The sequence below is a fragment of the Aquimarina callyspongiae genome (genome assembly GCF_034322225.1).
GTDB lineage: Bacteria > Bacteroidota > Bacteroidia > Flavobacteriales > Flavobacteriaceae > Aquimarina.
In genome coordinates this window covers 1-230,686 of record NZ_JAXLPA010000001.1, presented here as the reverse complement: position 1 = coordinate 230,686, position 230,686 = coordinate 1, and the positions used below count along the sequence as shown (strand labels likewise).

Below are 230,686 nucleotides of genomic sequence, written 5' to 3'. Positions count from 1 at the left end.
TACAAAATTGGCAGAGAGAATTTGCATATATCTGGCCAAAACAATAAAATCTACTTTAAGGTCTTTTAATAAAGCTAACTGTTGTGCTTCATCTTGTTCCTTAGTGTTTTTAGTAACAGGAATATGTTTAAAAGGAATATTAAAAGCATCAGCAATAGGCTTAAGATCTATATGGTTGCTAATAATGACTGGAATTTTTACTCGCAATTCACCAGACGCATGCCTTCCTAATATATCATATAAGCAATGATCATATTTGGATACAAACAATGCCATTTTTGGTTTCTTATCTGTATTATACATTTCCCAGTGCATATCATAGTTTCTTGCCACATGAGTATTAAAAGATTCTTTAAACAAGGCTAGTTTTTCATCATCCTGATCAAACTCACATTCGAGGCGCATAAAGAATTCTCCTAATTCACGATCAACATGTTGTTCTATGTATACAGTATTTCCTTTTTTTTCTAGTATAAAATTGGTAACGGTGGCTATGATTCCTTTTTTATCAGGGCAGTTGATTAATAATGTAGTTTTTTTCACTTGGTTTTGATATTAAATTATCCGTTTTCAAACCATAAACTTACTATTATTGAAATTATTATGTTAACTATATGTAATGAAGCTTTGTGTTTTTAATTTATTCAAAATGTAACCACCTTTTTAATGCATAATTTTTAAAAAAAGAACTAGAATTGATACTAAATTTGAATGATAAGCAATGAAACAACAAAAGAGGTTAAAAAAATTATATAATTCTAAAAAAAGAATCGTTTTTGATGCATATTTCGTAAATTAGCGCCACTAAAACCACTTTTTATTATTAATGGAACAAATCGCACCGTATACACCCAAAAATAAAGTAAGAATAGTAACCGCAGCCTCCTTATTTGATGGACATGATGCAGCAATTAATATTATGCGCCGTATTATTCAATCCACCGGAGTAGAAGTTATTCATTTAGGCCATGATCGCAGTGTAGAAGAAGTAGTTAATTGTGCTATACAAGAAGATGCTAATGCTATTGCTATGACGTCTTATCAAGGAGGTCATAACGAATACTTTAAGTATATGTATGATTTGTTGCAAGAAAAAGGCGCTGGTCATATCAAGATTTTTGGTGGTGGCGGTGGAGTAATTCTTCCAGAAGAAATTAAAGAGTTGATGGATTATGGGATAACCCGTATCTATTCTCCTGATGACGGAAGAGAACTTGGTTTACAAGGAATGATCAATGATCTTGTTGAAAGATCAGATTATCCTATAGGAGATAATCTTAATGGAGAAGCAGAGTATTTAGCAGATAAACAAATAGGTGCAATTGCTCGTGTAATTTCTGCAGCAGAGAATTTTCCAGAAATAGCCAAAGATACTTTGGATCAAATCCATGAAAAAAATAAGACTTCCAAAACACCAGTTTTAGGAATTACGGGAACGGGAGGTGCAGGAAAATCATCATTAGTTGATGAGTTGGTTCGCAGATTTTTAATAGATTTTCCTGAAAAAACGATTGGATTAATCTCTGTGGATCCATCAAAAAGAAAAACAGGTGGTGCTTTGCTAGGTGATCGTATTAGGATGAATGCGATAAATTCTCCTAGAGTATATATGAGATCTCTTGCTACACGACAATCTAATCTGGCATTATCAAAATATGTGTCAGAAGCTATAGAAGTTCTAAAAGCTGCAGAATATGATCTTATCATATTAGAAACATCAGGTATCGGACAATCAGATACAGAAATTCTTGAGCATAGTGATACTTCTTTATATGTAATGACTCCAGAGTTTGGTGCAGCTACTCAATTAGAAAAGATTGATATGCTAGACTTTGCTGATTTGGTAGCCATTAACAAATTTGATAAAAGAGGTTCGTTAGATGCATTACGCGATGTAAAAAAACAATATATGCGTAATCATCAATTGTGGGATGTGCCACAAGAGAATCTACCTGTTTATGGTACAATTGCCTCGCAGTTTAATGATCCAGGAATGAATACTCTCTATAAAGCCATTATGGATAAAATTGTAGAGAGAACCGGATCAGAACTCAATTCAGACTTTCATATTTCTAAAGAAATGTCTGAAAAGATATTTGTTATTCCGCCAAGTAGAACAAGATATCTATCAGAAATATCTGAGAACAATAGAGCTTATGATAAATCAGCAAACGCCCAGGTAGAAGTTGCTCAAAAGCTATACGGAATCTACAAAACTATTTGCAGTGTTATAGATATTGACTTTATTGCATTGTCTAAAAATGGTATAGATGAAGAAAGTCTTAGAAAAGCAGATTCTAAAGACGAAGATTTCTTAAAATTATTATTAGCAGAATTTGATCGTGTAAAACTTAATCTTGATCCTTATAATTGGGAGATTATTACTAATTGGGGAGTTAAAGTTAAAAAATACAAGGATCCAATATATAGTTTTAAAGTTAGAGATAAAGAAATTAAAATAGAAACGCATACTAAGTCTTTATCACATACACAAATTCCTAAAGTTGCATTACCAAAATACCAGGCTTGGGGAGACATTCTAAGATGGTGTTTACAAGAAAATGTACCAGGAGAATTTCCTTATGCGTCAGGTCTATATCCTTTTAAACGTACGGGAGAAGATCCTACTCGTATGTTTGCAGGAGAAGGAGGACCCGAGAGAACAAATCGCCGTTTTCATTATGTAAGTTTAGGAATGCCGGCAAAACGACTTTCTACAGCCTTTGATTCTGTAACTCTTTATGGTAACGACCCAGATCATCGTCCTGATATTTATGGTAAAATAGGAAATGCTGGAGTATCTATTTGTTGTTTAGACGATGCTAAAAAATTATATTCTGGTTTTGATCTTACTCATGCAATGACATCAGTGAGTATGACTATTAATGGCCCAGCTCCAATGTTATTAGGTTTCTTTATGAACGCTGCTATTGATCAGAATTGTGAGAAATATATCAAAGAAAATGGTCTGGAAGCAGAAGTTGAAACAAAAATCAAAGCTATATATAAAACTAAAGGAGTAGAAAGACCACAATATCAAGGTGAATTACCTGAGGGTAATGACGGATTAGGGTTGTTTTTACTTGGAGTTACAGGAGATCAAGTGCTACCATCTGATGTTTATGAAAAGATTAAGATAGAAACACTAAACACTGTTAGAGGTACAGTACAAGCAGATATACTTAAAGAAGATCAGGCACAAAATACGTGTATTTTTTCAACAGAATTTGCTTTGCGCTTAATGGGGGATGTACAAGAATATTTTATTGATAAACAAGTACGTAATTTTTATTCAGTATCTATTTCAGGTTATCACATTGCAGAAGCAGGAGCAAATCCTATTACACAATTAGCATTAACATTGGCTAATGGCTTTACATATGTAGAGTATTACTTAAGTCGTGGAATGGATATTAATAAGTTTGGGCCAAATTTATCATTCTTCTTCTCTAATGGTATTGACCCAGAGTATGCTGTTATTGGTAGAGTAGCACGTAAAATTTGGGCAAAAGCCTTAAAACATAAATATGGAGCCAATCCAAGAGCTCAAATGTTAAAATATCATATCCAGACATCAGGACGTTCTTTACATGCTCAAGAGATTGATTTTAACGATATCCGTACTACTTTACAAGCGTTATATGCGATATATGATAACTGTAACTCATTGCATACTAATGCATATGATGAAGCAATTACAACACCTACAGAAGAATCTGTACGTAGAGCAATGGCCATACAGTTGATTATTAATAAAGAATTAGGATTAGCAAAAAATGAGAATCCTATCCAAGGATCGTTTATTATTGAAGAATTGACAGACCTTGTAGAAGAAGCAGTACTGGCAGAGTTTGATAGTATCACAGAAAGAGGAGGTGTACTTGGAGCTATGGAAACCATGTATCAGCGCAGTAAGATCCAAGAAGAAAGTCTATATTATGAAACCTTGAAGCATACAGGTGAGTTCCCGATTATTGGAGTAAATACTTTCTTGAGTTCTAAAGGATCGCCAACAGTAACACCAGGAGAAGTAATTAGAGCAACTGAAGAAGAAAAACAGTATCAGATTACTATGCTTAATGAATTGCATAAAGGTAATACTGATGAAACAGGAGAACTCCTTAAAGACCTACAGGATAAGGCCGTAAATAACCAGAATATCTTTGAAGCCTTAATGGAAGTTTGTAAAAAATGTTCTTTAGGTCAGATTACTTCTGCATTATTTGAAGTAGGCGGACAGTATCGAAGAAATATGTAATTCAAACACTATGATGTTTGAATAAATAAATGAGTAACATATTAGTTTATCTTCAATAGATATTATGTGAAAACCTAAATCCCACTTCAAAGTGGGATTTTTCATTTCTATCAGTTTCTTTATCTTTAGACATAAAAGTAAAAATAAGTGTTCCTTACTATAGAATATACCGTAACGGCCATTGTCTGCCTTATTTCTTCAATTGTGATCCAACGTATCTTTAGTAAAGAGAAACGCCGCGGAGCTGACCAAAAAGCAATCGAAGGAATTAAATGGTTTGGTCTGGCAATATTTGTATGGGGTTTAGGAGCTTTGATCAATCTGATTTTTGTTGTTGGATTACACTGGATTTCAACAAATAAAATATTGATTTATTTAGGAGTACTTATTTCATTAGCAAATTCTTTGTGCATTATATTATCACTTCCTTCTATAGAACATCAACAAAAGCCAGGAATCGTAGTACGAATGGTAGAGCGATTTAATGTTCGCGAATTTATAAGTTTGTATTGTGGAGTTTTGGGGATGATCGCTTTTGTCTTTATAGCATCATCTTGGGGTAATCTTGAGATAAGTAATAATTTTATCTGGTTGATCGACATACCTATTTCTATGGTAGTAGCGATTTCTTTATTATTTGAATTAAATAAAGCATTTGTGAGTAGGCAAATGAAGTTTATGTATCTACCTACATTTGTGTTGTTTATACTAATAGTCATTGCCGTTTCTCATCGTATTATACCTCAGGATAGAGCATTGCAATTTATTGATCAGGAGTTTTGGGGAGTGCTTGGTAGTATTACCGCAATATCATTCAAGTTTCTTTTTATTTTGTTGTTTTCAATTTTATTATATAGTTGGAAATTCCTCTCAGAAAATGAGCAGCAACAAAATTTAGTACAGAAATTAGAAGTTCAAAAATCCAAGTTACAAAAAGAAAACAAACAATTGCAACTGGCAAATGAAAGTCATATTCATACAATCGGAGTTTTGAAAAATAACCTGGAAACCTTACAAGCTACTTCCAGAATTGAGTTTTCAGAACGACAAAAAGAAGTTTTAGGCTACCTTGCTCATTATGGAGATCATAAATCCTATACAGAGATTGCTCAAGAAATGCATATAAGTACTGATGGATTTCAAACCCATGTGCATCAAATAAAAAAGATGCTTAATATCAGTGGATCCAGTGGTAAAGAACAATTAATAGCTTTTGCAAAGGCTAATAGTTTTTTAAAATATACCTCACTCAAAGACAATACGTAACCTATGGTTAACCATTGTAGGGACAAAATTTGAACAATGCTTAACCTTTTGACATACTAGATTTTAAAGCAATTTGCTGGAAAATTAGATGTATGTTATTTCCTTTTATTATTTCAGATCAAAATCTTGATGACCGTATTAATGATGCCTTTGGTAATGCAACCGATTGGTTTGTTGATGCCATATTAGCCGAAATACCAATTACAGAATCAGTCGGAGTACCTTGGGTATTGGTAGTTCTGTTATTAGGAGCGGGATACTTTACTATTTATTTCAAATTTGTAAACATTCGAAGTTTTTTTACTGCGATAAATGTGGTTCGAGGTAAATATGATGCTCTGGAAAAGTCTGAAGAAGCATCTAACTCCATAAATAAAAATGATGTCAAGATAAATGGAGAGGTAAGTCATTTTCAGGCATTAACAACTGCAGTTTCGGCAACCGTTGGACTTGGTAATATTGCAGGTGTTGCGATTGCATTATCAATAGGTGGCGCTGGAGCAACATTTTGGATGATTCTTATAGGAGTATTAGGAATGTCATCAAAATTTGTAGAATGTACTTTAGGTGTTAAATATAGAGAAGTAGATAGTACAGGAAAAGTTTTTGGTGGCCCAATGTATTACCTGAGTAAAGGATTAGGTGAAAAAGGATATGCTAAGTTAGGTAAGATTTTGGCAATATTTTTTGCCATAATGTGTATAGGAGGATCTTTTGGCGGTGGAAATATGTTTCAGATAAATCAGGCTTTTAAATTATTTAATCATGTTATTGTTTCTGAAAATTCAATAATCTATGGACAAGGATGGGTTTTTGGATTAATAATGGCCATCTTGGTAGGTGTTGTTATTATTGGAGGAATTAAAAAAATAGCAAGTGTTACCGATAAGATTGTTCCTTTTATGGTGTTGGTTTATTTAATATCGGTGATAATAGTTTTAGCGATATATAATTCAGCAATTCCTATGGCGTTTCAAGCAATATGGGAAGGAGCTTTTCATTCTGAAGGAGTAATAGGAGGTTTTGTTGGAGTTTTAATACAAGGGTTTAGACGAGGAGCTTTTAGCAACGAAGCGGGAATAGGAAGTTCTTCTATTGCGCATAGTGCTGTGAAAACCAATTTTCCTGCGAGTGAAGGATTAGTTGCATTATTAGAACCTTTTATTGATACGGTAGTGGTATGTACTATGACTGCTTTGGTTTTAATTATTACTGGGCAAATAAATACAGGAATCGAAGTTAGTTATGAAGAAGGAGTTCTTCTTACTGCATCAGCATTAGAGAGTGGTGTTTCCTGGTTTCCTTACCTTCTTACAATTGCTGTATTACTTTTTGCTTTCTCTTCAATGATATCCTGGTCATATTATGGGTATCAGGCCTGGAGTTACCTTTTTGGAAGAGATAAACGAACAGAATACATATATAAGTTTCTTTTCTGCTGTTTTACAGTTATAGGAGCAGCGGCCACGCTAACGGCGGTTACTGATTTTAGTGATGCCATGATTTTTGCTATGATGGTACCTAATATGATAGGATTGTTTCTATTGTGTTCTAAAGTGAAAGAAGAGTTAAAACGTTATAAAAAGAGAATATCTGAAATATGATTTACGCCTTAGTTTTTTGAATTTCTTTATCTTTAGAAAAACACAACTCATCATGCGTAAATTACTTCTAGGACTATTCATTACTACATTTTCATTTGCACAACAAAACTCAACAAAGGCCTTGGTTGGGGGAACATTAATAGATGGATATGGATCAACTCCAATCCAAAATAGTGTTATTATTATTGAAGGAGAAAAAATCAAAGCTGTCGGTACAATAGAGACCATAAAAATTCCAGAAAATGCAGAGGTTATATCTACAGAAGGAATGTCTGTACTTCCTGGTCTTTGGGATATGCATGTACATACTATGATCAATGGGCATGCAGATTACTCATATTGGGATAAAACGTATCCTCCTTTATTAGAAAATGTGATTATGCCTTCTTCTGCAGAGCAATTACTAATGGCAGGAGTGACCAGTGCAAGAGACTTGGGAGCCCCTTTAAAAGAAAGTATCTCTGTTAGAGATCGAATCAATAAAGGTGAAATCCCTGGAGCTACCTTATATGTGTCTGGACCATTTATCCAAAAGAAACCATATCCTGGTACAGAAGCGTTTCGATGGGGAATCAATGGAGCAGAAGATGCTAAAAAGAAAATTAAGAAATTGGCTGATGCCGGTGTAGATTGTATAAAATTGATTGATCAGGATCAGATGACCAAGCCAGAATTACAGGCTGTGGTAGATACAGCACATAAATATAATCTTAAAGTGGTAGCGCACGGGCATCGACCACAAGAAATCAGAATGGGACTTTGGGCAAATGTGGATTGTTTTGAGCATACAGGCTTGTCATCTGCTCCAAGATATCCTGATGATGTTATGGAAGCTATTAAAGAACGAACCGCTCAGATGAATTTGGGACCATTATTCTGGTGTCCAACTGTCGAAGGATTGTATAATTATGAATATGTAAGAGATAACGGAGAGCATCTCGATAATGATTCCTGGCATAGAGGATTGCATGATACTATTGTTACAGATATTAGAAACAGCTTTAAGCATAAGGATCGTTTACCCTATTTTCAATTAACACCAGTACGTAAACCAACATTGGAAACCAAAATAAAACAATTGATGGATGCCGGAGTCGTGTTGATGATAGGTACAGATAGTGGTATCCCTATGAAATTTCATAGTCAGTCTACCTGGAACGAATTAGATGTATGGGTCAATGAATTTGGGATCGATCCTATGTATGCAATACGAGCAGCAACATATTGGCCATCACTATGGATGGGAGTTGCAGATGAAGTAGGTACAGTTACTGAAGGAAAATACGCTGATATAATAGCTGTAAAAGGAGATGTGTTACGGCATATTAATATTCTTCAGGATGTAGATATCGTAATCAAGCATGGAAAACAGTATAAATAATTCAAGAATTATTATTTTGAAGTTTGGCAGTATTTTTGATGATTTCAAATGCTATCAATAACCTACCTTAAATGAATTATGTAAGAATAAAGCAATTTTTATTTTTAACAGTGTTTTCTTTTTATTTTGGGATATCCCAGACAAAAAAGATAACTGTTATTGATTCACATACAAACCTCCCTATAGAAGGAGTACATACGTTTTATGCTTCCCTACAAGAAGGTAGTTATACAAATGAAGATGGGGTTGTTGATGTTATCCTAAAAGATGAATTACTCACAATTTCTCATCTTAATTATCAGGAGCTGACCTTAACTTTACAAGAAATAAAATCTTCTAATACTCTTTATTTAAAACCAGTTGATGTTGGATTGGATGAAGTAATTGTTAATTCATTTAACCTTAAGAAAGCATTGCAATATGTATTAGAAAACTACTATAATTTATATGTGTCATATAGCACAGAAAAAGAATGTTCTTTTAAAGAAAAGCTTATAGTTGATGGAGAGATACATCGTTTGATTTTGTCAGAACTTAAGTTATGGACAAAAGATGCTGCTTTGAATAATCGCAAACTGGACAAGACCACAAAGTTAAAACTAGGAGCTATTAGTCATAACAAAAATGTACCATTGGCCTTTGATATTAATAATGACGGGATAGCAAACCCAGAAGCAAGTGGCCACATCATCACTAAAAGCTTATTGGCAAATTCATATCTTGATGTTGCAATAGGTGGTTTTTTAAAACATGCCGGTCATATAGAAGAAACGATAGAAAATTCATCATCAGATGTAATAGTGGTTTCTTATACAACAGATTGGAAAAATTTTAATAAAGTAGCAAATAGAACTAAGGGAAAAATAGTTTTTGATAAAAAAACAAAAGCAGTTATAGAGTTTGTTAAGGAGATAGAACTAAGAAATGATATTCTAAGCAAAACATCAGATTTTTCTGGTAAAGAATATCAATATGAAACAAAAAAACAACTAATCAGGCATACATTTGCTAAAGGTCCTAACGGAAAATATAGCTTAAGCAGATTTAGTATAGATGCAGATGTGCTGTTATCTTTTGAAAATAAAAAATATTCAACTCAATTTAAAAATGACCTTTTTGTTCTTAAAGAAACAAAAAAGAGAAAAGTTGATAAACAGGGAATAATAGATTTAGATAAAGCAATTTATAAAGCATTGCCTTCGAATATTATAAATACCAATACAGTAGTTCTCACTTTAGAAGAAAAAGCATTTTTAAAAACAAAAATTAAAAAATAGAGTAAGTCAAGATAATCCGTTTTATAACGTCATCATCCAATTGCGTTGTAGATGCTTAAATTTCTTAAGTTCTCTTCTAAGAATAATTAAAAAATCTTTGCCATTGCTTTCTGTCTGCTCTAAACGTTCGCAATTTTTATATAATCGATTTGTAAGTCGTATTAATGAATTTGCGTGACGTATACGATCATTTTGAAAAACCTGACTCTCAGCTTTAATGATTCTAGGAACCAGATCATCAGATTGTCTAATAATATCACCAGTAAAATAAATATGAGGATTCTCACTCCCATTATTTTGTAATGTAGCAAGGTCTTGAACAAGGTAATTAGAAATACTACGAGATAACGTAAATATTTCAATTGCTTTTTTATACAGTTTTTTATTTCGAGGCTTCCTTTCCATAATTATTATAAATCAAAATTAATGGTATTTTTACTATTTTTACTTTTGAAATTAAAGTCAAATTGTATATTTGCTTTAATAAATTATGTATATTTCTCTTTTTCTTTTAAAATGAAAATAGATTCTATAAACTGGGAAATTTTAAAATGCTTGCAGGAGAATGCAAGATTATCAAACGCCGAAATAGGAAGAGAAGTGGGCCTCAGTTCTCCTGCCGTTGCAGAGCGTATTAAGAAACTAGAGGATTATGGAATCCTAAAAGGATATAAGGCCGAAGTTTCTTATTCTAAAACAGGTTATCAGTTAAAAGCAATTATTACTTTAAGAGCATTTATGGGGCGATTGAAACCTTTTTTATCCAAGGTTTCAGAATTTAGAGAGGTGCTAAATTGTTATCGAATTACTGGTAATGAAAACATAATTATGGAGGTCGTATTACTTGATCAAATGCATCTTCAGGAGTTTATTGATAGATTAATTACATATGGAGAAGTTAAAACCCATATTATACTTTCTGACCTAATAGAAAATAACCCAATTACAAGAGATCAAGTTAAATAAACAATTTTTTTATGGTTTTGGCATAAGATTTGCATTTATTTGTATAAAGATTCATCTGGATCTTGTGTGAGGACATTAGTTGGGAAAAACTAAAGAGAGTACAAGGGAAAGATAAAAACGCCTGGAGTTATTCAGGCGTTTTTTTGTGTAGATTTGAGTAATGTTTTTTAAATTTATAGAAAGAAATATCTTGAAAAGAATTTTCTAAATGTATAATATTCAAAAATAAAAGCCCATGAAAAATAAAAAATGTACCTGTACTTGTTCTAGCTGCATAGAAGGGCAATGTGCAAATTGCTCTTGTGTAGGATGTGAATGTTCAGGATGTAATTGTTAAGCAAAGCTGCATTTCGTTTTTTTTAAATGAAATGCAGTTTTATATTAAACTCTCTATAGCTTTACAATTAAATAGAACGCAACAGTATGTTTTTGTTTTTGGAAACATTTTATATGGCACTTTTTTTGTTGCATATTAGAGATAAATGATACCACACGTGAAATTACAAATACTAAAAAAATACCTTTACTGTTTTGTTCTTTGTCTTACCACAATAGCATATAGTCAAAATACTTTAAAGCTTAAAAAAGGAACTGTAATAGATTCTCTCACAGTTCCATCTACTACTAATAATTACAGTGTTTATGTTCCAAAATCTTTTGATGTAAATAAAAAATGGCCTGTATTATTAGGTTTTGATTCTACAGGTAAAGCTGATCGAATAGCAAAACTATATATGTCTGCCGCAGAAGAATATGGTTATATTATTGCTATTACCAATTTTTCAAAAGAACAAAATGCTAAACAAAAAGCCGAATATGTTCCTGTTTTTATGAATCACATTTTTTCTCTTTTCCCCATTCAAACAGGTAGAGTATATGTGACAGGAATAAAAGATGATGCAAGATTAGCAGGATTACTTCCTGCATTATATCCTAAAGATGTTTTTGGAGTAATTGTTATGGGTGATGGTTATTACTATACCCCTGGTGTAAGATTAGAAAAGAATTTTACTCATATAGGAATTGTTAATACAAAAAACTTTAGGTATCAAAATTTTTTGAATAATAAGAATTATTTAAAACGAAAAACAATTCCCGCAAATGTTTTTGCTTTTGAAGGAAACTCAGAAGTGCCAAAAACAGAAGTTCTTAAAAAAGCATTAGCGATTTTTAATTTACAAGCAATCTTAAAGGGAAGAATACCAAAAGATTCTGTCTGGATTAAAAACCAATATAAAGTAGATTTAAAACAAGTTGATACTTATATACAACAAAGAGAATACATTTCTGCATTTGAAGAGTTAAACCGAATACGATCGATATACCATCACTTTTTTGATACAGATTCTCTTAAAGAGAGGCAAAAAGAAATTAGAAAATCAAATCAATATAGAAGACAAAAGAAACTACAGTCAAAATACTATTATCAAGAAAATGTTTTAAGAGAGAATTATGCATTGTCTATAGATGAAGATGTAGAGGATAAGAATTATGATAATCTTGGGTGGTGGCAGTACCAGGTATCACAACTAGATACGCTTTTTAATAATAAAGAAAAATATGCCAGTTTGATGGCTTATAGGACAAAAGGATATCTTAAGTATTTGGTAGAGAGTCATACAGCAGAATTTTCAGAAAAAGCAGGGGATATTGACAAAAGGATGTTTCTGCATATTCTAAGTACTATTATTGATAAAAAGGATTTTGAATCGTATCGGATGATCATTTCCTTAAGTGCACAAGATCAAGATTACGAGACAGCAATATTTTATTTAGAAAAGCTATTGAAAAATGGGTATAAAGATTATGAAGCACTTTATACTATAGAAGGTACACTTTCTTTAAAATTATCTAAAGATTTCAACAGAATTATAAAAAAACATTTAGGTAAAGCTAAGTATCTCTTCCAAAAATAAGGTTAAAACAATGTTTTTTGTGTATTTAATCGATTTTATTAGTTTTTTATCGTTGTATTTTTTGTCAATACATTTTTTTTACTCTATATTTACACCAGTAAAAAAGACACACTGATGTATCATCCCAATTAACATTTTAAGCTGTGTGACGATACGGTTTTAAAATATTAGTTTGGAATACATCAGGGCCAAATTAAGTGTGAGGACATTAGTCTGAAAGACCCCAGATCTTGAAGCTAAAGAGAGTACGAAGTTTGCCCAATAAAAAAAGCGTTCTGTAAAAGGAGCGCTTTTTTTATGAATAATAAATCTGATCGCATAATTTATATTAAATGTAATATTCAACCTTCGATTAAAGATAAGTAACATCTTATTTTTGTTAAATTTGTGTATTTCATCGATTTTATTTGCTTTTTATCTTATTAATTTTATATATTAGTAACATCATTAAAGGATACTAATGTTTTGTAAGATTGTCGTTTTTGACAATTATGACGATAATAAGATAAGTGATGATTTTTAAAGCATTAGGGTTGAATTAAGTGTGAGGACATTGGTTAAGGACCCCAAATCTATAAACTGAAGAGAGTACCTAATTCGCCCCAAAATAAAAAAGCGTTCTCTACCTAAGAACGCTTTTCTTTTTTTATATTTTAAAGGTCTTATTTAACGTGATTTCGGGATAAGAAAATTTACTTGTCTTCGATACAATCTTCTGTAGAAAATCACTCAATTTGACGACTTTTTATCATTTAATAACTATCCCAAATTCAAGTTGTTTACTTTTGGTTTGAGATAATAAGGTGAGGTACATTATCCAGGTTCCAATCAATTACTAATCCTTTAGCAAGAGATCTAGCAATTTCTGCTCCATAGAGATGTTCACATAAGTATAAGGCAGCTTCAAAACTTTTAGCACCACCAGCAGAAGTAATATATTTTTCATCATGAACAAATAATACTTCTTTACGAATATCTAAATCCGGAAACATCTCACGCATTTTATCTATGTCACTAGGAAATGTGGTAGATACTTTATTCTCTAGAACTCCTGCTTTTGCAAGTACAAATGCCCCATCACAATGAGATGTCATAAATAAAGCAGTTTTATCAACGTTTTTTACAAAGTTAATCATAGGCATATCTTCCAGGTCAGTGTCCAGATGATGTTCTGCACTTGGTATTACTAAAATATCAATTCGAGGTAATGAATCTTTACTATAGTTAAAATCAGGTATTATTTTTACTCCTTCAAAAGTTGTAATAGGTTCATCGGTATTAGCTACCGTAAATACATTCATCTGTTTAATGTTTTTACGGTATTGCGTGTGTTGAAAAATATCAAAGGGAGCTGTGAATTCTGTATTATAAGTGCCGTCCATAATAAGAAAAGCTACATTATACCTGTTGGATTCTAGCTTGGGAAATTTCTTTTTTTCTGTCGTAATAGCGGTATTAGTCTCAGAAAATGATTCCTTATCTTTCTTTAGGTTATTGCAATTAAAAAATAGTATAGTGGTAATAACAAACAGTATTTTTTTCATTAACTATAATTTTTAGTTTAATAGATTTTGAACCTCTTACTCGCGATTGATTTTCTTTTTTACTACCCATAATAAAATTATTCCTAAAACGGCAATAAAAGTCATAATTAGCCAACTCATATCATATCCAAAGTTAGCGATTAATTGCATTCCTGAGTTGTGACCAAAAATATGAGCAACAGAAAATGACATGCTATACAAGCCCATATACGAACCTTGTCTTCCTTTTTTTGCTCTATCCAGTGCAAGAGCATTCCCAAAGGGGAAAGCAATCATTTCACCAGCGGTGGCTATTATCATGCCAATTACAAGAATACCCGCCCACGGAGTTATAAGTAAGATTGCAAAACTTATCCCGGTAAGTATAAAACCATTAATGACATGAGCAATTTTGGAGATACTTATTTTTTCTAAATACGCTATTAAAGGCATTTCAAAAAGAAAAATCAATACTCCATTTAGTGCCAACAATAACCCTATTTGTTTCTTAGATAGATAATGTATTTCGTCATAATATAAAGGGAGTGTAGAAAAGTATTGGACAAAAATAAAACCAAATAAGGTTAATGCTATCAAAAATAAAATATAAGTATAATCTTTATACGGAGAGATCGGATTTTCTACGGGAATCTCTTTATCAAGCTCTCGGGCTTTTTTAGGATGAAGAGTTCGCATCATAACTACTCCAGCTATAATACACGTGATTCCGTCTATCCAAAATAAACCATAATACCCTGCAGAGGCAATGATTAAACCACCTAATGCTGGTCCAGCAGCAAAACCAAGGTTAATGGCAAGTCTGATAAAAGTTAAAGAACGAGTTTTATTTTCCGGTTTACTATAAGCACTTAGTGCCACAAAGAAAGCTGGTCTGGCTGCATCTGCAATGGCAATGATTATAAAAAAACCAATACATATGCTCCAGAAGGTAGTGAAATGTTGTATCACTAAAAAAGAAAGCCCTGTTAAGACTAGAGAGCCTAATATTACTTTATAATACCCTATAAGGTCACTTAATTTTCCTCCTAACCAAGCACCAAAGAATGATCCAAGTCCAAAACTGGTCATAACCCAACCGATTTGTGCTTTAGAAAAGCATAGATCGTCATTTAGGTATAAAGATAAAAAAGGAATAACCATGGCTCCAGCTCTATTGATCAATGTGATCAAGGCTAACCACCAAACTTCTCTCGATAAACCAGAAAAAGAGTCAATATAATGAGATAGTAGTTTTTTCAAGATGAAGATTGGATTAGGTTTTGTGATAAAAATCGATAAAAGTAGCACTTTATCTAAAAAAACCGCTTACAATTTCATCAATTTTAACTAGTTTCTTAATTATGGTTTGTACTTTTGCAAAAAACTAGGGGTCAGTGTATAAGTTATCTTTTTTATTCATTTTTTTCTTCGGAAATATAATTGCTCAGGATTCTACAGCAATAAAAAGAGTATTGTCATTTCAAGAAGAACTCAACAAAAAATTTGCAACAGAAGAAACTTCTCCTTTAACTCCTAAAGATCTTGAGAGTTTTGACCGTTTAGAATTTTTTGATATCGATACTACCTTAAGTATTACAGCAAAATTTATTCGTACACCTTTTGAGACTCCTTTTATCATGCAAACGACAACCAATAGAGAACCACTGTATGTTAAATATGGAGAAGCTCATTTTATGGTTGAAAACAAGGAGTGGGTGTTGAATATTTATCAAAATCAAGGGTTAAAAACGCAACCAGAGTATGAGGATTATTTATTTCTTCCTTTTACTGATTTATCAAATGGAAAAACAACATATGCAGGAGGAAGGTTTTTGGATTTAAGAATTCCTGAGGATGAAATCATTATAATTGATTTTAATACCGCCTATAATCCTTATTGTGCATATAACGAACGATACTCTTGTCCAATTCCTCCGATTGAGAATCATTTAGAACTTGAATTACCAGTAGGAGTTAAGGCGTATAATAAATATCCAGAGAATAAGTAAAGCGCACAATAATTGCACGCTTTACTTCTTGAATAAAAAATATATTAAAACTTATAGATTGCTCCTAATACAAAAGAAGAGAGATTACTACTTGTTTCGAGGTCTTTGTTAACAAAAGCATCATCAGATGAGTCTATTCTTAATTCGGGTTTTAATGTTAAATCACCAACATCATAACTTCCCGTTAGTGTTACAGCAATAACATCTACATCATCTATTGCATCTACATCAGTAAATACATTAAAATATTCACCTCTAAGTCCTAATGCAAATTTTTCTGAAGTTTTGTATTGAGGATAAAGAGCTGCTCCATAAAACCCAGAGCCATCCGTATCAGTATATGTTCCGTTAAATCCTAAAAAGAAACTTTCATCTATATCCCACCCTGTAGTAAGATCTGCCTGAAACGTGGGTTCAGATGGTCCTGGAGCGCCTTCATTTCCATATCTAAAATTAAGATAAGCACTTCCATTATCTACGGTATATCCCAATTGTGCTCCTATAATATAAGTATCATGAGGATTGAAATCCGTTAAATCTGTTGGGTTCATAACTGCTAACATTGCAGACCATTTGTCATTAAGAGTAAAATCAGCTCTTATTCCTGTATGAGAAAAAGGTCCGTTAGAGAACATATAAGAAGTAGAGTAATTAAAATTTCCGGTCGGAGAGATTGCCTCATACCCTAAATAGGTATTGAAATTACCAAAAGTTAATTTCACTTTTTTACTTACCTTCCAGTATACATATAATTGATTCACAATACTGGCAGATTCTGAACCTGAATTGTTTCCAACAGCGTCTGTACCTCTTGGTCCATATACAAGATCTGCTACAAACCCTACTTTTTCACCTTCATACCCCAATATAAGATTAGCCATACCCAACGCAAAACCAGGTTTATCTGCAAAAGAGGTGCCTGGAGCTGCAAAAATATTTTCTCCATCTACATCTACACCAGTCGCTTGATTAGAGGCATCGATATTGTATCTGTAGTATCCGTCTATGGATCCATGTATGGAAAAGTTATCGAACCATTTTTCTTCTTCTTCTTGAGCCATTGTGGTGAGGCTGATAAAAGCCAAGGCAACAAGACAAACTTTTTTTAAAAGATTTGTTTTGGTTTTTGTTTTCATAATAAAAATTAATTGTTAATAGTTTTTAATTGGTGAAGCAAAACTATATTAAACAATTTTAACCCTATTATAAATAGGGTATATGTGTTAATTTTTATTATTTTATTATTTTATACCCTATAAAAATTAGGGTATAATTTTTATTTTATCACTTTTTAGGAAATTAAAAATGGGTTATTTGGGGTTTTTGATAAAAAACTAAAAATATTAGGAAGAGGTATGAAACAAATTATGGTTAGAAACGTATTAAAAATGAAAATAAAGAGCCCTATAAAATGGTAAAAGATTAAGATAAGATTAATTTGTTTTACAAAGTAAGAAAAACACTACAAATTTTAACATAATATTTAGTTCTTATAATGAAATCTTAAATTAATTAACATTTGAAAATTTTGATCAGAATGAGGTCATTAATTTAATTATGGTTTTTATTGAAAGATGTTAAAAATGTGGTTGTAGATGATGTATTTTTATTTGGTTTTTTGTTAAAAAACAAGAAATAAAAAGTTTAACAAAATTTTATTTGAAAGATAATTTTTTTTACACCCCACCAGAGAGTGTTAAAATTGAAAATGCACTTAAACGTGTTTTTATATTATTTTATCTGATTATGGTATGATTTTATCTGATATCTTCATCATTGTTTGAATTGCCAATAATATATAACAATTTCACAGCTGAAATAATTATGTAAATATTAGGTATGAGAACAAAAATTGTTAATTTATCAGTGCTATTACTGATGCTTGTGACACATTTTAGTTATGCACAAGAAAGAACCATTTCTGGTAATGTATCCGCAGCTTTGGATAATATGCCATTGCCAGGAGTTAATGTTGTTATTAAAAATACAACAAATGGGGTCCAAACAGATTTTGATGGTAATTATACTATTAAAGCATCTAAAGGACAGATTATCGTATTTTCATTCTTAGGAATGCAAGATACTGAGGTGATTATAGGCGATAATACAACAATCAATGTAGCGTTAGAAGAAGATGTTGCTGCCTTAGAAGAAGTTGTTATTGAAGGGTATCGAACCAGGCCTAAAACGAAGTCAGTAATATCGGCGGTAACGGTTAGTGCTGAATCTCTTGAAAACAGGCCTAATGCTAGTACTATTCAAAGCCTTTCAGGTCAGGTTGCTGGATTGGATATCTCTACGGCGAGTGGACAACCTGGAGCAAATTCTTTAGTGCAGATAAGAGGTGTCAGTTCGATAAACGGAAACACAGAACCATTATTTTTAATGGACGGAATTCCTATTAATGAGGATAACTTTAGAAGTTTAAACCCTAATGACATCGCTTCTATATCCGTTATTAAGGATGCTGCTGGTACTGCAATTTTTGGTAGTAGAGGAGCTAATGGTGTGATCGTTATAAAAACTAAAAGAGGATCTAAAGGTTCTGGTTTAAAAGTTAAATATACCGGTACTCAAAGTTTTGCAACATTGCAAGGACAAGATTATAATCTATTGTCTACTCCAGAATATTTACGATTAGAGCGTGAAAGAGGAGTTGGAAGAGGAGGCACAGGTGGTGCTAATGGTGGACCATTGACTGATGCTGAGATTGCAGCACAACCAGAAACAGATTGGTTAGATTTCTTTTTAAGAACTGCTAGAACAGTAAGTCATAATGTATCCTTTACTCAAGGTGGAGAGAATACATCATCATTTACTTCATTAGGATATTTTGATCAAGAAGGTATATTAAGAAATACTGGGTTAAAACGTTTTAACTTAAGAAATAATATAAATGGTACTTCTCAAAACGGAAAATTTAATTATGCGTCTAGTTTTACTGCCAATTATTCTAAAAGTGATCTTGCTGGTGATGTAGGAAGTACAGCGGTAAACAGAAACCCATTCTATGGTGCTAACTCTTCATTGCCGTACTTTACTCCAGAAGATTACCCAGGAGGAGCTGTTTTGGCACAAGATTTTCAATTAGCGTTTACTCCTTTATATATTATAGATAGGTTAAGAACCTATGATCTGTTAGAAGAAGAAGTTAAAATTATTGCTGGATTTTCAGCAGATTATGAGATACTTGAAAACTTAACGGCTAAGATCAATGTTGGTGGGGATTATGAAAGTATTACATTCTTCCAATCTGAAGGGCCAGACTCTAGAAACTCATTACGTTTTGCTCAGAACGGAAATACAACTCCTGGTTTTCAGGATCAACAATCTACTAGAAACTTTTCATTTAATAGTACAACTTCGTTAAACTATAACAAAGTTTTTGGAAGACATACTGTAGATGCTAGTGCTTATATTGATTACTTTAAAGCACACTTCCGTACATTTGGTTTTAGAGCAAATGGTTTAAATCCAAGAACATTTTTCCCAGGAGATGGTAGTGGTTTTGTAGATGATAATGGAGATAATGATTTCTTCGTAGATCAAGCAAATTCTAATAGATTAGATGCTGGACTGTTTTCATATTTCGGTAATGTAGATTATGATTATGATAGTAAATTTGGTGTTTCTGCGACTGTAAGACGTGATGCTTCATATAGATTTGCTACTACAAACAGATGGGGTACTTTTTACTCTGTTGGTGCAAGATGGAATATTTCCAATGAGAATTTTATGGGAGATTCTGTAATCAATGATTTAAAATTAAGAGTTTCTTACGGTACTACAGGTAACCAAAGAATTACTGGTAATACATACTTCTCTGGAGCAGATTTACCATTCTCTTTCTTTGGAACTGGTCAAGGTTACGGAGGTGCAAATGCGATCTTTTCAAATCAAATAGGAGTTAATACTCTAAAATGGGAAGAAGTAACCCAAACTAATATCGGTGTAGATTTTGGGGTATTCAATAGCAGACTTAGAGGTAGTATTGATGTTTATAGAAAAAAGACAGACGATTTATTTCAATCCTTACCTATTTCACTTATAAACGGTCAAGGAGCGGTAAATGCAAATGTTGGAGAATTAACCAATACTGGTGTAGATTGGACGTTAGCTTATGATCTTGTTAAAAACCAAGACCTAAGAGTAACCTTAAACTTTGTAGGTAACTACAATGAAAATGAATTGGCCAACTTACCATCAGAAACTGGAGAGATTTTAGGTATCGGTCGAAATGGAGGAAGAATTAATGAAGTGAAGACAGTGCGTTATGCAGGTGTAAACCCAGCTAATGGTAACTTATTGTTTTTGGATGTAAATGGTAATCTGACTGAAAATCCAGATTTTGATAGAGATGCAGTATGGACAGGAAAAAATAATACACCTGATGCTTCTGGTAATTTTGGATTTGATATCAGCTATAAAGGTTTTTATTTAACTACACAATGGAACTATGTGATCGGAGTTGATAGATTTGATTTTGATTATGCTGGTTTTATAGATAGAGATCTTATCGGTGACTTTCAGTTATCAGGTGATATCCTTAATGCTTGGACTCCAGATAACAGAATTACTGACGTGCCAAGTTTAGATGCTACAAACCTGGATTTTGCTTCAGATAGATTTTTAAGAAGTTCTGATTATCTAAGACTTCGTTTCTTAAACGTAGGATATGTGTTCCCGAAAAAATTCTTGAAAGGAACAGGAATTGACAACTTGAAAATATTTGGAACAGGAGAAAATTTATTTACATTTTCAGAATGGAGAGGGTATGATGCAGAAGCTCGTTTAGGTACAAGAACATATCCGACACCAAGAATATTATCATTTGGAATTGAATTAGGATTATAAAAAAATATAGTAATGAAAACATTAAGATTTATACTAATACTTTGTGTAGGGTTTCTTTCAAGTTGTGAAGATGCCATAGATATAGAACAGGTAGGACGAATCACTCCTGATGTAGCTTTTCAAAGTTTGCAGGATTTGAGAGATGGATTAAGCGGTGTGTATATCGCATATGATGGTACGCCGGATATAGCACTTTCAGCAGTGTTTACTGATGAAGTTTCTATAGGAATAGAAAGTGGTGGACAAGGACTTGTTGATTATACATTTCAATTAGATGCTACATCAACGTCGGCTGATGTCTTTTGGGCAAATGGTTACTTTGAGATCAACAGGGTAAACAGGTTAATAGCCGGAGCAGAGTTTGTAACACCTGAAACTGATGAGCAGGAAGAATATGATAATATATTAGGACAAGTATATGCACTAAGAGCGTATTCTCACTTTAAATTATTATCGTATTATTCTCCTGATCTTACTGATGATAATGCACTAGGTGTTATTGCAGTAGATTTTGTACCAGGAATTGATCAACAATTATTAAGAAATACAAATGCAGAAGTTTTTGCTTTAATTGAATCGGATTTAAATACTGCAGAAAATTTATTGAGTACACAATCTAGTACAACATTTGTATCTCAGGACTTTATAACGGCCTTAAGAGCTAGAATAGCTACATATCGTGGGCAATATACCGCAGCAGCTTCATATGCAAATCAACTTTTAACATCATACCCTATTGCAGATAGAGGACAGTATGTTAGTATGTTTTTAGATACTAATAATACTGAAATCATATTTAAATTTGAACGTGCTGTAGGTGATGCTTATGATGGTCAGGGAGCAACTGGTAGTATAGCTGCCGGTGGATGGGCTGGTGCAAGATTTGCTTTTACCAATGCAACAATTGATGGTGGTCCTTATTTTGAAATGGGAAGATCATTATTTAACTTGCTAGATCCAAGTGATATAAGATTTAATGTAAATATCGCGCCTTCTTCAATAATCTCTCCAGATTATCAAAACGCTGCAGATTTTGCAAACGAAGATGTGTTGGTAATCAGAAAATACCCAGGTTCTGACAATCAGCCATTGATGAACGATCTTAAAATATTCAGATCTTCTGAAATGTTATTAATACTTGCAGAAGCGAGCGCAGATGCTGGAAATATCAATGGTGCTAGTAATTCTACTGCTTCTTATATCAAACAATTAAGAGACGCTAGATTTGGAAGTGATCAGACGTTACCAGTATATGCAAATCAAACAGAAGCTTTTGCTGCTGTTTTGAACGAAAGACGTATTGAGCTTGCCTTTGAGGGGCACAGATATCTTGATTTAAAAAGATTAGGTGAGCGCGCTGGTCAAGGAGTGTTAAAAGATCCGCTAGATTGCGCATTTAATGGAGCTTGTACATTGCCTGCAACTGATCATAGGTTTACATTACCTATTCCGCTTAGAGAGTTAAATGCGAATCCAGGTTTGCGTGCGCAACAAAACCCAGGGTACTAATAAAGAAGAAATAAGAATTATGAAAAAATATTTTTTAATAGCAATGCTAATGACGATTGTTTTATCTTCTTGTGAAGAGGATAAAATAATCTTTGATGGAAGCCAAACATTGGTTGCGTTTTCATCTAATACAGTGGATCTTCCTATTGAGATAGATGCTACTGGATCTGTAGATATTACTGTAAATGTTACTACATTAAGTACATCAGAAAGAACTTTTAATGTAACTGTTGTAGAAGATGAAACAACAGCAGGAGCTTCTTCATACTCTTTTGGATCTATTGTAGTACCAGCAAATGCATATAATGGTACTTTTACAATAAATGGAGTTGATGATAATGTGACTACAACGCCAGAAAAATTAGTTTTAAGAATTAATGAAGGACCAGATTATGTTACAGAAACAGAGAGTTTAACTGTTAATGTTTTTCAGGTTTGTCCGGTTGATGAAGCACTTTTTACAGGAATGTATAGAATAGATGAAATAACACCTTTTTTACCGTTTAGTGGACCGACACTAGATAATGGAGGTATTATTGAAGTTACAGCAGATGGATTAACAAGAGTATTTAATACTGTTAATTTCCCTAATTTCTGTTCTAATCCTATACCTTTTACTTTTAATCTAGTATGTAATGAAACGGTAGTGCCTGTTCAAAATACAAATTGTGCTTGTAATACTGGTACAGATTGGTTTGGACCAAGTACAAGTGGTCATGCTAATTATGATCCTAATGATGATTCTGTATTTGAGGTTACTTTTAGTAATGATGTTCAGAATGATTGTGGTTCAGGTCCTGTACAGACAACCTATAGATTTACTAAACAATAAATAGTAATCAAATTATTTTATAAAAAAGGATAAATTAAAGAATAATGAGATTTAAATCTCATTATTCTTTAATCCTTATCGATATTTAAAAAAAGTTAAAGTTATAAGTTGATGAAGTGTTACTAGAAACAATCTATGTTTTAGGTTGAATTCTTAGTGATGTTTTTCAACCGATAGTCAAAAATTACAAATCTTCACACATAATAAGCATAAAATCATTTAGAAAATGGCATAAAATTTTATGTAATCATAATATAAAAACTATACCTAAGCTAAATGATTAATTCAATAAATATTTATTAGAAGAGAAGCATCTTTGATATGCTAAATATGAATTTGGGAATAACAAATAAATTGTTAAACCAATCGTATGTCATGTCATAGATACGTTAAGATCGATACATATCCATTATAAATGAAATAAATAGAAGAATAAAAATTAATAGTAATCAGAATAAGAGCATTAAATGTTATGTGATTCCATTAAACTTTGTTTTTACAAACATTTTGAGTTAGCCAAATAAGTCTCCTATTTTGAATAATGCACGGCATCCTCTTGTAATGATTGGGTGCTGTGTTTTTTTTGATAATTACTTTGTTATAAATTGACAAAGTAGAAATCTTGTTAGATAAATTAAAGAGAATTTTTGAAGTGTTATTTAACCAGAAACATTCCTAAAAAAACAAAAAGAAACCCCATAACAAAGGATCCAATAGCGTAGATAAAAAAATTGATAAGATCTCCAGACTTAAGTAGCATATGATTTTCATAAGCAAAAGTAGAAAATGTAGTAAAACCTCCACAAAAACCAGTAGCTAATAAAGTAACTGCGTTTTGCGAAATCACATTATTCTTAAGTGCAAGCCCTAGGATAATACCTATAAAAAGACTGCCCAGAATATTAGCAGTAAAAGTTCCGTATGGAATTCCAGAAGAACTACTGTTAAGGTATTTGCTAATTAAATAACGGGCTATACTACCAGTTCCACCACCTATAAAAACGAGAAGAATTTGTTTCATTGATTTGCTTAAAAAAGATTCTTAAAAACCTTTTTAACTATATTGAGTTTGCCCAATTATTAGTTTAATAGAACAAACTCAGTATAGTTTATTTTACTTAAATTATTCTTTTACAGGGATATAAATTTCAGTGATCCATTCGGCAGGATTAGGTTGTAATCCTGGATCTGTTCTGTATACCTCAAAACCGGGAGATTCTGTATTGAGTTCCAGGTTATTTTCTTTAATATATGTAAAACCAGCTTCCCACGCTTCTTTTAAATTGATATAATCTCCTTTAAGAGTGGTTTTAACCACTTTTTGTTTTGGTAATAAATTACATAGTATTTTACTGTCTGGAGGTGTTATAACTTCTTCTCTTGTAGGTATCCCTGTGGCGTATATTGAAGTCCCCTGCTCATTATTAATTTCTGTATATATAGTAAAAGGCATTCCTGTTTGAGGAAGATTGTTTTCATCCATATAAGCTTTTACTGCTGGAAGCATTTGCCCTATTTTAACAGGTATTTCAGCAAACGAAGATACTGTGGCAGTATATATATAATATCCGCCACGATGTTCTGTTACGCCATCTACATTTACAGAATGTTTTTTCATTGCTTCCTGCGTATAAGTATCGAGTTTCTCAAGCCCTTTTTTATACATGGGTCTCAGGTTTTGTGATAGTGTGCTATCTTGTGTAGCCCAAAATGCTTTTTCCATAAAAGATTGAGTGCCTTTCATTCCCCAGGTAACTTTAGTTTTTTTACCTTCAATTTTTTCAAATTTCCAGTATACATCACTAATGCTCTCTCCCATCGGAGTGATAAAGGTTATTTTTTGATCAATACTAGAAAAAGGAGCAGCTTTTAGAGTTTCCATTTTTCCATTTCCCTGGATTTCACTTTTCCAGCTATATGAAGCTCCTTCGCCGCTTGTTTTATTATCATACACCATGATTAGATCATCAGACTCATCCATCCAGGGCCCCCATTTGTCCCAGGTTTTATATTCGTTAATGGTTTCATATAATAATTCATCAGGAGCATTGATTACCCTACTTTCTTCAACTTGAAAATCGCCATCAATGGTCGCAATATAGACACCTCCAGCTAGAACAGCCAGAAGCAGTAAAAAAAATAAATACTTGATTATTTTCATGTTAGTTAGTTTGATTTGTTATGCTAATATAATCAATTTTAACATCCTAATATTTTGTTACATTTGTCGAAACAATTAAACACTCAATTGTGTAATGCGCTGTATAAAGTTTTTTCTTTCTGATAAACATTAGTGGATCAAAAAAGATATAGCAAATTCTACCTGCTAATAAACAGGTATTACATTATTAAACAAAAACTTAACAAATGAAACTTAACAAAGTATTATTTATTATGGCTATTGGTGGTCTATTAATAGCTTGTAAAAAAGATCCAAATATTCAGGATCAGATTAAAGAGAAAGAAGAAAAAGAAGAAATTGTAGAAGAAGAATTTGAATATGAAGTAGAACAATTTGCTGACCTTAAAATCTTGAGATATCAAATTCCAGGATGGGACGACCTTTCATTAAAGGAGCAAAAACTAGTATATTACCTTACTCAAGCTGGTTTAAGCGGAAGAGATATTATGTGGGATCAGAATTATCGACATAACCTAACAATCCGTAAAGCATTGCAAAATATCTATACTTCATATGAAGGAGATAAGAATGTTAAAGGTTGGAAGGAGTTTGAAACGTATTTAAAAAGGGTGTGGTTCTCTAATGGTATTCATCATCATTATAGTAATGATAAGATAAAGCCAGAGTTTGGTAAGGATTATTTTAGTGAGCTATTAGCTGCCACTAGCACTGAGCTTCCTAAAGAAGCATATGAGGTTATTTTTAATGATAAAGATGCAAAAAAAGTAAATCAAGCTAAAGGGGTCGATAATGTAGCGTTATCTGCAGTTAATTTTTATGGTCCTGATGTTACTAATGCAGATGTAGAATCTTTTTATGGAGCGATGAAATCACCAGATAAAGATAAGCCTTTATCTTTTGGGTTAAATTCTCAATTAGTAAAAGAAAATGGAACATTAAAAGAACGTGTTTATAAATCAGGAGGTTTATATGGTGCTGCAATAGATGAAATTATCAAGTGGTTAGAAAAAGCACAAGGAGTAGCAGAAAATAAAGCGCAAGGTGAAGCTTTAGGGTTGTTGATAGAATATTATAAAACAGGTAGTTTACAAACTTGGGATGATTATAATGTTGCTTGGACAGCAGCTACCGAAGGAAATATTGATTATATCAATAGTTTTATCGAAGTGTACAATGATCCGTTAGGATATAGAGGTTCTTATGAAACGATTGTGCAGATCAAGGATTTTGATATGTCTAAAAAAATGGCAGTATTATCTGAAAATGCGCAATGGTTTGAAGATAATTCTCCGTTAATGGATGAGCATAAGAAAAAGAATGTGGTGGGAGTTACTTATAAAGTGGTAACTGTTGCCGGAGAAGCTGGAGATGCTTCACCAAGTACACCGATTGGGGTGAATTTACCTAATGCCAACTGGATTAGAGCAGCTGTAGGTTCTAAATCAGTTTCTTTAGGAAATATTATTAATGCCTATAACAATGCAGGAGGATCAGGTAGACTTAAGGAATTTGTTCATGATGAAGAAGAATATGAATTAGAAGAGAAATATGGGCAATTGGGAGATAAATTACATACCGCACTACACGAGGTAGTAGGACATGCATCTGGGCAGTTAAATCCTGGGGTAGGAGAAACGAAAGAAACTCTTAAAAATTATGCTTCTACAATGGAAGAAGGTCGTGCTGATTTAGTAGGATTGTATTACCTGATGGATCCTAAATTACAAGAACTAGGATTGGTAGGCGATTGGGAAAAAGTAGGGAAAGCAGCTTATGATGGATATATTCGTAATGGGCTAATGACACAATTGATTCGTTTAAACCTTGGAGATGATGTAGAAGAAGCACATATGCGTAACCGTCAATGGGTGAGTGCCTGGGCCTTTGAACAAGGGACTAAGGACAATGTGATCGAAAAGGTGACTAAAGAAGGGAAAACGTATTTTAATATTAATGATTATCAGAAACTACGTGAGATTTTTGGACAATTACTAAGAGAAACTCAACGTATTAAATCTGAAGGAGATTATAAGGCAGCAGAAGCATTAGTAGAAGGATACGGTGTAAAAGTAGATCAAGCTATTCACGCTGAAGTATTAAAACGTAATGAACAATTTACCTCTGCGCCATATAGTGGTTTTGTAAACCCTGTATTAGTTCCTAAAACAGATGATGCTGGAGAAATTGTGAATTTTGAGATATTCCAGCCTAAGACTTTTGCTGAGCAAATGTTATGGTACAGCAAAAACTATAATTTCTTACCAGAGGTGAACTAGGGATTGTTTCAGCAATCTTTGGTTTTCTTATAAAGAAAACCGGTTTAAAATAAAAAAGCTTTCTTATAACATCTTGTTGTAAGAAAGCTTTTTTTGCATTATGCTAACTTGGGCAGGTAGCTGCAAATGGGCAAGTCTCAAATGGAGAGCTTACATAGTCTAAACAAGTGCCATCAGGGCACCATTCACAACAAAAACGATATCCATTATCATTAATGGGTCTAAATCCGCTTCCTTGGATTGATTGTTGCTCGTTTTTACTCAATATATGAGCTCCTTCGAATTTTAAAATGCTTTTTAACATAACTTCTTTTTTTTAAAATTAAAATATGTGTGCAAAGCGAGCCTGAACCCGCTTTGTATTTGTTTTATAGGTGACAAGGACCACAAATTGGATCGCCACCAACATCATGTCCTATAACACATAATCTGGTACCTGGACATCTAAATTCTCCAAGACCAACAGGAATAAGTCCGCCTTGTACTGATTTTTGCTCGTTTTTATCTAGTTTTTGAACCCCTTCGAACTTTAAAATGTTTTGTAACATAATTGTAAAATTTTAAAAATTAGTTTTTGTGAACATTTATAGACACTCACAATTTGTGTCTATCCTTGCAAGAATATTTTTAAAAGAGTTTCTAATGATTATTAACTCTATCTTTTTTAACTCAATACTGATGCGTTTTTTACTTTTTTCAATAGATAAAATGATCCTGAAATACACATCATTATGTTGGTATTTTGTATGCAATAGCCTTAATACATAGTATAAGCTTGTAGTAAACACTTATATGTTCTAATAGAGGGGAATTCTTACCCTATGAAATACAAAAAAATAAAATTTTAATTATGAGAAAGACTTAAGAAGTTGGCTGTTATGTGTATACGGTTATGAGAAAATATTTTAAAAATGCCTTATAAAATCATTTTCTTCTATCAAAACAAGAGAGTCATAAGGAATAAGAGATTACGTACTTTTTGTGATACGAATCAAAAATGTAGTAAGTCAATTAAAAAATAGAGAGGGTATAATTTACTCTGGTCTTAAATACATCTTTAATGCAAAAAGCAATAGGACAAAGACAATAAAACCAATTAAAATAAATAGACTGCCTTTATAATATTTGCGATGTAAATTGATATCTTTTCTGTAGCTAAATATCATTAATATAATAAAAGCTACAACAAAACATCCTGCAAAGATTAACTGACCTGTACTAAACATAAATTGTTATTTTTACGGCAAAGATAATCTATAAATATATATTGATGAAGGATAAAATTGCTGCGGTACAAGAATTTCACACTGCTTTTGAAATAGGATATAAACAAGAACCTATTGCTAATTTAGGAGAGCCTAAAAATACACTTCGCTTTAACTTGATGAAAGAAGAGAATGAAGAGTATTTTGAAGCGGCTCAGAATAATGATTTAGTAGAAGTTGCAGATGCTTTGGGAGACATGTTATATATATTATGTGGAACTATAATAGAGCATGGGATGCAACATAAAATAGAAGAAGTCTTTAATGAGATTCAACGTAGTAATATGAGTAAGTTGGGAGAAGACGGAAAACCAATCTATCGAGAGGATGGAAAAGTTCTTAAAGGACCAAATTATTTTAAACCCAATATCAAAGAAATCTTAGATAAGTAGTTATAAAAAAACTCCGGAAAATAAAATTCCGGAGTTTTTTGTAATATAGTTTTATATTTTCTCTTGATTTATATTTGATATCTCCAACCAAAAGAATCTTCGGCTTTATTATATTGGATATCCATTAATGCTTTTTTAAAGTGATCTGCATAAGAGCTATCTTGTTTCTCTAATTCATAATGTTCACCTTTATATCCAAAAGCTTTTACAGGGCTTACTACAGCTGCAGTACCTGCACCAAAAATTTCTTTCAGGCTTCCGTCTTTTGCCGCTTCAACGATTTCATTCACTTTTACAGGTCGTACATCAACAGTAATTCCTTGTTTTTCTGCTAGTGCAATCAAACTTTTTCGTGTAACACCATCCAAAATTCTATCACTCACTGGAGCAGTTAACAAAGTGTCATTAATTCTAAAAAACACATTCATAGTACCAGCTTCTTCCATATACTCATGAGTATTAGAATCGGTCCATATTAATTGTTGGTACCCTTTTTCTTTTGCAAGCTTAGTTGGGTAAAATTGTCCAGCATAGTTACCAGCTGCTTTAGCATACCCAAAACCACCATTGGCAGAACGGCTATATCTTTCTTCTACTAATACGCTAACATCTCCGCTATAATATGATTGTGCAGGAGAGCATATGATTAAGAATCTATATTCGTCAGCTTCTGAGGCAGAAACACTAGGTTGTGTAGCGATAACAAAAGGACGTATATATAATGAATTTCCAAAACCAGGTTTGATCCATTCATCTTCTAGTTTTAGTAAAGTGTTCAATCCTTCAAAAAAATACTCTTCTGGAAAAGCAGGCATAGCCAAACGTTCTGCAGATTTATTAATACGATTGAAGTTTTCATCAGGTCTGAACAAAAAAGTATCTCCATTATCATCTTTATAGGCTTTCATTCCTTCAAAAACAGCCTGACCATAATGAAATACACGTGCAGATGGATCCATAGTTAATGGGCCATAAGGGATAATTTTAGGTGTTTGCCATTCACCATCAATATAATCACAGACAAACATATGGTCTGTAAAAATTTTTCCGAAGTTTAAATTTTCAAAATCTACTTGTCCAATTTTAGACTCCTGTACTTTGGTAATTTCAATTGTTTGCGGAACTGCATTTCTCATCCGTTAGTCATTTAAAGGTTGTGAAAGTTTATATACTTACAACAAGTGCATATTATTTATTCGGTCTGAAAACCAAAGAAATACTTACACCCATTGAAATCTGCCACAAAAATACCTTTTTCTGTTAAATTAAGAATTTTAAAAATGTTTAATTTTGTCAAATAATAACAATATTAATGTATTATGAAAAAAACCATACTTTTTTTAGCAGGATTGACATGTATATGGGCGTGTAACTCGGTGCAAAAAGACAAATCTGCTTTTTCAGTGGATGATATTAAAGCAGAAACGTATAATAATTTTGGAGAAAAGGTTTTATCTGATCAGATATACTATAAAGATGCAATTTCAGAAAAATATGACCAGCTTAAAGAAGGAGATACGGTTGATATAGCTTTTTCTAGTACTGTAAATGGCGTGTGTAAGGCTAAAGGGTGTTGGATGAAAGTGGGATTAGGAGATGAAAAGCAGGCAATGGTTAAATTTAAGAATTATGGTTTTTTTGTGCCAAAAGATATAGAAAATGATACTGTAATTGTTCAAGGTAAAGCTTTTGTAAGTGAAATGTCTGTGGATGAACAGCGTCATTTTGCGATGGATGCAGGAAAATCTGAAGAAGAAATAGCGGCAATTACTACTCCCAAAAAAACATATTCTTTTATTGCTGATGGCGTATTAATAAAAAACTAATGCAAGATCAGGAAAACCTAAAACGAGAGATTATTATTACGGCAGATGGTTCAACTACAATTCATCTGCCAGATTTAAATGAACAGTATCATTCTAAGCACGGTGCAATAAACGAAGCGCTGCATGTATTTATTAAAAATGGCCTACATCATATACTTACATCACGTGATTTTTCTTCTTTAGATATTCTTGAAATTGGATTTGGAACCGGTTTAAATGCTTTTATAACCTTGCTTGAAACTCAAAAAAATGAACAAAAGCTAAATTATATTGGTGTAGAGGCGTTTCCGGTAACATTGGATGAGATAAAACAAATGAAATATCCTGATGCACTTTCTGCAATTGAAAAAGAACATCTGTTTAATATGATGCATCAAACTGATTGGGAAAAATCAACAGAAATCACTCAAAAATTTAGACTTACCAAACGAAAGCAATTTTTTGCTGATATTGATGATAAAGATAATTTTGATTTAATTTATTTTGATGCTTTTGGAGCCAGAGTACAGCCTGACCTATGGACAGTACAGATTTTTGAAAAAATGTATGATGCACTAAGGTCAAATGGTGTTTTGGTTACATATTCAGCAAAAGGAAGTGTACGAAGAGCAATGCAAGAAGTTGGTTTTACTGTAGAGAGACTTCCTGGTCCACCAGGTAAACGAGAAATGCTTAGAGCAATAAAGCTGTAGTGTTGGGCTATTTTCTTCTCAATATTTTATAAAACAAAATATAGTTATAAACGATTGTTAAACCTATAATAAAGAAATAGGTTTTATTAAAGTGCGATAGTATTTTGCATTAAAATTATACGCAATGAAGGTTTTGATTACCGGTGCATCTGGCTTAATAGGTCAAGAAATAGTAAGGCTATGCCATCAATCTAATATTGATGTGAATTACCTTACAACAAACAAAGAAAAACTGTGTAATGAACCAAAGTATAAAGGTTTTTTTTGGGATCCAAAAAATGAAGAGATTGATATAGAGTGTTTTGAGAATGTTGAGGTGATTATTAATCTGGTAGGAGCTTCAATCGCAAAACGATGGACAGATACTTATAAAAAAGAAATAATTGAAAGTAGAACACTGACTGCTAAACTACTTTATAATTCTCTTAAAAATATAAAACACACAGTACGTCATATCATATCAGCTAGCGCTATTGGAATATATCCGGATTCTTTTCAGAATTATTATATGGAGGAATCACCAGAAAAAGATAAAGGGTTTTTAGGTGAAGTTGTTTCACAATGGGAAGATGCGGTTAATGAATTTAAAACATTGGATATCGAAGTTAGTTTACTTAGGATAGGTTTGGTATTATCAGAAAAAGGAGGAGCTTATCCAAAAATTGCAAAACCTATTCAATTTGGAATGGGAGCTGTGTTTGGAAACGGTAAACAATGGCAGAGTTGGATACATGTAAAGGATTTGGCAAGAATATTTTTATTTGTTCTGGAAGAAGAATTGACTGGCATTTTTAATGCAGTTGGTCCCAATCCTGTTTCTAATGAAAAATTGACTCATGCTATAGCAGAAAAATTAAATAAAAAGATAGTATTACCAGGTATTCCAAAACTTACTTTAAAATTATTGCTTGGAGAAATGCATGTATTGTTATTCTCTAGTCAACGTGTTTGTAGTAGTAGGATATCTGAAACCGGTTTTGAATTTGAATATGATAATATATCCGTGGCTTTAGATGCTTTAGTAGATAATAAATAATAAGAATAAAAAAACCGACACTCTTAATGGTATCGGTTTTTCTTTAATAATATAAAAAGCTGCAAGATATTCTAAGCTTTTTTAGCTTTCAAAGAAACTTTTAATTGAATATCATCTTTGATGAATTTTTCTCCGATATCTCCAAAAATAGATTTAGAAGCATAGTTTACACCCCATTGAGTTCTATCGATTGTAAAAGTTTCTGTACTTAGTGTCATAGTGTCTCCTTCAATACTAGTAGCAGCAGGAAATGAGATGTTCTTAGTAATACCTTTTATAGTTAGGTTTCCTTCGAGATATTTTTTTCCTTCTTTAGCGGTGATTCCTGTAATTTCAAACGAAGCTGTAGGGAATTTTGAAACATTAAAGAAATGATCTTCATTTTCTTTGCTAGCTCCTTTAAGATGTCCTTCTAGAGAAGCTTTTCCATCACCTTCAAGATCAGTTACTGCTATAGAAGACATGTTTATAGTAAATGTCCCGCTTTCTAATGCACCTTCTTTTGCAGTTAATGCACCTTTAGAAAGTTTTATAGTTCCTGTGTGATTTTCAAGAGGTTTAGAACCGATCCATTCAATAATACTAGCATTAGTATCTACTGTATAGGTAATAGCAGATACCGGAGCTTCTTTTACTGTTTCTGCGGTTGCTGCTTCAGTTTCATTCTTCTTTTCTCCTTTACAAGAAAAAAATATGGTAGCACTAGCAACCAGCATAGATGACATCAATAATTTGATTTTCATAAATAATAATAGTTTAATGGGTTTAATGAATTTCCAAAAATATTTTTTTACCCTTTAAAGACTCTTAAATATATACTAAAATAATCCTGTGACATTATGACATTAATTCAAAAATGGCAGTACTTTTGCTATTTGAAAAAAGAAACTTAGAAAAGGTATTAATTACATGAGTAAGAAAAATAAAAATACTGAAGATGTAAAGGATCAGGTAGAAGAAGTACTTGATACACCTGTTGAGGAAACAGAAGTTGAAGAAGTAGATGTTGAAACACAGCTTAAGGAAGAACTAGGGAAAGAAAAAGACAAGTTCTTAAGGCTTTTTGCAGAATTCGAAAATTATAAAAAAAGAACTTCAAAAGAAAGAATAGAGCTCTTTAAAACGGCAAGTCAAGATGTTATACAATCTATGTTGCCAGTATTGGATGATTTTGACCGTGCTTTAAAAGAAATAGAAAAGTCTGAGGATAAAGATCTTATTAAAGGCGTTGGGTTGATTCATAACAAATTAAGAGAAACACTTAAAGGTAAAGGATTAACAGAGGTAGAAGTTGGAGCTGGAGATACTTTTAATGCAGACGATCATGAGGCTATTACCCAAATCCCTGCACCGAGTGAAGATTTGAAAGGTAAAATCGTAGATGTTATAGAAAAAGGATATAAACTTGGAGAAAAAGTAATTCGTTTCCCAAAGGTAGTAACCGGACAATAAAATAGTATGAAGGAAGATTTTTACGACATATTAGGAGTAAGCAAAAATGCTACCGAGGCTGAAATTAAAAAAGCATATCGCAAGAAAGCGATAGAATTTCACCCAGATAAAAATCCGGGAGATAAAGCTGCAGAAGAAAAATTTAAGAAAGCAGCAGAAGCTTATGAAGTGTTGAGCGATTCTGATAAAAAGGCACGTTATGATCAGTTCGGCCACCAAGCATTTGAAGGCGGTGGTTTTGGCGGTGGCGGTGCCGGAATGAATATGGATGATATATTCAGTCAGTTCGGAGATATCTTCGGAGGTGGTTTTAGCGGTTTCGGAGGTTTTGGCGGAGGCGGTGGAAGACAACGTCGTGTTAAAGGTAGTAATCTGCGTATCCGTGTTAAACTTACACTCGAGGAAATTGCTAATGGTGTAGAAAAGAAGATCAAGGTAAAGCGTAAAGTGCAGGCGCCGGGTACAACTTATAAAACTTGTGGTACTTGTAACGGAAGTGGGCAAATGACTAGAATCACCAATACGATTTTAGGAAGAATGCAAACGTCGACTACCTGTTCTACTTGTGGAGGAGCAGGACAAGTTATTAATAATAGACCAGCTGATGCCGATTCTCAAGGATTAAAAGTTGAAGAAGAAACGGTAAGTATCAAAATTCCGGCAGGAGTAGAAGATGGTATGCAACTTAAAGTCTCTGGAAAAGGTAATGAAGCACCAGGAAATGGTGTGGCAGGAGATTTATTAGTTGCTATCGAAGAAATTGATCACGTAGATTTACAACGTGAAGGAAATAATTTACATTATGATCTTTACATTAGTTTCTCTGAAGCAGCTTTAGGAACATCAAGAGAAATTGATACGGTATCAGGAAAAGTAAGAATTAAGATAGAAGATGGTGTGCAGAGTGGAAAAATTCTTCGTTTAAGAGGTAAGGGAATCCCTAGTCTTAATGGATACGGTAAAGGAGATCTTTTAGTACATGTAAACGTTTGGACTCCTAAAAGTTTGAACAAGGAACAACGAGAATTTTTTGAAAAAATGGCCAAAGATGACCATTTCGCACCAAAACCAGATAGTGGTGATAAATCATTTTTTGAAAAAGTAAAAGATATGTTTTCTTAATAAATTTGAAAGGTTTATCAGATTGGTAATCATTTGATTTTATTAACTTTTGATTAGGAAAAATTCGTATATTTGAAACATCACTAGCGCATTTAGTGATAATTTTTCTTTTTCATAGCAATTTTTTTCCCATCCTTAATATTCGTATTTAGGGTGGGTTTTGTTTTTTTATAGCTTTAGGTTACGGGGATTATAAAAAAGTCTTTCTATTATATTTCATTAACAAAAAAGAACTTCTCTCAAAATATCTTCCTTCAAAATTTTAATGAATTAACAAGGAGAATTTTTCGCTATTTATGTTGTTGTAAAAACATAACTTATACTAATATCTATTAAAATCAGATTTGTTAATCTTATTATTAGCATAAGTTTTTAACTTTTCGTATCATTCGGGTTTCATACAAACTATAATTATAGCTATGACCAATCTCTTAGAGGTACAACAAGTCACAAAACGATTTGGAACCTTTACAGCACTACAGGATGTATCTATCCAGGTTCCCAAAGGAAGTATTTTTGGATTGTTAGGACCTAACGGTGCAGGTAAAACAACTTTAATTAGAATTATAAATCAAATTACTTTACCAGATGAAGGAAGTGTGCTTTTAGATAATCACCCTTTGCAACAACATCATATAAAAGATATTGGGTATCTACCCGAAGAGAGAGGACTGTATAAATCAATGAAAGTTGGTGAGCAGGCATTATACCTGGCACAATTAAAAGGATTAAGTAAAAAAGAAGCCAAAGAACGGCTTAAGTATTGGTTTGATAAATTTGAAATCACTCATTGGTGGGACAAAAAAATACAGGAACTTTCTAAAGGAATGGCACAGAAAGTACAATTCATAGTTACTGTATTACATAGACCAAAACTTTTAATATTTGATGAACCCTTTAGTGGTTTTGATCCTATAAATGCAAATGTGATTAAAGATGAAATTCTGCAATTACGTGATGAAGGTGCAACCGTTATTTTTTCAACACACCGTATGGAGAGTGTTGAAGAGCTTTGCGATCATATTGCATTAATAAATAAATCAGAAAAAATATTGGAAGGAAAAGTATCAGATATTAAAAGAAAATATAAATCTAATACCTTTGAAGTAGGTCTCCATACAGAAAATAATAATGGCTTGTTAGAGACTTTAAAAAATTCTTTTCAAGTAGCTCCAGCTGATTTTAAAACTATTGATGATCAGTTAAAGCTAAAAATTACCATAGATAACAATACTTCATCAAACGATTTATTAAAATATCTTTCTGATAAAGCTCAGATTTTACGATTTAATGAAGTAATCCCAAGTGTTAACGAAATATTCATTAAAACCATTACAGAAAATGAGTAACCTGAAGCTAATAATAAAAAGAGAATTTATAGCTCGTGTTCGCAATAGAACTTTTGTAGTGATGACATTTTTAAGCCCATTTATCTTTGTAGGGATGATATCATTGATTGCTTGGCTAGCTACACTAAACAATGATGAGGTCAGGAAAATAGCCTTTGTAGATGAATCAGGATTATTTTCTTCAGATCTCAAAGATTCAGATCATATAAAATATCTTGATTATACAAAACTTGATTTGAATGATGCAAAAGATTCGGTTGTCATTAAAAAAATGTATGGTTTATTATATATCCCTAAGAAAGAGTCTAATAAAGATTTGGCAGCATCCATCCAATTTTATGCAGATGAGTCTCCAAGCTTATCTGTACTTGGAGATATTGAGGATATCATAGCTGATAAATTAACAAATAGTAATTTTAAGGAAAAAGGCCTGGACCTTAGTGCAATTGAAAACTCCAAAGCCAATGTAAATATTCAGATTGAAAACTTCTCAGGAGAGAAAACCTCTAAGATGTCTAATTATATCAAAATGTTCTTTGGTGGTGTAGCTGGATATTTTTTGATGATGTTTATCATTATTTATGGTAATATGGTGATGCGTTCTGTTATAGAAGAAAAAACAAATCGTATTATTGAGATTATTATCTCTTCGGTTAAACCTATCCAGCTAATGATGGGTAAAATATTAGGTACTTCTTTTGCTGGAATTCTTCAGTTTTTGATTTGGGTGATATTAGGTGGTGTTTTGTTGGCCGTTGCGACCTCGGTATTTGGGGTAGATCCTCAACCGGTTGGAGTTGAAGGAGCTACGGCATTACAAGAAAGTAATTATGACGACATTCGACTGATACTTGAAGATATACAAAAGCTTCCCTTGTTAGCACTAGTGATTTCATTTTTGGTGTATTTTATAGGAGGATATTTTTTATATAGCTCTATTTATGCGGCAATTGGAGCAGCTGTCGATAGTGAGACTGATTCTCAGCAATTTATGTTGCCTATTATATTACCTTTGATGCTAGGAATATACGTAGGTTTTTTTGCTGTAATTGAAAACCCACATGGCACGGTTTCTACAATTTTTTCTATGATTCCGTTGACATCGCCAATTGTTATGTTAATGCGAATACCATTTGGAGTTGAGTGGTGGGAAGTAGCAATATCTATGATAATATTGTTTGCCAGCATTATTTTTATGATATGGTTTGCTAGTAAAATATATAGAATAGGAATATTGATGTATGGTAAAAAACCTACATATAAAGAATTGTTTAAATGGTTAAAATATTAAAGCCATGATTCAAGAAGAAATTACAGAACAAGTAAAAGAAGTTATCCAGGAAGATGTCTGGGGAACAATTGAAAAATTTCTGAATTATGAGATATTTCATTTTGGATCTGATGATCATCCTATAATCTTAACAGTAGGGCGTCTTTTATTTGTCATATTTATACTTTTAGTTACGTCAATAGTTTTAAGGTTTGTTAAAAAGATTTTTACAAGAAAATTACGTAGCGATGACAAGTTAAAATTTGAATCTGTTTTTTCATTTGCAAAGTACTTTGTCTACATTCTTGTTTTTATAGGAACCCTTGACGGAATGGGTTTTAATATTACAGCAATCTTTGCGGCCTCTGCTGCACTGCTGGTAGGTGTTGGTCTTGCTCTGCAAACTTTTATTCAAGATATCTTGTCTGGGATATTCATTTTCGTTGATCAAACGGTACACGTAGGCGATATCATTGAGCTAGATGGTAAAGTAGGACGTGTCGAAGAGATTAAGTTAAGAACTACTAGAGCGGTTACTATCGATAATAAAGTATTGATTATTCCTAATCATAAATACATGACATCCTCTCTGTATAATTGGACTCAGAATGGTTCAGTAACAAGAGAGTCTGTTACTGTAGGTGTAGCATATGGAAGCGATACCAAGTTGGTCAAAGACCTATTGGTTAAGGCAGCTTTATCTAATGAATATGTGTTAAAGAATCCTCCGCCATTAGTTTTGTTTACAGATTTTGGAGATAGTTCACTGGATTTTAAACTTGTATTTACAATTAATGATAGTTTTCAAGCCGTAGTTCCTAAAAGTGAAATACGATTCGAAATTGATCGTTTATTTAGAGAACATAAAATTAATATTCCTTTCCCTCAACGAGAAATTACTATCTTGAAACCTGGAGAATGAAATAAGTAAATAGGAAATGTTATACAATAGTCCCCAAATATGAATAAACAGAACCTAATTGTCCTATGTATTATGTTGGGTGTTTTTTGTACCGCAAAATCACAGGATACCACCCTTGGAAGAATAGAATATACATATTTACCTCAAGCTGATAGTAATAATGAATTTCAAAGGCTAAGGGTTTCAGGAAATTATCCTATTAAGATGGATGACAATGGTACCTACTTTGTTATAGGAGCTCAATATCGTTTTAATAACCTTAAAATAAATGATGATATAGGTATTGCTGAAACAGGTACTATAAATAATTTTCATACTGCAGGTCTTGAATTTGGGTATACTTTTAAAATGAAAAATGATTGGAGATTTGGTGCTAAACTGGGAGTTAGAATCTCTTCTGATTTTGAAGCTTCAGGAATAGATGGTGATGATTTTAGATACACGGGATCTATATTTTTTGTGAAGAGTAAAAATAAAAAACAAGAACCATTAAATTCTAGATGGATATTAGGATTACGATATACAACTCCGGCAAGTTTAAATTTTCCACTTCCGATAATTAACTATTTTGAGAGATTTCATGTTAATTGGTCTTATTCTTTAGGTACGCCAAAATCAAATATTAAATATTTCATTAATGAGAAAAATACCGTTCAAGCTTTTGTGAGTTTAGATCGTTTTTATGCTAATTTGCAGAAAAACAGAGCGTTTACGGATGAAAGTGGAGCGATGCAACAAGCAGAGAATATTTCTATGTTGAATATTGTATCTGCATTGGGGTATGAATATTATTTTACGGAACACATTTTGTTCTATGCATATACAGGATATACATTAAGTAACGAAATTCGTCTACGTAATAGAGACCAGGATAATGTACTTACGATCAATGATAAGAACACGTTCTATGTGCGTAGCGGTATAAAATTAAAAATATAATGGCAAAAATATTAGTAATAGAAGACGAAGCAGCAATCCGAAGAGTTTTAGTAAAAATTCTCTCTGAAGAAAGTGATAAATACAATGTTTTTGAAGCTGAAGACGGATTGTCTGGGATCGAAAATATCAAAGGCAATGATTATGATCTGATTTTGTGTGATATCAAAATGCCAAAAATGGATGGTGTAGAAGTTCTGGAAGCAGTTAAAAAAATTAAACCAGAAATTCCGATAGTAATGATTTCAGGACATGGAGATCTTGATACCGCAGTGAATACCATGAGGTTAGGAGCGTTTGATTATATTTCTAAACCACCAGATTTAAATAGATTGCTCAATACTGTGCGTAATGCTTTGGATCGTAAAGAACTGGTTGTTGAAAATAAAATGCTGAAGAAAAAAGTCTCTAAAAATTATGAAATGATTGGAGACTCCAAAGCACTTTCTGATATCAAAGATATGATAGAGAAAGTAGCAGCTACAGATGCAAGAGTACTTATTACTGGGCCTAATGGTACAGGAAAAGAATTGGTAGCACACTGGATTCATCAAAAGAGTGAACGATCAAAAGGACCAATGATTGAGGTTAATTGTGCTGCCATACCAGGAGAGTTGATAGAAAGCGAACTTTTTGGACATGTTAAAGGTGCTTTTACCTCTGCCAATAAAGATCGTGCAGGTAAATTTGAAGCAGCTAATGGGGGAACAATTTTTCTGGATGAGATCGGTGATATGAGCCTTTCTGCACAAGCTAAAGTATTACGAGCTCTGCAAGAAAACAAAATCCAGCGCGTAGGTAGTGATAAAGATATCAAAGTAAATGTTCGGGTATTAGCTGCAACCAATAAAAATCTTAAAAAAGAAATTGCTGATAATAAATTTAGAGAAGATTTATATCACAGATTGGCAGTGATACTAATAAAAGTTCCAGCATTAAATGAAAGAAGAGATGACATTCCTTTATTAGTAGATTATTTTGCTAAAAAAATATCTGGAGAACAAGGATCACCGGTTAAAACATTTTCTGATAAAGCTATTAAGCAATTACAACAATATGATTGGACAGGAAACATCCGTGAACTTCGAAATGTTGTAGAACGTCTTATTATTTTAGGAGGAAAAGAAATTAGTGAAGAAGATGTAAAACTATTTGCTTCAAAATAAATTCAAAACTATAAGTTAAAAAATATTTGACCCATAGCTTTTAAATGCCCCAATGATGATGAAGAGATTTTTGTTTTTGATATTAGCACTATGTATTGCTGCTCCAGTTTTTGCACAATATGAAGTGAGCGCTGTAAACTATGGATTGGTAGCGATAAAAAACTTTGGTTTTCAAAACGAAATAGGATTAGGAGGTCGAATAGAATACGCTCCCAATTGCTATACTACGTATATGGGAGAATATAATCGATTGTTTTCTGTTGGTGCAGATGAAAGTGTAGAAGGATATAATGAATTGGCTCTAGGAGTTAATTTAATTTTATTTAATTGGTATCCTACTACTATTACCGGAGGTATGGGATATATAGGCAACGACTCAAGTATTTTTGAAAGTATTGAGGATGAAGCTTTTTTGGGGTTTAGAACAGGTGATTTTAATCACGGAGCTCAGATCAAAATAAGAGCGTTGCATCAAATCTCTACACCAGTACATATTTTTGCAGAATTCAATCTTAAAAGTTTGGGACGCAGATATGATACATTTCTTATTGGATTTAGTTATGATTTTGAAGCTCGATAGTAGGAATTGAATATTGATGATATGAAGAAATTCTTAACTCTAATTGTTTTTTTAACCGCATTACAAGTTTATTCGCAATACGAAAGAGGAAGTGTTGATTTTGGTCTTGGAGCAATTATTAGTGTAGGACTGCAAGAAGAAGCAGGTTTTGATATTAGAGGGCAATATACTTCTGCAGATCAGATCACAACTTATATAGCAGAGTATAACCGATATTTTATTAAAGAATTTGAAAATACCGAAGTATATAATGAGTTGATAGTAACATATAATGTAAGGTTACTTCATTGGGAAGTTATAAGTATTACAGGAGGTATTGGATATGTAGGCAATGATTATGTAGTTTTAAACAGAGCAGAAGATACTTCTAATCTATTCTTTACTACCGGAAGCTTTAATCACGGAGCCGAATTAAAATTTAGAGGACTCTACAATATTACTACACCCATCCATGTTTTTGTTGAGTTAAATCTTAAAAGTTTTGGTAGACGATACGATACGTTTGCCTTTGGACTTACCTATTCTTTGGGTATATAGCATCAATTATTTTTTTCCTGAGAAGTGAAAACTTTAGTATCTTTCGTGATATAACACAAATTGGATTATGAATAGATTTACTCATGAGGACTTTAAAGCTTCTAAATCAGTAGAGTTAGCTAAAATTCCAACGGTTTATGACCTTGGAGTTAGCGAGAAAAAAGTAGAAAAAGAACTCGAAGAGGTCCGAGAAGAGCTGGGTAAATTGCAGGATACACTTTATGCACATGGCAAATACGCTGTGCTAATATGTATTCAAGGCATGGATACCGCTGGTAAAGACAGTATGATTCGAGAAGTTTTTAAAGATTTTAATACTCGCGGAATTGTAGTACATAGTTTTAAAGTGCCAACGGAGCTGGAGTTAGGACATGACTATCTATGGAGACATTATATTGCATTGCCACGACGGGGTAAATTTTCAGTCTTTAATCGAACACATTATGAAAATGTATTGGTGACACGTGTACATCCAGAATATATTATGGGTGAAAACCATCCTCACATTCATTCTGTAGAAGATATAAACGATGAGTTCTGGGATCAAAGATTCGAGCAAATCAGAAACTTTGAAAAACATATTGCAGAAAATGGTACGTTGATATACAAGTTTTATTTGCACTTATCTAAAGAAGAACAGAAAAACCGATTACTTCGTAGGCTAGAGAAAAAAGAAAAAAACTGGAAGTTTTCTGCCGGAGATTTAAAAGAACGTAAGTTATGGGATCAATATCAAGAATGTTATGAAGATGCCATTTGTAAAACATCTTTGCCACACGCACCTTGGTATATTATACCAGCAGATGATAAGCCAACAGCGCGATATATTGTGGCCAGAACTTTGTATGATACTTTAAAAGAGTATGATGATATAAAAGAACCCGAATTAGATAATAAAACCAAAGCCAATTTAGATTTGTATAAAGAACAGTTGGAAAACGAATAAAATTTAGCTTAAAAAAACAAATGAAAAAAATACTCTTACTCTTATTAGTTCTTTTCTCGATAAAGAACTATGCGCAATCCAATGCTGCAAAAGAAGATTCGACACTTATTAAAAAATTCTATGATACAGCTTTGTTAGAAGGAAAAAGCTATCAATGGTTGGATTATCTATCCAATCAAATAGGAGCACGCCTTTCTGGATCAATTAATGCGCAAAAAGCTGTAGAATGGGGAGAAAAAGAACTCAAAGAACTTGGGATAGATAAAGTTTGGTTGCAACCGGTTATGGTACCAAAATGGACCAGAGGAGTGACAGAGTTTGCATATATAGAAACAGAACCAGGTAAAACTACTAATGTTCCTATTTGTGCATTAGGTGGATCTGTGCCTACACCAATTGGTGGGATTAAGGCTCCAATTATTGAAGTTCAAGGTATTGAGGATCTTAGAGAATTAGGTAGCGATAAGATAGAAGGAAAGATCGTGTTCTTCAATCGCCCTATGCAAGCGGATCTAATAAATACATTTCAGGCTTATGGAGGATGTGTTGATCAACGATATTCTGGAGCTGCAGAAGCAGCAAAATTTGGTGCAGTTGGAGTAATAGTTCGTTCAATGAACCTAAGACTTGATGATTTTCCGCATACAGGAGCGATGAGTTATGGAAACCTAACAAATGCAGAAAAGATTCCGGCAGCTGCAATCAGTACTAATGGAGCAGATCTTTTAAGCTCAATGCTTAAGCTTAATGCTAATATCAAGTTTCACGTTAATATGAACTGTCGTACCTGGAAAGATGTTCAATCTTTTAATGTAATTGGTCAAATAACAGGAAGCCAATATCCAAATGAATATATGGTAGTAGGAGGACATTTGGATTCATGGGATTTGGGAGATGGTTCTCATGATGATGGTGCAGGAATAGTGCAATCTATGGAAGTGTTGAGGTTATTTAAAGAAGCAGGATATAAACCCAAAAGATCGATCCGTGTTGTGATGTTTATGAATGAAGAAAATGGATTACGAGGAGGTAAAAAATATGCCGCTGTAGCAAAAAATAAAAATGAGAATCATGTATTTGCTTTAGAAAGCGATTCAGGAGGTTTTACACCTAGAGGATTTACATTTGATTGTAATGATGCTAATTTTAAACAAGTTGAAAGCTGGAAACCTCTTTTTGAACCATATCTTATTCATTATTTTGCCAAAGGAGGTAGTGGAGCAGATATAGGACCGTTAAAAGATGAAAAAATTGTACTTGCAGGTTTAAGACCTGACTCTCAACGTTATTTTGATTATCATCATGCAAAGAATGATACCTTTGATGCTGTTAATAAAAGAGAACTCGAATTAGGAGCTGCAACAATGACTAGTTTGATGTATCTTTTTGATAAGTATGGTGTAAAATAAAATTAAGTTTATTACTCTGGAGATTCTGGTTTTGAATCGTGAAATAAACTTTTTTTAACAATCAAAATTGCCATTACAAGCAATAGCCATATAAAGAATAGTAGCAATTCCTATGATGATATTTAAAATAGGCAAGCTTGCAAAAAGTACTGCAATGAGGTTTTTTCTTTTTGTAAATAAAAACCAGCCTAAAGCAATGCCAATTACAGTCAATATGGGATAGGCTATTATGCTTATTACAAGAATTATTGTAGGGATACTATTTTCTGATCCGGGACTATCAAACATCATTGGCGACATCATAATCATTGGAAGAGAAGGAAATATTAATATTCCAAAAAGGACACTTGTCACAATCAGGTATATTCTGGTATAATTACGATTCTTAATTTCCTTTTCAGATATTTCGATTTTGGGCATATTTTTGGTTTAAGAAGGTAATAGATAACGTTAAATATACGATAAGAATATTTTACTTTGCATCGGTTCTAATACCTTTGCCAGTTCAAAAACACAGAATGCTGTATCAATACTCTAAAGAATTTCGGTATAATTTAAGACTAGCTGCGCCGGTAATGCTGGGAATGTTAGGTCATACCTTCGTGGGATTGATCGATAACATTATGGTAGGACAGTTAGGAACAGCAGAACTCGCTGCGGTATCCTTAGGTAATAGTTTTATGTTTATAGCGATGTCTTTAGGCATTGGGTTTTCTACAGCAATTACACCATTAGTGGCAGAAGCAGATGGAGAAAATAATTTTAAAAATGGTAAATCTGCATTCAAACATGGATTGTTCTTATGTACCACTTTAGGAATAGTTTTATTTCTAATCATTCTATTAGCAAAGCCATTAATGTATATGATGAAACAACCAGTTGAGGTGGTAGAATTGGCTATGCCTTACTTAAATCTGGTGGCAGTTTCATTAATCCCATTAGTTGTTTTTCAGGCGTTTAAACAGTTTTCTGACGGCTTGTCAATGACTAAATATCCTATGTATGCTACTTTGATTGCTAATGTGGTCAATGTAGTACTAAATTACTTATTGATTTTCGGAAAATTTGGCTTTCCTCAAATGGGCATTGTAGGTGCAGCGGTAGGAACCTTGGCTTCAAGGTTTGTGATGGTAGCTTTTTTATGGATTTTCCTCCGTAATAAGGAGAAGTCTAAGCTGTTCGTAACTAATATTAAGATTTTTACTTTAGAAAATAAAATGCTGAAAAAGATTGTAGCATTAGGATTTCCTTCTTCACTACAGATGTTTTTTGAAGTAGCTATTTTTACAGCAGCAATATGGTTATCTGGTATTCTAGGAAAAAACCCTCAAGCTTCTAATCAGATAGCCCTTAATCTGGCGTCTATGACTTTTATGGTAGCTATGGGATTAAGTGTAGCTGCAATGGTAAGGGTAGGAAATCAAAAAGGATTACAACAATTTAAAGAACTTAGGAGAATTGCTATATCTATCTTTTTACTCACTTTTTTAATAGAATCTGTCTTTGCAATATTTTTTATCCTTTGTAATGAATTTCTTCCTGAGATATATCTGGATGTAAAAGATGTAGAAAACTTAGTGGATAATACTGAGGTAATAACCATTGCAGCAAAACTCTTAGTAATTGCTGCATTGTTTCAGATTTCTGATGGTATACAAGTAACGGTTTTAGGAGCATTAAGAGGTTTGCAAGATGTAAAAATACCTACATTGATTACATTTATAGCTTATTGGGTAGTAGGATTCCCGATTAGTTATTATCTCGGATTGCATACAAAATATGAAAGCTCTGGTATCTGGATCGGTTTGTTGGCAGGATTAACTACGTCAGCAATATTGTTGTACATCAGATTTCATTATCTCACTAATGATCTGATTCATAAAAAGAATTCATAAGGATATTAAAGAAACATATTTTATTACCGCAACTATAATATTTTTGTATTTATTTCGTTCGTCTTGAATACTTTTTTAAGACTGGTATCGTTTTTGGTATATTATGAAATAATTAACTATATTTCGTCGTAAGACTAACACAAAATAAAAGAAATGAACAACCCAAATCCCAAATTTTATTTCCTACTTATTGTCATTTTTAGCCTTAGTATCAACCATAAAAGTTTAGGACAAAACTTACTGCATACTACTAATGAGAATATAGTACCTAACCCAAGTTTTGAAAGAACGAATCCGGCTATTAAAAAGCTGAATCATGCGATGAGAAATTTTGGAATTATTGCTGATTGGAAACCTTTGGTTAATTCACCAGATGCGCATCATCCTTATGTGCAAGAAGTTGATTTTAACCATAAATCTCCCAGATTTTTAAGTCAATTTGGGTCGCAACAATCCAGAACAGGTGAGGGTAAAGTAGGGATGTACATTGCAGGAGGTGCCTATAAAGAAGGGATTATTGCCAAATTAAATAGAAATTTGTCTCCAGGTAAATATTATTATTTTCAGATGTATGCTTCTCCGGGAGAAGGGGTTTCAAAATCCTGTACATCTTCGATAGGAGCATATTTTAGTGCCAGAATTCCTAAAATAACACCTACTACAAAACTAAGGTTGCATGTGAAATCATCTGAGTTGATTTGTGATACTCAGGTATGGACCAAAGTATGCGGAATCTATAAAGCTAGCGGGAAAGAAAAATATATCTCTTTAGGATATTTTGGAGATAGTCCTAATGGAAAATCATTACGTGGTTCAGGAGCTTTTAGTGAAGCATATTATTATATGGATGATGTACTCCTTATAGAAATGCAAGACCCTAAGGGAATAGATGTTAATGCTATTTGCGGGATGGTCCTGGATTTTTCTGATATAGAGTTTTTAGAAGGTGAAAGTGAAGCTTATGAAGAAATTAAAAAAGCATTAGATTCTTATATCCAGTATGTAAAAATTTTCAAGGTTAATAAAATTCAAATCACCGGTCATTCAGATGATGCAGGAACCTCTTTTGAAAATGAAATTATGTCAGCGGTTAGAGCTAGTAATGTTAAAGCTTATATGATAGAAAAAGGAGTGGATGAAAATTTGATTGAAGTAATTTTTGCAGGAGACACGCAACCTGTTGTTACTGATGAATCATCATCTAATCTTGATATTACTTCAAACAATAGAGTTTCTATTAATATAGAATAACAACATTTGAAATTTACAATTTCTCAATAAAAACTTGTTACCTTTGAGGCTTTGTAATAACAAATACATATTATGAGTTTCCCAAAATTCTTACTAGGGGATAATACAGATTATCCTGATGCTATTTTTGTAATTCATACAGAATTCCCCAGATTTATTATAAACCTGGAGAATGATGAAGTAGAATGGTTAGAAGAGTTTGATAAGAGTGATGAGAAAGAGTTGCAGGATGAGGCTGGAAATTTGTTTCAGGCTGCAAATGATTTCTATGATCGTGAGATCGAACGTTATGATGAATAAAAAAGATCAAACCTGTCAAAGTAGTAGTATTCATGGAAGAACTCGTACAATTAGATAAAGAAATATTTATATACCTAAATAATTTAGGAACACCTGCTTGGGATGGTTTTTGGCTCTTTATGACCGAAAAATTATATCAAATACCCTTGTATGTGTTATTGTTGTTCTTTTTTTATAAATACTTTGGGATAAGAGGAACAATTATTACTCTATTGGTGGTAGCTGCATTGATAGCGGCATCTGATCAACTTTCAAATTTGTTTAAGAATGTACTTTTTATGAGGCCTCGACCTTGCAGAGCCGATGGAGTAGCAGAATTTACTCGTTTCATTGCAGAACGATGTGGGCGACACGGTTATTTCTCAGCACATGCTGCAAGCTCCATGGCATTGGCATTTTTTACAGGATTAGCACTACAAAAACGCCTAAAATATATCTTTCCTTTTATGGTAGCTTGGTCAGTAGTAGTAAGCTATAGTAGAATATATGTAGGAGTTCATTATCCTGGTGATATTATAACTGGTATGGCGATCGGTATTTTTTTAGGTCTAGGAGCTTACAAACTACATACTTTTTTGGTAAAGAAATATGGGGGATAATTCATAAAGAGATAATTCTTTTTATGATGATTTAGAACATACGTTACCTTAATTAACGTGCCTTTTTTACTACATCAGATTTTGCATACCAAGGATTTTTCATAAGTGTTATAGATTAGATTAATGGCATAGAACTTGATTCTACAACAAGACACTATCCATTCCATCTAACGTTAAAACTATGATTAATTTATGAAAAATCTCTATTCTTTCATCGTAACCACATTGTACTTTTTTGCCGCTTTTTCACAGGACGCTCCTGTACTTAATGTAAGCAATAAACCTTTAGGGCTATCTTCTTTAGATATTAAAGTTGAAGTGATTGGAAATATCGCTACGACAACATATGATATGCTGTTTTATAATCCCACAGATGCTATTTTGGAGGGGGAGCTGTCATTTCCATTAGGAGAAGGGCAAAATGTTTCTAGGTTCGCATTGGATGTTAATGGAAAACTTAGAGAAGCAGTAGTAGTAGAAAAAGAGCTAGGAAGAATAGCTTTTGAAGCTGTTGTAAGAAGAAGAGTAGATCCTGCTTTATTAGAAAAAGGAACAGGAAACAACTATAAAGCAAGAATTTATCCAATTCCGTCAAAAGGTCATAAAAGAGTAGTGTTAGCTTATGAGCAAGAATTGTCTTTTGATGATGGAGCACATTATTACAACTTACCGCTACAATTTAAAAACAGATTAGAAAACTTTACTTTAGAAATATCAGTTTTTGATCAAAAAATTAAACCACTTGTAGAGAAAGGAAAAATATCAGGACTGGATTTTGATGACTGGAAGAGAAACTATACCACAAAAGTTTCTAAAAAAGATTATACCCCCAATAAGAGTATCTCTGTTAAAATACCACTCGCTTTGGATTCTCAGAAATTAGTAATGTCAGAGGATTATTTTTATGTATACAAGAATATAATACCAGGAAAGAGATTAAGAGAAAAACCAGATAAGATTATCCTTTACTGGGATACATCACTTTCTATGAAAGATAGAGATATAGAAAAAGAAATTAAGTTTTTGGATGAGTGTTTTTCATATTTTAAAAATGTAGAAGTACAATTAATAACGTTTAGTAATATAAGATTATCGAATACTGTTTTTAATATTAAAGAATCTAATTGGGATCAATTAAAAGAAACAATAAAACAAACTGTTTATGATGGAGGAACTTCTTATAATGGGATATTTAAAGAAATCAATGATTCAGATATAGCAATGTTATTTTCTGATGGGATAGTGAGTTTAAGTGAATTTGATGTAAAGTCTAAAAACCCATTTTTTGTTGTAAATAGTTTAGTTAAGGCCAATCATGCAACTTTAAAAAATAGTACTGAAGTTAATAATGGAAGATATGTTAATCTTAAAACGAACTCTATAAAAGAAGCTCTTGAAAGTGTGCAATATGAATCATTTAAATTTCTTGGATATGAATCCTCGTCAAAAGATATAGAGATATACCCTTTTTCAGCGACTACAATATCTCACGATTTTTCTATTGCTGGTAAAAACTTTAAAAAAGGAGAAAACATAAAATTAAACTTTGGATATAAAGATGAAATTACCAAAAGTGTTATTATCAACCTGGATAATAAACTTGATTCAGATTTAAATATCAAAAGAATATGGGGGCAGAAAAAATTAGATCATCTGGAGAAAAATATTGAAGGGAATAAGGATGAAATTACTGTATTGGGTAAGGAGTATAGTTTGATTACAGAATATACCTCTTTGATCGTTTTGGAAAATGTAATGGATTATGTCAGGTACCAGATAACTCCACCAGATGAACTCTTAGAAGAATATAACCGAATTCTAGCTTCTAAAAATAAAAAGGAACAGGAAATAGTATGGTCATTACAAGAGTCCTCAGAGAATGAAGAAAGAATGATCACTCAGGATTTTGAAATAGTAGAGGATGAAACAATCGCAGAAGAACCTGCACTATTAAGATCTCCTGAACCTGTATTAGAAGAAATTGTAGAGGTAGAGGAAGTAGAAGCTGTAGAAGATATAGAGATGGATGATGAAGATACTTCGCTGGTTTCTTTTGCTGTGATCGAACAGATTCCTGTATTTCCAGGATGTGAACCTTACACCACAGAAGATGAAAGGAAAAATTGCTTTTCTCAAAATATACGAAGTATAGTGAGTAGGAACTTTAATACTCAAATAGGAACAGATCTAGGACTGCCTTTGGGGGTTCAAAGAATATATGCAATGTTTACAATAGATAGAAAGGGTAAAGTAAATAATATATTAGTTAGAGCTCCTCATCCAAAACTCGAAAAAGAAGTTATAAGAGTATTAAAAAAGATTCCAGGTATGATTCCAGGTAAACAACGAGGAAGACCAGTTGAGGTACGATATGCTTTACCTATCGTTTTTAACATTGATGATTCAGGAAAGTTTTCTACACCAATTGTAACTGTTTCTTCTTATGATCCGTCAAATCCACCGTTTAAAAAATATTCTGGAGATCTTACTTTAAAAGATAGACCCGTTGATGCTGAATACATATCTGAACTAAAGAAAGCAAAAACATTGCAAGAAGCATATCAATTATATTTAAAACAACGCTCTAATTACAAGGAGGTTCCAGCTTATTTTGTTGATGTTTCTAATTATTTTAAGAATACGTATAATGATATTTTATACTCATCAAGAATTTTATCTAACATACCAGAAATAGATTTTGATAATTATGAATTGTTAAAAGTATATGGGTATCAATTACAGGTTAATGAGCAATATGGATTAGCTTCCTTTATCTTTAAGCGAATACTTGATATAAGATCAGAAGATTCCCAATCATATAGAGATTTAGCTTTGGCTTATAAAAATGAAGGAAAATGTCAGGAAGCATTAGATCTGTTGAATAGTATTGTAACAGGAGAAATTTATAAAAACTCTGAAAGACGTGTTTTTAAAGGAATAGCTGATATTGCTAAAAATGAAATTAAAAGCCTGATTAAAGAATATAAGAATGATTTGAATCTTAGTGATGTTGATAAAGAACTTTTGGAACCAGTGGATTTTGATATTAGAATAACCACCGATTGGAATCATAATGATACAGATATAGATTTACATATTATTGATCCTAATCTTGAGGAGTGTTATTATAAACATAGTAAAACAAGTATTGGAGGTAAAATCTCTCAGGATATGACCCAAGGTTTCGGTCCAGAAGAGTTTACATTAAGAAATGCCAAAAAAGGAGCATATTATGTAAAGGTAAAGTATTATGGAGATAGATATCAAAAAGTAGAAAGTCCTACGTTTATGAAGGTTACTATTTTTAAAAAATATGGAACAAAAAAAGTGATAAAAGAAACAAAAATTATAAGATTAACTAAACAAGATGATGAAGAAATCGTAGCAATGGTAAGATTTTAAGTGTTGTCGCTAAATTTTCTTTTCTTTTTCTTTTTTCCGAAAAGTCGTTTCAGAAAATTATCTCGTTTTTGAGGTTTACAGTTTAAATCCTGCAGTACTTCTGTAGAGGGAGAGGCAAATTTACTTTTAGTAATAGTATCAAAATCACTATTTTGATTCATCTTCTGGTACCATTTAGCAAAAATTGGTAGAGCAGTATTGGCTCCTTGTCCTAAAGCTGTAGTTTTAAACCCCATATTATAATTATCATTGCCTACCCAGGTTACGGTTATCAGTTCTGGAGTGATCCCTACAAACCACCCATCTTTATTATCTTGAGTAGTTCCGGTTTTGCCAGCAATATCATTTTGTAACTTATACGTAGTTCTTAAGCGAGCTGCTGTACCTTGATTTACTGTAGATTTCATCATTTCTAATAAGACTTGTCTTGTATATTCGCTATAAGCGGTACTATCAGAAATTCTAGGCTCAAAGGAGGCAATCAGATTACCTTTTTGATCTTCGATTTTGGTGATAAAATAAGGTTTTACACTTCGACCATTATTTATATAACTAGCATAAGCACCTGCCAATTCTTTTAGTTTAATAGCATCTGTTCCTAACGCCATAGCCGGTTTTTCTGAAAGAGGCGCAGTAATTCCTAATTTTCTTACTTGTTGAATGACATTTGGGATTCCAACTTCATTCAGTACTTTAACTGCAATGGTGTTTACAGAAGTACTTAGTGCTTTTTCTAAAGTATAATTGAGGTACGGATCTTCTTTTTCTGAAGCATTTTTAGGAGTCCAGTTATCTAGATTGGTATAGGTAACTTCTTTTGTAGAAAAATAAGTACATGGTTTTAAACCATTTTCAACAGCAGCAGTATATACAAAAGGTTTAAAAGTAGATCCTACCTGTCTCTCACTTTGAGAAACGTGGTCATATTTAAAATAACGATAATCAATTCCACCTAAATACGTTTGTACAGCACCGGTAGAAGGTTCTATAGCGATCATTCCGGCATTTAAAAATTTCATATAATGCTGTAAACTATCTAAAGAAGATATTTTTTTAGTAATATTTTTTTTCCACTCAAATAGTTCGATCTCCTTTTTTTTAGAAAGAGAATCAATTATTTGGCTTTCAGTAAGCCCTTGTTTTTTATAAGAATTATAGATTTCTAATTTTTTTATTGTGTTAGCTAAAAAAGCTTTGTTTTTCCAGGGAGGATTATTTCCATATGACTTTTCATACACATTTTGTAATATTTGCATATGTTCTTTCATGGCTTCCTCTGCCAATAATTGCATTTTAGAATCAAGTGTAGTATAAACAATCAAACCATCATTGTAAAGATCATAATCGCTTTTGTCTGATTTTTTATGTTTTTTTAAAATTTTAAAAAGCTCCTTCTTCACCATTTCTCTGAAATAAGGAGCTAAACCCAAATCGTGATTAAAATACTGATATTTTAATTGTATTGGTTCTCCCATGGTTTTATCAGCAAGATTAGAGCTGATATACTTTGATTTTACCATTTGTTGCAGTACAACATCCCTGCGTAACTGACTTCTCTCGGGAAAAAGCCTGGGATTATAGCTATGATTAGCCTTTAAAGAACCAATTAATGTAGCTGCTTCTGATAAATTAAGTTGATTTGTAGGCTTGCTAAAAAATTTTTGAGCGGCACTCTCAATACCGTAAGTATTGTCAGGAAAAGGAACGGTGTTAAAATACAGCGTTAAGATTTCTTGTTTAGAATAGATTTCTTCAATTCGTTTGGCTACAAAAGACTCTTTTAATTTGTTAACGGGTATACTAAAAGCTCCGTAATCTTTTCTCCCATATAGATTTTTGGCTAATTGTAAAGTAATAGTACTTCCTCCACCAGATGATCTATCACCAAGTAAAATGGTTTTAAAAAATACTCGTAGAAGACTTTTATTATCGACTCCGTTATGTTCATAAAACCTCATGTCTTCTGTTGCAATTAAGGCATCTATTAAGTGTTGAGGTAGATCTCGATAAACAATAGGTTGTCGATCATATATATAATATTTACCAATTAAATGGCCGTTTTTATCTAATACCTGAGTCGCTTCAGCTTGTTTTAATGAACCTAATTCTTCTTTGGTTGGCAGTGCACCCCAAAAACCAAAATATATACTACTGTATAAACCTATAAAAAGTAAAAAGCATAGACCAAGAATAATCAGAAAGCCTTTAACCCATTTTTTTTGTAAAATATTCTTTATCATAATATCGACATAGATAACGTCAAAAACCAGATATTATTTGCTTTAGATGAAATGAGCTTTTTTTTCAAAACTCATTAAAAAAACGATGAATAATATATCACACACGCTGTAATTAATGACCTGTTTTAAAACTTTAGAAATATGAAAACTAAAAACCAAAAACATTGATTATCAACGTGTTAATTAGATTTAAAAAATAATCTAATTTTTAAAAAGTTATAATCAAATTTCGGTTTTTTTATTTTAAATTGTAGTAATGTAACTAGAACACTTTATGTTGTATAAAAATTGACTTGGGTGAGTTAAAAATATCAACCCAGAATGTATTGTATCATCTTTAATATTTGCCCTTGTAACTAAATAAACCTGCAAACTATGAAAAGAGTAATTGTTGACTACAAAAAATTAAACAAGAACATTCTTAATCTTCTTGTAGAAAAGTTCCCGGATGGCTATGCAGATAGAGATATTATTTCATTCAGAAATCAGTATAATGAAGCAATTGAAGCGGTTGAAGTAAAAACTTTGGATACGATTTACTTAGTTAAAATTAGTAAACGACTTGCTGATACTATGCAGAGCTTTGAAGAAAGTGGAGCGAATACAGATGTTCCTACTGGTGTAACCAAAGAACAGGTAGGAGACATTGATGATAAATAAAAGTTATTAATTGAGAATATGTATTAATGATAAAAATTTCTCATATTATTAGTCCTCTTTACTTAACTTAAGAAGATGTCTGGCAGCGGCAAAAGGAGTGATTTTGTGTTGTTGGACAGCTTTAATTTGTGATTGTATCGAATCTTTAATTTGTGGATGGTTATAAAAATTAGTTTTTAACTGTTCTTCAATAGTTTGTAGTAACCAAAATTTATTTTGTTGAACTCTGTTTTCTTCAAAAAATCCATTCTTAGACGTTATGTCGAGATATTTTAGAATTAGGTCCCAGATTTCTTCAATTCCTTGTTTTTCAAGTGCGCTGCAAGTTAATACTTCTGGTGACCAACTGCTTTGAGCAAGTGGGTATAAGTGTAATGCTTTTCTGAATTGATTTTTAGCTTCTCTGGCACGCTTAAGATTATCTCCATCTGCTTTATTGATTACAATGGCATCTGCCATTTCAATAATACCACGTTTAATGCCTTGTAATTCATCACCAGCACCTGCAAGTTTTAAAAGTAAAAAGAAGTCAACCATACTATGAACTGCTGTCTCGCTTTGTCCAACACCTACGGTTTCAATTATAATGATATCATACCCAGCAGCTTCGCAAAGAATGATTGATTCTCTGGTTTTTTGTGCTACACCACCTAATGAGTTTCCTGACGGAGAAGGTCTTATAAAAGCATCTGGAGAACGAACTAATGATTCCATCCGTGTCTTGTCTCCAAGTATACTGCCTCCTGATATGGTACTACTGGGATCAACTGCTAAAACTGCAACTTTTTTCCCTTTTTGTATTAATTCATGTCCAAGAGCTTCAATAAAGGTGCTCTTTCCCACTCCTGGCACTCCAGTAATCCCTATTCTTATCGATTTATTAGCATGCGGAAGGCATTTTTCAATTAATTCCTGAGCTTTTTCAAGGTGGCTTTTTCGAGTACTTTCAATTAAAGTAATCCCTTTACTTAACGCAGTTGTTTTTTTTGAGATAATTGCATTATAAATAGTATCAACAACTATTTCTTTTTGTTGCGATTTCTTGAATCGATGAATAGCCTGATCTTTTGTACTAGAAGGTACTTTGGCATTTTGATCCTTATGTTCAGAATTCTCTTTAGGCACAATATAGCTTTAGGACAAAGTTATAAATCCTTTTTACAAATAAATTAATATTATAATGAAAGGCTCGAAAAAAATAATTAGACCTTAATAGGAACAGCAATGGCAGTTTTATCCCAAGCTAAGTACATAATGGTAAAATCATTAGCGTTTTCAAAATAAATAGAAAATTGCTCGACTTCATTCAATAATGGTTGAACGGGAACTTCTACTGTTAGAATGTCAAATTGAGGGTCACGTGCAGCTTTGCCATCTTTAAAACTTACTCCCCAACCATATTCTTGACTATTAAAGATTACTTTCCAGGATTCAGGATTAGGAATAGTCCACAAAGTATAGGTTCCAGCTTTAAGAGTTGTTCCATCAACCAGAATATCCTTATCTGTTGTAAAAGAGGTTGCTTCATTAGCTCCGGTTCTCCATACTTCATTATAAGGAACTAGTTTTCCGAAAATTTCTCTTCCTTTTTTATTTGGACGATTATAGAAGACAGTAAATGTAGCTTCTTTTGCAATATGAGTAATCGTTTCTTCAGGACTATGCTTTTTTGTATTGTTTTTCAAAATAAGCATACCTGCATATCCAATAATAACAACTGCTATAAGGATAAAAATAATTCGCTTCAAGAGTTTTGGCATGAGATGATTTTTTAATTATTTCTAAAGATAATTTATTTAGACTTTAATTAAATACGTTTAATGAGGTTTTAAGATTTAAAAATATTTGTAAAAACTATATGATTCGATCTTTCTGTTAAGTGATCATAAAAAAGAGCTTTTGATTTAGCGTGCATCAATCCCTATAAATATAGGGATTGTGCACTTTAGTTCTGGAGGGGTAATTAAGCAGCAATTGCTCTGGCTAAATTCATAACATTTACTGCACATATATTTCTCAACGATGTTAAAGACTTAATTGTGGTTTCAGGAAGATCGGTCCTTTCGATTAAAAAATCGATATGAAGAATCACCTTTTTAGTACAATCCATATTTTTTTCTATCAAAGCATATACATCTTGAATTTCGTCAATATCTGGATGAACTTTTGTTTTATTAGTTTTGCGCATTTTAAGTTGGTTTATGGTTAATAAAACATCTAATAATGAAATAGTATAGAATTCTTATGAAAACTTACTGAAACAAGCGTTAATTTTTTATTAATAAATTGATATTCAGTGTTCTGTATGTTTTTGAAAATTTTTATACCTAATTTTGCAACACGAATTAGATAATTACGTCTCTAATAGAGAATGACATTTGAAACCGGTTTAAAGTAAGTAATCACTAACCAAAAGTTAAAGAGTTTGTTACAAAGCGAGCTAATAGAACAATGTAGGACTAACGATCGTAGGGCACAGATGAAGCTTTATAATAAATACTGTGATGGTATGTATTATGTAGCATTACGTTTCCTTAAGGATCCTTTTGAAGCAGAAGAAGCTATGCAGGAGTCTTTTATTAAAGCTTTTACAAGACTTCATCAGTTTACTGGTGATGTAACTTTTGGAGCTTGGCTTAAGCGTATCGTTATAAATAAAAGCATTGATATGCTCAAAGCAAAAAAAATGAATATGATTGCTATAAATGAACAGGTGATGGGTACAGTCGAAGAACAAGATGATTGGTCGGTTTCTGATACTGTAACAGTAGATGAAGTTAAAAAAGCTATAGAAAAATTACCAGAGAAGTATAAATATGCAGTGATGCTGTTTTTGATAGAAGGATATGATCATAATGAAATTAGCGAAATTTTGGATATTACTCCAGTATCGTCAAGAACATTAGTACATAGAGGAAAAAAACAGCTTCAGGACCAACTAAAACATTTAAGAGATGGCACAGGATATTAGAGAGCTTTTAAAGCAAGATAGACAGATCCCTTCTGAAAATATTAGAAATGGGCATCAGGATCGTTTTATGGCTAGATTAGAAAAGGAACTTCCTAAAAAAAGTAGGAGTCTAGGATATTCCTGGCTTAGGATTGCAGCAAGTGTAGTTGTTATACTATCGGTTTCTTTTATGGCTATCAACCAGTTTGGTAAAAATAGTGGTGAAAATCCTGAGGTTGTAGAATCTACTGTTAAGAATTCTACCGTGATTTTACCTAAACAATCATCATCTCTTGCAGAGATATCACCTGAATATGAAAAAGTAGAAAATAGTATACTGACGAGTATAAAATTTCAATTATCGCAAATTACAATTGATGATAGAAACAGAGAGTTGGTAGAAAGTTTTATGATAAGACTTGATAAACTTGATAAAGAATATCAAAAACTAAACAAAGAATTGATTGAAGTAGGTCCAAACGTACAAAGTGTAGAAGCGATGATGGAGAATTTGACTATGAGACTTACACTTTTAAATAGATTAAATGACAAACTAAAAGAATTAGAGAGCATTGAAAATGAACATTACAATGAGATACAAGCTTAATACGATACTACTTAGTGTATGCTGTATTGCGGGATTACTCGCTCAGGATAAACAAAGTAAATTAAGTGAAAAATTTACAGTTAATAAAGATGTTACTGTAAATCTCAATACCAGCCATACTGATATTGTTTTTGAAACCTGGAATAAAAGTACTGTAGAAGTAGAGGCATACCTTGAAGGTGATAACCTAAATGATGATACGAGTAAACGAATCTTGGATAGTTGGCAAGTAGATGTATTGGGTAATAGTCGTGAGATTACAATTACATCTGCGGCAGGAAACCTTTGGACAAGAAATATCACAGCTTCTAATGTAACTGTAAAAGAACTTCAGGAGTTAAGGATGTTGAGTCCTGCAATTGCAGATATGCTAAGTCCAATTATGGAAAATATAGCAAACAACCCTATGCCAAGCGCACTTCCTGAAAACTCTTCTGACGTTAGTCTTAATTATGGAAAGAATAAGCAGGATGAAGAAAAATATGTGAAACAATGGGAAAGTCAAATAAAGGAAAAATTCGGTAATAATTTTGAATTGGCATTGAAAGACTGGAAGAAGCAAATGGAACAAAATGGTCAAAAGATCAGTCCACAGATGGAAATTCGTATACAAGAAGCCTGGGGAAATGAATTTGCAAGACGCATGAGTGCCTGGTCTTCACAATTTGTAAGAGCTGTCGATAATCAACAGCAAGGAGCTAATATCACAATATATCAATATAGTACTCAAAAAACCAATCCAAATACAACAACTAGTAAGAAGATAAAAATCCGTATACCCAAAGAAGCAGGATTGCGACTTAATATTCGACATGGAAACGTGAAATTAGCAGAAAGAGCGCATAATGTAAAAGCTTCTTTATCACATACAAAGTTAGATGCCAATATTATCGAAGGAGATCAAACTTTTATCAAAGCATCATATTCACCTGTCTTAGTTCGTGAATGGAACAATGGTAGATTAATGGTAAATTATGTAAAGAATTGTAGAATACAGAATGCAAAAAACCTTCTTATTAATGCTGATTCCAGTAATATATTTATACAGCAATTAGATGAAAATGGAGCAATCTCTGGAAGTTTTGGCGCTATTACAATAGCTAATCTGGGAGAATCCTTTTCTACCTTGGATCTAGCCGTAGAAAACAGTGATTTTAAATTAAAGTTACCTAAAACAGCATTTAATTTTACATATAGTGGAGCTCAAAGTAGAATAGCTTTATCTAAGACTGTAGAAGCCAATGTGAGAAGAAATTTTGGAAATGTATTTATTAACGGGTTTCAAAATACCCGTAATACAGACAAAGCAATAACAATAAACGCTAAATATAGCCAAGTGATATTGCAATAATTTTATAGTAATGTGTTAATTGTAGAAAAGCTCTATAAGCCTTTAAGGTTTATGGAGCTTTTGTAATTCTTTAACATTTCGTTTACCTAAAAATAGCATCAATTTTTATAAAAAGGGGTGATTTCCGCCATTTTAGATATAAGATATCAATAGTCTATGTTGTTGATTTAGAGCTTTTTTAATAAGGTGAAATTTTGAATTTTGATGCTTTTACCTTAATAATGTGCTGTTTGTCTATGTTTTTACGAATATTTAAAAAATAAATATCTGGTAATCAGATGTTTGTGGTTTTAAAATTTAATATTTTACACTTTTTGTGTCTTTTGTCGAAAATCACCTTCATTTGATCTAAAAGTCTTGTATTTCCTTTACTTAACAATAATTTAATAATATTATTGTAAGGTAATCCCGTAATAAACGTGCACAAAAATTACGTTTTAAATTACAATAGTATGAGAGCAATAGTATTTATTTTAGGTCTACTTTTCTTCTTCAATGCAAATGCATTTTGTGCAGACGATACTCTTAGGATAGAAAGAGATGGTCTTGTAGTTAGTGTTGTTGATTTTCAGGAAGGAGATAAACTAAAATTGTTTGAAGTAGAATCGGGTGATCATATCTTATCTAAAACAAGAGGTCAAATTGATCTTAGTATGTTACCGGTAGGTAAATATTTATTAGAAAATAGTGAAGGAAAATCTGTAGTGATTGAGAAGACTAATGAAGCTTTAGTTTTAGAAGAAGCTTTAGGAGACGAATATGTAGTAAGTGATAGTGAAAGAGATATGAATGGAAGTGCTGATTTGGCTGAAGAGTTAGGGAACTACTATGTTAATTCAGAATCTAATATTCTAAATATTGAAAGAGAAGGAGATATCATAACTGTTGTAGATTTTGCAGAAGGTGATAAAATTAAATTATTTGAAGTAAAATATACTGTACACATTTTGTCTAAATCTGTTGGAATAGTAGACTTAAGTCAATTACCTGTTGGGAAGTATGTTTTAGAAAACAATAAAGGAGAGTCTATAGTTGTAGAGAAATTCGAAGAAGAATTAAATGAAGAATACAGCGAAGTAGTAGAATAAAGTATTATAATAATATATAGGATTATAAATAGATCGTCTGAGAAGACGATCTATTTTATTATATGATAAGATGTATTGTAATTAATATTAAGGCGGTAGAAAACTCTTTTGTAAGAGTTAAAAGGTACCAAGGTATAGATGTTTCATAGCTTTCTAGAAGTTTTGTTTTGATGTTAACATCATAGAATGACAATCTTAAATTGATATAAAAGCTTATTAAGCAAGGCCAAGGTGTGTTTAGGCTTTGATTATAAGAAATACTTTAAAAGCTACTTTAATTTCAAACATATATTCAAAATAGGGCATAAAAAAAACAGACTGTGGAATGATTTCTGCAGTCTGTTTTTGTTGTTGTTGTAATGAGTTCAATCAGGCTTTTTTATCTAAACTCTTAGTCATATTGAAGCCTGTAAATAATCCTGCGCCTGCCATTAAAAAGATAGTTCCTGGATAAGCGATCCCTTCTTCTACTCCTAAAGTATAATGTAATATTCCTGCTATAAAAATACCGATTCCAATTCCCATAAGTAATAATGAGAAGTTAAGAACAAAAACTTTCCAAAATGGAGTTACTCTTCTTTCCTTATTACTATAAAAAATTGAGGCATCAGCGCCTTTTTCAATAAGGGCCATACGTTCTTTGTTTCTAGCCGAAACAAATAAATAAAATATCCCAAAAATACAACCAAATACGGCAATGGGTATAAGTACTTCTCCTGCGTGCATAATTTTAATTTTTAATGATTAATACTGTTCGTTTTTTAACTATGACGTTAAGTTCTTGAAATCGGTTACAAAAAAGGTTAAAAAAAATATTTTGTACTTTATAGAATAAATTCTGTAACCATATATAAATAAGAGTCGTCTTATGAAGAAATGAACCATCAACCAGATCAATATTATATAGACCAGGTACTGGAAGGGCAGGTAAATGCTTTTTCAACTCTTGTAGAGCGTTATCAAAGTTTGGTATACACGGTAGTTTATCGTATGATAAAAAATAAAGAACAAGCAGAAGAAGTAGCACAGGATACTTTTATCAAAGCGTATAAGTCATTAAATAAGTATAGAGGAGATGCTAAGTTCTCTACATGGTTGTATACTATCGCTTATAGAAAAAGCCTTGATACGATTAAAGCATCAAAACGTATGATGACTTCAGAACTTATTGAGGAGATTAGTGAAGGAGAAGTAGGCTTAGTTAATGATGCTTTGGCATATTTAGAAGATAAAGAAAGAAAACAAATCATATCAGATAGTATAATGCAACTTCCAAAAGAAGAGGCGGCTATAATAACATTATATTATTTTGAAGAAAAAAGTGTAAAAGAAATTATACCAATTGTTGGTTTAACAGCGGATAATGTGAAAATAAAATTGTATCGAAGTAGAAAAAAACTATATTCGATACTGAAACATCATATTTCTCCAGAAATTAGTACAAGAAATGGAAGAGCAATTTAAAAACATAAAAGGTTTAGTAAAGGAAGCAGGTTTAGAAAAACCTTCAGTAGGGTTTCTACAGAATGTGATGAGTCAGGTTAATGCTCTTGAAATACAAAGTTCTATAGAGTATAAACCATTAATCTCCAGAAAAGCGTGGATAGTAATTGCATTAATTGTATTATCCATTCTGATTTCGGTATTTTATTTTTCTAATAACAATGAACCAATTTTAAGAAGATTTGATCTTTCATTCCTTCAAAAAATAGAGTTTAAAAACCCTCTTTCAGATTTTACATTGCATAAGACAACGACTTACGGGATTCTATTCTTAGCAGCATTGTTTTTTTTACAAGTTACGTTACTCAAAAGACGAATAGACAGGATCTTTTCTTTATAGAAAGAGGTTAAAATCTTAAAATATTTTTTAAAATAACAGACATTCTTTATTTTACATGCATATAAAATAAAAGTATACTATTAAGGATTTTTTCTTTATAGTCACTTTTTGGAATTATTGATATATGCAAAAAAGAATATGTGTGATTGGTGCTGGGCCAAGTGGTATAACAGCACTTAAAAATCTAAAAGATAAAGGGCTGGATGTTATTTGTTATGATCGCAACAATGAAGTAGGAGGGAATTGGATTTATTCTGAAGATGAAAGTCACTCTAGTGTTTTTGAAACAACTCATATCATTAGTTCAAAGACTTTGTCTCAGTATGAAGATTTTACATTTGATGATTTTGATAAAACGGTTGCTGATTATCCTTCGCATGATGAGCTTAGGAGATACTTTCAGGCATATGCAAAGAAGTTTGATCTCTATCAATACATAATGTTCCAAACTTCAATAAAACACTGTAAACGTATTAAATCCAATGAATGGCAGGTCACAAGTATAAGCAATGGGGTAGAAAAGAAAGAAGTATTTACAGATCTTGTAGTTTGTAATGGACACCATTCTGTTCCTCGTATACCACAATATCCAGGCGAATTTACAGGACAGTTTATACATTCTCACAATTATAAAAAAGCTGCGCCATATGCTGATAAAAAGGTATTGGTTATTGGAGGTGGTAACTCTGCGTGTGATGTAGCTGTCGAAACCAGCAGAGTAAGTAAGAAAACTAGTATTAGTTGGAGAAGAGGGTATCGAATTATCCCAAAATTTTTCTTTGGATTGCCATCAGATTTAGTAGGGTCACGTTCTTCCTGGCTTCCTATTAAAATAAGAAGTTGGCTTAATGATAGATTACTCAATATTTTGTTAGGAAAAAATAAACTGTACGGACTTCAGGATGTAAAAACAAAATTTGGGGAAACACACCCAACTATCAATGATGAATTGTTGTATAAGATCAGACACGGAAAGGTACATCCCAAAGTAGATATTAAAAAACTAGAGAATAATACAGTACATTTTACAGATAATACCCAAGAAGAATTTGACGTGATTATTGCTTGCACAGGATATGTTTTAAAGCATACTTTTTTTGAAAAATCATTTATTGATTATAGTCAAGGACCAGTTCCTTTATATCTTAAAATGTTTCACCCAGATTATCATGATTTATTTTTTATAGGGATGTTTCAACCTTTAGGATGCATATGGCCTGGATCTGAGTTACAAAGTAAAATTTTGGCAAATTACCTTGTTGATCAATGGAAAATGCCCACTAATATTAAAAAGCTTTGTGAGCGAGAAGTTACACATCCACATTATAAACAGATTGATACACCAAGGCATACAATTACAGTAGATTATCACAATTTTAGAAAATCATTACTAAAACAATTACCTAAAAAATGGAAATCAAAACAAGTAAAATTTTATGAGCAAACTCTTCATGACTAATACAGACTTTTCAGATTTTATTGTTGGATTAACTGAAGGATTTGTTCCTATAGTGTCTCCAAAGTTTTCAAACAAAGATTATGTAATAATTGATCTATCTATATCAAATCCGGATTTAAAAGATATGGATACATCCTCATCCCAGGTGTTTGAAGACTATATAAAAGGTTATTTATCCCAAAAGAACGCACTAGTAGCATTTGGAGGATATAAGGAAATAAGATCTATGTATAGTAGAAGCCCATATTTTAATAAGCAAGATCCGGAAACCGAAAGGAATATTCATTTAGGTTTAGATATTTGGTGTGATGCAGAAACAGAAATACTTTCTCCCCTTGATGCAAAAATACATAGTTTTAAGAATAATACTAACTATGGAGATTATGGTCCTACTATTATTCTGGAACATACTATAAACAGTATCACCTTTTATACATTATATGGTCACTTAAGTGTTGAATCTATTCAAAATATTACTAAAGGACAGGATATAAAAGCTGGAGAAGTGATAGCCACTTTGGGTGATGCCTCTGTAAATGGAGATTATGCACCTCATTTACATTTTCAAATTATTGGAGATATGCAAGGGATGATCGGGGATTACCCAGGAGTATCTAACAAGAAAGATTTAGTATATTATCAAATGAATTGTCCAGATCCTAATTTATTGTTGAAAATCACTACTTAAAATTTTTTATAATTTCTTCTTTGTTTTTAGGTAGATATTAAGAGTGTTTTGTTTTAATATCTACTAATAACGAACCTTTTTATTAAGCAATCCTTATTAAAATATATATAGACTAATCATTAGATTTATATATGACCGATATCATATTCCTTAAATATTCTAAGAGATAAATTTGGCGAAAATTTAAAATGTATTTTATGAAACCAACTTCATGGATTATCATTTTAGGTTTATAAAAACGTTTAAAAATCTTAAAACTAAATCTCTATGAAAAGTAGAAAAAATGCAGTATGCTTAGTACTATTAGCAGTGTTGAATACTATTTCTTTAAAAGCACAAATGAATGATAAATATGGGGTGTTGACTTTTAATAATGCTATTAACATTTCCGGGAAACAACGTATGCTTACTCAAAAAATGACCAAAGCCTATTTATATTTATTAAACTATTCTAATGATCCAAAAGCAAAAAAAGATTTGATGACTAGTCAGGTTATTTTTGAAGAGCAAAATAGAATTCTATCTGAAAATACTGTAGATAAAGAAACTATAGAAAAACTAAATAAGGTAAAGGAATTGTGGAAAGAATATAAAAAGAATTTAGAAACTAGGTCTAATTATGAAAATGCAAAAAGAATAATCGATATCAATACTGATTTATTAAAGGCTACCAATTCAGTAGTTTTATCTATTATAAATGAATCCAAGAAGTCTTTTCAAAAAATCGATGAAGTAATCGATGAGGAATATAAAATAGAAGATAAATTAGAACTAGAAAGAATTATTGATATATCTGGTAGACAGCGAATGCTCTCACAACGTTTGGGATTGTATTATTATGCTAATCACACAGAACTTAAAGACAAGAACTCAGAACAAATGTTAGTAAACGTATTTCACGAATTAGATGGAGCTGCTAACAAGTTGTTAGTCTCTAAATTCAATACAGCCGAGATTGATGAGAAAATTGGATTAGCTTTTTCTAAATGGAATACTATGAAAAAGAATAAGATCAAACTCTTAAGAAGAGAATTTAAAGATGAAGAAATCTATAAGATTAGCAATGAATTAGCGCGATTATTTAATGATGTAACCATACAATACGAAAAAATAAAATTATAAATCTTTAGAATATAACTCTCTTCTTGCTTTAAGAATGGGAGTGATGGAGTAATTTAAAAACAATACCTCAAATTATGATGTATTGTTTTTTTATGTATATTTGTCCTATGTATTCAAAAGAACTACTTAAAGGAACCTTATCTGTTATTGTCTTGAATCTATTATCAGAAAATGGTAAGATGTATGGGTATGAGATCTTTCAACAGGTGAAAGAACGCTCAGATGGTAAAATTGTATTAAAGGATGGGTCGTTGTATCCTGCTCTACAAAAAATGAAGAAAGACGGCTTATTAACCTGTGAAGAGGTGTATATAGGAAAACGGATTAGGAAGTACTATTTTTTGACATCAAAAGGAGAAGAGCAGAAAGTAACGTATTTAGAAGAGTTGAAAGATTTTATGATAACACTTAACAGGGTGATTTTCCCAAAACTAGATGTTATATGAAGTTAAGTGCTGAGCAAGAGGATAAGATTAAAAGCTTTGTTGATAAACAAGGATTAAAATTGCGGGATTTGCAAGACGATATCCTGGATCATTTATGTTGCGTCGTAGAAAGCGAATTAAAAGCTGGTAAAACATTTGATCAATCTTTACAGGAGGCTATCTCTGAATTAGCACCTAATGGTTTGATTGATTTAGAACGTAAAACATTTTTTTTATTAAACTCAAAACGAATTATTATGATGAAAAAACTAATGTATTTTATTGGATTTATTGGAGCACTAACGTTAACAACTGGAATTACTTTTAAATTGCTTTGGTATCCTGGTGCTAATAAGCTTTTTATAATTGGTTTCTTGTTACTGTTACTAATCTTTGTTCCAATGTTGGCTATTGATAGATACAAGGTTGCTATTGCTAAAGCACTTTCAGAGCGGTTAAAAATTATCCTGGGTTGTGTGTCGGGTGTTATAATTGGTTTATCAGGACTGTTTAAAATAATGCACTTGATGGGAGCAGAAATATTGTTATTTATAGGAGCTTTTATTTTTGCGGTTGGATATTTACCATTTCTATTTTTTACAATGTATAAAAGATCTCTAGCTTAGAACTATAAGGTTATAAAATAAAACAACCCTGAAGTTTTGCTTCAGGGTTGTTTTATTTATTCAGATTTCAATGTTTATTCATTTACAAGTACCCATTCTCCTTTTTCAATTAGAGGGATAGCTTGTTTGTATTTAACGGTTTTGTTCTCGCCACTCATTACGTGCTTGATAGTGACTTTATCGTTACGACCAATTTTTGGTTGCTCTCTTACGATAGTTTCAGTCACTTGAGGACGTTGTTGTGTTTGTCCAGCAGCGCGATTTTGCGCAGCGCGCTCATCCATATTAGGAATCTCTTCTTTTGTAGTTTCTAATTTTTCTTTTCTTCTTACTTGACGAGCTTCAGAAATATCTTGAGTATTACCAGTAGGTAATTCACCTTTGAACAAGAAAGAAATTACATCTTTATTAACCTCTTCGATCATAGCTTTAAATAATTCAAAAGCTTCAAACTTATAGATCAATAATGGATCTTTTTGTTCGTGAACAGCTAATTGCACACTTTGTTTTAACTCATCCATTTTACGTAGATGGGTTTTCCAGGCATCATCAATAATGGCTAATGTGATGTTTTTTTCAAAATCAGTGATTAATTGCTTTCCTTCGGATTCATATGCTTTTTCAAGATCTGTAGCTACATTCAGGCTTTTTACACCATCGGTAAAGGGAACCAGAATTCTTTCATAATTACTTGATGGATCTTCGTATACTTGTTTTATTACCGGATAAGCTGCTTCTGCATTGCGTATCATTTTATCTTGATAGTGTTCGTATGCCGATTTATAGATTTCTCCAGCAATTTTTTGAACATCCATTTTTTCAAATTGCTCCGCAGTAATCGGACTACTCATAGAAAAGTAACGAATCAGCTCAAATTCAAAGTTTTTAAAATCCAGCGAATCTTTATTACTTTCTGTGATTACTTCTGCAGTATCATAAATCATATTGGCAATGTCCACACGAAGACGTTCTCCAAACAATGCGTGATAACGACGTTTGTATACTACTTCACGTTGCGCATTCATGACATCATCATACTCTAATAATCGTTTACGAACACCAAAATTGTTTTCTTCAACTTTTTTCTGAGCTCTTTCAATAGATTTAGAAATCATAGAATGCTGAATTACTTCTCCTTCTTTCAAGCCCATTCTATCCATCATTTTGGCAATACGTTCAGAACCAAAAAGACGCATTAAGTTATCTTCTAATGATACATAGAATTGAGAACTTCCTGGATCTCCCTGACGACCAGAACGACCACGTAACTGGCGGTCAACACGACGAGAATCGTGACGTTCTGTACCTACAATAGCTAAACCTCCTGCAGCTTTTACTTCATCCGATAGTTTAATATCAGTACCACGACCAGCCATATTGGTAGCAATGGTAACAATTCCAGCATTACCCGCTTCTGCAACAATATCAGCTTCTTTTTTGTGAAGCTTTGCATTCAGTACATTATGAGGTACTTTACGAATGGCAAGCATTCTACTTAGTAACTCAGAGATCTCTACAGAGGTTGTACCAATCAATACTGGTCTTCCTGCTCTGGAAAGTTCTGTAACCTCTTCAATAACAGCATTATATTTTTCTCTTTTAGTCTTGTAAACTAAATCTTCTTTATCTTTTCTGGCAATAGGTCTGTTGGTTGGGATTTCTACAACATCTAGTTTGTAAATTTCCCAAAGTTCACCTGCTTCAGTAACAGCTGTACCTGTCATACCAGATAACTTGCCATACATACGGAAATAATTCTGAAGTGTTACTGTGGCAAATGTCTGAGTAGCATCCTCAATCTTTACATTTTCTTTAGCTTCAATCGCTTGATGTAGTCCATCGCTATATCGACGACCATCCATAATACGACCTGTTTGCTCATCTACGATCTTTACTTTATTATCCATTACTACATATTCTACATCTTTTTCGAATAATGAATATGCTTTTAGTAATTGACGAAGTGTGTGAATACGCTCACTTTTCACACTATAATCCCTGAAAAGATCTTCTTTCTTTTCGGCTTCTTCTTCTTTGGATAACTCTAACTCTTCAATTTTAGCTATTTCAATACCGATTTGAGGAAGAACAAAGAAATCAGGATTATCTTTACCAGATAAATATTCTACTCCTTTATCCGTAAGATCAATTTGGTTATTTTTTTCTTCTATAACATAATACAGATCTGCATCAATCTTATGCATTTCACGATTATTATCCTGCATATAGAAGTTTTCAGTTTTTTGTAGCAACTGTTTAACTCCTTCTTCACTTAAAAACTTGATAAGTGCTTTATTCTTAGGGATTCCTCGGTATACTTGTAATAATTTAAAACCACCTTCTTTACTATCACCTTCTTTGATTAATTTTTTAGCCTCGGCTAAAACGGTAGTCAAATATTTTTGTTGTACCGATACGATGTCAGCAATTTTGGGTTTTAGTTCGTTAAACTCATGAATATCCCCTTTTGGTATTGGGCCAGAGATAATAAGAGGTGTTCGAGCGTCATCGATCAATACAGAATCAACTTCATCAATAATAGCGTAGTTATGAGGGCGTTGTACAAGATCCTCAGGCGCATGAGACATATTATCACGCAGATAATCAAAACCAAATTCATTGTTGGTTCCATAAGTAATATCTGCATTGTATGCAGCTCTTCTTTCTGCTGAATTAGGGCGGTGATTATCAATACAATCTACTGTAAGTCCGTGAAACTGAAATATTGGCGCCATCCACTCACTATCTCGACGGGCTAAGTAATCATTTACAGTTACAAGATGAACCCCGTTACCAGATAATGCATTAAGATATACCGGAAGGGTAGCTACTAATGTTTTACCTTCTCCTGTTTGCATCTCTGCAACTTTTCCTTCGTGTAATGAGATACCTCCAACAAGCTGTACATCATAATGGATCATATCCCATTTAACTTCTTTACCGGCAGCATCCCAGCTCGTAGACCATATAGCTTGTTCTCCATTAAGAGTAATGTGCTCTTTGGCACCAGAAAGCTCTCGGTCATAAGCAGAGGCAGTAACCTCAATAGAATCATTATTTGCAAAACGCTTTGCGGTTTCTTTTACAACAGCAAAAGCCTCAGGAAGAATTTCATTTAGTACCTTTTCAGTAATTTCATAAGCTTCTTCTTTCAATTTATCGATCTCACCATAAATATCTTCTTTTCTATCAATATCCTCGGTTACATTAGCTTCTTCAGTCAATGCATCTATTTTGGCATTGATTTCGGCACGTGCTTCATTTATTTTATTTTTAAATGTTATTGTTTTAGCACGTAATTCATCGTGAGAAAGATTTTCAACAGTTTTTTCTGCTTTTTTGATCAACTCAACTTTAGGTTGAATTTCTTTTATATCTTTTTTGGATTTATCTCCAACAAATACTTTTAATACAGAATCTAAAATTCCCATAATTTATGGTTGTGTGTTTATTGAGATTTTAATTTCAAAAATGAAATTAACTGGTTGAACCTCTATGAGGTAGCATTCAGACCAGATCCGGATTTTTTGGATCGGTTTATTATCTCAGGCCTCAAGTGGCCATATTATACAATACTTGCGAGCTAAACGTATAGCACGAAAGTGGCGTAATTTACGCAAAAAAAAAGCCTCTTGCGAGACTTTTAATACTATTTCAATATTTTTTAATATTCATCCTCATTCCAAAGATAATCTTCATCTGTAGGATAATCCGGCCATATTTCTTCTATAGAATCATATGAATCTCCTTCATCTTCAATCGACTGTAGATTTTCTACAACCTCCAAGGGTGCTCCAGTACGAATGGCATAATCTATCAATTCGTCTTTTGTAGCTGGCCAGGGTGCATCACTTAGGTAGGATGCTAATTCTAATGTCCAATACATATGCTTACTGGTTTTTTATTTTTTGCAAAAATAATTTTTTAGTTTAAAAAGTCAAGTAAAAAATTAATTATTTAAACAATAATTATAAGAACGTGAATTTATTGTGTTTTCAATTGTTAATCTTATAGCTGTTAGAAAATACTATGATTCTTTCTCAGGAACCCATTTAATTTCTTCTGCCTGTAGATCGTTGGACAACTTTCGTGCCAGTACAAATAGATAGTCAGATAGTCGGTTTAAGTACTGTAAAGTGGTTTCTTCAAAAGGTTCTAATTCATAGAGCGCCGTGGCTAAACGCTCGGCTCTTCTGCATACACAGCGGGCAATGTGACAGAATGACACGGTTTGATGGCCTCCCGGCAGTACAAAATTCGTCATAGGAGGTAAAGATGTATTCATTCGATCGATTTCCGTTTCTAATAGTTTGATATCTTTTTCAGAAACTGTAGGTATATTTAATCGCTTTTGACCACTTTTTAAAACAGCTTTCTCAGGATCAGTTGCTAATACTGCTCCAACTGTAAATAACCTGTCTTGTATATTGATTAACATTTTTTTACTTAGATCATCAATATCTTGATCTCGTATAAGACCAATATGGGAGTTTAATTCATCTACAGTACCATAGCTCTCGATACGTATATGATGTTTGGGCACTCGAGTACCACCAAACAATGCCGTAGTACCTTTATCCCCTGTTTTTGTGTATATTTTCATTCGTTTTGTTTGTTTTTGTGTGATTAGCAATATTTTTTGAAGCTTTTTTGATATTAATGTATGTGTATACACCTCCAATGATTACTGCAAATAATAACCAGTCAGAAATCACTTTTGTTTCTTTTTGTCAAAATAGTTTTTTCTAAAATTGCGCTTATTGCGGCCATATAATTTTTTCTTATTTCGCTTTGTGTTCCACATGACAAGAACAAATAATACCGCAATTCCGATAACTGTCAGGATAAGTTGGGCTCCTTCTGAAAGAGAATCAAACATCGTTTTTTGTTTGAAGTAAAAATAATAAAATACTAATGAGTTTTTAAGGTAAGAAGAAGATTAGTATTCAAGATTTATAAAAAATAGTGTATTTATAGTTTTAATGGTAAATACAAGATGAAATTATATAACTTATAGATAAAGTCTTAAATTATCTAATAAGTTATTGAATAAACCTAGAAAAAAACCAAAAGGTAGAATACTCAGTCTTGGTAATATCAATATTTTTAAAACCTATTTCAAAAGAAAAAGCCAATAAATTAAAGCGCTACAAGTTGCGGCAATTGGTAGAGTTAATACCCAGGATAATAGGATGTTGCGTACAACTTTAATATCCGCTTTTTTTGTAACAGTTCCAATACCAAAAATAGAACCTACAGATACATGAGTTGTTGAAACGGGTAACCCATGTATACTAGCCGTTGTTACTAAAAGACCTGTAACTAAGTTAGCAGTAAAACCTTGTCCGCTATTCATAGGAGTAATCTTCTTGCTCATCATTTCTCCTACTTTTTTTGCGTTTAATAAACCTCCAATTGCCATTGCCGCTGCTACAGCCATCATACCCCACTCAATATCTAATGTATTAATAACTATTAATAATCCTACAATTTTAGGGGTGTCATTTAAACCTCTGGCAAAGCTTACGATCCCTGCGCTTAGATAATGTGCAGCATCTAATATTTTTTGAGAATTAATTCCAATAAAATTTCCTTCATACCTTTCAACACATTCCTGTTCATTCATTATTCTAACAGGATTCTGTGATTCTGATTGAGTAGTTGTAAACTCATGGGTACCAGTTGTTTTTATTACTGGTTTATATTCATTACCAATACAAACACAGGTTTGTTTTGTTACTCCTAGGTGAATCCTTATTTTTCTAAAAATGGTATATATTATTAAACTAATAACTGCTGCCATAAGAGGGCTTACAATCAAAGGCATTAAGAACGTATTTCCAAGTTTTTCAAAATTAAAAGCGGTACCTACCGCAACGACTCCACTACCAAATAAAGCGCCTACCAAACTATGAGTTGTTGATACAGGCATTCCTATTTTTGTTGCAGAAAAAACAGTGATAGCTGCACCTAAAGCAATAGAAATGGCAAATTCTGGGGTTTGAATCAAGGTGTCAGGAACTAAACCTTTTCCAGAGAAGTTTTTAACTAAACTACTTGCCAAAAAAATAGCGGCTATAGAACCAGAAGCTGTAGTGACAGTAGCCCAAATTATTGCCTTTTTGTAATTAGTAGTCTTACTGCCAAATAATGTGGCAACTCCTTTAAAATTATCATTAGCCCCATTACTATATGCAAGAAAACAGGCAGCAATAAAAAGAATTATTAATATCATGGATGTTAAGTTTTATTTGGCAGAGTTTAAAATAGTGAAGTTGGAGGATTCGTCGTTCGAAAATTACATTGATTACAAAATCTTTGAGATTAATAGATATAAATTCTGCATTTACCAAATGTGTTTAAAAAGTCATAGTTTTACTTTCTTGTTTATTCAAATAAAATCAGTCTTCTGGACTCATCCACCAAAAAATACTACATTTGTACAGCTATGGAATTTTCTTCAAAATTATTAGAGAATGCAGTATATGAGATGTCTCAGTTACCTGGAATAGGTAAACGTACAGCATTACGATTGGTATTACATTTATTAAGGCAACCAGAAGCCCAAACAGAGCATTTGGTAAAAGCTTTAGGAACGTTACGTAAAGAAATTAAGTTCTGTAAGAAATGTCATAGTATTAGTGATATAGATATCTGTGATATTTGCAGTAGTCATAACAGAAATCAGGATATTATTTGTGTTGTAGAAGATATTAGAGATGTAATGGCTATTGAGAGTACAGGACAATATAGAGGATTGTATCATGTTCTAGGAGGTAAAATCAGTCCGCTAGATGGAATCGGACCACAAGATTTAAAAATAGCATCACTGATAGAAAAGGCAAAATCAGGAGAAATAAAAGAATTGATTTTTGCTCTAAGTGCTTCTATGGAAGGAGATACTACTAATTTCTATATTTATAAACAATTAGAAGGAGTAGAGATTAAAACATCTACAATAGCTCGTGGTATTGGAGTTAATGATGAATTAGAATATGCAGATGAAATAACTTTGGGAAGAAGTATTTTGAACCGAATACCTTTTGAAAATGCCTTAAAAAGTTCATAATATTTATCTGATATTTAAAAAAAGTATATTCTGAAACTATCTGTCATCATTCTTAATTATAATGTTCGTTATTTTCTTGAACAATGTATCCTAAGTGTTCAGGAAGCCATTGCGAGTATGGATGCAGAAATCATTGTGATAGATAATGATTCCAAAGATGATAGTTGTGCGATGGTAAAAGAACGATTTCCAGAAATAACATTACTGGAAAATAAAGAAAATATAGGATTTGCCAGAGCTAATAATCAAGGAGTAGCAATAGCAAAAGGAGAATATATCTGTATTTTGAATCCAGATACTGTTGTTGGAGAAGATACCTTTACCAGAGTGCTTAAGAAAATACCGGATCTTCCTCATTCTGGTCTGGTTGGTGTAAGATTGATCGATGGAACAGGAAATTTTCTTCCTGAAAGCAAACGTAATATACCATCACCTTTAACCTCATTTAGGAGGTTGTTTGGAATTAAGTTAGGAAAAGTAAAAAACTATTATGCTGATCACGTATCAGAAAAAGGAATAGGAGATATCGATATTCTGGTTGGCGCTTTTTTTGTAGTCAAACGAAAAGATTATTTGGAGGTAGAAGGATTTGATGAAGATTATTTTATGTATGGAGAAGATATCGATTTATCTTACAAAATAAAAAAGAAAGGCCTGGAAAACTATTATTTGGGAAACCTGGCGGTGATTCATTATAAAGGAGAAAGTACTGATCGTAATGCAACATATATTCGAAGATTCTATGGTGCGATGCGATTATTTTATAAAAAACACTTTAAGAGTAATTGGGTTTTAGACGTATTAGTATCAGTAGGAATACGATTTATTTCAATAATACAATCTTTGCGAAATTATGATAAAGAAAAAAGAACCATTGATCAATATTATTTGATATCAGAAAATAGCGATTTGGCTCGGAAAATCTCGGCTAAACTTAATAAAAATGTGATAAGCACATCTTTAGAATCTATAGAAGATTTGGGAGATAAAAATATCGAGATTATCTTTGATAACGATTATATTACTTTTGGAGAAATCATTAATCAAATGCAAAATCTAAAAAGTAACCATTGTACTTTTAAGATAAGACCCAAAAAATGCAATTATATAGTGGGGAGTGATTTTAGTGATGGAAAAGGAGAGGTTGTAATATTTTAAACAAACTTTAATAGAGAAAAATTAATTTTAAAGCCGAATTTTAATTAAATTCGCAAAAAATATAACTTATAAACACTTTTGATTAAGGATATGGCAAAATTTGAGCTTAAACTTCCAAAAATGGGTGAGAGTGTTGCAGAGGCAACAATAACAACTTGGTTAAAAGAAGTTGGAGATACTATCGAGTTGGATGATGCAGTAGTAGAAATTGCGACAGATAAAGTAGATAGCGAAGTACCTAGTGAGGTTGAAGGTGTACTGCTGGAAAAACTTTTTGAGGTTGACGATGTAGTACAAGTAGGCCAAACAATAGCTATTATCGAAACCGAAGGTGAAGGCTCTGTAGATATTGCAGTACAGGAAACTACCGTAGAAGTTGAAACCGCTCCAAAAGAAGCAGTAGCAATAGAAACTGAAATCGCTGCGACTACAGAAACAGTGACAGGTAGTGTAACTGATTTTTCTGGGAGTAGTAAGTTTTACTCACCGTTAGTAAAGAATATAGCTGCAACAGAAGGAGTGTCTGTAGCAGAGCTAGAAGCACTTAAAGGAACAGGAAAAGATGGTCGTGTAACTAAAAACGATATTTTGCAATTTGTAGAAGATCGTAAAAATGGAAAAACGCAAGCGCAACCTGTTGTAGAAGAAGTTAAAGAAGCACCTAAAAAAGCTGCTCCGGTTAAAAAAGAAGCGCCAAAAGCTACACCAGTTGTAGCATCTGGAGAAGACGAAATCATAGAGATGACGAGAATGGGCAAACTTATTGCTCATCATATGGTAGAATCTGTACAGACATCAGCTCACGTACAATCTTTTATTGAAGCAGATGTAACAAATATCTGGAACTGGAGGAAAAAAGTAAAAGCAGATTTTATAAAGAGAGAAGGTGAGAATCTTACTTTTACTCCAATCTTTATGGAAGCTATAGCTAAAGCATTAAAAGACTTCCCGATGATGAATATCTCTGTATCTGGAGACACTATTATCAAGAAGAAAAATATAAACCTAGGTATGGCAGCTGCATTACCTGACGGTAATCTTATTGTTCCTGTTATTAAAAATGCAGATCAACTTAATTTGGTAGGGATGACCAAAGCAGTTAATGACTTGGCAAATCGAGCTCGTAATAATGCTTTAAAGCCTGATGATATCCAGGGAGGAACGTATACTGTAACCAATGTTGGTACCTTTGGTAGTATTATGGGTACCCCTATTATCAATCAACCACAAGTTGGAATCTTAGCACTTGGAGCTATCAGAAAAGTACCTGCCGTAATAGAAACTCCAGAAGGTGACTTTATCGGTATTCGATACAAGATGTTCTTATCACACTCATATGACCACAGAGTAGTAAATGGAGCACTTGGAGGACAATTTGTGCAGCGAGTAAAAGATTATCTAGAAGCTTGGGATGCTAATAGAGAGTTTTAAAATGATATAAATTTCAATTCTTTGGAATTGACACATCATAAGATTTGAAAAAACCACGACGTTCTGCCGTGGTTTTTTTATATCGTTTTTTAAATAGAGGTAAATAATATTATTAATATATTCATCATCTTAAAAATTCGAGTTCCATGAAATTTAAAACTATAATATTATCAATAATAGTGAGTATTACTTTTTTTAGCTGCAAAAAGGAAGTTGCCCCGGCAACAAATACTTTATACTATTTTGATATAGTAAGACCTCAATTTAGTGGAAACTTAGCCTATAAAACCACTGCTTTTGTAGAACAATTTTGGCGAGTAGTAGGAAATAAAGGGTTTAATGAGAGTGTATATAAAATAGCTTCAGAATTAGAAAAAGCAGGGTATGTATTAGAAAGCAAAGCAAATCCAGAGGATCGATTAGTATACAGAATAGAGAAAAGACCATTGGAAAACCCTACTTGGGAACCTGTAAATGCAAGTCTTACTTTAGTAGATAATGATCAAAAAATATTGGATTTTACAACCAATAGAAATATGATCTATATAAACTCTATCTCAACACCAGAAGAAGGAATAATAGGAGACGTGGTTTATATAGAAACTCCAGAAGAAATAGAAAGCACAGATGTTAAGGGAAAAATTGTATTCGCAGAAATGTCACCTTATAAACTGTATAAAAAAGCTATAATTGACGGTGGAGCCATAGGTTTGATTACCTATAATAACCCTTCATATTTACAACCAGAGAAAAACACAACTTCTATTCAGTTTAGAGGATTTCCTCAAAGAGAAAAAATTAATGCTTGGGGTATTGCTTTATCTTATGAGGCAAAAGAGAAATTAAAATCCTCATTAGTTAACGGAATGACTAAGGTTAAAGTAGATATTACTACTAATATATATCCTTCAGAAGAATTAACTGTAGTTGCTAATATCAAAGGATCAGAACTGCCTGAAGAAAGCTTGGTTTTTAGTGCGCATATCCAGGAACCAGGTGCTAATGATAACGCTACAGGAGTAGGAACACAATTAGAAATGGCAGCATTGTCTGCAGAATTGATTACTAATAATCAGTTGGAGCTAAAACGTACATTGACATTTTTGTGGGGAGACGAGATAGTGTCCACAAAACGATATGTAAACGAAAAAGAAAAACGTAATCCTATTATAAAATGGGGGATAAGTCTGGATATGGTAGGAGAGAATACTGATATTACAGGAGGGTCTTTTTTGATCGAAAAAATGCCTGACCCTAGCGCAATCTGGACAAGAGGTAATGACAAGCATTCAGAATGGGGTGGTAAAAAATTAGCTCTTGAGGATATGAAACCGCATTATTTAAATGATTTTATCATTGAGATTTTCAAGGCACAAGGAGATTATGCAAATTGGGAAGTAAATACAAATCCATTTGAAGGAGGTAGTGATCATGTACCGTTTCTAAAAGCTGATATCCCAGGACTATTACTATGGCACTTTACAGATCAGTTTTATCATACAGATAATGATAGAATTGATAAAGTATCTCAAGAAACTATGAAAAATGTAGGAACCGCAGCTTTGGTCAGTGCATATACATTCTTAAATGCTAATGAAGAAACAGCGAGACATGTATTAGCAGTTATTAATTTTAAAGCGATGAAACGTCTTACAGATGAAGTTGAACTTAGTAAGGCAGCTATAAAAAAAGGAGCCCCAATAGAGGAGGAGATAGATATTATAAGTGCCTGGAGTGAATGGTATCTTAAAGCATTGTCTTCTGTCGAAGATATGTCATCAGAACCTAATGAAGAACTTAAATCTGCGATAGCTTCAAAGCAATCAACAATCAAAAGAGTAACACAAAATTTGATAAAGGATCTTCAATCTTTATGATGTATTTGTTTTTATAATGATGAAATCTGATAAAATCGAAATAACAGAAGATTATATTCATAGCCTTAATAAAGCCTTGAACTATATAGATGATAATCTAGATGCAGATTTGTCATTAGAAACAATTGCTCAGGCGGCGAATTATTCACCATTTCATTTTCATAGAATTTTTAAGGCAATAACTGATGAAACCTTAAATACATATATCACTCGTAAAAGAATCGAAAAAACAGCTTCTATATTATTTAGAAGAAAGGAAATACCTATTTCTGAAATATCTTTAAAATATGGTTTTAACAGTAATTCATCATTTACCAGAGCATTCAAAAAATTTTATGGAGTATCTCCTTCAGAGTTTAGAAGGTTAAGCCCAAGTAAATATAGCAAGATATGTAAAGTCAAAAGCAAGAATGGTCAAATAGAACAGATCTTTGAAAAGTACATTTGCAATGTTGATAATCATAAAAATTGGATTACTATGAACGCAAATATTGAAATCAAAGAAATGCCAAAAATGAATCTGGCCTATATTACTCATATTGGAGTTGATGGATTAGGGGATGCTTTTGAAAAATTAATGAAATGGGCACGGCCTAAAGGGTTTATGGATAACCCAAATCTAAAAATGGCAACTATTTATTATGATAGTTTTAAAGTTACTACACCAGATAAAGTAAGAATGAGCGCTTGCCTGCTTTTAGAAGAACCAGTAGAAACAAAAGGAGAAGTAGGTATTACAACTATCCAAAAAGGAAAATATATTGTCGCACATATGGTAATAGGTCTTGATGAATTCGAAAAATCCTGGAGTAGTCTTTTTGTATGGATGAATGAGAATGGATATAAGAAATCAGAACAAAATCCGTTTGAAATATATCACAATAATTATAATGAACACCCACAAAAAAAATGCATAATAGATTTATGCATACCGATCGAGTAAAAATGTAAAGTCAGGCTTATGAGAATAACGAATGATAAGATAAAAAACCCAACTTTTATTATTAGTGTATTCGTTCTCATCATAAACGATTGGTTTTTAAAATCAATGTTTCATAATGTTTTGACCGGGAAACTATCTGATTTTGCAGGATTATTTGCTTTCCCTTTTTTCTTAAGTGCTATTTTTTACAAACAAAAAAGAAGTATTCATATTCTGACTGCGTTATTTTTTATGATTTGGAAAAGTGAATTTTTTCAACCCGTGATTGATGTGATCAATACCGCAGGAATACCTGTTTATCGTACTGTTGATTATACAGACTATATAGCTCTAATAAGTGTGTTTGTTTCTTATCAGGTGTTTAAACAAGAGTGGAAAGTTAATATGAAACCTGTTTTATCAACGATGCTTATTATAGTTTCTTCGTTGGCTTTTATGTCAACAACTATGATACCTCGAGAAGAAAGAAAATATATAGATATAAATAAGGAATATCAATTTGATTTTTCTAAACGAGAGCTCGTTTCAAGATTGAATATGATTCAAATGAAAGAAGTTAACAGAATCAATAAATATAGTGGGCAAGTTGATTTTGATAGTGAAACGAATATCTTTCACTATAAAGGGCAAACAGATACTTTAGCCATCATATTAGACGATGATATGATAAGAAATCAAGATACGATTAGAATAAAATCTTCTTTTGCCGATATACAAATCTCTGGAGATGAAAACCAATCCAAATTAAAACTTATTACTGCATACAGATTTGTTTCGATACATAAAGACAAGGATTATAGAAATAGAACTATTAAGGAGTTTGAGCGAAGGATTGTTAAAAAAATTAAAAGATACAGGTAATAATATCTATGGTGTAATTATCTTATTGTTAGTTGGTTAAATAAATAATATCTTAGAACAAGATTTAAGGATTCATTTAACCAACACACATAATTATGACAATAGAAGATTTAAACAAGGAGATAACTACTATTAAAAAAAAGATTGATACCAAGGAAAAGAAAGACTCTTGGGATAAGATTAAAATCATTACCAGTATTCTTATTCCGTTAGCAATAGCATATGCCGGGCACGAATTCTCAAGTACGCAACAAAAAGCAGAAATACATTCTAATGAAACCATAGCAAATCTTCAAAATCAACTGGCAGAGAAGCAATTTGAATACCAGAAGGAAATTTCTTCTATAAATTCAAAAGTTGGGCAGGTTGGTTTAGTATCTGAGTTTTTTGAGGCATTACTTAGTAAAGAACCCGTAAGGAAAAAATTAGCTATAAAAGCAGTGTTGATAGTCTTAAAAGATGAAGGGCCTGGTTTGGTTAAAATTGTTGAAGAGTCTGATGAAGCAGAGGAGATAAAATCTTTTGCAATGTCTACACTAAATTCTAAAAGAGATGAACTTGCTCATTCTTTATTTAGCGAATCAAAAGCAGAAAGAATTAATGCCTATAATGATATTACTGCTGGTTGGAAAGATGACTCAAAAATGGCTTGGGAAATCTTAAAAGCAGGAAATGCCGACTTAGCTAATAAAAATGGTGTGTATAATGCTTTGGTGACTTTATCAAGCCTGGATAATAAAGCACTAGAACCTTATATTGAAGAAATAAAAGAGTTTAGTGCTAAAGCAGAGCCTAACGGAGAAAAAACGAAAGGAGCTGCCCAGAAACTCAGAGCAGAATTACCTGAAAATAACCTGTAATCTAGAATGTAAATATCCTCCTATAAGAGTAATTTCTTTTAGTGTTTATATTAAAAATACTTTCAATAAGTTGCTGCTAAAATAAAATAAAGCAAAAAACACAGGTAACAATTCCTTGAGTTATGACACTAGTATATAATGGAATAATTAAAATACTAGCATAACCAGGACTATGACAAGACAAGAACATCTAAGATTTTGTAAAATCTGTGTGAATCAAAAATTTGATATGAAACAAGGAATCATTTGTGGATTAACAAATGATATAGCCGATTTTGAAAATGAATGTTCTACTTATGAACAAGATATTGAACTCGGGAAAAAAGAAGAACAACTAGCAGTTACCCGAGATTTGGGTAGTAAAGTTGCGAGTAGAGATAAGAGGTTCGCAAACCACATCTTAGACACTATTTTCTTATTGATATTTAATGTAGTCTTAGGGGTTTTGCTAGGTATTATACTAGCTGTTTGGTCTCCTGATTCTCTTACCGCTTTTGAAGAAGATAACATTTTTATAAACTACTTCTTTACTTTTGTTGGAGGGATGATTTATTACACCTTTTTTGAAATCACAACGGGAAGGACCTTGGGTAAACTAATTACAGGTACCAAAGTAGTAGATGAACAAGGTAATAAACCGGATGCCTGGACGATTTTTGTGCGTACTTTATGTAGGTTTATACCTTTTGATGCATTTTCATTTTTGGCAGATGATAGCGGGTGGCACGATACTCTTTCTAAAACTAAAGTGGTAGAGGCGTAATGTGAAATATTTATCCGAAACTATAAGGGTTTTACATTCCTACTAACTTAAAGCAAAGCCTATCCAGTTTTTTGCTATCAGGATGCTTAAAATTTACATTAGATAAAATAACGACTCCTTTTTTTGTGTCCATATCAAGTATCATTGAAGACATATATCCTCCTGTTGCTCCGTTATGAAAATAATATTCTTTATTGTTTTTAGCAGTAATAATCATCCAGCCCAAGGCAACATCCATGCGATTGCCGTTATCAAATGTTTTGATTCGTTGAAAATCAAGCGTTTCGTTTTGCGAAAAATTGGCTGTAACAAACTTAGAAAGATCTTCTACATTAGAATAAATAGCACCCATTCCTTGCATACTAGGAAAATTCCAGGCAGGAATAGATGTTCCTTTTACGCTTAAGCCAGATACTATTTGATCTTCATTAAAAGAAGATGGTAATGAAGAAGAGGAAGTCATATCAAAACGTTTAAATATCCGCTCTTGAAGGAGTTCTTCATAGCTTTTGTTAGATATTGAAGAAAGAATATGACCTAATAAGCCAGCTCCTAGATTAGAATAGGCCATCTTTGTTCCAGGTACGGTCTTAGGGCTCATCTTTTCTATAAGATGTTTTTCAAATTTATCTTGTGTGAATTTTTTATAAGGATCATCAGAATTTATAATTGAGTTTAACATCATTCCTGAAGGGAGTTTTGGTAAACCCGAAGTATGATTAGATAACGATTTTAAAGTAATAAATTTTCCCTCTTTTTCAATATTATTTAGTTTGATATCTAGAAACTCTTGAATTGGTTCTTCTAGATCAACCTTTTCATTTACAACAAAATCTGCAAGTAGTGTAGAAGTAAACACTTTGGTAATAGAACCAATCTGAAAAATAGAATCCGAATTTTTTACCGTAGTCAACGTGTCGTTTTTTCTCAAAATACCATAGTATGATACAGCATCTCCATCGATAAAAGCAAATGATAGTTGCGTGTTATTAGGGTAATTTTTTACATACTTAACTATCGTATCAATTTTTTGTTGATCCGTATGTTGTTCGATAGATAATTCAGAATTTGCAGGGTGTATTTCTACTTTAGAAGCATTTTTAAAAAATAAAAATAATGCAATGGCGGCAGCAATCCCAAGGACTAAAAAACTACCTAGTATAATAAAAAAAGTCTTCATAGTGGCCAGGTTGTACAATTATAAGTATCAAAGTGACTTATATTGTTACAATATTTTGTTTAAAAATTAAATAAGAAGTATCTGAGAGTATAGACTCAATTTAATTAATAGAAACAGATAGGATAAAGGTATCCAAATCATCTATAGGATATTGAAGCTTTCCTTTTATTATTCCTAATGGAACACCTATTGTATTTTTATCATATCCGTCACGATTTAATAGTTCCCATAAATATTCTCGATATCGACTTTTAGTATCAATATTTACTTCTCTATACTTAATGTGTTTTTCTTTTAATTTTGAAATGAGTAGCTCACACTTTTTACACCCTTTTTTTGTGAATATTATAATTTCTGATCGAAGTATAGAAGAAACTGGAGCTTCTTTTCTGGTATTTTTGCTTCGATCAACATCAATATTTTTGAGCTGTTCATTTACGATAAGATCATAAGTGTAATGAGAATCGACATCTGTTAAAGGAATTAAAATTAATATTTGTGTTTTGCTTTTTGCAGGAATATTTTTGATAACCGGGCGTTGAGCACTTCTTCGATACCCAATTGGATTTACTTTTAGAAAAACACTCTTATCCGTATCTGTATCATTTTGTACATATAGAATTGTACGTTTTTTTTGCACTTCTTCTATGAGTCGTACAGGGTTCTCCTGAGCAACTACGGTAAAAGAGAATAATAGTATAAAAATATGCAGGTGAAATACATTTTTCATAATCTAAACCTTATTAATGTATAAATATAAGACTTAAAAAAATGAGGGAAAAATCAACCTCTGAATAAGAAGAAGCGATCTTTCATATTTTCGATTTCAGAATTTTTATTTGTAACTATATAGTCAATAGCTTCAGTTGTAAAGTTTTGTCCTTTCTCAGTTAAAGAAACAATATCATTATCAATGGTAATCATATTATTTTTTAGTGCTAAATCCAGTACAGATTTGGATCGTACTTTTTGCCAATTGATATGTTCATTTAAATGTTTCACATGACGTTCTTCTTGTTCTTCTTCGTGATTGCCCAAGTGTAGAAGAAACGTGAGTAATGATACCTCAATCCTCTGTTGTTTTTGTCTGTATAGTACAGAAAATAGACCTCTTTGAGGAGCGAATAGATATACTAGTAAAAATACTAAACCAAGAACAGTAGTCATAGAACCTGAAATAGAAGCGTCTAATCCATGAGCTACCCAATATCCAGCAATTGCACTTCCTACACCAAACAGTATAGCTAGTACAAGCATTTTCTTTAAATCATTTGTCAATAAATATGCGGTAGCTGCAGGTGCAATCATTAAGGCAATAACCAGAATGGCCCCAACAGCATCAAAAGCTCCTACTGTAGTAATTGAAGAAACCGTCATAAGTCCATAATGCATCACTACTGGTGATAATCCTAATGCTGAGGCAAGTCCAGCATCAAATGTGCTTACTTTTAGTTCTTTGAAGAAAGCAAAAAGTAACCCTAGTGTGATTAGTAATATAGAGCCTATAATCCATAATGATTTAGGACCTAAATCTATTCCTCCTGCAATCAATCGATCAAAAGGAGCAAAAGCAAGTTCACCTAATAATACAGCATCTATGTCAAGATGAACATCATTAGCGTTCTGTGCAATCAAGATAATACCAATACTAAAAAGAGCAGGAAAAACCAATCCGATGGCAGTATCTTCTTTTACTAAACCAGTTTTTTGAATAAACTCGACGAGAACAACAGTAAGTACTCCGCTCGCAGCTGCCATAATAATGAGTAGAGGAGAGGAGAGATCGTGAGTGATAAAAAAACCAATAACAATACCTGGTAAAATAGAATGGCTGATAGCATCAGTGATCAAAGCCATTTTCCTGAGTACCAGAAAAGTTCCGGGAATGGCACAAGCTATGGCTACAAGACTCGCAATTAATTGTATTTCAATTTGTGCATTACTCATCTTTATTTCTTATTAGTTGATCATACAGGTTAGATGCTGTTTTGTATCCTGATTCAGTCATAGACCACATACTCCCCTGGATTTTTACATAATCTTTATCTTCTAATTTTTGAAGAGATCTTTTAGTGAATCCCTGAAAATTATTCAAGATTTTGATTGCATGAGGGTGCGTTATATCTTCGTGATTTTTGGCAATGTTATACATAAAAGACAATGTTTTATGTAATTGTAGATCGTTTCTGTTTTTTCTAAAACGTATTTCTCTAAATAACAATCCACGACCTGGAGAAAATATAAACGAAAATAATACAAATACTCCAGCGACAAGTACAATAACAGGTCCTGTTGATAGGTTGTTGTGGCTGGCGCTAATGGCAGTGCCTACAACCCCTGAAAAAGCTCCAAAAATTGCAGCCAGAATAACCATAATAGCTAAGTTGTTAGTCCATTGTCGTGCTGCTGCTGCAGGAGCTAAAAGCATCGCACTCATTAATACGACACCTACAGTTTGTAATCCAAGAACGATGGCAATTACAATAAATGTAGTAATCAGAATATCTAAAAAACGAGTATTGAAACCCAGAGTTTTGGTATAATCAGCATCAAAGAGTAGTAGTTTTAATTCTTTCCAAAAGAGTAATAGAATCAACAAACTTACCCCAGTAATAATAACCATAAGCCATACATCGCTTTCTAAAAGTGTTGCCGCTTGACCAAAAAGATAACTTTCGAGTCCAGCTTGATTAGCATTGGGCATTTTCTGGATATAGGTTAATAAAAGCATCCCGAATCCAAAAAACAGCGATAAGATAAGTCCTAATGCAGTATCAGATTTAAGATGTGTTTTACTAGTAATCCCTCTGATCCAAAAAGTCCCTATTAAACCACTGATTAGTGCACCTAGTAAGAAAATAGAGCTATTTTTGGTCTCAATGATTAAAAAAGCGATCGCGATACCTGGTAATGCTGCGTGTGAGATCGCATCACCCAGAAGACTTTGTTTTCTTAATACGGCAAAGCTTCCTAACATTCCGCATATAGCACCAAGTACTGCAGTACCTAATGTGATCGTACGTAAGGTGTAATCTGTAAAAACAAGCTTTATGTATTCTGTTAAGTCCATGGTTTTTAGATTATAATTCGAAGTTTTATGTGATAACAAAATGTATCTTCTAAAACTTCAATTTTAAACCTTTGAAGGATTATTGTTGTATACTAACCTTATAGTTAATTCCGTATGTTTTAGTTAGATTATCATCATTAAAGATGTCTTTGACAGGTCCTGTTGCAATTTTCTTTACGTTTAAGAAGGTTACCCAATCAAAATATTCTGGTACTGTTTGCAAATCGTGATGTACTACAATTACAGTTTTTCCAGCTTTTCTTAATTCCTTTAAAATATTTATAATTGCCTTTTCTGTGGTAGCATCTACTCCTTGAAAAGGTTCATCCATAAAGTATATCGAAGCATTTTGTACCAAAGCTCTGGCTAGAAATATTCTTTGTTGTTGTCCACCCGAAAGTTGGCTTATTTGGCGGCTTTTAAAAGAAAGCATTCCTACTTTTTCTAAAGCTTCTAATGCAGCTTTCTTTTCTTTTTGACCTGGTCTTTTGATCCAGCCTAAGCTTCCGTAAGTCCCCATCATTACTACATCTAATGCTGTAGTAGGAAAATCCCAATCTACACTTCCTTTTTGAGGTACGTAGGCTACAAGAGATCGCTGTTTTTTATATGGTTTCCCATAAATTTGAACACTTCCGGCAATGGGTTTTATAATGTCTAAAATTGATTTAATCAGTGTAGATTTTCCTGCACCATTTGGTCCTACAATTGCCATTAATACTCCTTCAGGGATGGTAAGATCAATATCCCATAATACAGGTTTGTAATTATAAGCTACGGTTAGGTCATCTATTTGTACTGCGTTTTTTTTCATTTATTTAAACATATAACTATTTTTTGTTAATAGCTAGGACTAATACTATTTAAGGGCATTAACTATCGTGTTTACATTATATTCAAACATTCCGGTATAAGTGCCTTCTTTAGTTCCTGCATTACCAAGTGCATCAGAAAACAATGTTCCTCCAATAGCAACTTCGTGATCTTTGGACTTTACGGCAGCTTGTAAAGCTTCTATAGTTCGTTTTGGAACTGAGCTTTCCACAAAAATAGCTTTCACTTTATTTTCAATAATAAAATTTGCAAGTTTTTGAACGTCTTGCACACCAGCTTCTGTTGCTGTCGATAATCCTTGCAAACCTACAACATTAAAGTCATACGCTTTTCCAAAATAACTAAAAGCATCGTGTGCCGTAACTAATATTCTGTTTTCTTTTGGTAGGTTTCCAATGGTATTATTTAAACCTGATTCTAATTGATCAAGTTTGGCTAAATACTTTTTTCCATTAGCTTCAAAAGCTACTGCATTTTTTGGGTCTATTTCTTTAAGTTGATTAGTGATGTAAGTGGTTATAAGTTTCCAGTTCTGAACACTAAACCAAATATGAGGATCATAATTAGAGGCAAAATAATCTGAACCTATCAAAGTGTTTTTATCTAAACTTTCTCCTACTGCAATAGTTTTAATATTTTGAGTTCCCATTTTTTCAAACACCTCTACAAGTTTTCCCTCCAGGTGTAAGCCGTTATAAAAAATAACATCAGCATTCACAAGTTTGGTTACATCTCCTTCACTAGCTTTATATAGATGTGGATCCACGCCGCTACCCATTAAACCGACCACATCAATATGATCTCCTCCTATATTTTTAACCAAATCAGTAATCATTGAGGTGGTGGTCACTACCTGTAACTTTTGATTAGGATCTTTTGATTCTTGTTTGCAAGAAAAAAGAGCAAATACAAGAAGTAATAGGGTTATTTTTTTATAAATCATTTTTAGAAAGTTTATTTAATACCTTAATAAGGTCTTTAGCGCTTAAGAAGGATTGCTGTTGAAATATGATTTCGTATTTAGTATTTAAAATGGTTAGAGTTGGGTATGCAACTTTATTATTGACTGTGGCAAGTTCGCGGGCCAATTGATGTACTCCGGTTTTATTTCCATTAGGTTGAAAACGAAAGGAGTTGTTTAGAAATTTTATGGTTTTATGACTTTCGCCATTTAATGAAGCAAAATAGAAATTTTTGTTTAGTTTTTCTATAACATCATTATTCTTAAAGGTAGTGTTTTCCATATTTTTACAATACATGCACCAATCTGTGTGAATGAACACAACCAAAGGTTTTGGAGCAATAATCATATTACTTTCAATAGACTCAAAAGAGTCAATTTTTAATTGCGCAGTAGCATTTTGATGTGCAATAAATATGATAAAGAATAATATGCTGTAAAACGTTTTCATCTTATTATTGATTTATAAGGAATATCGAACACCTAAAAAACCTCGTATTCCTTGATTAGAGGCATAGATATAAGTAGTGTCAAAATCTGGTCCAAATGGATCATCAGCTCCGGCAATTAAAAAAGGATTGTCTCGACTTGGGGTCCAGTCTAATAAGTTTTTAACACCTCCGTAAAACTCTATATTGTTTTTGGATTTATGAGAGAATTGTATGTTTTGGATACTCCACCAAGGTGATTCATCGCTTCGAGGATCATCAGGGCCTTGAGTTGCTAATCGCATAGGTCCGTATAGGTTTCCGGTGTAATCTAATGTTAGATTAAGCGATTGTATTTTGTACGTAATTCCCCAGGTTCCTGTAAAACTTTCAGTAAGTATCTGACGTGTGGTTACTCCGTTTTCAGTATTTGATACATTAAGACCACTCACTCCTAAGGCAAGTTTTAAACCATTAGAAAAATTAATATCAGTATTAAGACTTACTCCTGTAGACACTGCATGACCATCTAAATTGCCATATCGTATTTGCGTAGGATTTGTTTCATAATCTGGAATAATAGCATTTGTAAAATAAGTATACCAGGCAGAGGCATCAAAGCTTACAAAAGTTCCATTGTCAAAAAATATTTTTTTGATATAATTAAGATTTACATTGTATGATTCTTCGGGATCTAGATCTTCTTCAATAACCACATCACGAGAACCTGTCAGAGCTGCGTGATCTTCAGTAAAAAGGTTAACAACTCTAAAACCTGTACCCGCATTAAATCTAAAAATGTTTTTATCATTAATACTCCATTTATAAGCAAGTCTTGGAGTAAAAATGGTTCCGTGTCTGTTGTGATAATCTAGCCTGGTACCTAGTAATAATTTATGTTTAGGGGCTAGTGTGATTTCATCCTGTAAGAATATACCTGGAGTGTTTGTTTCTTCGGGATTGTTTTGATCATTTATAGCTGTAGCTGGAGTATTATCATCATAATATTGGTACCTGTAAGCAGCACCTATTAATAAGTCGTGAGACTTTATTTTTTTATCCCAAGTTAATTGGGTAAAACCAATTCGTTGTTTTGCCTGATATGATACGGTACCGTAAAATGAGTTTTGATCATGGTCTGTATATGAGAAGGAAAGTTTTAAAGGTTCTTTTGTAGGTAATTCATAATTACCTAGTATTTCATAACGAGTTGTGTATATACTTTCGCCATAGATTTGATCACCTCCTCTAAAATCAGGATTCCAGTCAAGCTCTCCTCCCCATCTATCTTCATAATAAAACCTACCAGCCAGCGTAAAGTTTTTTCCACTTTTACGATTAAAATTCCACTTGTTAAAAATAGATATACGATCTTGTAAAGTAAGATCAGTAAACCCATCATCATTTTTATCTATAACTTGATCATAGTAAAAATAATTGACACCAAATAATGCTGTAGCATTACCTATTTTGGATTTAAAACCAAAATCGACATTGGTTTCACCCCAACTTGTGGCAAAGACATCAGTACTTATTTCTGGAGCGTCATTAGGATTTTTTGTGATCACATTAATTAATCCTCCAACAGCTTCACTCCCGTATAGTGATGAGGCAGGTCCTTTTACCACTTCAATTCTATCAATTAATGAGTTAGGTATTCCTGATAATCCATAAACAGTTGATAGTCCACTAACGATAGGCATTCCATCAATCATTACTAATGTATAAGGACCTTCTAGTCCATTAATATGTATATCTCCGGTATTGCATATACTACAGTTTAATTGCGGTCGTACTCCGTTTACATTTTGTAGAGATTCAAACAAACTAGGAGTTGGGTTTTTTTTGAAAAAAGTAGGAGAATAGATTTCAACAGGAACCGGGCTTTCTGATCGACTTACGGCTTTTAACGTTCCGGTAATTACGACTTCGTCAAGGGATGAGCCTTGAGACATAACAAGATTTGTTTTATTTATTCCAGCTGTAATAGATATCTTTTTTTTAATTGGAGTGTAACCAGTAAATGATGCTACTACTTTATAGTCACCAACAGGGATGTTTTCAATTGTAAAAGCTCCGTTTTCATCACTTGAACTTCCTAGAGATGTTTCTTCAATAAAAATATTAGCAAAAGGAATTACTCCATTATCATCATAAACTATACCTTTTAATGTTCCCGTTCCATCTTCTTGCTGTGCATTTATTGTTATAATGCTAAAACAAATTAAAAAAGATAATAAGATGATTCTACTTAATTTCATTAGGTTTAGTAATTTTGTTTAATTAATGATGCAAAACTAAAAAAGTTAGTTATGACTAACAAATTAAATTTGAATAATTTAACAAAGAGTGAAGAAGACTATTTAAAGGCTCTTTTTCAGTTGCTTATAGAGGATAATGCTGCCAAGGTTGGGAATAATCAATTGGCAGATTACCTAAAGGTATCCCCAGCTTCTACCAATAATATGATTAAGAAGCTTAAAACAAAGAATTATGTGGTAAGTGAAAAGTATGGGAAATTAGAACTTACAGAAGAGGGAAGGTGGATTGCTGTTCGATTAATTCGAAAACATAGATTATGGGAAACATTTTTATGCAACTATCTTAATTTTACCTGGGATGAAGTTCATGATGTTGCAGAACAATTAGAGCATATCAAGTCTCAGAAGTTAATAGATGAGTTAGATCGTTTTATGGATTTTCCTAAAAATGACCCTCATGGGGAAATAATTCCGAATGCAGATGGTGAATATTTAATTTTACCCAAAGTGACATTATCTTCTTTGTCAGAAGGAGATGTATGTCAGTTAGTTGCGGTTAACGATGGATCGGTTAATTTTCTTAAATATGTTTCTGCAATTGGTCTGGCATTGAGTAGTGAAATTAAAGTATTGGAAATCAGAGACTTTGATAAATCAATTAGAATACAATTTGATGAAACTATCGAAACAGTTACTAGAAAGTTTGCAGATAATGTTTTTGTAAAAGTGATTAATAAAAGTTAATATATGTTAAAATAATATATCATTTTAGTTTGTAATTAATACCTAGTATATTTGGATCACACAATCAATTTATGGAGCTTAATATAAAAAGGCCGATATGTTTTTTCGATCTTGAAACTACCGGTATAAATATTTCAAAAGATCGTATAGTCGAGATTTCTATTCTCAAAATATTTCCAAACGGTAATAAGGAAAGCAAAACCTGGTTGGTTAATCCTGAGATGCCAATTCCGCCAGAAACTACTGAAGTACATGGTATTGATGATGCAAAAGTAGCAAATGAGCCTACCTTTAAACAATTAGCCAGTAAAGTGAGCGAAATGATTAAAGGCTGTGATTTGGGAGGGTTTAACTCCAATCGGTTTGATATTCCTTTATTAGCTGAAGAATTATTAAGAGCTGAGTTGGATTTTGATATGAAAAATACAGTAGCAATTGATGTGCAGACTATTTTTCATAAGATGGAAAAAAGAACATTATCTGCGGCATATAAATTTTATTGTGACAAAGATTTAGAAGATGCTCATTCTGCTGAAGCGGATACAAATGCAACTTATGAAGTCTTAAAAGCTCAATTGGATAGATATCCCGAATTAGAAAATGATACAAAATTTTTGTCAGAGTTTAGTTCGAGAAAACAATTTGCAGATTTTGCAGGGTTTATTGCTTATGATAAAGAGGGCAAAGAAGTATTTACTTTTGGAAAACATAAAGGTAAGCAAGTTGAAAAAGTGATGGAAGATGAACCTGGGTATTTTGGATGGATTCAGAATGCAGATTTTCCTTTGTATACAAAGAAAGTACTTACAGCTGTAAGACTTCGAAAATTAAATAATAGCCTAAAGTTATAATCATCCTAATACCCCGAGTGAATGAAACTTATTTGCATAGGACGTAACTATACAGATCATATTGAAGAGTTAGAAAACGAGAAACCTACAGATCCAGTAGTTTTTATAAAACCTGATACATCTATCTTATTAAAGAAACAGCCATTTTTTATTCCGGATTTCTCAAATGATGTACATCATGAAGTTGAAATATTGGTAAAAATCAAAAAGGTTGGGAAGCATATTGATAGAAAATTTGCTCATAAATATTATGAAGAAATTGGGTTAGGAATAGATTTTACAGCTAGAGATTTACAAAGTGAATTGAAAACAAAAGGATTGCCTTGGGAAAAAGCAAAATCCTTTGACGGTGCAGCGGTAATAGGTAATTGGGTGTCAAAAGATAATTTTTCTGATGTAGATAATATTGATTTTCGTTTAGAGAAAAATAAAGAAATCGTTCAAGAGGGTAATACTAAACTTATGCTCTGGAAGATTAATGAATTAATAGAATATGTGTCAAAATATTTTACTTTAAAGATAGGAGATATTATCTTTACAGGTACACCGGCAGGTGTTGGAGCTGTAAAACCAGACGATATTTTGACCGGATATATTGACAACCAACAATTTTTTTCAATAAAAGTAAAATAGATGAGCAAAGGGTATAGTTTAAAAAATGTAAATGAATTATCTGGTGGAGATGATGAATTTATAGCTGTATTGGTACAGACTTTTTTAGAAGAAATACCGCCGGATCTTGATAGTATGGTTCAGGCTGTAAATTCTGATAATCCGCAAATGGCATATCAATATGCTCATAAAATGAAACCTAATCTACAATTATTTGATATTGATTTGTTGGTGCAGATCAAACAGGTAGAAGCTTGGTCTAAAACTAATAAGGCAAAAGAAGAAATTCAACCTGTTTTGAGCCATATTGTAACTACAGTTAATGGAGCTATTCAGGACTTGAAAGACGATTTCCAATAGAATGCTTGCAGAGATTATTACCATAGGCGATGAGATTCTCATAGGTCAAATCATAGATTCTAATTCAGCATTTATTGGTAAAGAGCTTAATAAGATAGGAGTAGATGTACATCAAATTACATCCATTCGTGATGATAAGCAACATATTCTTGATGCTCTGGAAGAAGCAAGTAATAGAGTAGATATCATATTGATAACAGGAGGTCTCGGTCCTACCAAAGATGACATCACAAAACATACTATTTGCGAATATTTTAATGATACTCTAGTGCAAAACGATGAGGTACTACAGCATGTAGAAGAGCTTTTCGCAAAATATATAAGTACTCCAATTTCTGATGTTAATAGAAAACAAGCTTTAGTGCCTAGTAAATCAAAGGTATTGATGAATCAATATGGTACAGCTCCTGGAATGTGGTTAGAGAAAGAAAACACAGTATATGTATCGATGCCTGGAGTTCCTTATGAAATGAAAGGTTTGATGAAGAATGAGGTGCTTCCTGGATTACAAAAACGATTTGATAGACCTTATATTTTACATAAAACCATTCTTACTTATGGTTTAGGAGAAAGTGTTTTAGCTGAAAAAATAGAAGATTGGGAGAATGGTCTACCGGCATTTATTAAACTTGCCTATCTGCCAAATTTAGGAAAAGTGAGACTACGCCTTTCTGCTAGAGGTACGGATAAAAAACTTCTTGAAGATACGATTAAAACTAAGGTAATAGAACTTCAAAAGATTATAGGAGATATTATTGTAGGTTATGAAGATGATACATCTATTGAAGCTAGAATAGGTGAACTTCTAGTGAAAGAAAATAAAACACTTGCTGTAGCAGAGAGTTGTACAGGAGGTAAAATAGCACAATCTTTTACTGCTATTCCTGGAGCATCATCGTATTTTAAAGGTGGTGCAGTTACCTATGCAACGCAATCTAAAATTGATATTTTAGGAATTAGTAAGGATATAATAAACGAATATACGGTTACTAGTATACAGATTGCTGAGGCTATGGCTATGACGGTAAAAGAGAAATTTAAATCGGATTATGGTATCGCTACTACAGGTAATGCTGGGCCAACAAAAGGAGACGGAGATGTAGAAGTGGGTACTGTTTTTATTGCAATAGCAACCCCTGATGGTGTTTTTTCAGAAGAATACTCTTTTGGCAATCTTAGAGAACGTACAATAAACAAAGCAGTGAATAAATCCTGTGAACTGTTGTTAAAAATGCTATCCTAAATATGTTTAATCAGGAGAGATAAGTTGTTCTACCCAATCAATAGCTTCTTCAAGATTATAGAAAATACTCGTTGGTTTATTTATAAATGCTTGCTCTAACTCAGCTATTTTATTCTTAACCGGATCATAAGTTACAACGGCAACACCTTTTAAGTTAGGAAAAAGCTCTGTAGATTTAAAATGGGCCGTAGGTTCAAATGAGTAAGAATGTATTCTATTTGAAATATATACAAAAGGAGTTTTGTTTCCGTAGTATTGTTTACCAAGCTGAAAAAGCTTGGCAGCTTTTTCAAAATTAATAACTATACCTTCTTTTATTTCGGTTACAACAAAATTCTCATAGAAATATGCACTTCCGATATCCAAATCATATTTCTTAATAAGTTTTCTGTTGATTCTTCGAATCATAATTTATAAAAATTGGTAATAACTAAGGTACGATATTAAATGTTAATATTCAATCTTAGAAAACAGACCTCAAGAGATGTGTACAAAAAAAACGACTACGAATAGCGTAGTCGTTTTTTTATTATTTTTGATTTATATCTTATTGGTATTCTTCTTTATCGTTAGATGATGATTTTGTGTCGTCAATAATACTTGCGCCAATTGAATAAGCAAAATCTAATTTTACAACGCCATCAAAATAAGGAGCTTTCATATCAACATAGGTGTCTCCTAGGTAACCAAACTTTTTAGCAGGTTTACCACCAATGGTTGCGTTATAATAATTAGCATGTGCGTGGCAACTCATGCAGTTTGTTCTGGTTCCTACTTTATTTTCTATGATAGTTCCGTTATCGTTTACAGTTGCATAATTATCAGAACCACCATTATTTAATGTTTTGCTATCAAAAGGAGCTTCTAAAAATGGGTTAAAAGCGTATATCGGTTTCCCGGTACTTGTTCCTCCAGAATATGGTTGAGCAGGGTATACCATACTATAAGCAACGGACATGGCATAATGTCTTGCTGGACCTGTAAGTTTATCTGGCCTTGCAGAGGCAACGGAGCCATCACTTGGAAAATTAGGGTTATCAGGATCAGCACTCCACCAAAATGTCTGCCAGGTCCATCGTGTAGTTTCTCTGGTAGCAACGTGCATACCTACTAATATGGCATAATCACCAGCTTTAGCATTATAGCCATCCTTTTGTTTGTTTACATACTCAGCCATTTCTTTATCGATAGCAAAATGAATAAAATCATTAAGATTATAGGTGTGATCCTTTAATGATCCTTTACATCCTCTATCAATAGATGGATTCCCTGTTGCATTGTTATTGATGTCAACATATACACAGGCATTCCATTTTTTTTCGGGAAAAGGAATGGTATCAGGAGTGTTAACACCTCTCCAGGCCTCCATTTGATAAATACCGTTATTAGCTATGGCAGTATCTTTAGATATAATTTTATATGTTGGTTTAATGGTGATTGCTTTATCAGGAAAACGTACGGAGTCACCTTTTTTTTGCATCGTATTTAGTACACTTTTTAGAAATATTTTATTGTCGATAGCATACTTAGCCGCAGAAGGATCATAATAAACAGTTTCTACCGTTTTAGTGTCAGGTAATACCTGGAACTTATGAAACTGAGTAGGGGTTTCCATGGTGGCACGAATCCTTGGAGTGCTTTTAAGCTTATTTTGAGAACCGAGTTTTATTTTTATTTCTTCAGGAGTATTCCAGGTTTCATATACACGTAAAGTATCCTTTTTATATACTTCATTTGTTTTTTGAGTTAATCCTATCCATATTCCCCAGCCGTGATTATAGATTTTATTTAAATCATTTTCTGCAATCCAAGAGTCGATTATCTTTTCTTTTTCTGGGAAATTAAAACCAGGGATATTTACTTTAGGAAAAGGAACAGGGGCATATGAAGAACTTGAGACTTCAATTATTTCAGTTTCGGGTTGGATATCTGTGGTTTCAGATTCTGATTTTTTATTTTTGTTACAATTATATAGACTAAAAGGGATTGATAGACATAATAAATAAAAGAGTAATTTTTTCATGTGTTAATCATTTTGTTGGTTAGTGTAATTTAAATAATTTGGGTAAATAACTAGAAATGATGTTGTTATATAAAAAAGCGAGCCGTATAACATACAGCTCGCTTTATTTACTACTTAATTACCCCATATCAAGTAGTTAGTCGCTTTTGTGAAAACTAACTGGTGTAAAAGTAATTGTATCACAGTATTTTTGAAATAGGTATAAACCCCTGTTTTTGATTTTTGAGTACGAATGAATTAAAAACTAAAAAAAAGAAGAAAAAATACAAAACTATTATTGGTGGTTCGGTAAATAATTCGTTAATTTGCACCCTGTTTTGAAATAATACCAAAATTAAGAAGAGATGTCAAGAGTTTGCGAGCTTACAGGTAAAAAAGCGATGGTGGGAAATAATGTTTCTCACGCAATGAATAAAACAAAGCGTAAATTCAATGCGAATTTAATAAAGAAGCGTTTTTATATTCCGGAAGAAGACCGTTGGGTAACATTAAAAGTATCTACCGCAGCTTTAAAAAATATAAACAAAAATGGAATCTCTGCTGTTTTAAAAGAAGCAAGAGCAAAAGGTTTTTTAACTAAATAATCTCCTTTTTTAAAAATATACTATAATGGCGAAGAAAGGCAATAGAGTTCAAGTAATCTTAGAATGTACAGAGCATAAAGCTTCTGGTCAGCCAGGTACATCAAGATATATTACAACAAAAAATAAAAAGAACACTCCAGATAGAATGGAATTGAAGAAATTCAACCCTGTTCTTAAGAAAATGACTGTTCATAAAGAAATTAAATAAGTAAGACATGGCAAAGAAATCAGTAGCATCGTTACAGACAGGGTCAAAGAGATTAACTAAAGCCATAAAGATGGTAAAATCTCCAAAAACAGGAGCTTATACTTTTGTAGAGTCTATTATGGCACCAGAAGCGGTAAATGACTTTTTAAAACAAAAGTAATTCGTATATAATATTTTTAAAAGAGGCCATTTCAATCCTATTGAAATGGCTCTTTTATTTTTATATTTATCCTGTTTTCAAAAAGAATACTTTTTTTTGGATATTGTATAATAATGAGAATAACAAATGAGCTTTTTTAAAAAAATATTTTCTTCAGAAAAAAAAGAAACACTGGATAAAGGGTTAGAGAAATCTAAAACCAGTTTTTTTTCTAAACTAAGTAAAGCAGTTGCTGGTAAGTCTAAAGTAGATGATGAGTTATTAGATGATCTTGAGGATGTGCTTGTATCTAGTGATGTAGGTGTTAAGACAACGATAAAGGTTATAGAAAGGATCGAAGATCGTGTTGCCAGAGATAAATATCTGGGTGCAGAAGAACTTAATCAGATTCTAAGAGAGGAAATAGCAGGTTTGCTATCCGAAACTAACTCTGGAGAGGCAACCGATTTTGATGTCCCTGCCGATAAAAAACCGTATGTTCTAATGGTTGTTGGAGTAAACGGAGTTGGAAAAACCACTACTATTGGAAAACTGGCATATCAATTTAAGAAGAAAGGTTTAAAAGTTGTACTTGGAGCGGCGGATACATTTAGAGCTGCTGCTATAGATCAATTACAGGTATGGGCAGATAGAGTTGATGTTCCTATTGTTAAGCAAGAGATGGGAAGTGATCCGGCTTCTGTAGCTTTTGATACATTGCAATCAGGGGTTAATCAGGATGCAGATGTAATTATTATAGATACTGCAGGAAGATTGCATAATAAAGTAAACTTAATGAATGAGTTAACTAAGGTAAAACGTGTTATGCAAAAGGTAGTAGGAGATGCTCCGCATGATGTATTACTAGTTTTGGATGGCTCTACAGGACAGAATGCTTTTGAACAGGCAAAACAATTTACAGCAGCGACAGAAGTAAACTCTCTGGCGGTTACAAAACTTGATGGAACTGCAAAAGGAGGTGTGGTAATAGGTATAAGTGATCAATTTCAGATACCTGTAAAATATATCGGAGTAGGAGAAGGTATAGAAGATCTTCAGGTGTTTAATAAGTTTGAATTTGTAGATTCATTCTTTAAATAACAGCTGTTACAAAATAGTTAAAAAAGACCTTATGATCTTATCATAGGGTCTTTTTTTTTACTTTCAGCAGAAATTGTAAACAACACAAATTCACATTACATGAAAAAAGTATTAATCGTTTTAGCGATAATTTCAGTATTCATTTCCTGTAAAAAGGAGAAACAGGCAATTTCGCAGAAGGAAGTTCAGCCTAGAGTAACCTGGGAGCCTTATGATGAAACCAGTGATCTCGCCGCTACTCAAGAGCTAGAACAAGCTAGAATGCACCTTAAGTTGGTGAACTCTAAAGTGCTAAATAAAAATGAGATATGGTATGAAGTAGAATCTGAACTTGATTATTTCTCAGAAGATGAATACCAAAAATTAAAACCACTTATTCTTGAAAAAGATATTCCTACATTACAGCAAAGTGTAAAAGACGGGAAACTTACGTATGAAGAATTGACATTATTCTATCTATATAGGATTAGAAAATATGAAAGCGACAATTCAATATCACTTAACTCTGTAATAGCATTAAACCCTAATGTTGTGAAACAAGCCAGAGAGCTGGATAAAGTAGATAAAAATACAATTGATGTTCACTCTGTTTTTGGGATGCCAATAATGCTTAAGGATAATGTTAACACAGAGGATATGGCTACTACGGCTGGAACAATAATATTACAGAATAACAGAACCGGAAATGCTTTTATTACAAAACGACTATTAGAGAAAAAGGCTTTGATATTAGGGAAAGCAAATCTAAGTGAATGGGCGTATTTTTTGTGTTCTGGTTGCCCTGTAGGGTATAGTGCCGTAGGAGGGCAAACAATGAATCCTTATGGTAGAATGATTTTTGAGAGCGGAGGTTCAAGTTCGGGAAGTGGAGCTACCGTAGCTGCAAATTTTTGTGTAGCTGCTATTGGTACAGAAACAAGCGGTTCGATTTTATCACCGTCCAGTCAAAACTCTGTGGTTGGCTTGAAACCTACCATTGGACTTTTAAGTAGAACAGGAATTGTGCCTATTTCTAGCACACTTGATACGCCAGGGCCTATGACCAAAAGTGTTATTGATAATGCTATTTTGTTAAATGCTCTTATAGGAAAAGATGCAGATGATAGTGCATCCGTAGCAACAGGTATTGATTTTGTAGCTTCTGTTAAGTCTTCGGTACTTAAAGAAAAACGTTTTGGAGTTATAAAAGCATATCTTGAAGATTCATTATATAATATAGCGATTGAAAAAATAAAGAAAGCGGGTGCTGAGATTGTTGAAATTGAACCGGAACAAACTCCTCTCCCTGGTTTTTTGAGCATTCTTAATATTGATATGAAAAATGACCTTCCAAAGTATATAAAAACTCAAGGAGGAAATGATATTCCTGTTAAAAGTATTGAAGAAGCTATCACTTTTAATCGAATAGACTCTTTAAACAAAATACCTTATGGTCAGGAATTATTTGAAGGAATTGTAAATGATAATACCACTGAGGAAGAATTGAATAAAATTAAAGAAAACCTTGAAAAAACAGCTCGTAATTATTTTAATACACATATTGATGAGCATCAATTAGACGCTATATTGTCAATTAATAATTATCATGCAGGTTATGCGGCTGTTGCAAAATACCCTGCGCTTACTGTGCCGATGGGGTATACAGATAATGGAGAGCCTAAGGGTTTAACCTTTATTTATAAACCTTTCTCAGAAGATAAGTTACTGCAGTTCGGATATTGGTATGAGCAATTATCTAAAGAGAGAAAAGCACCTAAAAAATATGCTAATTGATCAATAAGTTGATCTTTTTCCATAATTCATTATCAAAGCTGGAGGGGCCTAATAATGCCTCTCCAGTATCATTTCCCATTCTAACAATGACGAGGTTTTGGCTAGGAATTACATATAATTTCTGATCGTTTTTGCCCAGACCAGCAATTAAATCATCTGGCGCATCTGGCATCAATTCTCCTTCAAATTCAATTTCGAATGCAGGTGCTCTAAAATTAGTTGTACCATTAAGCCACCATAAATATCCATAAGCTGGGTTTAGATTTTGAGAAGATGAAGTCATTTCATTAAAATAATCCTGATCTGTCATAATTTCTGTTGTATTCCAGATTCCTTTATTTAGGTTTAGTAGCCCAAAACGTGCCATGCTTCTAGCTGTACTGTAATAAATATTAGCAAATCCAAGCTGGATCCAGGAGCCATTCATACCTATTTTAGACTTTAATTTAGATTCAAAGTATGTATTGTAATCCATTTGAACGGCTTCAGTGATAATATTGGTTAAAAGTGTATAAGTAGCATTATGATAATACCAAAAGCTTCCTGATGAATTTAAATAGGTTAAGCATTCAAAATCTGTGCAATTTTGATTGAGAACATTATAATCCAATCCCGTCGTCATAGTAAGATGATTACGAACTGTGATAGTGGTTTCCTGATCAGGAGTAATATTAGCCCAATCATTACCCAAATAAATAGCAGAGGGATTATTGATATCTAAGAATCCTTCTTGCTGAGCTATTCCTGTAGTGAAAGCAGTAAGCGTTTTTCCTGCAGAATACCAGGGATGATTATCAGATATTGTAGCTCCATTAAAATATTTCTCGATAACAATTTTACCGTTTTTAAGAATGATAAAAGCCTTTGTGCCTTTTTCTTCAAGAAAATCATATAAAGGTTGTTCTGAATCAATATCCCAATCTAATTCTGTAACAGATTGTGTTTCCCAGGTATCAGAGTCTGTTGGAGGGAAGTATAGCGTACTAATCCCAGGTTCTGTAATATCTTCGTTAACATCAGATGCCTCATCAGAACAAGAAAGAGAAATACCAATTATTAAGATGAGTAAAGAGAATGGTAGTTTGTTTTTCATAAGTAAGAAGATGTTGTAGGTTTGGACTCTACAATATGCAAAAGGTTTAATCTGCTAGAATTTTTTAATAATAAGAGATATTGATATTTATATGCTGGATTTTGGTTATTCATTGTATCTTTGCACGCCCTGTATAATACCAGGTAGATTTATCAGAAAGATATGAGAACGAAGACTTTAAAAAAGAATAAAATTAACGTAGTTACTTTAGGTTGTAGTAAAAATGTGTACGATAGTGAAGTACTGATGGGACAACTTAAAGCTAATAACAAAGAGGTAGTTCATGAAGAAGAAGGGAATATTGTAGTGATTAATACCTGTGGTTTTATTGCTAATGCCAAAGAAGAATCTGTAAATACTATTTTAGAGTATGTGCAAAAAAAGGATGATGGGGTAGTAGATAAGGTTTTTGTAACGGGATGTTTATCAGAACGATATAAGCCAGATTTACAAAAGGAAATTCCTGATGTAGATCAGTACTTTGGAACTACAGAATTGCCTGGGTTATTAAAAGCATTAGGAGCAGATTATAAACATGAGTTAATAGGAGAGCGATTAACAACGACTCCTAAGAATTATGCATACCTTAAGATAGCAGAAGGTTGCGACCGTCCTTGTTCATTTTGCGCTATTCCTTTAATGAGAGGTAAACATAAATCAACACCGATAGAAGAATTAGTTGTTGAAGCAGAAAAACTGGCTGCAGATGGTGTTAAAGAGCTAATACTGATTGCTCAGGATCTTACTTATTATGGTCTTGACCTCTATAAAGAAAGAAAATTAGCAGGTTTATTAAGAGAATTGGTAAAAGTTGAAGGTATAGAATGGATACGATTACATTATGCTTTTCCGACAGGTTTTCCAATGGATGTGCTGGAAATAATGCGTCAGGAACCTAAGGTTTGTAATTATATTGATATTCCGTTACAGCATATTGCAGATCCAGTTCTTAAATCAATGCGTAGAGGAACAACAAAGAAAAAAACAACAAAACTGCTTAAAGAGTTTAGAGAAGCTGTTCCTGAAATGACTATTCGTACAACTCTAATTGTTGGATATCCGGGAGAAACTCAGGAAGATTATGAAACACTTAGAGAATGGGTGAGAGAAATGAGGTTTGAACGATTAGGGTGTTTTACATATTCTCATGAGGAAAATACCCATGCTTATAATTTAGAAGATGATGTTCCTGAAGAGGTTAAAATAGAACGAGCCAATGAGATTATGGAAATTCAATCTCAAATTTCATGGGAGTTGAATCAACAAAAAATAGGTCAAGAATTTAAAGTGGTTATTGATCGCAAAGAAGGACAATATTTTGTTGGTAGAACAGAATTTGACTCGCCAGATGTGGATAATGAAGTATTAATAGATGCTTCTAAGTTTTATTTAAAAACTGGCGAATTTGCTACAGTAAAGATATATGAAGCTGAGGATTTTGATCTTTATGGAGAGGTAATCTAAAAATTGTAAATACTATATAAAAAGAAGCTTGCTTAAAATTTTAAGCAAGCTTCTTTTTATTGATCTAGATCGTTTTTTAGATATCTATTGTTTCTTTTTTCGATACTCTCCGTCAAATACAGTTGTCCAATCCTGACCTTTGTTAGTACTTTGATACCAGGTTTGTCTAACGGTATTATTTTGTGTTTTTTGCCACTTTATTTTGTTCCAAACACTTACTCCTTTCTGATTAGTAACCTTGTTTTGTAGAATCATTATACCATTTTCAAGATTTCCCTTGATATGTAATGTTAATCCACTATTATCTACCCAAAATTGTTCCCATTGATTTGTTCTTGGATTGTATTTGTTCAAGCTGGTCCCGTTATATTTTGAAGTAGTAGAGTGATAGGTTTCTTTAATAACCTTACCGTCAACAATACTTTCTATTTTGCTTTGACCAACTATAGAATCGGTGCCACGTTTATAAACGTCCCATTCTCCAATCCAGAAATCAAACTCTTTATATTTATTATCCTGAGCGCTTATATTAAATAAACCAAACAAGAAAATTATCACGAATAAGATATAATTACTTTTTTTGATCATTTTGAGTAGTTTTTGAGTGTCAATAAAAGTTTGCTAAATAAATATAAGCATTCTGATAGAAATCGAATATATCTAAAACAAAAAAGAGGAAGTATAATACTTCCTCTTTTAATGATTAAGGGCTCTTTGTATATCGTTTTTGGCTAACTCTAATTATAAAAAGAGAACCCCTTTTTTATTCTAAATTCGCGGCAAATGTATTCAAAAAAAAGGTGCGAAATCTTAAAGTTATTTTAAAGAATTTGGTTAGTAACGAAAGCTTTTGGGAACTCAAAATTGAATAATGATAATTAATAGAAGAGAAGAGAGAATTAAGAGGTGTTTATTTGTTAAAAAAAAGAGATTTTTGTTGGTTATTTGTGGATTTAATGTGATTTGTGCGATGTTGAATTTGTTAAGGAAGTGATAAATATTAACAATTTGGTAATATAGAGAAGACAAAAACCTTTGTTTTTATTGAATTATGATCAATCTTAAGCAATACAAGATGATTTGATAATTAGAAATTACTTTTTTAATAAGGTTATTAGTAAAAAGGAGAATAAAAAATTGATTTAAAAATTAAAGCTCTTTTTAAGGCACTTTTTTCAAGGTTTTTAAAGTGAATTTAAATAACTCTACCGTCATTACCTTCAGCTTTTTTCTCCATGGTTCTATTTCTACATTCTTTCTATAGTTATCTTGTTAAACTCTTTAGATTATTTGTATTTTTTTATTGTATAAGTATAGGAATCAGTGATTAGCTGTTCTAAGATATTTATGTTTATATCTGAAAGCTGATTAACGTATAAACAAGATTTTCCGGTCTTGTGTTTTCCTAATTGCGACAGTAGGTCATTATAGTTATCAAACCCTGTCATAATATATATGGATATATTTTTGGATCAAGAAGAGAAACCTGTTAGCAACCAATCTCCTTCTGTGCCGCTATCATATACATAATGATAACTATCAAACCCAACAATATCATTACGCCACATTTTTGGGTCTTCATTAGAGATTCTTTGCATAATTTCTATTAAGGTTTTACAATCTTGTCTTCGTTCAGAATCAGTTATGCTTTCTAGATAATCATTAATATTCATAGCTGTTTACTTTACTTTTTTATTTAAGATCGTTAACACTTTTTTTACTCTCGATTTAACAGAAGCGCTTTCTGTTTGCATGGCTATATCGCACAAAATTCTTAATTCTTGTTCGTATTCAGGAATCAATTGTACAACTTCATAAAAACCTTGAAATGCCCACGCTCTAACGAATTTGACATCATCTTTAAGGCATTTTCTAATAAATTGATCAATGATGTTAAGGGTTTCTTTGGTTATAGAAACTTTAGGAAGTAATTGTAAAATATGCAATTTTGCTTCCCAATCTTTTAAGGTTAAGCTTGTATTGAGTAATAAATCGATTAGATTTTGAGGCAAATTCCTTTTCTGATCATAATGATGTTTAATCAGCCAGGTAGCAGAAGTTTGAAGCGAAGTATTATTAGAAGTAATCTCAATTAATGTTATAAAGAATGAAGGTTCTTTATAATATTGGTCATAAATACTATTTAAATAATCAATATGAGTCCCATCCCATTCTTTTAAGATATGTGATAGCTGGTTATTCATAATGACTTAAAGTTTTTATTCTTTAAAAAATGGCAAGTAATATTTTAAACAGAACAATAAAATTGAGTAATTAAGTGATTAATTCCAAATGTTTTAATATGATAGGGTTAAAATAATTACAATCCGAGTTTTATTCATAAAACTCGGATTGTAATTATATTTTTTTAATCCTTTATGCTTTCATTTTTCTCATTAAGTAAAACAGGTGTGCCAAAACCTAATTGTTCTAGCTTTTTAAGTTGAGTTTTAGCATCTCCTACAACTAGGTAGATCATTTTATTAGGATCTAAATATTGATCTGATAACTTTTTAATATTATCTATAGTCATATTATTAACTATGTTTTCGCGTTGCGTTACATAATCTTTAGGATATTTAAAAGTGCTAATATTCATCAACATATTAATCTTTGAATTAGGAGTTTCAAAAGCCCTAGCATTACTTTTAATTAAAGCACTTTTGGTAATTTTTAGATCATCTTCATTATAGTTTTTACCATAATTTTGAAGAATTTCTTTAACCAAATCAGATGATTCATAGGTCACATTAGAGCGAACACCACTTGATATAGTGAATGCTCCTGGAATAGAACTTCCTGAAAACCTAGATCCTATACCATAAGTATATCCTTTACCTTCACGAAGTTGTTGAGTGAATTGCGAAGCAAACCCTCCACCTCCTAATCGGTAATTCATAATTTGTAAAGGATAATAATCAGCATCAGTAGCAGCTACAGCAGGATATCCAAAACGTAATTGGGATTGCTTAGCATCAGGAACATCATAAAAATACACTTTGGACTGTTCTGGTTTTTTAAGAACAGGTAAAGATGGAAACTTTACTTCTTTAGAGGTCCAGTTATTGTTAAGATTCGATAAAGAAGCTGTTACAGATTCTTTTGAAATATCTCCAACGATATGTACTTTGGTAATATTAGGAGCGATATTGGCTTCATAATATTGTTTTAAGTCATCTAAAGTAATAGAGTTAACAGAAGCTTCAGTTCCCAGATTATTGTGAGAAAGAATATGATTTTCACCATATATAAGTTTTGCATATTGGTTGGCAGCAATGCTTCTAGGACTCGCTTTTTGCTGCTGAATACGACTTATTGTACTTTGTTTGATAAGATCAAACTCCTTAGCATCCCATCTTGGTTCAAGGATTATTTCCTGAACCAAAGCCAATGTTTTGTCATAGTTTTTTGATAAGGTACTACCAGTAATAACGATATTTTCATCTCCTGCAAAGATATTGACAGAAGCTCCCAGGCTTTCAATAGCATTTTCAAGCTCTTCTGTTGTTTTATTCTTAGTACCTTTTGTCATTAATTGCCCTAATATATTAGAAACTCCCACTTTATCGGTCTTTTCTAATAATAAGCCTGCTCTAATATTAATACGAAACTGTACTAATGGTACTTCATCATTTTGAATACCATAAACTTCGATTCCTGATGATAATTTGTCTTCCCAAACTTCTGGAACGTTTACAGCAGGGCTTTCTCCATAAGAAGGTTCTATGGCTCTATCAAAGCTAGAAGGAGTTTTTGTGTATTCTGCAGCAATACTGGCATCAAAAGATTCTTCTGCACCTTCAACAATTTTTTCTTCTGCTACTTCGGCAAGTTTAGAGTCTTTTAGAACCAAATCAGTTTGCCCAATAGGTACAAAGCTAGTAGCTATTACATGTTTTCCTTTAATATATTTGTTATAAACGCGCTTAACATCTTCGGCAGTTACAGCAAGTATATTTTTTACATCCTGATTTATAAATCCAGGATCTCCTGCAAAAATTTCATATTGCGCTAATTGAAATCCTTTACCAAGAACGCTGGATAATCCATTATAAAAATCAGTTTCCTGTCCTGCTTTTATGCGATCCAGATCTTTTTGTGATATACCTTCGGCTTCAAATTTTGCAAAAGCTTCAGTAATGGCAGTATCAATATCATTTAGATTAGTTTTTTCGAATCCACGGATAATTAAGCGATACTCACCAGCTAATTCTGATCCAAAATTGAACATTGTTACATCAGGAGTAAGTTGTTTTTCTTCTACCAATACCTTGTTAAAAGGTGCTTTCTTTCCTTCAGATAAATAACTACTCAATACCTCTAATGGATAAGAATCAGGATGATAAACAGGAACAGTTGGCCAGGTTATTGTTAATTGCGGAAGACGAGCAAAATTATCTTCATAGTATAATTTTTTAGTCTCAGATAAAGCTACAGGTCTTTTTTCTAATGGTGAAATATCTTCTCCGCGTTTAATCTCATCAAAGTATTTGTGAACCCATGCTTTTGCTTGATTCTGATCAAAATCTCCAGCAATAGTTAAAGTTACATTATTAGGTACATACCAACGATTATAGAAATCTTTTACATCTTGTAGGGTAGCATTTTGAAGATCTTCAAGTGATCCTATCACTTGCCAGTTATAAGGATGATCAGCAGGATAAAGATTTTTACCAATTACGTAATTTACGTGTCCATATGGGCGATTGTCTACACTCTGACGTTTTTCATTTTTTACTACCTGTTTCTCTTTAGCTAGAACGGGATCTGTAACGGTGTTTATAAAAAAACCAAGTTTATCTGCTTCTGCCCAGATCATTTTTTCTAAGGCATCTTTGGGTACAGTTTGATAATAATTAGTACGATCACGACTTGTAGAGCCGTTGGCTCCTGAACCTCCAATACGAGCACTCATTTTATCTAATCCACCTTTTCCCAGATTCTCTGATTCTAGAAATAATAAATGTTCAAATAAATGAGCAAAACCTGTTCTTCCTTCTTTTTCTCTTGCAGAACCAACATGTGCGGTTAGTGCTACAGCTACTACTGGATCAGATCGATCAATGTGGAAGACGACCTGTAAACCATTATCTAAGGTAAATTTTTCAAAATCTACTTTGAATTCTTTTTTCTCGATAACTTCTGAAGCTACAGGAGTATCTTTTTTACAAGACATTACGATTCCTGCAAAAAGAAGTACCGGAATTAAAAATCTAATTGTTTTCATGATTGACAAATTTATTGAGTTTTTGTTTTTATTTTATTTGTATCGGTTTCGCTTAAAATGATAAGTTTCTGCCAGATCTTTCTACTTAGCCCTGTGGTTAAGATTTCAATTTCATTTACAGCCCTTACAACTGCTTCATCAGGTAAGCTTTGAGAATATAAAGCAGCAACCTTACCTATCAATGCTGTAGCTTCTGAACAATAGTCTAAATAACGTTGTAGCTCAAACTTTGACAGAGGACGTTTTGGAGAGTTCTCTGTAGCAAATTGAGGTAGATCATTTACATAAGGATCTTTTGTTAATTGGTGCATATCGATCACATGAGCTATAACTCTTAAATCATTCAGGGATTTAAGAGCGCGCCTGGTTTTTAATCTCGATTCAAGAGATATCAGAAAAAAGATAGCGGCTCCCAATAATATAATATCATTAAATATAGCTTCTGATACAGCAACTACATTAGCTAGTGTGGTGTTCTCGATCTTAATATCGATAAAAGTAATACTATATATTAGTCCGCATAAACCAATTAATATAATTAGATATGAGAAAAATCGTAAAGGTATATTAGGAGCAGAAATCCATTGGATGTTTTGTTTGCTCTGCTGGGCAGTATCCAAGAATTGATGACATATTTCTCTTAGACTCGAATCCGGGAACCGGTCTGATACCCGCTTTTCTAACAGGTCAATAGTCTTGATGATTTTCTCCGGTTTAAGATATATGTGATCATTCATATAAATTGATGATGCTAATTTTGATCAATTTCTTATGGCTTTCATAATTCAATACATCTCTTATTAAACTTGTTTTTTTAATAAGAGATGTATTGTATGAGGATTATTGTTCTTTTGGTACCGGAAATCCTCGATCTTTCATTAATGCTTCAATCTTGGCATCACGACCTCTAAATTTACGATAGGCTTCGGCAGGATCCATGGCATTGCGAGGTGCAAATAAGTATTTTACAAGCTTTGCTGCTACTTCTTTATCATAGAACCCGTCTGGAGCTTCTGCAAATGCTTCAGCTGCATCTGATGTTAGTACATCAGCCCACATATATCCATAGTATGCAGTAGCATATCCTTCACCAGAAAACACATGACCAAAATGAGGTGTGCGATGACGCATTACTAATTCTTTTGGCATTTTTAACTCGGTTAAAGTTTCTCTTTCAAATGCATCTACATCAATATTTGTAGGATCAGCCAGGTGAAATTTCATATCCATTAGAGCAGAAGCAAGATATTCTGTTGTCGCAAACCCCTGATTAAAAGTTGCTGCTTTTTTGATTTTATCTACTAATGCTTTTGGCATTGGCTCACCTGTTTTATTATGAGTAAGATAATTATTGATCACTTTATCGGTGGATAACCAACGTTCTAATAGTTGAGATTGAAACTCTGTATAGTCTCTTACACCACCATTAAGAGTTGGGTATCGAACTTCAGAGGAAAAGAAATGTAATGCGTGACCAAATTCATGGAAGAAGGTAGTGGCATCATCCCAGGATACTAAAACAGGTTCTCCCGGAGCGGGTTTTACAAAATTAGAATTGTTAGATCCTAAAACTGTTTTTTTACCATCAAAAGTAGTGTGACTTCTATAAGTAGTTGCCCAGGCTCCTGATCGCTTACCAACTCTGGCAAAAGGATCTAAATACCATAACCCAATATGTTCTCCTGTTGATTTGTCATTTACTTCCCATACTTTAACATCTGGATGAAATACAGGTACTTTTCCTTCTTCTACTGGTGTAAATTTGTAATTAAACAATTCGCCAGCGACAAAAAACATAGCTTCTGTAAGTTTGTCTAATTGCAGATACTGTTTTACTTCATCAGAGTCAAGATCATATTTTTTCTTTCTTACTTTTTCTGCATAATAACGATAATCCCAAGGTTCAATGGTTATGTTGTCTCCATTGGCATCAGCTACAGCTTGCATATCCACAACTTCTTCTTTTACTCTAGCAATTGCAGCAGGCCAAACAGCATTCATAAGCTTCATTGCATTTTCTGGGTTTTTTGCCATACGATTTTGTAAACGCCAATCAGCAAAATTATCGTGGCCTAATAGACTTACTCGTTCTTTACGTAGTTTTAAGATTTTAGCAATGTTCTCATTGTTATCTTTTTCATCTCCATTATCACCACGAGAGTAGTAATTTTTCCAAACTTTTTCGCGTAATGAGCGATCAGTAGAATAGGTAAGGAAAGGATCCATAGAAGATCTAGAATTAGTAACTGCATACTTACCCTCTTGCCCTTTATCTTTTGAAGCTTTTGCATAGGCTTTAATCAATGGCTCTGATAGGCCTCCTAATTGATCTTTTGTTAAGTAAGTAACATATCCTTCTTCATCAGCCAATACGTTGTTAGAAAAACTAGTATATAATTGAGAAAGCTCTTTATTAATTGCTGCGTAACGTTTCTTCTTTTCTTCATCTAACTCAGCTCCATTCATAGCAAAGCCTTCATAGGTTAATTGCACTACACGCTGTTGATCTGTTTCTAAAGGAGTTTTTAAAGAGTTCTCGTAAACCGTTTTGATGCGATTAAATAATTTTGAATTTTGAGATATTTTGGATTGAAATTCTGATAATTTCGGTGCCATTTCTTTTTGAATTTCTCTAAATTCAGGAGATGATATATTACTACTTAAAATACCATAATATGTAAATACCCTGTTTAGTTCTTGCCCAGATTTTTCCATAGCTATTATGGTATTCTCAAAAGTGGGAGCATCAGAACTATTAGCAATCACTTCAATCTCTTTTAAATTTAATTCCATTCCTGTCTCCAGAGCAGATTTAATATCTTCTACTTTCATTTTATCAAAAGCAGGTGTTCCTCCATAAGGACCAGTCCAGGTTTCTAATAAAACATTGGTTATCTCTTCTGAATCAGTAGTCGTCGTTTCCACGGTTTCTTTCTTTTTGTTACAACTCGCTAATAAAACAACAGAAAATAGTGCTATTACGGCAAGTTTTTTTGGGATGTGATGTGTATTCATGAAATTATTTTTAAATCCTAAACTTATTATTATTGACAAAGAATATGGCATTGACAAAGAATAACTTTCCATTTTCCCAGAAAGATCTGAATAATGGATTGTCAACCATATAAATAACGCTTCCACTACCTAATCTTGCTTCACCAAAAACCAAGGAATTGTTAAGGCTTTTTAAAGCGTCTTCTCCGGCAAAACCGGATACGCTAGTTGGATTTTTGATGTATGCAATATTATATCCGTCTTGTAAAAATTTATAAGAACTACTACCTAGTTTTAAACTGAAATAAGAATCACTATATCCAAATGCCATTGGATGCGAAGTATCTACTTTGGTTTTAAAAATACTTCCGGTAATAAAATCTTTTACACTAGTTCGTTCTCGTTGATCATATGGGATTAAATTGCCTATAGAATCTTTTTCCTCCTCGTCAGGTTTGTTAGTTTTTAGATCAAAACCGTCTTTTCCTGAAAAAGCATTTACAGCATTAGCTAAGGCGATAACTTTTCCACCGTTGCGAATCCATTTGGTTAATTTCTCAAGAGCACCTTTATCAAGATATCCATTGTAATACCCATTAGGCATGATTAACACATCGTATTTGTCAAGATCAGTTCTTTTAAAATAATCAGTATCTATAGAAGTTATTGGAAATTTTAATTGTTGCTCAAAGAAATACCAAATTTCTCCATAGCTTAGTGATGAAGTATAATTACCTTTTAAGACTGCGATTCTTTGATTGTTGATTAGTTTTACATCTGGAGAACCAAAGTCAACACCACTGGTAGCAAAACTACTTGGTGCAGTATGTAACTTTCTTTTATGCTTGTTAGCGATTTCAATTACAATCTTATCATAGTTTTTGATTGTTCGATTATCACTTTTTGTGATTATTAAACTCCCTTTTTTAAAGTTTTGCGAACCATTCGAAAAATCCTTTTCACTAAAACGAACTTTGATATCGTTTTTTAATAGATCAGCCATAAAAGCGGCATCATCAAGACTATTCCATTTAGAAATATATCCTGCTCCTGAAGGATTGGAGGTGTTGTTTATGGTGTTTGATTTTTTGTTTCCATTTGCAGGAATTAAAGATGTGGTGGCAATAGCTTCTAATCCGTATGCATGAGGAACACTCCAAGCGGTGATATCATATGTAAGAGGATCACTTAATTTTGCATCGGGTTCAAATAATACTTTAACCATTTTACCTTTTGGTTGATTGGTACTTACTACTAAAGCTCCATTTGCATTAATGCTTCCTTGTTTATTAGCTCTAAAATCAAATCCAGAAACTTTAGCTGCATTGGTATAACCATATTTGATATCATGCTTATCTAGAAGGTTGATTAGTGCCTCCATATTATCGGCACTACCATTGAGTACATAACTCTTATATTTTAGATTATCATTATTAAAGAATTTTTTAAACTCAGCGTTCAGTTTTTCTGCATTTTTTGAAGATATCTCTACTGTCGATAATCCTGTGGTAGTATGATGAAGAGCACGATCTTTTAAGGTCAGTACATATCCTTCATCTGTTTGTATTCCTAATCCTGCTCGTCCATGACCAGCTTGCTCATAAGTCATTCCTATGGCACCCATAAATGTAGGATAAGTATCTCCATAACTTGGGTATAATAAATCAAAACGCTCTCTGGTAAAGAACAACCAACCTTCAGCATCAAAATAACGAGCATGATTTTTACCGATTTGTGTTTGAAAATCACGTTGCCAAGGTGTGATAATCTCATGGAATGGTTCTGCCGCCGGAGCAAAATAGTACGGTTCGTTTATACCTTGTTCATGAAAATCAACATGAACGTGTGGCATCCAGGTATTGTAAATTTTTAAGCGTTGTGCAGATTCTACTTGAGTGGCCCACGCCCAATCTCTATTGAGATCAAATAGGTAATGATTAGGTCTTCCTCCAGGCCACGGTTCATTATGTTCTGTTGCACTTTGATCAATATTGTAAGGAGTCGCTTTTACTTGATTATACCAGTTTGCATAGCGGTCACGACCATCAGGGTTGATACAAGGATCTATAATCACCACTGTGTTTTGCAACCAGTCACTTTTTTTGGTAATTAATTCATATATTGTTTGCATAGCAGCTTCTGTACTTGAGGCTTCATTACCGTGTACATTATAACTTAACCAAACAATCGCTTTTTGAGGATTAGCACTACCATCTACTACTCCTATATTTTTAAGATTGTCTAATCGTATACTTTCAATATTTCTTATGTTATCCTCACTAGAAACTATAGCATATGTTAGTGGTCGGCGTTCATTTGTTTTTCCATACGTATGATAAGTAACCATATTAGAATTATCAGCTACGTGGTTAAAATAATTTACAACATCAGCATGACGAGTAAATTGATCTCCAATTTCATAGCCCAGAAATTCAGCAGGAGATTTTAATTGAGTTTGAGCGTAAGATAATAACGTCGTTGCGACAAAAAGCGCGAAGATTATTTTTTTCATTCAAGTAAAGGTTATAGGTCATATGTGTTAATTGATACGGCCTTAAAGTTAGATTCTTAAATCAGAGTTTTGTTAAGTGATTGAGTTTAGAAAGGTAAAATACCGAGTTAAATTTAGGATATAATTCGCATTAACTAAAATTTAGGATTTAGAATACCCCATATTTATAAATTTTGGGTATTGATGAAATATTATCCGACCTCAGTATTAAAAAAAATATAAAAAGACAGATCAAATTACAATCTGCCGTATATTTAGCAACTTAAAAATTTATTATATGCCTAGTGACTGTATTCCGTTTAGAGATGCGAATTACTTTTCTACATTTATCTGTGATTATTTAGACGAAAAAACTGAATTACAACAATTCTATAATCGATTTCCGAAATTAGATAATTTTAAAGATCAAATAGAAGAGAAAAAGCAGTCTTTTTCTGATGAAGCGCGAGGTGTTTTGGTTGATGCTTTAAAAAATCAATATAGTAATATCAATGTTTCTGAAGTTACTCAACAAAATATTGAGCTATTATCAGATACCAAAACTTTTACAGTAACTACGGGACATCAATTGAATTTATTTACGGGGCCTTTATACTTTTTATATAAAATTGTCTCTACAATTAATCTAACTACGGTTTTAAAAGAGAGATATCCAGAATATAATTTTGTACCTATTTATTGGATGGCTACAGAAGATCATGATTTTGATGAAATAAATTACTTTAACCTCTTTGGGAAAAAAGTTCAGTGGAATCGAGCTGATGGAGGAGCGGTAGGAGTAATGAATACTAAAGGTTTAGATAAAGTTTTTGACATTTTTTCTTCAGAAATAGGTACGGGTCACAATGCAGAATACTTAAAATCACTTTTTAGCGAAGCATACTTAAAACATGATAACCTTGCAGATGCGACTCGATATTTGGCTAATGAACTTTTTACTACTTATGGTTTAGTTATTATTGATGCCAATGATAAAGGGTTAAAACATCTTTTTATTCCTTATATGAAAAGAGAGCTTGAAGAGCAGGTTTCGTATCATACGGTAACTCCTAAAGCAGAAAAATTAGATAAAGAAGGATATAAAGTGCAAGTAAACCCTCGTGAGATCAATCTATTTTACTTATCTGAAGGATTACGAGAAAGAATTGTAGAGAAAGAAGGTGTTTATTTTGTAAACGAAACGGATATTTCTTGGAGTAAAGATGAGATTATAAAACATTTAAACGAGGAACCGGAGAGATTTAGTCCAAATGTAATGATGCGACCATTATATCAAGAGGTGATTTTACCTAACCTTTGTTATATAGGTGGAGGAGGAGAACTTGCTTATTGGTTAGAGTTAAAAGATTATTTTGAAGAGGTAGATGTACCTTTTCCTATGTTATTACTTCGTAACTCAGTACTGTTGAAAAGTCAAAAACAAGCTGAAAAAGTAAAGAAATTAAATGTTTCGGATAAAGAGCTATTCCTAAAACAACATGAGTTGATCAATCGTAAAGTAAGGCAAATTTCGAATATCGATATTAATTTTGATCCGCAACGAAAACATCTTATTGAACAATTTAAAGAGATGTATGAATTAGCAGAACAAACAGATGTTACTTTTCTAAATGCTGTAAAAGCTCAAGAAGTAAGACAGCTTAAAGGCCTGGATGTTCTAGAAAAAAGGTTGCTTAAAGCACAAAGAAGAAAACTAGGTGATCAGGTTAAAAGATTGACTATAATACAGAATGAGTTGTTTCCTAATCAGAGTTTGCAGGAGCGTACTACGAATTTTTCTGAAATGTATTTAGAGTATGGCCAGGAGTTGATTCCTGAGTTGATAAAATATCTTGATCCATTAGGAGGTGAATTTTCAATTATTACATTATAGGTTTAGAAAATCTAAACTTGAGTTTATATTACTTAGCTAAGTATTTTAATTTGCTTAGGGATTGTATTTTTAATTTTAGGAAAACAACCTTCTTATCCAGTTAGGAGAACTATTCCATATAATACTTTTGGACCAGTTTTTAGTTTCTCTGAACTTTTTCCTTAGCGTACTATTTTTTTCTTGTGTTAATTCCAACGGAGTTTTATAAAAACTTGATACTTGATTGTTTGATTGTTTTTGTTTCACGAATAAAGAATCCGTCCTATTTAATGAGTATGTTATTGTGCTATCAACTAGTGTGATACGACTTTGTAATGTATTTTGTCCTAGTATAGTTGTAGTATTACTTATTACGATGACAGTAATGATTAAGAATTGGTAAAATACATTTGATAGTTGTTTTTGTGCTTTCATGATTTTGGGTTTTAAGAGTTGGTTGTTCAAAAATAGCTTTGAAATGAATTTATTTTGGTCATTTATCGATCAGGTTTATATAAAGTATAGATGAATGGTTGTTTTGTTTAGTTGACTGGTTTTGTGATATTTGTGTTTTTTGGTTCTCTAGATTAAAAGAAATCACCATATATTATTTTCTAACCATCGAGTTAATTCTCTTAATTCGTTTTTGTATTGAGAGGGAGGCGTATCATTTTTTCCTTCTGCTTTAAGAAATGTAACATTGCACCCAATTTTTTTAGCAAGTGTATAGGCTTTGTTTGCTTTTTTTAAAGAAAAATATCGATCCGTGGTACCATGTATGATAAATATTGGAGTCTCTATTTTTTTAGTAATATTAAAGTTAGAAACCATTAATACTACCGTAGAAAACAAGTATCCTTTTTGTTCTGCTAATTTGGTAGCCTGTATAGCTCCATTACTATAACCAATTAAGGTGATCTTATTCTGATCAATAGAATAGGCCTTTATCGCAGTAGATATAAAATCTGTAATAATATTTTCTAATAATTTTTCATCCGGTTTTTTCCAGGAGATTTTTGGGCTGAAAATAATTCCTTGATGATCTTTTAGTCCAGGTACAATTAGGCTATCTCTAAAACTGATATATTTTTCATCAACCCCGCCAGGTAAAATTATATAGAGAGGAGGTTTTTTGTTATCAACCTTATTCGGGATATAAAGATCATATTGATCGTGATACATTGATTCAAAAATATCCAAAACCAATAACGATTCATTAGCGTAAATGTTAGCGTTCATGATAATGGTTAAAAGAAATAGAAAGATAGGATTTAAGTTAAGCTTTAAAGTCTTCATGATTTTAATTATTGTTGTTATTGAAATAAAAGTAGCTCAATCAAAATCGCAAAGAGTTAAGGTTTCGATCAGGTAGAATTCAATATCGATCGATGGTGATTTTCTTTCGATTAGTTGATTTTAAATAATTAAAATTTGAATTGTATTAATAATTAACTTTAAGTTTTTAGAAAACTAAATTGTTTTGTTAAAACTGTATTTAAAAGGAGGTAAGAATGAGCATATTTCTTTTCAAATAAAAAATATGTCCTTTCTGTTGAAAATTATCTTATTTAGGATTTCAGGGTTATCAATTTAATTTTATTTTTGCCTATGCAAAACAACAATGTACTTATTTTAGACTTTGGGTCGCAATATACCCAGCTAATTGCCAGAAGAGTTAGAGAATTAAATATCTATTGCGAGATTCATCCTTATAACAAATTACCAGATAATTTATCAAATTTTAAAGCTGTTATTCTGTCGGGTTCACCTTTTTCGGTACGTGCAGAAGATGCTCCGCATCCGGATCTATCAGATATCAGAGGTAAAATGCCACTTTTAGCAATTTGCTATGGAGCACAATACTTAGCTCATTTTAGTGGAGGTGAAGTAGCTCCGTCCAATACACGTGAGTATGGTAGAGCTAATCTTTCGTTTGTAAAAGAAGGAGAACAATTTTTTGAAAACATTATAACAGGTTCTCAAGTATGGATGAGTCATAGTGATACAATAAAAGAGCTTCCTACAGGAGCAGTGTTATTGGCAAGTACCCATGACGTTACAAATGCTTCATATAAAATAGAAGGAGAAGATACGTATGCTATTCAGTTTCACCCAGAAGTATATCATTCTACAGATGGTAAACAATTACTTGATAATTTCTTAATAAAAATAGCTGGTGTCAAAGCAGAGTGGACTCCGGATTCTTTTGTAGACACTACTGTTGCTGAGTTAAAAGAAAAAATAGGAAGTGACAAAGTAGTTTTAGGGTTGAGTGGAGGAGTAGATTCTACCGTAGCAGCCGTATTACTGCATAGAGCTATAGGAAGTAACCTGCATTGTATTTTTGTAAATAACGGATTATTACGCAAAGATGAATTTTCTTCTGTTCTAAAACAGTATGAAGGTATGGGGCTTAACGTAAAAGGAGTAGATGCTTCGGCACGTTTTTTGGATGCCTTGTCAGGAGAAAGTGACCCAGAAGGGAAAAGAAAAATAATTGGCCGTGTCTTTATAGAGGTTTTTGATGACGAATCTCATAAGATTGAAGATGCGAAATGGTTAGGACAAGGTACAATTTATCCTGATGTTATAGAATCAGTATCGGTAAATGGACCATCTGTAACTATTAAATCTCATCATAATGTTGGAGGATTGCCAGATTTTATGAAATTGAAAGTGGTAGAGCCATTACGTATGTTGTTTAAAGATGAAGTGCGTAGAGTTGGAGCTTCTATGGGATTAGATCCAGAGTTATTAGGAAGACATCCTTTTCCTGGGCCTGGACTTGCAATTCGTATATTGGGAGATATTACTTCAGAAAAAGTTAGTATTTTGCAAGAAGTTGATGCAATCTTCATAAATGGATTGAAAGAAAATGGTTTGTATAACAAAGTATGGCAAGCTGGGGCAATTTTATTGCCAGTACAGAGTGTTGGAGTTATGGGAGATGAGCGTACATACGAAAATTGTGTTGCACTTAGAGCGGTAGAAAGTACAGATGGAATGACAGCTGACTGGGTAAATCTACCATATGAGTTTTTACAAAAAACTTCTAATGCAATAATAAATAAGGTAAAAGGCGTTAATAGAGTAGTATATGATATTAGTTCAAAACCGCCTGCAACTATTGAATGGGAATAATTGTTAAGTATAAGACTGTAAGGTTTTGTAATTTAAAAGGAAATTGAATGAAGAAAATTTTGTTATTCTTGGTATTACTGTTGGTATGTGCCACAGTTACTTATGCCCAGCAATATAAGAGTCATACAGTTGTTAAAGGAGAGAATGTGTTTAGAATCGCAAAGCGATATAATACTACTCCAGAAGCAATTTATAGAATTAATCCTACAGCAAAAGAAGGAATTAGTGAAGGAGAAATTTTAGCTATTCCTATTGTTGATAATCAGGAGTACAAAACACATGAAGTAAAAGAAGGAGATACAGTTTATAGTCTTTCTAAAACGTATAACACTACTCCAGAAACTCTGTATATCCTTAATCCAGAAGCTGTTAATGGAATTAATCTAGGGCAGGTTCTAAGAGTAGGTGAAATAGAAAAGACAGATAATACAAATGTTGACATCAAACAACCTGATGGAAAAGACACAGTATTAGATAGTCTAAAAGTAATTTCTGCAGAACCTGAGATAATACGTTTTAGAACACATAAGGTTAGAAGAAAAGAAACCTTATATGGAATTGCAAAGAAATATGAAATTACTGTAGATGATATAAAAAGACATAATAAGAGGTTGTATTCTGAGCAGATAAAGAAGAAAGATAAAATCAGAATTCCTGTATATGCAAAAGGAGTAGTTGTCGAAAAACCAGTAGACACCATTACAACACCTGTTAATAGTAGAATTTCTACTACTACCAGATATGTTATAAAACCGAAAGAAACTAAATATGGTATTGCGAGAAGGCATGGGATTACTATTGGCGAGCTGGAACAGTTAAATCCTGGCATGGACCCTTCTTTTCCAATAGGAATGGAAATAGTAGTGCCAACTTCTGTTTTTATTCCAATTGATCAAATTACAGTAGAAGATGAGTTTGAGCTATATGAAGTTCCACCAAAAGAGACCGTATATAGTATTTTGAGTCGTGCAGAAATTTCTTCGGATTCATTGTTTAAAATGAACCCATATCTTAAAGATGGACTTAAAGCGGGTATGATTATTAAAATCCCGAAAAAGATAGTTGATACTTCGATGGTTGGAAATGTTTCTGAAGAGAAAATTATTGACCTGCAAAATAAACTGTTCAACTTTAAACCTAAAAAAATAGTGGTAATGCTTCCTTTTGGGATAGACACTTTAAATACAAGTTCTAGAAAGGAAACAGAAGATTACCTTAAGAGTAAGCGGGGAGTCAGAATTGCTTTAGATTTTTATAGAGGGGTTAAAATGGCATTGGATTCTGCTAAAACAAAAGGGATCAGTTCAAAAATGGAGGTTTATGATACTCAAAAAAATAAAAATTCTGAGTATATTAAGCAATTGATAGCACAGAACAATTTTGATGAGGTTGATGCCGTAATCGGTCCACTGTTTCAGGCAAATGTAGAAACCGTTGCAGCAGAGTTAAAAAAGTATGATACACCTGTTTTTTCTCCAATATCTAATAGAGAATCTAAGTTGTATGGTAATTTTTTCCAAACTAGACCGACAGATGTTATGTTGCAAGATAAATTGATTTCTTATATTGAGAAAGATTCGTTAGATAAGAATATTGTAATTATTGCTCAAGACGGAAAAAGGCATGAAGAAATAAAGAAAAAATTAATTGCTAAATTTCCGGAAGCTAAAGTCGCAAAAATACAAGAAGGTAATTATCTTTATGAAGTAGATTTAAATCGAGTTCTTGCAAAGAAAAAGATGAATTGGGTAATTTTGGAATCTAGTGATATAGCAATGATTAGTAATGTAACCGCTTTACTTAATGCTAAAGCAGAAAGTCACCAGATTACTTTATTTACAACAAATAAAGGTAACGCATATGATGATGATAGTGTAAAGAATGAGCATTTGTCGAGACTACATTTGCATTACCCATCAATTGATAAAGAATTTGATGAAACAGAAGAGTCTTTGACACCTTTTGTAGAAAAATATAAAAAAGAACATGGGATAGTACCTAATAAGTATACGGTTCGTGGTTTTGATATCACATATGATATTTTGATGCGTCTGGGCACAGCAGACGATTTATATCACGCCGCAAGCTTTGATGGGACAACAGAATATGTGGAAAACAAATTTAATTATACAAAAAAACTTTTAGGGGGATATTATAATAGAGCGGCTTATCTTATTAAATTTGATGATGATCTAAAACTAACTGTAGTAGAGTAAAATTTTAGAATTCTATCTTAGATTTAATACACACAAAGAATCTTATTTTAAAAAATATTGACTTATATAGCCTACTTGTACGATAGGGTACGACAATGATCGTGTTTTTGTAACTAATTAATTGTCAACACCTTTAATAAAAACGTGCAAGTAATTGATGAGATTAATTTTCATGGCATGAAAATTGATAAAGTAATGAATGAGATAATTTTATCTTATGAAAATAAAAAAAATAAAGCTATTTTTGTTAGTGGAACTGATATCAGCCCCATATTGCTTCCAAATCCTTAAATAGATAAAACACAAATTTGAGCTGGGCATAATTGTTGCAATTATGAGTAAATTCTTTACGATCTTTTTAGTTTTATTCCTTACAAATAATGGTTATGTTGAACGCTTTTCATATGCCGAAAAGAGTAAGCTTGACTGGTCTGATTTTAGGGGTAAACCTGATTCTAATAGCAGCTTTGATTCTGCTGTGAATACAGGTATTACTTATCAATGGGCTTATAGTAAGGATGGAGATAAGGATAGTGCTCAGGTAGAGCTAAAATATGAAGTAGAAAGTTTTTGTTACCCCTCAAAATCTTGGGTAAAAGGAGGGCAGATGACAGATTATCTATTAGCACATGAACAATTACACTTTGATATTTCAGAATTGCATGCAAGAATCATGCGAAAAAGGTTGAAAGAATATAAAGCAGGAAAAAATATTCGTAAAGACCTTAATAAAATGTATAAATTGGTAGAGCGAATGCGGATTAATATGCAGGAGCGTTATGATGAAGAAACCAATCATTCTAGGAATAGAGAGAATCAAAAGAAATGGGAGAAAAAAGTAGAAACCCTTATGTGGTACTACAGAAATTACGCTAAATAATTCTCTAATCAGAGATGGATCTCCAACCTCAAAAAGATTTTTTAATAAAACTGGCAAATACCAAAATGCCATTTGGTAAATATAAAGATAGATATCTTATAGATTTACCAGAACATTATATTGTTTGGTATCATGGTAAAGGTTTTCCAAAAGGGGTATTAGGACAGCAACTTCAAACTGTATATGAACTTAAAGTAAATGGATTAGAGTATTTGGTAAGGAATATTAGAAAATTATAGTGGACAACTAGACTTTTCTATTTTTTGTAATGCTACATATTTACAAATTGATATCCAGCTAGTTCATTTTCTCGCAAGTCGATTTCTGTTTCATTGAGTAAAATGCCGTGTTCAATAAAAGCTTTTAAATTTGCTAACCAAAATGTCCAACCATTACTACAACCATAGTGTATTCTTAATTTACTGTCATCGTCTTCAGGGATATCAAATTGAGTAAGAACTATAATAGTTACATTGCCTTTTTCCTCTAAGGATATAGAAACTTTAGAGGTTTCAAAAGTGATTTCGATATAATCTTTTCCATTGGCTTCAAGTACACGACCATTTTCTATTCCGTCCCAATTATGCCAACTCCAGGTATAAGTATCTCCTTTTTGTATATGTTCTGTTGGATTTCTAACCTTTTTATCAGAGGACGTGTATTCTGCATGTTTTAAGAACCAGGAAGTAATACCAGCTGATGTTCCCCATAATTCGTATAGTTTTTTGGAGGAAGTATGGATGTAGATTTTTTTTGTAAACGAATTCCATTGTAATTTTTCCATGACTTAAGATGATTTGATTAGGTGAATATTAAAAATAAGAAAAATACATCTTAAAATTAGTTAAAACATATTTGAAGTATTCAGTTAAAATATTCATAGTAAATGAGTTATTTTATAATGATTTCTTTAAGTTTAATGATTGTAACTATTTCACACAAATTCAAACTCTTTTCTATGAATATAAAAAAATATGTATTTAGGGTTTTACTGTTTTGCATGATTTCTCATTCCCAAGCACAAGATTTTGGCGAAGGCCCTTTTTCTCAATTAATCATTAGAGGTGCTACATTAATTAATGGTAATGGATCACCACCGCGAGGACCTGTTGATATTATTGTAGAGAAAAATCAAATTAAAAATATTGTTGTTGTAGGGTATCCTGGAGTTCCAATAGATGCTTCTAAAAGACCCGTTTTAAAACCTGGTGGTAAAGAGATACAAGCAGAGGGGATGTATGTGCTTCCTGGATTTGTAGATATGCACGGTCATATAGGAGGAACCTCACAAGGGGCCGATTATGATTATGTTTTTAAGCTATGGATGGCACACGGCATTACTACAGTAAGAGAGCCTAGTGGAAGAGGAGTGGATTGGACAATGAAACTTAAAAGATCTAGTGAGAAAAATGAAATCGTAGCCCCCAGAATATTTGCATATACAGGTTTTGGGCAAGGAAGTAAAACGCCAATAAGTACTCCTGAAAAGGCTAGAGAATGGGTTCGTGAAAATGCAAAAAAAGGAGCGGATGGTATAAAATTTTTTGGAGCAACTCCAGAGATTATGACTGCAGCTCTGGATGAGAATAAAAAACTAGGTTTACGATCAGCTTGCCATCATGCACAAACAGATGTTGCTCGATGGAATGTACTTAATTCTGCCAGGGCTGGATTGACCTCGATGGAACATTGGTATGGATTACCAGAAGCGTTATTTGAGGATAAAACAATTCAACATTATCCACTTGATTATAATTATCAGAATGAGCAACATCGTTTTGAAGAAGCTGGTAAATTATGGAAACAGGCCGTTATACCTTATTCTGATCATTGGAACAATGTGATGAATGAACTTATTGAATTAGATTTTACTTTGGATCCTACCTTTAATATCTATGAAGCAAGTAGAGATTTGCAGAGAGCTCGCAGGGCAGAATGGCATGAAACCTATACGCTACCTTCGTTATGGCGTTTTTACCAACCTAGTAAAATCTCTCATGGCTCTTATTGGCATGATTGGGGTACAGAACAAGAGGTAGCCTGGAGAGAAAACTATCGTTTATGGATGATCTTTATCAATGAGTATAAAAATAGAGGAGGACGTGTTACTGTAGGATCGGATTCGGGGTTTATATTTCAATTATATGGGTTTGCTTATGTAAGAGAATTAGAATTGTTAAGAGAAGCTGGTTTTCATCCCATGGAAGTGATTAGAGCAGCAACTTTAAATGGTGCTGAAGCTTTAGGAGCTTCTGATAAAATAGGATCAATAGAAGTAGGTAAACTTGCAGATTTTGTACTAATAGATGAGAACCCTCTTAAAAACCTTAAAGTTTTATATGGTACAGGAGCTATTAGATTAACAGAAGATAATAAAGTGATCCGTGCAGGAGGTGTAAAGTATACTATAAAAGACGGTATTATTTATAATGCTCAGGAATTACTAAAGGATGTAAAAAGAATGGTAGATGAAGCAAAACAAAAAGAGAACTTTTCTATTATTCAACCAGGAATGAAGGAGTAGGATAAGAATACTATTAAATATAAAATGCGTCAGAAGTATTGTATACTACTGACGCATTTTTATATGATAAAGCAAATATTAGGATGCAGTTTCTGTAACTTTTGAAAAAACATCTACGTTCACCTGATTTTTAATTAAGTCGTCAAACACTTCTCGTTTTCTTATTAAGTGTGCTTCACCATTATGCCATAATACTTCTGCTGGACGATAACGGGAGTTGTAATTACTAGCCATAGAGAAACAATATGCTCCTGCATTTTTAAAGGCAATAATATCTCCTTCGTTAATTTCAGAAATTCTTCTGTTAGTAGCAAAAGTATCTGTCTCACAGATATATCCTACAATAGAATAAAAACGTTCTTTGCCTTCAGGGTTAGAAACATTTACGATTTCGTGATGAGAATTATAAAACATCGGACGAATCAAATGATTAAAACCACTATCTATTCCTGCAAAAACTGTAGAGGTTGTTTGTTTTACCACATTTACTTTGGCTAAGAAAAAACCTGCTTCACTAACTAAGAATTTACCCGGTTCGAATCCTAATGTAAGTTGTTTCCCATATTCTTTACAAAAGGCATTAAAGCGCTTTGTAAGTTTTTCTCCAAATTCTTCGATATTAGTTTCAATATCACCTGTTTTATAAGGAACCTTAAAACCGCTTCCAAAATCAATAAAGTCGAGGTTTTTGAAGTTTTTAGCAGTTTCAAAAAGTATTTCACTGGCATATAAAAACACTTCTACATCTAGGATATCGCTTCCTGTATGCATATGAATACCGTTAATATTCATACCAGTATTCTCAACAATTCTGAGAATATGCGGAATCTGATGTATTGAAATACCAAACTTACTATCAATATGACCTACAGATATCTTACTATTTCCTCCCGCCAAAACGTGAGGGTTAATACGAATACATACTGGAACATTAGGATGTTTTGCTCCAAATTGTTCTAAAATTGATAGGTTGTCTATATTAATTTGTACTCCCATTGCAGAAACCTCTTCGATTTCTTCCAGAGAAACACCATTAGGAGTAAAAATGATGTTGCTTGGCTTTACGCCTGCTAATAAGCCTAGTTTTACTTCCTGTATAGATACGGTATCTAACCCAGCTCCTAAAGAGTTCATTAACTTTAAAACAGCAAGATTAGATAAAGCTTTGACCGCGTAGTTAAGCTTTACTCGTTTGACCTTCTTAAATGCTTCAGAAAGCCTTTGATATTGAGAACTAATTTTTGAGGAGTCATATACATAAATAGGGCTCCCATACTCATTTGCGATTGCTAATAAATTACTGTTTTCCATCTTGTCACAATTTAAGCCTACGAAATTATTAATTCTATCCAATATAACGACACTATAAATACTAAAAATTAAAGCTTATTACTATTTTAACTAGTGTTTATGCTTTTAAAAAAAGGTTTATGTTTAATTTTAAACAAAAACAATGTTTCCGTTATTTCCTTTACAAATTGTAGTCTATCCGGGAGAGCGATTGCCTTTGCATATTTTTGAGAAAAGATATCAGCAACTGATTAAAGATTGTGAAGAAAACAAAATTTCTTTTGGTATTCCTACATACATTAATGAAAAATTAGAATACGGTACAGAAGTTACGCTTCAAAAAATAGCAAAGAGATATTCTGGAGGTGAAAGCGATGTGATTTGTACCGGTAAAAGAATCTTTAGAATTAAAAGTTTTTATAAAAAATTCCCAGGAAGACTTTATTCTGGAGGTGAAGTTGAGTTTCTAGAGGATGATAATAACGGAGAGGAAGAGCTTCAGGAAGAATTGCTTAGAAATATCGCTATTTTATATGTAGAATTAACGATTGATAACCCTCCGATTTTTGATATCCCGTTTATTAGTTATCAAGTAGCACACAAAATAGGATTAGCGTTGCACCAAGAATATCATTTATTGACATTGCGTAGTGAATTAGAACGGTTAAATTATCTTATTGGTCACCTTAAAATTACGATTCCGGTTGTGAGAGAAATGAATAGAGCCAAAGAAGTGATAAAGATGAACGGTCATTTTAAGAATTTTGACCCTTTGGATTTTGATGATTTTAAATTATAATTTTATAAACCCTTGATATCCCCTGATTTTAAAGGGGTTTTAAGTAATTATTACTATTTGCAATACCTCAAGTTTTTTACTTCAAAAGATTGGCACAGTAACTTCACTTTTCCTATTTTTGGGACTCCTTTATAAGGATGATATAATGAACATATTTTTTTATTGATTTCCTCAATACAATAGTATGTAAATTTTACTTGTTTGCTAAAAGAGCAAGCTTGACAATTTTAAAAAAATAATAAATACAGACAGATGAATTTACACGAATATCAGGGTAAAGAAATACTAAGCAGCTTTGGTGTGCGTATTCAGCGCGGTATTGTAGCGCATAATGCGATAGAAGCAGTAGCTGCTGCAAAACAACTAACAGCCGAAACCGGAACAGGATGGCATGTGATTAAAGCACAGGTTCATGCTGGAGGACGTGGTAAAGGTGGTGGAGTTAAGCTTGCTAAAAATCTTCAGGAAGTTGAAGATATAGCAGGACAAATCATCGGGATGAATTTGATTACTCCACAAACTTCTGCTGAAGGTAAGCGAGTACATCAGGTATTAGTTGCCGAAGATGTGTATTATCCTGGAGATAGTGAACCAGATGAGTTCTACATGTCTGTTTTGTTAAATCGTACTACAGGTCGTAATATGATTATGTATTCTACAGAAGGTGGAATGGATATCGAAACTGTTGCAGAAGAAACTCCACATTTAATTTTTACTGAAGAAGTAGATCCTTCTGTTGGGTTATTACCGTTTCAAGCAAGACGTGTAGCATTTAACCTAGGATTAAGTGGTGGTGCTTTTAAAGAAATGACAAAATTTGTTATGGCTTTATATACTGCTTATGTAAAATCAGATTCATCTTTATTTGAGATCAACCCAGTGTTGAAAACAAGTGATGATAAAATTATGGCTGTTGATGCTAAGGTTACTTTAGATGATAATGCATTATACCGTCATAAAGATTATTCTGAGATGCGTGACATCAGAGAAGAAAACCCAGTAGAAGTTGAAGCAAAAGAAGTAGGATTAAACTATGTTGATCTTGACGGAAATGTGGGATGTATGGTAAATGGAGCTGGATTAGCTATGGCGACGATGGATTTAATCAAGCAAGCAGGAGGAGAGCCAGCTAATTTCCTTGATGTAGGAGGTACAGCAGATGCTAAGCGTGTAGAAGAAGCGTTTAGATTAATCCTTAAAGATGAAAACGTAAAAGCAATATTGATCAATATTTTTGGAGGAATCGTTCGTTGTGATCGAGTTGCTCAAGGTGTAGTAGATGCATATAAAAATATGGGTGATTCTATTAATGTACCAATCATTGTACGTTTACAAGGAACCAATGCTGATATCGCAAAAGAATTAATCGATAATAGTGGATTAGATGTGCAAAGTGCTATCCAATTCCAGGAAGCAGCAGATAAAGTACAAGCAGTACTTGCTTAAATAAACGAATTATATATTTGTATGAAGCGGTTCTGAAAAGGCCGCTTCTTTTTTTTGAAAATATAACATCAGAATTAATGAATATAACTGTAAAAGAAATTGTAGATAAACTAAAGCTGTCGCCCCATCCTGAAGGAGGTTATTATAAAGAAATATATCGAAGTAACGAAGTTATTCCTCAAGAAACATTGGGAGCTAAGTTTACTGGAGATCGGAATTATTGTACAGGTATTTATTTTTTATTGACTTCTGAGAATTTTTCTGCTTTTCATAGGATAAAACAAGATGAGATATGGCATTATTATGGTGGTTCTTCTTTATATGTACATGTAATTGATCTCAATGGTAAGTATATGCGTCATGCTGTTGGAATGAATTTGGATCAAGGAGAGGTTCCGCAACTAACAGTTCCTGCAGGTTGCTGGTTTGCATCAAGTGTTAAAAATGAAAATGATTACTCATTAGTAGGGTGTACGGTATCTCCAGGTTTTGATTTTGATGATTTTGAATTGGCAGAAAGCAAAGAACTAATAGTTCAATTTCCTGATCATAAAGATTTAATTAAACAATATACAAGAGACTAATAAAAAAGACCTGATAAATAATCAGGTCTTTTTTATTAGTCTAATTTACATCTAAGGAATTAGTTCCTTGCTCTTTTTGGGTAAGCAGGTCTTGTGTATTTTTTAGGAGGATTGTTCTTAAGTTCTTTAAGAACGATTTCGATTGCTTTTTCCAGTTGAGGATCATTACCTTTTATTACTTCAGAAGGTAATTGCTCGACTTCTATGTCTGGTGCAACTCCAACATTTTCTACAACAAACCCATCTTCTGTCCAGATAGCGACGTTTGGAGCAGTTACACTAGCTCCATCGATAAACTCTGGAAAACCTAATATACCTACTAAACCTCCCCAGGTTCTCTTACCAACTAATTGTCCCACTTTAAATTTTCTAAACATCCAGGGTAACATATCACCACCAGATCCAGCGGTTTCATCAATAATCATGACTTTTGGACCTTGAATTGATGCGCTTGGAGTTTTAAGATCTTTACCATATCTAAAATTCCAATGAGATTGATAAGGGTTTAATAAAAGATTAATGTAATAATCAGCAATTTGACCACCACCATTAAATCGTTCATCAATAATTATTGCTTTTTTATCAGCTTGAGGAAAAAAGTATCGTTTAAAATATTCGTGACCTGCACCAGCTGTATTAGGTACATAAACATACGCTACCTGACCGTTTGTTGCTTTATGTACTTTTTTAAGATTCCCTTCAACCCAATCACGATTCCTTAATCTGTATTCACTAGATATAGGTGTTACTTTTATAACTCTCGAATTTTTTCCGGTAGGATCTGATCCAACTGTAAGCTCTACAATTTTGTCAGCGGTGTTTTCAAAAAAGCTATATATATTATCATTGCTGTTGATATTTCTTTCATTTATAGCTAATAAATAGTCCCCTTCATTAACATCAATACCTGGTTCTGTTAAAGGTGACCTTAGATTGGGGTTCCAGTTGAGTCCTCCATATATTTTTTTGAATCGGTATCTATTGTTGGCAATTTCATAATCAGCGCCTAATAGTCCACCAGGAATTCGTTCTGGAGTATTCAGTTGTTCGCCTCCTCCTTGTAAACGATGATGTCCCACGGATAACTCACTACACATCCATTGTATTAATCGATTTAGATCATTTCTGGTAGATAAATGAGGTAAGAATTGAGAATATTTCTTTCTCATAGCATTCCAGTCGGCGCCGTGCATTCCAGGATCATAAAAGTAATCTCTATTAATTCTCCAGGCTTCATTAAATATGTTTTCCCATTCTTGAGCTGGATTGATTTTTACTTGAATATTTCCAGTTTTCAGAACTCCTTTGCCATTAGAAGGTTTCTTTCCTGTCTCTGTGATTCCCCAGGTATTTCTTTTATTATAGAGCATTTTTTTGCCATTTGCAGAAATAATGTAATTGTCCAGTTCCATTACATCAGAATCTTTGCGTTCTTTTAAATCATATTGATGCAATACAGATGGTTCCTCAAAGTCATTATTATTAAAGGATATGTATAATATTTTGTTGCCTTCTGCAGAATTAAGTCCGTAATAGCTACCAGCTTTAATCGGGATATCAATGATTCTGTTTTGAATACCATTGATATCAATTTCTAATGTTTTAGCTTCTTTATTCTCTTCTTTTTTTGAATCTCCTTCATCTTTATTATCTTCTTTTATCTCTTCTTCATCACTCTCTTTAATAAAGGGAGATACAGTACTTTTTTGTAAAGTGGCGAGATAAATAGAATTAGTTAAACTCATATCTTGATTAGATTGGTCAAACCAATTCACAACAGGTCCGGCATCAGTAGATGCAAAAAAGTATAGGTATTTTCCATCTGGATCAAATGCGGGCTCACTGGCGTTACTTAAACCGTCTGATACTGGGTAAGATTTTGAATCTTTAATTGAGTATAGAAATACTTGTTCAAAGTTACTTTCTATTACCTTAGAATAAGCAATCCAGTTAGAGTCAGAAGACCAATCACCAAATAAATTTCTAAACGCCCCTGGAACATAATACTCGTCATTATCAATTTTAGTGATTTTCTTTGATGCAATATCTAATAAGTATAAGTTTCTACCATTATCAGAAAAGCTTATTTTTTTGCTATCCGGAGACCAGGAGGTAAAAGCGTAAAACCCTGTTCCTGAGATTTTAAATTTTTGAACATTTCCTTTACCATCTTGAGATTTAATATGTAATTGATATTCTCCAGAAGCATCAGAAAAGTATGCAATTTGTTTTCCGTCTGGAGACCAGGCTGGATATTTTTCGTGATTGCCAGGACTTGATGTGATATTTCTTGGATCTCCTTTGTCTTCAGGAACTGTAATGATTTCACCTCGGTAATCAAAAACAACTCTTTTTCCAGAAGGAGAGATATCTGCAGAGCGTATATGTCTATTTCCTTTAACAAACCGTTCGCGTAGTTCTAATAGATCTGTAGCTATTCCTACCTTTAATTTTGAAGAAGTCTTTTGAGAGATAGAGTATATATGTAGGTATCCTGCTTGTTCAAAAATAATTTTATCATTATCTAATGACGCATTTACTATTGGGAAGTCATTAAACTGTGTAAGTTGGGTAATAGATTTTGTAGATGTGTTATATGAAAATAAGTTAAACTCACCATTTCTGTCACTTAGAAAGAATACGTCACTTCCTTTCCACATAGGTTGAACGTCGTTACTACCTCCTTGCGGCTGTGGGATTTTAACGATGGACTTATCTTTAAAAGAAAATAACCAAATATTGGCCGTTGTTCCTCCACGATAGTTCTTCCATTGATGAAAACGTTCTCGAATAGGAGTGTAGGCCATAAAGTTACCATCTGGAGAATAACTGGCATGCCATGCATTAGGGATCTCTAACTCTGTAGGGTAGCTACCTTCTGTAGATACTTCATAAAGTTTTGCATAACGATTGGTATGGATGGCTCTTTGAGAGTTAAATAAAACTGATTTTCCATCGGGTGAGAATCCCAGAACATTATCCCTCATAGGATGCCAAGTCAACCTTTTAGGAACACCTCCTTGAACAGGAATAATAAAAACATCAACATTACCGTCATATTCTGCACTAAAAGCAATGTGCTTTCCATCTGGAGAAAAAACAGGGCTATACTCAATACCTTTATCTATCGTAAGTCTTCTGGGTTGAGCCCCATCTAAATTAGCTATCCATAAATCTTCTGCATAAATAAATGCAATATGTGATGAACTAATTGCAGGTTGACTTAGCATTCTGGTATCCGTAGGATCAATAGAATATGATTGAAAAGGAATACAAAACACAATAAGTAAAAGTAGTGTGAGAATAGAGTTGAATTTTTTCATGATGTGTGTGATTGATAAACATTAGTTGCTTTTGTATAAAAGCCAGGTGAAAATACAGTTTTTATTATTGGAGCTTTGTTAATCAAATTTTAAAATCTCAATTATCTATTCTTTTATTTGATTATAAAAAGTAATAGTAGCCAGTGTTTTATAGAGTATAATGTATACCTAACTACTATTTGTTAGTTTGTTAATGAGTGTTAAATATCACTTTGAGGTGTAACAAAACTTGCTATGTGGTGGTCTTATAGGTATAAATCAATAAAAACGAATAGATCATGAAAAAACTAAATGTAATGCTTTTAGCAGTTGCATTTGCAATCAGTAGTATTGCAACTGCGAGTACCGAACCAACGAAAAAAACAGACAACGACCTTGCTAAAGAAATTAAGCAATTATTAAAGAAACCTGAGTTTGAGGTTAAGAGTCAAGAAATGGCTTATGTTACTTTTACTCTTAATGAGGATAAAGAAATAGTAGTGTTATCTGTAGACTCAGAAAGTGATGTTGTAGATAGTTTTATTAAATCAAGATTAAACTATCAAAAAGTAGGTGCAAAATTAGATTCTGATATCAAATATTATAAAGTACCTGTACGCCTTGTAAGCGACGATTAAATTATAAAAACATAATAACAAAAAATCCCGGATTCATCACCCGGGATTTTTTTTGTTCTTTTTTTTATAAAGAATTGATCTTTATCAGAATGTTGCGGGTTAATGACAGGTTAATGACGGGTTTCAAGATATGTATTAGCTTTTTTTATGATGTATAATTGTCAAAAAAGAAATGCGTAGTTATATAAGAAATGTTTTGTTGTTGATTGGAGCTTTATGTTTATGGATTGTTTTAGTGGTAATGGATGGATTAGAAGGATGGAGTCGTTCTGGAATTGCACCACATGAAGAATCTCAATTGTTTTCTAATTCAGTTTTGGATCAAATAAGAAATGAATTTGTTGGTAACATAGCTCTTGGAATTATACAAAATGGGGAAATTGAGAGAGAGTATGTAAATTCAATAGGGGAGTCCATAGATAAAAATACTTTATTTCAAGTAGCTTCATTAAGTAAATGGATAACTGCTTGGGGAGTTATGTCCTTGGTTGAAAAAAACAAATTAGATCTTGATGCTCCAGTATCTGATTACTTAACGAGATGGAGACTTCCAGATAGTAAGTTTGATAATAAAGAGGTAACTGTTCGAAGATTGCTAAGTCATACCGCAGGATTAACAGATGGCCTTGGGTATGGCGGTTTTAAGCCTGGAGTTCCTGTTCAGGATATTGAATCATCACTTACAAAAGCTGCTGATGCTTCTCCTGGATCTACTGGAGTGGTAGTTGTAGGACTTAAACCTGGTAGTGAATGGAGGTATTCTGGAGGTGGATATACGTTACTTCAATTATTGATTGAAGAGGTGACGGGAGAAACCTTTGAGAATTATATGAATCAAGCAATTTTTCATCCTTTAGGTATGACAAGTTCAACCTTTGTATGGGATATATCAAAAAATAACAAGTTAGCTGCATTTTACGATACAAATGGTGAAAAATCAGTGCATTATCGTTTCACTTCTCTTGCAGCAACATCTTTATATACTTCACTTGCAGATATGGAAATATTTCTTACTGCTCATTTTGTAGGTAAAGATAATGAACCTATCGGTCGAGGAGTTCTAAGCCCTAAAACTATTAAAAGTATGCAAGAGCCTCATGGATATAAGTATGGCTCAGAAATATGGGGACTAGGAGCGATGTTATATGCGCCTAATAATAGTGATGGATATATAATTGGTCATGATGGACAAAATGATCCAGCTATTAATACATCTGTTCGATTAAACCCTGCAACCGGAAACGGAATCATTGTTTTGGAGACAGGGAATACTTCATTGGCAACTCGGTTAGCAGGAGAGTGGGTGTTTTGGGAAACGGGAAATATTGATTTTCTTACATTTCAAATGAAAACCCCACAAATGTTTAAGTTGATTATCTCTGGTTCAATTATCATCCTGGTTTTATTTACTGTAATTCTTTGTGTAAAAAGATACAAGAATAAGAGGTTAAAAAAACATATAGAGTAATATGTTATTTACCTATCAAATAATTAATACTTACCGTTGCAAGATCAGAGTCTGGGAACTTAGAAAAATAATTAGGATCACTATGTAATCCTACTTCTTGAATTACTTTAAGAAAAGCATCTATTTCTAATATATACTGATCAGAAAACCCGTGAGTAGCATCGTAGGCAGTAGCAGCCGTTCTTCCAAGGTTTTTAGCTGTTAATTCTGGAGGGATAGTGTGTAGTTCAATAACAATGAGTCCAAACCTACTAATATGAGGAGCCCATTTTTTGAAATGATCTTTTAGATTACTTTCTACATCATCATTTTTAAGGCGCCTTCCTCTGTAAGCAAAGGCTCCAGAAGATTTACTGGGACTATTGATTTTTGATAGAGGGTCACTCCAGATTCTATTATGATCCAAAAATGTTCTAACAGATAACAGATCTTTCAATTCTATTTTATAATTGTCTAATAAATCTTTTTGTAGTAAATCGGGATCACTGATATCACCCCATACAACTTTGGCCCATATATCTGCCTGGATAAGATTTGCCCTTGTAACTTTTAATGCGGCTTTATTATAATCAGCTCCTACTAGAAATAGGGGGTGATCATCCAGGTGTTTGCCCCTCAAGGTTTTGGATTCTATAACTTCAAAAAGATGAATAAGAAAAGCACCGTTACCACAACCCATATCCAAAATTCCTTTAGGTTGTTCCTCTAAAGGTTTGTTGAATAAGCTAATAATAATCTCATCAATTTTTTTGAAATACGTGGTATGGGCGCCACCACTTCCCCAAACATTCATTTCACGATCTACATGAGTCTCGTTTTCGTTTTTGGCTTTCCATAAAATATTGGGATCTCCTAATAAAAGTTCATTCATTTGTCTAAACATAGGGATATATGATACTGTAACTCCATATGCAGAAGCTCTTTTTGCAAAAAATAACCCTTTGTTAGTAAAAGTATAGTGATTATTAGATTTGCTAAACCAGCCTAAATGACTTAAAAAAGAAAGAATCGTGTCAAAACTCCCTGGAAACTTATGATATTCATCTGCGGTAAAAGAAGCTTCCATAAAATACTTATGAAACATGCCTCCCATGCCTAAATGAACTGTCGTAGGACCTACAAGAATACCTTCAATATGTTTAAGTATCTGATCTTGAATTTGAAGAGTTGTTTTGTCTGATGTTGATGTCAGATCAAAACGCTTTTCATATTTTACGAACAGTTTTTCGAGTTTGTGAAAAGGTTCTAATTCAAATTTTCTTGGATGAAACTTACCTGAATATTGTAATAGTTCAACAGCATCTTTATAAAGATAAAAATTATCAAAAGCTATTGCAGAATACTGATTGGTTGTTAAGGTTATTTGACCATTGTCTGTTTTATAATCTAACCACCCTTGAGAACTAATGATTCTTAATGCTACATTAAGATATCCTTCATTAGCATTACAATTAGAAGCAATTTCAGAAATAGAAGCTTGTTTTTTGTTTATAAGATATTCTGTGACCCCATTTTTAAATAAAGTATAGGCTACAGGAGCAACGACTATACCATCTAAGTGTCTGAATAGTTCTTCTCTGAAAAGTTGTTTTTCGTTTTTGGTGAGCATAAATCCTTAATTGAGCGGTTCCTTATAAAGGTTTGATTAGTTTGAACCAAATTAAGAATTTATTTTTAAGATGAGTTTTATTTTTTGTTCTTATTATCGGTATTTGGTTTTTCTTTTTTTTCAGACATTGGACCTCTGAGATGGATGATTAGACCATTAAGGAAATTACGAAGAATTTGATCTCCACACTCCATGTATTTAGGATGATTTTCATTTCTGAAAAATGCTCCTAATTCACTTTTAGTAACTTTAAAATCTACTAATGCACAAATCTTAACAATATCATCGTCACGTAGTTTGTGTGCTACTCTAAGCTTTTTAAAAATATCATTGTTTGTTAAACCCATGCCGCAAAGGTATGTTTTGTATCGTAAATGTGGTTATATATGTTTTGAAATTTATTATTTTCGACACAAAAAAGTAAGAGACTTATGAATAGTAAGGAAGAAAAATTAAGTTTACTATCTGAAATGATACAGTTTGCAAAAGCTGATAAAAAATATAAAGAACAAGAACACAGTTTTATTTTGGCGGTAGCTTCTCAATTAGGAGTGACTAGAGAAGAAGTTGGCGAGTTGATTGAGAATGGGGTTGATAAAAAACCATTGCAACCAGAATCTCAAAGAATTCTTCAGTTTCATAGATTGGTGCTGTTAATGAATGTGGATCAAGAAGCTTCTCAAATAGAGATTCATAAAATAAAAAATATAGGCTTACAAATGGGGTTGCGTCCAGAGGCAATAGATACAGTGTTAAAAGAAATGCATAATTATCCTAATAAGGTAATTCCTCCTGACGAGTTAATTGCTATTTTTTCTAGGTTTTATAATTAGATAAAGTTTTTAGAATAAAAATATAAGAACCCTGCAAGTAAAACTTGCAGGGTTTTTTTGTGAGATTATGTCAGTTGTATAGTGTGTAATAAGACAAAATGTCATTATCATGAATTAAAATAATGACAAAATGACATAAATATTGTAATGGAACTCAAATTGCAATAGGATAAATGATTTTAAAATTAAAATAACCTTTAAAAAATATACAATGAGTTTAGTAAAAAGAACAGACAGATTACCTTTCCTTTTAGATGATTTCTTTAACGCAGATTGGTTTGGAGGAACTACAAATCCTGGAAAAATAGGATTTAATACTCCCGCGGTTAATGTGATAGAAGCAGATGATAATTATAAAGTAGAACTTGCAGCTCCCGGGCTTCGCAAAGAAGACTTTAATATAGAATTAGATAATGATGTATTAACTATTTCTTCTGAAATAAAATCTGAAAAAGAGTCTAAAGATAAAGATGGTAGATATACCAGAAAAGAATTTGGGTATAGCGCATTTAAGCGATCGTTTAATTTACCTGAAACCGTTAATGGAGGAGCTATTCAAGCTTCGTATGATAACGGAGTTTTATTAGTAACATTACCTAAAAAAGAAGAAGCAAAAGTACAACCAAAGCGGTTAATTGATATTTCATAAATTGAGTTTGAAACCCTTCATTGTGGGGATATTTATTTAGTTAATTAATGTTGTAAAAACACCCTTAATTTTAAGGGTGTTTTTTCTTTTTAGATTATTCGTAAATTTATATAGAAGTCAAAAAACCAATAATGCCTAGAAATTAGCGGTGCGGCTATCTGCACTGATCACACTAAAATTTCCGAGCGCTTTTTTATTTATCGTGGTATTAGTGATATTCCCAGTTAAATTAACTGGAGGAGGTGAAAATAAAGGACCAGGATCTCCAGATTCTCCGTCATTATCATTAGCCTCTTCCTGAGCAGCTACATTTAGAAAAAATTGATAACTGTCATAATTTAAATTAACTAAAGTTGCTTCTATGTTATTTTCAAAAACTTCGGATATTTCTATAAAAGCATTTTCATTACCATCAAATAAAATATCATTTGATAGCTGAGTTTCTCGTGTTATAAAATTGTTGTTAGTATCTGAGGATGAAATAGTGACTCTATAAAAATTGGCTTGATTACCAGGGTCATTAAAAATCACTCTTAAATTCCCGTTATCTTTGGTAATTTCTTTTATAAGAACAGGTGGGTTCATTTTTTCCTGGGCAGAGATAAATGAAACACCATCTGTTGTTTCTAATTCTATCCAATAATAGTTTCCTGAAATAGGAGTAATCATTTGTGAGGATTGATACTCACCATTAGACTCGGTAAAATCATCAGTTACTAAAGAGGTATTATCATTAGAATCCTTAGTAAATAAAGAGATTGAAGCATTAGTAACAGGATTGGTTTCAGTACTATTTACAGGAACGGTGGATTGTACATTTACAGTTACATAGTCTACCTGATTGCTTATGTATCCAAAGATAAATACCTGTGCTTCAAAATCTGATCTTAAAGGAGTTTCCTTTGTACAATTTACTATTAATACTATACCAAATAATAAAACTGTGAGACGATATATTGATTTCATATAAATTAAAATTTAAAATTATAGGTGATAAAAGGAATAGCAGAACCAATCACCGAAAATTGAAAAGTTCTAAGTTGTTCATTATTAAAAACAGAATACACAGAGAATGCATTCTTTCTAGAATAGATGTTATATACACCAAAAGACCAGCTACTTTTCCATCTTTTTTCTGATCTATTAGGAGTATAGGTAAAAGAAATATCCATTCGGTGTGTATCAGGTATCCGATAAGCATTTCTATCAGAATAAGTTAAATATGAAACATCATCAACAATAACCCTTCCGGTAGGTTGGGTTGTAGGTCTTCCTGTCTGATAGGTAAAGAACATACCGACATTCCATTTTTTACCAAGTTTATAATTTGTATTTAAGTTTAGTACGTGAGGACGATCATAATTAGATGGGTAATATTCTCCATTATTTATGTTCTCTGTAGAAAACCTACTTGTTGTTTTTCTTTTGGTTTGAGAATATGTGTAATTAAGGTTTCCTGTAAATTTTCCTCTGGTTTTATGCACACCAAATTCTGCTCCATACGAATAACCATCAGCTGATAGTAATTGAGTTTCCAGATTTTCGTTTAAAAACAAATCGGCACCATTTTTATATTCAACGATGTTCTTAAAGGTTTTATAATATCCTTCTAAAGAAAAATTAAACATATTATCAGGCGTATCATAAGCATATCCTCCAGAGAATTGGTTTACTTCTAATGGTTTTATATGAGCTCCAGAAGGTTTCCAGATATCAAAAGGTAAGGCTGCTGTAGTATTAGAAATCAGGTGAATGTATTGAAACATTCTATTATAACTTAGTTTAAAAGCTTTATTTTCTGCCAGATCATATTTTAACGATAATCGAGGTTCAAGACCAGTATAACTTTTAATTACTTCTCCACTTTTATACGATCTGGTATTAGTTATAGTGTTTACAGTAAGCGGTTGGTTAGGATCATATTCTGAGACTGTATATGGGCCAATATTTCCAAACCAGGAATAGCGTAATCCTGCATTTATATGAAATGATTTCCAAGTTCTTTCATACTCTGCATAAGGAGCAATTTCTAATCCTTTTTCTGTTTCAAAATTAATAGCATTGATCCCTTCTTCTGCACTACTAACTCTTGCTGGAGTAAATCTATATAGTGTAGAGTTTAATCCAAATCTAATTTTTGTATCTGTATTTTGAAATAAGGTAAAATCAGGTTTAATAATCCAGTTTTCTACTTCAGATTTCCAGGTAAATGATCCAGACGTATTAACAGGGCCACCTCCTGTATCGTTCTGAGAGGATAAATTATAATCATAACGACTATATATTCCAGAGAGGTTCATAAATAATTTATCAGAAAATATATGATTCCATCTTAGCGTTGCTGTAGCGTTCTTCCATCTAAAATCTATATTCTCATCATTCTCTACAGTTCCATCAGGATTGGTCTCACCTTCAAATTTAAGCTGCATGACATCTGCACCAAAATAACCGGAAGCGAAAAGTTTATTATTCTCATTAATGTTCCATTTTATCTTGGTATTTACATCATAGAAATGTATTCGATTATTTTTGATCTCATCTCCTAGTAGAGGGAAGAATAGATCAAAATAAGATCTACGTCCAGAAACCAAGAAACTTAGTTTTTCTTTTTTTATAGGCCCTTCAAGCGTAAGCCTGGAGAACAATAACCCTAAACCACCTTCTCCTTTAAACTTTTTATCGCTTCCTTCTTTTTGACGTATTTCTAATACTGAAGAGGCACGTCCTCCAAAACGAGCAGGAATCCCGCCTTTATACAGCTTTAAGTCTTTAATCGCATCAGTATTAAAGATTGAGAAAAACCCCCATATATGAGAAGAATTGTAAATAGGAGCCTCATCAAGAAGAACTAAGTTTTGATCAATATTTCCTCCACGAACATTAAAACCTGTTGTGCCTTCACCAACCGAAGTTACTCCAGGTTGTGTTAAAAAAGCTCTGGTAACATCAGCTTCTCCTAATAGAGAAGGTAGTTTCTTGATATCACCGCTTTTTAAACTAGATATTCCAGAAAATACATTCTTAACCTGGCTTTTACTGTTATTTTGAGCTGTTAAAACTACTTCGTCTAATGTACTGGAGACCTGATCGAGTTCGATATTAAGTTTTTTATTTTCTGTAAGAACTACTTCTATTTCTTTAGGTTCATAGCCGATATATGAAAACTGAACGACGTAAGTTTTTTCAGGTAATGTTATTGAATAAAAACCATATTCATTTGTAACTGCACCTTTATTATGATCTTTAATAATGATATTAGCACCCAAAAGAGTTTCTCCACTAGAAGTATCTGTTAAAGTACCACTAATAGTATATTTTTTGCTTTGACTAGCACGTGGTAAAGAATCCTTACGATCTTTTTTTGATGTAAGGATGACATGATTGTTTTTTATGAGATATTGAATAGGTGTTTTATTAAACAGTCGTGCCAGTACCTTAGTGACGTTTTCGTTTTTAGCTTTTATATTTAATTTCAGATTTTCATCGATCTCATCATTATTATAGATAAAACTATATGAGGTTTGAGTTTCAATCTGCTCGATTATGGTTTGTAAATGAGTGTTTTTAACATCTATGGATACTTTATTTTGAGATATAGCATTAATTGCTAATAGTTGAGCGCATCCAAGAAGATAGAACGATAAGGATAATTTCATTAATAAAGCACTTTTTTTCCAGGTATATTTATTACCTGGTAGTGTTGGCGAAAACTTTTTTTTCATACATTTAAACGTTGATAATTAGTACTGATTTACACAATTTCAATTTCGGATTATTAACAATACGTGTGGGGAAATGGCAGTTTCCCCACATTTTTATTTTATAATCCATTCATTATTAGAAACCTTTTGATATTCAAAAGGTTTAGAGATTTTTAAGGTTTCCAAAATCTCGTCTACCGGCGTATGCTGATCAAACGAGCCAGTAAATCGGGATTGAGATAGTTGTTCATTTACAAAATTTATTTTTATATTAAATTGGATATTCAGATCTTCTGCAATATCCTTGAAGCTTTTGTTCTTAAATTGGATTTTACCTGTTTTCCAGGAATTATTCCTTTCAAGAGATTCAGTTTTTGACCTGATAATTCGTTTTTCTTCTCTTAAAAAAATTACCTGATCATAAGGGTCCATTTCAATTTTTTCCTTAAAATGTTTTGGAGAGGATACTTCTACTTTACCTGTATGTAAAATAGTTTCAGTATAATTGTTTTGTGAGTAGGATTTTACATTAAAACTGGTGCCTAATGCTTTGACATTTAGTTGATCTTTGGTGCACACAATAAAAGGAATTTGTTTGTTTTTGGCTACTTCAAAAAAAGCTTCGCCTTCAAGATGTATATTTCTTGAAGAGTTAGAAGAATATGATATGCTACTAGAAGCATTAAGCCATACTCTTGATCCGTCGGGAAGGTTTATTTCTTTCTTTTGACCATAGGTGGTTTGAACCGTGATAATAGTGTTCTGAGTAGAGAAAAAACGATACCCAAAAAATGAAGTAGAAATTAATACTATGGCAATTGCAGCATATTTAAGAAAATTTTGCCAGCCTGAACCTTTTGGCTTCTGTTGTTCAATTTTTGAAAAGAATTTCTCTTTTGCTTCAATAGTTGCAGAATCAGGAGGTATTGGATGTTCTTGATATGGATGTTCTCCTGTTAATTGGTATATGTTTTTTATTCTTTTAAATAAAGCGTCATCATACTCAGGAGAAGCAATCCAGGCTTCTACTTTTTGTTTTGTAGAAGGGGATGCACTTTGGGAAATATAGGCCCAAAGATCAGTTTCAGATATGTAATGATTTTCCATAAAAAAAAGGTTCTGTTATATACAAGACGTTTGTCAGATATTGAGACCCTATTTTTTTACTGGATTTTTTTTAATTCTTCACGAAATATTGATAATGCCTTAGAAATATGGAGTTCGACAGTTTTTATAGAAATGTTTTTTTGTTCAGCAATTTCTTTATAAGAAAGTCCTTCGTTTCTGGATAATCTAAATATCTCTGCTGTTTTTTCTTGAAGTTTAGAATATACCAGATTTATTTGATTTTCTAGCTCCCACGTTGTTTCGATTTCCTGAGTAATTTCTTTATTTATTTTATAAAGATCTATGTTTTTTTTCCTTGTTTGAGCTTTTCTGTGAAAATCAATGATTTTATTTTTTAGGGTGGTAATGATGTAGGATTCAATAGCTTGTTCTGAGCTATTGATATTATCAATTTTATCCCAAAGCTTCATGAATGTTTCTTGCACCAAATCTTCTGCTACATCTTTATTGCCTATTACTTTAAAAGAGTAATTAAACAATCTTTGATAGTGTTTGTCAAAAAGGATTGAAAATTTTTCTTTTTTGCTGAGGTGCACTATTACATCTTTAGGCGACTAATATATGAAAGAATAGTAAATAAGGCGATTTAAAAAAAGTGTAATTAGAGCGGGCAATAATTAAATTATAACTTTTTACCATAGTATCCATCCTTGGATACCCCTTTTGAATAACTCGTTTTTGAAATAAAATCCATGATAAGATACACTTCTTTTTTAATTTTAACCTGAGCTTGATTTTCTAACCATTTAATAGTAATATCTTTTTTCTTTAAGTTCTTAACATAGCTATGTGCGTTAGAAAATGCATTGGTTATTGGAGGTGTACCACCATTTTTTACTATTTCAGATATATTTATGTCTAATACTTTAGGATCTTGAACTGAGCAAAGAAAGCCTTCAAACTCGATTCCTTGTTTATTAGATTGTAATAAATATACCCATACAGAATAGATATCTTCTTCGATGATTAAAGTTCTACCTGAAACTGGATCTGTTGTTGTGATAAAAATTTTATCCGTATTTTTTTGAGGCTTTTCTTTTGTAGTATTTGTAGGAAAAATACTTGTAAAAAGAGATAATAACATAACTTTAATCTGGGACATTATTTAGGTGCAATTTTTTTATAGGATTCTCTATGAGAAACCATTACTTTTTGTTTATCCTTGAAAATGAGTGTGATATGGGTGTGAGACTGCGAATGTAACTAATTATTTACAAATCTATATACGGTTTTACCGTAATAGGTTATAGGGGTATTTCCCTGTGTTTGACCTGATAACCCTTGTAAATACTAGAAAAAACTTTCAGAAATAGAAAATGATTTTTTTTTAATTTTAACTATTTGTACAGTTTTTTTAAACGAAAATCCCAGTACTTTTCTTTAATTCAAGTTTAGTTTTAGTAGATGTTAAGTTTTATAATGAGAGATCAATAGAAAGACCTGGTTTGATTCGTTGAATTAAAAAATAGGCAACAATAAGATTAGGTATCCAACATAACCAGGCAACTATCTTATAGGCTATTATAAAATCATCAAAATATATGGTTAGTAAAGGAAGCCATATTCTTAATGTTACTGCGGCAAAGCACGCGGCATAGCTATAAAACATCATAATTTGGTGTCTAACAATTTTACCGCTTTTAATATGCAAGTATGCCATAGTGGTGGTATAAAACCATATTATTCCTAAACTTATAAAACCAAGAGACGCTATAATACCACCTGTGGCAAAGAACCCGATGTAAACTCCTGAAATACTACTGATTAATACAGAAAGAACATATATCTTTCCTAATAATTTATGGAGATTTATTCTAGTTCTTCTTATTTTTTTACTGAATTGTGACCAGCCAATCATCAGTGCAATACCTCCTAAAACGATATGACTGTAAAAAGCTGTGTTCCATAAAATATCTGTTAGCAGTTCTGGGTTTTTAGAGCTTAATAATCCAAATTTCCTATCCACAAAAAAATAAGCAAAAGGATATAATCCTATAAGGATACTTAACACAATAAAAATTACGCGGATAACTTTTTTCATAATAAAAACAGATAAGGTTTTAGAAAATTATAGATCTAACCATTTTTTGAAATTTGATGTTCTTTCACGAGATACAATGATTTGTTCTTCATCTTGAGGTTTCAGTTTTAATAATAATCGACTATTAAAATAACTATGAATCTCTATAACGGCTTTAACAGAAACCATAAACTTTCTGTTGATTCTAAAAAAATGAACAGGATCTAAGATGTCTTCTAATTGATCAATAGAATATTCAATAGGGTATTGTTTCCCTGTATGTGGATGTAAAAAGATAATACCTTCATGTGATTTAAAATATGCAATATCTTCTACATTAAAAGTATTGAATTGGTTGCCTATCTTTATCATGAACCGCCGTTTATATTCTTTAGAAAATAATGTTTTAATTCGTTCTAGTTTGCTATCGTTCATAATAGCAGCAGGATTGGTATGATTTTTTCGATATTTTGATAACGCATGTTGAAGGTCTTTTTTATCAATAGGTTTAAGTAAATAGTCCAAACCATTGTATTTAAAACCTCTAATAGCATATTCATTATAAGCAGTAGTGAATATTACCGGAGGATGATCTTTAAGGGTATCCAAAATATCAAATCCATAACCATCATTTAATTGGATATCCAAAAAAATTAAATCAGGTAAAGGATTGTTATTGAACCATTGGCGACCACTCTCTACAGAAGTAATCCTGCCAGTGATCTCTATTTCTGGGGCTAACTCCTCAATAAGACTAGCGAGTCTTCGGGAGGCAATGTTCTCATCTTCTACAATTACGGCTTTCATACTAAGAGACTTTTACTATCGTCATTTCTTTAATGTTTTTAGGTAAAAGAGGTAATGTTATTTTAAAATACCCATTTTCAGTTTCAATGAGTACTTTTTGATTGGTATAAAAAGAATACCTCTTTTTAATATTTTTAAGCCCTAGTTTTGTTGATTCTTCTTGCTGAGGTCTCACATGCAGATTGTTTTGAACAACAATACTGGTTTTGTCAATAGAATAAATACTAATATCCAAAGGCTTTTCTTTTGAGAAATAATTGTGTTTCAAAGCATTTTCTACAAGCATTTGTAGGGATAAAGTAGGGATAACAAAAGCTTCAGTATCGGTTGAGATATGTGTAGTTATGGTAAGCGCTCCTTCGTGGCGAATATTCATCATAAAAATAAAAGAATCAAGAAAATTAAGTTCTTTATGAAGGCTTACAAGGTCTTCTTCTCGATTATCCAAAATATATCTATAGCAAGAGGCTAATCTGGAGACAAAATCAGAAGCTAAATCTCTATCTTCATACATAAGAGAAGTTAGAGTGTTAAGGCTGTTAAACAAAAAATGTGGACTAATTTGACTCTTAAGAGATTTGTATTTAGAAGTGATTACTTCTTTTTTGAGTTTATTCATTGTGTTTTCCAATTCCTTTTTTTGTTTTAACGAATAATAAAAAAGATTGAAAATGATGACAGCAAAACCTAAAATAGCTGCTCTAAAGAAATCTATTCTAAATCGTAACCAGGGATCGCTAACATCAATCTTGCAGATATGATTAAATTCAAAGATAGCAAGGTAGTAAAGGATGGCAGAAATTGGTAGATATATCAGCATATTCATCCCCAAGATTTTTAAACCATTGTTTAAATCAAGTCCTTTACTTGGATTGGTTTTTATTTCTTTTTTGATTAACCAGTCGTTACTTTCCCAAGTAAACATAAATAGAAAAAAAGCACTGGTATAATAAAAAATATTAATCTCATCAAAATTAGAAGGGTAGTCATTAGGGTTGATGGTCAATTTGATAATAAAATAGACAATGTTGATGATCAAAAATCGAAATAAAAATTTCTTTATATAAGTCTTAGAAATCATTAATGTAAAAGATTAATGATATAAAGATACATAACTAAGGAGCAATGGTAAACTATAACAATATTCAACCGTTGTATTAGAGGTTGAATTGTGTAAAATGTAATTTGATCTGTAAAACACTCAATGCAACAATAGAATTATATATCTAAACTAAACTTTTGGGGATTCAAAACTTAAAATGAGGGTTCATAAAACTCTTTTTTTACTCTTAATAGATAGCGGGTAATTTTGAGTATAAAAGAAAAACAAAAAGCAGTTTTTACTCAGCTTGATATTCATAAGAGTTATAAATAGTCAAGTCAGAATTAGTTAATAACGATGTAGCAAGTGTTGATGGTTGCTATAAATAGGAGATTAAACTTAGCTGCGTTTTCAATTTTAACATAAATGATATTTGATGAATACAATGAAAAGATTGTTTCTAACGTTGTCTTTAAGGCGTAATCTGACTTTTATAGATTCGCAAGAAAGGGGGAATGATAAGAAGGAGTTTATGGATAGTCAGTTATATGATATTGCGTATTTAATCCAGTTTAGAGATAGCGTAAATACAAAAGTTTCTAAGGCGCCGATCGCTTGGCACTTAGATCATTGTCTTAAGGTGATTAATAGAATTCACGATATATTAAAGAGTTCTGATCCTAAGATTTACAAAAAACGCTTCAATTCAATACGATTATTTTCTTTTACCTTTGGATATATCCCAAGAGGAAGAGGGCAAGCTCCTGCTGCAGTACTACCTCCAGATAATATTAAAACAGAGGATTTACTATCTCAGCTAGAACAGGCAAGAAAAAATCTTAAGGATTTAGAAACGATGGAAAAGGATTCTAATTTTATTCACCCTGTTTTTGGACAACTCAATATACCTCAGACAAAACGATTTTTAAAAATACATACTCAGCATCATTTAAAGATTGTAAAGGATATTTTGAAGGAATAACCTAATTAAGTTATAGCTGCTTATTTGTATTTATACTTTCTGATCTTGGATTTTTCCTTGTAGCATTTTAATCTCATCCCGTAATCGTGCCGCTGTAATAAAATCTAACTCTTTAGAAGCTTTTTCCATTTCTTTGCGAACATTTCGTACTCGGGTTTCTAATTGTTCTTTTGTATAATAAGCTGTTTCTTCTTCTGCAGCTTGTAATGTTGGAGCAGTTTCGAATTGATATGGTTCTATCTTTTTACCATACAAAGCATTATCCAATGATTTTTTAATAGCAGTAGGAGTAATGCCATTTTTAGTATTGTATGCAATTTGTTTTTCTCTTCTATAGTAAGTTGCATCTATCGTCTTTTGCATACTATCAGTTACTTTATCAGCATACATAATAGCCTTTCCATTAACATGTCTTGCTGCTCGACCTACTGTCTGTACTAATGACCGTTTATTTCTTAAAAACCCTTCTTTATCAGCATCTAAAATAGCAACAAGAGATACTTCAGGAAGATCAAGACCTTCTCTGAGTAAGTTTACGCCAATTAACACATCAAAAATACCTTTTCGTAAATCTTGCATGATCTCAACACGTTCTAAAGTATCCACATCACTATGAATATAACGACAACGGATATCAATTCTAGTAAGATATTTGGTTAATTCTTCTGCCATTCTTTTTGTTAATGTAGTAACCAAAACCCTTTCGTCTTTTTCAATCCTTTTTTGCATTTCTTCAATAAGATCGTCAATTTGATTAAGACTTGGACGTACTTCTATTTCAGGATCTAATAATCCGGTAGGACGTATGATTTGCTCTACATAAACTCCTTCACTTTTTTGAAGCTCATAATCGGCTGGAGTAGCACTGATATATAAGACCTGGTTTTGTAATGCTTCTAACTCTTCAAATTTTAAAGGGCGATTATCCATAGCAGCAGGAAGTCTGAATCCATACTCTACAAGGTTTTCTTTTCTAGATCGATCCCCACCATACATGGCATGAGTCTGCGGAATGGTAACGTGACTCTCATCTATAATCATTAAATAATCATCTGGAAAATAATCTAATAAACAGAAAGGTCTGGTTCCAGGATTTCTACCATCCAAATAGCGAGAGTAGTTTTCTATACCAGAACAATACCCCAGTTCTTTGATCATTTCAAGGTCAAAATTAGTACGCTCTTCTAATCTTTTTGCCTCTAAAGGTTTACCAATTTCTCTAAAATATTCTACCTGTTTCCCTAAATCAAGTGCAATTTGATCAATTGCACCATTCAAAACTTCAGGAGAAGTCACAAACATATTAGCGGGATAAATATTCAATCGATCGTATTTTTCTATAATCTCATTGGTTCTCACATCAAAAGCTTCAATTTCTTCAATTTCATCTCCAAAGAAATGAACCCTAAATGCATCATCTGCATAACTCGGAAAAATATCTACAGTATCACCTTTTATTCTAAAATTTCCGTGTTTAAATTCTGCTTCTGTACGAGAATATAAACTTTGGACTAATCGATGCAGTAAGGCAGTTCTGGATACAAACTGACCTGCTTGTATGGAGATAACATTTTTTTGAAATTCTACAGGATTACCAATACCGTACAAACAAGAAACCGAAGCTACTACCAATACATCTCTTCTTCCAGAAAGTAGAGAGGAAGTAGCACTTAATCGAAGTTTTTCAATTTCATCATTTATAGAGAGATCTTTTTCAATATATGTTCCAGAGGTAGGGATGTAAGCCTCAGGTTGATAATAATCGTAGTAAGAAACAAAATATTCTATAGCATTTTTAGGAAAAAACTGTTTAAACTCTGAGTATAATTGTGCCGCAAGAGTTTTATTATGAGCCAAAACCAACGTTGGTCGTTGTACTTGTTGAATTACATTTGCTGCGGTAAATGTCTTACCAGATCCTGTAACTCCTAATAATGTTTGGTATTTTACATCTGACTCTATACCATCTGTCAATTGTTTAATGGCATCTGGCTGATCTCCTGTAGGTTTAAATTCTGATTCCAGTTCGAACTTCATGTATCTTTTCTTTACTCTTTTTTTGGAGATTAAAGATACTGAATCCTATGAACAGATCTATCTAATCAATGAGAAACTTCCTTTAAGAATTCTACCATCTTCTAATTCTACCCGATACCAATATTGACTAGAAGGCATTAGGGTTCCGTTGTAGGTGCCATCCCAACCATTTCCTCCAGGTAATAATTGTTTGATGAGCTTGCCATAACGGTCATAGATGTAGATGATAGAATTGGCCATCACTTGTGTAGAAATACCTTCTACAGACCAAGTTTCATGAAAACCATCTCCATTAGGAGTGAAATATTTAGGAAAACCAACTACAGAGATATCTCTCGTAATAATGGGTAGACACCCGTTCTTATCTCGAATATATACTGTGTGAAACCCAGGAGGTACATTGGTAAACGTTGGACTGTCTTGATAAGACCCTAAGGTTCCGTTAATTTCAATAGCATATTCATAGTCTCCAACACCATCAGCAACAATAGTAACTGTATTACTATCATTAGCATCGTTAATATCGATGTTTTGAACAGTAGCTACTCCAGAAACAATTACTTCAATAGTTCTGATTTTTGAACAACCTGTGATGGCATCACTAACGGTTACTGTATATGTTCCAGGTTGATTCGCAAAAATCATTTCTGTGATTTCTCCTGTAGACCATAAGAAATTAAAATTGTTAGGGTCGCTTCCTGATGGTAGTCCCGCATCAATTTCAGTACTGATTTCATTTTCACATAAAAAGTAATTCGCTTGTTCCTCTACATCGGGTAAGGCATTTACGAATAATCGTACCTCATTAATACCGAAACACTGATTTGCGTTATCTTCAACTCTTGCATATATAATATCTTGGCCTTGTGTGCCTGATGTTGTATTGGTATATGTTGTGATTGGACTTACCTCGCCTAATGCATTTTCAATAGTCTCGTAATAAGTTACGGTAAGGTTTGGATTATTAATACCAGATAGTATTTGAGTATTTGCTTGTGTAAGGTCGAATTCACGAAACCCATCTTCATTTCCATCATCATCACATAATCGTAAAGTGGCATTACTGGCAGAAGTTGTACTTACTTCTAAATCTAATGTAGTAACTCTAAAGCAAGATGTAGCATCGTCGGTAACCCTTACAAAAAGCTGTTGATTTTGGGAAGTATTTTGATATATATCCGGATTACCGATAGCGGGAGTCCCAGCATCTGCATCTATTTGATTCTGAAAAAATAAAATAGTCCTATTAGCAACTCCTCCTGTAATTTGATTAATGGCCTCATTAAGGTTAAATAAGGTGATGCCATCATTAGGATCTTGATATGCATCACATTGCGCTAAAGTAATCGAATTTGCTACTGGTAAAAGGTTAACTGTTACCGAAATCTCAATAGTATCAAAACAATCTGGATTTAATGGATTCTCTATTCTAGCATATACAGCGGTCATTGTATTAGATAAAACAGCATTCATTGGATCAGCAATTACATCTGTACTATTATTAGTTTGTGCTCCGGTCAACGTGGTATGATAACTAATTGTAAACTCGGTTGAAGATTGTCCATTATAAATATCGGTATTGGCTTGTGTAAGATCGTATGTCACTAAACCATTTGTGTCGTCTCCATCATCTGCATTATCGCATAATACAATAGGATTGGTGCCAAATGCAGTTGGTGTATTGAAAATTTCTAATTGAAAACTAGTAGTGCTATAGCAATTGATATTGCCAATATTTTCTATTCGAGCAACAATCGTTTGTGGATTGTTTTCGGTTACAAAGTTTTGTGTTAAAGCGTTTGAGTCTGCATCAGCATCTACAATTGATCTAAAATAGCGAACTCTAAACTGATTAGAATCTTGAGACCCTATAATAATGGGATCGTATATAGATACATCTAATTGAATAATTCCGTCATTATTAGTGTCACAAATGTTCTCATTAGGAGGTGTGTTTTCTACTATAGGGATTTCGAAAAAAGTAACATTTGCCACACCAATCAAAGGACAACTTCCATCGTTAAGATCCACTTCTAGTCTATAATTACCAGTGGTTGTTATATCTAGAAAATATGTGTTATTTGCAATTTGTACATCGTCAATGAACCAAATATAAGTTGCTGTTGGGATATCTGTATAGGATAATCTATAGGTATCCCCTTCACAAAGATTTAGGTTTACATTGGTAGGATCTCCACTATTGATAATATCAACTGTTTGAGCAAATATCGATTGAATAAAAGGAGGAAGACCAATACGAGAACCTCTGGATCCATCTGTATTAACTAATAAGCCTCTATCTTGATATATTACATTATTAGCTATTTCTTCGGGGTTATCAATGACTCCTAGATAGTTGCCAAAACCAGTATTAAAATCAAAGAGTGCACGATATATTTTACCATCAGGACCTAATTGAAGCGCTCCTGCGCTGAAGGGAGATGTATCTTGTCCACTTTCATTAAGGAGTCGTGTTCCGCTTGCAGCAATTTGATTATCGGGTAAGGATAAATCATATTGTAGAATAAAACCATTTCCGGCTCCGGTATCACCTAAACCAACTGTAGTGTATAGACGTTGACCGGTTTGTGAGAATTCTACTCCGTAAGGAGCATCACCGTCATAAAGTTCAATTTCATTACTTACAATCCCTGTTGTATTATCAAAATCATAAAGTAATACTTTTCCCGGGCCATTGCCTCCTGTTACATTGGTTAGTCCAAGATGAGCAACGGCCAATTTATCTCCTTCTGGAGATGCTTTTAGATATCCCAATGCGTTTCTGCGATATCCTGAAACAGGAACAGTAACTCCTACTTGAGATGTTATTGGGGTAGGGTTTACACCGGTTTGATCTACTATAAAAGAATAGTAAGTATCTATAAAATGTGTAATTACCCAAAAAGAATCACAATCATCACTTTTTACCGCTGTTATTTTTTCAGAACATCGATATGCACTCTCTAAAGGATCAGAAGTGTTGTAAGTAATTAATGGTATGTTTTTCTGTCCAGCTACTACTGCACCGTTTCCTCCATCCAGAGACATATCAACAATAGAATATAAAAGTCCATCATTAACACCGTCACCATCTACCGTACTATTATCATTATCAGCATTAAAATGATGCGGCTCATCTACTGTAAAAACAATATAAATATTTGGTGTATTAGGCTGCGGCACTATTAAAGCAGAAGAAGTACTGGATTCATCTCCTCTAAGATCGGTTCCGTTCTGCATAATCACATGATTACGCGTATAAATTATAGAGCCATCTGTATAAAATAAAAGGTTGCCCGTAGCATCAGAAATGGTAGTGCAACCTTCTAAGGTATTTAATCTTCCGTCAGTAAGAGCTGTAGGAGGAGTTGTGCTAAAATTGATTCCAGCGTTCTGCCCAAAATACCAATTATTGGCTTCTCCTTGTGCAATTATTGATGAATGTGCTAAAAAAAGTAGAATTACGTATAAATATCTCATTTTAGGGTGTAAAACCCCAAAGATATTATAAATCTCTCTTTTTAAGAAAAATGTAGGAAAGATTTATAAAAATCACTGTCCAGACCACTACTATTAGTAATTCATACCAATGTACCATGTAATCTTTTTGGAAGTTTTCTCCTAATTGATTTGCTGCAGATTGAATAAAATTTAATCGTGTAATAGGCTCAACTATAAGATTAGACATAGATTCTAACGGAAGGAATTGCGTTATGTTTTCTGCAATATCAGTCCCTTTAAATAATTTGAATTTTAAAAGAGCATATATTATTTTTTCGATAATAAACCAGATGAATAAAAAACCTAATGCAAAGGCTGATCGTTTAACAAAAACGCCCAGAAACATACAAAAAGCAAAGAAACCTAATAGCTTAATAAAGTATGCCAGAACATATTCTAAATCCGAAAAAATAATAGAGAATTCATTATAGTCAGAAAAGCTTAGTCCTAAGATCATTGAAACTAAGAATAAGAATAACGTAGAAATCAGAGCAAATACAATTACCGTCAAAAACTTAGAGGCAATAAATTCTTTTTTGCTAAGTCCGTCGATGAGGTTTTGTTTTAATGTTCTATGACTATATTCATTGGCCATCATTGAAACAATAACAATTGCCAAAAAGAGCTTTGCCCAAGCGGCTATATAGGTGTTAAAGTGCCAGATATATGGGAAATTAAATATCCCTTGATCAGCGACTCTGAATTTTACTCCTCCAAAATTGAATTCTATAGAGGCGATTAGTGCGATAAAAGTGAATAGTATAAAATACGTGATAGTAATCACTTTTGCCGCTCTGTTATGTCTTAATTTTTGAAATTCTATATTGAGTAATCGTAACATTGCTTTAGTTTAAGTTGTTGGTTAATTGTAAGAATTGTTCTTCAAGGCTTTCTTTTCGTTTTACTAAATGAGTAAGCGTAATTCCTGTTTCGAATAACTGTTTATTCAAATCATCTGCCTCTAATTCATTATTTAAAAAAGCAATGATTTTATCATCTTCTTCTTTAATGTTGCCAAAAGCTTGTTGTTTTGATAACCACTCTTTAAGCACTCCATTTTGATTACTTTTTAGCTCAAAGAAACCGTGACTTGCATTCATTTCATCAACCGGTCCTGAATATAATTTTACACCCTTACGTATAATCACTACGTGACTACATACTTTTTCAACTTCGTCGAGTAGGTGAGATGCAAGAAGAATAGTGGTTCCTTGAGCTGCGATTTTTTTTATGATTTCACGTATTTGATGAATTCCCTGAGGGTCTAAACCATTTGTAGGTTCATCCAGAATCAATATTTCGGGATCGTTTAATAAAGCCGAAGCAATGGCAAGACGCTGTTTCATCCCTAATGAAAAAGTTCTAAACTTGCTGTCTTTGCGTTCTAAAAGACCTACAACTTCTAATTTTTCTTCTATTTTATCGGCAGGAACTTCTTTAATCTTACATACTAACTTAAGATTTTGAGCAGCTGTCATATAGGGATAAAAGTTCGGGCGCTCAATAATAGCTCCTACTTTTTTAAGAGCTTCGTGTGTTGAGGTGTTGCCGTCAAACCAGGTAAAATCTCCCGAAGTTCTATTCACTACATTAAGTACAATACCCAATGTTGTTGATTTACCACTTCCGTTAGGTCCTAAAATACCGTAGACATTTCCTTTTTTTATGGTAAAAGAAAGATCATTGACGGCAGTTATAGACCCAAACCTTTTGGTAAGATTATTTAGTGTAAGTATGGTTTCCAATTGCGATTATTTTTTGGTGGTTATATAAAACTAGACGACCGGCGAGACTTTTTGTTACAAAATTAACTGACTAGTTTATGAATAGATTGACGGGTAATTAGATTATATTGAAGATTAAAATTTTGAATTGAGCATTTATCATATACTTCTCTCTTCAAACTTTCTTTTGTAAATTGCTACTCTTACTACAAGTTGCTATGGATGAAAAGTTAATGTCTAAGAAGAAACCTACTTACCCTATAAATGATCAATTAGATAAATATTTAAAGGAGTGTAATCGTAAAATCAAAATACCTGTATTTTATGATGATTTATTACGATTTTCGGGTTCTATTGTTGTGTATGATAATAATGATGAAGATACTTTATGGGTACGTGTGTATTATGAAGAGCATGAACGTCCAGAGATAGAATCTAGTTTGAAAAAGGTATACACGATTTTGCATTCTGATGGTAATGAGGATGCCATTGAGTTCCTGAATATTGATGCTATTGATTATTGTACGTTTGGAAACTCAAAACCATTTAGGGTAAAAGTTCGTAATATACTCAATGATAACTATACTTATATCTATGTAAAAAAAGCGGATGCTTCTCGTATTTATGGTTTAGAACTGGAGCATATGTTTTCTCCTAACAGGATTAATTTTTTGGTTTATAAAAATACTTTAATCGAAGAGCATATTGCAGGGATCCCAGGAGATGTATTTATAAAAGATTTTTTGCCAGATCTTAGCGATCAGGCAAAATCTCAGATTGCTAAAGAATTTGTAAAGTTTAATGAGCGTTGTCAAATGCGACTTTTAGGAGATATGAGATCGTATAATTATGTGATTATCCCAATTCATGATTTTGATCATGTAGAGTATAAGATTCGAGCTATAGATTTTGATCAACAATGTTTCGAAGGTAAATTAAAAGTATATCAACCACAGTTTTTTAAAGAAAACTTTACGATGGTAGATATTGTGATGAATAAGCTGCAACCTAATTCTATTGAACAATATAAGAAGGAAGAACGATCTATTTTGGCGAAACGAATATTAAACTCTCGATCGCGATATGAAACTCTGATAGATTGTATGTGTAAGGATCATATTTCTACTAAGGAAAACCAAAAAGAACTTAGAGAACATTTATATAATTTTACTTTGGATCTGAAGTTTCGTCGTAGTGAAACCATGGGTGAAGTATTAAAAACTGCACTGGATTTTGTAAAGCGCAATTATGAAAATGTAAATATGAGGCGTTTGCTAGAGGGAGAATAAGTGAGTTTAGGATAAGAAATCAAAAACTCACTTACTCAATAACTCTATTGTTATTTTATTTTTTTCTCTAGCTCAAGGTTTTTTTGTTTTAAAGAAGCTACTTCCTTTATTAGTTGTTCTGTCTTTTTATTTTGCTCGATCATATAAAGTGTTAACTCTTCTATTTTTTCAAGAAGTTTTACATTGATTTCACCTAGTTGAATACCATTCTTTTCTACTTCTGCAGCTGATGGGATATTTTGTAGGTGTCCTTTTTCTGAGATATGTTTTTCTACTTCTTTTAAAGTTGGAAGTTTATAATCGTTCTCAAAAACATAATCAGGCCATCCAGTTAAGTCTATTTTTACTTCTTTAGAATGAATAGTACCATTTACAGCTAATTTTGAATCTGGGGTTGTAGTGCCTATACCGACGTTACCATTAGTTTTTATGATAACTTTTTCACTTGCATTAGCTACCAAACTCAGATCTTTACCGGATTTACCTCCTATAATTGCTTTACCTGTATTCCAACTCAAAATACCATAATCAGCACTTGCTCCCCAATCTACAACTCCATCTCCTCTAAACTTAATTCTATTATTTAACTGAAATGAAGTAATACTAGATGTTCCTTGATCTTTGATGTGTAATGTTGCATTTGGGTTTGTAGTTCCAATACCTAGATTGCCATTATCAGTTAATCTCATATATTCTGTAAGCTGATGTTGACCATTAGAATCATTATTGTTTCGGTTTCTAAACAACCATCTAAACCCATAATTAGATCCTTCAAAAACCCCTTTAGAAGTGTATTGATTTGTACCGAAATAATGGTCTTTAGGATCTCCATTGCTTCTATAGGCGTTAAACCCCATATAGCCAGCCCATTTGTATGAGTTTCCACCCCAATTAGTTTCGTGTGTCCAGCCAACCGATAATACTCCATTGTAACCAAAATTCCCCTGGCCTTCGACATGTAATTTTGATCCAGGATTTGTAGTTCCAATACCTACATTACCATTTGATTGAAGAGTCATTAGATGATCAACTCCTTTGTTGAAAAAATAAATATTTCCAATAGTTTTTTCAATACTACCTATATATAAATGATTAGAACTATTTAAACCAAATGCTCTTGAAAACCCTGTCTCTCCGTTTTTTTGAATTCTTAGGTAATCAACACTATTATTTAAATCTACGTTTTGTGAATGTACTTTGGTTAAACAAAGACATAATGTAAATAAGAATACTATTCTTCTCATAATTTTTATTTTAAGGAATCAAATTTTTAAAGGTTGTATAGGTATGTGTCAAAAGGATAACAAATGTTACCTCGATTTTTTTACTTTTTTTATAAATGAGAAAAATGTAAAGATTTTGGATTGATTAGTTTCTTAAATTTCTTTAGAAAAAAGAATTGATATAAACCAAAAGATCATCACTACTTTTTGTAATGATGATCTTCAATCGTATTCTTTTTACTAGAATAAGTAGTTTACTTAATCTTTTTGTTCTTTATTAAAATATACAAGATAGTAGTACATCTGTTTTTCTTCATCCCATCCTTTTTCTACAAATTTTTCTGCAGATTCTGGATTAATGAAATCCATTTTAATCTGTACATTGGTATCCAGGTTAATCACATTTTTTATTTTTTTACGGGCTGCAGATACCGCCGTATTAGCGATAGGGAATTCGGTAAGATCTTCGATCTGATATTTAGGAGCTTTCTCTACTTTATAGTGTTTAAACTCTGGAATCAGGTCTGGATTATCGATTACATCATTTAAAAAAGCAGATTCTTCAAAAGTATCGTTTTTTGCAAAGTGATTCACTGCTCGGTTCATAAACATCACTTCTTCTTTTTTATCTTCTGCAGGCAAAACAACATCTTTTGCAAAATCCTGACAGAATTTCATGTACTTCTTAGTATAAAAATTTTCATCAGCAAAAGCTTCTACTCCTAAGAAATGTTCTAACCAATATTTTGTGTCATATCGGTTGGAATCCACAGATAAAATCTTGTATCCTTCTTCTTTTTTATGATTAAAAATCAGGCATCCTTTATCTAATTTATTGAGATTCACTCCTTGTTGTAAAAGTAATTCAATATCTACTCCTTTTTCTTCAAATTGTAAAAAATCGTGTTTCAATTCTGATTTGAAGATCCCCAGAGCACTGGTTTTTTCATTATCTATAGAAATATTATCAAGATAAGTTACATAGACCTCTCCACTTTTAATATGTGGATGTTGAGACTGTTCGTAGAGTAAAGAAGCTATTCTTTTAGATCTTTCGTGCACAGAAGATGGATTGTCAAAAATCTCAGAGACAATTTTGAATAATGGATTAAATTCTAGATCTACTTCATTGGCAAATTGAAAGTAATTTTCTTCTTTTTCTCTAAAAGGTTTGAAAAAATACTCTTTCAGTAAAGCCGTTAATTCATCATTTAATGTATAAGGAGATTCCGAAAGGAATATATTTTCATTTCTGCTTTTGTTTCCAATTCTGTGAACAGAAAGAGATTCAATTTGAGTACTATATAGATTGATCATGACATTATTGTCATCTCGATAAAAACGAGATCTTTTTGTTTTTAGTTAGTAATATTAATTCCAGTTTTCATCAAATCCAAGATCATCATATTCATCTAAGTCGATAATGTCTTTTTCTTCGTTTTCATCAAAACCAGGATCGTCTGAAACAAATTCTTTGTCTGGTGCTTGATCTGGTAATTGTCCATGAACATACATGATGTTAGGGTATTCTCTACCGCTTTCGTATTCTGCAATTTCGGCCAATTCTACAAGAAAAGTCCACATGCTTAAAAAATCATAAACATAAATCAAACGAGGCGAAGCTTCGTGAACTACATCTAAAAGTGTTGTTTCATTCATTAAACGAACAGGTTGACTGCCGTCACTCATATCGAACAAAGAAATCTCTTCACCTTGATTCCATTTTTCATCGCTAACATAAAAAGAAGCCATTTCTGTTCCGTCAAACCCAAAAGATTGCGTAACTACATTATGAAATTGTTCTAAGGTTGCATCTTGCTCTATTTCTATATCTCTAAAGACATCTTCTTCAGTGTCTAATATAATTCTGAAGCGGTAAATCATGTATACTAATTTGAATTTGCAAAGATACTATAAATCACTCATTATTTACTAAAACGATGTAATGAAAAAGTCATTGCGCCAAGTAAGAAAAAAGCAACCACCTGATGTAATACTCCTAAGGTTATAGGAACTCTGTAAAGTAATGTAAAAACACCTAATAAAAATTGAACGCCTACTAGTATTAAAAGTAGGTGCAGTGAATTGGTTTGATATGTGCTTTTTACATTTTTTTTACCTCGATACCATATAAAAACAATGAAGCCAACTACAATATAGGCGAGATAGCGATGTATGAATTGTACTCCACTTTTTCCTTCGAAGAAATTCTTTATAATTGGAGATTGTTCTATGTACACAGATTCATGAACCAGTTGTCCATCATTCATTAGAGGCCAGTGATTATGCAAAAAACCGGCATCTAAACCAGCAACAAATGCTCCATATATAATCTGAAGTAAGAGAAAAGCAAATCCCCATCGAATCAGATTTCTGAATTTGATATCTACTTTTTTCTTATTTGGGAACATAAGGTCTAATGCTACCCAAAAAGTATAGGAAAAAGTTATAAATGCTGCAGTGAGGTGCATAGCAAGTCGATAGTGACTCACATCAGGTCGGTCTACCAAGCCACTTTTAACCATAAACCATCCTAAAAAACCTTGAAATCCTCCTAAGAGCATAAGAATGATGGATTTTTTTATAGTAGGTTTGGTTAGTTGTTTTCTAATCAAAAAGTATATAAATGGAATTATAAATACCATACCAATAAATCGACCTATAACGCGATGTAACCACTCCCAGAAATAAATATCTTTAAAATCCTGTAGGGTAAACTGATTATTGATTTTTTGATACTCAGGATATTGTTTGTATAGATCAAAAGCAGCGTTCCACTCTGCATCATTCATTGGCGGAATAGTTCCTGAGATCAATTTATAATTAGAAATAGATAAACCAGAATGTGTAAGTCGGGTAATACCTCCTACCACAACCATAATAAATATTAATATACATCCTGTAAGTAGCCAGTATATTACTTTTTTGTTGTCTTTCTTCATGTGTATTCAATTTCTGGTTTACAAATTTCAAAATTCAAAAATGATCATTTTACATTTTGTTATTTTGAGTTTTTGTGATTTTCAATTGTTAAACCCAACTCTTTTCCTTTTTGAATCATAAATTCAAAAGCAGCTTCATGCTCATTAGGAATATCACCCTCTAGAATTGCTTCTTTTATTGCTTCTTTAATCATTCCTATCTCTCGTGATGGTTTGATGTTAAAAGCTCGCATAATCTCTTCTCCTGTAACGGGTGGTTGAAAATTTCGGATTTGATCACGTTCTTCGACTTCAATCATTTTTTGCCGCACGATTTTAAAGTTACGGTGGTATTTTTTAAATCGTTTTGGGTTTTTGGTGGTGATATCTGCTTCGCAAAGGGTCATCAACTCTTCAATATGATCGCCAGCGTCAAAAACTAATCTTCGCACCGCGGAGTCTGTAACATCCGATGCTATTACAATTGGTCTGGAGCTCATCAATACCATTTTTTGTACAAATTTCATTTTGTCATTTAATGGCATTTTAAGACGCTTGAAAAGTTTAAAAACCATTTTAGACCCTACAAATTCGTGACCATGAAAGGTCCATCCTACTTTTTTATGAAACTTCTTTGTAGGAGCTTTACCAATATCATGAAGTAGTGCTGACCAACGTAGCCATAAATCATCTGTATTTTCTGAAATATTATCCACCACCTCTAAAGTATGGTAGAAATTATCTTTGTGACGTTGCCCTTCAATTTCATCGATTCCCTTTAACGCAGTTAATTCTGGAAGTATGTATGGTAGTAAGCCTGTTTTTTCAAGAAGTTTAAAACCTACAGAGGGTGTTTCACTTAATATAATTTTATGTAATTCATCAACAATACGTTCTTTGGTAATGATCTTTATACGCTCTTTATTTTTAGTGATAGCCTGCAAGGATTGTTCTTCGATTTTAAAATTTAATTGTGTTGCAAATCGAATAGCTCTCATCATTCTTAAGGGATCATCTGAATATGTGATATCAGGATCCAACGGAGTACGAATGATTTTGGATTTTAAATCTTCTAATCCTCCAAAAGGATCTAGTAGTTCTCCAAAGTTTTCTTTTGAGAGGTTTAAAGCTAATGCATTGATAGTGAAATCCCTTCTATTCTGGTCATCTTCTAATGTTCCATTTTCTACTTTGGGATTACGACTATCTTCTGAATAAGATTCTTTTCTAGCACCTACAAATTCTACTTCAATATCTTCAGATTTTAGCATAGCAGTGCCATAAGTCTTAAAAATCTGAATTTTAGGAGTATTGGGGAGTAGTTTTGAAACTTCTTTTGCAAGATCAATACCGCTTCCTACCGCTACAATATCAATATCTTTTGCAGTACCTCTTTGCAATATATAGTCTCTCACAAACCCTCCAATAACATAACTTTCTAAAGTAAGGTTTGTCGCGGCTTTTGTAATAGTATTAAATACAGGGTGTTGTAGGGCTTCTTTGTAATTTTTAACTTCAGACATGAATCAATTTACTTCCTGATAATTTTAACGGTACTATCACTTCCTATTTTAATGATCGAAGAAGGTTTTGCACCTTTGTTTTGTAACGGCAAATTTACGATATAGTCTACGCCTTCCAAAATCTCTTTGCTTATTTCTTTATAGTCTTTGGGAGAAGGTGAACCACTTATATTTGCAGAGGTTGAAACAATAGGTCTTTTAAATTTTCTAATCAATTTACTACAAAAAGGATCTCGAACTACTCGAATACCTAATGAGTTATCATCTGCAATTATATTTTCTGCAACTCTAAGAGGTCGGTCATAGATAATAGTGGTTGCCTTTGTTGCATATTTTAAAATGTCATACGCTACTTCAGGAACTTCTTCTACATATTGTTGAAGCATCTTAAAATCGCTAACCAAACAAATCATAGATTTACTTTCTGCCCGTTGTTTTAAAGCAAATATTTTTTCAATGGCTTCGGCATTAGTTGCATCACAACCAATACCCCATATTGTATCCGTAGGGTAGAGGATAAGTCCTCCTTTTTTAAGAGTTATTACTGCTTTTTCTATTTCTGATTGCTGATCTGCCATTAGTTATATTTTAGAACGATATTTTCTGTTTCATCATATTTAGGAGTTTTAAGGTTTAAAGCCTCTCCATTAAGTATTTTTTCATAAAGCTGGACATATGATTTAGTCATCACAGTAGCATTAAAATGTAGTACTGCATAATCATGACAACGTTTTGCATTGTAGTCAAATTCTTTAATAGCAGTAGCAAGCTCATTTGAGTTGTTACTGGTATATCCTACTTCTGGCTTGATCAACTCTTCTAAAGAACCATTAGTGGTTCCAAAAACAGCACAACCAGCATACATACTTTCTACAACAGCTAATCCAAAAGGTTCATGCCATTTTACTGGAAAAATCATCCCTTTTGAACGGCTCATGATGTCCATTTTGACTTTGTTATTTACCATTCCTCTGAAAATGATATTAGGATCTAATACATATTTTAAACCTCTTTTTAAATTTCTAAGAGTCCATTGCTTTCCTCCCATAATGTGGAGTTGATTTCCTGATTTGAGAGCGATTTGTGCTGCACCAAATACATTTTTAACTTTCCAAGCAACTTTTCCCAGAAAATGAAGATATTTTCGTTCTTGATCTAAAACAGGATCTGGATAATCACTCCAATCTAAACCATTATATACGTATGTAGAAGAACCATATCTTTTTGCATGATTTTTGGAAATAAAAACACTGTTTATGTTTAAAACCTCCTCTTTAGGAGGATTTGTATGTATAGTTACAATTACAGGTTTATCAACTTCGTAAAGTGGAGTATGACTGAAATGAGCTATATCAATATCATTAGGAATCTGAGAATTAAGATCCTGATCGGGATCAAATTCCAGAACTTCAGCAAAATCACAACTCGATCCGGCTTTTACCAGATATACTACTTCATGTCCTAATTTATGAAGCTCTTTACCAAGTCCCCAGATTACACGTTCAACACCACCATAGTTGATGGCTGGAATTATTCCTGAATTATCAACAATCAAAACTTTCATATGATAGGATTGATTTTTTGTTTATGTTTTAACGATCTGGTTAATGGAGCTTGTAAAAATAAAGTGTAAAATAATGGCCAATACTTAGGCTTTATCAAACTACTAAAGAAATATCTGATTTGTAAATAAGTAAGAAGAACATAAAAAGGAATGATACCGTAATGTTTCTTAATAATATACAACAGAGATATTTTTAACTCTGTTTTTATAGCTACAGATTTTTCTGTGCTTGCGCCATGGTAGTGTATAAATGTTGCTTCTGGAACAAGATATGCTGATTTCTCTATCTTAGAAAGTCGTTTACATACATCTGTTTCTTCGTAATATAAAAAGATGTTGGTGTCAAAACCGCCAATACTATTAAAATCCTCTGCTCTAAAGAACATAAAACTACCAGCTATAAATTGACCTTGTTGCGGTTGGGTATATAATCGTTTACGCTTAGGATATTTTTTAGGATTCAATTTTTCAAGAAATTTTCTTCCAAAAATCTCTCTTCCTAAAGAAGCAAAATGATCTATGGTAGGAAGAATTTTCTTGTCTTGAGTAAAAGCTTGAGGCCCACAAACACCCACATCAGGTCTATGATCCATAAATTGCTTTAATGAGGATAAACAATCACTTTCTAATATGGTATCGTTATTTACAAAAGCGATATATTTTCCTGTTGCTTTTTGTACTCCGATCATATTACCACTTCCAAATCCGGTGTTAATATTACTTCTGATAAGCTCAACAGGCGGAACAATATTTAACGAATCAATATACTTTTTTACTTGATTATAGCTATCTTTTTTAGACCCATTATCAACTACAATATATTGACAAGAAAGTTGCTCTGAAGTATGTTTTAAGAGTGATTTTATACAATCAATTGTATATGATTCAGAATTGTAATTGATAATGACTACCGAAATATCAAACATAATTACTTTTTTAAGTATTGATCAACTCCTTTTTCGATATAAGTAACCTTTTTTTCAGTAGTTTCTTTTTCGATTATCTCATTAACCTCGATATGACTTTTATCTTGCTCTCTGTGATAAATATGGTAAACAATACCTTTAAATTTTAGACGTTTCCCTTTGATTCCAATATTAATCAAACGTTGGATCATTTCGCTATCATCAATTCCCCAACCAGTTAACGACTCATTAAAGCCATTGACTTTAATAAAATCCTCTCTCCAGAATGACATATTGCAGCCTCTCAATTTTGAAGAACGATGATCTTCTTTTTTATATCTGTTAGCGAGAAAAGGTATACGCAATGTTCGCCCTCTTTTCTTAATACCTTTAGAAAAGAAATTAAAATGAATTTGTTTGTTTTTGAACAATGTTTCCAGGTGGTCTTCTTGAACATTAACTCTACTACCGTATAAGAAAACTCCTTTTTCTGCAATTGATAGATGATCTTTTACAAAATCTTTATGCATTATAATATCACCGTCGATTTCGACAATATAGTCATATTGAGCTTTTGCAATTGCCTTGTTCATAATGGCTGGCTTCTGATTTTTGTTATCCTCATGCCAGATATGATGTAATGGTACCGGAAAATCTTTCTGCATTTTCTTGATAAGAAGCGCAGTATCTTCTTTAGAACCATCATCTGCTATGAGTACTTCATCAGGTAGGTGAGATTGATTTTTGATACTCAATAATAAAAGTTCTAATGCTTCAGGCCAATTATAAGTGGGTGTTACCAAAGAACATTTAGGATATGCCTTCATCTAAAATATTTTGTGATGCAAAGTAACGGATTTTCAGAAAAACATTTTGAACCTGATATGAATTATTCCTGATTTAGGTATGTGGATTTTGAGTAATCTATAGAATAGAGCTTATTATTTGATATATTTGCGGACACCAAATAAAAATTCATGGATTACGATAATAAACCAGAAGGATATTATGACAATATCAGACAAGAAATGATAAAATATCTTCCTGGTAATGCTAAAAAAATTATTGATATAGGTTGCGGAAATGGAGCTTTTGCAGAAATTCTAAAAGAAAAGGCAGGAGCAGAAGTTTGGGGGATAGAATATATGGATGAAGAGGCGCAGATAGCTAAAGAAAAACTTGATAAAGTATTCTCTGGTAAATGTGAAGATTTTTTGGATGAATTGCCAGATCAATATTTTGATGTTATATATTTTAATGATGTTTTAGAGCATTTGGCAGATCCATATATGGTTTTAGACAAGGTGAAGCATAAACTAACCGCAGAAGGAGTTGTGATTAGTTCTATTCCTAATGTGAGATATTACAATACTTTCTTAAATGTTTTGTTCAAGAAAGACTGGAAATATGAAGGTCACGGTGTCATGGATAAGACGCATCTTAGATTTTTTACAGGAAAAAGTATTCGAAGAATGTATGAAGAATTAGGATACTCAATTGTGCAACAAGAAGGTATTAATAAAAGTAGTTCGATACGTCCTTATTTATATAATATTCCGGTTTTATTCAGGCATTTGGATATCAGATATCCTCAATATGCTACGGTTGCTAAATATCCTAGATAATTGAATTATGCCAGATAGATTGGTCATACATCCATCATATACCGCAATGGAATCCCAGGTTATGAATGCTATCCAGGACTTTGGGAGTTATTCTGATATTTTAGGTGATGCAGAGCGCAATGTAATTAAGATTATTCCTGTTCAGGAAAAAAAACTTACTGTAAAATCTTTTAAGATACCTAACCTGGTTAATCAAATTGTATATAGATTCTTTAGAAAATCAAAAGCAGAAAGATCATACAATTATGCTAATGCTTTGTTAGAATTAGGTATTAAGACTCCTTTTCCTGTTGGTTATTGTATCAGCGCTAGTCCTTTATTGTTTAAAAAGAGTTATTATGTGAGTGAATTGGTAACTTGTGATTTGACTTATAGAGAATTGACTACTGACTTTGATATTTCTGATCACGAAGATATTTTAAGAGCTTTCACAAGATTTACGTATGAGTTGCATAAGAATGGAGTTAATTTTTTAGATCATTCTCCAGGAAATACATTGATCAAGAGAAAAGATAAATCATATGAATTTTATCTGGTTGATCTTAACCGAATGGAGTTTGGAAAAATGAATTTTGAAACCAGGATTAAGAACTTTGCCCGTTTAACCATTCACAAGTCCATGATTAAAGTGATGAGTAACGAATATGCTAAATGCACAGGAGAAGACGAAGATCAGATATTTAATCTAATGTGGCAATATACCTCTGAATTTCAGAATAGATATCACAATAAACGCAAGCTTAAAAGAAAGATTTTCTTCTGGAAAAAGAAGTATCGGGATTAGTTAATCAGGAAATCAAAGAGAGAGCCATTTCTTAAATTTTCCGATTTTTTCTATAGCTAAAAAAATATTATTTTCTGTACTTTCAGGCTTCAGTAATATTTTTATCCGTGATTTAGAGGTGTAATACATTTCTCCAATAGACTTTAAATGTATAATATACTTTCTGTTGATCCTAAAGTAATTTGAAGGGTCTAATTCCTGTTCTAATTTTTTTAAAGAAAAATCAACGGGTATTTTTTTACCATTCCATAAGGTGATGAATGTAAGTTTTTCTTCTGTAAAGAAATAAGCGATATCATCAATTTCAATGGTTTTTAAACTATTATTCATTTTAACCAGAAACCTTTTTTTATATTCTATTCCATTATGAAGGAATAGGTTTTTGTACTCCGGTAACTGACTTTTGTTAAGTTCGAAGAATTTAATAATACTTCTTGATAAAGCTTCTTTGGAAATAGGCTTTAATAAATAATCGATACTATTTTGTTCAAAAGCTTTAATTGCATATTCAGAATATGCGGTAGTAAAGATAATTGGGGTTTTGATTTCGAGTATTTTGAAAATTTCGAAAGAATAACCATCAGATAGATTAATATCTAAAAAAATTAGATCTGGACTTTCTGAAGATAAATATTGTATAGACTCATTAATGGATGTTAAAACCTTAACAATCATTATTTGATTATTAACTTCCTGAATTAAGTTTTGTAATCTAATAGCGGCAATGCTCTCATCTTCTATGATAATTGCTCTGGTCATATTTCTGGTTGAATTAGAGGAATTGAGGCTATATAGTTACCATTTATGACCGTAAAACTTGGAGATTTGGGATGCAACATTTTATATTGATTGATTAGGTTTTTTTGACCAATACCTAAAGATTTTTCATAGTCATTATTTTTAGGCTGAAAATTATTGATCACATTAATATTATTTCCTTCGCTAACAATTGATATTTTTAAAGGCTTACTATTCTCAATAATATTATGCTTTATAGCGTTTTCAAAAAGTAATTCTAATGTCATTGGAGGTATTAGCAAATTTAACTGAGACTCGTTTATAGAGTTTTTAAATATTATATTATTGGGGAATCTAATTTTTTGTAGTGATATATATGAATTGATAAGCTCTAACTCTTTTTTTAAAGGAACTACAACTTCATCACTTTGTGTTAAGTTATATCTGTAAATATTGGATAATTCTTGTAAAAAATATTCAGCTTTTTTAGCATCAGTGCTAATCAAACCTGATAAGCTATTGAAGCTATTAAATAAAAAATGAGGGTTTAGTTGTTTTTTTAAAGCTAAATATTGTGCAACAGATTTTTCATTTTGATATTGAGCGAGTTTTATTTTTATGTCTTGTTTTTCTTGTTGAGATTCTATGAAAAGTTCTACCAAATAAAAGAATATGATGATGACAAAAAAGACCAGTAATATTGCCCAAAATCCTAAATCAAAGAAATACTCATTAACATCATCATCATTGTAATCGAAAACGGCTTTTAGTACAAAAGTTAGAATAGTAGTCTTTAGTATGATGACTGTTGTCCAAAAGCTTAGATATTGTAATTTACTTTCTGTATTAATGATTTTAGGTGCCAGTTTTTCTTTTAGATAAACTCTGGACCAATAAATGATTAATGCAAAAATGAAACAAACCGGTAATATTACAAAAGTTTCAGAAATACCTTCTTCCAGATTTTCATTATGAATTTCACCCATAATGTGAAAAGCATTAAACAAAAGGATAATGAACAGATAAAAATATACTCGGTTAATTTTCAAATTCATTAAAACTAATTTTCAGTGATAGTTATGGTATCTTCTTCGACGTCTACCGTATAGAAATACCCTAAAGCTCGATTATTTGGATTGCTTAAATTTATTAAATTTCCTCGTATTGAAGCTGGAGGAGGGTTGCCAATTATTGGATTACCGATATTTCCTGTTTGGGTAAATAACTCGGTTAAAAAATCAAAGTATGGTTCTGATATGGATAATTGTTGGGCTTTACCAACATCACCAATGTCAAAAGCTACTTCATCATTAGGATTTACCCCTATGCGTTGTCGACCATCAAAGAATTCATCGGATACAATTAAAACGTCTCTAGTACCTGGGTCTGGAACAATTATAAATTCATCATTTTTAAAAAGCCGATAATAATAAAAGTTTGGAATATTAATAGGGTCTGTGGTATCGAATTTAACAAAATAGCCAGCATCATTAACTAGGGTTTCTTCTTCATATTCAAAGTAAAAATTATCAAATTGTGGTACTTCAGTTAATGAATCAACCCCTTCATAAATCTCTCCATTCCAGTTTATAGTAATTGTGTATGTTTTACCTAATTCGGGTATGATTTCGGAGTTTTCATAAAATCCATCATTCGAATGAGTAAATACCCAGGAATTACTGCCGTCAGTTATAGTAACCGATGCATCACTTACAAACGGAAGCTCTCCTGTAGATAAGAACGATGCTGTCGTAGTTAGTTGTAAACGTTGTGTTGTTAATGGAGTTATAGTGTTTCTTTCTAATCCTCCATTAATAACTAATCTTGGATCAGAATCTTCTAAAGTGATATCATTGGTTACATCAGTTTCACAAGATGTGAAAATTAGTATCGTTAAAATTATGGCGGTTGTGATAAATATATTTTTCATTGGATGTTGATTTTAAAATTTGAACTCGTATGATATGCTGGGAACAATGCCGAAAAAAGATAATTTGGTTGCCTGTGTCATGCCAGTTGCTATTTCCCGATCTCCAATTTCACTAACTTCATTAAAATATATAGAAGCAGCATTTTGTCGATTGTAAACATTTACAAGACTAAAAACCCATTTTCCGTTTTTACCTTTTTTAGGATGTAAGGTGGCAGAAAAATCTAATCTATGATATGCTGGTAAACGATTGCCGTTTCTATTGTTGTAGTCAGCAACCACTAATCCATTTTGTTCATATCTTCCTGTAGGATAGGTTACAGGTCTTCCAGATCCAAAAATAAAGTTGAACCCAAAATCCCACCTTTTATTAAGTTTGTAAAACCCGACAAGGTTGAGCTCATGTAATTGGTCACTATTAGATGGATAATATTCGTTATTATTAATACCAAGAACTTTGGTCTCTGATTTGGCCAGAGTATAGCTTAACCATCCAGTAAGTTTTCCTTCATTCTTAGAGAGTTGAACCTCTAACCCATAAGATCTTCCATTTCCTTGTGCTATCTGAGTTTCTATCTCTTCTGTAAATAATAGATCAGCTCCGTCAATAAAATCGGTAACATCATTTAGTTTTTTATAATAAGTTTCCAGACTTAGATCGTATTTACCATCTTTAAACGATTTAAAGTATCCCAATGCCAGTTGATCTGAATATTGGGGTTTTATATGAGGACCACTGGGAGACCAAACATCAAGAGGGGTTGGAGATGTGGTGTTAGAAATTAGATGTAAGTATTGGTACATTCTGTTGTAGCTTAGTTTAAATGAATTAGATTCGTTTAATAAGTACCTTGCAGACAATCTAGGTTCTAATCCATTAAAAGATTTAATGATATCCCCAGAGCTGTAGTTAGTAGTTCCAATCACTTCATTTTCTTCATAAATATCTTGTTCGGGATTATAAGTTAATGGAGCTCCTGTTTCATACTGTCGTATTTCTTCATTTCCTAACCTATTAAAATTAGACCACCTCAATCCGTATTGAAGGCTTATTTTATTGGAGATCTTTTGTTTTAAATCAACATAGAGACCATTTTCTAATCCAAATTTATCACTAAACTCTTCTTCGTTAATACTAGATCCATTTAGTGAAGATATTTTTCCAGGTTTAAATTTATAGTAGGTAACGTCTATTCCTGTTTTAAGAGTATGATTATTGTTTATGAACCAGGATAGTTTTGGTTTTATATTGTAATTGATAATGCTGGATTTCCATCTAAACTCAGAACCTGTTCTTAAGTTGTCAAGATTATATTCATAATTACTAAAAATAGCAGATGTTTGTAGGAATAATTTTTCACTTAAGACACTTGTCCAACGTAGCGAAGCGGATGTATTACCCCAAGTTGTTCCTAATAATCCATCTAATTCAAATTTATCTCTACCAAAATATCCTGAAAGAAATAGTCTATTGTTTTTATTTAAATCGTAATTAGCTTTTAGGTTAAAATCATAAAAAAAGAGTGAGCTATCTTTAAAATCCTCTAAAAGAAAAGAAAATAAATCTATATACGATCTTCTACCTGCTAACATAAAACTTCCAGGAGCTTCTTCATTATTGCCTTTAAGAATTGGACCTTCTATTAGGGCTTTGGCAGAAATTAGGCCTATCCCTATATTACCACCAAATTTCTTGACGTTCCCTTCCTTTTGTTTTATATCTAACACCGAAGATAGTCTACCTCCATAGGTAGAAGGAATTCCTCCTTTATATAATTTAGCATTTTTAATAGCATCCGAATTGAATACTGAAAAGAAACCGAATAAGTGTGAAGCGTTATAGATAGTTGCGTCGTCAAGTAAAATCAAATTTTGGTCAACAGTTCCTCCTCTAACATTAAAACCGGAAGAAGCTTCATTAACACTGGATACTCCCGGTAATAATTGTAATGATTTTAGAACATCAGGTTCACCAAGAATTGCAGGCATTTTTTTAATGGTTTCACCTTGTAATGATATAACACTCATTTCGGTAGACTCTATTTTTTTCTTGGTTTTATTAGAAGAAATAACAATTTCATCCAGCTCAGCCAATTCTTCAGATAAACTAAAATCTATTTTTTGATTTCCGTCTATCAGAATTTCTTTCTGAATTGTTTTATATCCTAAATAGCTAATTTCAATTTGATGAGTTCCTTTTTCTATATTGACAGAATAGAACCCATAATCATTAGTGGATGTTCCGATAGAATTATCGATAATAATGTTAACTCCAAGTAATTTTTCGCCAGAACTGTTGTCTTTTACATATCCGCTTATGGTAGATTTTTCTTGAGCAAACGTTCCTAAAGAGAATAAGAAGAGTAGGAATAAAAGTCTTTTTGTCATATCAATATAGTTTTGAACAGTTTTATTCAAAACTATGATGACGGTATTCTTAAATAACAGAATTACCGATGAGACTGGAAAAAACCTGATGAACCATGATTTTTACAAATCAAGGGATAGTACCTACTTAAAAATTAGAAGAAATAAAGACCTTTTAGAACCTAATAGAACTCTCTTATTGCTTTTTCTTTTTAATAAGCTCTCTTAGTTTTGTGTACTTCAGAAAAGTAATATTAGCAGTTTGCACACAGATCACAAACCCATTAAGGCCGTCTAAAAAACCTAGCCGGAAAAAATAAGCCTTAAAAAAAGCCCAGGTAGGATTAAGAAGTATTTTCCAGATAGGTGCTTTTTTACCTAATTCATGATACGATTGAGCAGAGATGGTTGAAAACTTATCGGTTTTTAGGTTGAATTCCTGATAAGTTGCATAATTCCAATGCAGGATATCTCCTTTTAGTTTTGCAGAAGATTTGGGGTTGTATAATTTAAAAGAATCGTGAGGATTGATACCTTTCCATTCTCCTTTTCCTTTTTTGAATGCTCTCAGCTTTTTATCAGGATACCAATCAGAATATTTAATCCATTGTCCGCAAAAATTATTATAACGATTCATAAAATATCCATCCTGAATCCAATTGGATTTTAATTCTAAAAGAGACTCCTGAAGCTTGGGAGATAAAGCTTCGTCTCCATCCAAAGAAATGATATGATCATATGTAGCCTGGGTAATAGCAAAGTTTTTTTGTTCGATATACCCTAGAAATTCTTGTTTGATAAATTTTACATTATAATTCTTACAGATCTGCTCTGTACTATCTGTAGAAAATGAATCTACAACAACAATTTCGTCCACTACATTTTGGAGTGAAGCTAAACAACGATCAATCTTTTTTTCTTCATTATATGTAATAATGACAGCAGAGAGTTTTACCATATAGATATTTTGTGATAAACTGATTAAAGCTTTGCCTATAAATTCATAGTGTTTTTTTAAACAGCTTACCGGCAAAAATAACTATTTTTACGGCAATGAAGTCACCAGAAGTATCTGTTATTATTAGTACATATAACCAACCCTTATGGTTAGAAAAAGTACTATGGAGTTATGAGCGTCAAAGTTTCAAAGATTTTGAAATTATCATTGCAGATGATGGCTCTACAGAAGAGACTAAAAAAGTTATAGAATCTTATATTAGTACATCTTCTTTATCAATAAAACATGTATGGCACGAAGATGAAGGTTTTAGAAAAACAATAATTCTCAATAAAGCAGTTGTGTTATCAGAAGGTTCTTACTTAGTATTTACGGATGGAGATTGTATTGCCAGAGAAGATTTTATTAAAACTCATTTGCACTTACGTAAAAAAGGTTGGTTTTTGTCTGGAGGGTATTTTAAATTACCTAAATCAATCTCTGACTTAATTTCAAAAGATGATATTGAGAATCAAAATTGTTTTAAAGCTGATTGGTTAAAAGCTCAAGGCTTGAAATCATCTTTTAAATTAAATAAGTTGACCTCTAAAGGTTTTAAAGAACGTTTTTTGAATTTCATTACACCTACTAAAGCTACCTGGGATGGTATGAACGTTTCTGGGTGGAAAAAAGATGTGCTAGCGGTTAATGGTTTTGATGAGCGGATGCAGTATGGTGGTGAAGATAGAGAAATAGGAGAACGCCTGTTTAATATGGGGATTAAGGCTAAACAAATACGATATAGCGCTATTTGCTTACATCTTTATCATGAAAGAGGGTATGTGAAACCCGAAATGATAGAAAAAAATAATGCTATTCGTAAGATTACTCAAAAAAATAAGGTGATACGTACACCATTTGGAATTGATAAACTTTAAAGCTCTAAATTGTTAAGGTAGTTTCTGAGCTTAGGAATAATAAGTCGAGAAGAAAACTCTTGATATAACTCTAATGCTTTATCTTTCATTTGCTTTGGAGATTTGTTTCCGTATAACTCAGGTTTAAGATCAATCAAATGTATTGAGTCATTATCGATGCCATCTTCAAACATATTCCAATCCTTTTTGATAATCCAGGGAGAAAAAATAGTAAATGTAGGTTTGTTTAGGGCTTTTGCCATATTTACGGCACCACCTTCATTACCAATAAGGACATTACAATGAGAAAGAATTGCGATAAATCCTCGTAAACTTTTTCCGAAAACATCAAAATGAATATTTCTTTGTGTTTTTAAATTAGTTAAGTTATAGATTGTGCGAGCTTCTTTTTCCTGGTTTGGGATGTAGTTAAAAAGAATATTTGCATCAGTAGTAGATACAATTTCGTCTATAACTTTTGCCATATCCTTAAAGGGTAACGTTTTATTTGGGCTACTTCCTAAAACACTTATCATAATAAGAGGTTTTTTTGTAGTAATCCCATTAGACTTTAAGAACTCTTTGGCTTTTTCCTTTTCTTCAGTATTCAGAAATATTTTTGGCCTAATGATATCTGTGGTAATTCTATCTTCAGGTAGAACCAGACGTAATCTGTTTTCAATGGCAATACTGGCATTGGTAATCGGTTCAGGTTTTCGGTCAATAGTTTCTGTGTATAAAAAACTTGTATACCATTTGTAGAAAGAAAATCTTTTGGGGGCTTTGGAGAATACTGTTATAAGATTGCTTTCTAATTTTCCATAGGCATCAATAACAAGATCGTATTGAGAGTTCCTAATTTGCTTCAAAAAAGAATAAAAAGCTCTTTTACTATTTCTGTATTCATTTTTGAATTCGATAATAGTGTCGATAAAATGATTTTCCAGAATTACCGGAATAGTATTAGAGTTTACCAGGTAATCTATAGTCGCATCAGGGTATTCCTTTCGCAGTGCTTCACAGATAATAGTACTGGTAAGCACATCACCAATCATTTTTTGCTGAATGACTAAAATTTTCATGAACTATCAATTAAAATAACTGAGCCTGTCTGCATATGATTATTATAAGAAGAACTTATCTAATTACCACAACAGGCTCAGATGCTTTTCACTTTATACGGCAACATCGTATTCACGAAGTGCATCGTTAAGTGAAGTTTTTTTATCAGTACTTTCTTTACGCTTTCCAATAATCAAAGCACAAGGTACATTGTATTCTCCCGCAGCAAATTTCTTAGTATAACTACCAGGTATTACTACAGATCCAGCCGGTACTAAACCTTTTCTTTCGATAGGTGTTTCACCGGTTACATCAATAATCTTAGTAGAAGCTGTTAATACAACATTTGCACCAAGTACAGCTTCTCTTTCTACACGTACTCCTTCAACTACAATACAACGAGATCCAATAAATGCATTGTCTTCAATGATTACTGGTGCAGCTTGTAAGGGTTCTAGTACACCGCCAATACCAACTCCACCACTCAGGTGAACATTTTTTCCAATCTGTGCACAACTACCTACAGTAGCCCATGTATCGACCATAGTTCCTTCTTCTACGTGCGCTCCGATATTAACGTAACTAGGCATCAAAATAGTACCTGGAGAGATATAAGCTCCGTGACGTGCAACAGCATTAGGTACTACACGAATCCCTTTGGCTTCGTATCCTCTTTTTAATGGAATTTTATCGTGATATTCAAAAATTCCTGCTTCAAGAGTTTTCATTTTTTGAATAGGGAAGTATAATACTACTCCTTTTTTTACCCATTCGTTAACTTGCCAGCCACCTTCAATAGGTTCTGCTACTCTAAGATCTCCTGTATCTAGTAAGTTGATAACTTCTCTTATAGCACTTTGAGTACTTACCTCCTTTAAAAGCTCTCTGTTTTCCCAAGCTTTTTCTATGGTTTCCTTTAGTTGGTTCATCTATTAAAAAATTTTGGTAAAGATAACAGCTTCGACGGAAAAATATACGGATATACCATATTTTAGGAAAGCATTAATAATTTAATAATCTTTATCATAAAAAACTCCAATTTATCTATTATCTAAAAGTCTGATGTATAAGTTAGGATAAAATCCTATTTTTGCAGAAAAATGTAGATGGCTAGAATTTTAGCAATAGATTATGGAGGAAAACGATGTGGGATTGCTGTAACAGATGAATCTCAGATTATTGCTTCAGGATTGACCACGGTCGAAACTAAAGATTTGTTGCTGTGGTTACAAGATTATGTAGTAAAAGAAGATGTTGAACTTTTTATTGTTGGAGAGCCTAAAAGGTTACACGGAGAGGCATCTGATAGTGAGAAATTAATTCAACCATTTTTAGAGAAATTAAATACAGTACTTCCAGATATCCCGGTAAAACGTATTGATGAGCGATTTACTTCTAAGATAGCCTTTAATACGATGCTTGCCAGCGGAATCTCAAAAAAGAAAAGAAAAGATAAAGCACTGGTTGATCAGATTAGTGCTACGATTATACTTCAGGACTATTTGTATAATCAATAACAATAGAAATAAGCAATATAATATATGATACTTCCCATTGTCGCATACGGAGACCCGGTACTAAAGAAGAAAGCAAAAGAAATCGATAAAGATTATCCTAAATTATCTGAATTATTAGATAATATGTTTGAAACGATGTACAATGCTTCAGGTGTAGGATTAGCAGCTCCTCAAATAGGGCTTCCTATACGATTGTTTATAGTTGATGCAGAACCTTTTTCTGAAGATGATGAACTTTCTGATGAAGAGAGTGAAAAATTAAGAGGATTTAAAAAAGTATTTATTAATGCTACGATCCTTGAAGAAACAGGAGAAGAATGGGCTTTTAGTGAGGGATGCTTAAGTATTCCTGATATTCGTGAAGATGTATTTCGTAATGAGATTGTCAAAATAAAATATTTTGATGAGAACTTTGTTGAGCATACAGAAACTTATGACGGATTGGCAGCCAGAGTGATTCAACATGAATATGATCATATCGAAGGAATTTTATTTACCGATAAACTATCCAGTCTAAAAAAACGTTTAATAAAAGGAAAGCTTGCTAATATTTCTAAAGGAAAAATCAATTCAGATTATAGGATGAGATTTCCGATGGCAAAAAAAGCAAGATAGCATAAAGAAGTATTTAAATTTTTATGTTGGTCAATGTTTGATTATTTAAAACTAACTACAGATATTTGCCAACTTTGAAAAAGAAAATATATGAGTTTAGATAAAATATTAGCAATTTCAGGTAAACCAGGTCTATACGAGTTAAAGACACAAACCCGTAGTGGTTTTTTGGCAGAGTCTCTGGCAGATGGTAAAAGGTTATCAGTAAGTATGAGGCATAACGTTAGTGTACTTAGTGAAATTGCAATTTATACTTTTACAGAAGAAGTTCCATTACGAGAAATCTTTAGAAAGATTCAGGAAAAAGAAAATGGAGAGCAGGCGATTAGTCATAAAGAATCAAAAAATAAGTTAGAAGCTTATTTTGGTGAAGTGTTACCAGATTATGACGAAGATAGAGTTTATGCCAGCGATATGAAAAAAGTAATACAATGGTATAATATATTACAATCTAATGGATTTACAGATTTCTCTGATCCAGAAGATAACGCCTCTGACGAAGAAGAGTAAAATAAATAACCATAAAGAATTAAATCCTGTCGAAAGATGGGATTTTATCTTTTATGTATATTGTTATCTTATTTTTAGATAGTTAGGGTGTTGAAGGAATATGGATAAGTTCCGTAAATATTGCTTGATTTTCAGTGTTAGGTTTCGGGACTTCTTTGTATTTTTGCGCAAAATTAAATACAACTTACAAATTTTTAGTTTACATGGCTAATACCAAATATGTTTTTGTTACAGGAGGTGTTTCTTCTTCATTAGGAAAAGGAATCATTGCTGCTTCTTTGGCAAAACTATTACAGGCAAGAGGATACAGAGTTACTATTCAAAAACTGGATCCATATATTAATGTTGATCCGGGAACACTTAATCCTTATGAGCATGGAGAATGCTATGTAACCGATGATGGAGCTGAAACGGATTTGGATTTAGGGCATTATGAACGTTTTCTTAATAGACCTACATCACAAGCTAATAATGTAACTACAGGAAGAATTTATCAAAGCGTTATCGAAAAAGAACGTAGAGGTGAATTTTTAGGGAAAACAGTCCAAGTTGTACCACATATTACCAACGAGATTAAAGAAAGAATTCAAATCTTAGGTAAAAGTGGTGATTATGATATCGTTATTACGGAGATAGGAGGAACCGTTGGTGATATAGAGTCTTTACCATATATCGAAGCTGTTCGTCAGTTAAAATGGGAACTTGGAGATACCAATGCTTTGGTTATTCATTTAACCTTGATCCCATACCTTTCTGCTGCAGGTGAATTAAAAACAAAGCCTACGCAACACAGTGTAAAAACATTGATGGAAAGCGGTATTAAAGCAGATATTTTGGTATGTAGAACTGAACATGAATTATCAGATGACCTGCGTAGAAAACTTGCTCTTTTTTGTAATGTTAGACAAGAAGCAGTAATACAATCTATTGATGCGTCAACTATTTATGATGTACCTAATTTAATGTTAGAAGAAGGTTTAGATGCAGTTGTATTAAAACAATTAGTTTTAAGAGAAGATAATGTTCCTGATTTAGATAAATGGAATAACTTTTTACAGAGACATAAAAACCCTAAATGCGAAGTTACTATTGGGTTAATAGGTAAATATGTAGAATTACAAGACTCGTATAAGTCTATTCTTGAAGCGTTTATACATGCTGGGGCAGAAAATGAAGTAAAGGTAAATGTGGTTAGTATACATTCAGAGTATATAGATGATGTTACTATTGAAAAGAAAATAGCTCATCTGGATGGAATATTAGTGGCACCTGGATTTGGAGAACGAGGAATAGAAGGAAAGATAAAAGCAGTACAATTTGCCAGAGAAAATAAACTACCATTTTTTGGTATTTGTTTAGGAATGCAAATGGCTGTAATAGAGTATTCTCGTAATATTCTTGGTTTAAAAGATGCTTGTTCAGTAGAAGTGGATGATAATACTCCGCATCCTGTAATTGATCTTATGGAAGAGCAGAAGAGTATTACAGATATGGGAGGAACGATGAGATTAGGAGCTTGGGATTGCAAATTAGTAGAAGATAGTAAGGTTTTTGAAGCTTACGGAAAAGAGCTAATCGAAGAGCGTCACCGCCATCGTTATGAGTATAATAATAAATACAAAGATCAGCTGGAGAATGCTGGACTTTTAACAACCGGAATTAATCCAAAAACTGGGTTAGTAGAAATTGTTGAAATACCAGATCATCCTTGGTTTGTAGGAGTACAATATCATCCGGAGTATAAAAGTACAGTAGCAAATCCGCATCCGTTATTTATTGCGTTTATAAAAGCAGCTGTAGAATATTCTAAAAACACTAAAAGTGTCAAAGTGTCACAGGGATAGTAATTGGCTAGATAATTGACATCAACAAAAACAACAATATAACTTTAAAAGCCTTTCTGAGATATCAGATAAAGGCTTTTTATACATAAAGTAAATGGAAGAAAAGAAATTTGACCTTAACTCAATAATCGGATTCGCACTTATTTTTGGAATAGTGGCTTTTATGATGTATTACAATCAGCCAACTCCAGAAGAAATTGAAGCCGCAGAAAAAGCTAAACAAGAACAAGCCGAAGCAGCTAATAAAACTGAAACAAACCAGAGCAAAAGTGATACCACTGATTTTGTAAAAGAAAGTGAAGCAATAATTGCAAACCCTCAGGATTCTGTTGCACTAGCTAATGCAAAAACTCAATTAGGTTCGTTTGCATATTCTGCAAGTTTACCTTCGGCAAATGAAGAATTTACTACCATAGAAAATGAAGTTTTACGACTTAAAGTAAATAATAGAGGAGGATATATCTCCGAAGCATTATTGAAAAATTATAAAACGTATGACTCGGTTCCTGTATATTTAATAAAAGACGGAAAAAATGCCTCTTTTAATATCAACTTTGGAACAACAGACAATAGGATTCTTAATACTAAGGATCTGTTTTTTCAACCAGTTGTTACCAAAAATGGAGAAAACACTATTTTATCTATGAAACTAAAAGCATCTGATGCTAAGTTTTTAGAATATCGATATGAGTTGAAACCTAATGATTATATGGTAGATTTTACGATTCGTTCGCAAGGTCTGCAACAAGTATTTAACAGTAGCCAGGAGATTAACCTAAACTGGAAATTACAAGGTATCAGACATGCAAAAAGTGCTACATATGAAAATAGGTATACAGAAGTGTTATATGAGTATGATGGAGATAGAGATGATTATCTGGGTCAAGGAGAATTTGCTGATGATGAAGAAGAAAATGTTACTTGGATAGCATTTAAACAACATTTCTTTACTTCAATATTACTTACTGATACACCTTTTGAAAAAGCATCTTTTACTTCAAAAAATATTGCAAACTCTAGCGAGTTGGATGATAAAGATATTAAAGTCACCAAAGAGTTTTCTGCTGCAATGCCTTTAAAGTTACAAGGAGGAGAGCTTAACTATACAATGGATTGGTATTATGGTCCTACAGATTATAAAATACTAAATTCTTATAAGCGTAATCTTGATGAGGTTGTGCCACTTGGTTGGGGTATTTTTGGAGTGATAAACAGATATCTGTTTATACCATTCTTTGCGTTTTTAAGTGGTTTCTTGCCATATGGTATTGCTATTGTTGTAATGACTATCATTGTTAGGATTATTTTATCACCGGTTACTTACAAATCATATTTGTCACAAGCCAAGATGAAAGTATTGCGTCCTGAAATCACTGAAATCAATGAGAAACATAAGGATAATGCAATGAAAAAGCAGCAAGAGACTATGGCTTTGTATAGTAAAGCCGGAGTAAACCCTATGAGTGGTTGTTTGCCCGCATTAATGCAAATCCCGGTATTTTATGCTTTGTTTAATTTCTTTCCTAGTGCTTTTCAATTAAGACAAAAGAGCTTTTTATGGGCAGAAGATCTTTCAAGTTATGATACTATTGCTCAATTACCATTTACGATTCCTTTTTATGGAGACCATATTAGTTTGTTTCCAATATTAGCATCTATAGCAATCTTTATCTATATGATGATGACTACTGGGCAAACAATGCAGACACAACAGCCAGGAATGCCTAATATGAAGTTTATTATGTATTTATCTCCTTTGATGATGCTGGTTTTCTTTAATAATTATGCAAGTGGATTATCACTGTATTATTTTATTTCTAACTTAATTACCATTGGTATTATGTTAGTAATTAAAAATGTGATTATTGATGAAGATAAGATTCATGCTAAGATCCAGGAAAATAAAAAGAAACCTAAAAAACAAGGTAAGTTTCAGAAAAAAATGAAGGAATTGATGGATCAGGCAGAACAACAAAAAAATACTAAAAAGAAATAATTGATAAAAAAAGCCTGTTGTATACAACAGGCTTTTTTATTTTAATGGGCTATGTCTTATTGTGGTATTGAAGTAAGTAATACTTTATCGATCACATGTATAACACCATTCGCCGCTTGAACATCTGTTGATACAATAGTACTTGCAATAACAGGGTCAGATCCATCAGTAACAGTTTTTGCAGTAGCGTCAATAAGAACTCCTCCTCCTAACGTATTAAATTCTCCATCGGTTAAATCAGATTCAGTAGTATTTGAACCACTGGCGACGTGAAGATTTAAAGTACTTTCCAAAGTAGCTTCAGGGATGTCTCCAGGAGTATTCCAGGTATTATCAGTTGCTAATAAAGCATCAAAAGCATCGTTATTAGGCGCAAAAATGGTAAAAGGTCCATTACCTTGCAAAGTGGTAACATAATCAAAACTATAAGCTGTTAAACCTTCTAATAACCTTGAGAAATTTGGGTCAGCGGTAACAAAAGTCGTCACATCAGGCAACCCGATAACAGCATCAACAATATGAACGATACCATTTGTAGCTTCAGTATCTGCGGTAGTTACTGTAGAAACACCATTAAATTTTACACCATTATTAGAATTGTAGTATAAACTTAAATTGGTATCTCCTGGACCAGAAGTAGATAAAGTATTGGTGTAACCAGTACCATCTCCAGATTGTAGGTCTGAGGACCTTACAGTGCCGGATATTACGTGATTTAACAGTATTTTCTGCAATAGATCTGTGGGAACATCACTTAAATCAGTGTTGAAACCATTGTCTGTTAAGAAAGTGTCAAAAGCGGTGTCAGTAGGAGCCAGGATTGTGTATGGCCCTGTACCACTTAGAACAGTGTCTAAATCTCCGTCTGCAGCAAGAAGAGCAGCCACCAATTTTGATAAATTAGTGTTTGCTTGTGCTGTTTCTACCACATTAAGTGTAACAGGTGGCGTAATAATGTTATCATCATCATCACTACAAGAAGTAGTACCTAGAACCAAAGCCGTCACAATGACAACTTTTGAAATAATTGAAATAAATTTCATGTTTTTGAGTTTTAAAAGTTAAAATTTTGTTCAATGAAACAACGATATATGCCATTTGATATTCTCTAATTTTAAGTTAAAGAAAGGTTAATAATCAAGTTTTTAACAGTAAAGATGTTGTTTTTTATGAAGTTTTAATATTTTTTTTGTAATACTTTTATTTTGTATCTAATAAAGAAAGAAGGGTGATGTGAAACTTAGAAACAATAATTGGTATACTTTTTGAAAAAGTTCATTTTGAAAATATGACCCAAAATCAAACTCAAATTATGCGAAATATTTTTTTACTTTCTGTTTTAACTCTTTGTTCAAATATTAGTTTTGGACAAAATTATAATACTTATGATGCAGACGGTAAACGACATGGTGAATGGAGAAAGAAATATGAAAATAGTAATCAGCTTAGATACGAAGGCACTTTTGAACATGGTAAGGAAGTAGGAGAGTTTAAATTCTATAAGCCTAATAGCGGTAAATCACCAACCGCGATTAAAACCTTTTCAAGGGATACAGATACTGTAAAAATTAAATACTTTACACAAACAGGAAAGGTGATTAGTGAAGGTAGTATGATCGGAAAAGATCGTGTAGGGAAATGGAAATATTACCATAAAGATTCTCCTAAGGTTATGATGACAGAGCAATATTTGTCAGGAAAATTAAGTGGAGAACAACTTACTTATTTTGATAATGGCCAGCTTACTGAAAAAGTAAATTATTTAAATGGGAAACGAGAAGGTAAAAGAATTATTTATTCTGAGACAGGAGTGGTTATAAAAGAATTTACTTATGATAATGATCAACTGCACGGAGTAACCAAATATTATGATACTCAAGGAAATTTGATTATTGAAGGAAATTATAAAAATGACCGTAAGGACGGTGTGTGGAAATATTATGAGAATGGAAAACTTACTGAACGAAAACAATTTCCATTACAAAACTAAGATTGACTTTAACTTAAATAGGATATATTAATTATAAACAAAGCAATGTAACAGCATTGCTTTTTGTAATTACATATTGTTTCTTCTTATAAAATAAGGTTTTTAAATAAGCACTTATTATTTTTGCAAAGAATTTAAAACTAGATGAAAAGAATCTTAAAATTTAAAGACTAAGTCGTAAGTTTTAAGATGCACTATAAAGAATACAAGATGAAAAGAGTTGTGGTAGGATTATCTGGAGGAGTTGACTCCAGTGTGGCGGCATACTTGTTAAAAGAACAAGGATATGATGTGATCGGATTGTTTATGAAGAATTGGCATGATGATACAGTTACTATTTCTGACGAATGTCCTTGGTTAGATGATAGTAATGATGCATTATTGGTAGCAGAAAAATTAGGGATTCCATTTCAAACTGTAGATCTTAGTGAAGAGTATAAAGAACGTATTGTGGATTATATGTTCAATGAGTACGAAAGAGGAAGAACACCTAATCCAGATGTTTTATGTAATCGAGAAATTAAATTTGATGTCTTTATGAAGATAGCGCTGTCATTAGGGGCAGATTATGTAGCTACAGGACATTATTGTAGAAAAGAAACTATCCATAAAGAAGGGAAAGAAGTGCATCGTTTATTAGCAGGCAAAGACCCTAATAAAGATCAATCTTATTTTTTATGCCAATTATCACAGGAACAATTAGCCAAAACTCTTTTTCCAGTTGGGGAATTGCTAAAGCCAGAGGTTAGAGAAATTGCAGCAAATCAAGATTTGATTACCGCAGATAAGAAAGATTCTCAAGGTTTATGCTTTATAGGAAAAGTTAGATTGCCTGAATTTCTTCAGCAAAAATTACAACCAAAACAAGGAAAGATTATAGAAATTCTTTCTTCAGAAGAAAAATATCACCAGTTAGTACCTGATTTTGACTCTAAAAAAGAAAAATTAGAATTTCTTTCATCAAAATATAAGTATGATATTAATGATGGTAAAGTTGTAGGGCAACATCAAGGAGCACACTACTATACAAAAGGTCAGAGAAAAGGCCTTGCTGTAGGAGGTACTCCTGAGCCTCTTTTTGTGATAGAAACAGATGTAGATGCTAATGTGATTTATACAGGACAAGGTAAGAATCATCCTGGATTGTATCGTAAAGCACTTTTTATTACTAATGATGAAGTTCATTGGGTTCGAGAAGATCTCAGATTACAAGTAGATCAAGAGATAGAAGTGATGGCCAGAATACGATATAGACAACCTCTTGAAAAAGCAACTCTCTACCAAGTAGATTCGGGGATGTACGTGGTTTTTGAAAATAATCAGAGCGCAATTACAGAAGGGCAATTTGTAGCCTGGTATCTTGATAGTGAATTAGTAGGATCTGGAGTTATTTCGTAACTTGTATCCGTTATTAAAAACGGTAAGTGTTATGAAAAGATTTCTATTTTTTTTTGTACTTAGTATATCCCAGTTAGGTATTGCTCAAACAGAAGATGCTTGGGTGTATTTTACAGATAAAGAAAATGTAACAGATGCGCTGGCTAATCCGATTACTATTCTTACTCAAGAGGCAATTGATAGAAAAAATCTCCATAATACTGTAATTGATGCAAGAGATATTCCTGTAAATGAAAGTTACATTACTCAACTTAAGAACACTACTGGAATTACCGTTTTGGCTAAATCTAAATGGTTTAATTGTGCTTATGTTAGAGGAACGCAACCTAATATAGCGAGTTTATCTGCTTTGAGTTTCGTTGATCGAATTGATTATGCAGATAACTCTTTGGATTCAAGAAAATCAGTTGTTGAAAATAAAAAGGCTAAACAACCTTCTCCTAATAAGTTTAAAGTAAAAACACTTTTTAATTACGGTAGTGCTTTACAGCAAATTCAACAATTAAACGCAGAGTACTTACATGAACAAAATTTTACAGGTTCAGGAATGATTATTGCTGTTATGGATTCTGGTTTTCCTGGAGTAAATACTATTGATGGTTTTAAGAGAATACGAGATGACGGAAGGTTATTGGATGGATATGACTTTGTGAGTAGAAATGCTGATGAATTTGCTTTTACTGGCAGTTCTCATGGAACGCAAACTTTTAGTGATATCGCTGGTTTTATTGATGGGCAATTTGTAGGGACAGCTCCAGACGCAAAATATTATCTTTTTCGCACAGAAGATGTTTCGTCAGAGGGACCAAAAGAAGAAGCTTTATGGGTAGAAGCTGCGGAGCGTGCAGACAGCCTTGGTGTGGATGTAATCAATACTTCTTTAGGATACTCTGCAGGATTTGATAACCCTGCTTATGAATATCAGACATCAGATATGGATGGGCAAACTACTTTTATCACTCGAGGAGCTAATATTGCGTTCGAAAAAGGAATGTTATTAGTATCATCGGCTGGTAATGAAGGAGGTTCTTCTTGGGGTATTATTACAGCGCCAGGAGACGCACCAGGTGTTTTGACTGTAGGAGCAGTTAATTCTAGCGGTAATTATGCTTCGTTTAGCTCTATAGGACCAACAGCTGATAATAGAGTAAAACCGGATGTAGTAGCTCGTGGTGCAAGTGCTGCGGTAATACTTTCTAATAATTCAGTTTCATCAAGTAACGGTACTTCTTTTAGTTCACCTATTATGGCAGGAGCGGTTACTTGCTTATGGCAGGCATTCCCCTCAATGACAAATGCAGAAATTATGCAATTGGTCAGAGCTTCTGGCTCGTTATTTAATAACCCTACAAATCAATTGGGATACGGAATACCTAATTTTAAAACGATATTAGAAAATTTGGCAATAGGAGAAGAAGTTGCCGAAGGTTTTAGAGTATATCCTAATCCAGTAAGAAATCGGTTATTTATAGATTTAAATACAGAAAAAAAGATAAAGATTCGGATTTTTACTTTGGAAGGAAAAATTGTGAAATCTGAAGAACTTTCTAATACAAAATATATATCACTACAAGATTTATCTACAGGATTGTATATGGTAGAAATAAATACCGATAACATTCGTCACACATTGAAGATATCAAAATACTAATGAACAAAATCAAAGAATTATTTAAGATACAATATCCCATTGTACAAGGAGGTATGATATGGGCAAGCGGTTGGAAATTGGCAAGTGCTGTTAGTAATGCAGGAGGTTTGGGTTTAATAGGATCCGGCTCTATGTATCCCGATGTTTTAAGAGAGCATATACAGAAATGTAAAAAAGCAACAAACAAGCCTTTTGGAGTTAATATCCCGATGCTATACCCTAATCTTGAAGAGATCATACAAATTATTATAGAAGAAGGAGTAACTATCGTTTTTACCTCTGCAGGAAACCCTAAAACGTATACATCTTATCTAAAGGAAAAAGGAATAACGGTGGTGCATGTGGTAAGTAGTTTGAAATTTGCTTTAAAAGCGCAGGATGCTGGGGTAGATGCTGTAGTTGCAGAAGGTTTTGAAGCTGGAGGTCATAATGGAAGAGATGAAACTACAACTTTGGCCTTGATTCCAATGGTAAAAGAAAAAATTAGTATACCATTAATTGCCGCGGGTGGAATTGCTACGGGAACAGCTATGTTTTCAGTAATGGCATTAGGAGCAGATGGAGTCCAGGTAGGGAGTCGTTTTGTAGCAAGTAATGAAGCATCATCTCATATGGATTTTAAGAAAATGGTGGTGGATGCAAAAGAAGGAGATACGCAACTTACATTAAAAGAATTGGCTCCAGTAAGAATGTTGAAAAATAAATTCTATAATGATTTAGCAGAATTATATACTAAAAGTCCATCTGTAGAAGAATTAAAAACATTATTAGGACGCGCAAGAGCAAAACGAGGTATGTTTGAAGGGGATCTTGAAGAAGGAGAATTAGAAATTGGTCAGGTTTCTGGTTTAATTCATGAAATTAAACCTACTGCGGTTATAATAGAAGATATGATTCTTGAATTCAATGAAACTAAGGATAGAATGACAGCAATATCTATTTAGTAAGTATTGACGCTTAATTTAATAGCATTTATCAATTGAGAGTGATGTAGTAAATATTAATATTAGGCAGAATAATTTTATAAGGAGTGATAAAAGAAAAAAAAGTAGTTGTCGTACTACCGGCTTACAATGCTGATGAGACATTAGAAAAAACATATAATGAAATACCTTTTGATATAGTTGACGATGTTATTCTTGTTGATGATCATAGTACAGATAAAACAAGTGAGATAGGTGAAAAAATTGGTATTAAGCATATAATCAGACATGAAAGGAATAAGGGATATGGTGGTAATCAAAAGACTTGCTATAACAAGGCGTTAGAATTAGAAGCTGATATTATTGTTATGTTACACCCAGATTATCAATATACACCTAAACTATTACATTCTATGTGCTATTTAATTGCTAATGATGTTTATGAAGCGGTATTGGGATCTAGAATATTGGGCAAAGGTGCTTTACGAGGAGGAATGCCATTGTATAAGTATTTCTTTAATAGAGTTTTGACATTATTTCAGAATATTTTGATGGGACAAAAACTATCAGAATATCATACAGGATATCGTGCTTTTTCTGGACGTTTACTTCGTAATATCTCTTACATGAATAACTCAGATGATTTTGTGTTTGATAATCAAATGCTTGCACAGATTTGCTATAAAAAATATGAAATAGCAGAAATTACCTGTCCTACCAAATATTTTGAAGAAGCATCTTCTATTAACTTTGGTAGAAGTGTTACTTATGGAATTGGAGTTGTAAAAACATCAATACAATTCTTTTTGGCTAGAACGTTTGGTGTTCAATCAAGAATCTTTAAGAAATAAATTTATATAACAAACTATTGCAATCCAAAATGAGCATTAAGTTAAGAAAGTTCTGGCCATTATTTTTGAGTTATATAGTTTTATCAATATTCGTATTGATAAATTCTGAAAATCCTTTTTTCTGGGATACTGTCCAATTAGGATCACATCATGCAAATCACTATTTCTCATCTAATTTTTCAAAGCTTTTGCTTCCTGATCATATCGATAGTGGTCATATACCAGCTTTTGGAATGTATATAGCATTAGCTTGGAAGCTTTTTGGTCGAAGCCTTATAATAAGTCATTTGGCTATGTTACCAATTGTTTTTGGAATCTTATTGCAAGTTTTTAGTTTAATTCAGAGGTTTGTGCCTGTAAAATATTTAGGTATTGCATTTTTATTGATATTAATTGACCCAACATTATTGAGCCAAGTGATATTAGTTTCTCCAGATATTCCACTTGTGTTTTTTTTCTTATTAGGGGTCAATGCAATTTTAGATAATAAAAAAATAATTTTAATGACTGCTGTTGTTTTTCTTTTCTTAAGTAGCATGAGAGGGATGATGGTTTCTGTGTGTTTGTTGATTCTAGATTTATATCTTAATGCTTCTTTTTATCGGAATATAAAAAAGATGATGCTGATGCTTTTAAAGAGAAGTTTAATTTACCTACCAGCATTTTTTATTTTTATTTTTTATAGTTTCTTACATTATTCTGAAAAAGGATGGATAGGTTTTCATGCAGATTCTCCTTGGGCAGAAAGTTTTAGACAGGTGGGATTAAAAGGTTTTGTTTTTAACGTTGGTGTTTTAGGTTGGAGATTATTAGATTTTGGGCGAGTTGTTGTTTGGGTTGTTCTTTTGGTATTATTTGCAACATATAAAAAAGAAATTTTAAAAGATAAAAAAGTACACGTGTTAATATTCTTTTTTATTTGCATTATTACATTGTTGCCAATTAATATGCTATGGGCAAAAGGACTACTAGCACATAGGTATTTATTACCAATATACCTGATTTTATCATTTTTGGGAGTAGCAATTCTATACGCGGATTACGTAAATCAAAGGTTAAGATTTGTTTTAACTGTTTTATGGGTGTTAATAATGATTACTGGTAATTTATGGATATATCCACCTAAAATTTCTCAAGGGTGGGACGCATCATTAGCTCATATGCCTTATTATAAACTTAGACAAGAGGCTAATTTGTTTTTAGATAACAACAATATAAATTTTGAAGACGTAGCTAGTTTTTTTCCTAATACAGCCTCTCTGGATGTGATAGATCTAAATGGTGATAAGAGATCTTTTCAACGATTCTCTAAAGTGAATAAATATGTACTTTATTCAAATGTTTATAATTTAAGTGATGAAGAGTATGATTATATTGTTAAACAATACGATGTTGTCAAGCAATTTTCTAAAAATGGAGTTTTTATTTGCTTGTATAGTAAAAAGTAATCTGCCATATTTAATAGCAACATTTGATTATTGTACATTTTGGAGTAATTTTCTTTTTGACAGAATGGTATTTTGCATATCATAGAATCACTATTTTTGATATAAATTAATCTATAATATGAATTCCAGAGAAAATCAATTAAAGGCTTTTGATCGACTATTAACTATTATGAATGAGCTTCGTGAAGAATGTCCTTGGGATCGTAAACAAACAATACAATCTTTGCGTCATCTAACGATAGAAGAAACATATGAATTGGGAGATGCTATTTTGGATAATGATCTGGAAGAAGTTAAAAAAGAGTTAGGAGATCTTTTACTACACATAGTGTTTTATGCAAAAATTGGTAGTGAGACGAATGATTTTGATATTGCTGATGTTGCAAATGAGATATGCGAAAAGTTGATTAATAGGCATCCACATATTTATGGGGATGTAAAAGTCAAGAACGAAGAAGATGTAAAACGTAATTGGGAAAATCTAAAACTTAAGGAAGGTAAGCAAAGTGTGCTGGAAGGTGTGCCAAAATCTCTACCAGCAATGGTAAAAGCAAGTAGAATTCAGGATAAAGTTGCTGGAGTAGGGTTTGATTGGGAAGAATCTCATCAAGTTTTCGAAAAATTAAAAGAAGAATTAGAAGAATTTCAACACGAGATAAATGTTCAAGATCAGAAGAAAATGGAAGCTGAATTTGGGGATGTGCTGTTTTCTATGATTAATTATGCTCGATTCTTAAATATAAATCCAGAAGATGCTCTTGAGCGAACAAATAAAAAATTTATAAAGAGGTTTCAATATCTGGAGGAAAAAGCAAAGAATATTAATAAAAGCCTTAATGATATGACGTTGTCAGAAATGGATATTTTCTGGGAAGAAGCCAAAAAAATATAACAATCTACTTGTAGTTTATATTAAGTAAACTCACTCTTTTATCCCTAAATTAGACCAGTTTTTTAGGTTTAAAATGCTATTTCACGATTATTATGGTATTTTAACGAGTGAAAATACCTTGTAATAAGGGATTTTTCTGTGTGTCTATACGGTAAAACCGTATTTCTTAAAAAAATATTTTTAGCGTAAACCTTTGATTTTATTGACTTTTTTGGTAAATTCTTATCGGGAAACACTTATTTGTGAGAAATTTAAGAACATCATATCGTAAATTAGCGGAGATAATTATGCTAATGTAATTATGTGGCTGACTCAGAAAAAAAATGCTTCAATATTAATGTTGTGTGCCCTTTTTTTGTTATCTGTTTCTTCTTCGGTTTATAGTTTTAATGAAGGAGAGGAAAGAACAAAAGAAGAGGGTGCTACTTCCTATATCAAAATAGCAGAAAAAAAACAAGATTCTGAGGGGAAACAATTATTGGATAAAGTGCCTATCGAGTCTACTGCTATTAAAAATCCTTCGGACTCTATTGCTGTATTAAAAAAATTAGCGCTCACCTATGCACATGCCAATCAACCAATACTTGCTAGTGAGTATGTTGGTAAATATATTAGGGCAAGTAGGGATTTGACATTTGTATCTCATAGTAGTTTTAAGCAAATCGAAGATTCAGAGGCTTTTAAGTTATTAGAGGATAGGTATCTGAAAAAAGTTGACTTATGGGCATTGTTTTGTTTGTATGTCGGTTTTATTGGTATTTTCATGACCGTAGTGCTGAACCTAAGAAAACAATCAGATAAGATAGCAAACTTGTTAATGAGTGTTTTTGTTTTTCAACATTCGTTCTTTATAATTCATGTAAGTTTATTATTAACGAATTATGAATTATATCTTCCACATTCGTTGTATATGTCAACGGCTTTTTCATTTTTGTATGGGCCTCTTATTTATTTTTATTTTAAGAGAATAAATTCTAAATACCAATTTAAACTCATAGATATATTACATCTGGTACCTACTATATTGATTATTGCTTTATTGATTCCTATCTATATGCTGTCTGCAGAGGAAAAATTAAACTTGATGTTGAATCATAATAGGCCATATATAACACTTATTGTTATTACTAAATTAATGTCATTGCTTATATATGGAACTTTAGTAGTAAAAGCATACTCTCAATCTATTAAGAAAAATAGAGCAATAGCCAAAATACAAAGAAACTGGCAAAGAAATATTGTTATTTTTTGTTCTGGGTATATAATTACTTATTCTATTTATGCGATTTTAGTGATTCAAAATCTGCTTAGTGGATTCTTATTCCATTTGCAAATAGGTATTATGGCTTCATTGGTTTTATATGTAAGTTATACTGCTTTTGTGCAGCCAAGTATTTTTGGGGTGTTAAGAGTTGTTAAGGGTGATAAATCTAAGAAAGAATCTGATCCTGAAATTGCAGAAGAAGATGCTTCGCCTCCTGGTAAGTATGAAAAGTCAGGACTTACTTTGAGTTTATCATTGGAGTTAAAAGATAAACTTTTGCGATTGCTTAATGAAGAGAAGGTGTATAAGCAAAATGACATTACCTTGCAAAAACTTGCCGAATTGTTAGAAACAACGAGGCATAATACGTCGCAAATTATAAACGAACACTTTAATCAGAACTTTTTTGAGCTTATAAATACGTATAGAATTCGAGAAGCTATGGAGATTTTGAAAAAAGAAAAGCCTGGTAATTTTAATATTATAGATGTAGCTTATGAGGTTGGTTTTAATAATAAGGTGACCTTTAATAAATCTTTTAAGAAACAAAACCATATAACCCCTTCAGAATATATTAGTAAATCATCTGTGGCATAATGCTATATGATTGATTATCGCGTTTGTTTCCGTGTAATACATAATAACATAGCTAATTTTCTTTCTTGCCATTATAGTAGGTTTTATTTTTTGTGTTAACTCATCTAATTCGTCTATTAATTACGGTAAATGTAAATGACTTATTTATTGATTTGTTTAATAGTGAGTGTCTTATAACTTCTCCAAATATGTATTTTGATAGCTCAAAATGACTTTAGAAGACTTTTAAATGGGTTTTGTTTCAAATTACAAGTGATACCTTCTCATTTTTGGGTTAAAATTTCGATACAATCTTTTTAAATGTTTCAGGTACTATTTCTTTACTTAAAAAACTACTTTTTATTTACTTCTTAAATATAAGTTTTTATATAAAATTCTACTGATCAGTGAAGTCTGATTGGCTTCTAATATATTTTGAGCATACAAGACTCAAATATTTATTGTTGATCCTTGGAAACTATAATTTTTCTGACTTTTTGATTAGATATTAAAATATGCGAAGCCTTTAATTTCGGAGGTTTGGAGTGGATTTAGTAAATGTTGCAAAATTTTAGTTAAAAAAATGCGGTAAACCCGTAAATCTTCTTCGGGACGGGGTAAACTTTGATAAGTATTACCGATTCTGCAGGTGTCAATACTTTCTTTTGTGGCGTAATCACGTAAAGGGTTGGTGAGTGTTACTATTCCACTAAATTTTTGTTATAGTTTGAGAAAGTAAGATTGAGTTAGCCATCATGATATTCTTGCCTTCCTTTTAGTGATTACATTAACTATTTAAGTATAATTTTTTAGAATTTTTTATTTATGAGAGTACATCATTATAAATTGCTGGTGCTTGCCTTCTTTATGTCATGCATTGCAATTGCCCAAGAAAAGAAAATCTCTGGATCCGTTACTGATGATAATGGACTACCACTACCGGGAGTTAACATTATCATCAAAAATACTACCAAAGGAACGCAGACTGATTTTGATGGAAATTATTCTATTGATGCTAATAAAGGTGCAGTTATTACCTTTAGCTATATTGGTTTTCAAACTAAAGAAGTAGTAATAGATGATAATAACACTATTAACATCAAACTAGCTACAGACGCATCTCAGTTAGAAGAAGTAGTAGTAACAGCATTAGGTATCGAGCGTTCTGCTAGATCACTAGGATATGCTGTATCTACCATTAAATCAGAAGATCTTAATGAAGTAAGAGAAACTAATTTACTTAGTGCACTTCAAGGAAAAACTTCTGGGGTTGTTATTCAAAACCAGAGTGGTAACGTAGGTGGGTCTACCAGAATATTAATTCGTGGTATTTCTACACTACAAGGAAATCAGCAACCACTATTCGTAGTTGATGGTGTGCCTATTTCTAACCAGAACATTGCTACAGGATCTAGAATTACTGGAGGATTTGATTTTGGTAACAGAGCTCAGGATATTAACCCTGATGATATAGAAAGTGTTTCTGTATTGAAAGGAGCATCTGCAGCGGCTTTATATGGTTCAAGAGCATCTGGTGGTGTAATTGTAATCACTACTAAAAAAGGAAAAGAAGGTCAAAAAGCAAGTATTAGCTTTAATACTAGTATTAGATTTGACAACGCCTTAAGACTTCCAGATTTCCAAAATCAGTTTATAAGTGGAGACGAAGGAGTATATGATTTTACTGTTTCTAACGGAAATCAAAACTTTGCTGGATGGGGTCCTAGTATTAATGATCCTTCATTAGCTGGACAAACATTCACTAACTTAAGAGGTGATCAAGTTCCATTTAGAATATTTGAAAATGGAGTAGAAGATTTTTATGATACAGGTAGTACTATTATCAATAGTGTTACAGTTTCAGGAGCTTCTCAAAACGGCGATGACTACAGGCTAAGTGTCGCTTATAATGACCAACAAGGTATTATACCTAACTCAGCGCTAAACAGAACTAACATCGGATTAAATGCAGGAAAGACATTTAACGATCAATTAAGTTCAAGATTTAGTGTAAATTATGTAAGAACTAATACAAGAGGTACTGCTGCAGCTGGAGCTAATGACCCTAATGTATTGACTAACGTAATCAATGGTTTATCAAGAATTACTGATTTCTCTTTATTCGAACAAGATGTTGATGACCAAGGAAATCAAATAAACGATCCAGGAGGACAACAGAATAACCCATTATTTATTGCACGTCAAAATGCTACAGAGACAACTGTTCAACGTTTCTTCGGTAACGCTTCTTTACAGTATAGACCTTTTGAAAACTTTGACGTTTTAGGTAGAGTAGGGTACGATACATTTACAGATACAAGATTAATTCATAATAGTATTGGTACTATTGGAGCACTTGAAGGTAACTTTACGGATGATGCTATCAATAACCGAGAATTAACATTAGATTTAATTGCAACTTTTGAAAAAGATTTCGGAGATGACTTTAACCTTGTTGTAAGAGGTGGTACTCAATGGAATGAAAGAGTTTTTGAAAGAATTGGTAATACAGGCCAAAATTTAACAGTACCAGAATTATTCGATCCAGGAAATGCTGAAGTAAATAGTCCTTTCAAGGATTTTGCTAAAAGAAGAATTTTTGGAGCTTTTGGAGATTTAACATTAGGATATAAGAATTGGTTAATATTAAATGCAACAGGAAGAAATGACTGGTCGTCAACATTACCACAGACTAATAATAGTTTCTTTTACCCATCAGTTTCTTTAAGTTGGGTGTTCTCTGATGCTTTAGATATTCAAAATGATATTCTTAGTTATGGTAAAGTAAGAGGTAGTTGGGCAAACGTAGGTGTTGATACTGGTGCTTATTTACTAGATTTTACATTTAACCCAGATAATGGATTCTTCCAGCAGTTTGGACAAGGAGGTACTTTCCCATTTGGAGGAGCCTTAGCGTTTAACTCGGATGGTACGTTAGCAAATCCAAACCTTAAGCCAGAGAATCAGGAGAATTTTGAAATAGGTGTAGAATTAGGATTATTTAATAATCGTATTTTAATTGATGCTACATACTATGAAAACTTCACTGAAGATCAGATATTGAATGTTCCTACTCCTCAGAGTTCTGGATTTGGAGGATTCTTAACTAATGTTGGTAAGATTAGTAACAAAGGTGTAGAATTACAGATAAATGCTAAAGTTATTAAAACTGAAGATTTCAGTTGGGATGTTGATTATAACTTCACAACAAACCAATTTAATGTAGATGATTTAGGAGCTTTACCTGGTGGAGCATTAAACCTTGCTACTGGTTTTAACGGAATATCTGTAAGAGCAATTGAAGGAGAAGATCTTCAACTTTTCGGACCTAGATTCTTAAGAGCTACTGATGCTAATGGTAATGAAATAGAAGATCAAATATTAGTTGATGCTAATGGTATTCGTCAAGTAGGACAAGCTGAAAAATTAGGAAGTATCTTCCCAGATTATACAATGGGTATTACTTCTACTTTTAGATATAAAGGATGGAGATTATCAACTACTTTTGATTACCGAGAAGGAGGAAAAATATTCTCAAATACTGTAGGTCAATTAAGAAGAAGTGGATTAGCAGAAGAAACTGCAGTAAATAACCGTGAGGTATTTATTGATACAGCAGCATTTATGGATGATGGATCAGGAAATATTGTTCCTAATACAACTCCAGTAGCTAGTGTACAACAATACTGGCAAGGTTTTGCTAATGCAAGTGTAGTAGAAGGTAATGTATTTGATGCTACATTTATTAAGTGGAGAGAGCTTAGTTTAGCATATACATTCCCATCTAAGATTCTTCAAAAAACACCAATAAAGGCTTTACAAATAGCTTTAGAGGGACGTAACCTGGCAATATTTAATACAGACGTTCCACATATAGATCCAGAATCTGGTCTAGGAGGATCAGGAAGTAACCTTCAAGGAATTGAAAGAGGTGGTGTACCTTCTACAAGAAGTTTCGGATTTAACATACAAGCTAATTTTTAAAATTAAAAAAATAACAAAATGAAAAATATCTTGATAAATAGGATAGGAATACTATTCTTATCTTTCTCTATACTTCTTATCTCGGGATGTGAAGATTCAATAGAAGGTATTAATACAGACCCGCTTGCGGCTACTAATATTGCTCCGGATTTACTTATGCCAGAAGTGTTATTAGGAGGTATTACTGCTAATAGAACGATAGAATCAATTCAGATGGGTACGCACTCACAGCAGATATCATTTTCTGCACCGTTTGGAGTATTTCTTAATCCAGAAAGAGGAACCATTAGTACAAACACTACTAATAACTTATTCTTCGGTAATTATACAACAGGTTTAAGAAACCTGCAGCAAATGCGTGTACTTACTGAGCGTAATAACCCGACTGCGACTAATATTATAGGTCAAGCCAAAGTATTAGAGGCTTTCATTTACTTAAATCTTACTCAGGTTTTCGGAAGTGTACCATTTAGTGAAGCAATTCAGGTAGAGGATTTCCCAACACCTAACTTTGATACTCAAGAAGAGATTTTAAGAGGAATTCCGGTTTTAATTGATGAAGCGATCGCAGCTTTAGCTACAGATACTGATATTGTTGAAGCACCTGCAGATTTAATTTACGGTGGAGATAGAGAGAATTGGATCCGTTTTGGAAATTCTTTGAAATTAAAAGCACTTATGTTAATCGCTAATGTAGATCCAACATCAGTTCAAGCGCAGTTACAGGAAGTGGCAAACCAGCCTCTTATTACTGCTAATGAGTTTGAGGCTCAATTAGATTATCTTGATGTTGCTGGTAACCAAAACCCTATCTATACATTAATTGTGCAGTTTGCAGGAAGTGTTAATCAGTTCTATGCGGCAGGAACACCTTTAGTGAACATCATGAATGCTAATAATGACCCAAGAAGAGCTACTTATTTTGATGATGTAGTAGGTAATTATGTAGGACAAGATCAAGGTGTGTTTACATATACTCCTAATGCAGTATCTCAAGTTTCTTTAAATATTGTTCGTCCTGAAATGCCAGACCGTTATAGTACTGCTTCAGAAGTTAATTTCTACTTAGCAGAAGCAGCTTTAAATGGATGGATCAGTGGAGATGCTAATACTTATTATAGAGCTGGTATTTCTGCATCATTAGATTATTATGATGGGCAGCCAGGAGCAATCTCTCAAGCGGCAAAAAATGCATACTTAGCTTCACCAAGAGCAACAATCACTGGAGATTCTCAGGCGGTTGCACTTACAAAAATTCACGAAGAGCAATATGTAGCGGATTTCACGAGAAGTTTAGAAACTTGGACAGATATACGTCGTAATAAAGTTCCGGCTTATCAGCCTATTATAGGGACTGTGTTAACAGATAATATCCGTAGATATCAAATTCCACTTAGTGAGATTACATCTAACCCAAATGCCCCAGATGTAGTGCCATTGATAACACCAATGTACTTCGAAAACTAAGATTTATAGTATAGTATTTATAAACTATAAACACAATTATAAGATCCCGATGAGAATTCTCATCGGGATTTTTTTTGTATTAAACTTATTTATAAAAAAGGATGTTTAATTATTAAACAAAAGGAGTGGTGTTAACTTGCTTTTTATTTTGTTAAAAATTAATCAATTTAACATTTTAATAACCATATCGATATTAATTATCAAAAATATTTACATATAGTATTGGTATTTGTGTAAATAATATTAGTATTTGCTTAAGTTTGTAATAGAAAATAATCTATATTTGAATCAGAGGAAATATAATGCAACCACTATTTGTTGCTCATTCGCTCTTCATCATTAAGGAAGAAAATTGGAAGAATGAATGAATTTCTTGCGGATATGTCCGTATACCTTAATAAACAAAATTTGTTTAGAGGTGTATGGATTTTTTTATGCACTTCACGGGAAAATAATTTTAACTTAAAATTTTAACAATATGAAAGACAACTTAAATTTTTTAGGGTTAATTTTAATACAATACCAACATTAACCGTAATCATTAAATTATAACTGTATCGATTATAATTTTACTTAGACCTCTAATCAGATAGTTTGAATAAACTACTGAAGACAACAAAATCAAACAAATCAATCTAAAATCACAACAATTTAGTGTCTATTTTCTGTTTTTTTCTTTCATTATAACAGAAAATAGGAACTTTCTAAAAGGGTAAACCTTGATAGGCTTTACCTAGATTAAAAAGGACAATTTGTTCCTTTATGTAGTAATCATAATAAGGATAGGCAGGTATACATATAGTTTCCATCTAGACTTTGTTCAAATTTGGGAAGTAAATTGAGTTAGCCATCAAGATATTCTTGCCTTCCTTTTATGGTTACACTAACTATAACTAATTTATAATTTTTGAAAATTTCATCTATGAGAAAACATCACTACAAATTGCTGATGCTGGTCTTTTTCATGACAAGTCTTGCATTTGCACAACAAAACGTATCTGGAACAGTTACCGATAACAGTGGTTTACCATTACCGGGAGTAAACATACTAGTTAAAGATACGGACAGGGGAACACAAACAGATTTTGACGGTAACTATACCATTGAGGTCAATACTGGGGAAATCATCACATATTCTTACGTCGGGTTTATTGCTCAGGAAGTTGCAGTAACAAGTCAAAGCACAATAGATATTGTGTTAGAAGAAGATGTAAGTACATTAGAAGAGGTTGTGGTAGTTGGATATGGTACACAATCCAGAAGAAGAATAACAGCGAATATCGCCTCTGTTTCTTCAGAAGAAATTAATGAAATCCCAACACCGAGTGTTCAGAGTACACTATCAGGAAAAGCTGCCGGTGTACAAGTAACACAGCTTAACGGTAAAGTAGAAGGAGGAATTAAAGTTCGAGTTCGAGGTATTTCTACTATTTCTTCATCTCAGGAACCTCTCTATGTAGTCGACGGAATACCGATTACAAATTCTGATGAATCGATCAATGATTCACCAATTAACCCTCTGGTTGCATTGAATCCTAACGATATCGAATCTATAGATATCCTTAAAGATGCATCTTCAGCTGCTATTTATGGAGCTCGAGGAACCAATGGGGTTATTATTATAACAACCAAGCAAGGAAAGCAAGGAAAGACAAAAGTTTCTGTAAATTCTTCTTACGGTGTTAGTAGAGCTACCAATACTAGAGATTGGTTAAATGCAGCGCAATATGTAGAATTAATGACAGAATCTGCTTTAAATAATGGATTTTCGCAAGCTTTTATTGATGGACAATTTGATTTTTACGCTAATGGATTAGATTGGAGAAATGGAGAAGTAGATACAGATTGGCAAGAATTGGCACTAGTTGATGGTTCTGTGCAGGATTTTGGAGTATCTGCATCAGGAGGTAGCGAAAAAACAAAATTCTTTATCTCTACAGGTTATAACAATACAGATGGTATTGTAAGAGGAAATCAATTAGAAAGATATACGTTTAGAACCAATATAGATCATAATATTTCTCAAAAATTTAAAGTAGGAACTAATTCTAGTATTTCTAAAACGGTTATTGATAGAATCTCTAATGATAATGCTTTTGCAACACCACTTCAGGCGATTGCACAATCACCATTATCACCGGCATATCTTGCAGATGGAGTAACACCTAATAACGATACTACAGAATACTACAACTTCTTAACAGAAGAATTTAATGGTAGTTTTAAAACAAACGTTTGGAGAATTTTGGCAAATGCGTATTTACAATATGAAATATTACCAGAATTACGTTTTAGAACCGAAGTAGGATATGATTATTTGTCACAAGTAGCAGAGCGATTCTCTGGTAGTTTAACAGAATCTGCATCAGTAGGAGGATTTGGAACAGCTAATGCAGTGCAAACAGAGAAGTATAACCTGAATAATTACTTTACCTATAATAAAGTTTTTAATGAAACTTATGATTTTGAAGGTACATTGGGTATGAGTTATGAAGATAGTCAGAGAAGGCTGCAATTTGCTCAGGGTCAAGGATTCCCTTCAGATGATTTACAAACATTAGATAGTGCTGCAGAAATTACTGCAGGAGGATCTAATCGTACGCGTTTTAACTTTCTTTCTTATTTTGGTAGAGCAAGGTTATCTATTTCAGATAAATATCTATTTAATGCCAGTTTACGTTATGACGGATCATCAAGGTTTGGAGAAGATAATAGATTTGGGTGGTTCCCTGCAGCATCTGTGGGATGGATTGTTTCTGAAGAAGACTTCTTGAATAGCTCACAAACATTATCGTTGTTAAAACTTCGAGGAAGTTGGGGTATAACTGGTAATGCAGGTATCGGAAATTTTGCAAGTTTAAGTTTATTTCAAGGATCACCATATAATCAAAGAGCTGGACTGGCACCAACTCAATTAGGTAATCCAGGACTTCAATGGGAAAATACAACTCAGGTAGATATTGGTTTAGATTTTGGATTTCTTAACAATAGAATTTCAGGAGAAGTTGATTACTACGTAAAAAATACTGAAGAATTATTACTTAATGAACCAGTACCTGGAACTAATGGATTCTCAACAATTACCAGAAATGTAGGAGAATTAAGGAATAAAGGTTTTGAATTTGTATTAAATACTAAAAACATTGTTACACAAGATCTTACCTGGAGTACTTCTCTTAATTTCTCTACAATAGACAATGAAGTGACAGAATTACCAGGTGGTGATATTATCTCAGGAAGAAATATTGTAAGAGAAGGTGAGACAATATCTTCTTTTTATGTAGTCGAATTTGCAGGAGCTGATCCAGCGAATGGAGATGCTTTATTTGTTAGAAATACTGTAAATGCAGATGGAACAATTGATAGATCTACTACCAATAACTTTAATGAAGCGGATCGTATTATTGCAGGTAGCCCTTACCCAGATTTAATAGCAGGTATTACTAATAATGTATCTTATAAAGGGATTGATTTTTCCTTTACTTTTCAAGGAGAGTGGGGAGCATCGATTTATAATAATGGAGGTAGATTTCAGTCAGGAAATGCTAGATTCTTCGATAATCAAACGGTGGATCAATTAAGAAGATGGCAAAATCCTGGTGATATTACAGATGTTCCTCAGGCTAGACTATTTAGTACTAATGGACAACAAGCTTCGACAAGATATTTACAAGAATCTGATTTTATAAGATTGAGAAACCTTACTTTAGGATATACTATTCCTGGAGATATTAGTAGAAAATTCCATATGAGTAGAGTTCGACTTTATTTTACAGGGTTTAATTTAATAACTATTACAGATTATGATGGTTATGATCCTGAATCTACTGCCGATTTTAATGGAGATTCAAATATACAGGTTGGTGAAGCATTTTATTCTGCGCCACCAGCTAGGACGTATACTTTAGGAATAAATATTGACTTTTAAACCGGTACAACTATGAAAAATTTGAAATATATAATAAAACTGTCATACATATTAATAGCTATTTTCATATTGGGGTGTGAAGATAATCTTGAATTAGAACCAGAACAAAGTTTATCTCCAGAGATTGCTACTTCTAGTCCCGCCAATATCCAGAATATATTAATCGGGATTTATAATGAAGCTGGACAAATAGCTTCTTATGGAGGAAGAATTAATTTGGCTTCTGAATTATTAGCAAATAGTGGAAATTTATCCTGGAATGGAACTTTTGAGCAACCCGCTCAATTAGATGAAAAACAACTAGTACCTGATAATACTTTTGTTAGAGATTATTGGTTAAATGCATACGAAGTCAATAATCAGGCAAATATTGTGATTTCTAGTCTTGATGTGTTTGATGATCAAACAGAAAGAGATAGAGTAGAAGGAGAGACTAAATTTTTAAGAGCTATGGTTTATTTTGATTTGGCTCGTCTTTTTGGACAACAATATGATCCTGCAACTACCAATAGTCAATTAGCAGCACCTATTGTGTTAGATCCTGTAATAAACTCAAGTGATATTACTTCTCCTACAAGAGATTCTGTAGAAGATGTATATGCAAGAGTGATTTCGGATTTAACTGATGCTTATAATTTGTTACCTGCTAGTAACGGGATATTTGCAGATAGATACGCCGCGCAAGCATTATTGGCTAGAGTATATTTACAACAACGTAATTATGCAGCAGCAAGAGATGCTGCGAATGATGTTTTACAGAATAGTGGACACGTACTTACTACTACGTATGCGGCAGCATTTAATAATGATGGAGACTCTAGCGAGGATATTTTTGCTTGGCAAAAAACCAGTCAGGAAGCTGCTAATTCAGTTAATAATATGAATACCTTTTGGGCTACCAGAGATTTTGGAGGTAGATCTCCCACTGCAGACGTATCTATTAATGTTTCATTCTTTGCTATTTTTGATGACCCTACCAATGATGTAAGAAGTCAATTCTTCTATAACGGTAATTCGGTAACCACAAAATGGCAATCTCAGTTTGCTAATATACCTTTTATAAGAGTTGCAGAAATGCATTTAATAAGAGCTGAAGCAAATTTTAGATTGGGTACTACAATTGGATTAGATCCATTAGCTGAAATTAATGCACTTAGAGGACGTTCTAGCGCAACTGCATTACCATCACCTCTTACTTTACAGAACGTTGTAGATGAACGTATACGTGAGCTATCTTTTGAAGGTTTTGCATTACACGATATAAAACGTCTTGAAGGAACTGTAGGTACGTTAAACTTTGATGATAATTTCTTAGTAATGCCTGTTCCTCAACGTGAGCGTGATGCTAACCCTAATCTAGATCAAAATCCAGGATATGGGAATTAATTGTTGGTCAATACATTAATAAAGATTGCCTGTAAAGCAGGTTATATTTCTTGCAATACCCATTATAGGATATTACAGAAAAGCTTTTCAGGCTATCTTTTTGATAGATTATAAAAGATATCTTTTTTGACCTCTATACAAATTACCCGTTAGTTTATTTTAAACTAACGGGTAATTCTTTATATATGATATTAGTTTTAAAACTATTTTTTAAAAACAATAAGGTTCTTAGCATTATTTAGATTCTTGAAACCATATTTATTACAAATCCATTCTAAAGTCTCCCGAGTATAGAAAAAAACATGAGTATCATCGTTTTTGTACCACCATGTCTTAAAATCAATAGATTCATTAAATAGATTTGTTTTACAATATAAAACCCCATCTTTTTTTAACAACGAATAAAGTAGTTCAAATTCTTTTGCAGGATTGTAAAAGTGTTCCATTACTTCACAGCAGATGATATAATCATAAGTCTTTTCTAAAGCTTTCTGATCTGGATTAAAAAACGGATCATAAGTGGTAACATTATATTTCTGTTTATGAAGTAGCGAAGTGATTACTGGCGCTGTACCACTACCAAAATCTAATCCTTGATGATTGCAATCAAAATCATTAAATATTGTTTGTACAATTGGGGAGACAAATTTTTGATAACCTGGATCTTCTACATTATTGTTATGGAGTTGGTATCTTGCTTCTTCTGCTTTAGGAGTTAAAAAAAAATCCGTGTGCAAAGTAATGCCTTTACACACGGAACATTTATAATAAACTTTTTGATGTATTTTAGAAAACACAATGGTCTCAGAATTACAAAGAGAACATTGCATATTGCCTAAAGTTGTTTAATCTTAATTAATTTGGCTTTCCAAACCTCTAGATTTTCTCTGTGTTTTGCGATGTTTTTCTGAACTTCAAGTACTAAAGGATTATCATCTTTAGCATTTTTGAAAAACTGAAGATTATTTTCTAACTGACGAATTTCTCCATTAACTTCATCGATTTTTTTACGGATAAAACTCTGTTCACTTCTAAGCGCTCTGTCGTCATTTTGGTTAGATAATGAACTTAACTTATTCTCATATTTAATAAGCTCAGTTTCCTTGCGGCTAAGGTTAAGTTGTTTAAAGAGCTCGTCTAAAGCCTTATTATACTCAGCCTCTATGTTTTTCTTTTTATAAGGAACTCTTCCGATGGTTTTCCAAATAGCAATATTATCTTTTATCGTTTTAAGATCTGTTTCTGGGTCACCAGAAAGCTTTAATTCAGAAAGAGCTTCAATATGGGCTTGCTTCTTTTCTAATGCGATCAATTCTTCTTTATTTGCTTCATTTCTTTCAGCGTGCAAACGATCAAAATAAGAATTACAGGCATCTTTAAACTTTTTCCATATTCTATCGCTGTCTTTACGAGGAACGTGCCCTATTTTTTTCCAGTCAGATTGAATTTTTTTCATCAATGGAGTAGTGGCAGTAAAATCATCATTATCCTTATTATCTTCGGCGATTTTGATTAACTCCATCTTTTTGTTTAGGTTCTCAAACTGTCCTTTTTTAAGATTTTTATAAAACGCATTCTTATTTCTATTAAAATCTCTAACAGCTGATTTAAAGCTACCCCAGGTTTCTTCATTCACATTAGAAGGAACTTTTCCTGCCTTAAAAAAATCTTCTCTTAGAGCTTCAATTTCTTTAATCTTTTGTTGCCAACCATTATGATTTTTAGGAAGATCACTACTTACTTCAATAATCTTAGCTATTATATCATTTTTTGCTTCTAGATTTTTTTCATAGACTTTATCCTGCTGCTTAAAATATTGTTGGCGATTTTCATGAATTTGCCTAGTAAGCGAACTAAATTTTTCCCATATAGGTTCTCTGTATTCTTTACCTACTGGTCCAAGATCTTCTTTCCACATTTTGTGGAGCAATTGTAGTTCTCTAAAAGCTCTATTTACATCAGTTTCTTGTGCTAATTCTGTAGCTCGCTCAATAATTTTAAGCTTTTGCTCTAGGTTGTGCTTAAAATCCAGATCTCTGAACTCTCTATTCAGGTGAAGGAAATCATAAAAGTTTTCAGTATGATGATGATATGTGTTCCAAACTGTATTGTATTTATCTCTTGGTATTGGTCCAGCATTGCGCCACCTCTCTTGTATACTTTTAAAATGATTATAGGTAGTATTAATATTTTCGTCTACATTAAGTAGGCCTTTAAGTTCATCAATTAACTCCAATCTTCTTTTTAAATTTTCCTGAAGATCTTTTTTTAAGTTTTGATAATAAGAATTTCGTTTTTCTTTATAATCAAAATAAACAGAATTAAAGGCTTTTTTTACAGGAGTAGAGTAATAGAAATCGATAATATCACCTCCTTCTGCAAGGAATTCTTCTTTCTTCTGTTCTACTTCTTCATTGAATTTTTCATTAAATTCTGTTTTAATTTCCTCTACGTGTTCCTTGATAGCTTGAATCTTTTCATTCTTGATCAATTCTCTTAATTCTTTGATCAATTCTTCTTTATCCATAGAATGATAATCCTTTTTCACGATATCGTGTCGCTCTAAAGTACTTTCATCTTCGCTATCTTCTGCTACTGCTTCATCTATATGATTGAGATGATCATCATCTTCTGGTGTTTTTGAAGCAGCTGCTACTTCATTAGATTCATTTTTTTGACCTACAGGTTCCTCTGCAGTTTCTTTTGAAGTATCAATGTCTGTTGTAATATCCTCTTTCTTTTCAGTTGTATCATCTTCACTAGATTGAGGAGATTCTTGAGAATCGTTTTTAGATTCTGCTGGAATTTCATTAGCTGATTTTTCAGAAATACTATTATCTTCTGAAGTTTCAGTTTCAGATTCTGAGGTATTTACATCAGATTTTTCTGTAGTAGAAGTAGGAGGTATAGCCTCATTTGAGGTAATTTCCTCTGCACTTACCTTCGAATCTTCAGTATTAGAATCTTTTTCGGTTGTTTCCAGGATATCTATTTTATTTTCTTTCTCTCCATCTGCCTTAGGCAGGTTATCACTTGTTGACATTATGTGAACGTTTTTGTTTGTCTGAGTTCTAATACCACAAAAGTTTAGACCATTTTTAAATGATCTTAAGAACTAAGATGGTGTAATCTATGACTAAGATACTAACATATTAGAAAACCTCAAAGGGATTAGAGGGTTTTAGGATTTACTTAGAAGTGATCTAAGTAAGAATTTTAGGACAAAATGAAATGTTATCCGTTCCAGGTTGCCCAAGCTTTTTCTGCCTGTAGTATAAGCATTTGCAGTCCATTGGTAACTTTAGCTCCTTTTTGAACACCTTTTTTCATAAAAGTAGTTTCTGAAGGATTATAAATCAGATCATACAAAACGTGATTTTCTGTTAGGTATTCATATGGGATATCTGGGTGATTATCAATATTGGGATGTGTCCCTAAAGGTGTACAGTTAATAATCAATTTAAAATCTTGTATGATATCTTCATCTAGATCGTTATAACTAAGCTCATTAAAATCTGGATTACGAGACACAAAATTATAATGGATGTCTAATTGAGTTAATGCAAAAGCGATAGCTTTTGAAGCTCCACCAGTCCCTAAAATCAAAGCTTTTTTTATAGAAGGATTTAATAATGGTTTTAAAGATTCGGTAAATCCATAATAATCGCTATTATACCCTATTAATTTTTGGTCTGCATTAAATTTGATAACATTAACTGCTCCAATTTGTTTTGCAATAGGGTCCAAATCGTCGAGATATTCGATTATTTCTTCTTTATAGGGAATGGTGACGTTAAGGCCTTTTATTTCTGTATTCTTGACAATATTTTTTATTTCATCAATTTGTTTAATATCAAAGTTATCATATTGGCAATTGAGGTTTTCTTTTTCGAATTTTTCTGAGAAATACTTTTTGGAGAAAGAGTAACTAATATTCCGGCCTAATAATCCGTATATTTTTTTCATTTTGAAGTTTTTATTGTTCGTTTACCATACCACTCTAACCATAAGACAATGCCTACGCCAACGAGTATAAAAAAAAGACCTATGTAGGTTTGTGTAGTATTGAAATCTGGCAGGTAACGATCATAATTGTCTAAAATAGGATTGCCTTGGGCATCAATTAATACGTTTCCTAAATGATCAAGTTTATACATCTTATGTTTCCAGGGCCATACTACTCCTAAAGAACCTGCAATAAATCCAATGATAGCAGCAAAAGTTGCGCTTTTATATCTTTTTAAAACGTATCCTAATAAATGAGATAATGTTACCAATCCAGTTAAAGAACCGAGACTAAATACAATAAGAACCTTTAATAGTCGAATTCTTTTAGTGTTTTCTAAAAAAGAAAGATCCCAACGTATTAAATCAGCAATGGTATCATACAAGGCATTTACTGAATCGACTAAAAGTAGTACATAGTTTCCTAACAATATCAAAATAAAAGAACCTGATAATCCAGGTAGTGTCATTCCTGAAACTCCTACGATTCCACAGAAAAAAACAAACCAAAGGTTGTCATTTTCTTTTGCAGGATCTAACAGGCTAATGCTAACTCCCACAATGGTTCCTATAAGGATTAAACAAATATTTCTTCTACTCCAATCATCAAAATCTTTGACAATATAATATATGGAGCCAATGATCATTCCAAAAAATGCCGCCCAAACATATAGTTCATAATGAATAATTAGATAGTCCAGAATTTTAGAAACACTAAAATAACTGATGAGCATTCCTAAAATAAGTAATCCAAGAAATCGACCATTGATATATCTCCAAAAACTTTTAAACCTTAAGTTGATAAAAAGTTTAAATGCTTTAAAGTTTATTTTTTGTAGTGAGTAAATGAATTCTTCATAAAACCCAGCAACAAATGCAACTACTCCTCCTGATACTCCAGGAACTTTATTTGCGGCACCCATAGCCAACCCTTTGATAACGAGGAAAAATCTGTCAGAAAAGGTTCTGGTACTCTGTTGCATATATTAATTTGCTTTTTTTATGGCAATACGTTCTAAAGTAAAAATTAATAAAAAACCAATTATAACAAACAAAATCACCCATAAAATTCTGGGATCTCCATCGTACTGCATTGGCAATATACTTTGCTCTAGAAAAGAAACTTGAATACCTTCTGAGTTAGTTCTCCAGGATAGAACCTTCTTCCAGGGCCATAATTTATTCAATGACCCTATCATAAATCCTGTTAGGATAGCCAAAGTTGTGTTCTTATGATTTTTAAACATCCAGTTTAATATTCTTGAAAATAATTTTAAACCGGCAATAGCACCAATAGCGATGATAATGATCTTATATATTGCTTGCCATAATAAATCAAAATCTAGTTGTAATAGTCCATCTCTAAATTGATTGAGGATATCTATAAATGTTTGATATGCTCCTAATATTAGTAGGATAAAAGCACCAGAGACTCCTGGTAAGATCATTGCAATTATTGCAATAAATCCACAGAACAAAAGATACCAGTTACTTTCTGGTGAAGCAATCGGTTCTGCAACTGTTATAAAATAAGAAATTATAGCAGCTATTATAATACCTATAAAAACCTTTGGTTTCCATTCAGTTATTTGTTTACCTATATAAACAATACTTGCCAGAACGAGACCAAAGAAAAATGCCCAGAGTAATAAAGGTTCATTGTGTAAAAGCCATTTTATAAGTTTTGCCAGAGACAAAATACTAATCGCAATACCCAAAAAAAGCATAGTTAAAAAAGAGAGGTTGTATTTGGCCCAGGAAACTTTAAATCCTTCTTTTTTCCAAACTGAAAAAAAGGATAGGTTTAGTTTGTTTATGGTTTCTATTAATTCTTCGTAAATACCCGAAATAAAAGCGATTGTTCCTCCAGAAACTCCTGGAACCACATCTGCAGCTCCCATGGCAAGCCCTTTAATAGAGATTATAAGGTAGTCCTTAAGACTTCTTTGCATTCTTTTGATTTTAGATTTATATGACCTAAACAAATGTATGCATTTTTGTAATGAAATGTATACATTTCAGATTTTGAATATTGATTGATAATTTAAAAATAAAAAGAAAAGAAAAACAATGTTTACATGAGGTAATTACAATGATTTGTTACAAAATATATCCAGATGAAATAAAAAACAATATGTTTTAGCTCTAGATAATTTAGTACATAAAGCAAACCCAAAAACGCATTCAAGTACTTCTATAAAAAATAAAAATCATTAAATGCGTTTTTGTAGTTTTTATCTTATTTGTATTCTGAAATTATATTTTGAATCAAGGTAAGTTTAAAAACTTTCTCAAAAAGTTCTTCTAGAACAATGTGATATTCAAAATCCAATTCAAGTGCTTTTCTTAGATGATATTCTCCTTTTTCATAATCTTGACTTTCATAATATAGTCCAGATAACCGGTATTGAATTTCTGCATTTTCAGGGTAAAACTCTATAGCCTGATGTAAATTTTGAACAGCAGCGCTAGATTCTCCTATAAACTTTAAGATGTCAGAACGGTTTAACCAGGTTTCTAATTCATAATTCCCTAGTTCTAATGCTTTACGATAACCTCTTTCTGCTTCTTCAAAAAATGCAAGTCTATTATTTATTTTTGCATATCGTTTCCAGTATAATACATTTTCTCCATCTATATTAATTGCTTTATTAGTGTAGTATAATGCTTTCTGGTAATTTCGTTTTCTTAAATAAAAATCTGTAATAGCAATCCAGCCTTTATCTAACAAAGGATCTTCATGTACAGTTTTAGAATAATGTTGTATTGCCAAATCATCACAGCCAAGCTTTTCAAAACATTTTCCTATTCTTAATAAAGCAAATGAAGTAGGATCATCTAGTTCTAATGTAATGCGATAATTCTCTATTGCTTCGTTATAACGTTTAAGTTTTTCAAGTACTTTTCCTTTTTCAAGGTAAGCACCAATAAAATATTCATCACTTATAATTGCAAAATCATAAGCTGCTAATGCTTTTTCATATTCTTTAAGATCAAAATATTGTTTTCCAACCTGATGCCAAGCAACTTCACAATATGGATTCTTATTTAAAAACATATTTAAGTACTCGATGGCTTCTTCATGTTGTTCAAGAAAATCAAAGCAGTATATAATATTGTATAATGCAGAATAATCCTGATCATCTGCTTCAAGGCATCTCATAAAGTTGACTTTGGCATTTTCAAAGTCATCCATAAAGAGATATTCCATTCCTATAAGAGAATATACATCAGCTTCATCATTGGTGTATCCTAATGCCATAGTTAGTAATTCTATAGCCTTTACATGATTATTTTTTTTGGATAAGATATTTGCCTTCTGAATATAAATTTCCTCATTTTCAGGCTCAATTGCGTGTAATTGAGCTAATAAATTATCTGCTTTGTCCAATCGATCTTCAAAAACCAATACTTCTACTTGCAGTAATTTTAGATTTACAGATGATGGATGTTGAGAAAGACTTAAAGAAATTGCTTTTTTTGCTTTTGCTATTTTTCCATTTTCAAGGTAGTGATGAATAATAGACTCAAACTCATCAGAATCAAAAAACTTAAGATCATTAGATCTAAGCATGGATTCGTATCGAGTAATTGTAAAATTATTTTCTTCTTCTTCGTGGTTAAATTTCATCCAGTCGTGTTTATTTTTATATAAATGTCAGATGGAATTCGCTTGATAAAGTATTAAATGTTATTAAAATACGGATCAAGCTCATTTCATACACGTTGATTAAAGATGTTCAATAAATTATAAAAGCAATGCGAATACTTATTTTTGCTTCCCCAAGCAGAGTATAAGGAAACTCCATTACTTCATTATTTTTTGCATTATTGATTTCCTTAGTATTAAAATTACAAATGAAATTGAATGATTGAACTTTCAAAACCAATTGTTTTTAACAAACTAATTAACAAAATGTATACCGTTTTAGGTATAAGTCAGTTAGTCGTTGGCTGTATTACAGAAAATGATTAGTGAAGAGTGTTATTAATATACGAATTTTAAATTACAATTACTAAAAATAGTAGATTGTATCTTCATAAGAGTTTATAAATAATTAAAAATAGCAGATGATTTTAGGCTTTTTTTTTCTAAGAAATCTCTTTTTGGATTTCATCCAGAACCTGAAGAATTGTTTTGCATCCTTCTGTAATCTCTTCTATTGATATGGTTAGAGGAGGTGTAACTCTAATTGCTTTGGGTTCAAATAATAACCAGAATAGAATTAAATGCTTGTCTTCGCATTTAAGTATAACTTTATTTGTAATTTCTTCAGATGGAGTAAATAAAGCGAGCATTAATCCTCGACCTCGAATTTCAGTAATAAAAGGATGTATGAGTAAGGATCGGATTATTTTTTCTTTTTTTAAGGTTTCTGCCATTAAGTCACTTTCTGTGATTTCCTGCAATGTTGCCAAAGCGGCAGCTGCAATTACAGGATTTCCACCAAAAGTTGTAATATGACCTAGTTTAGGGTTGTCTTGCAATTTATCCATCATTTTAGCGGAGGCTGTAAAAGCACCAATGGGCATACCTCCACCCATTCCTTTGCCCATTACTAAAATATCTGGAATGATATCAAAATTCTGAAAACCAAATAATGTTCCGGTTCTACCAAAACCGGGTTGTATTTCGTCCAGAATCAGTAAAGCACCTACTTGATCGCATCGATTACGCACTTTTTTGAGGTAATCATTTTGAGGTTCAATAAAACCAGCACCTCCTTGTATAGTTTCAAGGATAACAGCTGCTGTTTTATTTGTGATATTTAGGAGATCATCTTCTACATTAAAAGTGATAAAGCGTACATCGGGAATTAGTGGCCTAAAAGCTTGTTTACGTTCTTCATATCCCATAACGCTCATTGATCCCATTGTATTACCGTGATATGCATTTTTTGCAGATATCACTTGACTACGACCCGTAACTCTTCTAGCTAATTTTAAGGCTCCTTCAATAGCTTCTGTTCCAGAATTTGTGAGATATGTCTTTTCTAGAGGAGTAGGTAGTTGTGAAGCTAATAACTTGGCTAATTGTACGGCAGGTTGTTGGATATACTCGCCATACACCATAACGTGTAGATATTTATCTAGTTGTTCTTTTATAGCACTTACAACTCTAGGATGCTTATGACCAAGACTACAAGCAGATACACCTGCTACAAAATCTAAATACTTTTTATTGTCATTAGTATATATGTAACTGCCTTCTGCATGAGAAATTTCTAATCCTAATGGATGTGGCGTGGTTTGGGCTTGATATGCAAAAAAATCTTTTTTCAAGATTAATTATCTGTTTTTTTACTCGATACTTGGATAGTCTTTGTGCTATCACTCAGCTTTGATTTGGAATGCTGAAGAGAGGTAACTGTAATGCTATCTCTTTCTTTAGCAGAACGATTTAGGTTGGGATCAATAAAAGAAGTTTTTTTATTGTTATCTTTTTTTTTGATAGGATCTATTTTCAACTTCTTTTTTTGTTTTATAGGTGTAATAGAATCTAATTCTTCATTAGTTTCTTTAAGTTCTGCATCTTTTAGTTTTTGTTCTAATAATCGAGAGCCTTCTGATTTATTTTCTTCGAGTCGTTTGATTGTTTCTTCATCAAAGAAATCAGCTTCGTCTTTTGGTAATGGAATACCTGTAATTTTTGTAAGTTTAGGAACAGCTTCTCCTCTAAACAGGTCTGCTTTACTAGTAATACGTTCTTCTCCTCTCCAATTAAATCCAGATAATTCTCTTGCGTTTTCTGGTAAATCACCTTCTCTATATAAAGTACCATCAACATTTTGATAGTAATAAACATCTTCAATCTCTTGTTTGTTGAGGAGTAATGTAATTGAACTAGAAAGTACTTTGTTTATTCCAATAAGTTTTAATTCTCCTTCACTTTCTCTTTGATAAAAAATAGTTTCTGTGTTTTTGTCAATATCTACCTGATAAATTTCATTGTCTTTAAATAAACCATATAGGGTTTGACCTTTGACCTGGTTATATCCAGCTTTTAAAGTATCTTCCTGAACGAGGAAAGCATTCTGATAAACTACTAAAGAGTCTAATTTTTCTGTTTCGGTATTAGAGATTATTTTAATGGTATCTCCTGTCATTTGGTTTTTTTGTGACCAGATAATAGGTCTGCCAATCATTTTTGTATATCCAGTTGTTTGATCTACATTAATAGAATCACTTTTTCCGCTCATGTTGCTTTTATAGATTCTTACATCATAAAAACCATTCATAATACGATGCTCTGGTTTACCGGTCACCCTCAAAGTATCACTATGTATGTATATAGAATCTTTTTCCTGTAATGTAGCGGCTAGAGCACGTTTTGTTATGAATACAGAGTCTTTATCTTTAAATACTTCTGCATAATGGCCGGTAATGACGGTGCTATTGGCAGTATCTAATACTTTGATATTATTAGTTGCAGATGCAAATTGTATTGCACTGTTGTAAAAAATACTATCACCAAAAACGGTGCGATTATCATAGTCAATTCTGGCATTTTTAATTGCATAGCCCGTTTTAACTTTAGTATCATAAAATCCTCGTTCGCAGTATAAAGTACTTTCTTTCCCTTTAACGGTTGAAGGACCGTAAAGATAGGCGTGACCATTCTCAGTGTAATAATCAAGACGATCAGAATCAACAGTATTTTCAGGATTTACAATTTTCACATCTGTATTAAATGAATATTGTTTTCGCTCCATAAAGTAACGACCGATACGACTCGTCAGCGTATTTGAAGAATCTTTTACAGTTCCTCCACTACGATAATAAGCTTGTTGACGTAATCGATCAAAAAACAAAGTATCGGTTCTTAAAGTATTAGAAGGAGTCTCCATAAATACTTTTTCACTGGCATAAGCAAATTGTGTATTGCCATTATACTCAGCATATGTACTGGTCATAGTAAGCGTATCTCCTTGTTTTATTTTTACATTACCAAAAGCTTTTACGAAACGATCTTCACCATAGTGTACAGCTTGATCACACCAAATCTCAATTCCTTCATGTTCCATATATACCTGCTTATTTACTTTGGCTAGAATGGTAGCTCCAGGAAATCGGTTTTGATCTTTGATTGTACGATCAGATTGTACTTTGATTTTTTTTCCTTCTTGGGCCATGATAATGCTAGAAAAAAGAAGCAAAAAAGTGATATATAAAAATGTATTTTTCAAGTATCCTAAATTTGTATGCAAAATAACGAAAATTGTATCTAATGATTGTAGGTGAGGTTATAAAATCCTAAACCAATATAAGTACTCGCAGATTTACGTAAAGTTGCAGTGTTTTTTATGTGTGTTTATAATAATTAGACAAAGCCAACAATAAATTTATCATAGTCAAGATAAAATTTGAAGTAAAAAAATAACTTCAAAACATCTATGTTTAAAGAAAAGTTGTGTTGTATATCGTTTTTTTAGGTTTTTCAAAGATGTTTTTGATGTTTTTTTTAATTGATGAACAGTGAGTGTTAAAATGTTTTTAAACTTTTAACATTTTATAAGCTTAAGTATCAGTAAATTGTAAACGGAATACAAAAAAACATGACCAATGCTATGGGGATAGCGTTGTCTTAATTTTTATAAAAATAATTTAAGTTTTCTATGATTGTTTAGGTTAATCAATCATAGAGATATGAACTGTTTTTATACTTGAGATTATTGGTCATTATATAACGAATTACGAAAAATCAATACATGTTTTTGAGGAAAAACTATCTGGGGCTGTTTTTTTTCTCATTGGGAAATACTGTATTTTCACAAGGGAAACAATTAGAAATAGCAAACACAAACTTTGTAGAGAATACTTTTGTTGAAACAGAAGTAGCTATAAAAGAGGTTCAAAATGATTTGACGATAGCTAAACTATATGAAAAATCAGTTGATGAGAATGTACTTGATATAGGTGCTAATCAAAATAAAAACCTTAGTAAAGAATGGGCGTATGATTCTTTATTGACACTTCTAACATCAAAAGAGGAAAGATCTGAGAGATTTATGATTAATACGTTGAAGATTAATTCAGAGTATTCTGATTATGCCCCTAGTTTTTATGAAAAAGAGTTAGTATTTGCTTCTTCAAGAAACTCGAATCGAGTAACAAGATTAATCGATGAATTAAGTAATCAACCTTTTTTGGATTTATATAGCACAACAAGATCATTAGATAAAATCAGTATTAATAGGTTGAGAGGAAGTGTTAATACAAAATTTCATGAATCTTCTGCTGTTTTTAGTAAGGATAAAAAGGCGGTTTACTTTACAAGAAATAATTATTCAAAAAGAAAGTCTAAAACAAATACGGAAGGTACGGTTTTATTGAAAATTTATAGAGCAATTTATAAAGAAGGTAAATGGGGAAAAGTAGAAGAATTACCTTTTAATAGTGATGAGTATTCTATCGCGCATCCTGCATTGTCTTCAGATGGTAAATATTTGTATTTTGCCAGTGATATGCCAGGAAGTTATGGCAAATCAGATTTATATATGGTAGAAATATATAAAGATGGTAGTTTTGGAGTTCCTGAGAATATGGGAGATCTGATTAATACTCCAGGAAGAGAAACTTTTCCGTACGTTAGTGATAAAGGTAATTTGTTTTTTGCAAGTGATGGACATCCAGGTATGGGAGGTTTAGATATCTTTATGCTATTACCTAGTAAAAAAGGAATGACAGGAGTTTACAACTTGGGACTACCTCTTAATAGTCCAGAAGATGATTTTACATTTATCATTAATGAAAAATGTAAGACTGGATATTTTGCAAGTAATCGTAAGGGAGGTAAAGGAGATGACGATATTTATGGTTTTAGGCAATTATTGCCATTTCCGAAGTATTTTCCTGACTTTAAAGTTAAACGTAGTTTAGAACGGCATATTGATAAACAAGAATCAGAACAAGCTATTACTTCATATTAAAAAAAAAGATAGTTTTTAGAAATTCATCTAAAAACTATCTTTTTTATGTAGATACAATTATCCTAAGTATTATCTATGGATAGTTTGTTTTCTATCCGGACCTACAGACACTATAGTTATAGGAGTTTCTAACTCTTTTTCAAGAAATTCGATATAATTATTTAGCTCTTTAGGTAATTGCCCATCGTCTGTCATCCCAGTAAGGTCTTCTGACCATCCTTTAATCTCAGTATATACTGGTGTTACATTTTCTGGTTCAATGTTGTAGGGTAGGTGATTTATAGTTTCACCTTTGTATTTATATGCAGTACATACTTTTAGTGTTTTAAAACCACTGAGTACGTCACCTTTCATCATCATTAATTTTGTAACTCCATTAACGTGTACAGCATATCTTAATGCTACAAGATCAAGCCACCCACATCTTCTTGCTCGTCCAGTAGTTGCGCCAAATTCGTTTCCTACACGGCCCATAGTTTCTCCATCATCATCAAAAAGTTCTGTTGGAAAAGGTCCACTACCAACACGTGTGGTATACGCTTTAAAAATACCAAATACATCTTTGATCTTGTTAGGTGCTATTCCTAAACCAGTACAAGCCCCAGCAGCAGTAGTGTTAGAAGAGGTTACAAAAGGATACGTTCCAAAATCAATATCCAATAGAGATCCTTGAGCACCTTCTGCTAAAATTGTTTTTCCTTCTTTTTGAGCTTGGTGTAAATACTCTTCGCTATCAATAAATGTAAGAGTTTTTAAAGTTTTGACAGCTTCAAAAAACTCGTTCTCCAATTCTTCTAAGTCGTATTCAATTTTTGCATCATAGAAATCAATCATCGCTTCGTGTTTATTAGCTAGATTTCTATATCGTTCTTTCCAATCACTTAATTCTAAGTCACCCACACGAATACCATTACGCCCTGTTTTATCCATATAGGTAGGACCAATTCCTTTTAAAGTAGAACCAATTTTAGCTTTTCCCTTAGAGGCTTCTGAAGCGGCATCTAGAATTCTGTGAGTTGGCAGTATTAAGTGTGCTTTTCTGGAAATTAATAACTTGGATTTGTAATCTAGATTAAATTTGGCCAGATTATCTAATTCTTTTTTAAAAATAACAGGGTCAATCACAACGCCATTTCCTACTAAATTAATAGCTTTATCGTGAAATATACCACTAGGTATAGTATGTAAAACATGTTTAATTCCGTCAAATTCTAATGTATGCCCGGCATTTGGGCCTCCCTGGAATCGTGCAATGATATCATAATCTTTTGTAAGAACGTCTACAATTTTTCCTTTACCTTCATCTCCCCATTGAAGACCAAGTAATAAGTTTACTGCCATTAGTATTATTTATTGTCTTGATTAGTAGTTGATTTCTTTTTTATTCCGTAGAAATACAGTGAGTGATTTGTAATATCAACATCAAAAATTTCTTCTATTGTTTTCTTTATAGATTGAATTCTTGGGTCACAAAACTCTAATACATCTCCACTATCAGTTAAAATGAGATGATCGTGTTGTCTATCAAAATAAGATTTTTCGTATTGTGCCTGGCTTTGCCCAAACTGATGTTTTCTCACCAATTTGCAATCCATTAAAAGTTCTATAGTATTATACAATGTTGCACGACTTACACGGTAGTTTTTATTTTTCATTTTGATGTAGAGTGACTCTATATCAAAATGTTCATCACTTTCGTAAATTTCCTGCAGAATCGCATATCGTTCCGGTGTTTTTCTATGGCCATTTTCTTCTAAGAAACTGGTGAAAACGTTTTTAACGATATTTTGATCGTTTTGCGAAGTTGTTTTGGTACTCATATGCTTAAAAAAACAAAGTTACATTATTTTTTATTAGTGAGACTCTGATTTACTAAACGATTATTTAAGTATGCTAAAATTAATGAATTTGAAAGCCTATTGATATACTATTATCCTCTATATTGAATAGTTACCTAGATAAGCTGTGAAAAAAGTAGAAGTAAAAAGTATTTTTTACTCTCTAAGAACTTTGTCAATACCATTTATTTTGGAAAGATTTTTCATAACGGTCTTAAGAATGTCTTTATTTTTAACTCCAACTGTTATTTTACCTGTAAAAACACCATCGTGAGTATCAAAATTCATGTTGTAAATAGCTAGATGCATATTGTTAGAAATAATTTGAGTTACTTCGTTAACAACACCTATGTTATCTATACCATTAAGCTTGATAACGGCTTTGAACTCTTCTTGACTAGAATCAATCCATTTGGCCTGCATAATACGATAGGCATAATTACTCTGTAGTTGTAATGCATTAGGACAGTTTTTCTTATGCACTTTTATTCCTTCATTAACGGTAATAAAACCAAAAACATTATCTCCAGGGATTGGATTACAGCAATTAGAGAGTTTATACTCTAGTTTTTCAGAATCTTTACCAAAAACTAATAAATCATATTTAGAAGTAATTTCTTCTTTGTTAACATCTCCGGCTGTTCCTCTACGAATTCTATTTTTGATAAAATTCATAAAAACATTACTACGGGTAGTAGCAAACTCCTTAATCTTTTGATTGTCAATAGTTCCTATGCCAACCCTGTAGAACAGATCTAAACTCGTTTTAAGTTTAAAGTATAGTACCAATTCATTAATCACTTTTTCGCCCATAGCAATTTTTTGAGAGCGAAGCTTGCGTTTAAGAATTACTTTTCCTTCTTCTGCAATTTGTTTCTTTTCATCACGTAAAGCTGATTTGATCCTTGCTCTTGCTCTTGCTGTAGTAGCATAATCTAACCAACTCGAAGAGGGTTTAGATTTAGTAGATGTGATAATTTCTACTTGATCTCCACTTTTAAGTTCGTGACTTAGAGGCATTAGTTTTCCATTAACGCGAGCGCCACGAGTTCTAAGCCCTACTTCTGTATGTACACTAAAACCAAAATCTAAGGCAGTAGCACCTTTAGGTAATGATTTTAAATCTCCTTCTGGTGTAAAGACAAAGATTTCTTTAGCGTAAAGGTTGAGCTTAAATTCTTCTACAAAATCAACCGCATTAGATTCTGAGTTTTCAAGAGCTTCTTGTAGCCTATTTAACCAGCCATCTAATCCTTGATCTTGTTTTTCTTCTGTGTTTTTGTATTTATAATGTGCCGCATATCCTTTTTCTGCAATTTCATGCATACGTTCACTACGGATCTGAACTTCTACCCATTGGCTATCGGGGCCAATAACTGTTATGTGTAATGCTTCATAACCAGTTGATTTGGGTTGCGAAATCCAATCTCGTAATCGTATTGGATTAGGTCTGTAAAAATCAGTAACTACAGTATATATTTTCCATGCAATAAATTTTTCATTCTCAATATCTGACCTATAGATGATTCGTATGGCAAACTTATCATACACTTCATCAAAAGTGATGTTTTGTTTTACCATTTTTCGACGTATCGAAAAAATAGATTTTGGTCTTCCTTGAATTTCATAATTCAAGCCTTCTTTGTCGAGCCCTTCTTTAATTCGATTAGAAAACCTTTTTATATATGTATCTTGTTCTTCTTTACTCTCTTTTATTTTTTCAAGAATATCTTTGTATACATCAGGTTCTGTGTATTTTAAACCAAGATCTTCTAACTCTGTTTTTATATTATATAAACCGATCCTATGTGCAAGCGGAGCATAAATGTATAATGTCTCTGAAGCAATTTTAACTTGCTTATCTGGGCGCATAGAATCCATAGTTTGCATATTATGCAAACGATCGGCGATTTTAATAATAATTACACGTACATCGTCATTAAGTGTAAGTAGCATTTTTCTGAAATTTTCTGCTTGCAGAGAAATGTCTTTATCTTTTTTTAATGATGAGATTTTGGTTAGACCATCTACAATTCGAGCAACAGTTTCTCCAAACATTTGCTCAATATCTACCAATGTGTATTCTGTGTCTTCTACGACATCGTGAAGTAATGCTGCGGCTATAGAAGTGGCATCTAGACCTATTTCACTAGCAACAATTTTTGCTACAGCAATAGGGTGGAATATATAAGCTTCACCACTTTTGCGACGTTGATCTTTATGCGCGTCTACTGCTATATCGAATGCCTGACGTATAAGTTTTTTATCCTCAGTACTAAGGTTTCTGTAACTTATACGAAGTAACTCTTTATATTGCTTAGCAATTTGTTTATTCTCTTCTTCTATAGCAGCTTCTGTCATAACATTAAGTTTTTTTTGAAAGCCCTATTTAATGTCGTGTGCAATGTTCCCTCAATAATAAATTAAAAATACAACTAAGAATTGTAATCACCAAGCCCTAAGTAAAGGTTTTACTTTCTGAGGTTCCTTATGCGCTGTAAAAGAGTTGGATGCGAATAATGTATGAATACCATTGCTGGATGAGGAGTTAAATTGCTTAGATTGTTTTTTGATAGTTTTTTAAGACTATTAATCAATGCTTCTTTATTATAAGTATGTTTAGCATAATTATCAGCCTGGTATTCAAACGCTCTGGAAACTATATTCATAATCAGTCCGGTAATCTCAGAAATAGGGCTGTATAAAATGCCAAATGCTACAAGTCCGATATGAAAAGAAGGTTCAGCCACACCCAATGCTTCAGAAAGCAAAGGGTTTGCTATAAAAAGAGATAAAAACCATAAAGTTACTCCTGTAAGTATCATGGATAAGAAAAGATTTATAATCACATGTCTTTTTTTGTAATGACCTACTTCGTGAGCTAAAACGGCAACAATCTCTTCGTTATCCAAATCTTTGATTAAGGTATCATATAAAGTAATTCTTTTTTCACTTCCAAAACCTGAAAAATAAGCATTAGCCTTTGTACTTCTTTTAGAACCATCTATTACAAAAATATCTTTTAATTGAAATCCAACTTTTTTAGAATATGCTTGAATGGTATCCCTTAATTCACCTGGCTCTAAAGGAGTTTGTTTGTTAAATATGGGAACTATAAGTTTTGCATAAAACATATTCATCGCTAAGGTGAATATAGAGATTAAAAGCCAAGCGTATATCCAAAAGTTTTTTCCTGTAATTTCATAAAACCAGATAACTAAGGCCAATAATCCTCCCCCTACAACAATCATCATTATGACACTTTTTATTTTATCTATAAAAAAGGTTTTGACAGTAGTTTTATTAAAACCAAATTTCTCTTCGATTACAAAGGTTTTATAATATGATGTAGGAAGAGATAGAATATCACTACCGATCATTATAATACCAAAAAAGATGAGTCCAATTAAAATGGTATTTTCAGAAATACTTCTGGCAAAGTTGTCTACCCAGGCAAAACCATCATAAAAGAAGAATAATAGCATGATACATAAAGAGATACTGGAAGAAACTAATTTAAATTTGAAATTGGTTTTCTTGTATTCAATTGATTTTTCATATTCTTCTTTAGGATAAACGTCAGAAAGCTCTTCAGGGATTTTATTACCATAATGTCTAGCGTTAAGTATGTCTAATAGAGAATCTATAATAAACACAATAATAATAATGGCTATTAATAAATTAAATAGGGAATTTGGAGTCATGTGTCTCTGGCAATTAGTAGTTTGTAGCTTTGGGTCGCGGTAAACGGTAAGGTAATGATTTTTAATTTATTTAAGGTGTTTTTTCCGCCTTTTAATCTATAAAAAACCTCTTTGTCTTTTTGCCTCAAATATAAGAATCCCTGCTGCTACAGAGACATTCATTGAATCTATTGCACCATTCATTGGGATTTTGATATTTTGAGTAGAATTTTTCAACCACTCATCACTTAAGCCCGTAGCTTCTGTTCCAACGATAATTGCAGTAGGTTTAGTATAATCTAGTGTAGAATAATTTACAGAGGCTTGTAGTGCCGAACTATAAATATCAATCTTTTTATCATTTAAATAATTAATAATTTCTTGTGTGGTACCAATAGCAATCTTATTTGTAAAAACACACCCTACACTTGAGCGTATGATATTAGGATTGTATATATCTGTTTTAGGGTTGGCGATAATGAAAGCATCAACTTGAGCAGCATCCGCAGTACGTAATAAAGCTCCAATATTCCCTGGTTTTTCTGGAGCTTCTGCAACTATAATTAGAGGTTTTTTTGAGGTTAATTCTAAATTTTCAAGTTCTAAGTTTTTAGTTTTTGCAACTCCCAGGACGCCTTCTGTAGAAGTTCTATAGGCAAGTTTTTGATAAATTTCCAAAGTAATTTCAAATATCAAAGTAGTCTCATCAAGTTTTACTTTGATGTCTTGTAGCTCATCTTTAGAAATTATTTCTGGGCAATAGTATAATTGAGAGATGTTATATCCTCCTATTGATGCTAGGGTTATTTCTCGTTTGCCTTCTATAAGAAAGATTCCTTCTTGTTTTCGAGCTCTTGATTTTTCTCTAAGTTGATTTAGAAGTTTTATTCGGTTGTTTTGAAGGCTTGTAATTTGATTCTGCATGGGAACAAATATAACAAGAGATGGATAAAAAGTAATTTCTTTTCTATGAATTTAAAGAAGCCAGATCTTGCACAGATTGTTTAATTTCTTTAATTATATATGGATAGGTTTGATTCAGTTTTTCTGCCAATTGCTGAATCTTTTCAAATTCATCTTCTTTTTTGGCCATATGTTCCATTTTTTCCAGAACATTAGTTTCGTTTTCCAAGCCTATAGTTTTAAAGCTAGATTTTAATTTGTGAGCAAATTGAGTAATAGATTGATGATCTTGACTTTTAGTCGCACTAATTAATTTTTTATAATCCTCGGGAGTGTCTTCTATGAATATTTCAAGAACACTACGTATAATCTCATTATCATTATCAAAGGTTTTTTTAAGAAAAGAAAGGTCACAATATTTTTTTGTTACTTTTTCAATTTTAGAATTCGAAGACATGTTAATCTCTTCATTATTTTGTTGTATTGTATGAACTGGTCTAAATCTAAAAAGTATTTCTTCTAATGCTTTTTCGCTGATAGGTTTAGTGAGATAAAAATCCATCCCAGATTCGAGTGCTCTTTTCTTAGATTCTGGAAATACATCTGCTGAGCAAGCAACTATTGGAATTTGATTGATTTTTGGATTAGATGATTGTCTGATATGTTTTGTCGTTTCAGCACCTCCCATTACTGGCATATGCATATCCATAAGAATTAAGTCGTATGCAGTACCGTTGATTTTTTCTAAAGCGATTTTTCCGTTTTCTGCCAAGTCTGCCCTAATATTCCAGTTAGAGAATAATTGCTTGATGAAGAATTGATTCATCTTATTGTCTTCTACAATAAGTACTTTCATGTCATTTAAACTATGCTTGTTTTCAATTACCGATATGTTTTCTTGGGATTGGTTCAAAGAAGTAAATTTACTTTTGGTGTATCCTATAGAGAATTCAAAAGTTGATCCTTGATCTGGTTGGCTATTGGCAATTAGTTTACCTCCTTGTAACTCTATAAGTTGTTTAGAGATTGAAAGCCCTAAGCCAGTTCCTTCGATTTTGTTTTTTCCGGGTTTATTAACTTGATAAAAACTCTCAAATATATTATCAAGCTTATCTTTTGGAATGCCTACTCCAGTATCTTTAACAGAAAAATTGACTAATAATTTATCATTGTCTTTATTTACTACTTTTATTTGAATACTTATTTCGCCCTCGTATGTAAACTTAATTGCGTTACCCAATAGATTTGTAAGGATTTGATTTAATCTTAATTGATCTCCAATAATAAATTTTGGTAGAGTAGGGTCAATACTTGTAGTGTATTTTAAACCTTTTTCGTCAGCTTTAATTTTAAAACCACGTGATACATTGTTGATAAGCTCATAGATATTAAAATCGGTTTGTTGTAAGGTTAATTTACCAGCTTCAATTTTACTGAAATCTAGAATATCATTGATAAGCACTAGAAGGTTTTCTGCAGAAAACTGTATGCCATCGAGATTTTTTCTATCTACCTGTAAATTGGTGAAATCACTTTTTTGGAGAATACCGGTAAGTCCTAAAATTACATTAAGAGGGGTTCTAATTTCATGACTCATATTGGATAAAAAAACAGATTTAGCTTTGGCAGATTTCTCAGCCATCACTTTGGCTTCTCTCATCTCAATATCAATAATTTTTTTATTTGTAATATCTCTAAAAAAGGCATTGAACAAATAATCGTATTTTGTTTTTATGGCTACTATGGTTAGTTCGATATATATTTGTCCGCCATCTTTTCTATTTACAGAGGTCTCAACCCTTCGGTTTATGAGTTGATCATCCCCAGTTTTTATATAGTTTTCAAAACTTCTTTTTAAATCTTGTTTGAGTTTTTTGGGAACCAAAGCATAGATACTTCTACCAATGGTTTCTTCTTTTTTAAGTTCCAGGATGTTTTCTGCCTGTCTGTTCCAATTTAAAACAATCCCTTGACTATCTACAAGGATAACTCCATCCATTGCAGTCTCAAGAATTGTTGTTTTTAAATGCTCACTATGTTTTAATTCATCGTCTACTTTTTTACGTTCAATAACTTCTTCAGTCAATCTTTCATTAATTTCTTCAAGACTATGAAGTTGTTTTTGAAGCATTTTAAGCATTTGCTGCTTACTCGGAAAATTAATAAGATCTTTTGCTAGAATTTCTTCAGGGATAACATTTAATGTAGCCGTAAAAGAATCTAGTAAGTGATATGACTGAAAATGCTTTTTGTAAATAAGTAAATAGATATTAGTAATAGCATTTATCCCTAAGCTGTTCTTTATTCTGGAAAATATTTGATTGGAAAACTCAAGTAGGTTTTTTCTTTCTTTTATAAGATCAATTTCTTGAAAATTATAAGGAGTATCTATAGCTTTTTTTATGGATAGGATTTCGGAGTCATTATATGTTCCCACTAGCTCTGATGATTTTAACAAAACCTGTGAGAGGAAAACTCTGCAGAGAGTTAATTCTTGCTCCCTAAGAGGTTGAAAGATTAACCTGAAATTGGGATAGTTAAGTAAGGTCTGGTATTTTTGAAAAATCTGATCTCTTATGAGTTGTTTGGTTGGGCGCCTGATTAAGTTTTTTTCTGTGATATATTCTTCTAAAAGAAGATAAATTTCAGGTAAACATTCGATTTTTTTGGCATAGGAAAGGCTTCTAAAATTTTTGATTTTAGTTTTTAAAGCAGATGCATTAGCAGGAATGTCAATTTCTTTCCACAGAAAATCAATAAGATCATTTATGATTCTTTCTTCTTGATTTTTAGGTGGATCAGCTTGTTTGGGTTTTATTATTTTGTTGATCCATGATATGATCATTTTGAGGCTTATATTTTGCTGGCTTTATATATTTTGTAAAATCCAAGAGCTGATAATCCCCAAGTTAAAATCAATGCGATAAACCAGATATAATTACCAGCAGTTTCCCCAAAAACATTCTGAAAAATATTATAATTAAAGATATGGGCTATTTGCATGTGTAAATGACCTAATGCCATAACAACAAACCCCCAGGCTAGTAAAGCCATTCCGGAACCAAATTTCCCACCTTTCAATCTTGTTGCTGTTAGAAAACTAAAAACAAGTGCGATTGCAAGAAAAGGCATTTCTAATAGCCCAAAAATCTGCTCTACACCTAATTCGCTGGAAGCGTTTGCGTTATGATTTTGTGCGAAAACAGCTCCGTTGGTCAATAATAGTAAGGATGTAAGTAAAAAGTAGTTTTTTCTCATATCATATTAATTTTGTTAAAAATAAGAAAAAAATATGATTATTTATGATTTTTAATAGATAAAACGCTTGATTTTATCGATAAAATACATATTTACTAAATGTAAGATATAAAAAAACCCATCTTAAAGATGGGTTTTATAAGTGAGATTAGGTATTATATTTTATTAAAGAATTACTTTACTTTATCTACAATAGCTTTAAAAGCTTCAGGGTTATTCATAGCTAAATCGGCAAGAACCTTACGATTCAATTCGATATCATTAGCTTTCATTTTACCCATAAATTGAGAATAAGACAAACCGTGTAAACGAGCACCTGCATTAATACGGGTGATCCATAAAGCACGGAAAGTTCTCTTTTTATTTCTACGGTCTCTATACGAATATTGCATCGCTTTGTCAACCGCATTTTTTGCTACTGTCCAAACATTCTTACGACGTCCGAAGTAACCTTTTGCCTGCTTAAGAACTCTTTTTCTTCTAGCTCTTTTAGCAACTGAATTTACTGATCTTGGCATATTTTAAATTTTTTAGTAGTAGGCGATCGATAATCGATACTTGCTTTTTATTATTTTAGTATATCACTAATCATAAAAGCCTAACTCCTGGGTTTGTAATAATTTTAACCGGATTAAAAAACGATTACTTTAATCGTAATTGTTCCTTAATACTATTTTCATCGCTTTTGTGCACTAATGTTGAGTGCGTTAAAGCAAGCTTACGCTTCTTAGATTTTTTTGTCAATATATGACTCTTAAAAGCGTGCTTTCTTTTGATTTTACCAGTACCGGTAAGCTTAAAACGCTTTTTAGCACTGGATTTGGTTTTCATTTTAGGCATTGTATCCTTGTTTTTATAATCTCACTTATTATCTTGATAATTACTTCAATTTATAGAGTAATTATATATTTCTATTTTTTTGGAGCGATAAACATAATCATTCGCTTACCTTCTAGTTTTGGCATTTGCTCTACTTTACCATACTCTTCTAATTCTTGAGCAAGTCTAAGAAGTAATATCTGCCCCTGATCCTTGTATATAATAGAACGTCCTTTAAAGAAAACGTAAGCTTTTAGTTTTGCACCTTCAGTCAAAAATTTGATAGCATGTTTTTTCTTAAACTCATAATCATGCTCATCTGTATTAGGTCCAAATCTAATTTCCTTAATAACAACTTTGGTGGCTTTTGCTTTTAAAGCCTTGTCTCTTTTCTTTTGTTCATAAAGGAATTTTTTATAATCCATTATTTTACAAACAGGTGGCACTGCTTTAGGTGAGATCTCAACAAGATCTAGCCCTTGCTCTTCGGCAAGAGATAATGCTTTTTTAGTAGGGTATACACCTACTTCTACATTGTCACCTACAAGACGCACTTCATCAACCCTAATTTTATGGTTAATTCTATGCGCATCTTCTTTAATTACTCTTAGTGGTTTTTGAGACCTTCTTCTTCTTATTGCTATGACTTAAAAATTTAAATTAAACTTATTTTTTATTATCCGTTAAACTGCTTTAGAGTTCTATTAATTTCTTCTTTTATTATTTCAGAGAATTTTTCAATACTTACAGCTCCTAAATCTTCTCCTCCATGTTTACGAACCGAAATAGTATTATCTTTTTCTTCTTGTTCCCCTACAATTATAATATAAGGAAATTTATTCATTTCTGCCTCTCGAATCTTTTTACCTATAGTTTCATTTCTATGATCCGCGAGGGCGCGAATTTCGTCATTTTCTAACAAATTTAAAACTTTTTCAGCGTATTTTTCATATTTCTCACTGATAGAGAGTATAATAGCTTGCTCAGGCATTAGCCATAAAGGAAAGTTTCCTCCAGTGTGTTCAAGCAGTATCGCTATAAATCTTTCCATACTTCCAAAAGGAGCTCGATGAATCATCACAGGTCTGTGTAATTCATTATCGCTACCTTTATAGGTTAGATCAAATCGTTCTGGTAAATTGTAATCTACTTGTATTGTTCCTAATTGCCAGCTTCGACCTAAGGCGTCTTTTACCATAAAATCTAACTTTGGACCGTAAAATGCTGCTTCACCACTTTCAACGACATAATCTAATCCTTTGTCTTTGGCAGCATTTATAATCGCATTTTCAGCTTTTTCCCAATTAGCAACATCTCCAATATACTTTTCTGGTTTATCTAGATCTCGAACAGATACTTGAGCAGTAAAGTTTTCAAAACCTAAAGAGCCAAAAACGTATAAAACCAAATCGATTACTTTTTTGAATTCTAAATCAAGTTGATCAGGAGTACAGAAGATATGAGCGTCATCTTGAGTAAAACCTCTTACACGAGTTAATCCGTGGAGTTCACCGCTTTGTTCATATCTATATACGGTACCAAATTCTGCATATCTTTTTGGTAAGTCACGATATGACCAAGGATCATTGTTGTATATCTCACAGTGATGTGGGCAATTCATTGGCTTTAATAAAAATTCTTCGCCATCAGCCGGAGTATTAATAGGTTGAAAACTATCTTCTCCATATTTTGCATAATGTCCAGAAGTGACATACAATTCTTTTTGACCGATATGAGGAGTAACTACCATCTCATAACCAGCCTTTTTTTGTGCCTTTTTTAAGAATTGTTCTAAACGATCACGTAGAGCAGCACCTTTAGGAAGCCAAAGAGGTAATCCTTGTCCTACTCTTTGAGAAAAAGTAAATAATCCGAGTTCTTTACCTAATTTCCTGTGATCACGTTTTTTTGCTTCTTCTAATAACTCGAGGTATTCTTTAAGTTCTTTTTGTTTAGGAAAAGAAGTTCCGTATACTCGAGTAAGCTGCTTGTTGTTTTCATCACCTCGCCAATATGCTCCGGCAACGCTCATGATTTTTACAGCTTTTATGATTCCTGTATTAGGAATATGACCTCCACGACATAAATCGGTAAAAGTATCATGGTCACAGAATGTAATCGTACCATCTTCCAGGTTTTCAATTAATTCTACTTTGTATTCATTGCCTTCATCTTTATATTTAGATAAAGCATCTGTTTTAGAAACAGATCTCATTTTAAATTCGTGCTTTCCTCTTGCGATTTCAAGCATCTTGTCTTCGATTGTTTTAAAATCTTTTTCAGAAATATTTTTATCTCCAAGATCAACATCATAATAGAATCCATTATCGATAGCTGGTCCAATGGATAATTTAACTCCTGGATATAGTTCTTCTAAGGCTTGAGCCAAAACGTGAGAAGTAGAATGCCTAAATGCATCTTTACCTTCTTTGTCTCTCCAGGTAAATAAAACAAGATTACCATTGGTGGTTAATTGGGTTGAGGTTTCTATAGTGGTGTTATTAAATTTTGCAGAAATAACATTTCTGGCAAATCCTTCACTAATATCTTTTGCAACGTCCATAGCTGTTACTATGTCGTTATACTCTCTAACCGAACCGTCAGGTAACGTAATTTTGATCATCATTTTTATAATTAAAAGATGCAAAGATAATACGTTAATAAAAGCCACACAATATTTAAGTATACATTTACTAAAATATCAAAAAGCATAAATCATAAAGTGCCTATACATCTACAGGTATTTGATTTTTAATAACAAAATGTTAAAGTCAAAAAAATAAAACGTACTAAACTTCTTTAGGTGATTACATATAAAAAGCTTGTTTTATCGAGACTTTATATGTGATTAATTCAATAAAACATTTACGTTTTTATAGGGTATTGTTTTTAAGTGTGACTTAAGTCACAAAAAGATTAATTAATGTACAATATATTTAGCAGTGATTTAAACTTTTCCCCTTGTTATATAGCGTAAAATAAAAAGAGACGCTATTTTGATTAATTATAAAAAATAAAAAAAATGAATAAAAAAATTACTAGTTTAAGATTTGTTTTTTTGATAAAGGTAAGTTGTCTAATGGTTGTTCTCTCATCTTTCTCTGGAGAAAGAGAAGCAAAAAGGGAGGTAGTTAAACAAACAAATGTAAACGCACATACCTCAGAAGTAGTTGTAGAATGGTATTCGCTAATAAAAACATTAACAAAGAAAACAAAAGGTTATTCACCGCCAGTTGCAGCGAGAGCTTTTGGGTATACAGGTGTTGCTTTATATGAAGCATTGGTAGAAGGAATGCCTAATAGAAGATCTATGTCTGGGATGCTTAGCGGTTTAGAAATAAAAACTACATTAGAAGAGGATAAGATATATTATTGGCCGGCAGTTGCAAATGGAGTTTTGGCAGAAATGACGAAGTATTTTTACAAAAATACAGCTAGTAGAAGGTATAAAGCAATATTGGCTTTAGAAAGTAAATTTGAAGAACAATATATATTGGCAACTTCAGAAGAAATATATAGAGATTCGTATTTGTTAGCAAAAAGGACAGCGGAGAAAATTATTCAATGGTCAGGAAACGATGGAGGTAGAGATGGTTCATTGCATAATTATCCACCAGAATATACATCACCAATAGGAGACGAGTATTGGACACCAACACCGCCAGAGTATCATGCAGCGCTACAACCATATTGGGGTACTAATAGACCTTTTGTAACAAGTAATGTTGAAGAAACGCAACCCAAAGATCCAATACCTTTTTCTAAGAAATTTAATTCTCAGTTTTATAAAGCAGCAGAAGAAGTGTACTATGCAGTTAAAAATATTACACCAGAACAAAAAGATATAGCTGAGTTTTGGGCTGATGATCCAACAACGACGGCAACACCTCCGGGACATTCTATTTCTATTTTAAATCAAGTGATAAAAAAGGATGATTGTAAATTGGATCTTGCGGTAGAAGCTTTTGCCAAAGTAGGAATTGGGATTTCAGATGCATTTATCTCTTGTTGGAAAACTAAATACAGGACCGTATACCCAAGACCTATTACATATATAAATACATATATAGATGAAGAATGGGAAGCTGTATTAGCCACACCACCTTTTCCAGAATACACATCTGGACATTCTGTGCAATCAGGAGTGCTGGCAGAAATACTGACAAATCTATTTGGGAAGGAATATTACTTTGTAGATAGAACACATGAGGGTAGAAGAGATATTAATGGATTTCCGCGTACATATATAAACTTCTATGAGATGGCAGAGGAAGCGGCAATATCAAGACTCTATGGAGGGATTCATTATAGAGAAGCTATTGAGTTTGGGCTTGAGCAAGGTTATAAGATAGGAAAGAATGTAAATTCATTAGATTTAATAAAGTAATTAATAGGTTATATTAATATGTATGGCGCCTAAACAGGTTGAGTCCCTGTTTATCGAGCTATTCGTTATATCTTTTTATGTTTTTTTTTAAACATAAAAAGGATGTTACTACTATCTCTGGCGCAAAAAAGCTACTTGTTTTGTTAAGGGTTGTTGTTTGTTTAGGGGGAATAGATATTTTTTGTGTTTGTAAATTATGGTTTATCAAGGAGTTATAAAAAGGTTAAAAAATACTTTAAAAAAGTTATTGTTAGTTTAATAAATGGTTATATGTTTGCACCCGCAAAACGGATGAGGTTTTATATGAGGATTGGTTTTTGCGATAGTTCATTGAGGAGTATGTAATGAGTTCTGAGGTATTGTTTTTAGTGATGTTTAGGAGTTTTAAAAAACTTTTAAAAAAAGCGAAAAAAAACCTTGTAAGTGTAAAAAAGAGTTTTACATTTGCACCCGCAAAACGGAGTTTAGTTTTGAGGGGAGTTCATAGATTTACAGGTTTGTTTTAAGGAGTAAAAAAACTTTCAGAAAAATATCGAAAAAGTTTTGGTGGGAATAAAAAAGCGTTTTATATTTGCACCCGCTTTGAGAGACAAGCGAAGTTCATAAGAAATAATTATACTGGAGTGGGGATGTTTAAGTGCATTTTATAGGGTTCGATTCCTTATTGATTAGCGATTATATGACTAGTGATGAAGATTACTTTAGTTATAGAAAAAGTTCATAGACATATTGATTGACAGCGCGTATTTGATTATTTATAATTAGATGCAAATTAAGAATTAAAAGACTAGAATCATTTTAGAGATACGATTAAAAATTCC

The 230,686-nt window shown here is 32.4% G+C and carries 194 protein-coding genes (1 of these 194 cut by a window edge); 100 read left to right on the top strand and 94 right to left on the bottom strand.

Annotated features, from left to right (window positions below):
* Nucleotides 1–543, bottom strand: partial view of a formyltetrahydrofolate deformylase gene (gene purU / locus U0D62_RS00970; RefSeq protein ID WP_322193314.1) — the 5' portion only. Its footprint begins 312 nt before the window's first position; only the first 543 of its 855 coding nucleotides appear in the window; the start codon lies at nucleotides 541–543; the stop codon falls past the left edge of the window.
* Nucleotides 544–826: 283 nt separating this feature from the next.
* On the opposite strand from purU, the gene U0D62_RS00965 reads away from it, so the two are divergent.
* The 5 genes from U0D62_RS00965 (at nucleotide 827) to U0D62_RS00945 (ending at nucleotide 9,786) form a co-directional block, all read left to right on the top strand.
* Nucleotides 827–4,258, top strand: a complete 3,432-nt coding sequence (locus U0D62_RS00965) for a methylmalonyl-CoA mutase family protein (protein ID WP_322193313.1) — start codon at nucleotides 827–829, stop codon at nucleotides 4,256–4,258.
* A gap of 147 nt (nucleotides 4,259–4,405) precedes the next feature.
* The gene (locus tag U0D62_RS00960; RefSeq protein WP_322193312.1) at nucleotides 4,406–5,524 is read left to right on the top strand and encodes a helix-turn-helix domain-containing protein; all 1,119 of its coding nucleotides are present in this window, start codon (nucleotides 4,406–4,408) and stop codon (nucleotides 5,522–5,524) included.
* A gap of 92 nt (nucleotides 5,525–5,616) precedes the next feature.
* A complete protein-coding gene (locus U0D62_RS00955) occupies nucleotides 5,617–7,128 on the top strand; it encodes an alanine/glycine:cation symporter family protein (RefSeq protein ID WP_322193310.1) in 1,512 nt (503 codons plus the stop codon).
* Nucleotides 7,129–7,180: 52 nt separating this feature from the next.
* Nucleotides 7,181–8,509 carry an amidohydrolase family protein gene (locus U0D62_RS00950; protein WP_322193309.1) on the top strand — a complete coding sequence of 443 codons (1,329 nt, stop codon included), beginning with the start codon at nucleotides 7,181–7,183 and terminating at the stop codon, nucleotides 8,507–8,509.
* 71 nt (nucleotides 8,510–8,580) lie between these two features.
* On the top strand, nucleotides 8,581–9,786 hold the full coding sequence (locus tag U0D62_RS00945) for a peptidase associated/transthyretin-like domain-containing protein (protein ID WP_322193308.1): 1,206 nt from the start codon (nucleotides 8,581–8,583) through the stop codon (nucleotides 9,784–9,786).
* 21 nt (nucleotides 9,787–9,807) lie between these two features.
* Here the strand turns inward: U0D62_RS00945 and U0D62_RS00940 are convergent, their stop codons facing one another.
* Entirely contained in the window at nucleotides 9,808–10,191 is a 384-nt protein-coding gene (locus U0D62_RS00940; protein ID WP_322193307.1) for a hypothetical protein, read from the bottom strand.
* 111 nt (nucleotides 10,192–10,302) lie between these two features.
* On the opposite strand from U0D62_RS00940, the gene U0D62_RS00935 reads away from it, so the two are divergent.
* Both U0D62_RS00935 and U0D62_RS00930 read left to right on the top strand, forming a co-directional pair.
* Nucleotides 10,303–10,752 (top strand): Lrp/AsnC family transcriptional regulator, encoded by a 450-nt coding sequence (locus U0D62_RS00935; protein WP_322193306.1) that lies wholly within the window; start codon nucleotides 10,303–10,305, stop codon nucleotides 10,750–10,752.
* A 494-nt stretch (nucleotides 10,753–11,246) separates the two neighbouring features.
* A complete protein-coding gene (locus U0D62_RS00930) occupies nucleotides 11,247–12,668 on the top strand; it encodes a hypothetical protein (RefSeq protein WP_322193304.1) in 1,422 nt (473 codons plus the stop codon).
* A gap of 779 nt (nucleotides 12,669–13,447) precedes the next feature.
* On the opposite strand, the gene U0D62_RS00925 is transcribed toward U0D62_RS00930, so the two are convergent.
* Both U0D62_RS00925 and U0D62_RS00920 read right to left on the bottom strand, forming a co-directional pair.
* Nucleotides 13,448–14,212, bottom strand: a complete 765-nt coding sequence (locus tag U0D62_RS00925; RefSeq protein WP_322193302.1) for a DJ-1/PfpI family protein — start codon at nucleotides 14,210–14,212, stop codon at nucleotides 13,448–13,450.
* A 36-nt stretch (nucleotides 14,213–14,248) separates the two neighbouring features.
* Nucleotides 14,249–15,451, bottom strand: coding sequence for an MDR family MFS transporter (locus U0D62_RS00920; protein WP_322193301.1), 1,203 nt, complete (start codon nucleotides 15,449–15,451; stop codon nucleotides 14,249–14,251).
* A 134-nt stretch (nucleotides 15,452–15,585) separates the two neighbouring features.
* Between U0D62_RS00920 and U0D62_RS00915 the strand changes: the two genes are divergently transcribed.
* Nucleotides 15,586–16,200, top strand: a complete 615-nt coding sequence (locus tag U0D62_RS00915) for a DUF1684 domain-containing protein (RefSeq protein WP_322193300.1) — start codon at nucleotides 15,586–15,588, stop codon at nucleotides 16,198–16,200.
* 44 nt (nucleotides 16,201–16,244) lie between these two features.
* On the opposite strand, the gene U0D62_RS00910 is transcribed toward U0D62_RS00915, so the two are convergent.
* Nucleotides 16,245–17,336 (bottom strand): outer membrane beta-barrel protein, encoded by a 1,092-nt coding sequence (locus U0D62_RS00910; protein ID WP_322193299.1) that lies wholly within the window; start codon nucleotides 17,334–17,336, stop codon nucleotides 16,245–16,247.
* 703 nt (nucleotides 17,337–18,039) lie between these two features.
* On the opposite strand from U0D62_RS00910, the gene U0D62_RS00905 reads away from it, so the two are divergent.
* The 3 genes from U0D62_RS00905 to U0D62_RS00895 are packed head-to-tail and all read left to right on the top strand — an operon-like array spanning nucleotide 18,040 to nucleotide 23,395.
* Entirely contained in the window at nucleotides 18,040–21,054 is a 3,015-nt protein-coding gene (locus U0D62_RS00905) for a SusC/RagA family TonB-linked outer membrane protein (RefSeq protein ID WP_322193298.1), read from the top strand.
* Nucleotides 21,055–21,066: 12 nt separating this feature from the next.
* Nucleotides 21,067–22,563, top strand: coding sequence for a RagB/SusD family nutrient uptake outer membrane protein (locus U0D62_RS00900; protein WP_322193297.1), 1,497 nt, complete (start codon nucleotides 21,067–21,069; stop codon nucleotides 22,561–22,563).
* A gap of 19 nt (nucleotides 22,564–22,582) precedes the next feature.
* Entirely contained in the window at nucleotides 22,583–23,395 is an 813-nt protein-coding gene (locus tag U0D62_RS00895; RefSeq protein ID WP_322193295.1) for a hypothetical protein, read from the top strand.
* 655 nt (nucleotides 23,396–24,050) lie between these two features.
* Here the strand turns inward: U0D62_RS00895 and crcB are convergent.
* Both crcB and U0D62_RS00885 read right to left on the bottom strand, forming a co-directional pair.
* Nucleotides 24,051–24,416 carry a fluoride efflux transporter CrcB gene (gene crcB, locus U0D62_RS00890; protein WP_322193294.1) on the bottom strand — a complete coding sequence of 122 codons (366 nt, stop codon included), beginning with the start codon at nucleotides 24,414–24,416 and terminating at the stop codon, nucleotides 24,051–24,053.
* Between the two features lie 102 nt (nucleotides 24,417–24,518).
* Complete coding sequence (locus U0D62_RS00885; RefSeq protein WP_322193293.1) at nucleotides 24,519–25,556, bottom strand: SRPBCC family protein; 1,038 nt, start codon at nucleotides 25,554–25,556, stop codon at nucleotides 24,519–24,521.
* Between the two features lie 206 nt (nucleotides 25,557–25,762).
* Here U0D62_RS00885 and U0D62_RS00880 point away from each other — a divergent pair, with 206 nt between their 5' ends.
* Entirely contained in the window at nucleotides 25,763–27,814 is a 2,052-nt protein-coding gene (locus U0D62_RS00880; RefSeq protein ID WP_322193292.1) for a dipeptidyl-peptidase 3 family protein, read from the top strand.
* 103 nt (nucleotides 27,815–27,917) lie between these two features.
* Here U0D62_RS00880 and U0D62_RS00875 read toward each other — a convergent pair whose 3' ends face one another.
* The gene (locus tag U0D62_RS00875; protein ID WP_322193291.1) at nucleotides 27,918–28,118 is read right to left on the bottom strand and encodes a hypothetical protein; all 201 of its coding nucleotides are present in this window, start codon (nucleotides 28,116–28,118) and stop codon (nucleotides 27,918–27,920) included.
* A gap of 64 nt (nucleotides 28,119–28,182) precedes the next feature.
* The gene (locus U0D62_RS00870) at nucleotides 28,183–28,362 is read right to left on the bottom strand and encodes a hypothetical protein (RefSeq protein WP_322193289.1); all 180 of its coding nucleotides are present in this window, start codon (nucleotides 28,360–28,362) and stop codon (nucleotides 28,183–28,185) included.
* A 722-nt stretch (nucleotides 28,363–29,084) separates the two neighbouring features.
* Between U0D62_RS00870 and U0D62_RS00865 the strand changes: the two genes are divergently transcribed.
* Entirely contained in the window at nucleotides 29,085–29,471 is a 387-nt protein-coding gene (locus U0D62_RS00865) for a nucleoside triphosphate pyrophosphohydrolase family protein (protein ID WP_322193288.1), read from the top strand.
* A gap of 68 nt (nucleotides 29,472–29,539) precedes the next feature.
* Here the strand turns inward: U0D62_RS00865 and U0D62_RS00860 are convergent, their stop codons facing one another.
* On the bottom strand, nucleotides 29,540–30,607 hold the full coding sequence (locus U0D62_RS00860; protein WP_322193286.1) for a branched-chain amino acid aminotransferase: 1,068 nt from the start codon (nucleotides 30,605–30,607) through the stop codon (nucleotides 29,540–29,542).
* Between the two features lie 183 nt (nucleotides 30,608–30,790).
* Here U0D62_RS00860 and U0D62_RS00855 point away from each other — a divergent pair, with 183 nt between their 5' ends.
* The 3 genes from U0D62_RS00855 (at nucleotide 30,791) to U0D62_RS00845 (ending at nucleotide 33,025) form a co-directional block, all read left to right on the top strand.
* The gene (locus U0D62_RS00855) at nucleotides 30,791–31,297 is read left to right on the top strand and encodes a DUF4920 domain-containing protein (protein WP_322193284.1); all 507 of its coding nucleotides are present in this window, start codon (nucleotides 30,791–30,793) and stop codon (nucleotides 31,295–31,297) included.
* Entirely contained in the window at nucleotides 31,297–31,989 is a 693-nt protein-coding gene (mnmC2, locus tag U0D62_RS00850) for a tRNA (5-methylaminomethyl-2-thiouridine)(34)-methyltransferase MnmC2 (RefSeq protein WP_322193283.1), read from the top strand. The genes U0D62_RS00855 and mnmC2 overlap by 1 nt, the downstream gene beginning before the upstream one ends.
* A 124-nt stretch (nucleotides 31,990–32,113) precedes the next feature.
* Complete coding sequence (locus tag U0D62_RS00845) at nucleotides 32,114–33,025, top strand: TIGR01777 family oxidoreductase (RefSeq protein ID WP_322193282.1); 912 nt, start codon at nucleotides 32,114–32,116, stop codon at nucleotides 33,023–33,025.
* Between the two features lie 71 nt (nucleotides 33,026–33,096).
* Here the strand turns inward: U0D62_RS00845 and U0D62_RS00840 are convergent, their stop codons facing one another.
* Complete coding sequence (locus U0D62_RS00840; RefSeq protein WP_322193281.1) at nucleotides 33,097–33,768, bottom strand: YceI family protein; 672 nt, start codon at nucleotides 33,766–33,768, stop codon at nucleotides 33,097–33,099.
* Between the two features lie 166 nt (nucleotides 33,769–33,934).
* On the opposite strand from U0D62_RS00840, the gene U0D62_RS00835 reads away from it, so the two are divergent.
* From U0D62_RS00835 to U0D62_RS00785, 11 genes are all read left to right on the top strand, one after another.
* Entirely contained in the window at nucleotides 33,935–34,477 is a 543-nt protein-coding gene (locus tag U0D62_RS00835; protein ID WP_322193280.1) for a nucleotide exchange factor GrpE, read from the top strand.
* 6 nt (nucleotides 34,478–34,483) lie between these two features.
* Entirely contained in the window at nucleotides 34,484–35,599 is a 1,116-nt protein-coding gene (dnaJ, locus tag U0D62_RS00830; protein ID WP_322193279.1) for a molecular chaperone DnaJ, read from the top strand.
* Between the two features lie 419 nt (nucleotides 35,600–36,018).
* On the top strand, nucleotides 36,019–36,948 hold the full coding sequence (locus U0D62_RS00825; protein WP_322193278.1) for an ABC transporter ATP-binding protein: 930 nt from the start codon (nucleotides 36,019–36,021) through the stop codon (nucleotides 36,946–36,948).
* On the top strand, nucleotides 36,941–38,239 hold the full coding sequence (locus U0D62_RS00820; RefSeq protein ID WP_322193277.1) for an ABC transporter permease: 1,299 nt from the start codon (nucleotides 36,941–36,943) through the stop codon (nucleotides 38,237–38,239). Before U0D62_RS00825 ends, U0D62_RS00820 begins: the two co-directional genes overlap by 8 nt.
* 4 nt (nucleotides 38,240–38,243) lie before the next feature.
* On the top strand, nucleotides 38,244–39,140 hold the full coding sequence (locus U0D62_RS00815) for a mechanosensitive ion channel family protein (RefSeq protein ID WP_322193275.1): 897 nt from the start codon (nucleotides 38,244–38,246) through the stop codon (nucleotides 39,138–39,140).
* A 39-nt stretch (nucleotides 39,141–39,179) separates the two neighbouring features.
* Nucleotides 39,180–40,079, top strand: a complete 900-nt coding sequence (locus tag U0D62_RS00810; RefSeq protein WP_322193273.1) for a DUF6268 family outer membrane beta-barrel protein — start codon at nucleotides 39,180–39,182, stop codon at nucleotides 40,077–40,079.
* Nucleotides 40,079–41,242, top strand: a complete 1,164-nt coding sequence (locus U0D62_RS00805) for a sigma-54-dependent transcriptional regulator (RefSeq protein ID WP_322193272.1) — start codon at nucleotides 40,079–40,081, stop codon at nucleotides 41,240–41,242. Before U0D62_RS00810 ends, U0D62_RS00805 begins: the two co-directional genes overlap by 1 nt.
* Before the next feature lie 55 nt (nucleotides 41,243–41,297).
* The gene (locus U0D62_RS00800; RefSeq protein WP_322193271.1) at nucleotides 41,298–41,822 is read left to right on the top strand and encodes a hypothetical protein; all 525 of its coding nucleotides are present in this window, start codon (nucleotides 41,298–41,300) and stop codon (nucleotides 41,820–41,822) included.
* A 21-nt stretch (nucleotides 41,823–41,843) separates the two neighbouring features.
* Nucleotides 41,844–42,359 carry a hypothetical protein gene (locus U0D62_RS00795; RefSeq protein ID WP_322193270.1) on the top strand — a complete coding sequence of 172 codons (516 nt, stop codon included), beginning with the start codon at nucleotides 41,844–41,846 and terminating at the stop codon, nucleotides 42,357–42,359.
* A 67-nt stretch (nucleotides 42,360–42,426) separates the two neighbouring features.
* Nucleotides 42,427–43,305 carry a PPK2 family polyphosphate kinase gene (locus U0D62_RS00790; protein ID WP_322193268.1) on the top strand — a complete coding sequence of 293 codons (879 nt, stop codon included), beginning with the start codon at nucleotides 42,427–42,429 and terminating at the stop codon, nucleotides 43,303–43,305.
* 20 nt (nucleotides 43,306–43,325) lie between these two features.
* Nucleotides 43,326–44,714, top strand: coding sequence for a M20/M25/M40 family metallo-hydrolase (locus U0D62_RS00785; RefSeq protein ID WP_322193266.1), 1,389 nt, complete (start codon nucleotides 43,326–43,328; stop codon nucleotides 44,712–44,714).
* A 54-nt stretch (nucleotides 44,715–44,768) separates the two neighbouring features.
* Here the strand turns inward: U0D62_RS00785 and U0D62_RS00780 are convergent, their stop codons facing one another.
* Entirely contained in the window at nucleotides 44,769–45,134 is a 366-nt protein-coding gene (locus tag U0D62_RS00780) for a hypothetical protein (RefSeq protein WP_322193264.1), read from the bottom strand.
* 98 nt (nucleotides 45,135–45,232) lie between these two features.
* Between U0D62_RS00780 and U0D62_RS00775 the strand changes: the two genes are divergently transcribed.
* The 5 genes from U0D62_RS00775 to U0D62_RS00755 all read left to right on the top strand — a co-directional run bounded on the left by U0D62_RS00775 (nucleotide 45,233) and on the right by U0D62_RS00755 (nucleotide 52,161).
* Nucleotides 45,233–46,609: an MATE family efflux transporter gene (locus tag U0D62_RS00775; protein WP_322193263.1), complete on the top strand. Its 1,377-nt coding sequence runs from the start codon at nucleotides 45,233–45,235 to the stop codon at nucleotides 46,607–46,609.
* Between the two features lie 153 nt (nucleotides 46,610–46,762).
* Nucleotides 46,763–47,860: an OmpA family protein gene (locus U0D62_RS00770; RefSeq protein ID WP_322193262.1), complete on the top strand. Its 1,098-nt coding sequence runs from the start codon at nucleotides 46,763–46,765 to the stop codon at nucleotides 47,858–47,860.
* Nucleotides 47,861–47,932: 72 nt separating this feature from the next.
* Nucleotides 47,933–48,160: a hypothetical protein gene (locus U0D62_RS00765; protein ID WP_322193261.1), complete on the top strand. Its 228-nt coding sequence runs from the start codon at nucleotides 47,933–47,935 to the stop codon at nucleotides 48,158–48,160.
* Between the two features lie 32 nt (nucleotides 48,161–48,192).
* Nucleotides 48,193–48,759, top strand: a complete 567-nt coding sequence (locus U0D62_RS00760) for a phosphatase PAP2 family protein (protein WP_322193259.1) — start codon at nucleotides 48,193–48,195, stop codon at nucleotides 48,757–48,759.
* A gap of 192 nt (nucleotides 48,760–48,951) precedes the next feature.
* Nucleotides 48,952–52,161, top strand: a complete 3,210-nt coding sequence (locus U0D62_RS00755) for a VIT domain-containing protein (protein WP_322193257.1) — start codon at nucleotides 48,952–48,954, stop codon at nucleotides 52,159–52,161.
* Here the strand turns inward: U0D62_RS00755 and U0D62_RS00750 are convergent.
* Entirely contained in the window at nucleotides 52,158–54,401 is a 2,244-nt protein-coding gene (locus U0D62_RS00750; protein ID WP_322193254.1) for a transglycosylase domain-containing protein, read from the bottom strand. The genes U0D62_RS00755 and U0D62_RS00750 overlap by 4 nt on opposite strands.
* Before the next feature lie 375 nt (nucleotides 54,402–54,776).
* On the opposite strand from U0D62_RS00750, the gene U0D62_RS00745 reads away from it, so the two are divergent.
* A complete protein-coding gene (locus U0D62_RS00745) occupies nucleotides 54,777–55,061 on the top strand; it encodes a hypothetical protein (protein ID WP_322193253.1) in 285 nt (94 codons plus the stop codon).
* A gap of 48 nt (nucleotides 55,062–55,109) precedes the next feature.
* On the opposite strand, the gene meaB is transcribed toward U0D62_RS00745, so the two are convergent.
* The 3 genes from meaB to U0D62_RS00730 form a co-directional block, all read right to left on the bottom strand.
* Entirely contained in the window at nucleotides 55,110–56,189 is a 1,080-nt protein-coding gene (gene meaB / locus U0D62_RS00740) for a methylmalonyl Co-A mutase-associated GTPase MeaB (protein WP_416135533.1), read from the bottom strand.
* Between the two features lie 74 nt (nucleotides 56,190–56,263).
* Entirely contained in the window at nucleotides 56,264–56,821 is a 558-nt protein-coding gene (locus U0D62_RS00735) for a DUF2911 domain-containing protein (RefSeq protein WP_322193250.1), read from the bottom strand.
* A gap of 203 nt (nucleotides 56,822–57,024) precedes the next feature.
* The gene (locus U0D62_RS00730) at nucleotides 57,025–57,249 is read right to left on the bottom strand and encodes a hypothetical protein (RefSeq protein WP_322193248.1); all 225 of its coding nucleotides are present in this window, start codon (nucleotides 57,247–57,249) and stop codon (nucleotides 57,025–57,027) included.
* Nucleotides 57,250–57,540: 291 nt separating this feature from the next.
* Here U0D62_RS00730 and U0D62_RS00725 point away from each other — a divergent pair, with 291 nt between their 5' ends.
* The 4 genes from U0D62_RS00725 (at nucleotide 57,541) to U0D62_RS00710 (ending at nucleotide 61,057) form a co-directional block, all read left to right on the top strand.
* The gene (locus U0D62_RS00725; RefSeq protein WP_322193247.1) at nucleotides 57,541–58,032 is read left to right on the top strand and encodes an RNA polymerase sigma factor; all 492 of its coding nucleotides are present in this window, start codon (nucleotides 57,541–57,543) and stop codon (nucleotides 58,030–58,032) included.
* On the top strand, nucleotides 58,016–58,618 hold the full coding sequence (locus tag U0D62_RS00720) for a hypothetical protein (protein ID WP_322193245.1): 603 nt from the start codon (nucleotides 58,016–58,018) through the stop codon (nucleotides 58,616–58,618). Before U0D62_RS00725 ends, U0D62_RS00720 begins: the two co-directional genes overlap by 17 nt.
* The gene (locus tag U0D62_RS00715) at nucleotides 58,602–59,969 is read left to right on the top strand and encodes a hypothetical protein (protein ID WP_322193244.1); all 1,368 of its coding nucleotides are present in this window, start codon (nucleotides 58,602–58,604) and stop codon (nucleotides 59,967–59,969) included. Before U0D62_RS00720 ends, U0D62_RS00715 begins: the two co-directional genes overlap by 17 nt.
* 452 nt (nucleotides 59,970–60,421) lie before the next feature.
* Nucleotides 60,422–61,057: a hypothetical protein gene (locus U0D62_RS00710; RefSeq protein WP_322193243.1), complete on the top strand. Its 636-nt coding sequence runs from the start codon at nucleotides 60,422–60,424 to the stop codon at nucleotides 61,055–61,057.
* 369 nt (nucleotides 61,058–61,426) lie between these two features.
* On the opposite strand, the gene U0D62_RS00705 is transcribed toward U0D62_RS00710, so the two are convergent.
* The gene (locus U0D62_RS00705; RefSeq protein ID WP_322193242.1) at nucleotides 61,427–61,783 is read right to left on the bottom strand and encodes a DUF6249 domain-containing protein; all 357 of its coding nucleotides are present in this window, start codon (nucleotides 61,781–61,783) and stop codon (nucleotides 61,427–61,429) included.
* A gap of 150 nt (nucleotides 61,784–61,933) precedes the next feature.
* Here U0D62_RS00705 and U0D62_RS00700 point away from each other — a divergent pair, with 150 nt between their 5' ends.
* The 7 genes from U0D62_RS00700 to U0D62_RS00670 all read left to right on the top strand — a co-directional run bounded on the left by U0D62_RS00700 (nucleotide 61,934) and on the right by U0D62_RS00670 (nucleotide 67,220).
* Nucleotides 61,934–62,521, top strand: coding sequence for an RNA polymerase sigma factor (locus tag U0D62_RS00700; protein WP_322193241.1), 588 nt, complete (start codon nucleotides 61,934–61,936; stop codon nucleotides 62,519–62,521).
* Complete coding sequence (locus U0D62_RS00695; protein ID WP_322193240.1) at nucleotides 62,505–62,900, top strand: hypothetical protein; 396 nt, start codon at nucleotides 62,505–62,507, stop codon at nucleotides 62,898–62,900. The genes U0D62_RS00700 and U0D62_RS00695 overlap by 17 nt, the downstream gene beginning before the upstream one ends.
* A gap of 124 nt (nucleotides 62,901–63,024) precedes the next feature.
* A complete protein-coding gene (locus tag U0D62_RS00690; RefSeq protein WP_322193239.1) occupies nucleotides 63,025–64,359 on the top strand; it encodes a flavin-containing monooxygenase in 1,335 nt (444 codons plus the stop codon).
* On the top strand, nucleotides 64,337–65,047 hold the full coding sequence (locus tag U0D62_RS00685) for a peptidoglycan DD-metalloendopeptidase family protein (RefSeq protein ID WP_322193237.1): 711 nt from the start codon (nucleotides 64,337–64,339) through the stop codon (nucleotides 65,045–65,047). The genes U0D62_RS00690 and U0D62_RS00685 overlap by 23 nt, the downstream gene beginning before the upstream one ends.
* Before the next feature lie 267 nt (nucleotides 65,048–65,314).
* The gene (locus tag U0D62_RS00680) at nucleotides 65,315–66,169 is read left to right on the top strand and encodes a type IV pili methyl-accepting chemotaxis transducer N-terminal domain-containing protein (protein WP_322193236.1); all 855 of its coding nucleotides are present in this window, start codon (nucleotides 65,315–65,317) and stop codon (nucleotides 66,167–66,169) included.
* Between the two features lie 107 nt (nucleotides 66,170–66,276).
* A complete protein-coding gene (locus U0D62_RS00675; RefSeq protein ID WP_322193235.1) occupies nucleotides 66,277–66,615 on the top strand; it encodes a PadR family transcriptional regulator in 339 nt (112 codons plus the stop codon).
* Nucleotides 66,612–67,220, top strand: a complete 609-nt coding sequence (locus tag U0D62_RS00670) for a hypothetical protein (RefSeq protein ID WP_322193234.1) — start codon at nucleotides 66,612–66,614, stop codon at nucleotides 67,218–67,220. Before U0D62_RS00675 ends, U0D62_RS00670 begins: the two co-directional genes overlap by 4 nt.
* 74 nt (nucleotides 67,221–67,294) lie before the next feature.
* Here U0D62_RS00670 and secA read toward each other — a convergent pair whose 3' ends face one another.
* From secA to U0D62_RS00650, 4 genes are all read right to left on the bottom strand, one after another.
* Nucleotides 67,295–70,651, bottom strand: a complete 3,357-nt coding sequence (gene secA / locus U0D62_RS00665) for a preprotein translocase subunit SecA (protein ID WP_322193233.1) — start codon at nucleotides 70,649–70,651, stop codon at nucleotides 67,295–67,297.
* Between the two features lie 233 nt (nucleotides 70,652–70,884).
* On the bottom strand, nucleotides 70,885–71,106 hold the full coding sequence (locus U0D62_RS00660; protein WP_006989959.1) for a DUF2795 domain-containing protein: 222 nt from the start codon (nucleotides 71,104–71,106) through the stop codon (nucleotides 70,885–70,887).
* Nucleotides 71,107–71,247: 141 nt separating this feature from the next.
* Entirely contained in the window at nucleotides 71,248–71,823 is a 576-nt protein-coding gene (locus U0D62_RS00655) for a cob(I)yrinic acid a,c-diamide adenosyltransferase (RefSeq protein WP_322193228.1), read from the bottom strand.
* A 510-nt stretch (nucleotides 71,824–72,333) separates the two neighbouring features.
* Entirely contained in the window at nucleotides 72,334–73,455 is a 1,122-nt protein-coding gene (locus U0D62_RS00650) for an inorganic phosphate transporter (RefSeq protein WP_322193227.1), read from the bottom strand.
* A 213-nt stretch (nucleotides 73,456–73,668) separates the two neighbouring features.
* Between U0D62_RS00650 and recR the strand changes: the two genes are divergently transcribed.
* The 8 genes from recR to U0D62_RS00610 all read left to right on the top strand — a co-directional run bounded on the left by recR (nucleotide 73,669) and on the right by U0D62_RS00610 (nucleotide 82,182).
* Complete coding sequence (recR, locus tag U0D62_RS00645) at nucleotides 73,669–74,289, top strand: recombination mediator RecR (RefSeq protein WP_322193226.1); 621 nt, start codon at nucleotides 73,669–73,671, stop codon at nucleotides 74,287–74,289.
* 27 nt (nucleotides 74,290–74,316) lie between these two features.
* On the top strand, nucleotides 74,317–75,447 hold the full coding sequence (locus U0D62_RS00640; RefSeq protein WP_322194837.1) for a glycosyltransferase family 2 protein: 1,131 nt from the start codon (nucleotides 74,317–74,319) through the stop codon (nucleotides 75,445–75,447).
* A 90-nt stretch (nucleotides 75,448–75,537) separates the two neighbouring features.
* Complete coding sequence (locus U0D62_RS00635) at nucleotides 75,538–76,878, top strand: dihydrolipoamide acetyltransferase family protein (protein ID WP_322193225.1); 1,341 nt, start codon at nucleotides 75,538–75,540, stop codon at nucleotides 76,876–76,878.
* 146 nt (nucleotides 76,879–77,024) lie between these two features.
* Complete coding sequence (locus tag U0D62_RS00630; protein WP_322193223.1) at nucleotides 77,025–78,755, top strand: M28 family peptidase; 1,731 nt, start codon at nucleotides 77,025–77,027, stop codon at nucleotides 78,753–78,755.
* A gap of 19 nt (nucleotides 78,756–78,774) precedes the next feature.
* Nucleotides 78,775–79,698 (top strand): AraC family transcriptional regulator, encoded by a 924-nt coding sequence (locus tag U0D62_RS00625; RefSeq protein WP_322193222.1) that lies wholly within the window; start codon nucleotides 78,775–78,777, stop codon nucleotides 79,696–79,698.
* Nucleotides 79,699–79,716: 18 nt separating this feature from the next.
* Nucleotides 79,717–80,559: a hypothetical protein gene (locus tag U0D62_RS00620; protein WP_322193221.1), complete on the top strand. Its 843-nt coding sequence runs from the start codon at nucleotides 79,717–79,719 to the stop codon at nucleotides 80,557–80,559.
* A 95-nt stretch (nucleotides 80,560–80,654) separates the two neighbouring features.
* Nucleotides 80,655–81,419, top strand: coding sequence for a hypothetical protein (locus U0D62_RS00615; protein WP_322193219.1), 765 nt, complete (start codon nucleotides 80,655–80,657; stop codon nucleotides 81,417–81,419).
* A 229-nt stretch (nucleotides 81,420–81,648) separates the two neighbouring features.
* Nucleotides 81,649–82,182, top strand: a complete 534-nt coding sequence (locus U0D62_RS00610) for an RDD family protein (RefSeq protein WP_322193218.1) — start codon at nucleotides 81,649–81,651, stop codon at nucleotides 82,180–82,182.
* Between the two features lie 31 nt (nucleotides 82,183–82,213).
* On the opposite strand, the gene U0D62_RS00605 is transcribed toward U0D62_RS00610, so the two are convergent.
* The 8 genes from U0D62_RS00605 to U0D62_RS00570 all read right to left on the bottom strand — a co-directional run bounded on the left by U0D62_RS00605 (nucleotide 82,214) and on the right by U0D62_RS00570 (nucleotide 90,916).
* Nucleotides 82,214–83,362 carry a serine hydrolase domain-containing protein gene (locus tag U0D62_RS00605; protein ID WP_322193217.1) on the bottom strand — a complete coding sequence of 383 codons (1,149 nt, stop codon included), beginning with the start codon at nucleotides 83,360–83,362 and terminating at the stop codon, nucleotides 82,214–82,216.
* A 100-nt stretch (nucleotides 83,363–83,462) separates the two neighbouring features.
* Entirely contained in the window at nucleotides 83,463–84,092 is a 630-nt protein-coding gene (locus U0D62_RS00600) for a glutaredoxin family protein (RefSeq protein ID WP_322193216.1), read from the bottom strand.
* A 53-nt stretch (nucleotides 84,093–84,145) separates the two neighbouring features.
* Entirely contained in the window at nucleotides 84,146–85,309 is a 1,164-nt protein-coding gene (locus tag U0D62_RS00595; RefSeq protein WP_322193215.1) for a metal ABC transporter permease, read from the bottom strand.
* Nucleotides 85,302–86,432 (bottom strand): metal ABC transporter permease, encoded by a 1,131-nt coding sequence (locus tag U0D62_RS00590; RefSeq protein ID WP_322193214.1) that lies wholly within the window; start codon nucleotides 86,430–86,432, stop codon nucleotides 85,302–85,304. Before U0D62_RS00590 ends, U0D62_RS00595 begins: the two co-directional genes overlap by 8 nt.
* Before the next feature lie 79 nt (nucleotides 86,433–86,511).
* Complete coding sequence (locus U0D62_RS00585) at nucleotides 86,512–87,246, bottom strand: metal ABC transporter ATP-binding protein (protein WP_322193212.1); 735 nt, start codon at nucleotides 87,244–87,246, stop codon at nucleotides 86,512–86,514.
* A gap of 45 nt (nucleotides 87,247–87,291) precedes the next feature.
* Complete coding sequence (locus U0D62_RS00580) at nucleotides 87,292–88,209, bottom strand: metal ABC transporter solute-binding protein, Zn/Mn family (protein WP_322193211.1); 918 nt, start codon at nucleotides 88,207–88,209, stop codon at nucleotides 87,292–87,294.
* On the bottom strand, nucleotides 88,199–88,678 hold the full coding sequence (locus U0D62_RS00575; RefSeq protein WP_322193210.1) for a thioredoxin family protein: 480 nt from the start codon (nucleotides 88,676–88,678) through the stop codon (nucleotides 88,199–88,201). Before U0D62_RS00575 ends, U0D62_RS00580 begins: the two co-directional genes overlap by 11 nt.
* 12 nt (nucleotides 88,679–88,690) lie before the next feature.
* Nucleotides 88,691–90,916 carry a TonB-dependent receptor gene (locus U0D62_RS00570; RefSeq protein ID WP_322193209.1) on the bottom strand — a complete coding sequence of 742 codons (2,226 nt, stop codon included), beginning with the start codon at nucleotides 90,914–90,916 and terminating at the stop codon, nucleotides 88,691–88,693.
* 51 nt (nucleotides 90,917–90,967) lie between these two features.
* Here U0D62_RS00570 and U0D62_RS00565 point away from each other — a divergent pair, with 51 nt between their 5' ends.
* From U0D62_RS00565 to U0D62_RS00545, 5 genes are all read left to right on the top strand, one after another.
* Nucleotides 90,968–91,660: a metal-dependent transcriptional regulator gene (locus U0D62_RS00565; protein ID WP_322193208.1), complete on the top strand. Its 693-nt coding sequence runs from the start codon at nucleotides 90,968–90,970 to the stop codon at nucleotides 91,658–91,660.
* 71 nt (nucleotides 91,661–91,731) lie between these two features.
* Nucleotides 91,732–92,511: a 3'-5' exonuclease gene (locus U0D62_RS00560; protein ID WP_322193207.1), complete on the top strand. Its 780-nt coding sequence runs from the start codon at nucleotides 91,732–91,734 to the stop codon at nucleotides 92,509–92,511.
* Nucleotides 92,512–92,532: 21 nt separating this feature from the next.
* A complete protein-coding gene (locus tag U0D62_RS00555) occupies nucleotides 92,533–93,144 on the top strand; it encodes a fumarylacetoacetate hydrolase family protein (RefSeq protein WP_322193206.1) in 612 nt (203 codons plus the stop codon).
* Complete coding sequence (locus tag U0D62_RS00550) at nucleotides 93,145–93,483, top strand: Hpt domain-containing protein (protein ID WP_322193205.1); 339 nt, start codon at nucleotides 93,145–93,147, stop codon at nucleotides 93,481–93,483.
* A 1-nt stretch (nucleotide 93,484) separates the two neighbouring features.
* On the top strand, nucleotides 93,485–94,726 hold the full coding sequence (locus U0D62_RS00545) for a competence/damage-inducible protein A (protein WP_322193204.1): 1,242 nt from the start codon (nucleotides 93,485–93,487) through the stop codon (nucleotides 94,724–94,726).
* Nucleotides 94,727–94,732: 6 nt separating this feature from the next.
* Here U0D62_RS00545 and U0D62_RS00540 read toward each other — a convergent pair whose 3' ends face one another.
* Both U0D62_RS00540 and U0D62_RS00535 read right to left on the bottom strand, forming a co-directional pair.
* Nucleotides 94,733–95,134 (bottom strand): hypothetical protein, encoded by a 402-nt coding sequence (locus U0D62_RS00540; protein WP_322193203.1) that lies wholly within the window; start codon nucleotides 95,132–95,134, stop codon nucleotides 94,733–94,735.
* 139 nt (nucleotides 95,135–95,273) lie between these two features.
* Nucleotides 95,274–96,749: a hypothetical protein gene (locus U0D62_RS00535; protein WP_322193202.1), complete on the bottom strand. Its 1,476-nt coding sequence runs from the start codon at nucleotides 96,747–96,749 to the stop codon at nucleotides 95,274–95,276.
* A 344-nt stretch (nucleotides 96,750–97,093) separates the two neighbouring features.
* On the opposite strand from U0D62_RS00535, the gene rpmB reads away from it, so the two are divergent.
* From rpmB to U0D62_RS00510, 5 genes are all read left to right on the top strand, one after another.
* The gene (gene rpmB, locus U0D62_RS00530) at nucleotides 97,094–97,333 is read left to right on the top strand and encodes a 50S ribosomal protein L28 (protein WP_211074381.1); all 240 of its coding nucleotides are present in this window, start codon (nucleotides 97,094–97,096) and stop codon (nucleotides 97,331–97,333) included.
* A gap of 25 nt (nucleotides 97,334–97,358) precedes the next feature.
* The gene (gene rpmG / locus U0D62_RS00525; protein WP_322193201.1) at nucleotides 97,359–97,541 is read left to right on the top strand and encodes a 50S ribosomal protein L33; all 183 of its coding nucleotides are present in this window, start codon (nucleotides 97,359–97,361) and stop codon (nucleotides 97,539–97,541) included.
* A 7-nt stretch (nucleotides 97,542–97,548) separates the two neighbouring features.
* Nucleotides 97,549–97,701: a DUF4295 domain-containing protein gene (locus tag U0D62_RS00520; protein ID WP_201922289.1), complete on the top strand. Its 153-nt coding sequence runs from the start codon at nucleotides 97,549–97,551 to the stop codon at nucleotides 97,699–97,701.
* A gap of 126 nt (nucleotides 97,702–97,827) precedes the next feature.
* Complete coding sequence (ftsY, locus tag U0D62_RS00515; protein ID WP_322193200.1) at nucleotides 97,828–98,781, top strand: signal recognition particle-docking protein FtsY; 954 nt, start codon at nucleotides 97,828–97,830, stop codon at nucleotides 98,779–98,781.
* A 99-nt stretch (nucleotides 98,782–98,880) separates the two neighbouring features.
* The gene (locus U0D62_RS00510) at nucleotides 98,881–100,554 is read left to right on the top strand and encodes an amidase family protein (RefSeq protein WP_322193199.1); all 1,674 of its coding nucleotides are present in this window, start codon (nucleotides 98,881–98,883) and stop codon (nucleotides 100,552–100,554) included.
* On the opposite strand, the gene U0D62_RS00505 is transcribed toward U0D62_RS00510, so the two are convergent.
* A complete protein-coding gene (locus U0D62_RS00505; RefSeq protein ID WP_322193198.1) occupies nucleotides 100,547–101,647 on the bottom strand; it encodes a serine hydrolase domain-containing protein in 1,101 nt (366 codons plus the stop codon). The two genes, U0D62_RS00510 and U0D62_RS00505, sit on opposite strands and share 8 nt — an antisense overlap.
* A gap of 162 nt (nucleotides 101,648–101,809) precedes the next feature.
* Here U0D62_RS00505 and rimO point away from each other — a divergent pair, with 162 nt between their 5' ends.
* Complete coding sequence (rimO, locus tag U0D62_RS00500) at nucleotides 101,810–103,111, top strand: 30S ribosomal protein S12 methylthiotransferase RimO (RefSeq protein ID WP_322193197.1); 1,302 nt, start codon at nucleotides 101,810–101,812, stop codon at nucleotides 103,109–103,111.
* A gap of 84 nt (nucleotides 103,112–103,195) precedes the next feature.
* On the opposite strand, the gene U0D62_RS00495 is transcribed toward rimO, so the two are convergent.
* The 7 genes from U0D62_RS00495 to U0D62_RS00465 all read right to left on the bottom strand — a co-directional run bounded on the left by U0D62_RS00495 (nucleotide 103,196) and on the right by U0D62_RS00465 (nucleotide 113,844).
* Complete coding sequence (locus tag U0D62_RS00495; protein WP_322193196.1) at nucleotides 103,196–103,699, bottom strand: hypothetical protein; 504 nt, start codon at nucleotides 103,697–103,699, stop codon at nucleotides 103,196–103,198.
* Nucleotides 103,700–104,583: 884 nt separating this feature from the next.
* A complete protein-coding gene (locus U0D62_RS00490) occupies nucleotides 104,584–104,784 on the bottom strand; it encodes a hypothetical protein (RefSeq protein ID WP_322193195.1) in 201 nt (66 codons plus the stop codon).
* A gap of 6 nt (nucleotides 104,785–104,790) precedes the next feature.
* Nucleotides 104,791–105,315: a hypothetical protein gene (locus U0D62_RS00485; protein ID WP_322193194.1), complete on the bottom strand. Its 525-nt coding sequence runs from the start codon at nucleotides 105,313–105,315 to the stop codon at nucleotides 104,791–104,793.
* A 164-nt stretch (nucleotides 105,316–105,479) separates the two neighbouring features.
* Nucleotides 105,480–108,338 carry a M16 family metallopeptidase gene (locus U0D62_RS00480; protein WP_322193193.1) on the bottom strand — a complete coding sequence of 953 codons (2,859 nt, stop codon included), beginning with the start codon at nucleotides 108,336–108,338 and terminating at the stop codon, nucleotides 105,480–105,482.
* Between the two features lie 11 nt (nucleotides 108,339–108,349).
* On the bottom strand, nucleotides 108,350–109,075 hold the full coding sequence (locus U0D62_RS00475; protein WP_322193191.1) for a hypothetical protein: 726 nt from the start codon (nucleotides 109,073–109,075) through the stop codon (nucleotides 108,350–108,352).
* Between the two features lie 103 nt (nucleotides 109,076–109,178).
* Nucleotides 109,179–111,353 carry a M3 family metallopeptidase gene (locus U0D62_RS00470; protein ID WP_322193190.1) on the bottom strand — a complete coding sequence of 725 codons (2,175 nt, stop codon included), beginning with the start codon at nucleotides 111,351–111,353 and terminating at the stop codon, nucleotides 109,179–109,181.
* A gap of 10 nt (nucleotides 111,354–111,363) precedes the next feature.
* Nucleotides 111,364–113,844, bottom strand: a complete 2,481-nt coding sequence (locus U0D62_RS00465) for a M14 family metallopeptidase (protein WP_322193189.1) — start codon at nucleotides 113,842–113,844, stop codon at nucleotides 111,364–111,366.
* Nucleotides 113,845–114,121: 277 nt separating this feature from the next.
* Here U0D62_RS00465 and bshC point away from each other — a divergent pair, with 277 nt between their 5' ends.
* The gene (bshC, locus tag U0D62_RS00460) at nucleotides 114,122–115,717 is read left to right on the top strand and encodes a bacillithiol biosynthesis cysteine-adding enzyme BshC (protein ID WP_322193188.1); all 1,596 of its coding nucleotides are present in this window, start codon (nucleotides 114,122–114,124) and stop codon (nucleotides 115,715–115,717) included.
* Nucleotides 115,718–115,792: 75 nt separating this feature from the next.
* On the opposite strand, the gene U0D62_RS00455 is transcribed toward bshC, so the two are convergent.
* The gene (locus U0D62_RS00455; protein WP_322193187.1) at nucleotides 115,793–116,131 is read right to left on the bottom strand and encodes a hypothetical protein; all 339 of its coding nucleotides are present in this window, start codon (nucleotides 116,129–116,131) and stop codon (nucleotides 115,793–115,795) included.
* 162 nt (nucleotides 116,132–116,293) lie between these two features.
* Nucleotides 116,294–116,935, bottom strand: a complete 642-nt coding sequence (locus U0D62_RS00450; protein WP_322193186.1) for an alpha/beta hydrolase — start codon at nucleotides 116,933–116,935, stop codon at nucleotides 116,294–116,296.
* Nucleotides 116,936–117,304: 369 nt separating this feature from the next.
* Here U0D62_RS00450 and guaA point away from each other — a divergent pair, with 369 nt between their 5' ends.
* The 4 genes from guaA to U0D62_RS00430 all read left to right on the top strand — a co-directional run bounded on the left by guaA (nucleotide 117,305) and on the right by U0D62_RS00430 (nucleotide 122,172).
* Nucleotides 117,305–118,837, top strand: a complete 1,533-nt coding sequence (gene guaA / locus U0D62_RS00445; protein WP_322193185.1) for a glutamine-hydrolyzing GMP synthase — start codon at nucleotides 117,305–117,307, stop codon at nucleotides 118,835–118,837.
* A gap of 47 nt (nucleotides 118,838–118,884) precedes the next feature.
* Complete coding sequence (locus U0D62_RS00440) at nucleotides 118,885–121,053, top strand: amino acid ABC transporter substrate-binding protein (RefSeq protein ID WP_322193184.1); 2,169 nt, start codon at nucleotides 118,885–118,887, stop codon at nucleotides 121,051–121,053.
* Between the two features lie 334 nt (nucleotides 121,054–121,387).
* Complete coding sequence (locus tag U0D62_RS00435) at nucleotides 121,388–121,933, top strand: DUF922 domain-containing protein (protein WP_322193183.1); 546 nt, start codon at nucleotides 121,388–121,390, stop codon at nucleotides 121,931–121,933.
* 14 nt (nucleotides 121,934–121,947) lie between these two features.
* Complete coding sequence (locus U0D62_RS00430) at nucleotides 121,948–122,172, top strand: DUF3820 family protein (protein ID WP_322193182.1); 225 nt, start codon at nucleotides 121,948–121,950, stop codon at nucleotides 122,170–122,172.
* A gap of 32 nt (nucleotides 122,173–122,204) precedes the next feature.
* Here the strand turns inward: U0D62_RS00430 and U0D62_RS00425 are convergent, their stop codons facing one another.
* Nucleotides 122,205–122,717: an SRPBCC family protein gene (locus tag U0D62_RS00425; protein ID WP_322193181.1), complete on the bottom strand. Its 513-nt coding sequence runs from the start codon at nucleotides 122,715–122,717 to the stop codon at nucleotides 122,205–122,207.
* A 216-nt stretch (nucleotides 122,718–122,933) separates the two neighbouring features.
* Here U0D62_RS00425 and U0D62_RS00420 point away from each other — a divergent pair, with 216 nt between their 5' ends.
* A complete protein-coding gene (locus U0D62_RS00420) occupies nucleotides 122,934–124,457 on the top strand; it encodes an amidohydrolase family protein (RefSeq protein ID WP_322193180.1) in 1,524 nt (507 codons plus the stop codon).
* A 78-nt stretch (nucleotides 124,458–124,535) separates the two neighbouring features.
* Here the strand turns inward: U0D62_RS00420 and lysA are convergent, their stop codons facing one another.
* Entirely contained in the window at nucleotides 124,536–125,768 is a 1,233-nt protein-coding gene (lysA, locus tag U0D62_RS00415; protein ID WP_322193179.1) for a diaminopimelate decarboxylase, read from the bottom strand.
* A gap of 142 nt (nucleotides 125,769–125,910) precedes the next feature.
* Here lysA and U0D62_RS00410 point away from each other — a divergent pair, with 142 nt between their 5' ends.
* From U0D62_RS00410 to U0D62_RS00400, 3 genes are all read left to right on the top strand, one after another.
* Nucleotides 125,911–126,546, top strand: a complete 636-nt coding sequence (locus U0D62_RS00410; protein WP_322193178.1) for an LON peptidase substrate-binding domain-containing protein — start codon at nucleotides 125,911–125,913, stop codon at nucleotides 126,544–126,546.
* Between the two features lie 252 nt (nucleotides 126,547–126,798).
* Nucleotides 126,799–127,992: an ADP-forming succinate--CoA ligase subunit beta gene (gene sucC / locus U0D62_RS00405; RefSeq protein ID WP_322193177.1), complete on the top strand. Its 1,194-nt coding sequence runs from the start codon at nucleotides 126,799–126,801 to the stop codon at nucleotides 127,990–127,992.
* Between the two features lie 77 nt (nucleotides 127,993–128,069).
* Nucleotides 128,070–128,576, top strand: a complete 507-nt coding sequence (locus U0D62_RS00400) for a cupin domain-containing protein (protein ID WP_322193176.1) — start codon at nucleotides 128,070–128,072, stop codon at nucleotides 128,574–128,576.
* 59 nt (nucleotides 128,577–128,635) lie between these two features.
* Here U0D62_RS00400 and U0D62_RS00395 read toward each other — a convergent pair whose 3' ends face one another.
* Nucleotides 128,636–131,899 carry a S41 family peptidase gene (locus U0D62_RS00395; protein ID WP_322193174.1) on the bottom strand — a complete coding sequence of 1,088 codons (3,264 nt, stop codon included), beginning with the start codon at nucleotides 131,897–131,899 and terminating at the stop codon, nucleotides 128,636–128,638.
* Between the two features lie 278 nt (nucleotides 131,900–132,177).
* Here U0D62_RS00395 and U0D62_RS00390 point away from each other — a divergent pair, with 278 nt between their 5' ends.
* Nucleotides 132,178–132,516 (top strand): hypothetical protein, encoded by a 339-nt coding sequence (locus tag U0D62_RS00390; protein ID WP_322193172.1) that lies wholly within the window; start codon nucleotides 132,178–132,180, stop codon nucleotides 132,514–132,516.
* 172 nt (nucleotides 132,517–132,688) lie between these two features.
* Complete coding sequence (locus U0D62_RS00385) at nucleotides 132,689–133,984, top strand: serine hydrolase domain-containing protein (protein ID WP_322193170.1); 1,296 nt, start codon at nucleotides 132,689–132,691, stop codon at nucleotides 133,982–133,984.
* A 4-nt stretch (nucleotides 133,985–133,988) separates the two neighbouring features.
* Here U0D62_RS00385 and U0D62_RS00380 read toward each other — a convergent pair whose 3' ends face one another.
* On the bottom strand, nucleotides 133,989–135,593 hold the full coding sequence (locus tag U0D62_RS00380; protein WP_322193169.1) for a class I SAM-dependent methyltransferase: 1,605 nt from the start codon (nucleotides 135,591–135,593) through the stop codon (nucleotides 133,989–133,991).
* Nucleotides 135,594–135,670: 77 nt separating this feature from the next.
* Nucleotides 135,671–135,940: a DUF1456 family protein gene (locus U0D62_RS00375; protein WP_322193168.1), complete on the bottom strand. Its 270-nt coding sequence runs from the start codon at nucleotides 135,938–135,940 to the stop codon at nucleotides 135,671–135,673.
* A gap of 84 nt (nucleotides 135,941–136,024) precedes the next feature.
* Here U0D62_RS00375 and U0D62_RS00370 point away from each other — a divergent pair, with 84 nt between their 5' ends.
* Both U0D62_RS00370 and U0D62_RS00365 read left to right on the top strand, forming a co-directional pair.
* Nucleotides 136,025–136,426 (top strand): TerB family tellurite resistance protein, encoded by a 402-nt coding sequence (locus U0D62_RS00370; RefSeq protein ID WP_322193167.1) that lies wholly within the window; start codon nucleotides 136,025–136,027, stop codon nucleotides 136,424–136,426.
* 211 nt (nucleotides 136,427–136,637) lie between these two features.
* Nucleotides 136,638–137,075, top strand: coding sequence for an Hsp20/alpha crystallin family protein (locus U0D62_RS00365; protein ID WP_322193166.1), 438 nt, complete (start codon nucleotides 136,638–136,640; stop codon nucleotides 137,073–137,075).
* A gap of 135 nt (nucleotides 137,076–137,210) precedes the next feature.
* Here the strand turns inward: U0D62_RS00365 and U0D62_RS00360 are convergent, their stop codons facing one another.
* The 8 genes from U0D62_RS00360 to U0D62_RS00325 form a co-directional block, all read right to left on the bottom strand.
* Nucleotides 137,211–138,041, bottom strand: coding sequence for a DUF4249 domain-containing protein (locus tag U0D62_RS00360; RefSeq protein ID WP_322193165.1), 831 nt, complete (start codon nucleotides 138,039–138,041; stop codon nucleotides 137,211–137,213).
* Nucleotides 138,042–138,046: 5 nt separating this feature from the next.
* Nucleotides 138,047–140,797 (bottom strand): TonB-dependent receptor, encoded by a 2,751-nt coding sequence (locus U0D62_RS00355; protein WP_322193164.1) that lies wholly within the window; start codon nucleotides 140,795–140,797, stop codon nucleotides 138,047–138,049.
* A gap of 93 nt (nucleotides 140,798–140,890) precedes the next feature.
* A complete protein-coding gene (locus U0D62_RS00350; RefSeq protein ID WP_322193163.1) occupies nucleotides 140,891–141,883 on the bottom strand; it encodes a FecR family protein in 993 nt (330 codons plus the stop codon).
* A gap of 56 nt (nucleotides 141,884–141,939) precedes the next feature.
* Nucleotides 141,940–142,440, bottom strand: a complete 501-nt coding sequence (locus tag U0D62_RS00345; protein ID WP_322193162.1) for an RNA polymerase sigma factor — start codon at nucleotides 142,438–142,440, stop codon at nucleotides 141,940–141,942.
* Between the two features lie 86 nt (nucleotides 142,441–142,526).
* Nucleotides 142,527–143,006 carry a hypothetical protein gene (locus U0D62_RS00340; RefSeq protein WP_322193160.1) on the bottom strand — a complete coding sequence of 160 codons (480 nt, stop codon included), beginning with the start codon at nucleotides 143,004–143,006 and terminating at the stop codon, nucleotides 142,527–142,529.
* Nucleotides 143,007–143,318: 312 nt separating this feature from the next.
* On the bottom strand, nucleotides 143,319–143,945 hold the full coding sequence (locus U0D62_RS00335) for a DUF2306 domain-containing protein (RefSeq protein ID WP_322193159.1): 627 nt from the start codon (nucleotides 143,943–143,945) through the stop codon (nucleotides 143,319–143,321).
* Nucleotides 143,946–143,972: 27 nt separating this feature from the next.
* On the bottom strand, nucleotides 143,973–144,731 hold the full coding sequence (locus U0D62_RS00330; RefSeq protein WP_322193157.1) for a LytR/AlgR family response regulator transcription factor: 759 nt from the start codon (nucleotides 144,729–144,731) through the stop codon (nucleotides 143,973–143,975).
* 1 nt (nucleotide 144,732) lies between these two features.
* Nucleotides 144,733–145,812, bottom strand: coding sequence for a sensor histidine kinase (locus U0D62_RS00325; RefSeq protein WP_322193156.1), 1,080 nt, complete (start codon nucleotides 145,810–145,812; stop codon nucleotides 144,733–144,735).
* Nucleotides 145,813–146,209: 397 nt separating this feature from the next.
* Here U0D62_RS00325 and U0D62_RS00320 point away from each other — a divergent pair, with 397 nt between their 5' ends.
* Entirely contained in the window at nucleotides 146,210–146,755 is a 546-nt protein-coding gene (locus tag U0D62_RS00320) for a DUF1569 domain-containing protein (RefSeq protein WP_322193155.1), read from the top strand.
* Between the two features lie 30 nt (nucleotides 146,756–146,785).
* Here the strand turns inward: U0D62_RS00320 and uvrB are convergent, their stop codons facing one another.
* Genes uvrB through U0D62_RS00300 form a run of 4 tightly spaced genes read right to left on the bottom strand, consistent with a single transcriptional unit; the run spans nucleotide 146,786 to nucleotide 154,038 of the window.
* The gene (gene uvrB, locus U0D62_RS00315; RefSeq protein ID WP_322193154.1) at nucleotides 146,786–148,792 is read right to left on the bottom strand and encodes an excinuclease ABC subunit UvrB; all 2,007 of its coding nucleotides are present in this window, start codon (nucleotides 148,790–148,792) and stop codon (nucleotides 146,786–146,788) included.
* Nucleotides 148,793–148,849: 57 nt separating this feature from the next.
* Complete coding sequence (locus tag U0D62_RS00310; protein WP_322193153.1) at nucleotides 148,850–152,272, bottom strand: T9SS type B sorting domain-containing protein; 3,423 nt, start codon at nucleotides 152,270–152,272, stop codon at nucleotides 148,850–148,852.
* 25 nt (nucleotides 152,273–152,297) lie between these two features.
* Nucleotides 152,298–153,134 carry an ABC transporter permease gene (locus U0D62_RS00305; protein WP_322193152.1) on the bottom strand — a complete coding sequence of 279 codons (837 nt, stop codon included), beginning with the start codon at nucleotides 153,132–153,134 and terminating at the stop codon, nucleotides 152,298–152,300.
* A gap of 4 nt (nucleotides 153,135–153,138) precedes the next feature.
* Entirely contained in the window at nucleotides 153,139–154,038 is a 900-nt protein-coding gene (locus U0D62_RS00300) for an ABC transporter ATP-binding protein (protein ID WP_322193151.1), read from the bottom strand.
* A gap of 197 nt (nucleotides 154,039–154,235) precedes the next feature.
* On the opposite strand from U0D62_RS00300, the gene U0D62_RS00295 reads away from it, so the two are divergent.
* On the top strand, nucleotides 154,236–155,306 hold the full coding sequence (locus U0D62_RS00295; protein WP_322193150.1) for a hypothetical protein: 1,071 nt from the start codon (nucleotides 154,236–154,238) through the stop codon (nucleotides 155,304–155,306).
* A gap of 50 nt (nucleotides 155,307–155,356) precedes the next feature.
* On the opposite strand, the gene U0D62_RS00290 is transcribed toward U0D62_RS00295, so the two are convergent.
* From U0D62_RS00290 to U0D62_RS00250, 9 genes are all read right to left on the bottom strand, one after another.
* Nucleotides 155,357–156,550 carry a coiled-coil domain-containing protein gene (locus U0D62_RS00290; protein ID WP_322193148.1) on the bottom strand — a complete coding sequence of 398 codons (1,194 nt, stop codon included), beginning with the start codon at nucleotides 156,548–156,550 and terminating at the stop codon, nucleotides 155,357–155,359.
* 237 nt (nucleotides 156,551–156,787) lie between these two features.
* On the bottom strand, nucleotides 156,788–157,846 hold the full coding sequence (locus U0D62_RS00285; RefSeq protein ID WP_322193147.1) for a nucleoid-associated protein: 1,059 nt from the start codon (nucleotides 157,844–157,846) through the stop codon (nucleotides 156,788–156,790).
* A 54-nt stretch (nucleotides 157,847–157,900) separates the two neighbouring features.
* Nucleotides 157,901–158,413, bottom strand: coding sequence for an IS1096 element passenger TnpR family protein (locus tag U0D62_RS00280; RefSeq protein ID WP_322193146.1), 513 nt, complete (start codon nucleotides 158,411–158,413; stop codon nucleotides 157,901–157,903).
* A 41-nt stretch (nucleotides 158,414–158,454) separates the two neighbouring features.
* Entirely contained in the window at nucleotides 158,455–159,471 is a 1,017-nt protein-coding gene (locus U0D62_RS00275; protein WP_322193145.1) for a COX15/CtaA family protein, read from the bottom strand.
* A gap of 59 nt (nucleotides 159,472–159,530) precedes the next feature.
* On the bottom strand, nucleotides 159,531–160,973 hold the full coding sequence (locus tag U0D62_RS00270) for a CCA tRNA nucleotidyltransferase (RefSeq protein ID WP_322193144.1): 1,443 nt from the start codon (nucleotides 160,971–160,973) through the stop codon (nucleotides 159,531–159,533).
* An 8-nt stretch (nucleotides 160,974–160,981) separates the two neighbouring features.
* Nucleotides 160,982–161,551, bottom strand: coding sequence for an L-threonylcarbamoyladenylate synthase (locus U0D62_RS00265; protein ID WP_322193143.1), 570 nt, complete (start codon nucleotides 161,549–161,551; stop codon nucleotides 160,982–160,984).
* Nucleotides 161,551–162,537 (bottom strand): glycosyltransferase, encoded by a 987-nt coding sequence (locus U0D62_RS00260; RefSeq protein WP_322193142.1) that lies wholly within the window; start codon nucleotides 162,535–162,537, stop codon nucleotides 161,551–161,553. The genes U0D62_RS00265 and U0D62_RS00260 overlap by 1 nt, the downstream gene beginning before the upstream one ends.
* A complete protein-coding gene (locus U0D62_RS00255) occupies nucleotides 162,534–163,463 on the bottom strand; it encodes a glycosyltransferase family 2 protein (RefSeq protein WP_322193141.1) in 930 nt (309 codons plus the stop codon). The genes U0D62_RS00260 and U0D62_RS00255 overlap by 4 nt, the downstream gene beginning before the upstream one ends.
* 2 nt (nucleotides 163,464–163,465) lie before the next feature.
* Nucleotides 163,466–164,269: a glycosyltransferase family 2 protein gene (locus U0D62_RS00250; protein ID WP_322193140.1), complete on the bottom strand. Its 804-nt coding sequence runs from the start codon at nucleotides 164,267–164,269 to the stop codon at nucleotides 163,466–163,468.
* A 150-nt stretch (nucleotides 164,270–164,419) separates the two neighbouring features.
* Here U0D62_RS00250 and U0D62_RS00245 point away from each other — a divergent pair, with 150 nt between their 5' ends.
* Together U0D62_RS00245 and U0D62_RS00240 are read left to right on the top strand one after the other, a co-directional pair.
* Nucleotides 164,420–165,067 carry a class I SAM-dependent methyltransferase gene (locus tag U0D62_RS00245; RefSeq protein ID WP_322193139.1) on the top strand — a complete coding sequence of 216 codons (648 nt, stop codon included), beginning with the start codon at nucleotides 164,420–164,422 and terminating at the stop codon, nucleotides 165,065–165,067.
* Between the two features lie 7 nt (nucleotides 165,068–165,074).
* Nucleotides 165,075–165,851: a lipopolysaccharide kinase InaA family protein gene (locus U0D62_RS00240; protein ID WP_322193138.1), complete on the top strand. Its 777-nt coding sequence runs from the start codon at nucleotides 165,075–165,077 to the stop codon at nucleotides 165,849–165,851.
* Nucleotides 165,852–165,863: 12 nt separating this feature from the next.
* On the opposite strand, the gene U0D62_RS00235 is transcribed toward U0D62_RS00240, so the two are convergent.
* From U0D62_RS00235 to U0D62_RS00215, 5 genes are all read right to left on the bottom strand, one after another.
* Nucleotides 165,864–166,610 carry a LytR/AlgR family response regulator transcription factor gene (locus tag U0D62_RS00235; RefSeq protein ID WP_322193136.1) on the bottom strand — a complete coding sequence of 249 codons (747 nt, stop codon included), beginning with the start codon at nucleotides 166,608–166,610 and terminating at the stop codon, nucleotides 165,864–165,866.
* Nucleotides 166,607–167,644, bottom strand: coding sequence for a sensor histidine kinase (locus U0D62_RS00230; protein ID WP_322193135.1), 1,038 nt, complete (start codon nucleotides 167,642–167,644; stop codon nucleotides 166,607–166,609). Before U0D62_RS00230 ends, U0D62_RS00235 begins: the two co-directional genes overlap by 4 nt.
* A 5-nt stretch (nucleotides 167,645–167,649) precedes the next feature.
* Nucleotides 167,650–168,519, bottom strand: a complete 870-nt coding sequence (locus tag U0D62_RS00225) for a DUF4249 family protein (protein ID WP_322193134.1) — start codon at nucleotides 168,517–168,519, stop codon at nucleotides 167,650–167,652.
* A 12-nt stretch (nucleotides 168,520–168,531) separates the two neighbouring features.
* Nucleotides 168,532–170,907: a TonB-dependent receptor gene (locus U0D62_RS00220; protein WP_322193133.1), complete on the bottom strand. Its 2,376-nt coding sequence runs from the start codon at nucleotides 170,905–170,907 to the stop codon at nucleotides 168,532–168,534.
* A 175-nt stretch (nucleotides 170,908–171,082) separates the two neighbouring features.
* The gene (locus U0D62_RS00215) at nucleotides 171,083–171,844 is read right to left on the bottom strand and encodes a glycosyltransferase family 2 protein (protein WP_322193132.1); all 762 of its coding nucleotides are present in this window, start codon (nucleotides 171,842–171,844) and stop codon (nucleotides 171,083–171,085) included.
* A 95-nt stretch (nucleotides 171,845–171,939) separates the two neighbouring features.
* On the opposite strand from U0D62_RS00215, the gene U0D62_RS00210 reads away from it, so the two are divergent.
* Nucleotides 171,940–172,761: a glycosyltransferase family 2 protein gene (locus U0D62_RS00210; protein WP_322193131.1), complete on the top strand. Its 822-nt coding sequence runs from the start codon at nucleotides 171,940–171,942 to the stop codon at nucleotides 172,759–172,761.
* On the opposite strand, the gene U0D62_RS00205 is transcribed toward U0D62_RS00210, so the two are convergent.
* Nucleotides 172,758–173,822 (bottom strand): glycosyltransferase family 9 protein, encoded by a 1,065-nt coding sequence (locus U0D62_RS00205; RefSeq protein ID WP_322193129.1) that lies wholly within the window; start codon nucleotides 173,820–173,822, stop codon nucleotides 172,758–172,760. The two genes, U0D62_RS00210 and U0D62_RS00205, sit on opposite strands and share 4 nt — an antisense overlap.
* A gap of 93 nt (nucleotides 173,823–173,915) precedes the next feature.
* Nucleotides 173,916–174,731: a 2,3,4,5-tetrahydropyridine-2,6-dicarboxylate N-succinyltransferase gene (locus U0D62_RS00200; protein WP_322193128.1), complete on the bottom strand. Its 816-nt coding sequence runs from the start codon at nucleotides 174,729–174,731 to the stop codon at nucleotides 173,916–173,918.
* Between the two features lie 177 nt (nucleotides 174,732–174,908).
* On the opposite strand from U0D62_RS00200, the gene ruvX reads away from it, so the two are divergent.
* From ruvX to yidC, 5 genes are all read left to right on the top strand, one after another.
* Nucleotides 174,909–175,319, top strand: a complete 411-nt coding sequence (gene ruvX, locus U0D62_RS00195) for a Holliday junction resolvase RuvX (protein WP_322193127.1) — start codon at nucleotides 174,909–174,911, stop codon at nucleotides 175,317–175,319.
* Nucleotides 175,320–175,343: 24 nt separating this feature from the next.
* Entirely contained in the window at nucleotides 175,344–175,934 is a 591-nt protein-coding gene (gene def / locus U0D62_RS00190; RefSeq protein WP_322193126.1) for a peptide deformylase, read from the top strand.
* Between the two features lie 90 nt (nucleotides 175,935–176,024).
* Nucleotides 176,025–176,444, top strand: a complete 420-nt coding sequence (locus U0D62_RS00185) for a DUF5606 family protein (RefSeq protein ID WP_322193125.1) — start codon at nucleotides 176,025–176,027, stop codon at nucleotides 176,442–176,444.
* 203 nt (nucleotides 176,445–176,647) lie between these two features.
* Nucleotides 176,648–178,288, top strand: coding sequence for a CTP synthase (locus U0D62_RS00180; RefSeq protein ID WP_322193124.1), 1,641 nt, complete (start codon nucleotides 176,648–176,650; stop codon nucleotides 178,286–178,288).
* A gap of 94 nt (nucleotides 178,289–178,382) precedes the next feature.
* Nucleotides 178,383–180,284 carry a membrane protein insertase YidC gene (gene yidC, locus U0D62_RS00175; RefSeq protein WP_322193123.1) on the top strand — a complete coding sequence of 634 codons (1,902 nt, stop codon included), beginning with the start codon at nucleotides 178,383–178,385 and terminating at the stop codon, nucleotides 180,282–180,284.
* A 56-nt stretch (nucleotides 180,285–180,340) separates the two neighbouring features.
* Here the strand turns inward: yidC and U0D62_RS00170 are convergent, their stop codons facing one another.
* Nucleotides 180,341–181,327 (bottom strand): fasciclin domain-containing protein, encoded by a 987-nt coding sequence (locus U0D62_RS00170; RefSeq protein WP_322193122.1) that lies wholly within the window; start codon nucleotides 181,325–181,327, stop codon nucleotides 180,341–180,343.
* Nucleotides 181,328–181,596: 269 nt separating this feature from the next.
* On the opposite strand from U0D62_RS00170, the gene U0D62_RS00165 reads away from it, so the two are divergent.
* The 12 genes from U0D62_RS00165 (at nucleotide 181,597) to U0D62_RS00110 (ending at nucleotide 202,042) form a co-directional block, all read left to right on the top strand.
* Nucleotides 181,597–182,274, top strand: a complete 678-nt coding sequence (locus U0D62_RS00165; protein ID WP_322193121.1) for a toxin-antitoxin system YwqK family antitoxin — start codon at nucleotides 181,597–181,599, stop codon at nucleotides 182,272–182,274.
* 210 nt (nucleotides 182,275–182,484) lie between these two features.
* Nucleotides 182,485–183,672: a tRNA 2-thiouridine(34) synthase MnmA gene (mnmA, locus tag U0D62_RS00160; RefSeq protein ID WP_416135525.1), complete on the top strand. Its 1,188-nt coding sequence runs from the start codon at nucleotides 182,485–182,487 to the stop codon at nucleotides 183,670–183,672.
* 31 nt (nucleotides 183,673–183,703) lie between these two features.
* Nucleotides 183,704–185,323 carry a S8 family serine peptidase gene (locus U0D62_RS00155; protein WP_322193119.1) on the top strand — a complete coding sequence of 540 codons (1,620 nt, stop codon included), beginning with the start codon at nucleotides 183,704–183,706 and terminating at the stop codon, nucleotides 185,321–185,323.
* Complete coding sequence (locus U0D62_RS00150) at nucleotides 185,323–186,267, top strand: NAD(P)H-dependent flavin oxidoreductase (RefSeq protein WP_322193118.1); 945 nt, start codon at nucleotides 185,323–185,325, stop codon at nucleotides 186,265–186,267. The genes U0D62_RS00155 and U0D62_RS00150 overlap by 1 nt, the downstream gene beginning before the upstream one ends.
* Before the next feature lie 86 nt (nucleotides 186,268–186,353).
* On the top strand, nucleotides 186,354–187,097 hold the full coding sequence (locus U0D62_RS00145) for a glycosyltransferase family 2 protein (RefSeq protein WP_322193117.1): 744 nt from the start codon (nucleotides 186,354–186,356) through the stop codon (nucleotides 187,095–187,097).
* A gap of 29 nt (nucleotides 187,098–187,126) precedes the next feature.
* Nucleotides 187,127–188,545 carry a hypothetical protein gene (locus U0D62_RS00140; RefSeq protein WP_322193115.1) on the top strand — a complete coding sequence of 473 codons (1,419 nt, stop codon included), beginning with the start codon at nucleotides 187,127–187,129 and terminating at the stop codon, nucleotides 188,543–188,545.
* 118 nt (nucleotides 188,546–188,663) lie between these two features.
* A complete protein-coding gene (gene mazG, locus U0D62_RS00135) occupies nucleotides 188,664–189,437 on the top strand; it encodes a nucleoside triphosphate pyrophosphohydrolase (protein ID WP_322193114.1) in 774 nt (257 codons plus the stop codon).
* Between the two features lie 337 nt (nucleotides 189,438–189,774).
* Entirely contained in the window at nucleotides 189,775–191,298 is a 1,524-nt protein-coding gene (locus U0D62_RS00130; protein WP_322193113.1) for a helix-turn-helix domain-containing protein, read from the top strand.
* 804 nt (nucleotides 191,299–192,102) lie between these two features.
* Nucleotides 192,103–195,261 carry a SusC/RagA family TonB-linked outer membrane protein gene (locus U0D62_RS00125; protein WP_322193111.1) on the top strand — a complete coding sequence of 1,053 codons (3,159 nt, stop codon included), beginning with the start codon at nucleotides 192,103–192,105 and terminating at the stop codon, nucleotides 195,259–195,261.
* A gap of 18 nt (nucleotides 195,262–195,279) precedes the next feature.
* Nucleotides 195,280–196,728: a SusD/RagB family nutrient-binding outer membrane lipoprotein gene (locus tag U0D62_RS00120; RefSeq protein ID WP_322193109.1), complete on the top strand. Its 1,449-nt coding sequence runs from the start codon at nucleotides 195,280–195,282 to the stop codon at nucleotides 196,726–196,728.
* Nucleotides 196,729–197,650: 922 nt separating this feature from the next.
* A complete protein-coding gene (locus tag U0D62_RS00115) occupies nucleotides 197,651–200,656 on the top strand; it encodes a SusC/RagA family TonB-linked outer membrane protein (RefSeq protein WP_322193107.1) in 3,006 nt (1,001 codons plus the stop codon).
* A 12-nt stretch (nucleotides 200,657–200,668) separates the two neighbouring features.
* Nucleotides 200,669–202,042 (top strand): RagB/SusD family nutrient uptake outer membrane protein, encoded by a 1,374-nt coding sequence (locus U0D62_RS00110; RefSeq protein ID WP_322193106.1) that lies wholly within the window; start codon nucleotides 200,669–200,671, stop codon nucleotides 202,040–202,042.
* Nucleotides 202,043–202,245: 203 nt separating this feature from the next.
* Here the strand turns inward: U0D62_RS00110 and U0D62_RS00105 are convergent, their stop codons facing one another.
* From U0D62_RS00105 to U0D62_RS00070, 8 genes are all read right to left on the bottom strand, one after another.
* Entirely contained in the window at nucleotides 202,246–202,779 is a 534-nt protein-coding gene (locus tag U0D62_RS00105) for a class I SAM-dependent methyltransferase (protein ID WP_322193105.1), read from the bottom strand.
* Between the two features lie 98 nt (nucleotides 202,780–202,877).
* On the bottom strand, nucleotides 202,878–205,085 hold the full coding sequence (locus U0D62_RS00100; protein WP_322193103.1) for a DUF349 domain-containing protein: 2,208 nt from the start codon (nucleotides 205,083–205,085) through the stop codon (nucleotides 202,878–202,880).
* A gap of 191 nt (nucleotides 205,086–205,276) precedes the next feature.
* Nucleotides 205,277–206,008, bottom strand: a complete 732-nt coding sequence (locus tag U0D62_RS00095; RefSeq protein ID WP_322193102.1) for a shikimate dehydrogenase family protein — start codon at nucleotides 206,006–206,008, stop codon at nucleotides 205,277–205,279.
* Complete coding sequence (locus U0D62_RS00090; RefSeq protein WP_322193101.1) at nucleotides 206,005–207,030, bottom strand: DUF368 domain-containing protein; 1,026 nt, start codon at nucleotides 207,028–207,030, stop codon at nucleotides 206,005–206,007. Before U0D62_RS00090 ends, U0D62_RS00095 begins: the two co-directional genes overlap by 4 nt.
* A 3-nt stretch (nucleotides 207,031–207,033) precedes the next feature.
* Nucleotides 207,034–207,999, bottom strand: a complete 966-nt coding sequence (locus U0D62_RS00085; RefSeq protein ID WP_322193100.1) for a DUF368 domain-containing protein — start codon at nucleotides 207,997–207,999, stop codon at nucleotides 207,034–207,036.
* A gap of 287 nt (nucleotides 208,000–208,286) precedes the next feature.
* Nucleotides 208,287–209,678 (bottom strand): tetratricopeptide repeat protein, encoded by a 1,392-nt coding sequence (locus tag U0D62_RS00080; RefSeq protein ID WP_322193099.1) that lies wholly within the window; start codon nucleotides 209,676–209,678, stop codon nucleotides 208,287–208,289.
* A gap of 461 nt (nucleotides 209,679–210,139) precedes the next feature.
* Nucleotides 210,140–211,330, bottom strand: coding sequence for an aspartate aminotransferase family protein (locus tag U0D62_RS00075; RefSeq protein WP_322193098.1), 1,191 nt, complete (start codon nucleotides 211,328–211,330; stop codon nucleotides 210,140–210,142).
* Nucleotides 211,331–211,332: 2 nt separating this feature from the next.
* The gene (locus tag U0D62_RS00070) at nucleotides 211,333–213,234 is read right to left on the bottom strand and encodes an OstA-like protein (protein WP_322193097.1); all 1,902 of its coding nucleotides are present in this window, start codon (nucleotides 213,232–213,234) and stop codon (nucleotides 211,333–211,335) included.
* 522 nt (nucleotides 213,235–213,756) lie between these two features.
* Here U0D62_RS00070 and U0D62_RS00065 point away from each other — a divergent pair.
* Nucleotides 213,757–214,977 (top strand): TolB family protein, encoded by a 1,221-nt coding sequence (locus U0D62_RS00065; protein ID WP_322193096.1) that lies wholly within the window; start codon nucleotides 213,757–213,759, stop codon nucleotides 214,975–214,977.
* A 69-nt stretch (nucleotides 214,978–215,046) separates the two neighbouring features.
* Here the strand turns inward: U0D62_RS00065 and U0D62_RS00060 are convergent, their stop codons facing one another.
* From U0D62_RS00060 to thrS, 11 genes are all read right to left on the bottom strand, one after another.
* Nucleotides 215,047–216,318, bottom strand: coding sequence for an adenylosuccinate synthase (locus tag U0D62_RS00060; protein WP_322193095.1), 1,272 nt, complete (start codon nucleotides 216,316–216,318; stop codon nucleotides 215,047–215,049).
* 5 nt (nucleotides 216,319–216,323) lie between these two features.
* Nucleotides 216,324–216,797 (bottom strand): Fur family transcriptional regulator, encoded by a 474-nt coding sequence (locus U0D62_RS00055; RefSeq protein WP_322193093.1) that lies wholly within the window; start codon nucleotides 216,795–216,797, stop codon nucleotides 216,324–216,326.
* Between the two features lie 174 nt (nucleotides 216,798–216,971).
* Nucleotides 216,972–219,176, bottom strand: a complete 2,205-nt coding sequence (locus U0D62_RS00050; RefSeq protein ID WP_322193092.1) for a RelA/SpoT family protein — start codon at nucleotides 219,174–219,176, stop codon at nucleotides 216,972–216,974.
* Nucleotides 219,177–219,286: 110 nt separating this feature from the next.
* Nucleotides 219,287–220,519, bottom strand: a complete 1,233-nt coding sequence (locus tag U0D62_RS00045; RefSeq protein WP_322193091.1) for a M48 family metallopeptidase — start codon at nucleotides 220,517–220,519, stop codon at nucleotides 219,287–219,289.
* Nucleotides 220,520–220,615: 96 nt separating this feature from the next.
* Nucleotides 220,616–221,422 carry a TrmH family RNA methyltransferase gene (locus U0D62_RS00040; protein ID WP_322193090.1) on the bottom strand — a complete coding sequence of 269 codons (807 nt, stop codon included), beginning with the start codon at nucleotides 221,420–221,422 and terminating at the stop codon, nucleotides 220,616–220,618.
* Nucleotides 221,423–221,465: 43 nt separating this feature from the next.
* Nucleotides 221,466–224,246, bottom strand: coding sequence for an ATP-binding protein (locus U0D62_RS00035; protein ID WP_322193089.1), 2,781 nt, complete (start codon nucleotides 224,244–224,246; stop codon nucleotides 221,466–221,468).
* Nucleotides 224,247–224,254: 8 nt separating this feature from the next.
* Complete coding sequence (locus U0D62_RS00030) at nucleotides 224,255–224,659, bottom strand: hypothetical protein (RefSeq protein ID WP_322193088.1); 405 nt, start codon at nucleotides 224,657–224,659, stop codon at nucleotides 224,255–224,257.
* A gap of 173 nt (nucleotides 224,660–224,832) precedes the next feature.
* Nucleotides 224,833–225,177 carry a 50S ribosomal protein L20 gene (gene rplT, locus U0D62_RS00025; protein ID WP_322193087.1) on the bottom strand — a complete coding sequence of 115 codons (345 nt, stop codon included), beginning with the start codon at nucleotides 225,175–225,177 and terminating at the stop codon, nucleotides 224,833–224,835.
* Between the two features lie 124 nt (nucleotides 225,178–225,301).
* Nucleotides 225,302–225,499, bottom strand: a complete 198-nt coding sequence (gene rpmI / locus U0D62_RS00020; protein WP_027394180.1) for a 50S ribosomal protein L35 — start codon at nucleotides 225,497–225,499, stop codon at nucleotides 225,302–225,304.
* A gap of 71 nt (nucleotides 225,500–225,570) precedes the next feature.
* Nucleotides 225,571–226,080 (bottom strand): translation initiation factor IF-3, encoded by a 510-nt coding sequence (gene infC / locus U0D62_RS00015; RefSeq protein WP_322194835.1) that lies wholly within the window; start codon nucleotides 226,078–226,080, stop codon nucleotides 225,571–225,573.
* 74 nt (nucleotides 226,081–226,154) lie between these two features.
* A complete protein-coding gene (gene thrS / locus U0D62_RS00010; RefSeq protein WP_322193086.1) occupies nucleotides 226,155–228,101 on the bottom strand; it encodes a threonine--tRNA ligase in 1,947 nt (648 codons plus the stop codon).
* A 399-nt stretch (nucleotides 228,102–228,500) separates the two neighbouring features.
* Here thrS and U0D62_RS00005 point away from each other — a divergent pair, with 399 nt between their 5' ends.
* Nucleotides 228,501–229,865 (top strand): vanadium-dependent haloperoxidase, encoded by a 1,365-nt coding sequence (locus U0D62_RS00005; RefSeq protein ID WP_322193085.1) that lies wholly within the window; start codon nucleotides 228,501–228,503, stop codon nucleotides 229,863–229,865.
* Nucleotides 229,866–230,686: the final 821 nt, after the last annotated feature.

Bases quoted from the DNA above. Each gene is read 5' to 3' on its own strand.
- U0D62_RS00965 (WP_322193313.1), top strand. From the start codon at position 827: ATGGAACAAATCGCACCGTATACACCCAAAAATAAAGTAAGAATAGTA.
- U0D62_RS00955 (WP_322193310.1), top strand. From the start codon at position 5,617: ATGTTATTTCCTTTTATTATTTCAGATCAAAATCTTGATGACCGTATT.
- U0D62_RS00950 (WP_322193309.1), top strand. From the start codon at position 7,181: ATGCGTAAATTACTTCTAGGACTATTCATTACTACATTTTCATTTGCA.
- U0D62_RS00945 (WP_322193308.1), top strand. From the start codon at position 8,581: ATGAATTATGTAAGAATAAAGCAATTTTTATTTTTAACAGTGTTTTCT.
- U0D62_RS00940 (WP_322193307.1), bottom strand. From the start codon at position 10,191: ATGGAAAGGAAGCCTCGAAATAAAAAACTGTATAAAAAAGCAATTGAA.
- U0D62_RS00935 (WP_322193306.1), top strand. From the start codon at position 10,303: ATGAAAATAGATTCTATAAACTGGGAAATTTTAAAATGCTTGCAGGAG.
- U0D62_RS00925 (WP_322193302.1), bottom strand. From the start codon at position 14,212: ATGAAAAAAATACTGTTTGTTATTACCACTATACTATTTTTTAATTGC.
- U0D62_RS00910 (WP_322193299.1), bottom strand. From the start codon at position 17,336: ATGAAAACAAAAACCAAAACAAATCTTTTAAAAAAAGTTTGTCTTGTT.
- U0D62_RS00905 (WP_322193298.1), top strand. From the start codon at position 18,040: ATGAGAACAAAAATTGTTAATTTATCAGTGCTATTACTGATGCTTGTG.
- U0D62_RS00900 (WP_322193297.1), top strand. From the start codon at position 21,067: ATGAAAACATTAAGATTTATACTAATACTTTGTGTAGGGTTTCTTTCA.
- U0D62_RS00895 (WP_322193295.1), top strand. From the start codon at position 22,583: ATGAAAAAATATTTTTTAATAGCAATGCTAATGACGATTGTTTTATCT.
- crcB (WP_322193294.1), bottom strand. From the start codon at position 24,416: ATGAAACAAATTCTTCTCGTTTTTATAGGTGGTGGAACTGGTAGTATA.
- U0D62_RS00885 (WP_322193293.1), bottom strand. From the start codon at position 25,556: ATGAAAATAATCAAGTATTTATTTTTTTTACTGCTTCTGGCTGTTCTA.
- U0D62_RS00880 (WP_322193292.1), top strand. From the start codon at position 25,763: ATGAAACTTAACAAAGTATTATTTATTATGGCTATTGGTGGTCTATTA.
- U0D62_RS00875 (WP_322193291.1), bottom strand. From the start codon at position 28,118: ATGTTAAAAAGCATTTTAAAATTCGAAGGAGCTCATATATTGAGTAAA.
- U0D62_RS00870 (WP_322193289.1), bottom strand. From the start codon at position 28,362: ATGTTACAAAACATTTTAAAGTTCGAAGGGGTTCAAAAACTAGATAAA.
- U0D62_RS00865 (WP_322193288.1), top strand. From the start codon at position 29,085: ATGAAGGATAAAATTGCTGCGGTACAAGAATTTCACACTGCTTTTGAA.
- U0D62_RS00860 (WP_322193286.1), bottom strand. From the start codon at position 30,607: ATGAGAAATGCAGTTCCGCAAACAATTGAAATTACCAAAGTACAGGAG.
- U0D62_RS00855 (WP_322193284.1), top strand. From the start codon at position 30,791: ATGAAAAAAACCATACTTTTTTTAGCAGGATTGACATGTATATGGGCG.
- mnmC2 (WP_322193283.1), top strand. From the start codon at position 31,297: ATGCAAGATCAGGAAAACCTAAAACGAGAGATTATTATTACGGCAGAT.
- U0D62_RS00845 (WP_322193282.1), top strand. From the start codon at position 32,114: ATGAAGGTTTTGATTACCGGTGCATCTGGCTTAATAGGTCAAGAAATA.
- U0D62_RS00840 (WP_322193281.1), bottom strand. From the start codon at position 33,768: ATGAAAATCAAATTATTGATGTCATCTATGCTGGTTGCTAGTGCTACC.
- U0D62_RS00835 (WP_322193280.1), top strand. From the start codon at position 33,935: ATGAGTAAGAAAAATAAAAATACTGAAGATGTAAAGGATCAGGTAGAA.
- dnaJ (WP_322193279.1), top strand. From the start codon at position 34,484: ATGAAGGAAGATTTTTACGACATATTAGGAGTAAGCAAAAATGCTACC.
- U0D62_RS00825 (WP_322193278.1), top strand. From the start codon at position 36,019: ATGACCAATCTCTTAGAGGTACAACAAGTCACAAAACGATTTGGAACC.
- U0D62_RS00820 (WP_322193277.1), top strand. From the start codon at position 36,941: ATGAGTAACCTGAAGCTAATAATAAAAAGAGAATTTATAGCTCGTGTT.
- U0D62_RS00815 (WP_322193275.1), top strand. From the start codon at position 38,244: ATGATTCAAGAAGAAATTACAGAACAAGTAAAAGAAGTTATCCAGGAA.
- U0D62_RS00810 (WP_322193273.1), top strand. From the start codon at position 39,180: ATGAATAAACAGAACCTAATTGTCCTATGTATTATGTTGGGTGTTTTT.
- U0D62_RS00805 (WP_322193272.1), top strand. From the start codon at position 40,079: ATGGCAAAAATATTAGTAATAGAAGACGAAGCAGCAATCCGAAGAGTT.
- U0D62_RS00800 (WP_322193271.1), top strand. From the start codon at position 41,298: ATGATGAAGAGATTTTTGTTTTTGATATTAGCACTATGTATTGCTGCT.
- U0D62_RS00795 (WP_322193270.1), top strand. From the start codon at position 41,844: ATGAAGAAATTCTTAACTCTAATTGTTTTTTTAACCGCATTACAAGTT.
- U0D62_RS00790 (WP_322193268.1), top strand. From the start codon at position 42,427: ATGAATAGATTTACTCATGAGGACTTTAAAGCTTCTAAATCAGTAGAG.
- U0D62_RS00785 (WP_322193266.1), top strand. From the start codon at position 43,326: ATGAAAAAAATACTCTTACTCTTATTAGTTCTTTTCTCGATAAAGAAC.
- U0D62_RS00780 (WP_322193264.1), bottom strand. From the start codon at position 45,134: ATGCCCAAAATCGAAATATCTGAAAAGGAAATTAAGAATCGTAATTAT.
- U0D62_RS00775 (WP_322193263.1), top strand. From the start codon at position 45,233: ATGCTGTATCAATACTCTAAAGAATTTCGGTATAATTTAAGACTAGCT.
- U0D62_RS00770 (WP_322193262.1), top strand. From the start codon at position 46,763: ATGAACAACCCAAATCCCAAATTTTATTTCCTACTTATTGTCATTTTT.
- U0D62_RS00765 (WP_322193261.1), top strand. From the start codon at position 47,933: ATGAGTTTCCCAAAATTCTTACTAGGGGATAATACAGATTATCCTGAT.
- U0D62_RS00760 (WP_322193259.1), top strand. From the start codon at position 48,193: ATGGAAGAACTCGTACAATTAGATAAAGAAATATTTATATACCTAAAT.
- U0D62_RS00755 (WP_322193257.1), top strand. From the start codon at position 48,952: ATGAAAAATCTCTATTCTTTCATCGTAACCACATTGTACTTTTTTGCC.
- U0D62_RS00750 (WP_322193254.1), bottom strand. From the start codon at position 54,401: ATGATAAAGAATATTTTACAAAAAAAATGGGTTAAAGGCTTTCTGATT.
- U0D62_RS00745 (WP_322193253.1), top strand. From the start codon at position 54,777: ATGAAAAGAGTAATTGTTGACTACAAAAAATTAAACAAGAACATTCTT.
- U0D62_RS00735 (WP_322193250.1), bottom strand. From the start codon at position 56,821: ATGCCAAAACTCTTGAAGCGAATTATTTTTATCCTTATAGCAGTTGTT.
- U0D62_RS00730 (WP_322193248.1), bottom strand. From the start codon at position 57,249: ATGCGCAAAACTAATAAAACAAAAGTTCATCCAGATATTGACGAAATT.
- U0D62_RS00725 (WP_322193247.1), top strand. From the start codon at position 57,541: ATGAAGCTTTATAATAAATACTGTGATGGTATGTATTATGTAGCATTA.
- U0D62_RS00720 (WP_322193245.1), top strand. From the start codon at position 58,016: ATGGCACAGGATATTAGAGAGCTTTTAAAGCAAGATAGACAGATCCCT.
- U0D62_RS00715 (WP_322193244.1), top strand. From the start codon at position 58,602: ATGAGATACAAGCTTAATACGATACTACTTAGTGTATGCTGTATTGCG.
- U0D62_RS00710 (WP_322193243.1), top strand. From the start codon at position 60,422: ATGAGAGCAATAGTATTTATTTTAGGTCTACTTTTCTTCTTCAATGCA.
- U0D62_RS00705 (WP_322193242.1), bottom strand. From the start codon at position 61,783: ATGCACGCAGGAGAAGTACTTATACCCATTGCCGTATTTGGTTGTATT.
- U0D62_RS00700 (WP_322193241.1), top strand. From the start codon at position 61,934: ATGAACCATCAACCAGATCAATATTATATAGACCAGGTACTGGAAGGG.
- U0D62_RS00695 (WP_322193240.1), top strand. From the start codon at position 62,505: ATGGAAGAGCAATTTAAAAACATAAAAGGTTTAGTAAAGGAAGCAGGT.
- U0D62_RS00690 (WP_322193239.1), top strand. From the start codon at position 63,025: ATGCAAAAAAGAATATGTGTGATTGGTGCTGGGCCAAGTGGTATAACA.
- U0D62_RS00685 (WP_322193237.1), top strand. From the start codon at position 64,337: ATGAGCAAACTCTTCATGACTAATACAGACTTTTCAGATTTTATTGTT.
- U0D62_RS00680 (WP_322193236.1), top strand. From the start codon at position 65,315: ATGAAAAGTAGAAAAAATGCAGTATGCTTAGTACTATTAGCAGTGTTG.
- U0D62_RS00675 (WP_322193235.1), top strand. From the start codon at position 66,277: ATGTATTCAAAAGAACTACTTAAAGGAACCTTATCTGTTATTGTCTTG.
- U0D62_RS00670 (WP_322193234.1), top strand. From the start codon at position 66,612: ATGAAGTTAAGTGCTGAGCAAGAGGATAAGATTAAAAGCTTTGTTGAT.
- secA (WP_322193233.1), bottom strand. From the start codon at position 70,651: ATGGGAATTTTAGATTCTGTATTAAAAGTATTTGTTGGAGATAAATCC.
- U0D62_RS00660 (WP_006989959.1), bottom strand. From the start codon at position 71,106: ATGTATTGGACATTAGAATTAGCATCCTACCTAAGTGATGCACCCTGG.
- U0D62_RS00655 (WP_322193228.1), bottom strand. From the start codon at position 71,823: ATGAAAATATACACAAAAACAGGGGATAAAGGTACTACGGCATTGTTT.
- U0D62_RS00650 (WP_322193227.1), bottom strand. From the start codon at position 73,455: ATGATATTAATAATTCTTTTTATTGCTGCCTGTTTTCTTGCATATAGT.
- recR (WP_322193226.1), top strand. From the start codon at position 73,669: ATGGAATTTTCTTCAAAATTATTAGAGAATGCAGTATATGAGATGTCT.
- U0D62_RS00635 (WP_322193225.1), top strand. From the start codon at position 75,538: ATGGCAAAATTTGAGCTTAAACTTCCAAAAATGGGTGAGAGTGTTGCA.
- U0D62_RS00630 (WP_322193223.1), top strand. From the start codon at position 77,025: ATGAAATTTAAAACTATAATATTATCAATAATAGTGAGTATTACTTTT.
- U0D62_RS00625 (WP_322193222.1), top strand. From the start codon at position 78,775: ATGAAATCTGATAAAATCGAAATAACAGAAGATTATATTCATAGCCTT.
- U0D62_RS00620 (WP_322193221.1), top strand. From the start codon at position 79,717: ATGAGAATAACGAATGATAAGATAAAAAACCCAACTTTTATTATTAGT.
- U0D62_RS00615 (WP_322193219.1), top strand. From the start codon at position 80,655: ATGACAATAGAAGATTTAAACAAGGAGATAACTACTATTAAAAAAAAG.
- U0D62_RS00610 (WP_322193218.1), top strand. From the start codon at position 81,649: ATGAAACAAGGAATCATTTGTGGATTAACAAATGATATAGCCGATTTT.
- U0D62_RS00605 (WP_322193217.1), bottom strand. From the start codon at position 83,362: ATGAAGACTTTTTTTATTATACTAGGTAGTTTTTTAGTCCTTGGGATT.
- U0D62_RS00600 (WP_322193216.1), bottom strand. From the start codon at position 84,092: ATGAAAAATGTATTTCACCTGCATATTTTTATACTATTATTCTCTTTT.
- U0D62_RS00595 (WP_322193215.1), bottom strand. From the start codon at position 85,309: ATGAGTAATGCACAAATTGAAATACAATTAATTGCGAGTCTTGTAGCC.
- U0D62_RS00590 (WP_322193214.1), bottom strand. From the start codon at position 86,432: ATGGACTTAACAGAATACATAAAGCTTGTTTTTACAGATTACACCTTA.
- U0D62_RS00585 (WP_322193212.1), bottom strand. From the start codon at position 87,246: ATGAAAAAAAACGCAGTACAAATAGATGACCTAACCGTAGCTTATAAT.
- U0D62_RS00580 (WP_322193211.1), bottom strand. From the start codon at position 88,209: ATGATTTATAAAAAAATAACCCTATTACTTCTTGTATTTGCTCTTTTT.
- U0D62_RS00575 (WP_322193210.1), bottom strand. From the start codon at position 88,678: ATGAAAACGTTTTACAGCATATTATTCTTTATCATATTTATTGCACAT.
- U0D62_RS00570 (WP_322193209.1), bottom strand. From the start codon at position 90,916: ATGAAATTAAGTAGAATCATCTTATTATCTTTTTTAATTTGTTTTAGC.
- U0D62_RS00565 (WP_322193208.1), top strand. From the start codon at position 90,968: ATGACTAACAAATTAAATTTGAATAATTTAACAAAGAGTGAAGAAGAC.
- U0D62_RS00560 (WP_322193207.1), top strand. From the start codon at position 91,732: ATGGAGCTTAATATAAAAAGGCCGATATGTTTTTTCGATCTTGAAACT.
- U0D62_RS00555 (WP_322193206.1), top strand. From the start codon at position 92,533: ATGAAACTTATTTGCATAGGACGTAACTATACAGATCATATTGAAGAG.
- U0D62_RS00550 (WP_322193205.1), top strand. From the start codon at position 93,145: ATGAGCAAAGGGTATAGTTTAAAAAATGTAAATGAATTATCTGGTGGA.
- U0D62_RS00545 (WP_322193204.1), top strand. From the start codon at position 93,485: ATGCTTGCAGAGATTATTACCATAGGCGATGAGATTCTCATAGGTCAA.
- U0D62_RS00540 (WP_322193203.1), bottom strand. From the start codon at position 95,134: ATGATTCGAAGAATCAACAGAAAACTTATTAAGAAATATGATTTGGAT.
- U0D62_RS00535 (WP_322193202.1), bottom strand. From the start codon at position 96,749: ATGAAAAAATTACTCTTTTATTTATTATGTCTATCAATCCCTTTTAGT.
- rpmB (WP_211074381.1), top strand. From the start codon at position 97,094: ATGTCAAGAGTTTGCGAGCTTACAGGTAAAAAAGCGATGGTGGGAAAT.
- rpmG (WP_322193201.1), top strand. From the start codon at position 97,359: ATGGCGAAGAAAGGCAATAGAGTTCAAGTAATCTTAGAATGTACAGAG.
- U0D62_RS00520 (WP_201922289.1), top strand. From the start codon at position 97,549: ATGGCAAAGAAATCAGTAGCATCGTTACAGACAGGGTCAAAGAGATTA.
- ftsY (WP_322193200.1), top strand. From the start codon at position 97,828: ATGAGCTTTTTTAAAAAAATATTTTCTTCAGAAAAAAAAGAAACACTG.
- U0D62_RS00510 (WP_322193199.1), top strand. From the start codon at position 98,881: ATGAAAAAAGTATTAATCGTTTTAGCGATAATTTCAGTATTCATTTCC.
- U0D62_RS00505 (WP_322193198.1), bottom strand. From the start codon at position 101,647: ATGAAAAACAAACTACCATTCTCTTTACTCATCTTAATAATTGGTATT.
- rimO (WP_322193197.1), top strand. From the start codon at position 101,810: ATGAGAACGAAGACTTTAAAAAAGAATAAAATTAACGTAGTTACTTTA.
- U0D62_RS00495 (WP_322193196.1), bottom strand. From the start codon at position 103,699: ATGATCAAAAAAAGTAATTATATCTTATTCGTGATAATTTTCTTGTTT.
- U0D62_RS00490 (WP_322193195.1), bottom strand. From the start codon at position 104,784: ATGAATATTAATGATTATCTAGAAAGCATAACTGATTCTGAACGAAGA.
- U0D62_RS00485 (WP_322193194.1), bottom strand. From the start codon at position 105,315: ATGAATAACCAGCTATCACATATCTTAAAAGAATGGGATGGGACTCAT.
- U0D62_RS00480 (WP_322193193.1), bottom strand. From the start codon at position 108,338: ATGAAAACAATTAGATTTTTAATTCCGGTACTTCTTTTTGCAGGAATC.
- U0D62_RS00475 (WP_322193191.1), bottom strand. From the start codon at position 109,075: ATGAATGATCACATATATCTTAAACCGGAGAAAATCATCAAGACTATT.
- U0D62_RS00470 (WP_322193190.1), bottom strand. From the start codon at position 111,353: ATGAATACACATCACATCCCAAAAAAACTTGCCGTAATAGCACTATTT.
- U0D62_RS00465 (WP_322193189.1), bottom strand. From the start codon at position 113,844: ATGAAAAAAATAATCTTCGCGCTTTTTGTCGCAACGACGTTATTATCT.
- bshC (WP_322193188.1), top strand. From the start codon at position 114,122: ATGCCTAGTGACTGTATTCCGTTTAGAGATGCGAATTACTTTTCTACA.
- U0D62_RS00455 (WP_322193187.1), bottom strand. From the start codon at position 116,131: ATGAAAGCACAAAAACAACTATCAAATGTATTTTACCAATTCTTAATC.
- U0D62_RS00450 (WP_322193186.1), bottom strand. From the start codon at position 116,935: ATGAACGCTAACATTTACGCTAATGAATCGTTATTGGTTTTGGATATT.
- guaA (WP_322193185.1), top strand. From the start codon at position 117,305: ATGCAAAACAACAATGTACTTATTTTAGACTTTGGGTCGCAATATACC.
- U0D62_RS00440 (WP_322193184.1), top strand. From the start codon at position 118,885: ATGAAGAAAATTTTGTTATTCTTGGTATTACTGTTGGTATGTGCCACA.
- U0D62_RS00435 (WP_322193183.1), top strand. From the start codon at position 121,388: ATGAGTAAATTCTTTACGATCTTTTTAGTTTTATTCCTTACAAATAAT.
- U0D62_RS00430 (WP_322193182.1), top strand. From the start codon at position 121,948: ATGGATCTCCAACCTCAAAAAGATTTTTTAATAAAACTGGCAAATACC.
- U0D62_RS00425 (WP_322193181.1), bottom strand. From the start codon at position 122,717: ATGGAAAAATTACAATGGAATTCGTTTACAAAAAAAATCTACATCCAT.
- U0D62_RS00420 (WP_322193180.1), top strand. From the start codon at position 122,934: ATGATTTCTCATTCCCAAGCACAAGATTTTGGCGAAGGCCCTTTTTCT.
- lysA (WP_322193179.1), bottom strand. From the start codon at position 125,768: ATGGAAAACAGTAATTTATTAGCAATCGCAAATGAGTATGGGAGCCCT.
- U0D62_RS00410 (WP_322193178.1), top strand. From the start codon at position 125,911: ATGTTTCCGTTATTTCCTTTACAAATTGTAGTCTATCCGGGAGAGCGA.
- sucC (WP_322193177.1), top strand. From the start codon at position 126,799: ATGAATTTACACGAATATCAGGGTAAAGAAATACTAAGCAGCTTTGGT.
- U0D62_RS00400 (WP_322193176.1), top strand. From the start codon at position 128,070: ATGAATATAACTGTAAAAGAAATTGTAGATAAACTAAAGCTGTCGCCC.
- U0D62_RS00395 (WP_322193174.1), bottom strand. From the start codon at position 131,899: ATGAAAAAATTCAACTCTATTCTCACACTACTTTTACTTATTGTGTTT.
- U0D62_RS00390 (WP_322193172.1), top strand. From the start codon at position 132,178: ATGAAAAAACTAAATGTAATGCTTTTAGCAGTTGCATTTGCAATCAGT.
- U0D62_RS00385 (WP_322193170.1), top strand. From the start codon at position 132,689: ATGCGTAGTTATATAAGAAATGTTTTGTTGTTGATTGGAGCTTTATGT.
- U0D62_RS00380 (WP_322193169.1), bottom strand. From the start codon at position 135,593: ATGCTCACCAAAAACGAAAAACAACTTTTCAGAGAAGAACTATTCAGA.
- U0D62_RS00375 (WP_322193168.1), bottom strand. From the start codon at position 135,940: ATGGGTTTAACAAACAATGATATTTTTAAAAAGCTTAGAGTAGCACAC.
- U0D62_RS00370 (WP_322193167.1), top strand. From the start codon at position 136,025: ATGAATAGTAAGGAAGAAAAATTAAGTTTACTATCTGAAATGATACAG.
- U0D62_RS00365 (WP_322193166.1), top strand. From the start codon at position 136,638: ATGAGTTTAGTAAAAAGAACAGACAGATTACCTTTCCTTTTAGATGAT.
- U0D62_RS00360 (WP_322193165.1), bottom strand. From the start codon at position 138,041: ATGAAATCAATATATCGTCTCACAGTTTTATTATTTGGTATAGTATTA.
- U0D62_RS00355 (WP_322193164.1), bottom strand. From the start codon at position 140,797: ATGAAAAAAAAGTTTTCGCCAACACTACCAGGTAATAAATATACCTGG.
- U0D62_RS00350 (WP_322193163.1), bottom strand. From the start codon at position 141,883: ATGGAAAATCATTACATATCTGAAACTGATCTTTGGGCCTATATTTCC.
- U0D62_RS00340 (WP_322193160.1), bottom strand. From the start codon at position 143,006: ATGTCCCAGATTAAAGTTATGTTATTATCTCTTTTTACAAGTATTTTT.
- U0D62_RS00335 (WP_322193159.1), bottom strand. From the start codon at position 143,945: ATGAAAAAAGTTATCCGCGTAATTTTTATTGTGTTAAGTATCCTTATA.
- U0D62_RS00330 (WP_322193157.1), bottom strand. From the start codon at position 144,731: ATGAAAGCCGTAATTGTAGAAGATGAGAACATTGCCTCCCGAAGACTC.
- U0D62_RS00325 (WP_322193156.1), bottom strand. From the start codon at position 145,812: ATGATTTCTAAGACTTATATAAAGAAATTTTTATTTCGATTTTTGATC.
- U0D62_RS00320 (WP_322193155.1), top strand. From the start codon at position 146,210: ATGAATACAATGAAAAGATTGTTTCTAACGTTGTCTTTAAGGCGTAAT.
- uvrB (WP_322193154.1), bottom strand. From the start codon at position 148,792: ATGAAGTTCGAACTGGAATCAGAATTTAAACCTACAGGAGATCAGCCA.
- U0D62_RS00310 (WP_322193153.1), bottom strand. From the start codon at position 152,272: ATGAGATATTTATACGTAATTCTACTTTTTTTAGCACATTCATCAATA.
- U0D62_RS00305 (WP_322193152.1), bottom strand. From the start codon at position 153,134: ATGTTACGATTACTCAATATAGAATTTCAAAAATTAAGACATAACAGA.
- U0D62_RS00295 (WP_322193150.1), top strand. From the start codon at position 154,236: ATGGATGAAAAGTTAATGTCTAAGAAGAAACCTACTTACCCTATAAAT.
- U0D62_RS00290 (WP_322193148.1), bottom strand. From the start codon at position 156,550: ATGAGAAGAATAGTATTCTTATTTACATTATGTCTTTGTTTAACCAAA.
- U0D62_RS00285 (WP_322193147.1), bottom strand. From the start codon at position 157,846: ATGATCAATCTATATAGTACTCAAATTGAATCTCTTTCTGTTCACAGA.
- U0D62_RS00280 (WP_322193146.1), bottom strand. From the start codon at position 158,413: ATGATTTACCGCTTCAGAATTATATTAGACACTGAAGAAGATGTCTTT.
- U0D62_RS00275 (WP_322193145.1), bottom strand. From the start codon at position 159,471: ATGAAGAAAGACAACAAAAAAGTAATATACTGGCTACTTACAGGATGT.
- U0D62_RS00270 (WP_322193144.1), bottom strand. From the start codon at position 160,973: ATGTCTGAAGTTAAAAATTACAAAGAAGCCCTACAACACCCTGTATTT.
- U0D62_RS00265 (WP_322193143.1), bottom strand. From the start codon at position 161,551: ATGGCAGATCAGCAATCAGAAATAGAAAAAGCAGTAATAACTCTTAAA.
- U0D62_RS00260 (WP_322193142.1), bottom strand. From the start codon at position 162,537: ATGAAAGTTTTGATTGTTGATAATTCAGGAATAATTCCAGCCATCAAC.
- U0D62_RS00255 (WP_322193141.1), bottom strand. From the start codon at position 163,463: ATGTTTGATATTTCGGTAGTCATTATCAATTACAATTCTGAATCATAT.
- U0D62_RS00250 (WP_322193140.1), bottom strand. From the start codon at position 164,269: ATGAAGGCATATCCTAAATGTTCTTTGGTAACACCCACTTATAATTGG.
- U0D62_RS00245 (WP_322193139.1), top strand. From the start codon at position 164,420: ATGGATTACGATAATAAACCAGAAGGATATTATGACAATATCAGACAA.
- U0D62_RS00240 (WP_322193138.1), top strand. From the start codon at position 165,075: ATGCCAGATAGATTGGTCATACATCCATCATATACCGCAATGGAATCC.
- U0D62_RS00235 (WP_322193136.1), bottom strand. From the start codon at position 166,610: ATGACCAGAGCAATTATCATAGAAGATGAGAGCATTGCCGCTATTAGA.
- U0D62_RS00230 (WP_322193135.1), bottom strand. From the start codon at position 167,644: ATGAATTTGAAAATTAACCGAGTATATTTTTATCTGTTCATTATCCTT.
- U0D62_RS00225 (WP_322193134.1), bottom strand. From the start codon at position 168,519: ATGAAAAATATATTTATCACAACCGCCATAATTTTAACGATACTAATT.
- U0D62_RS00220 (WP_322193133.1), bottom strand. From the start codon at position 170,907: ATGACAAAAAGACTTTTATTCCTACTCTTCTTATTCTCTTTAGGAACG.
- U0D62_RS00215 (WP_322193132.1), bottom strand. From the start codon at position 171,844: ATGGTAAAACTCTCTGCTGTCATTATTACATATAATGAAGAAAAAAAG.
- U0D62_RS00210 (WP_322193131.1), top strand. From the start codon at position 171,940: ATGAAGTCACCAGAAGTATCTGTTATTATTAGTACATATAACCAACCC.
- U0D62_RS00205 (WP_322193129.1), bottom strand. From the start codon at position 173,822: ATGAAAATTTTAGTCATTCAGCAAAAAATGATTGGTGATGTGCTTACC.
- U0D62_RS00200 (WP_322193128.1), bottom strand. From the start codon at position 174,731: ATGAACCAACTAAAGGAAACCATAGAAAAAGCTTGGGAAAACAGAGAG.
- ruvX (WP_322193127.1), top strand. From the start codon at position 174,909: ATGGCTAGAATTTTAGCAATAGATTATGGAGGAAAACGATGTGGGATT.
- def (WP_322193126.1), top strand. From the start codon at position 175,344: ATGATACTTCCCATTGTCGCATACGGAGACCCGGTACTAAAGAAGAAA.
- U0D62_RS00185 (WP_322193125.1), top strand. From the start codon at position 176,025: ATGAGTTTAGATAAAATATTAGCAATTTCAGGTAAACCAGGTCTATAC.
- U0D62_RS00180 (WP_322193124.1), top strand. From the start codon at position 176,648: ATGGCTAATACCAAATATGTTTTTGTTACAGGAGGTGTTTCTTCTTCA.
- yidC (WP_322193123.1), top strand. From the start codon at position 178,383: ATGGAAGAAAAGAAATTTGACCTTAACTCAATAATCGGATTCGCACTT.
- U0D62_RS00170 (WP_322193122.1), bottom strand. From the start codon at position 181,327: ATGAAATTTATTTCAATTATTTCAAAAGTTGTCATTGTGACGGCTTTG.
- U0D62_RS00165 (WP_322193121.1), top strand. From the start codon at position 181,597: ATGCGAAATATTTTTTTACTTTCTGTTTTAACTCTTTGTTCAAATATT.
- mnmA (WP_416135525.1), top strand. From the start codon at position 182,485: ATGAAAAGAGTTGTGGTAGGATTATCTGGAGGAGTTGACTCCAGTGTG.
- U0D62_RS00155 (WP_322193119.1), top strand. From the start codon at position 183,704: ATGAAAAGATTTCTATTTTTTTTTGTACTTAGTATATCCCAGTTAGGT.
- U0D62_RS00150 (WP_322193118.1), top strand. From the start codon at position 185,323: ATGAACAAAATCAAAGAATTATTTAAGATACAATATCCCATTGTACAA.
- U0D62_RS00140 (WP_322193115.1), top strand. From the start codon at position 187,127: ATGAGCATTAAGTTAAGAAAGTTCTGGCCATTATTTTTGAGTTATATA.
- mazG (WP_322193114.1), top strand. From the start codon at position 188,664: ATGAATTCCAGAGAAAATCAATTAAAGGCTTTTGATCGACTATTAACT.
- U0D62_RS00130 (WP_322193113.1), top strand. From the start codon at position 189,775: ATGTTGTGTGCCCTTTTTTTGTTATCTGTTTCTTCTTCGGTTTATAGT.
- U0D62_RS00125 (WP_322193111.1), top strand. From the start codon at position 192,103: ATGAGAGTACATCATTATAAATTGCTGGTGCTTGCCTTCTTTATGTCA.
- U0D62_RS00120 (WP_322193109.1), top strand. From the start codon at position 195,280: ATGAAAAATATCTTGATAAATAGGATAGGAATACTATTCTTATCTTTC.
- U0D62_RS00115 (WP_322193107.1), top strand. From the start codon at position 197,651: ATGAGAAAACATCACTACAAATTGCTGATGCTGGTCTTTTTCATGACA.
- U0D62_RS00110 (WP_322193106.1), top strand. From the start codon at position 200,669: ATGAAAAATTTGAAATATATAATAAAACTGTCATACATATTAATAGCT.
- U0D62_RS00100 (WP_322193103.1), bottom strand. From the start codon at position 205,085: ATGTCAACAAGTGATAACCTGCCTAAGGCAGATGGAGAGAAAGAAAAT.
- U0D62_RS00095 (WP_322193102.1), bottom strand. From the start codon at position 206,008: ATGAAAAAAATATACGGATTATTAGGCCGGAATATTAGTTACTCTTTC.
- U0D62_RS00090 (WP_322193101.1), bottom strand. From the start codon at position 207,030: ATGCAACAGAGTACCAGAACCTTTTCTGACAGATTTTTCCTCGTTATC.
- U0D62_RS00085 (WP_322193100.1), bottom strand. From the start codon at position 207,999: ATGCAAAGAAGTCTTAAGGACTACCTTATAATCTCTATTAAAGGGCTT.
- U0D62_RS00080 (WP_322193099.1), bottom strand. From the start codon at position 209,678: ATGAAATTTAACCACGAAGAAGAAGAAAATAATTTTACAATTACTCGA.
- U0D62_RS00065 (WP_322193096.1), top strand. From the start codon at position 213,757: ATGTTTTTGAGGAAAAACTATCTGGGGCTGTTTTTTTTCTCATTGGGA.
- U0D62_RS00060 (WP_322193095.1), bottom strand. From the start codon at position 216,318: ATGGCAGTAAACTTATTACTTGGTCTTCAATGGGGAGATGAAGGTAAA.
- U0D62_RS00055 (WP_322193093.1), bottom strand. From the start codon at position 216,797: ATGAGTACCAAAACAACTTCGCAAAACGATCAAAATATCGTTAAAAAC.
- U0D62_RS00050 (WP_322193092.1), bottom strand. From the start codon at position 219,176: ATGACAGAAGCTGCTATAGAAGAAGAGAATAAACAAATTGCTAAGCAA.
- U0D62_RS00045 (WP_322193091.1), bottom strand. From the start codon at position 220,519: ATGACTCCAAATTCCCTATTTAATTTATTAATAGCCATTATTATTATT.
- U0D62_RS00040 (WP_322193090.1), bottom strand. From the start codon at position 221,422: ATGCAGAATCAAATTACAAGCCTTCAAAACAACCGAATAAAACTTCTA.
- U0D62_RS00035 (WP_322193089.1), bottom strand. From the start codon at position 224,246: ATGATCATATCATGGATCAACAAAATAATAAAACCCAAACAAGCTGAT.
- U0D62_RS00030 (WP_322193088.1), bottom strand. From the start codon at position 224,659: ATGAGAAAAAACTACTTTTTACTTACATCCTTACTATTATTGACCAAC.
- rplT (WP_322193087.1), bottom strand. From the start codon at position 225,177: ATGCCAAGATCAGTAAATTCAGTTGCTAAAAGAGCTAGAAGAAAAAGA.
- rpmI (WP_027394180.1), bottom strand. From the start codon at position 225,499: ATGCCTAAAATGAAAACCAAATCCAGTGCTAAAAAGCGTTTTAAGCTT.
- thrS (WP_322193086.1), bottom strand. From the start codon at position 228,101: ATGATCAAAATTACGTTACCTGACGGTTCGGTTAGAGAGTATAACGAC.
- U0D62_RS00005 (WP_322193085.1), top strand. From the start codon at position 228,501: ATGAATAAAAAAATTACTAGTTTAAGATTTGTTTTTTTGATAAAGGTA.